210 protein-coding genes, 5 tRNA genes and 4 pseudogenes (1 of these 219 running past the window's edge) are annotated in these 230,686 nt (G+C 52.5%); 96 read left to right on the top strand and 123 right to left on the bottom strand.

Going from position 1 to position 230,686, the window contains the following annotated elements:
- Positions 1–23: 23 nt before the first annotated feature.
- Complete coding sequence (gene glpT, locus WN53_RS09430) at positions 24–1,376, top strand: glycerol-3-phosphate transporter (RefSeq protein ID WP_024484654.1); 1,353 nt, start codon at positions 24–26, stop codon at positions 1,374–1,376.
- A gap of 104 nt (positions 1,377–1,480) precedes the next feature.
- Positions 1,481–2,560 carry a glycerophosphodiester phosphodiesterase gene (gene glpQ / locus WN53_RS09425; protein WP_024484655.1) on the top strand — a complete coding sequence of 360 codons (1,080 nt, stop codon included), beginning with the start codon at positions 1,481–1,483 and terminating at the stop codon, positions 2,558–2,560.
- A 37-nt stretch (positions 2,561–2,597) separates the two neighbouring features.
- Here the strand turns inward: glpQ and WN53_RS09420 are convergent, their stop codons facing one another.
- A complete protein-coding gene (locus WN53_RS09420) occupies positions 2,598–3,086 on the bottom strand; it encodes a DUF2938 domain-containing protein (protein ID WP_024484656.1) in 489 nt (162 codons plus the stop codon).
- Between the two features lie 90 nt (positions 3,087–3,176).
- On the opposite strand from WN53_RS09420, the gene WN53_RS09415 reads away from it, so the two are divergent.
- A complete protein-coding gene (locus WN53_RS09415; RefSeq protein ID WP_024484657.1) occupies positions 3,177–3,848 on the top strand; it encodes an ArsR/SmtB family transcription factor in 672 nt (223 codons plus the stop codon).
- A 201-nt stretch (positions 3,849–4,049) separates the two neighbouring features.
- Here WN53_RS09415 and yigL read toward each other — a convergent pair whose 3' ends face one another.
- Entirely contained in the window at positions 4,050–4,850 is an 801-nt protein-coding gene (gene yigL / locus WN53_RS09410) for a sugar/pyridoxal phosphate phosphatase YigL (protein ID WP_024484658.1), read from the bottom strand.
- Between the two features lie 11 nt (positions 4,851–4,861).
- A complete protein-coding gene (gene pldB, locus WN53_RS09405; RefSeq protein ID WP_024484659.1) occupies positions 4,862–5,899 on the bottom strand; it encodes a lysophospholipase L2 in 1,038 nt (345 codons plus the stop codon).
- A 105-nt stretch (positions 5,900–6,004) separates the two neighbouring features.
- Here pldB and rhtB point away from each other — a divergent pair, with 105 nt between their 5' ends.
- Positions 6,005–6,625 (top strand): homoserine/homoserine lactone efflux protein, encoded by a 621-nt coding sequence (gene rhtB, locus WN53_RS09400; protein ID WP_021181524.1) that lies wholly within the window; start codon positions 6,005–6,007, stop codon positions 6,623–6,625.
- A gap of 127 nt (positions 6,626–6,752) precedes the next feature.
- On the opposite strand, the gene rhtC is transcribed toward rhtB, so the two are convergent.
- Genes rhtC through pldA form a run of 3 tightly spaced genes read right to left on the bottom strand, consistent with a single transcriptional unit; the run spans position 6,753 to position 10,158 of the window.
- Positions 6,753–7,379, bottom strand: coding sequence for a threonine export protein RhtC (gene rhtC, locus WN53_RS09395; RefSeq protein ID WP_021181525.1), 627 nt, complete (start codon positions 7,377–7,379; stop codon positions 6,753–6,755).
- A gap of 12 nt (positions 7,380–7,391) precedes the next feature.
- Positions 7,392–9,224 carry an ATP-dependent DNA helicase RecQ gene (gene recQ / locus WN53_RS09390; RefSeq protein WP_024484660.1) on the bottom strand — a complete coding sequence of 611 codons (1,833 nt, stop codon included), beginning with the start codon at positions 9,222–9,224 and terminating at the stop codon, positions 7,392–7,394.
- 55 nt (positions 9,225–9,279) lie between these two features.
- Positions 9,280–10,158: a phospholipase A gene (gene pldA, locus WN53_RS09385; RefSeq protein WP_024484661.1), complete on the bottom strand. Its 879-nt coding sequence runs from the start codon at positions 10,156–10,158 to the stop codon at positions 9,280–9,282.
- A 202-nt stretch (positions 10,159–10,360) separates the two neighbouring features.
- Here pldA and WN53_RS09380 point away from each other — a divergent pair, with 202 nt between their 5' ends.
- Positions 10,361–10,831, top strand: coding sequence for a thioesterase family protein (locus WN53_RS09380; RefSeq protein WP_021807770.1), 471 nt, complete (start codon positions 10,361–10,363; stop codon positions 10,829–10,831).
- A gap of 101 nt (positions 10,832–10,932) precedes the next feature.
- Positions 10,933–11,820 carry an EamA family transporter RarD gene (gene rarD, locus WN53_RS09375; RefSeq protein ID WP_021807769.1) on the top strand — a complete coding sequence of 296 codons (888 nt, stop codon included), beginning with the start codon at positions 10,933–10,935 and terminating at the stop codon, positions 11,818–11,820.
- Here rarD and WN53_RS09370 read toward each other — a convergent pair.
- The 3 genes from WN53_RS09370 to ysgD all read right to left on the bottom strand — a co-directional run bounded on the left by WN53_RS09370 (position 11,812) and on the right by ysgD (position 14,193).
- Positions 11,812–12,873 carry an AbrB family transcriptional regulator gene (locus WN53_RS09370; protein ID WP_024484662.1) on the bottom strand — a complete coding sequence of 354 codons (1,062 nt, stop codon included), beginning with the start codon at positions 12,871–12,873 and terminating at the stop codon, positions 11,812–11,814. The two genes, rarD and WN53_RS09370, sit on opposite strands and share 9 nt — an antisense overlap.
- A 131-nt stretch (positions 12,874–13,004) precedes the next feature.
- Positions 13,005–13,955 carry a magnesium/cobalt transporter CorA gene (corA, locus tag WN53_RS09365; protein ID WP_024484663.1) on the bottom strand — a complete coding sequence of 317 codons (951 nt, stop codon included), beginning with the start codon at positions 13,953–13,955 and terminating at the stop codon, positions 13,005–13,007.
- Positions 13,956–14,121: 166 nt separating this feature from the next.
- Entirely contained in the window at positions 14,122–14,193 is a 72-nt protein-coding gene (gene ysgD, locus WN53_RS29135; RefSeq protein WP_363136375.1) for a YsgD/CorL family protein, read from the bottom strand.
- Between the two features lie 208 nt (positions 14,194–14,401).
- Between ysgD and WN53_RS09360 the strand changes: the two genes are divergently transcribed.
- Positions 14,402–14,875: a WbuC family cupin fold metalloprotein gene (locus WN53_RS09360; RefSeq protein ID WP_024484664.1), complete on the top strand. Its 474-nt coding sequence runs from the start codon at positions 14,402–14,404 to the stop codon at positions 14,873–14,875.
- 144 nt (positions 14,876–15,019) lie between these two features.
- Here WN53_RS09360 and WN53_RS09355 read toward each other — a convergent pair whose 3' ends face one another.
- The 7 genes from WN53_RS09355 to lptM all read right to left on the bottom strand — a co-directional run bounded on the left by WN53_RS09355 (position 15,020) and on the right by lptM (position 21,911).
- On the bottom strand, positions 15,020–15,979 hold the full coding sequence (locus WN53_RS09355) for an IS110 family RNA-guided transposase (protein WP_046807998.1): 960 nt from the start codon (positions 15,977–15,979) through the stop codon (positions 15,020–15,022).
- Between the two features lie 278 nt (positions 15,980–16,257).
- Entirely contained in the window at positions 16,258–18,420 is a 2,163-nt protein-coding gene (gene uvrD / locus WN53_RS09350) for a DNA helicase II (RefSeq protein WP_024484164.1), read from the bottom strand.
- Positions 18,421–18,497: 77 nt separating this feature from the next.
- Positions 18,498–19,214 carry a 5-amino-6-(5-phospho-D-ribitylamino)uracil phosphatase YigB gene (gene yigB / locus WN53_RS09345; RefSeq protein WP_024484165.1) on the bottom strand — a complete coding sequence of 239 codons (717 nt, stop codon included), beginning with the start codon at positions 19,212–19,214 and terminating at the stop codon, positions 18,498–18,500.
- Positions 19,214–20,125, bottom strand: coding sequence for a tyrosine recombinase XerC (xerC, locus tag WN53_RS09340; RefSeq protein ID WP_021181535.1), 912 nt, complete (start codon positions 20,123–20,125; stop codon positions 19,214–19,216). Before xerC ends, yigB begins: the two co-directional genes overlap by 1 nt.
- Positions 20,122–20,826: a DUF484 domain-containing protein gene (locus tag WN53_RS09335; protein ID WP_024484166.1), complete on the bottom strand. Its 705-nt coding sequence runs from the start codon at positions 20,824–20,826 to the stop codon at positions 20,122–20,124. Before WN53_RS09335 ends, xerC begins: the two co-directional genes overlap by 4 nt.
- Positions 20,823–21,647 (bottom strand): diaminopimelate epimerase, encoded by an 825-nt coding sequence (gene dapF / locus WN53_RS09330; protein WP_021181537.1) that lies wholly within the window; start codon positions 21,645–21,647, stop codon positions 20,823–20,825. Before dapF ends, WN53_RS09335 begins: the two co-directional genes overlap by 4 nt.
- A 69-nt stretch (positions 21,648–21,716) precedes the next feature.
- Positions 21,717–21,911: an LPS translocon maturation chaperone LptM gene (gene lptM / locus WN53_RS09325; protein ID WP_284122743.1), complete on the bottom strand. Its 195-nt coding sequence runs from the start codon at positions 21,909–21,911 to the stop codon at positions 21,717–21,719.
- Positions 21,912–21,989: 78 nt separating this feature from the next.
- Here lptM and cyaY point away from each other — a divergent pair, with 78 nt between their 5' ends.
- Entirely contained in the window at positions 21,990–22,310 is a 321-nt protein-coding gene (gene cyaY / locus WN53_RS09320; RefSeq protein ID WP_024484168.1) for an iron donor protein CyaY, read from the top strand.
- Between the two features lie 38 nt (positions 22,311–22,348).
- On the opposite strand, the gene WN53_RS09315 is transcribed toward cyaY, so the two are convergent.
- Positions 22,349–24,907: a class I adenylate cyclase gene (locus WN53_RS09315; RefSeq protein ID WP_024484169.1), complete on the bottom strand. Its 2,559-nt coding sequence runs from the start codon at positions 24,905–24,907 to the stop codon at positions 22,349–22,351.
- A 314-nt stretch (positions 24,908–25,221) separates the two neighbouring features.
- On the opposite strand from WN53_RS09315, the gene hemC reads away from it, so the two are divergent.
- Genes hemC through hemY form a run of 4 tightly spaced genes read left to right on the top strand, consistent with a single transcriptional unit; the run spans position 25,222 to position 29,244 of the window.
- The gene (gene hemC, locus WN53_RS09310) at positions 25,222–26,163 is read left to right on the top strand and encodes a hydroxymethylbilane synthase (RefSeq protein WP_024484170.1); all 942 of its coding nucleotides are present in this window, start codon (positions 25,222–25,224) and stop codon (positions 26,161–26,163) included.
- A complete protein-coding gene (gene hemD, locus WN53_RS09305; protein WP_024484171.1) occupies positions 26,160–26,900 on the top strand; it encodes a uroporphyrinogen-III synthase in 741 nt (246 codons plus the stop codon). Before hemC ends, hemD begins: the two co-directional genes overlap by 4 nt.
- 22 nt (positions 26,901–26,922) lie before the next feature.
- Positions 26,923–28,047, top strand: a complete 1,125-nt coding sequence (hemX, locus tag WN53_RS09300) for a uroporphyrinogen-III C-methyltransferase (protein WP_024484172.1) — start codon at positions 26,923–26,925, stop codon at positions 28,045–28,047.
- A gap of 3 nt (positions 28,048–28,050) precedes the next feature.
- On the top strand, positions 28,051–29,244 hold the full coding sequence (gene hemY, locus WN53_RS09295; protein WP_024484173.1) for a protoheme IX biogenesis protein HemY: 1,194 nt from the start codon (positions 28,051–28,053) through the stop codon (positions 29,242–29,244).
- A gap of 1,447 nt (positions 29,245–30,691) precedes the next feature.
- Here the strand turns inward: hemY and WN53_RS09285 are convergent.
- The 19 genes from WN53_RS09285 to trxA form a co-directional block, all read right to left on the bottom strand.
- Positions 30,692–30,768, bottom strand: a tRNA-Pro gene (locus WN53_RS09285).
- A 76-nt stretch (positions 30,769–30,844) separates the two neighbouring features.
- Positions 30,845–30,931, bottom strand: a tRNA-Leu gene (locus WN53_RS09280).
- 47 nt (positions 30,932–30,978) lie between these two features.
- Positions 30,979–31,054, bottom strand: a tRNA-His gene (locus WN53_RS09275).
- Between the two features lie 70 nt (positions 31,055–31,124).
- Positions 31,125–31,201 (bottom strand) — tRNA-Arg (locus tag WN53_RS09270).
- A gap of 135 nt (positions 31,202–31,336) precedes the next feature.
- On the bottom strand, positions 31,337–32,740 hold the full coding sequence (gene thrP / locus WN53_RS09265; RefSeq protein WP_024484175.1) for a bifunctional threonine/serine APC transporter ThrP: 1,404 nt from the start codon (positions 32,738–32,740) through the stop codon (positions 31,337–31,339).
- 348 nt (positions 32,741–33,088) lie between these two features.
- Positions 33,089–33,829, bottom strand: coding sequence for a lipopolysaccharide N-acetylmannosaminouronosyltransferase (gene wecG, locus WN53_RS09260; protein ID WP_024484176.1), 741 nt, complete (start codon positions 33,827–33,829; stop codon positions 33,089–33,091).
- Between the two features lie 8 nt (positions 33,830–33,837).
- Entirely contained in the window at positions 33,838–35,205 is a 1,368-nt protein-coding gene (wzyE, locus tag WN53_RS09255; RefSeq protein WP_024484177.1) for an ECA oligosaccharide polymerase, read from the bottom strand.
- Positions 35,202–36,287 (bottom strand): TDP-N-acetylfucosamine:lipid II N-acetylfucosaminyltransferase, encoded by a 1,086-nt coding sequence (locus WN53_RS09250; protein WP_024484178.1) that lies wholly within the window; start codon positions 36,285–36,287, stop codon positions 35,202–35,204. The genes wzyE and WN53_RS09250 overlap by 4 nt, the downstream gene beginning before the upstream one ends.
- The gene (wzxE, locus tag WN53_RS09245; protein WP_024484179.1) at positions 36,284–37,534 is read right to left on the bottom strand and encodes a lipid III flippase WzxE; all 1,251 of its coding nucleotides are present in this window, start codon (positions 37,532–37,534) and stop codon (positions 36,284–36,286) included. The genes WN53_RS09250 and wzxE overlap by 4 nt, the downstream gene beginning before the upstream one ends.
- A gap of 1 nt (position 37,535) precedes the next feature.
- On the bottom strand, positions 37,536–38,666 hold the full coding sequence (rffA, locus tag WN53_RS09240; protein WP_024484180.1) for a dTDP-4-amino-4,6-dideoxygalactose transaminase: 1,131 nt from the start codon (positions 38,664–38,666) through the stop codon (positions 37,536–37,538).
- Complete coding sequence (gene rffC, locus WN53_RS09235) at positions 38,653–39,372, bottom strand: dTDP-4-amino-4,6-dideoxy-D-galactose acyltransferase (RefSeq protein WP_024484181.1); 720 nt, start codon at positions 39,370–39,372, stop codon at positions 38,653–38,655. Before rffC ends, rffA begins: the two co-directional genes overlap by 14 nt.
- Positions 39,350–40,231, bottom strand: coding sequence for a glucose-1-phosphate thymidylyltransferase RfbA (gene rfbA, locus WN53_RS09230; RefSeq protein WP_024484182.1), 882 nt, complete (start codon positions 40,229–40,231; stop codon positions 39,350–39,352). The genes rffC and rfbA overlap by 23 nt, the downstream gene beginning before the upstream one ends.
- 66 nt (positions 40,232–40,297) lie before the next feature.
- Positions 40,298–41,365 (bottom strand): dTDP-glucose 4,6-dehydratase, encoded by a 1,068-nt coding sequence (gene rffG, locus WN53_RS09225; RefSeq protein ID WP_037411850.1) that lies wholly within the window; start codon positions 41,363–41,365, stop codon positions 40,298–40,300.
- The gene (wecC, locus tag WN53_RS09220; protein WP_024484184.1) at positions 41,362–42,624 is read right to left on the bottom strand and encodes a UDP-N-acetyl-D-mannosamine dehydrogenase; all 1,263 of its coding nucleotides are present in this window, start codon (positions 42,622–42,624) and stop codon (positions 41,362–41,364) included. The genes rffG and wecC overlap by 4 nt, the downstream gene beginning before the upstream one ends.
- Entirely contained in the window at positions 42,621–43,751 is a 1,131-nt protein-coding gene (gene wecB, locus WN53_RS09215; RefSeq protein ID WP_024484185.1) for a non-hydrolyzing UDP-N-acetylglucosamine 2-epimerase, read from the bottom strand. Before wecB ends, wecC begins: the two co-directional genes overlap by 4 nt.
- 86 nt (positions 43,752–43,837) lie before the next feature.
- The gene (gene wzzE, locus WN53_RS09210) at positions 43,838–44,890 is read right to left on the bottom strand and encodes an ECA polysaccharide chain length modulation protein (protein ID WP_037411855.1); all 1,053 of its coding nucleotides are present in this window, start codon (positions 44,888–44,890) and stop codon (positions 43,838–43,840) included.
- Positions 44,891–44,910: 20 nt separating this feature from the next.
- On the bottom strand, positions 44,911–46,008 hold the full coding sequence (gene wecA, locus WN53_RS09205) for a UDP-N-acetylglucosamine--undecaprenyl-phosphate N-acetylglucosaminephosphotransferase (RefSeq protein WP_024484187.1): 1,098 nt from the start codon (positions 46,006–46,008) through the stop codon (positions 44,911–44,913).
- A gap of 278 nt (positions 46,009–46,286) precedes the next feature.
- Positions 46,287–47,546 carry a transcription termination factor Rho gene (gene rho, locus WN53_RS09200; protein ID WP_021181558.1) on the bottom strand — a complete coding sequence of 420 codons (1,260 nt, stop codon included), beginning with the start codon at positions 47,544–47,546 and terminating at the stop codon, positions 46,287–46,289.
- 447 nt (positions 47,547–47,993) lie between these two features.
- The gene (gene trxA, locus WN53_RS09195; protein WP_024484188.1) at positions 47,994–48,320 is read right to left on the bottom strand and encodes a thioredoxin TrxA; all 327 of its coding nucleotides are present in this window, start codon (positions 48,318–48,320) and stop codon (positions 47,994–47,996) included.
- Between the two features lie 131 nt (positions 48,321–48,451).
- On the opposite strand from trxA, the gene rhlB reads away from it, so the two are divergent.
- The gene (gene rhlB, locus WN53_RS09190; RefSeq protein ID WP_024484189.1) at positions 48,452–49,741 is read left to right on the top strand and encodes an ATP-dependent RNA helicase RhlB; all 1,290 of its coding nucleotides are present in this window, start codon (positions 48,452–48,454) and stop codon (positions 49,739–49,741) included.
- Between the two features lie 9 nt (positions 49,742–49,750).
- Positions 49,751–51,244 (top strand): exopolyphosphatase, encoded by a 1,494-nt coding sequence (gene ppx, locus WN53_RS09185; protein ID WP_024484190.1) that lies wholly within the window; start codon positions 49,751–49,753, stop codon positions 51,242–51,244.
- A gap of 15 nt (positions 51,245–51,259) precedes the next feature.
- Here the strand turns inward: ppx and rep are convergent, their stop codons facing one another.
- Positions 51,260–53,284 (bottom strand): DNA helicase Rep, encoded by a 2,025-nt coding sequence (gene rep, locus WN53_RS09180; protein ID WP_024484191.1) that lies wholly within the window; start codon positions 53,282–53,284, stop codon positions 51,260–51,262.
- Positions 53,285–53,399: 115 nt separating this feature from the next.
- Here rep and ppiC point away from each other — a divergent pair, with 115 nt between their 5' ends.
- On the top strand, positions 53,400–53,681 hold the full coding sequence (ppiC, locus tag WN53_RS09175; RefSeq protein WP_021181563.1) for a peptidylprolyl isomerase PpiC: 282 nt from the start codon (positions 53,400–53,402) through the stop codon (positions 53,679–53,681).
- A 482-nt stretch (positions 53,682–54,163) separates the two neighbouring features.
- Here ppiC and WN53_RS09170 read toward each other — a convergent pair whose 3' ends face one another.
- From WN53_RS09170 to bcsR, 10 genes are all read right to left on the bottom strand, one after another.
- Positions 54,164–55,660: a M16 family metallopeptidase gene (locus WN53_RS09170; protein WP_024484192.1), complete on the bottom strand. Its 1,497-nt coding sequence runs from the start codon at positions 55,658–55,660 to the stop codon at positions 54,164–54,166.
- A 319-nt stretch (positions 55,661–55,979) separates the two neighbouring features.
- Positions 55,980–57,272: a dicarboxylate/amino acid:cation symporter gene (locus WN53_RS09165; protein ID WP_024484193.1), complete on the bottom strand. Its 1,293-nt coding sequence runs from the start codon at positions 57,270–57,272 to the stop codon at positions 55,980–55,982.
- 295 nt (positions 57,273–57,567) lie between these two features.
- Positions 57,568–58,947, bottom strand: a complete 1,380-nt coding sequence (locus WN53_RS09160; RefSeq protein WP_024484194.1) for a DASS family sodium-coupled anion symporter — start codon at positions 58,945–58,947, stop codon at positions 57,568–57,570.
- Between the two features lie 140 nt (positions 58,948–59,087).
- Positions 59,088–61,100, bottom strand: a complete 2,013-nt coding sequence (hmsP, locus tag WN53_RS09155; RefSeq protein ID WP_024484195.1) for a biofilm formation regulator HmsP — start codon at positions 61,098–61,100, stop codon at positions 59,088–59,090.
- A gap of 318 nt (positions 61,101–61,418) precedes the next feature.
- Positions 61,419–64,892 (bottom strand): cellulose synthase complex outer membrane protein BcsC, encoded by a 3,474-nt coding sequence (bcsC, locus tag WN53_RS09150; RefSeq protein WP_024484196.1) that lies wholly within the window; start codon positions 64,890–64,892, stop codon positions 61,419–61,421.
- Positions 64,874–65,986: a cellulose synthase complex periplasmic endoglucanase BcsZ gene (gene bcsZ, locus WN53_RS09145; protein WP_024484197.1), complete on the bottom strand. Its 1,113-nt coding sequence runs from the start codon at positions 65,984–65,986 to the stop codon at positions 64,874–64,876. Before bcsZ ends, bcsC begins: the two co-directional genes overlap by 19 nt.
- An 8-nt stretch (positions 65,987–65,994) precedes the next feature.
- Entirely contained in the window at positions 65,995–68,304 is a 2,310-nt protein-coding gene (bcsB, locus tag WN53_RS09140; RefSeq protein ID WP_024484198.1) for a cellulose biosynthesis cyclic di-GMP-binding regulatory protein BcsB, read from the bottom strand.
- 61 nt (positions 68,305–68,365) lie between these two features.
- A complete protein-coding gene (gene bcsA, locus WN53_RS09135; protein ID WP_024484199.1) occupies positions 68,366–70,969 on the bottom strand; it encodes a UDP-forming cellulose synthase catalytic subunit in 2,604 nt (867 codons plus the stop codon).
- Positions 70,966–71,703: a cellulose biosynthesis protein BcsQ gene (gene bcsQ / locus WN53_RS09130; protein ID WP_024484200.1), complete on the bottom strand. Its 738-nt coding sequence runs from the start codon at positions 71,701–71,703 to the stop codon at positions 70,966–70,968. Before bcsQ ends, bcsA begins: the two co-directional genes overlap by 4 nt.
- A 3-nt stretch (positions 71,704–71,706) precedes the next feature.
- Positions 71,707–71,901: a cellulose biosynthesis protein BcsR gene (gene bcsR, locus WN53_RS09125; protein ID WP_024484201.1), complete on the bottom strand. Its 195-nt coding sequence runs from the start codon at positions 71,899–71,901 to the stop codon at positions 71,707–71,709.
- A 194-nt stretch (positions 71,902–72,095) separates the two neighbouring features.
- Between bcsR and bcsE the strand changes: the two genes are divergently transcribed.
- The 4 genes from bcsE to WN53_RS09105 all read left to right on the top strand — a co-directional run bounded on the left by bcsE (position 72,096) and on the right by WN53_RS09105 (position 76,349).
- Positions 72,096–73,658: a cellulose biosynthesis protein BcsE gene (gene bcsE / locus WN53_RS09120; RefSeq protein ID WP_024484202.1), complete on the top strand. Its 1,563-nt coding sequence runs from the start codon at positions 72,096–72,098 to the stop codon at positions 73,656–73,658.
- Complete coding sequence (gene bcsF / locus WN53_RS09115) at positions 73,655–73,852, top strand: cellulose biosynthesis protein BcsF (RefSeq protein WP_037411860.1); 198 nt, start codon at positions 73,655–73,657, stop codon at positions 73,850–73,852. Before bcsE ends, bcsF begins: the two co-directional genes overlap by 4 nt.
- Positions 73,853–73,854: 2 nt before the next feature.
- A complete protein-coding gene (gene bcsG, locus WN53_RS09110) occupies positions 73,855–75,510 on the top strand; it encodes a cellulose biosynthesis protein BcsG (protein WP_024484203.1) in 1,656 nt (551 codons plus the stop codon).
- 164 nt (positions 75,511–75,674) lie between these two features.
- The gene (locus WN53_RS09105; protein WP_024484204.1) at positions 75,675–76,349 is read left to right on the top strand and encodes a hypothetical protein; all 675 of its coding nucleotides are present in this window, start codon (positions 75,675–75,677) and stop codon (positions 76,347–76,349) included.
- 37 nt (positions 76,350–76,386) lie between these two features.
- On the opposite strand, the gene WN53_RS09100 is transcribed toward WN53_RS09105, so the two are convergent.
- On the bottom strand, positions 76,387–77,019 hold the full coding sequence (locus WN53_RS09100) for an RES family NAD+ phosphorylase (RefSeq protein WP_080660681.1): 633 nt from the start codon (positions 77,017–77,019) through the stop codon (positions 76,387–76,389).
- 160 nt (positions 77,020–77,179) lie between these two features.
- Complete coding sequence (locus WN53_RS28625) at positions 77,180–77,482, bottom strand: hypothetical protein (protein ID WP_099049905.1); 303 nt, start codon at positions 77,480–77,482, stop codon at positions 77,180–77,182.
- Positions 77,483–77,635: 153 nt separating this feature from the next.
- Here WN53_RS28625 and WN53_RS28925 point away from each other — a divergent pair.
- A pseudogene (locus WN53_RS28925) lies at positions 77,636–77,758 on the top strand (helix-turn-helix domain-containing transcriptional regulator); the annotation flags it as partial.
- Positions 77,759–77,949: 191 nt separating this feature from the next.
- Here the strand turns inward: WN53_RS28925 and dppF are convergent.
- The 15 genes from dppF to WN53_RS09025 form a co-directional block, all read right to left on the bottom strand.
- On the bottom strand, positions 77,950–78,939 hold the full coding sequence (dppF, locus tag WN53_RS09090; protein ID WP_024484206.1) for a dipeptide ABC transporter ATP-binding subunit DppF: 990 nt from the start codon (positions 78,937–78,939) through the stop codon (positions 77,950–77,952).
- Positions 78,936–79,916 (bottom strand): dipeptide ABC transporter ATP-binding protein, encoded by a 981-nt coding sequence (dppD, locus tag WN53_RS09085; protein ID WP_024484207.1) that lies wholly within the window; start codon positions 79,914–79,916, stop codon positions 78,936–78,938. The genes dppF and dppD overlap by 4 nt, the downstream gene beginning before the upstream one ends.
- Positions 79,917–79,930: 14 nt before the next feature.
- A complete protein-coding gene (gene dppC / locus WN53_RS09080; RefSeq protein WP_024484208.1) occupies positions 79,931–80,833 on the bottom strand; it encodes a dipeptide ABC transporter permease DppC in 903 nt (300 codons plus the stop codon).
- 11 nt (positions 80,834–80,844) lie between these two features.
- Positions 80,845–81,864 carry a dipeptide ABC transporter permease DppB gene (dppB, locus tag WN53_RS09075; RefSeq protein ID WP_037411866.1) on the bottom strand — a complete coding sequence of 340 codons (1,020 nt, stop codon included), beginning with the start codon at positions 81,862–81,864 and terminating at the stop codon, positions 80,845–80,847.
- A gap of 162 nt (positions 81,865–82,026) precedes the next feature.
- The gene (gene dppA, locus WN53_RS09070) at positions 82,027–83,634 is read right to left on the bottom strand and encodes a dipeptide ABC transporter periplasmic-binding protein DppA (protein ID WP_024484210.1); all 1,608 of its coding nucleotides are present in this window, start codon (positions 83,632–83,634) and stop codon (positions 82,027–82,029) included.
- Positions 83,635–84,202: 568 nt separating this feature from the next.
- On the bottom strand, positions 84,203–84,805 hold the full coding sequence (locus WN53_RS26810; protein WP_024484211.1) for a response regulator transcription factor: 603 nt from the start codon (positions 84,803–84,805) through the stop codon (positions 84,203–84,205).
- Positions 84,806–85,214: 409 nt separating this feature from the next.
- Positions 85,215–85,673, bottom strand: a complete 459-nt coding sequence (locus WN53_RS29130) for a fimbrial protein (protein ID WP_071784951.1) — start codon at positions 85,671–85,673, stop codon at positions 85,215–85,217.
- A gap of 884 nt (positions 85,674–86,557) precedes the next feature.
- On the bottom strand, positions 86,558–87,061 hold the full coding sequence (locus WN53_RS09060) for a fimbrial protein (RefSeq protein ID WP_024484212.1): 504 nt from the start codon (positions 87,059–87,061) through the stop codon (positions 86,558–86,560).
- A gap of 101 nt (positions 87,062–87,162) precedes the next feature.
- Positions 87,163–87,690, bottom strand: a complete 528-nt coding sequence (locus WN53_RS09055) for a fimbrial protein (RefSeq protein ID WP_024484213.1) — start codon at positions 87,688–87,690, stop codon at positions 87,163–87,165.
- An 11-nt stretch (positions 87,691–87,701) separates the two neighbouring features.
- Positions 87,702–88,265 carry a fimbrial protein gene (locus WN53_RS09050; RefSeq protein ID WP_024484214.1) on the bottom strand — a complete coding sequence of 188 codons (564 nt, stop codon included), beginning with the start codon at positions 88,263–88,265 and terminating at the stop codon, positions 87,702–87,704.
- A gap of 9 nt (positions 88,266–88,274) precedes the next feature.
- On the bottom strand, positions 88,275–88,934 hold the full coding sequence (locus WN53_RS09045; protein WP_390901741.1) for a fimbrial protein: 660 nt from the start codon (positions 88,932–88,934) through the stop codon (positions 88,275–88,277).
- Positions 88,935–88,977: 43 nt separating this feature from the next.
- Positions 88,978–89,760 carry a fimbria/pilus periplasmic chaperone gene (locus tag WN53_RS09040; protein WP_390901744.1) on the bottom strand — a complete coding sequence of 261 codons (783 nt, stop codon included), beginning with the start codon at positions 89,758–89,760 and terminating at the stop codon, positions 88,978–88,980.
- Positions 89,761–89,799: 39 nt separating this feature from the next.
- A complete protein-coding gene (locus WN53_RS09035; protein ID WP_024484217.1) occupies positions 89,800–92,412 on the bottom strand; it encodes an outer membrane usher protein in 2,613 nt (870 codons plus the stop codon).
- 53 nt (positions 92,413–92,465) lie between these two features.
- A complete protein-coding gene (locus WN53_RS09030) occupies positions 92,466–93,008 on the bottom strand; it encodes a fimbrial protein (protein ID WP_024484218.1) in 543 nt (180 codons plus the stop codon).
- An 88-nt stretch (positions 93,009–93,096) separates the two neighbouring features.
- Positions 93,097–93,633, bottom strand: coding sequence for a fimbrial protein (locus tag WN53_RS09025; RefSeq protein ID WP_024484219.1), 537 nt, complete (start codon positions 93,631–93,633; stop codon positions 93,097–93,099).
- Positions 93,634–94,014: 381 nt separating this feature from the next.
- On the opposite strand from WN53_RS09025, the gene WN53_RS26805 reads away from it, so the two are divergent.
- From WN53_RS26805 to WN53_RS28140, 4 genes are all read left to right on the top strand, one after another.
- Positions 94,015–94,752, top strand: coding sequence for a winged helix-turn-helix domain-containing protein (locus WN53_RS26805; protein ID WP_024484220.1), 738 nt, complete (start codon positions 94,015–94,017; stop codon positions 94,750–94,752).
- A gap of 1 nt (position 94,753) precedes the next feature.
- Positions 94,754–95,221: a hypothetical protein gene (locus tag WN53_RS09015; RefSeq protein ID WP_046808050.1), complete on the top strand. Its 468-nt coding sequence runs from the start codon at positions 94,754–94,756 to the stop codon at positions 95,219–95,221.
- A gap of 360 nt (positions 95,222–95,581) precedes the next feature.
- Positions 95,582–95,929 (top strand): HVO_A0114 family putative DNA-binding protein, encoded by a 348-nt coding sequence (locus WN53_RS09010; RefSeq protein ID WP_024484222.1) that lies wholly within the window; start codon positions 95,582–95,584, stop codon positions 95,927–95,929.
- A gap of 100 nt (positions 95,930–96,029) precedes the next feature.
- Positions 96,030–97,390 (top strand): IS3 family transposase gene (locus tag WN53_RS28140; RefSeq protein WP_099049954.1). Its coding sequence is split into 2 segments (ribosomal slippage): positions 96,030–96,525 and positions 96,525–97,390, totalling 1,362 coding nucleotides; the frame shifts between segments, so codons are not numbered across the junction.
- Positions 97,391–97,674: 284 nt separating this feature from the next.
- Here WN53_RS28140 and WN53_RS08995 read toward each other — a convergent pair.
- From WN53_RS08995 to WN53_RS08985, 3 genes are all read right to left on the bottom strand, one after another.
- Positions 97,675–97,751, bottom strand: a tRNA-Pro gene (locus WN53_RS08995).
- A 125-nt stretch (positions 97,752–97,876) separates the two neighbouring features.
- Positions 97,877–99,571 carry a kdo(2)-lipid A phosphoethanolamine 7''-transferase gene (gene eptB, locus WN53_RS08990; protein ID WP_024486967.1) on the bottom strand — a complete coding sequence of 565 codons (1,695 nt, stop codon included), beginning with the start codon at positions 99,569–99,571 and terminating at the stop codon, positions 97,877–97,879.
- A 222-nt stretch (positions 99,572–99,793) separates the two neighbouring features.
- On the bottom strand, positions 99,794–100,219 hold the full coding sequence (locus WN53_RS08985) for an organic hydroperoxide resistance protein (protein ID WP_024486966.1): 426 nt from the start codon (positions 100,217–100,219) through the stop codon (positions 99,794–99,796).
- Between the two features lie 130 nt (positions 100,220–100,349).
- On the opposite strand from WN53_RS08985, the gene WN53_RS08980 reads away from it, so the two are divergent.
- Positions 100,350–100,949 (top strand): HD domain-containing protein, encoded by a 600-nt coding sequence (locus WN53_RS08980; RefSeq protein ID WP_024486965.1) that lies wholly within the window; start codon positions 100,350–100,352, stop codon positions 100,947–100,949.
- A 344-nt stretch (positions 100,950–101,293) separates the two neighbouring features.
- Positions 101,294–102,436: an IS481 family transposase gene (locus tag WN53_RS08975; RefSeq protein ID WP_046807997.1), complete on the top strand. Its 1,143-nt coding sequence runs from the start codon at positions 101,294–101,296 to the stop codon at positions 102,434–102,436.
- A 92-nt stretch (positions 102,437–102,528) separates the two neighbouring features.
- Here the strand turns inward: WN53_RS08975 and WN53_RS08970 are convergent, their stop codons facing one another.
- Complete coding sequence (locus WN53_RS08970; RefSeq protein ID WP_024485040.1) at positions 102,529–103,929, bottom strand: glycoside hydrolase family 1 protein; 1,401 nt, start codon at positions 103,927–103,929, stop codon at positions 102,529–102,531.
- A gap of 23 nt (positions 103,930–103,952) precedes the next feature.
- On the bottom strand, positions 103,953–105,830 hold the full coding sequence (bglF, locus tag WN53_RS08965; protein WP_024485041.1) for a PTS beta-glucoside transporter subunit IIABC: 1,878 nt from the start codon (positions 105,828–105,830) through the stop codon (positions 103,953–103,955).
- Positions 105,831–106,460: 630 nt separating this feature from the next.
- Here bglF and WN53_RS08960 point away from each other — a divergent pair.
- The gene (locus WN53_RS08960; protein WP_024485042.1) at positions 106,461–107,210 is read left to right on the top strand and encodes an NAD-dependent epimerase/dehydratase family protein; all 750 of its coding nucleotides are present in this window, start codon (positions 106,461–106,463) and stop codon (positions 107,208–107,210) included.
- Between the two features lie 65 nt (positions 107,211–107,275).
- Here the strand turns inward: WN53_RS08960 and WN53_RS08955 are convergent, their stop codons facing one another.
- The 3 genes from WN53_RS08955 to WN53_RS26800 form a co-directional block, all read right to left on the bottom strand.
- A complete protein-coding gene (locus WN53_RS08955) occupies positions 107,276–107,512 on the bottom strand; it encodes a DUF4282 domain-containing protein (RefSeq protein WP_024485043.1) in 237 nt (78 codons plus the stop codon).
- 190 nt (positions 107,513–107,702) lie between these two features.
- A complete protein-coding gene (locus WN53_RS08950) occupies positions 107,703–108,146 on the bottom strand; it encodes a lipase chaperone (protein WP_024485044.1) in 444 nt (147 codons plus the stop codon).
- Positions 108,143–109,039 (bottom strand): winged helix-turn-helix domain-containing protein, encoded by an 897-nt coding sequence (locus WN53_RS26800; RefSeq protein ID WP_024485045.1) that lies wholly within the window; start codon positions 109,037–109,039, stop codon positions 108,143–108,145. The genes WN53_RS08950 and WN53_RS26800 overlap by 4 nt, the downstream gene beginning before the upstream one ends.
- A 585-nt stretch (positions 109,040–109,624) precedes the next feature.
- On the opposite strand from WN53_RS26800, the gene WN53_RS08940 reads away from it, so the two are divergent.
- The 11 genes from WN53_RS08940 (at position 109,625) to WN53_RS08890 (ending at position 119,874) form a co-directional block, all read left to right on the top strand.
- A complete protein-coding gene (locus tag WN53_RS08940) occupies positions 109,625–110,155 on the top strand; it encodes a fimbrial protein (protein WP_024485046.1) in 531 nt (176 codons plus the stop codon).
- A gap of 71 nt (positions 110,156–110,226) precedes the next feature.
- Complete coding sequence (locus WN53_RS08935; RefSeq protein WP_024485047.1) at positions 110,227–110,766, top strand: fimbrial protein; 540 nt, start codon at positions 110,227–110,229, stop codon at positions 110,764–110,766.
- Positions 110,767–110,877: 111 nt separating this feature from the next.
- Complete coding sequence (locus WN53_RS08930) at positions 110,878–113,418, top strand: outer membrane usher protein (RefSeq protein ID WP_024485048.1); 2,541 nt, start codon at positions 110,878–110,880, stop codon at positions 113,416–113,418.
- Positions 113,419–113,448: 30 nt separating this feature from the next.
- Complete coding sequence (locus WN53_RS08925; RefSeq protein ID WP_024485049.1) at positions 113,449–114,195, top strand: fimbria/pilus periplasmic chaperone; 747 nt, start codon at positions 113,449–113,451, stop codon at positions 114,193–114,195.
- A gap of 34 nt (positions 114,196–114,229) precedes the next feature.
- Complete coding sequence (locus tag WN53_RS08920; protein WP_024485050.1) at positions 114,230–114,868, top strand: fimbrial protein; 639 nt, start codon at positions 114,230–114,232, stop codon at positions 114,866–114,868.
- Positions 114,869–114,878: 10 nt separating this feature from the next.
- On the top strand, positions 114,879–115,367 hold the full coding sequence (locus WN53_RS08915) for a fimbrial protein (protein ID WP_024485051.1): 489 nt from the start codon (positions 114,879–114,881) through the stop codon (positions 115,365–115,367).
- Between the two features lie 14 nt (positions 115,368–115,381).
- Complete coding sequence (locus WN53_RS08910; protein ID WP_024485052.1) at positions 115,382–115,870, top strand: fimbrial protein; 489 nt, start codon at positions 115,382–115,384, stop codon at positions 115,868–115,870.
- Positions 115,870–116,424 carry a fimbrial protein gene (locus tag WN53_RS08905; RefSeq protein ID WP_024485053.1) on the top strand — a complete coding sequence of 185 codons (555 nt, stop codon included), beginning with the start codon at positions 115,870–115,872 and terminating at the stop codon, positions 116,422–116,424. The genes WN53_RS08910 and WN53_RS08905 overlap by 1 nt, the downstream gene beginning before the upstream one ends.
- 129 nt (positions 116,425–116,553) lie before the next feature.
- Positions 116,554–117,354, top strand: coding sequence for a hypothetical protein (locus WN53_RS08900; RefSeq protein ID WP_024485054.1), 801 nt, complete (start codon positions 116,554–116,556; stop codon positions 117,352–117,354).
- 214 nt (positions 117,355–117,568) lie between these two features.
- Complete coding sequence (locus tag WN53_RS08895; protein WP_158645274.1) at positions 117,569–119,080, top strand: PglL family O-oligosaccharyltransferase; 1,512 nt, start codon at positions 117,569–117,571, stop codon at positions 119,078–119,080.
- Between the two features lie 104 nt (positions 119,081–119,184).
- Positions 119,185–119,874 carry a helix-turn-helix transcriptional regulator gene (locus WN53_RS08890; RefSeq protein ID WP_024485056.1) on the top strand — a complete coding sequence of 230 codons (690 nt, stop codon included), beginning with the start codon at positions 119,185–119,187 and terminating at the stop codon, positions 119,872–119,874.
- A 43-nt stretch (positions 119,875–119,917) separates the two neighbouring features.
- Here WN53_RS08890 and WN53_RS08885 read toward each other — a convergent pair whose 3' ends face one another.
- The 11 genes from WN53_RS08885 to WN53_RS08835 all read right to left on the bottom strand — a co-directional run bounded on the left by WN53_RS08885 (position 119,918) and on the right by WN53_RS08835 (position 129,599).
- Positions 119,918–120,145 (bottom strand): sulfurtransferase TusA family protein, encoded by a 228-nt coding sequence (locus WN53_RS08885; RefSeq protein WP_024485057.1) that lies wholly within the window; start codon positions 120,143–120,145, stop codon positions 119,918–119,920.
- A gap of 5 nt (positions 120,146–120,150) precedes the next feature.
- Entirely contained in the window at positions 120,151–121,185 is a 1,035-nt protein-coding gene (locus tag WN53_RS08880) for a YeeE/YedE family protein (RefSeq protein WP_024485058.1), read from the bottom strand.
- A 178-nt stretch (positions 121,186–121,363) separates the two neighbouring features.
- On the bottom strand, positions 121,364–122,038 hold the full coding sequence (locus WN53_RS08875) for a helix-turn-helix transcriptional regulator (protein WP_024485059.1): 675 nt from the start codon (positions 122,036–122,038) through the stop codon (positions 121,364–121,366).
- A gap of 15 nt (positions 122,039–122,053) precedes the next feature.
- The gene (locus WN53_RS08870) at positions 122,054–122,755 is read right to left on the bottom strand and encodes a LuxR C-terminal-related transcriptional regulator (protein ID WP_024485060.1); all 702 of its coding nucleotides are present in this window, start codon (positions 122,753–122,755) and stop codon (positions 122,054–122,056) included.
- Between the two features lie 131 nt (positions 122,756–122,886).
- A complete protein-coding gene (locus WN53_RS08865) occupies positions 122,887–123,387 on the bottom strand; it encodes a fimbrial protein (RefSeq protein ID WP_046808439.1) in 501 nt (166 codons plus the stop codon).
- Between the two features lie 40 nt (positions 123,388–123,427).
- Complete coding sequence (locus tag WN53_RS08860) at positions 123,428–123,952, bottom strand: fimbrial protein (protein ID WP_037412376.1); 525 nt, start codon at positions 123,950–123,952, stop codon at positions 123,428–123,430.
- An 89-nt stretch (positions 123,953–124,041) separates the two neighbouring features.
- Complete coding sequence (locus WN53_RS08855; protein WP_024485063.1) at positions 124,042–124,980, bottom strand: fimbrial protein; 939 nt, start codon at positions 124,978–124,980, stop codon at positions 124,042–124,044.
- 11 nt (positions 124,981–124,991) lie between these two features.
- The gene (locus WN53_RS08850; protein ID WP_024485064.1) at positions 124,992–127,562 is read right to left on the bottom strand and encodes a fimbria/pilus outer membrane usher protein; all 2,571 of its coding nucleotides are present in this window, start codon (positions 127,560–127,562) and stop codon (positions 124,992–124,994) included.
- 100 nt (positions 127,563–127,662) lie between these two features.
- Entirely contained in the window at positions 127,663–128,340 is a 678-nt protein-coding gene (locus WN53_RS08845; RefSeq protein WP_024485065.1) for a fimbrial biogenesis chaperone, read from the bottom strand.
- Between the two features lie 96 nt (positions 128,341–128,436).
- A complete protein-coding gene (locus tag WN53_RS08840; RefSeq protein ID WP_024485066.1) occupies positions 128,437–128,964 on the bottom strand; it encodes a fimbrial protein in 528 nt (175 codons plus the stop codon).
- 254 nt (positions 128,965–129,218) lie between these two features.
- Entirely contained in the window at positions 129,219–129,599 is a 381-nt protein-coding gene (locus tag WN53_RS08835; RefSeq protein WP_152526597.1) for a winged helix-turn-helix domain-containing protein, read from the bottom strand.
- Between the two features lie 803 nt (positions 129,600–130,402).
- Here WN53_RS08835 and WN53_RS26795 point away from each other — a divergent pair.
- Positions 130,403–131,203, top strand: a complete 801-nt coding sequence (locus tag WN53_RS26795; RefSeq protein WP_024485068.1) for a winged helix-turn-helix domain-containing protein — start codon at positions 130,403–130,405, stop codon at positions 131,201–131,203.
- Positions 131,204–131,318: 115 nt separating this feature from the next.
- Positions 131,319–132,011 (top strand): HAD family hydrolase, encoded by a 693-nt coding sequence (locus WN53_RS08825; protein WP_024485069.1) that lies wholly within the window; start codon positions 131,319–131,321, stop codon positions 132,009–132,011.
- Between the two features lie 414 nt (positions 132,012–132,425).
- Here the strand turns inward: WN53_RS08825 and WN53_RS08820 are convergent, their stop codons facing one another.
- The 7 genes from WN53_RS08820 to WN53_RS08790 all read right to left on the bottom strand — a co-directional run bounded on the left by WN53_RS08820 (position 132,426) and on the right by WN53_RS08790 (position 138,439).
- The gene (locus WN53_RS08820) at positions 132,426–133,670 is read right to left on the bottom strand and encodes a vWA domain-containing protein (RefSeq protein ID WP_024485070.1); all 1,245 of its coding nucleotides are present in this window, start codon (positions 133,668–133,670) and stop codon (positions 132,426–132,428) included.
- Positions 133,671–133,855: 185 nt separating this feature from the next.
- A complete protein-coding gene (locus tag WN53_RS08815; protein WP_021807716.1) occupies positions 133,856–134,431 on the bottom strand; it encodes a TerD family protein in 576 nt (191 codons plus the stop codon).
- 72 nt (positions 134,432–134,503) lie between these two features.
- Positions 134,504–135,082, bottom strand: coding sequence for a tellurium resistance membrane protein TerD (gene terD / locus WN53_RS08810; RefSeq protein WP_021807715.1), 579 nt, complete (start codon positions 135,080–135,082; stop codon positions 134,504–134,506).
- A gap of 57 nt (positions 135,083–135,139) precedes the next feature.
- Positions 135,140–136,183: a TerC/Alx family metal homeostasis membrane protein gene (locus tag WN53_RS08805; protein ID WP_024485071.1), complete on the bottom strand. Its 1,044-nt coding sequence runs from the start codon at positions 136,181–136,183 to the stop codon at positions 135,140–135,142.
- 23 nt (positions 136,184–136,206) lie between these two features.
- Positions 136,207–136,662: a tellurite resistance TerB family protein gene (locus WN53_RS08800; RefSeq protein ID WP_046808047.1), complete on the bottom strand. Its 456-nt coding sequence runs from the start codon at positions 136,660–136,662 to the stop codon at positions 136,207–136,209.
- Between the two features lie 23 nt (positions 136,663–136,685).
- The gene (locus tag WN53_RS08795; RefSeq protein ID WP_024485073.1) at positions 136,686–137,852 is read right to left on the bottom strand and encodes a TerD family protein; all 1,167 of its coding nucleotides are present in this window, start codon (positions 137,850–137,852) and stop codon (positions 136,686–136,688) included.
- Positions 137,852–138,439 carry a TerD family protein gene (locus WN53_RS08790; RefSeq protein WP_024485074.1) on the bottom strand — a complete coding sequence of 196 codons (588 nt, stop codon included), beginning with the start codon at positions 138,437–138,439 and terminating at the stop codon, positions 137,852–137,854. Before WN53_RS08790 ends, WN53_RS08795 begins: the two co-directional genes overlap by 1 nt.
- Positions 138,440–138,764: 325 nt before the next feature.
- Here WN53_RS08790 and WN53_RS08785 point away from each other — a divergent pair, with 325 nt between their 5' ends.
- From WN53_RS08785 to WN53_RS08720, 14 genes are all read left to right on the top strand, one after another.
- Positions 138,765–139,829 carry an ATP-grasp domain-containing protein gene (locus tag WN53_RS08785; RefSeq protein ID WP_024485075.1) on the top strand — a complete coding sequence of 355 codons (1,065 nt, stop codon included), beginning with the start codon at positions 138,765–138,767 and terminating at the stop codon, positions 139,827–139,829.
- Between the two features lie 3 nt (positions 139,830–139,832).
- Entirely contained in the window at positions 139,833–140,963 is a 1,131-nt protein-coding gene (locus WN53_RS08780) for a phosphoribosyltransferase domain-containing protein (RefSeq protein ID WP_024485076.1), read from the top strand.
- A complete protein-coding gene (locus WN53_RS08775; RefSeq protein ID WP_024485077.1) occupies positions 140,956–141,729 on the top strand; it encodes an HAD family hydrolase in 774 nt (257 codons plus the stop codon). Before WN53_RS08780 ends, WN53_RS08775 begins: the two co-directional genes overlap by 8 nt.
- Position 141,730: 1 nt before the next feature.
- Positions 141,731–142,810, top strand: coding sequence for a cysteine protease StiP family protein (locus WN53_RS08770; RefSeq protein WP_024485078.1), 1,080 nt, complete (start codon positions 141,731–141,733; stop codon positions 142,808–142,810).
- Positions 142,810–143,766 carry an HpcH/HpaI aldolase/citrate lyase family protein gene (locus tag WN53_RS08765; RefSeq protein WP_024485079.1) on the top strand — a complete coding sequence of 319 codons (957 nt, stop codon included), beginning with the start codon at positions 142,810–142,812 and terminating at the stop codon, positions 143,764–143,766. The genes WN53_RS08770 and WN53_RS08765 overlap by 1 nt, the downstream gene beginning before the upstream one ends.
- Before the next feature lie 2 nt (positions 143,767–143,768).
- Positions 143,769–144,242, top strand: a complete 474-nt coding sequence (locus WN53_RS08760; protein ID WP_024485080.1) for an SMC-Scp complex subunit ScpB — start codon at positions 143,769–143,771, stop codon at positions 144,240–144,242.
- Positions 144,243–144,492: 250 nt separating this feature from the next.
- Complete coding sequence (locus WN53_RS08755) at positions 144,493–145,452, top strand: IS110 family RNA-guided transposase (RefSeq protein ID WP_046807998.1); 960 nt, start codon at positions 144,493–144,495, stop codon at positions 145,450–145,452.
- Between the two features lie 299 nt (positions 145,453–145,751).
- Positions 145,752–146,390: a vWA domain-containing protein gene (locus WN53_RS08750; protein ID WP_021807361.1), complete on the top strand. Its 639-nt coding sequence runs from the start codon at positions 145,752–145,754 to the stop codon at positions 146,388–146,390.
- A 20-nt stretch (positions 146,391–146,410) separates the two neighbouring features.
- Entirely contained in the window at positions 146,411–147,055 is a 645-nt protein-coding gene (locus WN53_RS08745) for a TerD family protein (RefSeq protein ID WP_024484436.1), read from the top strand.
- Positions 147,052–147,690: a vWA domain-containing protein gene (locus WN53_RS08740; protein ID WP_021807360.1), complete on the top strand. Its 639-nt coding sequence runs from the start codon at positions 147,052–147,054 to the stop codon at positions 147,688–147,690. Before WN53_RS08745 ends, WN53_RS08740 begins: the two co-directional genes overlap by 4 nt.
- 239 nt (positions 147,691–147,929) lie before the next feature.
- A complete protein-coding gene (locus WN53_RS08735; protein WP_024484437.1) occupies positions 147,930–148,970 on the top strand; it encodes a TerY-C metal binding domain-containing protein in 1,041 nt (346 codons plus the stop codon).
- Positions 148,970–150,571: a PP2C family serine/threonine-protein phosphatase gene (locus WN53_RS08730; protein ID WP_024484438.1), complete on the top strand. Its 1,602-nt coding sequence runs from the start codon at positions 148,970–148,972 to the stop codon at positions 150,569–150,571. The genes WN53_RS08735 and WN53_RS08730 overlap by 1 nt, the downstream gene beginning before the upstream one ends.
- Before the next feature lie 30 nt (positions 150,572–150,601).
- Positions 150,602–152,101, top strand: coding sequence for a helix-hairpin-helix domain-containing protein (locus WN53_RS08725; RefSeq protein ID WP_024484439.1), 1,500 nt, complete (start codon positions 150,602–150,604; stop codon positions 152,099–152,101).
- Between the two features lie 280 nt (positions 152,102–152,381).
- Positions 152,382–153,032, top strand: coding sequence for an isochorismatase family protein (locus WN53_RS08720; protein WP_037412023.1), 651 nt, complete (start codon positions 152,382–152,384; stop codon positions 153,030–153,032).
- Between the two features lie 151 nt (positions 153,033–153,183).
- Here the strand turns inward: WN53_RS08720 and WN53_RS08715 are convergent, their stop codons facing one another.
- Positions 153,184–153,762, bottom strand: coding sequence for a LuxR C-terminal-related transcriptional regulator (locus tag WN53_RS08715; RefSeq protein WP_024484441.1), 579 nt, complete (start codon positions 153,760–153,762; stop codon positions 153,184–153,186).
- 56 nt (positions 153,763–153,818) lie between these two features.
- On the bottom strand, positions 153,819–154,100 hold the full coding sequence (locus tag WN53_RS08710; protein ID WP_024484442.1) for a FaeA/PapI family transcriptional regulator: 282 nt from the start codon (positions 154,098–154,100) through the stop codon (positions 153,819–153,821).
- A 771-nt stretch (positions 154,101–154,871) separates the two neighbouring features.
- Between WN53_RS08710 and WN53_RS08705 the strand changes: the two genes are divergently transcribed.
- The 7 genes from WN53_RS08705 to WN53_RS08675 all read left to right on the top strand — a co-directional run bounded on the left by WN53_RS08705 (position 154,872) and on the right by WN53_RS08675 (position 161,939).
- The gene (locus WN53_RS08705; protein ID WP_024484443.1) at positions 154,872–155,420 is read left to right on the top strand and encodes a fimbrial protein; all 549 of its coding nucleotides are present in this window, start codon (positions 154,872–154,874) and stop codon (positions 155,418–155,420) included.
- A gap of 44 nt (positions 155,421–155,464) precedes the next feature.
- Complete coding sequence (locus tag WN53_RS08700) at positions 155,465–156,190, top strand: fimbrial biogenesis chaperone (RefSeq protein WP_051346271.1); 726 nt, start codon at positions 155,465–155,467, stop codon at positions 156,188–156,190.
- Positions 156,165–156,725 (top strand): fimbrial protein, encoded by a 561-nt coding sequence (locus WN53_RS08695; RefSeq protein WP_024484445.1) that lies wholly within the window; start codon positions 156,165–156,167, stop codon positions 156,723–156,725. The genes WN53_RS08700 and WN53_RS08695 overlap by 26 nt, the downstream gene beginning before the upstream one ends.
- 7 nt (positions 156,726–156,732) lie before the next feature.
- Complete coding sequence (locus WN53_RS08690) at positions 156,733–157,452, top strand: fimbrial biogenesis chaperone (protein ID WP_024484446.1); 720 nt, start codon at positions 156,733–156,735, stop codon at positions 157,450–157,452.
- Positions 157,449–158,183, top strand: a complete 735-nt coding sequence (locus WN53_RS08685; RefSeq protein WP_024484447.1) for a fimbrial biogenesis chaperone — start codon at positions 157,449–157,451, stop codon at positions 158,181–158,183. Before WN53_RS08690 ends, WN53_RS08685 begins: the two co-directional genes overlap by 4 nt.
- Positions 158,184–158,244: 61 nt before the next feature.
- On the top strand, positions 158,245–160,836 hold the full coding sequence (locus tag WN53_RS08680) for a fimbria/pilus outer membrane usher protein (protein ID WP_024484448.1): 2,592 nt from the start codon (positions 158,245–158,247) through the stop codon (positions 160,834–160,836).
- Positions 160,837–161,060: 224 nt separating this feature from the next.
- Positions 161,061–161,939: an adhesin gene (locus tag WN53_RS08675; protein WP_235166957.1), complete on the top strand. Its 879-nt coding sequence runs from the start codon at positions 161,061–161,063 to the stop codon at positions 161,937–161,939.
- Between the two features lie 84 nt (positions 161,940–162,023).
- Here WN53_RS08675 and WN53_RS08670 read toward each other — a convergent pair whose 3' ends face one another.
- Positions 162,024–162,233 carry a hypothetical protein gene (locus WN53_RS08670; RefSeq protein WP_024484450.1) on the bottom strand — a complete coding sequence of 70 codons (210 nt, stop codon included), beginning with the start codon at positions 162,231–162,233 and terminating at the stop codon, positions 162,024–162,026.
- A gap of 161 nt (positions 162,234–162,394) precedes the next feature.
- On the opposite strand from WN53_RS08670, the gene WN53_RS08665 reads away from it, so the two are divergent.
- The 3 genes from WN53_RS08665 (at position 162,395) to WN53_RS08655 (ending at position 165,443) form a co-directional block, all read left to right on the top strand.
- The gene (locus WN53_RS08665; protein WP_024484451.1) at positions 162,395–163,102 is read left to right on the top strand and encodes a GntR family transcriptional regulator; all 708 of its coding nucleotides are present in this window, start codon (positions 162,395–162,397) and stop codon (positions 163,100–163,102) included.
- 8 nt (positions 163,103–163,110) lie between these two features.
- Positions 163,111–164,082, top strand: a complete 972-nt coding sequence (locus WN53_RS08660) for a sugar phosphate isomerase/epimerase family protein (RefSeq protein WP_037412024.1) — start codon at positions 163,111–163,113, stop codon at positions 164,080–164,082.
- 101 nt (positions 164,083–164,183) lie between these two features.
- Positions 164,184–165,443, top strand: coding sequence for an MFS transporter (locus WN53_RS08655; protein WP_024484453.1), 1,260 nt, complete (start codon positions 164,184–164,186; stop codon positions 165,441–165,443).
- A gap of 95 nt (positions 165,444–165,538) precedes the next feature.
- Here WN53_RS08655 and rhuM read toward each other — a convergent pair.
- Positions 165,539–166,150: pseudogene (gene rhuM / locus WN53_RS08650) on the bottom strand (RhuM family protein); the annotation flags it as partial.
- Positions 166,151–166,450: 300 nt separating this feature from the next.
- Here rhuM and WN53_RS08645 point away from each other — a divergent pair.
- The 17 genes from WN53_RS08645 (at position 166,451) to WN53_RS08575 (ending at position 186,737) form a co-directional block, all read left to right on the top strand.
- Positions 166,451–166,714, top strand: coding sequence for a PAAR domain-containing protein (locus tag WN53_RS08645; protein WP_024484455.1), 264 nt, complete (start codon positions 166,451–166,453; stop codon positions 166,712–166,714).
- 90 nt (positions 166,715–166,804) lie between these two features.
- Positions 166,805–168,265, top strand: coding sequence for a type VI secretion system contractile sheath large subunit (tssC, locus tag WN53_RS08640; protein ID WP_024484456.1), 1,461 nt, complete (start codon positions 166,805–166,807; stop codon positions 168,263–168,265).
- Positions 168,266–168,289: 24 nt separating this feature from the next.
- Entirely contained in the window at positions 168,290–170,032 is a 1,743-nt protein-coding gene (gene tssF / locus WN53_RS08635; protein ID WP_037412025.1) for a type VI secretion system baseplate subunit TssF, read from the top strand.
- Positions 170,029–171,057 (top strand): type VI secretion system baseplate subunit TssG, encoded by a 1,029-nt coding sequence (gene tssG, locus WN53_RS08630; protein WP_037412026.1) that lies wholly within the window; start codon positions 170,029–170,031, stop codon positions 171,055–171,057. The genes tssF (WN53_RS08635) and tssG overlap by 4 nt, the downstream gene beginning before the upstream one ends.
- Before the next feature lie 18 nt (positions 171,058–171,075).
- Entirely contained in the window at positions 171,076–172,821 is a 1,746-nt protein-coding gene (tssF, locus tag WN53_RS08625) for a type VI secretion system baseplate subunit TssF (protein ID WP_024484458.1), read from the top strand.
- A gap of 20 nt (positions 172,822–172,841) precedes the next feature.
- The gene (tssI, locus tag WN53_RS08620) at positions 172,842–175,136 is read left to right on the top strand and encodes a type VI secretion system tip protein TssI/VgrG (protein ID WP_024484459.1); all 2,295 of its coding nucleotides are present in this window, start codon (positions 172,842–172,844) and stop codon (positions 175,134–175,136) included.
- Between the two features lie 113 nt (positions 175,137–175,249).
- Positions 175,250–176,035, top strand: a complete 786-nt coding sequence (locus WN53_RS08615) for a DUF4123 domain-containing protein (protein ID WP_051346276.1) — start codon at positions 175,250–175,252, stop codon at positions 176,033–176,035.
- 10 nt (positions 176,036–176,045) lie between these two features.
- Positions 176,046–180,920, top strand: coding sequence for an RHS repeat-associated core domain-containing protein (locus WN53_RS08610; RefSeq protein ID WP_024484461.1), 4,875 nt, complete (start codon positions 176,046–176,048; stop codon positions 180,918–180,920).
- A gap of 2 nt (positions 180,921–180,922) precedes the next feature.
- Positions 180,923–181,270, top strand: coding sequence for a hypothetical protein (locus WN53_RS08605; RefSeq protein ID WP_024484462.1), 348 nt, complete (start codon positions 180,923–180,925; stop codon positions 181,268–181,270).
- A gap of 195 nt (positions 181,271–181,465) precedes the next feature.
- The gene (locus tag WN53_RS08600) at positions 181,466–181,846 is read left to right on the top strand and encodes a hypothetical protein (RefSeq protein WP_046808046.1); all 381 of its coding nucleotides are present in this window, start codon (positions 181,466–181,468) and stop codon (positions 181,844–181,846) included.
- A gap of 363 nt (positions 181,847–182,209) precedes the next feature.
- Positions 182,210–182,617 (top strand): hypothetical protein, encoded by a 408-nt coding sequence (locus WN53_RS08595; protein ID WP_037412027.1) that lies wholly within the window; start codon positions 182,210–182,212, stop codon positions 182,615–182,617.
- Between the two features lie 221 nt (positions 182,618–182,838).
- Complete coding sequence (locus WN53_RS08590) at positions 182,839–183,096, top strand: hypothetical protein (protein WP_051346279.1); 258 nt, start codon at positions 182,839–182,841, stop codon at positions 183,094–183,096.
- Positions 183,097–183,316: 220 nt separating this feature from the next.
- Complete coding sequence (locus tag WN53_RS29125) at positions 183,317–183,424, top strand: RHS domain-containing protein (RefSeq protein ID WP_080660689.1); 108 nt, start codon at positions 183,317–183,319, stop codon at positions 183,422–183,424.
- A gap of 18 nt (positions 183,425–183,442) precedes the next feature.
- Positions 183,443–183,802: an RHS repeat-associated core domain-containing protein gene (locus tag WN53_RS28135; protein ID WP_080660690.1), complete on the top strand. Its 360-nt coding sequence runs from the start codon at positions 183,443–183,445 to the stop codon at positions 183,800–183,802.
- 323 nt (positions 183,803–184,125) lie between these two features.
- Positions 184,126–184,593: a hypothetical protein gene (locus WN53_RS08585; RefSeq protein ID WP_024484465.1), complete on the top strand. Its 468-nt coding sequence runs from the start codon at positions 184,126–184,128 to the stop codon at positions 184,591–184,593.
- A gap of 435 nt (positions 184,594–185,028) precedes the next feature.
- Positions 185,029–185,358: a hypothetical protein gene (locus WN53_RS08580; RefSeq protein WP_024484466.1), complete on the top strand. Its 330-nt coding sequence runs from the start codon at positions 185,029–185,031 to the stop codon at positions 185,356–185,358.
- Between the two features lie 752 nt (positions 185,359–186,110).
- Entirely contained in the window at positions 186,111–186,737 is a 627-nt protein-coding gene (locus WN53_RS08575; protein ID WP_024484467.1) for an ECs1377 family protein, read from the top strand.
- Positions 186,738–187,041: 304 nt separating this feature from the next.
- Here WN53_RS08575 and WN53_RS08570 read toward each other — a convergent pair whose 3' ends face one another.
- Positions 187,042–188,409: an anti-phage deoxyguanosine triphosphatase gene (locus tag WN53_RS08570; RefSeq protein ID WP_024484468.1), complete on the bottom strand. Its 1,368-nt coding sequence runs from the start codon at positions 188,407–188,409 to the stop codon at positions 187,042–187,044.
- A gap of 451 nt (positions 188,410–188,860) precedes the next feature.
- Here WN53_RS08570 and WN53_RS08565 point away from each other — a divergent pair, with 451 nt between their 5' ends.
- A complete protein-coding gene (locus tag WN53_RS08565; RefSeq protein ID WP_080660692.1) occupies positions 188,861–189,430 on the top strand; it encodes a DNA adenine methylase in 570 nt (189 codons plus the stop codon).
- Positions 189,427–190,272: an 8-oxoguanine DNA glycosylase gene (locus WN53_RS08560; protein WP_024484470.1), complete on the top strand. Its 846-nt coding sequence runs from the start codon at positions 189,427–189,429 to the stop codon at positions 190,270–190,272. Before WN53_RS08565 ends, WN53_RS08560 begins: the two co-directional genes overlap by 4 nt.
- Here the strand turns inward: WN53_RS08560 and WN53_RS27170 are convergent.
- Genes WN53_RS27170 through WN53_RS08545 form a run of 3 tightly spaced genes read right to left on the bottom strand, consistent with a single transcriptional unit; the run spans position 190,216 to position 192,711 of the window.
- Positions 190,216–190,890, bottom strand: coding sequence for a nitroreductase family protein (locus tag WN53_RS27170; protein WP_235166958.1), 675 nt, complete (start codon positions 190,888–190,890; stop codon positions 190,216–190,218). The genes WN53_RS08560 and WN53_RS27170 overlap by 57 nt on opposite strands.
- On the bottom strand, positions 190,868–191,473 hold the full coding sequence (locus tag WN53_RS08550; protein ID WP_024484472.1) for a 7-cyano-7-deazaguanine synthase: 606 nt from the start codon (positions 191,471–191,473) through the stop codon (positions 190,868–190,870). Before WN53_RS08550 ends, WN53_RS27170 begins: the two co-directional genes overlap by 23 nt.
- Positions 191,470–192,711 (bottom strand): PfkB family carbohydrate kinase, encoded by a 1,242-nt coding sequence (locus tag WN53_RS08545; RefSeq protein ID WP_037412028.1) that lies wholly within the window; start codon positions 192,709–192,711, stop codon positions 191,470–191,472. The genes WN53_RS08550 and WN53_RS08545 overlap by 4 nt, the downstream gene beginning before the upstream one ends.
- Before the next feature lie 1,592 nt (positions 192,712–194,303).
- Here WN53_RS08545 and WN53_RS08535 point away from each other — a divergent pair.
- Positions 194,304–195,527: a PDDEXK-like family protein gene (locus tag WN53_RS08535; protein ID WP_024484475.1), complete on the top strand. Its 1,224-nt coding sequence runs from the start codon at positions 194,304–194,306 to the stop codon at positions 195,525–195,527.
- Between the two features lie 85 nt (positions 195,528–195,612).
- Here the strand turns inward: WN53_RS08535 and WN53_RS26790 are convergent, their stop codons facing one another.
- The 7 genes from WN53_RS26790 to WN53_RS08510 all read right to left on the bottom strand — a co-directional run bounded on the left by WN53_RS26790 (position 195,613) and on the right by WN53_RS08510 (position 202,354).
- On the bottom strand, positions 195,613–195,897 hold the full coding sequence (locus tag WN53_RS26790; protein WP_052754309.1) for a JAB domain-containing protein: 285 nt from the start codon (positions 195,895–195,897) through the stop codon (positions 195,613–195,615).
- A gap of 7 nt (positions 195,898–195,904) precedes the next feature.
- Entirely contained in the window at positions 195,905–196,435 is a 531-nt protein-coding gene (locus WN53_RS26785) for a hypothetical protein (RefSeq protein ID WP_037411404.1), read from the bottom strand.
- Between the two features lie 126 nt (positions 196,436–196,561).
- A complete protein-coding gene (locus tag WN53_RS08525) occupies positions 196,562–197,044 on the bottom strand; it encodes a hypothetical protein (protein ID WP_037411419.1) in 483 nt (160 codons plus the stop codon).
- 4 nt (positions 197,045–197,048) lie between these two features.
- Positions 197,049–197,225 carry a JAB domain-containing protein gene (locus WN53_RS29120; RefSeq protein ID WP_425313910.1) on the bottom strand — a complete coding sequence of 59 codons (177 nt, stop codon included), beginning with the start codon at positions 197,223–197,225 and terminating at the stop codon, positions 197,049–197,051.
- Between the two features lie 114 nt (positions 197,226–197,339).
- A complete protein-coding gene (locus WN53_RS08520; protein ID WP_024483211.1) occupies positions 197,340–197,654 on the bottom strand; it encodes a hypothetical protein in 315 nt (104 codons plus the stop codon).
- On the bottom strand, positions 197,654–201,883 hold the full coding sequence (locus tag WN53_RS08515; protein WP_024483212.1) for an RHS repeat-associated core domain-containing protein: 4,230 nt from the start codon (positions 201,881–201,883) through the stop codon (positions 197,654–197,656). The genes WN53_RS08520 and WN53_RS08515 overlap by 1 nt, the downstream gene beginning before the upstream one ends.
- A gap of 36 nt (positions 201,884–201,919) precedes the next feature.
- On the bottom strand, positions 201,920–202,354 hold the full coding sequence (locus WN53_RS08510; protein ID WP_024483213.1) for a DcrB-related protein: 435 nt from the start codon (positions 202,352–202,354) through the stop codon (positions 201,920–201,922).
- Between the two features lie 207 nt (positions 202,355–202,561).
- Here WN53_RS08510 and WN53_RS27160 point away from each other — a divergent pair, with 207 nt between their 5' ends.
- On the top strand, positions 202,562–203,110 hold the full coding sequence (locus WN53_RS27160) for an SH3 domain-containing protein (RefSeq protein ID WP_071784932.1): 549 nt from the start codon (positions 202,562–202,564) through the stop codon (positions 203,108–203,110).
- Between the two features lie 786 nt (positions 203,111–203,896).
- Positions 203,897–204,223, top strand: a pseudogene (tnpA, locus tag WN53_RS08505) (IS200/IS605 family transposase); the annotation flags it as partial.
- A 131-nt stretch (positions 204,224–204,354) separates the two neighbouring features.
- Here the strand turns inward: tnpA and WN53_RS08500 are convergent.
- The 4 genes and pseudogenes from WN53_RS08500 to WN53_RS08485 all read right to left on the bottom strand — a co-directional run.
- A complete protein-coding gene (locus WN53_RS08500) occupies positions 204,355–205,536 on the bottom strand; it encodes a phosphorylase family protein (protein WP_046808045.1) in 1,182 nt (393 codons plus the stop codon).
- Positions 205,533–205,991: a response regulator gene (locus WN53_RS08495; RefSeq protein ID WP_024483216.1), complete on the bottom strand. Its 459-nt coding sequence runs from the start codon at positions 205,989–205,991 to the stop codon at positions 205,533–205,535. The genes WN53_RS08500 and WN53_RS08495 overlap by 4 nt, the downstream gene beginning before the upstream one ends.
- Positions 205,972–209,325: an ATP-binding protein gene (locus WN53_RS08490; protein ID WP_046808044.1), complete on the bottom strand. Its 3,354-nt coding sequence runs from the start codon at positions 209,323–209,325 to the stop codon at positions 205,972–205,974. Before WN53_RS08490 ends, WN53_RS08495 begins: the two co-directional genes overlap by 20 nt.
- Before the next feature lie 20 nt (positions 209,326–209,345).
- Positions 209,346–209,738: pseudogene (locus tag WN53_RS08485) on the bottom strand (helix-turn-helix domain-containing protein); the annotation flags it as partial.
- A gap of 429 nt (positions 209,739–210,167) precedes the next feature.
- Here WN53_RS08485 and WN53_RS08480 point away from each other — a divergent pair.
- The 4 genes from WN53_RS08480 to WN53_RS08465 all read left to right on the top strand — a co-directional run bounded on the left by WN53_RS08480 (position 210,168) and on the right by WN53_RS08465 (position 215,037).
- The gene (locus WN53_RS08480) at positions 210,168–212,324 is read left to right on the top strand and encodes an AAA family ATPase (RefSeq protein WP_024483220.1); all 2,157 of its coding nucleotides are present in this window, start codon (positions 210,168–210,170) and stop codon (positions 212,322–212,324) included.
- Positions 212,321–213,640 (top strand): McrC family protein, encoded by a 1,320-nt coding sequence (locus WN53_RS08475; RefSeq protein WP_024483221.1) that lies wholly within the window; start codon positions 212,321–212,323, stop codon positions 213,638–213,640. Before WN53_RS08480 ends, WN53_RS08475 begins: the two co-directional genes overlap by 4 nt.
- 386 nt (positions 213,641–214,026) lie before the next feature.
- Positions 214,027–214,539 carry a transposase gene (locus tag WN53_RS08470; protein ID WP_235166930.1) on the top strand — a complete coding sequence of 171 codons (513 nt, stop codon included), beginning with the start codon at positions 214,027–214,029 and terminating at the stop codon, positions 214,537–214,539.
- A gap of 222 nt (positions 214,540–214,761) precedes the next feature.
- On the top strand, positions 214,762–215,037 hold the full coding sequence (locus tag WN53_RS08465) for a hypothetical protein (RefSeq protein ID WP_024483222.1): 276 nt from the start codon (positions 214,762–214,764) through the stop codon (positions 215,035–215,037).
- A gap of 44 nt (positions 215,038–215,081) precedes the next feature.
- Here the strand turns inward: WN53_RS08465 and WN53_RS08460 are convergent, their stop codons facing one another.
- Positions 215,082–215,372: a hypothetical protein gene (locus WN53_RS08460; RefSeq protein ID WP_024483223.1), complete on the bottom strand. Its 291-nt coding sequence runs from the start codon at positions 215,370–215,372 to the stop codon at positions 215,082–215,084.
- Between the two features lie 182 nt (positions 215,373–215,554).
- On the opposite strand from WN53_RS08460, the gene WN53_RS27150 reads away from it, so the two are divergent.
- Positions 215,555–215,995 (top strand): HNH endonuclease signature motif containing protein, encoded by a 441-nt coding sequence (locus WN53_RS27150; RefSeq protein WP_071784933.1) that lies wholly within the window; start codon positions 215,555–215,557, stop codon positions 215,993–215,995.
- Here WN53_RS27150 and WN53_RS27860 read toward each other — a convergent pair.
- From WN53_RS27860 to WN53_RS08405, 11 genes are all read right to left on the bottom strand, one after another.
- Positions 215,944–216,399, bottom strand: coding sequence for a hypothetical protein (locus WN53_RS27860; RefSeq protein ID WP_051346226.1), 456 nt, complete (start codon positions 216,397–216,399; stop codon positions 215,944–215,946). The genes WN53_RS27150 and WN53_RS27860 overlap by 52 nt on opposite strands.
- Before the next feature lie 89 nt (positions 216,400–216,488).
- Positions 216,489–216,863, bottom strand: a complete 375-nt coding sequence (locus tag WN53_RS08450; protein WP_080660650.1) for a type IV toxin-antitoxin system YeeU family antitoxin — start codon at positions 216,861–216,863, stop codon at positions 216,489–216,491.
- Between the two features lie 74 nt (positions 216,864–216,937).
- Positions 216,938–217,273 (bottom strand): TA system toxin CbtA family protein, encoded by a 336-nt coding sequence (locus WN53_RS08445; RefSeq protein ID WP_024483225.1) that lies wholly within the window; start codon positions 217,271–217,273, stop codon positions 216,938–216,940.
- An 11-nt stretch (positions 217,274–217,284) separates the two neighbouring features.
- Positions 217,285–217,773 carry a hypothetical protein gene (locus tag WN53_RS08440; protein ID WP_024483226.1) on the bottom strand — a complete coding sequence of 163 codons (489 nt, stop codon included), beginning with the start codon at positions 217,771–217,773 and terminating at the stop codon, positions 217,285–217,287.
- A 22-nt stretch (positions 217,774–217,795) separates the two neighbouring features.
- Positions 217,796–218,272, bottom strand: a complete 477-nt coding sequence (locus WN53_RS08435; protein WP_046808043.1) for a JAB domain-containing protein — start codon at positions 218,270–218,272, stop codon at positions 217,796–217,798.
- Positions 218,273–218,544: 272 nt separating this feature from the next.
- The gene (locus WN53_RS08430) at positions 218,545–219,000 is read right to left on the bottom strand and encodes a hypothetical protein (protein ID WP_200865456.1); all 456 of its coding nucleotides are present in this window, start codon (positions 218,998–219,000) and stop codon (positions 218,545–218,547) included.
- Between the two features lie 71 nt (positions 219,001–219,071).
- A complete protein-coding gene (locus WN53_RS08425; protein ID WP_024483229.1) occupies positions 219,072–219,398 on the bottom strand; it encodes a hypothetical protein in 327 nt (108 codons plus the stop codon).
- Positions 219,395–219,697 carry a hypothetical protein gene (locus WN53_RS08420; protein ID WP_024483230.1) on the bottom strand — a complete coding sequence of 101 codons (303 nt, stop codon included), beginning with the start codon at positions 219,695–219,697 and terminating at the stop codon, positions 219,395–219,397. Before WN53_RS08420 ends, WN53_RS08425 begins: the two co-directional genes overlap by 4 nt.
- Before the next feature lie 116 nt (positions 219,698–219,813).
- Positions 219,814–220,482: an EcsC family protein gene (locus tag WN53_RS08415; protein ID WP_024483231.1), complete on the bottom strand. Its 669-nt coding sequence runs from the start codon at positions 220,480–220,482 to the stop codon at positions 219,814–219,816.
- A 245-nt stretch (positions 220,483–220,727) separates the two neighbouring features.
- Positions 220,728–221,549 (bottom strand): DUF932 domain-containing protein, encoded by an 822-nt coding sequence (locus WN53_RS08410; RefSeq protein ID WP_024483232.1) that lies wholly within the window; start codon positions 221,547–221,549, stop codon positions 220,728–220,730.
- Between the two features lie 303 nt (positions 221,550–221,852).
- Entirely contained in the window at positions 221,853–223,025 is a 1,173-nt protein-coding gene (locus WN53_RS08405; protein ID WP_024483233.1) for a tyrosine-type recombinase/integrase, read from the bottom strand.
- Between the two features lie 329 nt (positions 223,026–223,354).
- Here WN53_RS08405 and WN53_RS08400 point away from each other — a divergent pair, with 329 nt between their 5' ends.
- From WN53_RS08400 to WN53_RS08380, 5 genes are all read left to right on the top strand, one after another.
- A complete protein-coding gene (locus tag WN53_RS08400) occupies positions 223,355–224,830 on the top strand; it encodes a YfjI family protein (RefSeq protein ID WP_024483234.1) in 1,476 nt (491 codons plus the stop codon).
- Between the two features lie 313 nt (positions 224,831–225,143).
- A complete protein-coding gene (locus tag WN53_RS08395; protein WP_024483235.1) occupies positions 225,144–226,196 on the top strand; it encodes a DUF6387 family protein in 1,053 nt (350 codons plus the stop codon).
- Between the two features lie 124 nt (positions 226,197–226,320).
- Positions 226,321–226,551 carry a helix-turn-helix transcriptional regulator gene (locus WN53_RS08390; RefSeq protein WP_024483236.1) on the top strand — a complete coding sequence of 77 codons (231 nt, stop codon included), beginning with the start codon at positions 226,321–226,323 and terminating at the stop codon, positions 226,549–226,551.
- Positions 226,552–226,996: 445 nt separating this feature from the next.
- Positions 226,997–228,013 carry a YagK/YfjJ domain-containing protein gene (locus tag WN53_RS26780; RefSeq protein ID WP_024483237.1) on the top strand — a complete coding sequence of 339 codons (1,017 nt, stop codon included), beginning with the start codon at positions 226,997–226,999 and terminating at the stop codon, positions 228,011–228,013.
- Positions 228,014–228,072: 59 nt separating this feature from the next.
- Positions 228,073–229,098 (top strand): hypothetical protein, encoded by a 1,026-nt coding sequence (locus tag WN53_RS08380; RefSeq protein WP_024483238.1) that lies wholly within the window; start codon positions 228,073–228,075, stop codon positions 229,096–229,098.
- Positions 229,099–229,280: 182 nt separating this feature from the next.
- On the opposite strand, the gene WN53_RS08375 is transcribed toward WN53_RS08380, so the two are convergent.
- Together WN53_RS08375 and WN53_RS08370 are read right to left on the bottom strand one after the other, a co-directional pair.
- Positions 229,281–230,132 carry a hypothetical protein gene (locus WN53_RS08375; protein ID WP_024483239.1) on the bottom strand — a complete coding sequence of 284 codons (852 nt, stop codon included), beginning with the start codon at positions 230,130–230,132 and terminating at the stop codon, positions 229,281–229,283.
- Positions 230,129–230,686 carry the final stretch of an AAA family ATPase gene (locus WN53_RS08370; protein WP_024483240.1) on the bottom strand. 1,191 nt of this gene lie beyond the right edge of the window, so the window shows 558 of its 1,749 coding nt (coding positions 1,192–1,749); its start codon lies off the right edge, out of view — the gene reads right to left on this strand; it ends in the stop codon at positions 230,129–230,131. Before WN53_RS08370 ends, WN53_RS08375 begins: the two co-directional genes overlap by 4 nt.

Here is a 230,686-nt window from a genome sequence, read left to right as displayed (position 1 = left end):
AGATAAAGCCATCGGAGGCGCTCATGTTGAGTATTTTTAAGCCAGCCGCACACATTTCTCGTGTGCCAGTCGACAAGGTAGACCCGCTCTACCGTAAGCTGCGCTGGCAGATTTTTATGGGGATCTTTTTCGGTTACGCCGCCTACTATCTGGTGCGTAAAAACTTCACCCTGGCGATGCCGTATCTGATCGATCAGGGCTTCAGCCGTGGTGACCTGGGCTTTGCGCTGTCAGGGATTTCCATCGCCTACGGTTTCTCCAAGTTCATCATGGGCTCGGTTTCTGACCGTTCCAACCCGCGTGTATTCCTACCCGCTGGCCTGATCCTGGCCGCTGCCGTCATGCTGTTTATGGGCTTTGTGCCTTGGGCTACCTCCAGCATTGCCGTGATGTTCGTGCTGCTGTTCCTGTGTGGTTGGTTCCAGGGTATGGGTTGGCCGCCTTGTGGCCGTACCATGGTGCACTGGTGGTCACAGAAAGAACGTGGCGGTATCGTTTCGGTATGGAACTGTGCGCACAACGTCGGTGGTGGCCTGCCTCCACTGCTGTTCCTGCTGGGTATGGCCTGGTTTAACGACTGGCATGCGGCGCTGTATATGCCTGCCTTCGGTGCGATCCTGGTGGCCCTGATCGCCTTCGCCTTGATGCGTGACACCCCGCAATCTGTTGGTCTGCCACCGATTGAAGAATACAAAAACGACTATCCGGATGATTACAGCGAAGAAGCAGAAGAAGAACTGACAGCCAAGCAGATCTTCATGCAGTACGTGCTGCCAAACAAACTGCTGTGGTACATCGCGATCGCCAACGTGTTCGTGTATCTGCTGCGCTACGGCATCCTGGACTGGTCACCAACCTACCTGAAAGAAGTGAAACACTTCGCGCTGGATAAGTCCTCCTGGGCCTACTTCCTGTACGAATACGCCGGTATCCCAGGCACCCTGCTGTGCGGCTGGATGTCGGACAAGGTGTTTAAAGGCAACCGTGGTGCCACCGGGGTGTTCTTCATGGTTCTGGTGACCATCGCCACCATCGTTTACTGGCTGAACCCGGTGGGTAACCCTGGCATCGATATGGCCTGTATGATCACCATCGGCTTCCTGATCTATGGCCCAGTCATGCTGATCGGCCTGCACGCGCTGGAACTGGCACCGAAGAAAGCGGCAGGTACCGCTGCAGGCTTTACCGGCCTGTTCGGTTACCTGGGCGGTTCGGTCGCAGCCAGCGCCATCGTCGGCTATACCGTTGACTACTTCGGTTGGGACGGCGGCTTTATGGTGATGATCGGCGGCAGCATCGGTGCGGTGATCCTGCTGGTGCTGACCATGATCAGCGAGAAGAAACACCACGCAGAAATCGCGGCCAAACGCGGTTAAAAGCTAAGCGGGCGCAGCATGCAGCGCCCCTACCTACCCTTTCTCGTCAATCTAAGGCCGCGCTGCGGCCTTTTTCTTACCTCTACAACATGGAGCAACACAGAATGCGGACTCAAACCAAAGCCCTGCTGACAGGGATCATTCTTGCCACTTCAATGCTTAGTGCCGCACAGGCTGCGGATAAAGTGGTTATCGCACACCGCGGTGCCAGCGGCTACCTGCCGGAGCATACGTTACCGGCCAAGGCGATGGCCTACGCGCAAGGGGCCGACTTCCTTGAGCAAGATCTGGTGATGACCAAAGATAACGAGCTGGTGGTGTTGCACGACCACTATCTGGATCGCGTCACCGACGTTGCCGAACGTTTCCCGGACCGGGCGCGTAAAGATGGCCGCTACTACGCCATCGACTTTACGCTGCCTGAGATCAAATCGCTGAAGTTCACCGAAGGCTTTGATATCAAAGACGGTAAGCAGGTGCAAAGCTACCTTGGCCGCTTCCCGATGGGCAAATCCGACTTCCGCGTCCACACCTTCCAGGAAGAGATCGAGTTCGTGCAAGGTCTCAATCATTCAACCGGCAAGAACATCGGCCTCTACCCGGAAATCAAGGCCCCCTGGTTCCATCAGCAGGAAGGAAAAGACATCTCCACCAAGGTGCTGGAAGTCCTCAAGCAATACGGCTACACCAGCAAGAGCGACAACGTCTACCTGCAGTGTTTTGATGCCAACGAGCTGAAACGCATCAAGGATCAGCTGGAACCCAAGATGGGGATGGATCTGAAGCTGGTGCAGTTGATTGCCTACACCGATTGGAACGAAACCTACGAGCAGAAGGCCGACGGCAAGTGGGTCAACTATGACTACGACTGGATGTTCAAACCGGGCGCGATGAAAAAGATCGCACAGTATGCCGACGGCATCGGACCGGACTATCACATGCTGATCGTCGAAGAGAAGTCCAAACCGAACCAGATCGTGTTGACCGATATGGTCAAAGACGCTCATGCCAGCAATATGGCGGTGCACCCTTACACCATCCGTGCCGATAAGCTGCCGAAATACGTCACCGACGTGAACCAGCTGTTCGACGCGATTTACAATCAGGCTGGCGTTGACGGCGTGTTTACCGACTTCCCGGACAAGGGCGTCCAGTTCCTGCAAAAGCAGGGGCAGCATAAGTAACAACTCCCCACTCCCCTCCGGGATTGCCCGGCGGGGATCAGAACCAGACCAGCTGTAACAGTAAAGCACTCACATAAATGCCGATGCCAAACGAGGCATGAGCGATCAAACTACGCTGGCGTGCAATATTAGGCTGCGGCGTTCTCGCGGCCGCGAAACCAAAGCCGAAACTGGGCTGCATCAGGAAAAATGGCGCGACTACGCTGATAACCCCCATCGCCAAAGCGGGCAGGAAGGTTGGTTGTTCTAGCCAAGCTGGCCCCATGATGATGAGAAATAACCAGGTAAAAACGATACCGATTATGTAATGCGCCCCCCACCCCATCAAGGCTTCACCTTTGACCGGTAATGCCTGCACAATGGTGTGGTGAACCCACTTCCCCCTTGGCATATGCCCGATCCAGCGCCCAACTAGCCGATAGTTGAGTGAAGGGATATTGAACAGGCGTTTCTGCCCTATTGCCCAGAGATCCATGACCAGGGTCGCAGCGATCCCAATTACGGTAGCGTGTAATAGCATATCCATCAAGCGGCCCTTTTGTGCTGGCTAGCATCAGTCAGTTTTGATATTCTAATATTCAATTAATAAATTGAATGATGATTTAACGAGGACCGCATGTCAACACTCAGTGATGATAGCCAACGCCTGGTGTTTAACGAGTTTGCCGAAATCACCCGCTCACTGGGCAATGTGCATCGCCTGATGCTGCTTGAACATATCGCCCAAGGGGAAAGGCCGGTGGAAAGGCTGGCCGAACTGGCCGGGCTGACGATTGCCAACGCCTCCCAACATCTGCAACACCTCAAACGCGCCGGTTTTGTGCAATCACGCCGGGAAGGAAAGCACGTATACTACCGTTTGGGGAATGGGCCTGTGCAACCTCTGCTGGCCGCTATCCGCCAGTTTATGGAGTTCCGCCATAATGAGATCGGCAGCTTTGTCGCCGACACCCTCAACCAGCGCGAGCGTCTGGAATCCATTTCCCGCACCGAGTTACTGCGCCGACTGCATGAAGGTGATGTCACGCTGCTGGATGTGCGGCCAGCGGAAGAGTTCGCCTCGGGCCATCTGCCCAACGCCATTAACATCCCGGTGGAAGAGTTGGCAAGCCGACTGCCTGAGTTACTCAAACAGCAAGAGGTAGTGGCCTATTGCCGCGGGCCTTACTGTGCGCTGTCTGTTAATGCCATGAAGACGTTACGCGCCAACGGATTTACCGCTCGCTGTCTGGAAGATGGTTTTCCGGAATGGAAAGCAGCCGGATTGGAAGTGCAAAACGACGGATAGGGTTTTGATTTGCCACACGGGCAATAATGAGCCTCCTCCTTGCCTATTACCCGTGGTGATGAAAGGATACGGCCGTCGGCGATTGATAAGGAGAAGAGATCGTGGAACGTTCAGTGTTACTGCATCATATCAAGACATCTTGTTATGCCCTTTCCGCCATAGAGTGCGCAGCGCAGCCGGTGAAGACTGCGCCCCAATCAGTTAAATCGAGTACATTTTACGCAGGTAATGAGGCACCGCGTCGTCAACGTTGGAGCCAATCACTTCCAGCTCCGGCAGCTTGTCTTTCAGACGCTGCTGGGCATCCTGCATGATGCAGCCTTTCCCCGCCATCGACAGCATTTCCAGATCGTTCATGCCGTCGCCAAAGGCGATGCACTCTTTGAGCGAATAGCCGATGATCTTGGCTACTTCTTCCAAAGCATGGCCTTTCGAGACGCCACCGGCCATCACTTCCAGGCAGGTTGGGAACGAGAAGCTGACGTTGACCCGATCGCCCCAGCGCGCATTGATGGCATCTTCCAACGGCAGCAGTTTTTCATGATCGTCGCAGGTGAAATACACCTTGCACACGCCATCGGTTTCCAGCAAGCCCGGCTCAAACAGCTCATATTTAAAGATCGATTCCTGGAAAAACTCTTCCTGCTCCGGACTTTCACGGTTCATGAACCAGTCGTCGTTACGGTAGACGTTGGTCAGGATATCCTGGTTATCGTGCATCATGTTGTACAGATCGCGGGCGATATCCTCATCCAGGTTGTGGCTGAAGATCAGCTCACCGGCGGTGTTATGTACCCGCGCACCGTTGGAGGTGATCATAAAAGCACTGATGCCGAGATTATCGCGGATCTGGGAAACGTCGATATGGTGGCGGCCGGTAGCGAAAACAAAGTGCACGCCCTGCTGCGTCAGCAGCTGCAGCGTTTCTTTGGCGTACGGTGTCAGGGTGTGCTCAGGGGACAGCAGAGTGCCATCTAAATCGGAAGCAACGACGTGATACATAGCGATATGTTCTAACCTCTAGTGGAATTTTCGGCGGCAGCAGTACCGCCTAAGTGCTGAGCAAAGAAACGCAGGATTGCGTTCAGTGCCTCGGCGCGCATCGCGTCCCGTTCGAACAGGATCTCATGGCGAGCGCCTTTGATAACCCACGGTTTTCCCCCTTCACAAGGGTGCCCCGCGTCTGACAGTGCCTGACAAAAAGCGCGCTGGGAACGGTTGTCTACCACCCGATCCTCACCGGCCTGCAATAATAAAATCGGCGTAGTGATGTTAGCAGCCTGGGCAATGATCTGCTGCCCGGCCTGAATACTTTCTTTGACCCAGTGATAGGTTGGCCCACCTACCCGCAGCTCGGGATGATCGGCGTAATAACGCAGGTTGCGGCGATAACGCTCGCGGCTGTGGGTCAGCGTATTGACCACATAGGGCAATGGCCGCCACTGCCCGGTACCAACCGCATAATAGTCACGCAGCCCTGGGCGCTTTTCCGTCCAATTCAAAATACCGTTGGCCATCCAGCCCGGCATCGGCAGATAAATGCCCAACATCGGCGCGCAGAGTGCTACGGCGGCAAACGACTGTGGCTCACGTGCCAAAAACTGCGCCAGTATCGCGCCCCCCATCGAGTGCGCCAGCGCGACGTGCTGCCGGTAACCCAAGGGTTTGACCTGCTGATGGTAAAACTGGGCGAAATCGTCCACGTAGTCGGCAAAGTTTACCACATGCCCCCGGTGAGTATCTGCCAGCATCCGCCCGGACAGCCCCTGACCACGATGATCGATGATCATCACGTCATAGCCGCTGTGAAACAGATCGTACGCCACTTCCGGGTACTTGATATAGCTTTCGATGCGCCCGGGGCTGATCACTACCACCCGCTGGTGCAGCGGAGAAGTAAAGCGTACAAAGCGGATGGGTACGCCCCCGACGCCGGTGAACTCCCCTTCCTCACGTCGCCGCCAAAAATCCAGCAGTGGCCCGGTCGCGAAGGCAGAGAACTGCTTTTCACGGTTTAACCATTCAGCTGGATCAAAGGTGATTGACGACATGGCCTACCTTTTAACGGGATGTTCAGAGAGGTAAATGTGATCTCTAGCACGGGAAATAATACTAGCGTATTGTGGCATATATTAGTGCATTCAGGGAGCATTACGATGACCTTAGACTGGTGGTTAACCTATCTGCTGACAACCCTTATCCTCAGTCTTTCCCCCGGTTCCGGTGCCATCAACACCATGAGTACCGGCATCAGCCACGGCTATCGCGGAGCGGCAGCGTCGATTGCGGGTCTGCAAGTTGGCCTGAGCATCCATATCGTGCTGGTGGGTATTGGCCTCGGCGCGGTGGTTTCCCAGTCGCTGCTGGCCTTTGAACTACTGAAATGGTTTGGTGCGGCCTATCTGGTGTGGCTGGGTATCCAGCAGTGGCGCGCCGCAGGCGCGTTGGATCTGCACACTCTGGCAGGCACCATGCCACGCCGCCGCCTGTTTCGCCGCGCCGTCCTGGTAAATCTGACCAACCCCAAGAGCATCGTGTTTCTGGCAGCTCTGTTCCCGCAGTTCATCATGCCCAACCAGCCCCAGGCCGAGCAGTATGTCATTCTCGGCGTCACCACGGTGGTGATCGATATCCTGGTGATGATTGGTTACGCCACGCTGGCCACGCGCATTGCCGGTTGGTTAAAGACCCCGCGCCAAATGCAGCTGCTGAACCGGATTTTTGGCTCGCTGTTTATTCTGGTGGCGGGATTACTGGCAACGGCAAGAAAGGCATGAGAATGTGATTCTAGGCGTTATTGTCGCAGGCAGTTTGGACACGGCCAGCGCACAGGACCCGCAGCGTACGTTGAAGTACGTGAGGAGTCCGAGCACTGCCCGGGTTCAAAATGGCAAGTAAAATAGCCTAGCGGGTAAAAATCAGGTGCAGACCAAAACCGGTGAATAACACCCCGGCCAAGCCGTCGATCCATTTCGCCATCCGCTGATAGCCCCGGCGCATGGCGGGTAACGCGAAGATGATCGCCACCAGGGTAAACCAGATAAAGGTTTCACCCGTGATCAAAGCAAACAATCCCCAGCGCGCTCCGGCACCTACATCCTCGCCGACAAACAGCGAGAACACGCTACCAAAGTAGATAACGGCCTTGGGATTGGAAAGGTTGGTGAGCAAGCCACGGATAAAGCTGCGGCCCGGCTTGGGTAACGCCACCTTCACCTCTGCTGCCGGAGCAGTTTGCGCATTCTGGCTACGGGCGGAGCGCAGCAGTTGCCAGCCCATCCAGCACAGATACAGGCCACCGCCCACCATGATAATCTGGTGCAGCCAGGCCATCTTTTGCAGGATCAGGTTCAACCCCAGCAGCGCCACACCGGCCCAGACCATTACGCCAAGGGAGATCCCCACCACGCCCATCATCGCCTCGCGACGGGAGCGGCTGGCTGCGGTTTGCGAGACAAAAAAGAAGTCCGGCCCTGGGCTCATCAGCGCAATCAAATGCACCATCGCCACCGTTAAAAACAACATCAGCATGAGTGATTATCCTTATTCGTCGTCACCGTCGAGGTGAGCGCGGATCATCGCCATAAATGGCGCACCAAAACGTTCCAGCTTACGCTGCCCCACCCCGTTGACGCTCAACAACTCGCTGGCTCTGATCGGCATCTGTTCGGCCATCTCCAGCAGGGTTGCGTCGTTGAACACCACGTACGGTGGGATGTTCTCTTCGTCGGCAATCGATTTACGCAGCTTGCGCAGTTTGGCAAACAGCTTGCGATCGTAATTGCCGCCGTAGGATTTCTGGTTGGCGCTGCTACGTACCTTGAAGCTCTGAATACGCGGCACCGCCAGCTGTAACACTACTTCACCACGCAGCACCGGGCGCGCGGCTTCAGTCAGTTGCAATGCCGAATGCATCGCTATGTTCTGGGTGATAAAGCCCAGATGGATCAGTTGGCGCAGCACGCTGGTCCAGTGTTCGGTGGTCTGATCGCGGCCAATGCCGTACACCGGCAGCTTTTCATGACCAAACTCGCGGATACGCTGGTTATTGGAGCCGCGCAGCACCTCCACCACATAGCCAATGCCGAAACGTTGCCCAACGCGGCCAATCGCCGACAGTGCCTTGCGGGCATCCTCCAGGCCGTCATAACGCTTGGGCGGGTCAAGGCAGATATCGCAGTTGCCACAGGCCTGCTGCTTACCTTCACCGAAGTAGTTCAGCAGCACCAGGCGGCGGCAGGTTTGCGCTTCGGCAAATGCCCCCATGGCGTTGAGCTTATGGCGTTCGATATCCAACTGCTGCCCCGCCGGTTTCTCTTCCAGGCAGCGGCGTAACCAGGCCATATCAGCCGGGTCATAGAGCAAGATCGCTTCCGCTGGCAGGCCATCACGCCCTGCTCGGCCAGTCTCCTGATAATAGGACTCTATGTTGCGCGGAATATCGAAGTGCACCACAAAACGCACGTTGGGTTTGTTGATGCCCATGCCGAAGGCCACGGTAGCTACCACCACTTGCAAATCATCACGCTGGAAAGCCTCCTGCACCTGAGAGCGGCGTTCGTTATCCAGTCCGGCGTGATAAGCCCCAACGCTCAGCCCACGGCTTTGCAGACGTGCGGTGGTGTCTTCGACCTTGGCGCGGCTGTTGCAGTAAATAATGCCGCTTTTGCCGCGCTGATCCTGCACGAAGCGCCAAAGTTGGTCGAGCGGCTTAAACTTCTCCACCAGCGTGTAGCGGATATTGGGGCGGTCGAAGCTGCTGATCTGGATCAGCGGCTCGTCTAGCGCCAACAGGCGAACGATATCCCCCCGCGTGGCTTCATCAGCGGTGGCCGTCAATGCCACTACCGGCATGGTCGGGAAACGTTGCTTCAACTGGCCCAGGGCGCGGTATTCCGGGCGGAAATCGTGGCCCCACTGGGAAATACAGTGTGCCTCATCCACCGCCAGCATCACCGGCGGACAGTGATCCAACAGTTCGAGGAAGCTGTCCATCATCAGCCGTTCGGGGGCGATATACAGCATCTTGATCTGGCCGCTGCGACAGCCCGCCATCACCTCCAACTGCTGCTCGCGCGTTTGCGTCGAGTTATAGCAGGCGGCGGAAACGCCATAGGCCAAGAGCTGATCGACCTGATCTTTCATCAAGGAAATCAGTGGGGATACCACCAGCGTCAGTCCATCCATCACCAGCGCCGGGATTTGATAGCACAGCGATTTACCCCCGCCGGTCGGCATCACCACCAGGCAATCCTGGCCGCCGATAATTGCGTTGATAATCGTTTGTTGACCCGGACGGAACTGCTGGTAGCCGAAGGTATCGCGTAATACCTGCTCTGCCAGCAACTCTCTGTTTATCACTGCTGCGGTTGACACACACTTCCCCATTTATCGCTATCACGGTGCCTGACTGACACCGTTATTACCTAAACTACATAATGTCGTTAAGCATGACACCAACACCCAGCCGTGTCTGCTTGAAGTTGTAATCAATCATCGATTCGCCATAGCCGCTGAACACCTGGGTATAGAAACGCACATGGCTGGTAATTGGGTAGCTCCAGCCCACCTGCGCGCCGCCATAACCGCTATTCCAGTTGTATTGGCCTTCGGCACTGAACACGCTTTCCCCCAAGGCATAGCCCACCGTCAGACGGTAATAACCCATATACTTGGTGATATCCGGGTTATCGTCGTTGCTGTCGCTTTCCGAGAAGCGGAACCAGGGTTTGACCTCGACCTGCCAGTCGCCGTTCTGCGCCATCAGGCGTGCATAACCACGGTTCCAGCTGCGTGAGGTAGGATCTTCACGGCCGTTGGACTCATGATTCAGACCCACTTCGATATCACGCAGCGTCCAGCCGGCAAACTTATACGCCGTCGCCCAGCCGACAAAAATTTGCGGTTCGTAGTTGGTTTCACGGAACGGTGAGGATTCATCATGGTTGGAGAGCTGCCACCAGGACCGTTGGGTATAAGATGCCCCCAAGACCGAGTTCTCACCGGCAATACCACGCCAGATCGGGAAGGCCAGGCTGAGCTGGAACTTTACCTCATCCTTGCGGGCATTTTCCGCCCAGCTATAGGATTTGATCGCTTCTTTGTTCAGATCGCTGGTATCGGTATAGATCAGGTAGTTCGTTTCATAAGGATACAGAGTGAACGGATTATCATAGTGTTGCAGCATGTTGCCGATGATGCTGCCACGAACCGCCGGTTTATTCAGATTCTTTTGCTCGGTGGCCTCATTGGCCTGCACCACTACTGGCGCAAACAGCATCGCCATCACAATCCCAGACAGAACGCGCATAATTTTGTTCACTCTCGAAAGATAAGGAAAAACCCGGAAATAAAAGCAGGCTATTTTACACACATTGCTGGTTTTACCGCACTAGTGAATACATTTATCTGCCAGGCCTGGAAAGCAACAAAAGATAAGCATAAAATCCACAAGTCATTAACCTGGACTGACCAGTACATCGGCTGGCCGAACTCAAATGAAGAAAGGAACTATGTCACACACAACTTTGACCCTCGAGGCCGCCCGCCAGAAGATTGGCGAAATCTTCGTCTATCACATGCCATTTAACCGTGAATTGGGGCTGGAGCTACGCCGCTTTGAGGACGACTACGTTGAATTGAGCTTTACCAATCAACCTAAGCTGGTGGGTAATGCCGCCCAAAAAATCCTGCATGGCGGCGTGATCGCTTCCGTACTGGATGTTGCCGCCGGGCTAGCGTGCGTGGGCAGCGTGCTGATGCGTCAGGACCCGCTGATCGAAGAAGAGCTGGCATCCCGTTTATCGCGCATGGGGACAATCGATCTGCGCGTCGACTATCTGCGCCCAGGCCGCGGCGAGCATTTTGTTGCTTCCGCCAGCGTACTACGCAGCGGTAATAAAGTGGCGGTAGCTCGCGTTGAGCTGCACAACCACGATGGCTTACACATCGCCAGCGCCACCGCCACCTACCTGGTGGGCTAAGGGTGCCAGCCGGTTGTGATCCCTAAACCACACAATTGTGGGACACGGCCGGTTATCTTCAGTAAAATCACCGCATCTCCTTTTCCCACCCGGTAACCGTCATGGACGCACAACAAACGCGGCAGGGCATTTTCTTTGCTCTGGCCGCCTATTTTATTTGGGGTATCGCCCCCGCCTATTTCAAGCTGATCCAACAAGTCCCTGCCGATGAAATCCTCACCCACCGGGTGATCTGGTCGTTCTTCTTTATGCTGGGGCTGGTGTCATTGGGCCGCAACTGGCCGCAGGTGCGGGCCGCCTGTAAAAACCGCAAGCGGCTACTGCTGCTGGCCGTCACCGCGCTGTTGGTGGGAGGGAACTGGCTGCTGTTTATCTGGGCGGTGAATAACCACCATATGCTGGAGGCCAGCCTGGGCTATTTCATCAATCCGCTGGTGAACGTGCTGCTGGGGATGCTGTTCCTGGGCGAGCGTTTCCGCCGTATGCAATGGGTGGCCGTAGCCTTGGCCTTTACCGGGGTGTTGGTGCAGCTGTGGCAGTTTGGTTCGCTGCCGATCATCGGGCTTGGCCTGGCTTTCAGCTTTGCCTTCTACGGCCTGTTGCGCAAGAAGATTGCCATTGATGCACAAACCGGCATGTTGATCGAAACCCTGTGGCTGCTGCCGGTGGCCGCCATCTACCTGTTCCTGATTGCCGATAGCCCAACCAGCCATCTGAGCGCCAACCCCTGGTCGCTAAATTTACTGCTGGTTGCCGCCGGGGTGGTCACCACGGTTCCACTGCTGTTCTTTACCGCAGCGGCCACCCGCCTGCGCCTGTCAACGCTCGGGTTCTTCCAATACCTCGGGCCAACGTTGATGTTCCTGCTGGCAGTCACCTTCTACGGTGAGACCATCGGCCAGGATAAGCTGGTGACCTTTGGCTTTATCTGGGCGGCGTTGGTGTTGTTCCTGTTGGATGCCTTATACCAGCAACGAAAGCTACGTTGATTGCACTGGCTGGGCGTGGTTAGAGATGAATCTGGCCATCGCCGGGCCGGTCAGCAAAATAGTAAACAGCCGCAGCGTCTGCATCGCCATCACAAAGGTCATATCGACCCGGCTGCCTGCGGCGATGATCGCCACGGTATCCAATCCGCCGGGGCTGGTGGCCAGATAGGCCGTCAGCAGATCGACCGGCAGGAACTGGGTCAACATCCACCCCAGCCCGCCGCAAAACAGCATCAGCGCAACAATCGATACCACCATCTGCGGCAAGGTGCGCAACGCCAGCAGGAAGATGGCCCGGGTAAAACGCAGCCCGACGCTCCAGCCAATCAACGTGTAGGCCAACGCCAGCAGCCATTCGGGCACCTGTAACGCCATGGTGCCAGTGGAATGTAATGCTGCCCCCGCGATCATTGGCAACATCAGCGCACCGGAAGGAATGCGCAGACGCGGTCCTAACCAGGAGCCGATAACGGCCACGCCCAAGGTGCCAGCAAAGCGCCAGTCGAGGGCGGGGAACCACTCCAGAGCGGCGCTCCCATGCCCAGCTTCATCTCCCAGACCGATACGCGCCACGACCGCTGCCGCCGTCGCGACAAACAGCACGCGCAGATACTGCATAAACGCTACCAGCCGCACATCTGCACCGAAATCTCCCGCCATCGCTACCATCGCCGATGCGCCGCCAGGGGAAGATCCCCAGGCACCGGTAGGGCCGGGCAGACCACTGAAACGCACCAGGCACCAGCCGGAAACGCCGCTCGCCAACAGCGTCGCGATCAGCACCAACAGCACCAGCGGCCAGTCATCCAACAAGGGGGTAAGAATATTGGGCGAAAGGCTCTGGGCGATCATGCAGCCCAGGATCGCCTGTGCCGCAATAAATAAGGGGCCAGGAATGCGCACCGAAGCGCCAAGCAGCCCCATCGCGACGCCGACAATCATCGGCCCCAGCAGCAAGGCGGCAGGAACATGAAAGGCCTGTAGACTAAACCCCAACACTAGCGAAGCCAGCAGCAGGATCAGCCATTGAATGACGCGCGGGAACTTCTCCATTGAGACGCATGCCTTACGAGCCGATAAGCAGTGGGGATATTCTACCCCGGTTTAACGGGCGGAGAAGGGATCATTGAAGATAAAATGGGGCGGTGGTGTAGACCACCACCCGAAGCGTACGAGAGCCGGATTTAAAGCCAGTTCTTGCGTTTGAAGTAGAGATAAGGGGCCAGCCCCGCCACGATCATCAGTGCAATCGCTCCCGGGTAGCCGAACGACCAACGCAGCTCAGGCATAAACTCAAAGTTCATCCCGTAGCTTGAGGCCACCAGCGTCGGCGGCAGGAACACTACCGAGACCACCGAGAAGATCTTGATGATGCGGTTCTGTTCGATGTTGATAAAGCCCATCGCCGCCTGCATCAGGAAGTTGACCTTCTGGAACAGCGATTCGTTATGCGGCAGCAGGGATTCGATATCGCGCAGCACTTCTCGCGCCTGTTCCAACTGGCTGGTTGGCAAACGCGCCTTGCGCACCAGGAAATTCAGCGCGCGTTGGGTATCCATCAGACACAGGCGCACCTTCCAGCCGATATCTTCCAGCTCGGCCAGCGTGGACAGCGCTTCATCATATTCGTCGCCCTGGTGCCCTTCCATAATCACCCGGCTGAGCTTTTCCAGATCGCTGTAGACGTTTTCAATCTCGTCGGCCAACTGCTCAATTTTGGTTTCAAACAGATCCAGCAGCAGCTCGTAGGCGTTGCCGTCCACCATTCTGATACTGCGCGCACGCATCCGGTAAAGCCGGAAAGCGGGCAGTTCGCGTTCACGCAGGGTATACAGGCGGCCATCGCGGATGGTGAATGCCACGGTAGAGTTGCCCGCGTGATCTTCGGCGTCTTCGTAGTAGAAAAAGGAGTGGATATGCAGGCCGTCATCGTCTTCGAAGAAACGGGCCGAGGCTTCGATATCATCCAGTTCGGGGCGTGTCGCCAGGCTTTGGCCCAACTCATTTTGCACGCGCTCGCGTTCGCCCTCCTCCGGCTCGACCAGGTCAACCCACAGCGACGAGGTCAAATCATCTGAATCATCCAACTCCAGACGGGATAAGCGGCTGTTATCTAATTTAAAAGCGCTTAGCATGTGCCAAAACTCCCTAATGGTAACGGGGTAGACAACGCATTGAAGCACAGAAAGCGAGGGAAGTATGCAATACCGGCTCGTTCCAGACCATGAAGAGATCTGACTCGGAGCGACGCTGGGGAGGGTCGCCGACAACCACGAAGGGTATCAGCGCAATGGGATAGCCTTAGAAGTTGTACCTGGTGTCCAGGTCTGTGAGCCAGTATCTACTGGGTGTGTCCAAGGCGTGTGTCCTCATTGATATTCGTGCGCGCATGTTACGCCGAGAAGAAAAAGCCTGTCAACCGGTTAGGGTGGATAATCGCGCAACAATCCAGCACGCTCGCGGCTGGTTTGTAACACTCCCGCAACCTTGACCACGCCTGATGGAAAACCGCGTCGCGATCTCTGACCGCAGCCACGAATCTTGCTAAGATTAGCGCACAGAAATATTGCGGATTAACGACATGAAACAGATTACCGCCCACGACTTGACGACCATGAGCGAACAGGCAGCGACACTGCCACGCCTGCGTGCCCACCGTACCTTACATGAAGAGTTGAGCGATCCGGTGCAACGCCTGGCAATTGCCATGGAACCTGGCACCTATATTCGCCCACACCGCCACCCGCAGACCTGGGAGTTACTCACTCCGCTGCGTGGCCGTTTCGTGGTGCTGCAGTTCAATGACGAAGGCGTGGTCACCCAACGCACCCTGCTAGGCGAAGAAACCAAGGTGCTGGAGATGCCGGCGTTTACCTGGCATGCCGTGCTGTCTGTCGATCCGGGTGGCGTGGTGTTTGAAGTGAAGCAGGGGCCTTATCAGGCGCTCGGCGAAGAAGACTGTATGCATTGGGCTCCACCAGAAGGTGGCGAGGGGATCGAAGCGGTGATGCGCTGGTATGCCACTGCCAAAGTGGGCGATCGTTTCGCACACTGACCCCCTCACCCTAACCCTCTCCCCAAAAAGGAGAGGGAGCTAGTACGGCGCCGTAATTCCGCTACCGTGTGCAGGTAAGTTTCGGCAATTGATAGCTAACTCGATCGGTCCCCTAGCCCTTTGGGAGAGATACCGTCTTGTCGGCTATCCGGCAAGCGGTATTTCCGCATTAAATGTCTTTCCTGATTTCACCACACCATAGGCCAGTTGCAGCAGTTTTCGCATCGCCGCACACACTCTCTCTTTGCCCGATTTCCCACGCAACTTCAGCCTTTCTGTTAAGTCTTTAACCACAACATTGTATTGGCTTGCCACCACCGCGGGCATGTATAACGCGCTTCGTAGCTCACCGTGTCCCACTTTCGATAACCGGCTTTTCCCTTTAAACATCCCCGACTCACATCGCTGTGGATTCAGTCCTGCGTACGCTACCAGGGCCTTGCTGCTGGTGAACCGACGCAGGTTTCCTGCGAAGGCCAGCAGGCTGGAGCTCAGCATCTCTCCCACTCCAGGGATACTTTTTAGCAACTCGCTGTCCCGTTTCAGGTCAGGGTTATCATCGATGTGCTGACTGATTTTCTTCTTCGTTTCTCGTATCAGTTCATCCAACGTGGCGATGTGCTCATTGAGTGAAGGGACGATGACTGCTTCGGCCACCTCCAGGCGATTTTCTTCCATCTGACGCATCTCTTCCAGGTTCTTAAGATGCCTGACCAACGCGGTCAACTGGCGTTCGCTCAACGGGGCTGGGAACCACGGGTCAGGCTGATGCAGTGCGCAGTAGCGGGCTATCATCGCTGCATCGCTTTTGTCCGTTTTGTTCCGGGCCAGTTCTGTATTGCCGAAGGAATGGATACACGCCGGGTTCATCAGACTGACGTGGTAGTTGTTGTCTGCCAGATAAGTGGCCAGTTCCGTACTGTAGCTCCCGGTGGCTTCCATACAGACATGACAGTCGCCAAAGCGGCTCAACCAGGCTGCGAACTCGCGGCATCCAGAAGGGGTATTGGCAAACTTTTTGGTTTTATACTTCTGATTGTCCAGCAGTACGGCGACATCAAATTTGTGTTTGGCGATATCAACGCCGACAGGGGTTCTACGCATTATGGCACTCCATAACCATGTCTGAAATTTATCGCCGGACCATCCTTATATGTGGGTGCTCATAGGCACAGGATACCGTTCGGTCTAGAAGGCGACAGGGAAATAGACAGCCGGGGCACAATCTCTCCCACGGGCTCATAGGCACTAGGGTTAGGGGGAGCTCACCGGCTATCTCCCGATGATCAGTCGGGGATCTTCTCCGCTAAGGCGGAGAAGATCAAGACATAAGGGTTAGGGTGAGGGAGATAGCGACGCTATTTTCACCTGTAAGAGCCCCGTTATACCGTTTCCAGCTTGGCGTAGGCTGCTACCAGCCACTTGATACCTTCACCCTGAAACGCGATCTGCAACCGGCTGTGCTCCCCACTGCCTTCCAGGTTGACGATGGTGCCCTCGCCAAACTTGGCATGGCGCACGCGCTGCCCAAGCTTGTAACCAGTGTCGCTTTCACTGATCGGCGTCCCCATCCGGCGGTGGCTTACCGAGCGGGAGACGCTGGCCCGCAGGCGCACCTCTTCCACACAGTCTTCCGGGATCTCACCGATAAAGCGTGATGGCCGGTGATACACCTCTTTGCCATACAGGCGGCGGGTTTCCGCATAGGTCAGCGTCAATTTTTGCATTGCACGGGTCAGGCCAACATAGGCCAGACGGCGCTCCTCTTCCAGGCGGCCACCTTCGTCCAGCGACATCTGGCTTGGGAACATACCCTCTTCCATACCGACGATAAACACCTGGCGGAACTCCAACCCTTTGGCCGAGTGCAGGGTCATCAGCTGCACCGCGTCCTGATAGGCATCTGCCTGCCCTTCCCCCGCTTCCAACGCGGCATGGGACAGGAAGGCCTGCAACGGCATCAGATCCTGATCTTCATCCTGGTAGCTGTATTGGCGCGTGGCCGTGACCAGTTCCTCAAGGTTTTCGATACGCGCCTGGCCCTTCTCGCCCTTTTCCTGCTCATACATGATAAACAGCCCGGAATCGCGGATCACCCGGTCGGTTTGCACATGCAACGGCATTTCGGCGGTTTCGTGGGCCAGTGAGTCCACCAGCTCCAGAAAACGCTGCAGGGAGGACGCTGCACGGCCCGCCAGCACCTTATCTTGCAGCAGCGCACGGGTAGCCTGCCACAGCGTCAGTTGACGGTCTCGTGCCGCCTGGCGCACTACGTCGAGGGTGCGATCGCCAATGCCGCGCGTTGGGGTATTCACGACACGCTCAAAGGCCGCATCATCGTTACGGTTGGCGATCAGTCGCAGATAGGCCAGAGCATCCTTGATCTCCTGGCGTTCGAAGAAGCGCATGCCGCCGTAAATGCGGTATGGCATGGCAGTTTGCAACAAGGCCTCTTCCAGCACGCGCGATTGGGCGTTGCTGCGATACAGGATGGCGCAGTCGTTCAGCGCGCCGCCGTTGTCCTGCCAGGCCTTGATGCGGTTAACCACAAAGCGGGCTTCATCCAGCTCGTTGAACGCACAGTAAATCGAGATCGGCTCGCCTTCGGCCCCTTCGGTCCACAGGTTTTTGCCCATGCGCCCGTCGTTATTGGCGATCAGGGTGTTGGCGGCCTTCAGGATGGTGCTGGTCGAGCGATAGTTCTGCTCCAGACGCACCGTTTCTGCACCGGGGAAATCCTTCAGGAAACGCTGGATGTTTTCCACCTGCGCACCACGCCAGCCGTAGATCGACTGGTCATCATCCCCCACGATCATCACGTTGGCCTTGCCCCCGGCCAGCATGTGGATCCAGGCGTACTGGATGCGGTTGGTGTCCTGGAATTCGTCCACCAGGATATTGGTGAAGCGCTCACGATAATGATTGAGGATATGCGGCTTGTTCAGCCACAGCTCATGGGCGCGCAACAGCAATTCGGCAAAATCGACCAGCCCTGCACGATCGCAAGCCTCCTGATAAGCCTGATAGATCCGCAGCCAGGTGGCTTCCACCGGGTTGCCATAGCTTTCGATATGCTGCGGGCGTAGGCCATCATCTTTCTTGCCGTTGATGTACCACATCGCCTGGCGCGGCGGCCATTGCTTCTCGTCAATGTTCAGCGCCCGCACGATGCGTTTCAGCAGGCGCAGTTGATCTTCACTATCCAGGATCTGGAAGTCCTGCGGCAGGTTGGCGTCCATATGATGAGCGCGCAGCAGGCGGTGCGCCAAGCCGTGGAAGGTGCCGATCCACATACCGCCCTGGCTGGTGCCAATCAGGTGTTCGATACGGTGGCGCATCTCTGCCGCCGCCTTGTTGGTGAAAGTCACCGCCATGATGGAGTACGGCGAGCAGTTCTCTACCGCCAGTAGCCAGGCAATGCGATGCACCAGCACCCGGGTCTTGCCGCTGCCTGCACCGGCCAGCACCAACAGGTTGCTGCGTGGCGCAGCCACGGCTTCACGTTGTTTATCATTCATGCTGTCGAGCAGGTCGGAAACGTCCATAGGCACCATTGATTGGTAAAGGGAAAACTCGCTTCCACGCGCTTTCCACTGGGAATTTATACAGAGTTCTGCTGGGATTATAACAATGCTGTCAGCGATGCCAACTGCGAAATCTCAATATGAGGTAGCAGGCGGCTGTCAGCTACCTGCATCAGGCTCCGCTGACGGTCGTTGATCCAGCAGGCCTGCAGGCCCGAACGCAGCGCCCCGGCAACGTCTGTGGTCAGGTCATCCCCGACGTGCAGGATTTGTTCTGGCGCCACGCCCAACCTTTCGACCGCCAGTTGATACATATCCTGATACGGCTTGGCGCGGCCATCTGGCCCGGAGCGCAGCACAAACTGGAAGTATTGCTCCAACCCGCACTGGGCCGGATCGGCATTGCCATTGGTGATCGCCACCAGCGGATAACGTTGCCCCAGCGCCCGCAAGGTAGCGTGAGTGGCTGCCGGCACATCGATCCGGCTACGCCACAGGGCAAAGTTCTGCATGGCGGCATCGGCACCGATGGACGCTTCAGCATCGCGCAGCCCCTGACGGCTCAACGCCAGGTGGACTGCCCGCCAGCGCCATTGGGTAACGTCGTGGTAAATCTCCGGATCCTGTTCACGCAATTCCTGCCGCAAACGGTGGAAGTCCGCCGACTGAAAATGGCTCAATCCCGGATGGTAGTTCTGCAAAAAGGCCACCGACTCATGCTCGGTCTGCTTGATCACCGGACGGTTGTCATACAGCGTATCGTCCAGATCGAAAGTCAGCGCGGCCAGTGGGCGTAACGGACGGTAAAAATGCATCAGGATTTCCCTCGTTTGGCGCGTGGATGCGCGGCATCGTACACGTTCGCCAGATGTTGAAAGTCGAGGTGGGTATAAATTTGCGTGGTGGTCAGGTTGGCGTGCCCCAGCAGCTCCTGCACCGCGCGCAGATCGCCGCTCGATTCCAGCATATGGGTGGCAAAGGAGTGGCGCAGCTTGTGCGGGTGGATATGGCTGTTGACGCCCTGCTTGACGCCCCACTCGGCAAAACGTTTTTGTACGTTGCGCGCCGAGATGCGCTTGCCTTGATTGGAGAGGAACATGGCATCATCCTGCGGCGCAAACAGATCGCGCAGCGCCAGCCAGTGTTCCAGCCAGGTGACCGCCGTACGGCCTATCGGCAATTTACGTTCTTTGCTGCCTTTCCCCAGCACCCAGATCTCACCGCCGCCCAGATCGACATGGCGGCAATCCAGCCCCACCAGTTCAGCCAGACGCAGCCCGGCCCCGTACATTACTTCCAGCATCGCACGATCGCGAACCGCCAGCGGATCGTTGAGATCGATGTTCAGCAGTTGGTTCATTTCATCGACGTCGATATTCTTCGGCAAATGACGGCCACTACGCGGTGTGCGAATGCCTTTGGCGGGGTTAGCGCTTATCACGCCCTGGCCGACCAGCCAGTCCAGAAAACTGCGCAATGCAGAGAGGCGCAGCGCCAGGCTGGAAGACTGTAACCCGGCGCGCTTACTGCGGGCTGCCAGCTGACGCACTCTGGCGGCATCCAGCATCGGCCATTCGCTGACGCCCAGCTCGCTTGCCATGGCGATCAACGCCTGCAGCTGGCGCGAATAGCTGATCTGAGTCAGTGGGCTGAGTTGCCGCTCCACCTTTAAATAACGCAGGAAAGCGTCCACCGGCGGTTGCAGGTTGGCCGCTACGCCGGTCATGCGCGTTCTATCCAGCGTTCCAACAGTTTTGGCAACATACGCGCCAATTGGCCGAGCATCACGGTGCCCATCCCCTGTTGATAATGTTGAGTATCGCGGCTGCTGAAGATCACCATGCCGAGATCGCCCTGCTCCCCCAGCAATGACAGCGCCACGGAGCCAACCTGTTTGGCCTGCGGCAGCAACAGCAGCAGCTCGGGGCCATTAAGGTTGCCGAGGTAGTGATAGCGATCGCCCAGGCGTTGAATTCGCAGCGGCTCAAACGCCGAGCGCGTCAGGCCAAGATGGGTGAAATCCGACGGCGCGCCAATATTCCAGCGATCGGCAAACAGGCGGATATTCGCCCCTGCCAGCCCAAACCCGCGCGCCCAACGCTGCAAGCGGTTGAGCATATCCTGCAGGCTGCTGGCGGTGGCCAGGTCGGCCTGTAGATGCAGCAGGCTGCCAAACAGCGATTCGTTGGCACTGGCCTGCTCCATCAGCAAGGTGATCTCTTCTTCCAACTGGATGATTTGGTTACGCTGACGCGCCAGATGCCACTCCACCAACGATACCGTGCCCCGCACCGGGTGAGGCACTCGCATCTGTTCCACCAGCCGTGCATTGCGCATAAAGAAGTCCGGATTCTGCATCAGAAATTGCATCACCGTGTCATCATCAAGCTCAACGCCCGTGGCTATCCGATCGTCAACCTGCTTCATAAGTGAATAAATCCGTCATAAACATGGGTGGCCGGGCCGGTCATAAATAACGGCTCCCCTGGCCCTTTCCAGCGGATATGCAGGCTACCGCCGGGCAGTTCAACATGCACCTCTTCCGCCAGCAGTTCTTGCTGAATGCCCACCGCCACGGCGGCGCAGGCACCACTGCCACAGGCCTGCGTTTCACCGGCACCGCGCTCATAAACCCGCAGTTTGATGTGCTCACGGCTCACCACCTGCATAAAGCCGATGTTGGCGCGTTCCGGGAAGCGATCGTGCCCTTCCAGTACCGGACCCAGCAGCTCCACCTTGGCGGTTTTCACGTCGTCCACCTGCAACACACAGTGTGGGTTACCCATCGAGACCACACCGCACAGCACCGTATGTTCCGCCGCGCGCATAATGTAGGTTTTTTCCGCTTTGGTGGCGCGAAACGGCACGATCTGCGGATCGAAATTCGGTTCACCCATATTGACGCACACCAGGTCATCATCGGTGACGCTCAGGATCATGCGCCCGGTCTGGGTGCTGACGCGGATATCACGTTTGTTGGTCAAGCCTTTCAAGCGCACAAAGCGGGCAAAACAGCGGGCGCCGTTGCCGCACTGGGCCACTTCACTACCGTCAGCATTGAAAATGCGGTAATGGAAATCGAGTTCGGGATCGTACGGCGGTTCTACCACCAGCATCTGGTCAAAACCCACGCCCAAATGCCGGTCGGCCAGGCGGCGGATCAGCTCAGGTGAAAAATAGACGTTCTGTGTAACGGCATCGACCACCATAAAGTCGTTGCCTAAACCGTGCATTTTGGAGAACTGCATATCATACTCCGCTATCTGGACGACGTACCGTCTGATATTTATGGTGGCATCAACCACCATAAAGGCTCATTACTGATTGCTCATCGACGGTTGCTGCTGAGTGCCAGCGGGTTCTTGTTGGTTCTTGCTAACGGTACCAGCACTGGTTACCGGTTGCTCTGCCGGTTTGTCCTTCGGTGGAAAATACAGCGGGCCCTTCAGGCCACAGCCAGAGAGCCCGACCAGCAAAACGGCCATCAGCGCATAGCGTAGTTGTTTTTTCATTTGCATTAATGCCTGTAATTCATGCGTCCAAGCTCACTATAATCGCAGGTGGATCATGAAAAGCAATAGGAATCGATTATGAACGATAGCGAGTTTCACCAGTTGGCCGACCAACTGATGCTGAATATTGAACAGACCCTGGACGATTTTGACGGTGATGCGGATATCGATTACGAAACCAACGGCGGGGTGATGACGCTAAGCTTCGAAAACGGCAGCAAGATTGTGATCAACCGTCAGGAGCCGTTGCACCAGGTGTGGCTGGCCACCAAGGCCGGTGGCTATCACTTTACCTATCGTGACGAGAGCTGGCAGTGCGATCGCAGCGGCCGGGAATTTTATGAGTTGCTGAGCGAAGCGGCCAGCACACAGTCCGGCGAGACGGTCAGCTTTAGCTGAGTTTTGCAGAGGGGCGCAAGCTACCGCGCCCTCAAGCATTAATGCAGCTGGAACTGTTGCTTCAGAGGCTGTGCGGCATTGCCGTCGGCGACCGTGATACACAGGTTCGACAGCGCATTGCTGCGGAATGGGATCACCTGGGTACGGCCATCGATATGCACAATCTGATAGAACTGCGGCAGGTTGAAGTTGATAAAGCTGGAGCCGTAGGTAAAGCGATCGTGTGAGGAGGAATAGAAGCGGCTGACATCGCGCACCAACTCCTCTTTGCTCCCTTCACAATGGTGATACACCTCAACCCGGTTCGACTCATCCAGAATGTAAATGTTGAAGCCTTTATCATCCGTAGTGTCTTCAAAGAAGAACTGGATAATCCCCTCACTGGCAAAACCATCAACCACCGGTGGCAAATGCACCTGATCGGTTTCCACCTTGATCGACAGGCCATGCAGTTTGTTGTTGGAGATCGCCCCGTAGAACTCCACGGCGTTTTCCAGCTTCTGCACCGACACGCTCAGGCGTTCGAAGAACAGGCCCCAGGTTTGCCCGGCCACACGCACCGCTTTAAACCGGCCCGGCTCCAGGCGAGTGCTGGAAAGACGCAGCTCGATACACTCGGAAACCAGCTGTTGAATGCGGGTACGGATCAGGCCACGCAGGTGCTGGCTGTAACAGAACACCTCCACCGATTCCGGCGGTGCAGCATCCTGATGCATCTTGCCCAGAATGGTCTTCAACGCTTCAAGCACCGACTGCTCACCGCTGAAATGCAAGGTGCGCACTTCGTTCCATGAGTTGCGATACAGCAGATCGATACTGCCAACCAGGCATTGTTGCTGCTGGCCAAAGCTGAATACGTCCAGCTTGCGGAAATCGAAATGCACCACCTGATTACGGAAGGCCGCCGTCGGGTCGTTTTCCAGGTTGACGATAATCGCCAGATGGCGGATTTCGCACGGGCTGTAGAGCGCTTTCGGCGTCGGAGCGGCCAAGCGCAGCGGGAAATGGTGCGAAACGTCGGTAACCAGTTCCTGCAGCTTGGCGGTATCGCAGATATTGCCGCTCTTGATATGCAAGCGGGTGCGTGAAGTGAGCAGGCCATTGAAATAGGCCCAGGCCACCAGCTTGTTGAGATAGCGGTTATATTCCAGCGGTTGATGGCTGACGATCGAGCTCATCTCCGGTGCCTGGTTATACAGGTACCAGCCGGTGCGGTTGGCGCGGCCAATCGGCACGTGAATAAAGGTCAGGTCGTTTTCTGACAGGTCTGGTGAAATTTGCGGGTTCACCAGCGTCACCTTACCCGGCAGTGCCTCAAAGGCCGCGTACAGTTTACGGGTCAACACCCCGATATCCTGCGGGCTGGCACTGACGCTGAGATTGTTGCGGCGAGCAAAACGGATCAGGTTGCGATAACTTTGCATCATCGCATCCAGCAGTTCGTTATGGGCTTCGCGCACCCGTTCGATCTTCCAGTTAGCCCGGTTATCGAGGATCTCCAACCGCTCTTCGTCCCAGCCCCACTCGCTGACCAGTTGGCTGAGGATTTCCCGCCGCCAACCGATAGTGGCGTTGTTGGACTGCGACAGCTTCTCGCAGACCTTCAGATAGAAGCAGCGGCGAACCAGGTCAAGGCGGGTGGTATCGTTGATTTCAGTCAGGTAGTGGGTGACGCGCTCCAGCATCATGCAATAGGCATCAAGGCCGAAGCAGACGATCTCCCCCTGGTGCAGACGATGCTTGATCCCCATCGCCAGCAACTGAGTTTTCGGGTACTCCCATGAATAGGCTTCGAGCAGCAGCGTTTTCAGCACCGCCTTGTAGGGCGAATCGATGCTCTTATACAGCTGCCATAGGCTGGCACCGAAGTACTCTTCGGCAGAGAGCGTGCTCAATCCGCCGAGATCCAGCCACTCATTTGGGGTTAATACCCCCTGGGAATAGAGCGAAAGCACATATTCATCGTAATGCGCTTCCTCTTCGCCCGGCACCATGTTCCACAGGATACGTTTCCCTGCCAGGCGCACGGCCGTGCGGTAGAACTCATCAAGCAACAGAATATGTTGGGTTGAGCCGCAGTCTTCACCGCCCAGGCTGCCGCTTTCATTATGGCGGAAGCGGTTTTCGTCGATCAGGAAGAAGCTGACTTCCACCCCCATCGAGGCCGCCCATTTCTCGAGCAGGCTGCATTTTTGCTGCAGGCGGCTGCGTTCTTCGTTGTCTAACCAGGATTGGTGGCAAACCCAGATATCCAGATCCGAGGTGCAGCTCTGGCCGATCGAGGAGGTGCTGCCCATGGAATAAAGCGCCGTAATCGGCAGTTCGCCCGTGGCCATTTTTTCAAACGGGCTGCCCCATTTATCTTCTAAATCATTGAGATAAGCTTGTTGGGTTTCATCAGGCGTGTAGATACAGATGCCATGGGGAACGTTACCGTTGAGGTAGCCCGGCATCAGTGGATGATGGTGGTGCAATAAGGTAGGCAGCAGACTGTAGACCCGTTGGAACGCGGGCTTCATGGCCGCCAGGGCACGATCGACACGTAGTTGGTTGATCGCATCCAGTCTTTGTTTCAGTGTCTCGATGTAGAGGTACAAGACGTCTCGCCTGATTATCCCGATGCTTGAAAAAAACCCGTATTCCCGCTGCGTCTTTAGTTTAGAAGAATTTTTGACGACTTATTGCTGGAAACGTGATCAATCTAACACCTTGCTGATTGACCGTAAAGGAGGTAAAGCGACACACTTATCCTAGCGCTTCTATAAATGATTTACCCGCAGTGTGAACTGCCGCCAACTTCCCCTCACGCCCCTTTGATTCCGTTGTCCTTTCTCCGCCTGTGGCTTCTTGCACTGACAGTTTTGATCCTCAGTGGTAGGATGGACGGCGAATTATAAAAACGGTAACCAGCATGTTAGACAAAATTATTCGAATTGCCACCCGTCAGAGCCCACTTGCCCTATGGCAAGCACACTATGTTCAGCAGCGTCTGATGGCTAGCCATCCGGGCCTGCAGGTGGAACTGGTGCCTATGGTCACGCGCGGCGACATCATTCTGGATACGCCGCTGGCCAAGGTTGGCGGTAAGGGCCTGTTCGTCAAAGAGCTTGAGCTGGCTCTGCTGGAAGGCCGGGCAGACATTGCCGTGCACTCGATGAAAGACGTCCCCGTCGACTTCCCCGCAGGCTTGGGGCTGGTCACCATCTGTGAACGTGACGACCCGCGTGACGCTTTCGTCTCCAATCACTTTGCCTCGCTCGATCAACTGCCGCAAGGCAGCGTGGTCGGCACCTCCAGCCTGCGCCGTCAATGCCAGCTGCGTCGCCGTCGCCCGGATCTGATCGTGCGCGATCTACGAGGCAACGTCGGCACAAGGTTGGGTAAGCTGGATAACGGCGATTACGACGCCATTATTCTGGCCGTGGCCGGGTTAAAACGTCTGGGCCTGGAACAGCGTATCCGCTGCCCGCTGAGCGCCGAAGAATCCTTGCCCGCCGTCGGCCAGGGCGCGGTCGGTATCGAATGCCGCCTTGACGATGACGTCACCCGCGCTTTGCTGGCCCCTCTCAACCATCGCGAAACCGAAATTCGTGTCCGCGCCGAACGGGCGATGAACACCCGGCTGGAAGGGGGCTGCCAGGTTCCCATCGGCAGCTATGCCGAACTGGTAGGTGATGAACTGTGGTTACGTGCGCTGGTAGGTGCCCCCGACGGCAGCCAGATGGTATGCGGTGAACGCCGTGGCCCATCGGCACAAGCTGAGCAAATGGGTGTAGAACTGGCAGAAGAACTGTTGGCTGCCGGTGCCCGTGAGATCCTGCATGACGTTTATCAGGGAAATCCTCCTGCATGACTATTCTGGTAACCCGCCCTTCTCCCGCCGGGGAGCAACTGGTGAGCCGCCTGCGCGCACTTGGCCGGGTTGCCTTTCACGCGCCGCTGATCGACTTCGCCCCCGGTAACGATCTTGTCCGCTTACCTCAGGGGCTGGCAGAGTTGCAGGCGGGCGATCTGGTGTTTGCCCTGTCGCAGCACGCCGTCAGCTATGCCAGTTCGGTCATCAATCGTGCCGGGCTTCAATGGCCTGGCCAGTTGTCCTATTATGCTATTGGCCGCACTACCGCACTGGCAATGCATCGTATCAGCAGCCTGCCGGTAGACTATCCGCGTGAACGGGAAATCAGCGAAATGCTTTTGCTGCTGCCCGCGTTGCAACAGCTCTCCGGTAAACGGGCGTTGATCATGCGGGGCAACGGCGGCCGCGAGCTGCTAGGCGAGACGCTGGCTGAGCGAGGGGCAGCGGTAAGCTATTATGAATGTTATCAACGCAGCCCGGTGCATTATGATGGCAGTGAGCAAAGCGCCCACTGGCAACGTGCCGGTATCAATACGCTGGTAGTGACCAGCGGCGAAATGTTACAACAGCTCTATACTTTAGTTCCTGATTACTATCGCTCTTCGTGGCTGTTACGTTGCCGCCTGATAGTCGTCAGTGAACGTCTTGCTACCCTTGCCCAGGAGCTGGGTTGGAGCACGATTCGGGTAGCTGAAAACGCAGATAATGACGCGCTGATCCGCGCGCTACAATAACCTGACTATGGGATGTGCCACTATGACGGAACAAAACACTCCATCCGCCGCGGTTGAAGAATCAAACCCAGCGGTTGAGAGCCCCCAGCAGCCAGCCGCTGACCACCGGAAAGGTAAGAACACCGGCCCGGTATTGGGTGCGATTGCCATCGTGCTGGTCATCGCTCTGGGTGCTGGCGGCTATTATCACACGCACCAGCAGGCGCAGACCTTGATCGCCGCCAACCAGGCCTTGCAGCAACAGTTGGCAGAACTTAAGCAGAGCCAGCAGCAGGAAAAGAGCGCGCTGGAAGGCTTGCTGCAACAGCAGGGTAAGACGCTGGAGGCCACCGATCGCGAGCAAACCTCGCTGGTGCGTCAGCTCAATGAACTGCAAGATAAGGTTGCCACCATTTCCGGCAGCGATGCCAAAACCTGGCTGCTGGCACAGGCGGACTTCCTGGTGAAAATGGCAGGCCGCAAACTGTGGAGCGATCAGGATGTCACCACCGCGGCTGCGCTGCTGAAAAGCGCCGACGCCAGCCTGGCAGAAATGAACGATCCGAGCCTGATCGATATTCGCCGCGCCATCACCGAAGATGTCGGCACCCTCTCCGCCGTGGCGCAGATAGATTTTGACGGCATCATCCTGAAGGTCAACCAGCTGTCCAATCAGGTCGACGACCTGCGTCTGGCGGATAACAACCGTGACGAACGACCAATGGATGAAGACGACGGCGAGCTATCCAGTTCGTTGAGCGAATGGCGTCAAAACCTGACCAAGAGCTGGCACAACTTTATGGCGGACTTTATTACCATCCGCCGTCGCGATAGCAGTGCCGAACCGCTGCTGGCGCCGAATCAGGATGTCTACCTGCGTGAGAATATCCGTTCGCGCCTGCTGGTTGCCGCACAGGCGATCCCTCGTCATCAGAATGAAGTGTATAAACAGTCGCTGGAAACGGTTTCGACCTGGGTACGCGCCTACTTCGATACCACCGATCCGGCTACCAAGGCGTTCCTGGAAGAGTTGGACAACCTGAGCCAGCAATCGATCTCCATGGACGTACCGGGCCTGCTGAAAAGCCAGCCGATGCTGGAAAAACTGATGCAGACCCGGGTGCGTAATCTGTTGGCCCAGGCCCCTGCCACTCACCAGGAGGGATAAGCCATGTTACGCGTGTTATTCCTGTTTCTGGTGCTGATTGCCAGCCTGGTGCTGGGGCCGATGCTGGCCGGGCACCAAGGCTATGTGCTGATCCAGACCGACAATTACAACGTCGAAACCAGCGTCACCGGTCTGGTGATTATGGCGGTGTTGCTGTTCCTGGCGCTGTTTGTCATCGAATGGATCCTGCGCCGCGTCTTCCGCACTGGCGCGCGCACCCGTGGCTGGTTCCTTGGCCGCAAACGCAGCCGCGCCCGTAAGCAAACCAAAGCGGCGCTGATCAAACTGGCGGAAGGGGATTACAAGCAGGTAGAGAAACTGCTGACCCGCAATGCCGATCATGCCGAGCAACCGGTGGTGAACTACCTGCTGGCGGCGGAAGCTGCGCAACAACGTGGCGATGGCTTCCGCACCAATCAGTATCTGGAGCGTGCCGCAGAGGCTGCCGATACCGATCAGTTGCCGGTAGACATTACCCGCGTGCGTATTCAGTTGGCTCAGGGTGAAGCCCATGCGGCACGGCACGGCGTCGATAGCTTGCTGAACCAGGCACCGCGTCACCCGGAAGTGCTGCGGCTGGCGGAGCAGGCCTATCTGCGCACCGGAGCTTATGCCTCACTGCTGGAAATTCTGCCTTCGATGAGCAAAATCAACCTGCACAGCGAAGAAGAGCTACAGGCTTTACAGCAGCAGGCCTATATCGGCCTGATGAACCAGGCCATGGCCGATGAAGGCAGTGAAGGGTTGAAGCGCTGGTGGAAAGATCAGAGCCGTAAAATCCGCCACGAAATCCCGCTACAGGTAGCGATGGTGGAACATCTTATTGAGTGTAATGACCATGAACTGGCACAAAGCATTGTGCTCGACGGTCTGAAGCGCCAATACGACGAACGGTTGGTGTTGTTGATCCCACGTATCAAGTCTGGCAACCCGGAACAGTTGGAAAAAGCGTTACGCCAACAGATCAAGCAGCATGGCGCGACGCCGTTGCTTAACAGCACGCTGGGTCAGTTACTGATGAAGCACGGTGAATGGCAGCAAGCCAGTGATGCGTTCCATGCAGCACTGCAACAGCGGCCAGATGCCTACGACTACGCCTGGTTGGCAGATGCGTTGGATAAGCTGCACCGCAGCGACGAAGCCACACAGATGCGCCGTGAAGGGCTGATGTTAACGCTCAAGCAAAACGGCGAGTAACCTCCCCGGTTGGCTTGTCAGGGCTCAGCATGCCGTGCTGGGCCCTTTTTTTGCCTGAAACTTTCCTTGGGGCAAAAAAAAACACTTGCCGCGAGACAAGTGTATAAAAGAAGCAATCAGGTCTAGGACAACTGGGGTGGTGCCTCACTCAACGTTTTGCCCGGAGTGTGATGAAGCCGTTGCAAGCAACCCTTTCATCGTTCAGGTGGGCAATAGGCACCCTAAAATCGGCTCTGCATCATTCCTGGGTTTATGAGGCCTAAGGCGAACATAAGAAGTGGAATGAGCATCTACGATAGAGATATTGCACTTGGCGTGCCAACTTTTGACTACTGAGTGCCAACAAGCAAAAAATAAAATCATCATATTGAATTTAAACGATTTAAAATTATCTTCATTAACCCCTCTGATTTTTCCCGCCTGTTCGCTGCTATTTGCCCCTCTACGGATCCTGTCGCCTTAAAACGACGGGTTAATGAGAAGTCTTTTTTATTGATTAAAATCATTAGGTTAAATGTCTCAAACTGACGACAACAGGCATGCCCATAAAGGACAAAAGGAGACAGGTTGAAATTTCGTAGGGTTTGCCAAGATAAAGCCGCTCGATAAAACGACTCACGGCAAAATAAAACGTCGGTTTAATATTTTTGTGAGATGCATCACAAAATACTTGATCGCTTTGCCGGCCAGGTGTAGCCTGTTTGTGTGACGTGAATCACACTATTAATCACTCTCTGGGGACTGCCACTATGAAACTGATCAACAAAATCATCACCGCTTTCAACAACGTAGACTTCTCATTCGGCACCATCAATCTCTGATTGCCGACGTAACGCCTGCCTGAAATAAAACGACTGTTATCTGGGGCAAGAACGGCATGATGCCGATATGCTCCAGAAGTCGTTGCATTGTTTATCCTCCATTTTGCACCCTACCATTTTTCCAGCGCTTATCTCTGCTTCCTTCTGATCATTCCCTTGTAAGGCCAGCTCTAAAGTTGTCTGCTTCCCCTCACCCCAACCCTCTCCCAAAGGGCGAGGGGGCTGCCCTGAGCCCTTGATTAGCTCGTGCGGCTTCGGAAAGTGATGTAAGAAGGAGAAAGGCAAGGTATTCAACGAACTCGATCGTGCGGCTTCGGAAAGTAATGTAAGAAGGAGAAAGGCAAGGTATTCAACGAACTCGATCGTACCGCTTCGGAAAGTGATAAGAAGAAAGTCCGGGTAATACGCAGAGAAATCAACGAGCTCGATCGGTCCCCTCTCCCTGTGGGAGAGGGTTAGGGTGAGGGGCCAGCACGATATCTCAGGTATCGAACGCCCACCCTTTCCGCCAGTATAAAAAGCAAAAAACCCGCTCATTGCTGAACGGGTTGCTGAACGGGCGCGGCATGCAGCGCCCCTATAATAGACGTAAAAAAGCCCGCTTTAAAAGCGGGCTTTCTTGAAATTGGTCGGCGAGAGAGGATTCGAACCTCCGACCCACTGGTCCCAAACCAGTTGCGCTACCAAGCTGCGCTACTCGCCGATTTCTTGTTGCTGATACTACCGAACTTTCCAGCCTATGTCTATGTAAATATTAAATTTATCAGACATTTTGTGTGTGGTGCGAAGAGAGGGACTTGAACCCTCACGTCCGTAAGAACACTAACACCTGAAGCTAGCGCGTCTACCAATTCCGCCACCTTCGCACTGTCACAAAACAGCTTTCAATTCTTTTACTTTACCCTAGGTAAAGTGGGGTGGCTAATGGGGCTCGAACCCACGACAACTGGAATCACAATCCAGGGCTCTACCAACTGAGCTATAGCCACCATAACTACTTTATCTACTGCTTACTTCACGCGGTAATCATACCACCGCAGCTCCTGCGCACAAAATTAATGGCGCGCCCGACAGGATTCGAACCTGAGACCTCTGCCTCCGGAGGGCAGCGCTCTATCCAGCTGAGCTACGGGCGCGTAGCGCCGTTGCGGGTGGGGATACTACGGTTTTATGCCCATCCTGTCTAGTGCTTTTTCTAAGAAATGTTGAGTTCGCTGACCCTTTGCTCACTCTTGCAGCAGAAAGGGCCCGACAAGGCCCTTTTCTTAAGCTTAGCGCTGACTTTCTGTCCGCTTTTCAGGCTGATGATGGACTTTGTGCATACCGAATACAAAGTAGCACAGGCTCACCGCAGCCAGGAAAATCATCCCCACCACCAACGAAATCCGCGTATCCGGATTGATCCCCATGCCAACCAGCACACAAATCAGGAAAGCGATGGTCAGGTAGTTCATGTAAGGGAACATAAATGACTTGAAGCTGTGAGTCTTCATCGCTTCTTTATGGGCACGGCGGAAGTAGATCTGGCTGATCAGCACCACAAACCACGGCATCATGCCCGGCAGCACGCTGGCGCTATAGACATAGACGAACACCTGCTGAGGATTGGGAATAACGTAGTTCAGCGCCGATCCCACCAACAGGCAGATAATGGTAATGGCAATACAGTTGACCGGTACGCCGCTGGCAGAAAGCCTGGTCAATGCCGCAGGCAGTTGGCGGTTCTTGGCCAAGGCATACAGCATGCGGCCGCCACTATACATGCCGCTGTTGCAGCCGGAGAGCGCGGCGGTCAACACCACAAAGTTGATGATACCTGCGGCGGCGACAATACCAATCTTGGCAAAGGTCAGCACAAACGGACTGCCTGCGGTGCCGATACCGTTCCAAGGGAAGATGGTGACAATCACGAAGATGGCACCGACATAGAAAATCAGGATGCGCCACAGGATGTTGTTGATCGCACGTTTGAGCGTTACCTGCGGGTTTTTGGCTTCCCCGGCGGTAATGCCGACCAGTTCAACCCCTTGGTAAGAAGCCACTACGATACACAAGGCAAACAGGAAGCCTTTCCAGCCACCGGCAAAGAAGCCGCCGTGAGCCGTCAGGTTGGCAAAGCCCGTCGGCTGCCCGCCGTTACCGAAGCCGAAGAAGATCACCCCCAAGCCCACCAGGATCATCACGATAATGGTGGTGACCTTAATCATGGCAAACCAGAACTCCAGCTCACCGTACAGGCGCACCGCCGCCAGGTTGGCTAACGCGACCATGGCGACCGCAATTAACGCAGGCAGCCACTGCGGTATCTCTGGGAACCAGAACTGCACATAGACGCCGATAGCCGTGATTTCCGATATTCCCACGGCGAGCCACATAAACCAGTAGCCCCAGGCGGTGAGATAGCCGAAAAAGGGGTTCATGTATTTGTGCGCATAGACGGCGAAAGAGCCCGCCACCGGCTCCAGGAACAGCATCTCCCCCATCGAACGCATGATGAAGAATACAAACAGGCCAGCGATGATATAGGCCAGCAGCACCGAAGGCCCTGCCCATTTCAACGTACTGGCCGATCCCATAAACAGACCTACGCCGATCGTGCCACCCAGGGCGATCAGCTCTATATGTCGCGCTTCTAACCCGCGATGTAAACCCGGTGGCTTTTCTTTGCTTGCCATAAATCCTCAGTCATATTTTTTATGATGTTGTTTGCCTGCCGATCGGTGCCGGTCATTATTGTTTTAGACAAGTTGAGTGTCATTCATCCCCCACCGGGCAAAACGGAACTTAAGCAGTCATCCGCACCATTTAATTGCGGAGAAGTGCCGCTGCGGCCTGGGGAAATTTTCGGGCGCTATGGTTTCGCATTTTGCCGCCATAAGCAAACCGCAAATTAAAACCTTATGGAATAAGTGACGAGGGAATGATTAACCGAGGTTATAGCTTTGACCACGTTATGGCCGATAGGGAGATTATTTGCGCAAGACAGACGCTGGAGCAACGGAGGGGCTGCTCCAGCCGAAGGATCACATCTTGCCGGTATAGTAATAACCGACGAACTTGAGTAGCCGAAGCTGGCGGCGTATACGGCTCGGCTGGCTGAGCAGGCGGTAGAGCCACTCCAGGCCCAGATTCTGCCACACCTTGGGCGCGCGCTTCACATGGCCGGTAAACACGTCATAGGTGCCGCCAACCCCCATATACAGCGCCTGTGGATGCACCTTGCGGCAATCCCGCATCAGGATTTCCTGCTTGGGCGATCCCATTGCCACGGTCACGATAGCCGCGCCGCTGGCACGAATGCGTTCAAACAAGGCATCCCGCTGTTCCGGCTTGAAGTAGCCATCCTGGCTGCCTACCAGATTCACACTCCACTGACTACGCAGCTTCTGCTCGGTCTCTGCCAGCACCGAAGGCTTACCGCCAACCAGAAACACCGGCGTGCCTTCCTGACCCGCGCGCTGCATCATGGCTTCCCACAGATCGGCCCCGGCCACGCGCGACACTTCCGCGCCAGGATACTTGCGGCGGATGGAGCGCACCATGCTGATGCCATCGGCATATTTATACTCAGCCTCATCCAACAGGGCATGCAGCGCCGGATCGGTTTCCGCATTGAGGATTTTCTCGGCGTTCATCGCCACCAGGGTGCCTTGCTTGACCCTGCCACCGTCGAACAGAAAATCCATACACTGCGCCATGTTGCGAAAGCCCCACAGGCTGAAACCGCGCAGCTCATACTTGGGAACCGAAATGTTTGCTTCCATTGTCACTATTACCTTGGCACAAGGGAGTTGGCTACGGGAGCCAACGCGCGCTTGCGCATAATTCGAGTCTTGATAAGCCCGGCAGCATCAAACAGCCAGTACAGTAATTTTGCCAATACCAGGCAGGCACCAAAAATGATGCAGAAGAACACCACGCGTGAGACAAAAGAATCTACCCCCTCACGCGCCAGCACGATGATATTAAACACCGCACCAAAGCAGAACCCTTGCAAAATCGCCGCCTTAAAGCGGTTCTGTTCGCTTTTGCCCAGCTCATACAGCCAGTCGAACCACTTGATGATCAGGCCCACCACAATGGCGCCCAGCGGGATAAACAGCACCCCGCCCATCACCACCAGCGAACCAATCAGCGTTGGGGAAATCGCCAGCCCGGAATGGTTGTCCAGCACTTCCCAGGTAAAGTAGTTGGCGGTATTCAGCACCAGATCCGGCCGCCCCGGCCACAACCAGGCAGGGATAAAGACATAGAAATCACGCACGATCGGGGCCAGCCCCTGGAAATCGATCTTGTCGTAATTTTGCAGCAGCAGCCCCAGGTTCTCCCACGGCGAGAAGGTATCACGGGTCAGATACAGGAAAGTGTAGAACGCTTCCGGGCCGCTGACATCCAGGCTATAGCGCTTCAGCGCCAGCCAGAACATGCCGACAATGCCGAACACCCCGGCGGCCACCAGCATCCACAGCGAGATCCAACCGCGCACAATGCCGATAAACAGGAATAGAGCGAACGCGATGATGATGTTGGCACGGGTACCGCCCACGATCACGTAGGTCAGAATGCCGAACGCAACAGTGGCCGCCAGGAAGAAGAACCAGGCACGCAAATCCTGCTTCAGGAAATAGACCACCAGCATCGCCGGGATGAAGAAGTAGAAGAAGCGCTTGAGCGCCACCCCTGACACATCGCTGGAGAAGATTTGGCTGTAGGAGTTGAGCTTGAACAGCAGGAAGCCGTTCTGCATAAAGAAGATGCCCACGGTGCCGATCGCCACCAGCGCCAGCAATATCCAGGTGATATGCGTCTCTACCCGGTTCATGGTGAACACTGGCTTATGCGGCTGGCTGCTACGCTTACGCAACCGCGTCTTGTAGCTGACGTAGTAAATCGCGTAGAAGGCGGTGGCAGAAAGAATGGCATACAGCAGGAACTCAACCGGCACCACGGCTACGTCAAACTGGAACACCAGCAGGCAGGTCAGCGGGAAGCCAAAGTAAAACGTCAGCAGATAGAGCAAGGAAAAGAAGACGTTAAAGTTGAAGCGGACACGCCGAAACTCCTGATAGGTCAGGGTCAGCACAAACAGCGCCCCGATCAGATAGACGACAAACAGCCCGCCAAACTGTGCCAGCGTCATGGATTTTCTCCCGCCGCCAACGCCAATGCCTGCTGCCAGCCATCCACATAGTTCGGATTGAAAAAGGCGATGGACTGTTTATCCAGCGTTGCCAGTTGGCGCTGTGATTCGCGCACCACGGCTTCATCCAGCGAGTCGCCATAGAACAGCACCGGCAGATGCTGTTCTGCCAGGTCCTGCCAGAACGGGTTCTTGCGGCTGAGGACAAAAGGTACGCCAAACTGAATCAACAGGCACAGCGTACCGATCCCCTGCTGGCGGTCGAAAATGAAGTAGCCGAGATCGCACTCACGCAGGATATTGAGATAATCGTCAAACGCCACCTGCTGTGTCAGCAGTTGCAGGTTCTGCTCGGAGAACAACTTCAGGCCAGCCGCGCGCACCTGGGCAATATAGGCGTCGTTATTGGCTGGATAGCCCATCGGCAAAATCACCCGCACCTTGTCACCAAATTGCTGATGGATCGCCTGCAACGCCTCAATATGGCGGTTGGTGGTATCGCCAGAGTTGCCTACCAGGATGGTCATCGGCCCAGCCAGGTTCTTTTCGACTTCGATACCCGTCAAGGCAGGATCCATCCGCGTAGGGAAATACAGCAGCGAGGCCGGAACGCGTGCGTGCCGCTGCTGGTAGTGGATCAGGTCGCCTCGGGTGGCAAATACGTGGCCAACCCGCCCTTGGGCAATGCGGCGCAGCACGTAGAACAGGCGATATTTCCAACTGGTGGCGTTTTCATACAGATCGGCCCCCCAGATATGCCAGCTCACCTGGCGCGGCTTGATCTTGCCGCTCAGCAAGGCCAGCCACAGCGCCGCGTTAAACTGGCCATGCAGGAACAGGCGGGTGTCACGGTTGGCCTTGGCACGGGCAATCACTGCCTCTGCGAGGCTCTTTTTGCCGGGGAAAGCCTCGATGGTCAGTTTGGGAAAGTGGCCCAACGCGGCCACGTCTTTGGCTGCCACCATGAAGTGACACACTTGTTCTGCGGGCAGGCGTTCGGCCAGCACGTCATTAAAGAAGCGCAGCACCGTCTGATTATGATGCGGGATATCAGATCCCAGTACGTGGATTAGTATGGTCATACTCGTCTACGATAAAGAATAAATACGCAGCTACAGAGCGCAAAATACACGATGTAGGTTGCCATATAGGCCTGTGCCGCCCCTAATGCGCCATGCAGCGGGATCAGCCAGTGCGAGAACAGCGTCAGCAAGGCAAACTGGCTGACCTCTGTCAGAATATAAAAACGGAGCGACGCCTTGGCGATCACCAGGTAACCGAAGACGTAGGCCCCGACTTTCAGCACGTCCCCCACCAGTTGCCAGGCAAACAGATCGCGCATGGCAACGAACTTCTCAGAGAACAGCAGCCAGATGGCGAAGTCACGCAGCAGCCAGACGGTAAAGCTGGCAGCGGCGACCGCAGGCAGCACAAACTTCAGCGAGCGCACGATCTCCCGCGAAATGGCGCTTTTCTCTTGCAGGCGCGACAGCGTTGGCAGCAGATAAACGGTGAAAGAAGCGGTAATAAACTGCAGGTAGGCATCAGAGATACTGCTCACCCCTTGCCAGATCCCCACTTCGTCCCAGCCGTAATGCTCCGCCAGCAGGTTACGCATCATTACATAGGCGACAGGCAAGGTCACGGAGGTGATCAGCGCCATCAGGGTAAACTTACCGAGATGGCTGGCTAGCGCCTTGTCCCAGGCCAACGCCAAATAGCGCAGCGGCATCGCCTTGCGCCGCCACAGCATGAAACCGGCAGGCAGCACCACCAGGGCAGGAACCAGAGCCAGCCCGGCCAACGCGCCTTCATAGCCGCCCAGCTTAAAGCATAGCGTAAAGGCTACCACGCCGATCAGGCTACCGGCGATCACCGCCAGCGCGTTACCCATCGCATCGCGATAACCTTTGAGGATCGCCAGGAACAGGTTGGCGTAGGCAATCCCCATCTGGATAAACGCCACAGCACGCACCACGTTCACATAGTCGCTATGGCCGAACAACCCACGGCTGATCGGCTCGGCAGCAAACAGGAACACCAGCGCCAGCAGGGTTGAGAAACCCAGCACGATGCTGGACGCGGTACCCACCGCCATCCGCAACCGCTGCGGATCCTGATGGTACTCCGCTACATACTTGGTGATACCGTTAAAAATCCCGGCACCCGACAGCACGCCCAACACGGTGATCAACTGGCGGAAGTTACCCGCCTGCCCGACCCCGCTGGGGCCGAAGGCCACCGCCAGCATTTTTACCACCAGCAACCCCACGCCGATCTTGATCAGCGTGGAGCCCGCGGTCCAAATCGATGCTTTTGCCAGAGACATATCAGGCGAGGAAGCTCAGGATGGTATTGATTACCGTACGTTGATTGACGTCTGACATGTTAAAGAACAGCGGCAGACGCACCAGGCGCTCGCTCTCTTTGGTGGTGAAGCGATCTTCGCCGGAGAAACGGCCAAACTTCTCACCCGCCGGGCAGGCGTGCAGTGGGATGTAGTGGAACACCGACATGATTTCGGCTTCTTTCAGGTAGTCGATAAACGCGGTGCGATCCTGCACGTCTTTCAGCTTGATGTAGAACATATGGGCGTTATGCACGCAGTTGGCCGGAATGACCGGCAAGGCGATACGCCCCGCAGCCGCCAACGGTTTCAATGCATCGTAATAGTTCTGCCACAGCTTCAGGCGGCGCTGGTTGATCGTTTCGGCGGCTTCCAGCTGCGCCCACAGATAAGCGGCTTGCAGATCTGACATCAGATAGCTGGAACCAATATCGCGCCAGGTATATTTGTCCACCTGACCACGGAAGAACTGGCTGCGGTTGGTGCCTTTTTCACGGATCACTTCGGCACGATCGATCAGGGCCGGGTCGTTAATCAGCGTCGCGCCACCTTCACCGCCAGCGGTGTAGTTTTTGGTCTCATGGAAGCTGAAGCAGCCGATATGGCCGATGGTCCCCAAGGCTTTGCCTTTATAGGTCGACATCACGCCCTGCGCAGCATCTTCTACCACCATCAGGTTGTACTTCTTCGCCAACGCCATGATGGTGTCCATTTCGCAGGCTACGCCAGCGTAATGCACCGGCACGATGGCACGGGTTTTATCGGTGATCGCCGCTTCAATCTTGGTTTCATCGATGTTCATGGTGTCTGGACGCAGATCGACAAACACCATCACCGCCCCGCGCAGCACAAAGGCGTTAGCGGTGGATACGAAGGTGTAGCTCGGCATGATCACTTCATCACCCGGCTGGATATCCAGCAGGATGGCGGCCATTTCCAGTGACGCGGTGCAAGACGGCGTCAGCAGCACTTTCGGACAGCCGAAATGCTGTTCCATCCACTGCTGGCAGCGACGGGTAAAACCACCGTCACCACAGAGTTTGCCGCTGCTCATCGCAGCCTGCATATAATCGAGTTCCGTGCCAACAACCGGTGGAGCGTTAAATGGGATCATGTAAACCTCTATAGAACCAATACGCGGTGCTTTCTAGGGTGGCACCGTGCCGTTGATAGAGCCGTAACGCGGCAATATTACTTATCTGAGTCGCGATCCGCAGGCGCTGCAGCCGTTGCTGCTGGCACCAGGCGATCGCGGCGGTCATCAGCCGAGAACCGGTCCCTTTACCTTGTACACCTGGGAATGCCGCCAGCAGGCCGATACGCGCCTCTTGCTGGCCGATATCACGCAGGCTGACAAACCCTTCTGGCTCCCCATCGCTGCCCAGCACAAGCAGGCACTGATGGTCAAACGTCCCCTGCACCGCTTTTTCAATCCAGGTGGCGTAAAAACGCCCGCTGTCCTGCGGCTGATACCAAGGCGCGCGAAAACGGCTGGCGGCAAAAACCTTGGCCGCCACCGAGCGCAACAGTGGAATATCTTCAGGCTGGGCGATGCGCATGGCCGGTAAATTCAATGCACAATCTGTGCCAATTGCCAGGGCAAAGTCCACTTCGCCCTCAACCAGCCGAAATCCCTCGCCAGCCAAACCATCGGCCAAGTCCAGCCGCTGGGCCGGGATCTTGGCCTGAACCAGCGCAAACGCATCCAGTTCAGCTACCGTAAGCGCAGGAGCCGCATCGTCAAAATGCAGTTTGGCGCTAGTGAGTTGGAAATACTCGCTTTCCCAGCCCAAAGGCTCAATATTGGCGTGGACGGACATGCAGTAAATCCAGTAAGTATTTGCCATAGCCGGTTTTGGCTAACGCCTGCGCCGAGCGTCTTACGCCGTCATCATCCAGCCAGCCGTTACGCCAGGCGATCTCTTCCAGACAGGCAATCTTGAACCCCTGGCGCTTCTCTACCGTCTGCACAAAGGTACTGGCTTCGATCAGGCTGTCGTGGGTGCCGGTATCGAGCCAGGCAAAACCACGCCCCAGCAGCTCGACGCTCAGTTCGCCACGCTCCAGATACATCTGGTTGATACTGGTGATTTCCAGCTCGCCGCGTTCGGAAGGCTTCACCTGCTTGGCGAAATCCACCACCTGGTTGTCATAGAAATAGAGACCGGTGACCGCCCAGTTGGACTTCGGCTTAAGCGGCTTTTCTTCAATCGACAGCGCGCGGAAGTTATCGTCGAACTCCACTACGCCAAAACGCTCTGGGTCCATGACCTGGTAACCGAATACCGTGGCACCTTTCAGATCCTGAACCACGCTTTTCAGTTTCGGGCTGAAGCCCTGGCCGAAGTAGATATTATCGCCCAGCACCAGGCAGCACGGCTCGCCGCCGATAAACTCTTCGCCGATCAGGAAGGCCTGTGCCAACCCGTCCGGGCTCGGTTGTTCGGCGTAGCTGAGGTTGATGCCAAACTCTTCACCGCTGCCCAGCAAACGGCGAAACGAGGGCAGATCTTCAGGCGTAGAGATAATCAGAATATCGCGGATCCCGGCCAGCATCAGCACCGAGAGCGGATAGTAAATCATCGGTTTATCGTAAATGGGCAGCAACTGCTTGGAGACGCCGCGAGTGATCGGGTGTAAACGCGTCCCCGACCCGCCGGCTAGAATAATACCTTTCATCATGACTCCTGAACTTCCGCTAGCCGCACGGCGCTTATAGCCTTCCGTGCGTTTACCTAGATAGGATTATTGGTTTAGCCCTAAACGCTCGCCTGCATAGGAACCGTCTTGCACGCGGCGCCACCAGGTTTCATTGTTCAGATACCAGGAAACCGTCTTGCGGATGCCGCTTTCAAAGGTTTCCTGTGGGCGCCAACCCAGTTCACGTTCAATTTTGCCCGCATCGATGGCATAGCGCATATCGTGGCCTGGGCGATCTTTGACGTAGGTGATCAGATCGCGATATTTCGCCACGCCCTGCGGTTTGTTCGGTGCCAGCTCTTCCAGCAGATCGCAGATGGTCTGTACCACTTCGATGTTTTTGCGCTCGTTGTGGCCGCCGATGTTATAGGTCTCCCCTATCACACCTTCTGTCACCACCTGATATAACGCCCGCGCATGGTCTTCTACAAACAGCCAGTCACGCACCTGCGCACCGTCGCCGTAGACCGGCAGCGGTTTGCCGGAGATGGCATTAAGGATCACCAGCGGCACCAGCTTCTCTGGGAAGTGGTAAGGGCCGTAGTTGTTGGAGCAGTTGGTCACGACGGTAGGGAAGCCGTAGGTACGCAGCCAGGCGCGCACCAGGTGGTCGCTCGATGCTTTGGAGGCAGAATACGGGCTGCTTGGCGCGTAAGGCGTGGTTTCGGTAAACAGATCGTCGGTGCCGTGCAGGTCGCCATACACTTCATCAGTAGAAATATGATGGAAGCGGAAAGCCTGCTTTTTCTCTGCCTCAAGAGCCTGCCAATAATGGCGGGCAGCCTCCAGCATGGTGTAAGTGCCCACGATGTTGGTTTCGATAAAGGCAGCCGGGCCGTCAATCGAGCGGTCAACGTGGCTTTCTGCTGCCAGGTGCATCACGAAATCCGGCTGGTACTGCGCAAATACGCGGTCCAAAGCGGCACGGTCGCAGATATCAACCTGCTCGAAAGCATAGCGCTCGTTGTCCGCCACGCCCGCCAGCGACTCCAGGTTACCGGCATAGGTGAGCTTATCAACCACCACCACGCTATCGCGGGTCCCCTCGATGATATGTCTTACCACGGCAGAGCCGATAAATCCGGCCCCGCCGGTGACCAAAATACGTTTCAACGCCAGACTCCTTTGGTGTCCACGATCCAGGACTGCTTAATCTCTTCCGGCCTGATGGCCTTGAATTCTTTATGATCGACCAGCATCACGATCACATCCGCCTGCTGTAGGGCTTCAGGCAGTTTTTTCAGCGTAACGTGGCCCGCCAGTGACTTCGGCAATTGCTCAACGTTAGGCTCGACCGCCAGGGTTTCACCTACATGCCAATCGGCAATCAGGTGGGCTACTTCAACCGCCGGGCTCTCACGCAGGTCGTCGATATTAGGTTTGAACGCCAGACCGAAGCAGGCAATTTTCACTTCAGAAGCGCGCTTGTTAGTAGCCGCCAGGCAATCTGCCACAGCTGCCTTGACTTGATCGACCACCCAGAGCGGTTTGCCGTCGTTGACCAGGCGCGCAGTATGGATCAGACGAGCCTGCTGCGGGTTCTGCGCCACGATGAACCAAGGGTCAACGGCGATACAGTGCCCGCCCACGCCAGGACCAGGTTGCAGAATGTTGACGCGCGGATGGCGGTTAGCCAGACGGATCAGTTCCCACACGTTAATACCCTGCTCGGCACAGATCAGCGAAAGCTCGTTGGCAAACGCGATGTTAACGTCGCGGAAGCTATTTTCCGTCAGTTTGCACATCTCGGCGGTGCGCGAGTTGGTGATCACACACTCACCTTCGAGGAAAATCTTGTACAGCGCGCTGGCGCGCTCGGAGCATTTTGGCGTCATCCCGCCAATCACGCGGTCATTCTGGATCAGCTCAACCATCACCTGCCCGGGCAACACGCGCTCAGGACAGTAGGCAATGTTCACGTCGGCCTGCTCACCGGCATCCTGCGGGAAGCTCAGATCGCTACGCGCCTCTGCCAGCCAGAGTGCCATCTGCTCGGTAGCGCCCACCGGTGAAGTAGACTCCAGGATCACCAGGTCGCCCTTTTTCAGTACCGGTGCCAATGACTTGGCAGCGGCTTCAACATAGGCCAGATCGGGTTCGTGATCCCCTTTGAACGGCGTTGGTACGGCGATCAGGAACGCATCGGCCGCCAGCGGTTTCGTCACCGCCTGCAGATAACCGCCTTCTACCGCTTCTTTTACCACGCGATCCAAATCAGGTTCGACGATGTGGATGGCACCGCGGTTAATGGTATCTACCGCGTGCTGGTTAACATCTACGCCCACCACTTTTTTCTTGCGGGAAGCAAACGCCGCCGCCGTTGGCAAACCGATATAACCCAGGCCAATAACTGAAATAGTGTTAAAACTCATAGTGTCACCTGATGATTCTTTAAAGCTTCGAGGATACGTTGGCAGGCATGCCCGTCACCGTATGGGTTATGCGCCCGGCTCATGGCGTGGTATTCGCCTTCGTCTGTCAATAACCGGGTTACCGCATCAACAATTTTAGCTACGTCCGTTCCCACCAGCTGTACCGTACCGGCATCGACCGCTTCTGGCCGCTCGGTGGTATCACGCATCACCAACACCGGTTTACCCAGCGATGGCGCCTCTTCCTGAATGCCGCCCGAGTCGGTCAGGATCAGATAAGATCGCGTCATCAGATAGACAAACGGCAGGTAATCCTGCGGATCGATCAGAATGATGTTATCGATCCCCTTCAAAATACGGTTGACCGGCTCGCTGACGTTCGGATTGAGGTGCACCGGATAGACCACCTGCACTTCAGGATGCTGAAGGGCAATCTCGGCCAAGGCGCTACAGATGCGCTCGAACCCACCGCCGAAGCTTTCGCGGCGGTGCCCAGTCACCAGGATCAGCTTTTTGTTGGCATCCAGGAAAGGATAACGCTGGTCAAGGCTGCTGCGCAGCTCTGGGTTGTGCATGATGCGGTCGCGCACCCACAGCAATGCATCGATCACGGTGTTGCCGGTGACGAAAATATGGTCGTCCCGCAGCGATTCACGTAACAGGTTCTGCCGTGAATTTTCGGTTGGCGAGAAGTGATACATCGCCAAATGCCCCGTCAACTTGCGGTTGGCCTCTTCAGGCCACGGAGAATAGAGATTACCGGTACGCAGACCCGCTTCCACATGCCCCACCGGGATACGCTGATAAAACGCCGCCAGGCTGGTCGCCATGGTGGTCGTTGTGTCACCGTGAACCAACACCACGTCCGGCTTGAAGTCCTCCAGTACGCCTTTGATCCCTTCCAGAATGCGGCAGGTGATTTCACTCAGCCCCTGGCCCGGTTTCATAATATTCAGGTCGTAATCCGGTACGATTTCAAACAAACGCAGTACCTGATCCAGCATCTCGCGATGCTGTGCCGTAACGCAGACTCTTGACTCAAAGGCATCATCCTGAGCCAGAGCATGTACCAGAGGTGCCATTTTGATGGCTTCCGGTCTGGTGCCAAAAACAGTCAACACTTTCACAGCGAATCTCTTTTGGTCGGTGAAGTGCAGGCGAACCTGCAAAGTTGGGCACTCGGTGCCCAACAGCGAAATTATTATATTATTAATTAACTACGTGGCCGGCGTACCAAGGCAACGCCCGCACCAATCAGGCCACCGATTGCGCCCCACATAATCAGCCAGAATACCCGGCGTGGGCTATCACGTTTCACCGGCTCTTCCGGCGTACGTAAATAGCGGTAGGTCTGGAATTTGGCATCCAACGTCGGGCCGACGTTCAAGGTTGCCAGCATGGCCCGGTTCTGATCGTAACTCACATCGTAAGCCGGGCCGGAAGCCTGTAAACCTTCCAGGCGCGCCTGCAGCATGGGTTTACCCAGCAGGAACAGATCGGAGTCTGGCAGTTGTTCGGCTGGCGTATCGGTCTGCGTACGGCTAATCCCCTGCTGCTCGGCGATTTTCAGCGCCTGCTGCACGGTCTTGAGCTCACGCTGATAAACCGCATCGGCCACTGCTTCCTGGCGTTTGACCTGTGCACTCATCGAGGTGGTACGCGCCGACCAGGCTCCCTGGATCTCTTCATTCAGATGCTGCGCCGCACGGTGGCTGGCAAAGGCAACATACTGACGCAGCAGATGGTTGGAGTCTGGCGCAGTCTCGGCGGTCAGTTTCACGCTGTCATTCAGCACTTTTTTGTCGTCACGCGGCGTGAACTGGATATTGTTAATCAGGTCATCAAGCAACGCCGCATCGGCACGGGCATCCCCTTCCTGGCGCTGCTTGTAGTAATCGCTTTGCAGCCAGAAATCACGGCGCGTGTCATAGGCGGCCAACTGCATGATAAATTCATTATAGGCTTCATCGGCGATGCCTGGCTGATCGCTGGCAACCGCAGGCAGCGTCCGCTGATCCAGGTTACGCAGGAACTGCTGCTGAGAGTAATATCCCCCCAGCGCATTCACCGTTGGCTTATCGGTGATCGCCGTGGCGCTCCACTCCTGTTTCACCAGGTAGGAAACGATCAGCGCAACGGCAGCAAACAACACCGCGAAACCGATAATCCATTTTTTGCCGCGCCACAGGGTGCAGCATAGACCGCGGATATCGAGTTCGTTATCGACCACCGGGGTATTCTTGTCAGACGTTGTTTCAGGATTCATCACTGCCCTAAAGCCTCAGGTTAAGGTACTTGCTTATTGTTCGTTGCATTCCGCAGGCGGCGCTTGAGACGTTTGATATAACGCGCGACCCGCCATGCACGTTTAATGCAATAGCCATACAAGAAGAATGCAAGCAAGAATAATGCCAACATAACCCATTCAGGTATGAAAGTCAGACGTTCGCCTATCACGCCAACCGCCGCCAACAGCGCTGCGGCCAAGGTGATGAGCACAAAAGCCTGACGAGGCGTAAAGCCCGCTCGCATAATCAAATGGTGGATGTGTTGACGGTCTGGCGAGAACGGGCTCATGCCCTTACGCAGACGGCGATACATGATGGCAATCATATCCATCAGCGGGATGGCGATAATCCACAGCGCGGTGACCGGTTTGATCGGATGGTTTGGCCCTTGCGAGCTTTGCACCAGCAGCCAGATGGCGGTAAAACCGATCAGCGTACTGCCGGCGTCGCCCATAAAGACCTTATAGCGACGGCCAAGGATGCCGAGGTTGAGCAGAATGTAGGGAACAATGGCCGCCAGCATCGCGAAGCACCAGAAGGCAAGCTCGCTATGGCCGCCTTGATACAGCAGGATCCCCATCGCGCCGAACGACACGCAGGAGAGACCGCCGAGCAGGCCGTCGATACCGTCGACCATGTTAAAGGCGTTAATCGCCGCCCAAACGGCAAACAGCGTCACCAAATAGCCAAACGGCCCCAACTGCATTTCCCAGCCACCAAACACATAGCCGAGGCTGCGCAGATAAAGGCCGGCAAACACCATCATGGCGATGCCGACCAGTGCCTGAATGGTGGCGCGGATCTTGACGCTGATATCAAAGCGATCGTCCAGCGCCCCGACGAATACCAGGACACCGGCGCAGGTGAGATAGAGTTTGCTGTGCGCAATCGTCTGGTCGGTGATCAGGAAGGCAAAGCAGATGCCAGCGTAAACAGAAATCCCACCCACCAACGGGATCAGCCCCTGATGACGTTTGCGGTAATTAGGCTTATCAACCAAACCAATAGGTTTTGCTGCCTTGCGAGCAACAAATAAAAAAGCCAGAGAAAACAGAAAAACAAAAAGAATTTCAGTACTCATAGTGAGTAAGTTCACGGTTAACAAATCTCTGAAGAAGATGAGGCAGCTTAACATGGGTAAAAAACCGCGCCACATGACCAAGCGACCTTTCAGTCATTTCCTATGACATAGACACTTATCAATGCCCAAAACGTGTCTTGCTTCAACGCATTAACGCAAAAAACAGGCGCAAATAAGATAAGTTCTCAATAAGTCACAAGAATAACTTACTTTCCTTTACTGTTACTTATCGTATCCGCCAAAAGCAAAAAACGCCACGACTAGGCGTGGCGTTCCTCGAATATTTTACTTATTTATGAGCGTTTCATCATGTCGAAGAATTCATCGTTGGTTTTGGTCATCGCCAACTTGTTAATGAGGAACTCCATCGCGTCGATCTCGCCCATTGGGTGAATGATCTTGCGCAGGATCCACATCTTCTGCAGTTCTTCAGAGGTGGTGAGCAACTCTTCTTTACGCGTACCGGAACGGTTGTAATCGATAGCTGGGAACACGCGCTTCTCGGCGATTTTACGCGCCAGATGCAGTTCCATGTTACCCGTACCTTTAAACTCTTCGTAGATCACTTCGTCCATCTTCGAACCGGTATCGACCAGTGCGGTAGCGATGATGGTCAGGCTGCCGCCTTCCTCAACGTTACGAGCCGCACCGAAGAAACGCTTCGGACGATGCAGGGCGTTGGCATCCACACCACCGGTCAGCACTTTGCCTGAGGCAGGTACTACGGTGTTGTAGGCACGCGCCAGACGGGTGATGGAGTCCAGCAGGATGATCACGTCTTTTTTGTGTTCGACCAGGCGCTTGGCCTTCTCGATCACCATTTCGGCAACCTGTACGTGGCGGGATGCGGGTTCGTCAAAGGTAGAGGCGATCACTTCGCCTTTTACCAGACGTTGCATCTCGGTCACTTCTTCCGGACGTTCGTCGATCAGCAACACCATCAGCACGCAGTCTGGATGGTTGTATGCGATGCTCTGCGCAATGTTTTGCAGCAGCATGGTTTTACCGGCTTTCGGCGGTGCCACAATCAGGCCACGCTGGCCACGACCGATTGGCGCTGCCAGATCCAGTACGCGAGCCGTCAGATCTTCGGTAGAGCCGTTGCCGCGCTCCATACGCAAACGTGAGTTGGCGTGCAGCGGCGTCAGGTTTTCGAACAGGATCTTGTTACGGGCGTTTTCCGGTTTGTCGTAGTTGACTTCGTTAACTTTCAACAGGGCAAAATAGCGCTCGCCTTCTTTTGGCGGACGAATCTTACCGGAAATGGTGTCACCTGTGCGGAGGTTGAAGCGGCGGATTTGGCTGGGAGAAACGTAGATATCGTCGGGGCCTGCGAGGTAGGAACTGTCTCCGGAACGGAGGAAACCAAATCCATCCTGCAATATCTCCAGCACGCCATCACCGAAGATATCTTCTCCGCTTTTCGCATGTTGCTTGAGTATAGAGAAGATAATGTCCTGTTTGCGCAGGCGGGCCAGGTTTTCCAGCCCCATATTTTCGCCGAGAGTAATCAGCTCAGAAACCGGCGTATTCTTTAATTCGGTAAGATTCATAGTGGGGGTTCTTAAACTCGGGGTGTGTCTCGAACTAGTATCGTGAATGGTATGGCAGCGTGTTATACCCATTACCTTTCAAGCTACAACGTGAAATTCATAGGGTATGCGTGCCTGTTACTGGACGTTCGATCGCCGGGCTGCTGGGCTGCCGCAGTAAGAAATGGCTTAGCTGGGGCGCACACGCTGACGGTTTAAGATCGAAGGTGCCTTAAAACTGATTTTTTTGTAAAACCGCTTGATCGTCAAAACACGGGCTCGGTTCACAGTAAAATGCTAGTGCCGATGGTTCAACGTAGAGTAATGCTTAGATTCAGACTCTTTAGATTTAATACTTATGGCAAGTTCAGAATGCAGTATGGTTAAACTTAACACGCTTCTTGGCAGGCGTCTAGCGGTGAATGAAAATCCCCCTCCAGACGCCCGTCACGGGGCTTCCCGCCCTAATTACAGATTCGCGTCCAGGAACTCTTTGAGCTGGCCCTTGGACAGCGCGCCGACCTTGGTCGCTGCCACTTCACCGTTCTTGAACAACAACAGCGTCGGGATACCGCGGATGCCGTATTTAGGCGCGGTAGCCGGGTTTTGATCGATGTTCAGTTTGGTAATGGTCAGCTTGCCGGCGAACTCTTCGGCAATCTCGTCGAGGATCGGAGCAATCATCTTGCACGGACCACACCATTCAGCCCAGAAATCGACCAGGATTGGCCCTTCGGCTTTCAGCACATCGGAATCGAAGCTGTCGTCAGTCAGGTGAATAATTTTATCGCTCATGTTCTACTCCACAGGATTGGGTCTACCTTGTTGGTGTAGCATCAAACCAACTCAGGTGATTTTATTTCACCGCTTTTATTTCAACGGATATGCTTTCGTAAAGCAATAGTTAGCTGATATTCTACCACACTATGAGCAAAACACACTTGACCGAACAGAAGTTTTCCGACTTCGCCCTGCACCCGTTAGTCCTTGAAGCCCTTGAGAAAAAAGGGTTTCACAACTGCACGCCCATCCAGGCGTTAGCATTGCCGCTCACCCTCAGTGGGCGCGACGTTGCAGGTCAGGCGCAAACCGGTACCGGAAAGACGCTGGCATTTTTAGCGTCTACTTTTCACTATTTGCTGTCCCACCCGGCGAAAGAAGGTCGCCAGACCAACCAGCCGCGCGCCTTGATCATGGCGCCTACGCGTGAACTGGCGGTGCAGATCCATTCCGATGCAGAAGCTCTGTCGCAGTCTACCGGGTTGAAGCTTGGCCTGGCCTACGGCGGCGATGGCTATGACAAACAGCTGAAAGTGCTGGAAAGCGGCGTAGATATTCTGGTGGGGACCACCGGCCGTTTAATCGACTACGCCAAACAAAATTATATCGATCTGGGTGCTATCCAGGTTGTGGTGCTCGATGAAGCCGACCGCATGTACGATCTGGGCTTTATCAAAGATATCCGCTGGCTGTTCCGCCGTATGCCTGCGGTCGATCAACGCCTGAACATGTTGTTCTCTGCCACCCTGTCCTATCGCGTACGCGAGCTGGCCTTTGAGCAAATGAACAATGCCGAATATGTGGAAGTTGAACCGGAACAGAAAACCGGCCACCGCATTCAGGAAGAGCTGTTCTACCCTTCCAACGAAGAAAAAATGCGCCTGCTGCAGACGCTGATCGAGGAAGAGTGGCCGGACCGCTGCATCATCTTCGCCAACACCAAGCACCGCTGTGAAGACATCTGGGGCCATCTGGCTGCCGACGGTCACCGCGTAGGCCTGCTGACCGGCGACGTGGCGCAGAAAAAACGCCTGCGTATTCTGGACGACTTCACCAAGGGTAACCTGGATATCCTGGTCGCCACCGATGTCGCCGCACGCGGCCTGCATATCCCGTTGGTGACTCACGTCTTCAACTACGATCTGCCGGACGACTGCGAAGACTACGTGCACCGCATTGGCCGTACTGGCCGCGCGGGCGAAAGCGGTCACTCCATCAGCCTGGCCTGTGAAGAGTACGCGCTTAACCTGCCCGCCATCGAGACTTATACCGGCCACAGCATTCCTGTGAGCAAGTACAACAGCGATGCGCTGCTGAGCGATCTGCCAGCACCGAAGCGCCTGGTGCGCCCACGTGGCAACAACGGCCCACGCCGTAACTCTTCCGCGCCACGTCGTGGTGGTGCGCCACGTAACAACCGTAAACGTTCGGGCTAATAGACGACTATGCCAGGTTCCAGCACCCTCTATGCCGCCATCGATCTGGGTTCCAACAGTTTCCATATGTTGGTGGTACGTGAGGTGGCTGGCAGTATCCAGACGCTGGCTCGCATCAAGCGCAAAGTGCGCCTGGCGGCCGGGCTGGATCAGCACAATCACCTGTCACAGGAAGCCATGCAGCGCGGCTGGCAATGTCTGCGGCTGTTCTCGGAACGCCTGCAGGATATCCCGCGCGATCAAATTCGGGTCGTCGCCACCGCAACGCTGCGCCTGGCTAATAACGCAGCCGAGTTCCTGCAAACCGCTGAAACTATCCTTGGCTGCCCCGTTCAGGTCATCAGCGGCGAAGAAGAAGCCCGCCTGATTTACCACGGCGTTGCCCATACCACAGGCGGCCCGGATCGGCGTCTGGTGGTCGATATCGGGGGTGGCAGCACGGAGTTGGTCGTAGGTACAGGGGCGCAGGCCGCGCAGCTGTATAGCCTTTCGATGGGCTGTGTCACCTGGCTCGAACGGTTCTTCAGCGATCGTAATCTGGAGCGGGATAACTTCGAAGCCGCCGAACAGGCCGCGCGTGAAATGGTGCGGCCGATCGCCCCACAACTTCGTCAACATGGCTGGCAGATTTGCGTCGGCGCCTCCGGTACCGTGCAAGCGCTACAGGAAATCATGGTGGCGCAGGGGATGGACGAACGTATTACCCTGCCCAAACTGCGGCAGTTGAAACAACGCGCCATTCAGTGTGGCAAGCTGGAAGAGCTGGAAATCGAAGGGCTGACGCTGGAACGTGCCTTGGTGTTCCCAAGCGGCCTGTCGATACTGCTGGCCATTTTCCAGGAGTTAGGCATTGAAAGCATGACGCTGGCCGGTGGCGCTCTGCGCGAAGGGCTGGTGTATGGCATGCTGCATCTGCCGGTCGAGCAGGATATCCGCAGCCGCACGTTACGTAACCTGCAACGCCGTTACCTGCTGGATATCGAGCAGGCCGAACGCGTCAGCCAGTTGGCCGCGAACTTCTGTTTGCAAACCACCAACGAATGGCAATTGGATACGCGATGTCGTGAGCTACTGCATGCGGCCTGCCTGATCCACGAAATCGGCCTGAGCGTCGATTTCAAACAGGCTCCTCAACACGCCGCCTATCTGGTCAGCCATCTTGATTTACCCGGCTTTACCCCGGCGCAGAAAAAACTGTTAGCCACCCTGCTGCAAAACCAGAGCAATGCCCTCGATCTGCCGCTACTGAGCCAACAAAACGCCGTGCCGCCTCGCGTGGCACAGCGCATGTGTCGTCTGTTGCGTCTGGCCATCATCTTTGCCAGCCGCCGCCGTGACGATACCCTGCCCGCGGTACGCCTGCGTGCCAACGATGAAGAGTTGCATGTGATTTTGCCGCACGGCTGGTTAGAGCGACATCCGCTGCGCGCAGAGGCGCTGGATCAGGAAAGTCACTGGCAGAGCTATGCCCACTGGCCGCTGTTTTTGGAAGAGCAGTCTTAAAAACTGCCCCGAACCTCAGCTACCGCCCTTGGCCTTGGCCAACATCGCCTTCACGCTGGCCAAATGGCTTTGGCCTTTCTCCATCCGCTCCTGCGGGCTAACCACCTTGCGTTCCGTCTCCCAAGCCAGATCGTCCTGCGGCAGTTCCAGCAGGAAACGGCTGGGTTCAGGCCGCACCAACTCACCGTATTGGCGACGTTCGCGACACAGGGTGAAAATCAGCTCCTTCTGGGCGCGGGTGATCCCCACATAGGCCAAACGCCGTTCTTCATCGACATTATCCTCGTCAATACTGCTCTGATGCGGCAATAACCCCTCTTCCATCCCCACCAGGAACACATAGGGGAATTCCAGCCCCTTGGAAGCATGCAGAGTCATCAGCTGTACCTGATCCAGCTCTTCATCGCTTTCGCCGCGCTCCATCATGTCACGCAACGTAAAGCGCGTGACCACCTGGGTCAGCGTCATCGGTTCGTCCAGATCGCTGCCTTCCAGCATCTCGGTCATCCAGCCAAACAGCGTGTTGACGTTTTTCATGCGCATTTCGGCCGCTTTCGGGCTGGGCGAGGTTTCAAACAACCAACTTTCATAGTCGATGCCGCGGATCAGATCGCGCACCGCTGCCACCGGCTCACGCTCCACCATCTGGATGATACCTTCCATCCAATGGGTGAAACGCTGTAAAGACTCCAGCCCCCTGCCTGTCAGATACTGGCCCAGTCCAAGATCGAAGCTGGCGTGGAACAGGCTCTTGTTACGCTGGTTGGCCCACTCTCCCAACTTTTGCAGCGTCGCCGGGCCGATTTCCCGCTTCGGTGTATTAACGATACGCAGGAAGGCGCTGTCGTCTTCCTGGTTGGTCAAAACCCGCAGATAGGCCAGCAAATCCTTGATTTCCGGGCGCGAGAAGAACGACGTGCCGCCAGAAATCTTGTACGGAATGCGGTTCTGCATCAGCATTTTTTCAAACACACGCGACTGGTGGTTTCCGCGATAGAGGATCGCATAGTCGCCGTAATTGGTTTTCTTCACAAAGTGATGGGCGATCAGTTCCCCCACCACCCGCTCGGCCTCGTGATCTTCATTGTTGGCCGTGACCACCTTCAACTCTTCGCCGTAGCCCAGTTCGGAGAACAGGCGTTTTTCAAAGACGTGCGGGTTGTTGGCAATCAGGATATTGGCGGCCTTCAGAATACGTTCGCTGGAACGGTAGTTCTGCTCAAGCTTGATCACCTGCAACGCCGGAAAATCTTCCTTTAGCAGTACCAGGTTCTGCGGACGCGCACCGCGCCAGGAGTAGATCGACTGATCGTCATCCCCCACCACGGTAAAGCGTGCGCGGTTACCCACCAGCAGTTTCACCAGTTCGTACTGGCTGGTGTTGGTGTCCTGATATTCATCCACCAGCAGATAGCGGATACGGTTCTGCCAGCGCTCACGCACCTCCTCATTACGCTGTAGCAACAAGGTGGGCAGCAGGATCAGATCGTCAAAATCCAGTACGTTACAGGCTCTCATATGGTCGTGATACAGCCCGTAGCAGTGGGCGAACAGCTTGTCCTTCTCTGAGCGCGCCAGCCCCATTGCCCGCTGCGGATCCACCAGATCGTTCTTCCAGTTGGAAATGGTCGAGATCAGCTGTGCCACCAGAGTCTTGTCGTTTTCCAGCCACTTCTCGGTCAGTTCTTTCAACAACGCGAGCTGGTCTTGATCGTCAAACAGCGAGAAGTTGGACTTCATCCCCAACGCGGCATATTCGCGTTTGATCACTTCCAGCCCCAGCGTATGGAAGGTGGAGATCATCAGGCCACGCGACTCTTTGCGCCCCATGGTTTGCGCCACACGCTCTTTCATCTCACGCGCCGCCTTGTTGGTAAAGGTTACGGCGGCAATATGCCGGGCCTGATAGCCACATTGGTGGATCAGGTGGGCGATTTTATTGGTGATCACACGCGTTTTGCCGGAACCGGCACCGGCCAGTACCAGGCAAGGCCCGGTAACGAATTCGACGGCTTGTTGTTGGCTGGGGTTTAATCGCATGGCGCTTTATTGCTCAATATTGGAGTGCAGGGGAGAAGGATTGTAGCAGAAAGCGCCAAACAGATTTAACAGGTATAATGGCGGCAAATTCTGCACGACTGATTGGATTATTAAGATGGCAAAGACCGCTAGCGCGCTACACATCCTGGTGGATAACGAAACACTAGCCAACGAGCTGTTGGCCAAACTCAAGCGCGGCGTCAGCTTTGATACGCTGGCGCGCAAATACTCGAGCTGCCCGTCCAAACGCAACGGCGGCTCCCTGGGTGAGTTCAACAAGGGGACGATGGTCGCTGCCTTCGATAAGGCAGTGTTCAGCATCCCGTTGCTCAAGCCCTATGGCCCGGTGAAAACCCAGTTCGGCTATCACATCATCAAGGTACTGTATCGCAACTAGGCCCCTCACCCTAACCCTCTCCCACAGGGAGAGGGGACCGATCGAGTTAGGCTGATAATGTCGTGTTCCTTCTGAGCACCGGCTGACTCACCTTGGTTTCGTTGATTTCTCTGCGTAATACCTGCCTTTCTTTTTACTCCCAACTCTCCGAAGCTGCACGGCCTAACTAGGCTCTCCGGGCAGCTCCCTCTCCCTGTGGGAGAAACGGGCTGTGGCATCAGGTACAACTCGGTTAAAGTCTACCCGCCTTTGGATGGGTAATTAAATTAAAGTGTCTTTAAACATACAAGGGGACCGATCGAGTTAGGCTGATAATGTCGTGTTCCTTCTGAGCACCAGCTGACTCACCTTGGTTTCGTTGATTTCTCTGCGTAATACCTGCCTTTCTTTTTACTCCCAACTCTCCGAAGCTGCACGGCCTAACTAGGCTCTCCGGGCAGCTCCCTCTCCCTGTGGGAGAGGGTTGGGGTGAGGGGCAATGATTACTGTGCGCTGGCTTCCGGTGCTGCGGTAGCCGCATCCGCCGGTTTTGGCTCTTCGCTCACCACGGCCGGTGCTGGCGCCATGATGCCGTTATAGGTTTCCTGGAGCTGCTTCATATTCATCTCCGGCTCCCCCTTCGGCTGTAACAGCACCAAGGTGGCATCCTGCGACAGTTGCAGCTTCAGTTCCTGATTAAGCGATTCCAGCGTCAGCGACGACAAGAAGGCCTGACGCAGCTTCTGGTATTGCTCCGGAGCGATATCCACCACGCCACTTTGCTGTGAACGCAGACGCTGGCTCATCAGCACATCGGTGTCGGTGCGGGCATAGGTGGCAAACAGTTTGCTCAACTGATCGGTTTTCTGTGCCAGCAAGGCATTGAACTCATCCTGAGACAGGCCGTTGTTACGCACATTAGCCAATTCGCGGGCAATAAAGGCCAGGCCGTTGTTCAGATTATCATTCGGTGAATTCAGATGGATCGCACACTGGGCGCGTTGATACTGCACCCGGCAGTCGAAGCCCAGCTTGATGTTTTTCTGCTCGCTCTTTTGCAGCACCTGCTGAATGTGCCAGAACAGGGCTTCACGGGCCATATCACTGCGCCAGTAACGGCTCAGGCTTTGCGAATCGCGAATCGGATGCCATGGCGTATCCCACATGATCGACAGCGTATCCTGCTTCACCTGATCGCTGATCAGACTGACCGGCTGCGGCGGCAGTGGAGTCAGAGTTGGCATGGTTGCCGGCGCTTCGCGCTTGCCTTGGAGAGGCGAGAACGCCTTGTTGATCTGTTCGGTCAGGCTACGGCTATCAACTTTACCCACCACGTACAACGTCATGACGTCCGGGGTATACCATTGCTGGTAAAATTTCTGCAGCTGTTCGATATTGACCGGCCGCTTGACCGGTTGGCCCGGATCGTGTGCCAGTAGCGTTGAGCCTTTCAGGCGATAACGCCACCAGCTGTCTTTGGGATCCGGCGGGAAGATACCGATAGGATCCATATTGGAGTTCATCACCGCTTCTACCGTTGGCTCATCGATAGCCAGCTTACCCGTGGTATCCGCCAGCCAGGCCAGCGCCTCTTTCAACAGATCGGGGCGGTTATTGGGCAGGCTCAGATTGTAGATGGTGAAATCATAAGAGCTGATGGCTGGCGGCAATGGCCGTTCACTGTCCACGCTCTGTTGCCACAGCGACTGTAGCTGCGGCTGGGTAAAACTCTCGCTGCGCGTAATCGCAATACGCGGCAGCAAATGGGCAAAACCGATCTGCTGGGCAGATTCCACCAGCGATCCGGTATTGACCATCAACCTTAACTCAACGCGATCGCTCGGGCGCTGTGGTGTATCAAGGATCTGCCAAGAAAAACCGTTATTCAGCTGCCCCTGCTGCCAGGCAGGATCAGGTTGTAGTGCTTCAGCGTGCACGCTACCGTTGGCCGCAACCAACAGCAGCCCACCCACTAAAAGACGAATTCTGGTGCCCTGCATGTGAACCCCTACTTAATGACTAGCCAATTTTTTATGCAAATACGGATATTCCGTTCATTGGAATATAAGGCATCGTCTCGCCACGATGTTGACGAGTACGGCCTGAACTGTGCGTGGCACAGCAACGATCACACCCTGAGTTTCACCGTAGGGCGGAAAGCGCAAAGTGTACCATTCTGTTAGACCGCGCGCCTTGGCGGATGTCACTCATCACAGTGAAAAATAATAGCTGTAGGGTGTTATGGAGAAAAAATGAACAAGAAGCAAGGGGAAATGACATCGGCTGCCATGGCAGCCGATGTTGAAGGCAGGAAAAAACTTAGGCAGAAGGCAGCTGTTTGTCAGTAGAAACCTTATCAGTTCTGTTGTTCAGCACGTCTTGCAGCTGCTTTTCATCCAGTTGGTTACACCATTTGGCCACCACTACCGTCGCCACGCCGTTACCTACCAGGTTGGTCAAGGCGCGGGCTTCGGACATAAAGCGGTCGATACCGAGGATCAGGGCCAGACCGGCCAGCGGTAAATGCCCTACCGCCGAAATGGTCGCTGCCAGTACGATAAAGCCACTGCCGGTCACCCCTGCCGCCCCTTTAGAGGAGAGCAGCAGCACCACCAACAAGGTCACCTGATGCATGATGTCCATATGGGTGTTGGTTGCCTGGGCGATAAACACCGCCGCCATCGTCAGATAGATCGAGGTACCGTCAAGGTTGAACGAGTAGCCCGTCGGGATCACCAGACCCACTACCGATTTCTTGCACCCCAGATTTTCCATTTTATCGAGCATGCGTGGCAGCACCGATTCGGAAGACGAGGTCCCCAGTACGATCAACAGCTCTTCTTTGATATAGCGAATAAATTTAAAGATGCTGAAGCCGTTGTAGCGAGCAATCGAGCCCAACACCACCACCACAAACAGTAAGCAGGTGATATAGAAGCAGACAATCAGTTGGCCCAGTTGCAGCAGGGTGCCCACACCGTATTTACCGATAGTGAACGCCATGGCACCAAAGGCCCCCAGCGGTGCCAGGCGCATGATCATGTTGATGATGCCGAAGATCACGCGGGAGAAGCTGTCGATGACGTTAAAGATCACCTGGCCTTTCTCACCCAGGCGATGCAGGGCAAAACCGAACAGCACCGCAAACAGCAGCACCTGCAAGATGTTGCCGCTGGCAAAGGCACCCACCACGCTTCCCGGGATAATATCCAACAGGAAAGGCACGAGCCCCTGCTCAGAAGCCTTCTCGGCATAGACCGCCACCGCTTTAGCATCCAGCGTTCCCGGATCGACGTTCATCCCGGCACCGGGTTGCACCACGTTCACGATCACCAGGCCGATCAGCAACGCAATGGTACTGACGATTTCAAAGTACAGCAGGGCAATCGCCCCGGTACGGCCCACGGCCTTCATGCTCTCCATGCCCGCGATGCCGGTCACCACGGTACAGAAGATCACCGGAGCGATAATCATTTTGATTAATTTAACAAATCCATCGCCCAGGGGTTTCATCTGGGCACCGAGTTCAGGGTAGAAATGGCCAAGCAGGATCCCCAGCGTAATCGCTGTTAACACCTGAAAATAGAGGCTCTTAAATATAGTTGTTTTCATAAGCACATCCTTTGGGGGGGGACAACGCGGCAGGCGGGCAATCACTCGTCCGTCCTGTTTATCGCTTGCGCGGAAAATAACACCCCCATAACAACATGGAAATAACTTGTTGGTAGGATCCAGGCCTATTGGTGTGAATTTAAGAGCTGAAACGCGTCAGTCAGTGTACAAGTTCCAGCGTTACGGAAGCTTTTCTTTGCATTAACTCAGAATAGGTAGCGGTAGAAACTAGTTTTTGACAGGGAAATAAAGCGAACTCTCCCGCCAGAAAAGTACCAGGCGGGAGGATAAAAACTTAACGCCAGATAAACCAGGCGAACAGGCTCACCACCAGAACACAAACTATGTTCAGCCAGAAACCAACCTTAACCATTTCACTTTGCCGTATTTCACCGGTGCCATAAACGATGGCATTCGGCGGGGTTGCCACCGGCAGCATAAAGGCGCAGGAAGCCCCGATGCCAATCACAATGGTCAGCAATGCCGAAGGCATCCCCAAAGCCTCGGCAACCGTGGCAAACACCGGCACCAGCAGCGCTGCGCTGGCGGTATTGCTGGTGAATTCTGTCAGGAATATGATGAAAGTCGCCACGGCCAGAATGATGATAAACCAGTGGCTGGCACCAAACAGCGTTGCCATACCGTGCGCCATCACGGCGCTAGCTCCTGAATCTTTCAGGATCACACTCAGCGTTAGCCCGCCGCCGAACAGCATCAGCACTCCCCAATCAGTGTTCTGCTGGATCTGTGCCCAACTGGCCACCCCGCTGATACCGATCAATACCGCAGCACCTACCGCCACCACGGTATCAAACTGCTTCAATCCCCCTAGGGCCGCGCTGATATGGCTGCTGAAAATCCAGCACACTACGGTGAGCAGGAAAATACCGAGTGTCACCTGACGCACTGGCGTCCAAGAGAAGCTTTCCAGTGTGATTTCAAAGCGATGACTCAGTCTTGGCCGCAACATGACGTACAGCGTGGCCACCATCAATGGCATCAATACCAGCATCACTGGCACACCAAACTTCATCCATCCGATGAAATCCAGCCCCAGCTGAGCCGCCGCGATAGCATTGGGCGGGCTGCCAACCATGGTACCCAGCCCGCCAATGCTGGCACTGTAGGCGATACCCAATAGCAGAAAGACGTAAGTGTTATGCTCGCGTTGGCGATCCAGATTACTCAGAATACCCATCGCCAATGGCAGCATCATGGCAGCAGTGGCAGTGTTGCTGATCCACATTGAAAGTAGGGCAGTGGCACCAAACAGCATCAGGGCAGCCACCAGCATCCGGCCTTTAGCAAGCAACAGCAGCCGGTTGGCGATCAGCCGATCAATCTTCTGGATATGCAGTGCAGTGGCCAGCGCAAAACCGCCAAAGAACAGGAAAATGGTGGGATTGGCAAAGGAAGCCAGCGCCTTATCCACATTCATCATGCCCATACCTACCGCCATAACGGGAACCAGCAGTGCGGTAATGGTGACATGCACGGCCTCGGTAAGCCATAGAATGCCAATAAACACCAGCAGAGCCAGGCCCATATTCTCCTTGGCACTAAACGGCAGGGTTTGCAGTAGAACTACAAACAGCAACAGGTCTACCACCAGGATACACAGGCCCCGGCGAGTGGCGGGTGATGAGGTGGAAGATTTAAGCGGTATGTCAGCCATAGAGTCGTTCCCTTTTATTGCTAATATCCTGAATTTACGGATAGAGTAAAGGGAATGGCTTTTGCGGTTGAGATAATGATCTGATTTATGTGAACATTAACACATTAGAAACAAATTTCATTGCCGATTTTCCACTGAGGTCACGCTTTGGCAACGGAGGCAAACTGCGCTTCAAACTCCTTGCGGGGTAAAGGCTTGGCAAACAGGAAGCCCTGGCCAGTGCGAATGCCGTGCTGTAACAGCCAGTCTCGCTGCGCCGTGGTTTCCACCCCTTCCGCCATTACCGGCAGATGAAGCACCTCGGAAATCGAGCTGACGATCCGCACCATCGCATCGTCCTCTGGCAGGCCATCAATAAAGCTTTTGTCGATTTTAATCAGATCGATCGGCAGGGATTTCAGACGATTGAGGTAATTCAGGCTGGCATAGCCCATGCCAAAGTCATCCAAGGCAATCGACACACCTAAATCATGCAATTCCCGTAGCAGTTCCAACGCCCCATCAAGGTCGTGGATACGCACCGTCTCAGTGATTTCCAACAGCAGCTTATGCGGGTCGATCTGGTGCTCGTCCAGCAGCCGTTTCAACTGAGGCACAAAGTCTTTATGCTGCAGCTGGATCGGCGAAATATTTACCGCCAACGGCAACGTGATGCCCTGGGATTGCCACGCGGCCAGAATACGGCATGACTCTTCCAGCACCCAGTTACCCAGTGGCACGATCACGTCCAACTCCTCCGCCAGCGGGATCACATCCGCCGGAAGAATAATCTGCCCGTCGGGCAGTTGCCAACGCAGCAGAGCTTCCGCGCCGGTCACCTGATTGGTTTGCATATCCCACTGCGGTTGCAGGAATAGCGCAAACTGACGTTGCTCAATGGCCAGCAGGATCTCGCTTTCCTGCGTCAGACGCTTTTGAGTTTTTTCGGTCAGGCAAGGCTCGAAGAACAGGATCTGATTTTTACCCTCACGATGCGCGGACATCATGGCCGAGGTGGCACTACGCAGCAGTTGCTCCGCGCTTTCCCCCGAATTGGGATAATGGGCAATGCCGATACTGGCGCTTGGCCGCAGCGGCATCTTCTGTTGCAGATTCAGCGGTGCATTGATGGCCGCCATCACTCTTCTGGCCAACTGCATGGCATGAAGGGGCTGCTCGATATTTTTCGCCAGGATGGCAAACTCGGCATTGCTCAGCTGTGCCAGCACGCAGTCCACACCGATAACCTGACGCAGCTTTTTCGCCAACGTCAGCAACAGCGCTTCACGCATGGATGGGTTCAGCGCACCGGAGGCCTCATGCAGGGTTTCGATCCCCACGACCAACAGATTAAAGCGCGGTGGCCGCATACTGGCAGCAATATGCTGTTCAAGCAGCGCGGCAAACAGCACCGGATTGGGTAATTCGGTCATCGAGTTATGGGTACTCAGGCGGCTCATGGCGGTATGCGCCTTGGCCAGCGTTTGCTGATTGCGATTGTAATTGCGCACCAGCAAGCCTAATTCATCGTCCTGATGTTGGGCTGGCAACATCAGTTGGTGGTAAGGGAGATCTTCCTGAGGGACATTTTCCAGTTCGCGCGCCATGGCTCGCAATGGATAAACCAGCAGCCGGTTCATGCACCAGCTCACGGCGATCGACAGGATCAGCGCCAACAGCAGATAGGTCGACAACATGGTCGATAGCGTGCTGAGGATAAACTGATACATGCGGTACGAATCGGCCTGCAACACCAGGTAGGCCAGCGGCTGAGGATTGGCAGGCACCCGTTCAAGCGAATAGAGCGGCACCGAAATCTGTACCGGCAGCTCAAAGATACGCGCCACTAGCGCAGGGACCGGGCGTTCCGGCGGGAAATTGGCATGCAGCGCCTGAAACTCGTTAGGCAGGACGATATCCGCTCGGGTGAGGATCCCCACCGGCTGCAGAGAGTTGAGCACGCGTTTGGTTTCCGGCACATCCATCCGCAGCACGGCTTCTGCCAGCGGCTGACGCACGGCCTGGGCCACATTCTCCAACTGCTGGGCATAGTCATCTCTGCGCTGCTGCACAAAGTGGAATAGCTGGATCACGATGAAGATACAGATCGTCACCAGTGCCACACCAGACACCGCCGCCATCTGCTTAATCGTTAATGAACGCCTGACCCGCAAAAACCTGCACTCCTAGATTAATCAATGACGCCCCTCACCCTAACCCTCTCCCACAGGGTGAAGGGAGTGAATGTGCTAAAACCTAACTCTTGTGCCTGACCGCAGCTCCGTATCAGTTCCTGCAAGGAGGGGCTGGGTAAGGGGAAATATTGCTTGCTGGGTAAGCGGCTTGAGTATACTCGATTGCCCCACGTGTTTACCTTACCAACCGCTTGGTGGCAGCAGGAAAAGCGCGGGTTTCGGTATTATCCTAGCCGGAATAGCCACAGGGTAGCAAAACTACCCTGTGGGCGACACCACGAATCGACCAATTTCACGTTACTTGAAGTCGGCGTACGGCGTCAGCGGCTGCGGTGGCAGATCGAGATCGCCCTGCCAACCGGCGAGCGAATAACGCAGATAAATCAACGCATGGCTCGGGGTATAGTCTTTAGCCTGTTGAATATCAATGCCGGCCCCCAGCGTCCAATGGGAACTGAGGCGGCGTTCGATCAGGGCTCGCAGCGTATAACCTACGCCGGAGGAGGAGCCACCGCTTTCCACCGCGTCCTTGTCTGGCAGAGAATCTGGGATCAGTCCTTGCAGGGGATAGCGTTTTTCATCGTTGGTTTTCGAGTGCGAAATCGACACCGAGCCCCCCACTTCCCACGACCAGTTTTCCGTGCGCTGGCGATAGTTCACCGGCACCGCCAGCGAAACATATTGCTGCGGGCTGTAATAACCCCCCTGCCCAAGAGAGTAACCGCTCAAGTCCTTCTGATAGTGCCAGAGCATGGTGCTCAGCCCAACGGTGGCGCGGCGGTTATCTTCGTTTATCACCTTATAGTAATAACCGGCCATCAAGCGCTGGCGCTGGTTATCCTCGACATTCTGGCCGGTAAGCTGATGAGCACTGAGATCGGCCCACACGCCGTTGGCTTCACCGCGATCGTAGCTGGCGCTCAGGTTGATACCGGTAGCACGCACGCCGCCCCAGGTAGTGCCGGTGTTCGGATCCCGAGTCCCGCCGAAGGCCAACAGCGAGCTGGTAATCGGCCGCCGCGAGGCGCCCAGCGTCCAACCGATATGGTTCCAGTCACCGCTATAGGCCACGCCGCCGACCCAGTCCACCACTTCAAATCCCATCGGGGTGGTGCCGATATCGGTTTGCCAATGGTCGTTGGCCCAACCGGCCGCCACGCTGGTGCCGGTGGTTTTTTGCCGTTCGTCACCGCGGCAACCCTGCGTGTTACAGGTGCCAAAGGTTTCGAAGTACTTGCCGTTATTATCCGTCGAGAAACTGCCCGCGTTCAGTTGGACGGTGTCGGTACGCAGGAACGCCCGGCCGTCATACAGCGGCATATCCACCTGCAACATGGTGTCATGCGCCTGATAATCCGAGATGCCACCGGTGCCGCTCGAACGCCAGTAGTCGTGATCAAGCGTGACTCTGACGTCCTGTTGGCGATAGAGATCGGCGGCATCGGAGCGAATGCCGCGTTTTAGCCAGTCATCCGTCGCGTTATTGCGGGTCAGACGGGTATAACCGTCATTATCCTCAGGTACCGTTGGCGCAATGCCGCTGGCCACCATCGCCTGGCGATAATCCTGCTGCGCCGGTTGCGGTTGCAACTGCTTTTGTTCCAGCCTGGCAGCATCACGATACACCAAGGCTTTGCCCTGCCCCGGCGGCTCTTGCTGGGCGGCCACTTTTAACTGTTTGAAAATATCGGTCGCTTTCTGCGGTTCGCCCACTGCCGTCCAGGCATTGGCAACACGGCGCTGGCCGTTGATCGACTCATCCGGTTGCGCTGGTGCCGTTTGCAGCCGTTGGCGGGCCTCGCTCAGTTGGCCTTGCGCCACATAGGCTTCAATCTCCCCCAAACGCGCATCCGGATTATTCGGCTCACGCGCACGCACCCGCTGATAATCCGCCAACGCCTCGTCATACTCTCCCCGCTCCAGCGCCCAGTCGGCCAAGGTCAGGTCGATGCGCGTTGCCGGGGGCTGCTGGCGCAGATAGGCGATTGCTGCGGGTTCATCACCGGCAGTTCGGAGCCGTTCGGCATGATCGAGCGTGGCCTGCATCTGCAAACGCTGGGCCATCTCACGCATCCCGTCGTTCCACTGCGCTTTGGGCAATGTATTCAATTGGGCCAACGCCTGGTTATCACGATCGCTGCCAGCCAGATACAGCGCATAGGCGTAAACCTGCTGCGGATCGCCGGACTTCTTCGCGGCCAGTTGACGCATCAGCACGTCGGCCTGCTGCGGTTGCCCGGCCTGACGCAACGTTTGCGCATAGTGATAGGTCAGCCAGACGTCATCAGGATCCTTCTGGTGCGCCTGCCGGTACTTTTCCGCCGCCTCTGGCCACTGCTGGCGCTGAGCCAGTTCGTCGGCCTGCTGTTTGAGCATATCCAGTTGCAGCCCGTCGAGGGTGCTGCGTAGCTTGTTCTGTTGCCCACGAGGCAGACCATTAAGGTAGGCCAGCGCTTTTTGTGGCGACTGCCGCTGGTAGATATTCACCAAGCCCCGCATCGCGCTACCGCTGGCCGGATCCAGGCGCAGAGCCTGCTGATAATAGCGCTCGGCGGCGGCATCATCCTTACGGGCTACGGCAACGTCGCCCAGGCCGATCAACGCATCGCTGTCGCCGTTATCAATCTGCCGTGCCTGCTGGTACTGTTGCTGCGCCAACGGCAGGTTATTGGCCTTTAACGCCTTGTCGCCCGCATCGATCGCCAGCCAGTAACGGGTGGTTTTGATCAGGCTCTGCCATTTGCTGCTGTCGTAGTTATCCTTGTCCGCCTTCTGCGCCTGTTGGAACAGGCTCAACGCCTGCTGCCGGTTGCCGGCGCGGGAATAGGCCAGGCCAAGCGCACCCAACACTTCGGCATCATTAGGCGCACTCGATAGCGCTTTTTTCAGTTCCGGGATTGCCGCACGACCGCCGCCTTTATTCACCTGCGCCAGCCCGGTCATGCGCGCGCGATAGGCCGGATCGGCCAACAGCGTCCGCTGGCGGGCCAGTTCCTGCTGCGCGCCAAGCGCCTGCTCACCGCTTTCAAACACGCCGAGGAAGCGGTTCAACGCCGCCACGCTCTGCGGGCTGACCGGCAACGCTTTGACCTGTTCCAACCACAAATCCGCCGCAGAGCTGCGGCCTGCGGGATCGGCCGCCACTTGCTGTAACAGCTCATAGGCCTGAGCGTCGCGATCCTGGCTGAACAGCATCCGCGCCAGCGCCATGCGCAGCGTGATGTTGCCGGGATATTGCCGATCCAGCGCCTGTAGTTGCTGTGTCGCTGCTGATTCCTGGCCGGGTAGCCTGGCCACCAGACGCCAATACTCCACCGCCAGATCGAGCGTTGGCAGATTGCCGTGGAACAGCTCATCGTACTGAGCTTTTGCCTCAGGCAAGCGCCCTGCGGCCGCCATCAGGCGTGCCTGTTGCAGCTTCTGGCGGGTTTCCGGCTGGGTCAGTAGCATGTTCATTTCTGCCTGGCGGAACACCGGCGATTGCGGTGCCACCCCCTTCAGCTTATCCAGCTGTTGCTGCGCCAAAACCTGATTCCCCTGCCGCAGGGCCAGGCGCATACGCGCCGCTATCACGTCAGGGTTATTCGGGTCCATCAGCTCAAGGCGATACAGCGATTGACGCACCAGCTCATCTTTGTTGCTGGCTTCGCCGATGCGCACCTGCTCCAGTAGCCATTGCTCCGGGGCTACGCTCTCGGCACTCTGCGCCTGTGGCAACAGAGCCAGGCTTAAAGGAAGCAGGCTTAGCCAGCCTAATGTGAAGTTGCGCATTGGCTACCCCAGGCGGGTTGAAGTTCACCCTGACGATTGAAACGATAGCGTTGCTGATCCCATCCCTGGCCGAACAGCAGCAAAGAGGCGCTGAAATAAGCATCATTACCCAGAGGGTTATCCTGAATACGTTGGCGTTGCACCGCCAGGGCATCGGGTTGTGCAGCCAGCAGCGGCAACAGCGCGGCGGAGAAGCCTACCGGGCCCGTACCGTTGGTTTTCCCGCTGGCGGTATCGGCCTTCTCCGGCACCGCGCCAAGCTGAGCGGTGAGGCGCACCATCGGTTGGAACTGCTTCACCAGCGCCGCTTTATGGGGATCGTCGTCCGCCAACATCCCAGCCCAAAGATAGACGCGAATGGCGTCATAGCTGCCGATATTGGGTTTGACGGGATCGGGCTGCCAACCTTTGCCCGATTGCCACTCGGCCCAGTCTGGGGAAAATCCTTGCGGAGCCGTTTCCAGCAATAACCGTTGGCTGGTTTTCTGCATCGCTTGCCACGGCCCGTTCAATTGGGCAAAGCGGGCCAGCAACTGCGGCGGTAAATAGCTGGGGTTTAAGCGCCAGCGATCCTCGGCCACAAAACCCATCTTGCCCGGCAGCAGCACCAGACCCAAACCGGGGATATTCGCCACCTCTTCACGGCCAATCCGTTGTAACAACAGCGTGCCCAATGTTTGATAGCGGCGGCTTTGCCACAGCCGCCCCGCCTCTAGCAGGTTGTAAGCGATCCACAGATCCGCATCGGCAGCCGAGTTGCTGTCCAGCACCTTCCAGGCTTTGTTATCGTCCTGCCCCCACAGCCAGGCCGGCAGATGTGCGCTCAGGTCGCCAGAGGCGAGATTGTTCTCCGTCCACGCCAACAGCTTATCGAAGGCAGGCCGATCGTTGGCCACCAGCGCGAAGAACATCCCATAGCTCTGCCCTTCGGACGTGGTGATGCGCTTCGGGCTGCTGGGATCGATCACCCGCCCTTCCTCGCTGAGATAAAACTGTTGGTACTGCTGCCAGGCAGGCCAATCACAGGTTGCCGCCGTGTTGAACGCACACAGCAGCATCAGGCCAGGCAGCAGGCGGCGCAGGCAGATCCCCATCATGGCAATTAATCCCGATCTTCCGGTGACAGACGACGACGGCTAAAGGCCTTCAGACCACGCCGCAGCAACAGGGCCACCATCACCACCACCAGCGCGGCTATCGCCCCCAGCAGCAGCGGATGCGTCGATAACGCATACCAGATACGTTCCCACCACGGCAGGTGGCCGACGTAGTAAACATCCCCCACACGCAGGCTATCGACGCCGGACTCACGGATCACGGCCACCGAACCAAACATCGCCGCACGCTTGCCGCTGTCTAGCTGCGCATTATTCAACAGTTCATAACCCCGCGGGCTGTCCGCCAGCAGGGCCACAATGCTGCGCTGATCATGGAACGGGGACTGCACACCGACCACCGCCGCCATCGCCCCTTCCGAGCTGATGGTGGTTTTGCTGTCTGGTGTAGCGTCATCCTGCTGCACATCCATACTCGGCAGCGGCAGTTGGCGCATCGGCATTTTCACCCAGCTTAGCGTCGCTTCTACCAGCAGGTTGATTTTCTTGTCATCACGCAGCTCCGGTGGGATGGTGCCGATCAACAGGATATCGGCGTCCTTATCCTTGGCCTGTGACCAGTCATCGGACAGCGAGAAAGCCAGCGCCGGATAGCCGGTTTGCGCCCCCATGTTACCCATGGCGTTGAGCAAGGCGCTCACCTGGGCGGGCTGAGGTTGTTTGTTCACCAGCACCAGCGTTTGCGACAGATCCGCCAGGCGGCTGAAAGGGAAACCGGCGTTGGAGAAGGCACGCAGATCGGGCATGGTGATAAAGTGACGATAGCCGGAGAAATCGATGGTGGAGTTGCCGTCGATCACCGCATGGTTCGGCACCAAAGAATAGGTTTCGCAACGCCCTTCGGCACCGCTGGCCAGCAGCGTGGTGTAATCGAAGTCAAAGCGCAGCTGGTTGGTGGCCCCCAATTTCAGCGCCGGGATGTTGACCGCCCTGTCGGAATCAAGCAGTCCCTGAGCCAGCGGCAGACGCAACAGCTGTGCACCCTTCTCATGCTCCGGCACCAGGGCATAGGACTGCACAAACTGATTGTTCAGGCTGATGCTCAGGCGGGAACCATCCTCAATACGCGGCGAGGTGTAGCGGTATTTCAGCTGCATATCGATGCCGGTGCTGTGGATCAGGAACAGATCCGGCGGCAGATTCATCGACAGTGAGATCGGCCCGGGTTCGACGCCGTTAGTCTGCAACTGCTCAGCATATTGCTGGAGTTCGCTGAACTTCATCGCCCGATCGGTGCGCACCCAGTTTGGCGCATCGTACGGCTGGCGAACGGCCAACTGCTCAACCTTATCCACACTCAGATTCTGGCCACGGAACAGGATATTACCCTGCGCGATGCCCTTCACCGCCGTGATCAGGTCGTTATCATCACGGCCCTGCACCAACAACAGCTTCACATAGGGGTTTTCCGGGTGGCTAATCATCTCCACCGTCGGCCCGTTGACCGCCGGGTAATCCTTCAGGAAATCCGGCCGCTGTTTGTTGGTGGCAAACACGATGGCGTGCTGGCTCGGCAAGCGGTTAAACAACGTCGGGAAGGACTGACCACGCCACTGCGCCTGAGTGCCGAACCAGGAGGCCAAAATCCCCGCCGCCCGTTGTTGTTCCAGATCCGGCTGCCCGGCAAACACCATCGGCAGCGTTAATGGCCGATCGTCGCGGCTGTCAAAGAAGGGTTCCGGGAAGTGGGAAAGCTCATTTTTCACCGGCAGAGTCTGGTAACGCAGGCTCAGCGAACTGGATTTGCTGACGTCCAGCCACAGCGTGCTGTTGGCCGGGTTCTCACAGATGTTCTGGTAATGGCCGACAAACACCAAGCGAATGCGGTTAAAATCGGTGATATAGCGCGGATCGATCGGCAACTGGACACGATTAGGCTTACCCAACTGCTCTTTGGTGATGGTGGTGACGCCCATCAACTCATCGTTGAGGTAGATCTTGACGTGCGACTCCACCGGGATCAGCGACGGCGAAGGGGTAAACTCCAGATCCAACAGCGCCTGCGAAACCACCTCGTCACTGCGCACGCCAAACTCGATCTGGCCTTCTGGGCGGGTGCCACGCAGGATAAAGGTGCCAGGCGGTGGAGCCACCTCGGTAAACGGCAGTTTTACATCACGCACCGGCGCATCGGGTGCTTGCGGCACCGCCACTCCCATGGGTACGGTGACCGGAGCGTCGGCCACGGTGCTCGCAGGCGGAGTCACGCCAGCCGCTGGAGTGGGGGCCGTTTCCGCCTGAGATAAGCTACTGATGCCTAAGGCCAGCGCGGTAAACCAGTTTATTTTTCTCGTCATCGTATCATCATCTTTTGGGCCGGTTCGCAGGGCATGCGAACGGGCGGTTGCGACACGCAGCCTATGCCACCGTCTCTGGGGCCGTTGGAGCGCGGCCTCTTCCTACGCCATGCGGAATAAATGACAGGATCCAGGTAGCCAGCGAGGTCAGGCCGACCAGGATCTTGCGCATCGTTGGCGGCGCATAGTCCGCCATGCGCCGGTAGCCGTGAAAACCTAGCATCAGTACGTCCCGCAGGCTGTCCACCGGCCGGTCTTCCGGGAATCCGTCTTGCCACAGTGCCCAGGTATCCGCCCGAGCAAAGGTGCATTGAATAAAGTCGATATGTTGGCGGGTCGAGAGTTTGACCAAACGGACCCCCACCGAGCGGCCATGGGATCGCGTCACCACGCAAGGGAAGCTGAACTCCTGCTGGCCACGTTTAAGCAGCAGTGCTATCTGATCATGCTCTTGCAACTGATCTGGTACGCGCATTTCGATACCCACGCCACCATCGGAGTAATCACGCAGCGTACAGGGGAACAGATGTCCGTCAGCCCGGGCTACCGCCGCAGGCATGGCGATCTCCACGCGATGCGACTGCCGTACCTGCTTGGCCTCCACCGCCACGGCCACCGCTCCACCGAGGATGGTCATGTTGTAGATCACCCAAATCAGGCTGATCACCACCGTCATCATCTCGTCCGCCGGGCCGTAGAAAAAGCGCCACACGCCAAAACCCAGGCCAGCCAGATTGAGTATCACCAACAGCAGGTAAGGCCGGGTGATCACCCAATCGACATGCTCTTGCGTAACCAGCCCGCCTTTGGCGGTGACGTTGAACTTGCCTTTGTGCGGGTTGAACAAAGCCACGGTGGTAGGCCGGGCGATATACCAGGCCAGCACGGTTTCGTAGATTTCACTCCAGAAGGAGTGGCGGTATTTGCCCTGAATACGTGAGTTGGTCAGGCTGGCGTGGATCATGTGGGGCAGCACATACAGCGCAATCGCCAAGGCTGGCGCAAAGATGATGTAAGCATGCATCAACAAAAACGCCAGCGGTGCGGTCAGGAAGATCAGGCGCGGAATACCGGACAGGAAGTGCAGCATGGCGTTGGCATAGCACAGGCGCTGGGCAAACTTCAGCCCTTTGCCCAGTAACGGGTTATCCAACCTGAAGATCTGCACCATGCCGCGCGCCCAACGAATACGCTGGCCGATATGGGCAGACAGGCTTTCCGTTGCCAGCCCGGCGGCCTGCGGAATACGGATATAGGCCGAGGTGTGGCCAAGGCGGTGCAGACGCAGCGAGGTATGGGCATCTTCGGTTACCGTTTCCACCGCGATACCGCCGATCTCATCTAATGCCGTACGGCGTAAGATGGCGCAGGAGCCGCAGAAGAAAGTGGCATCCCACATATCATTGCCGTCCTGCACCAGCCCATAGAACAGGGTGCCTTCGTTCGGCGTCTGACGAAAACGCCCCAGATTGCGCTCAAACGGATCGGGCGAGAAGAAGTGGTGCGGCGTTTGCAGCATCGCCAGCTTCTTGTCTTTGAAGAACCAGCCCATGGTCAGTTGCAGGAAAGAACGCGTGGGGACGTGATCGCAGTCGAAGATGGCAACAAAATCACCGCTAGCATGCTTGAGCGCATGGTTGATATTGCCCGCTTTGGCGTGTTCATGGGTCGGCCGGGCGATGTACTTCACCCCGACCTCTGCGGCAAAGGCTTTAAACTCTGGCCGGTTACCGTCGTCGAGAATGTAGATATTGATTTTATCTTTTGGCCAGTCGATGCCCAGCGCCGCATAGATGGTGGGTTTCACCACGCCCAGATCTTCGTTGTAGGTAGGCACCATCAGATCGACGGTCGGCCAGGTGCTGCTGTCGACAGGCATCGGCACCGGCTGGCGGTTCAACGGCCACACGGTTTGGAAGTAGCCCAGCACCAGCACTACCCAGGCATAGGTTTCCGCCGCCAGCAACAGCAGGCCGCAGGTCAGGCTGAGCGGATCGTCCCAGTTCAGCGTTGAGGTATAGCGCCACCATAAATAACGGCAGGAAACGGTCAGCGACAGCACAATCAGCATCAGGCTGGGTAACCGGCCAGGAATACGCCGCACCACCATGGCAATACACCACAGCAGCAGCACAAAAATAAACTGGGCGGGCAGTTCAAAGGGCTGAGAAATACACAGCAGAGCCAGCGGCCCGGCCAATAGGCCAGCAATAATAAACAGCACCCGCCGTACCCGGTGATTCATCCGGTTGAGGCGCTGTACCGTCTGTTCCTCCATACCGGCCCCTTGTAAACGCTGCGGTAAACTCTGCAACCAGTTGGCATAGCGCAGTTGCAAACGGTGCCAGCCGGCAAAGTAGGAGCGCCCCATCGGGGCCGGGCCGCTGTGGGTCACCAGCAGCCAAAAACCCTGCAACAAATAACGCAGCGTGTCTGCCGGGCGTGGGCGATGGGGGGAAATATGGGGGAACCAATAGCTTTGGCCTGCCTGCACCTTTTGCCAGCTCGGGGACTCAAACCGCAGCAACAGCCAGCCGATGGCCACCATCAGGGTCGTGAGGCCAGCGGTAAATGCCGGAGTTCCCGCACGGCGATAAGCGCGGTAGCGTTGTTTTACCGCCCGGTGAACGGGAGGCACCAGCAGCAGGCTCAATACCCTGCTCATCCCTCGGCTTCCTGCAGATTGAGCAGACACCAGTTGGCCAGAGTCAGCACTTCGTCGGCCGCCAAACTTTCCGGCCGATACTCTCCCAACGGCTGCTTGGCCGCCATCGCTTCCGCCAGCGCTTCATCACGATGGATCACCAGCGGCAACAGGCCTGCCAGCGTTTCCAGCCACAGCTGATGCAGATCTTGTTGCAACGGGCTGGCCGAGGAGTAGTGATTTATCAGCAGGTGGCAGCCCGCAGGCAACGGTTGCTGATGCAGGCGCGCATGGCAATTGGCATCGGGGTTAAGCAGCAGGAAAACCTGGTCGGCCAGCGCCAACTGTTGTTCAATCTGGGGGCCATCACCTGCCGGGATATCCAGCAGGATCCAGCGATACTGTCCTGAAGCACGCAACTGAGCCAGAAAATCATGCCAACGTTGTGGGGTATCACTCTGTTGCTGCCGTATTTTTACCCGTTCGGCCGCGCTTAACCGGCCAAACGGCAGAAAATCGAGTTTTTTGCCGTAACGCATTGCCCCTTGCGGCCAACCGGTGCCATCCAGCTCTGCACGAGCCCAGCCCCGGTTCAGTTCGAAGGGCATATTAAAGTGTAATCGCAGCAGGTTGTCCGGTGACAGGTCAATTACCAGTACCGACTCGCCCAGTTGCTGTAGCGCCCAGGCTAACGCCGCAGTGATTGACGTGGTGCCAATACCGCCCCGAATCCCTTGCAGTGCAATGACCGGCATGACTTAAACACTCCCCGTCTTGTTGGCCAACTCCGCCAACAGCGGCCAGCGGACCATCATCTGTGTGAGCCGTTCCTGGCGTGAAATATCAATGTAGTTTAACTTGGGCAACGAAAAAGCGCGGCTCAAGGCCTGCAGATCGTCCTGAAGTTCTACTGGTGCTTTCTCCCGAAGCCCTCTTAACGCATCATTATTCATCTTGCCGCCTCATAAAATAGGCTAATGTTAAATGACTATAGCAACGTTCGGAAAAAATTGGGCCAATAAGATGAATCTTAACGGGTATTATCCCTCTAATGGCTAGATTTGCTATGCTAACTCTGACATTACGCTTTTAAAGTGACCAGATCGGGTTTGGTCTACGCCACTTTCAACAAAAGTAGAATAAATCTATGGCGAACTCTTTTTCACTAGGTATCCGACGGATTTGGCAAGAATTGTCGGCTATGCAATCCCCAGGTTTTTATTGGGTGAATATCGATCGCCAGAACGATGCCAACCTGTTTTGCCGGCAGATCATCGCCGCACAGGAAGAAAATAGCCAGTTGGCACTGATTTGTAGCGGCAATCAGGTAGACACCTTATTGGCAACGCCTCTTTCCCCTGCGATTAAAAAGTTTCCTTTATATAGCCTGCCAGAAAAAAAGGCGGCGCTGCTGCATTTGGCCGACGATCTGATGCGTGAGCTAAAACCCAGCAACCGCTTACTGATCCTGTTGGCCCACGCCAGCCTGTGGCAAACCTTTACCAGCGATGAATTACGCAACTGGGCCGCTCAACTCGGCCAATGGTTACACCAGCGGCAGTGCACGCTGGTGATACTCAGCCACGGCAGTGGCGTGAGTAAACTCAAAGGCCAGCTAGCCGCCGAGCACCGCATTCTCAACGGCCTGGCCAGCCTGCAGGGGCTGCAAGGCAGTGCCCAGTATCTGGTGCACTGGTGGAGCACGGCAAACGGCATCAATGCCAATCAGTTGTTCACCCTGACCGAAGGCCCCGAAGGCTGGCAAGGGGCGGACGACAGCAACCAACCCTCCCCTACCCCGGAACGCAACGACGAGAGCCTGTGCCTGGCGGAACAACGCATTCTCGAGGGCGCCCCACCGCTGTCGGCCAGTTGGCAACTGTTTGAGAACAATACCAAGTTGATGCAGCGTGGCATGTTGACCATCGCCGCCACGCTGATCTTCGCCCTATATCAAAGTGACGAAATTGACGAGTTGGCCCATCAGATCCATAGCCTGCGCCGCAGCAGGGGCGACGGGCTGAAGATTGTGGTACGCGAGATGAGCGCCAGCCTGCGCTACAGCGACGAACGCCTGCTACTGGCCTGCGGTGCCAATCTGATCGTGCCCCACGTGGCACCGCTTTCCAATTTTTTGACCATGCTGGAAGGTATCCAGGGCCAGCGGCTGTCGCGCCATGTCCCAGAGGATATCGATAACCTGCTCGCCGGGCTGCGGCCACTGCAACTGAAAGGCTACCTGCCGCTGGAGGAATTCAGCCGGGCAGTAACTTCGCTGATGGAAAATACGCTGTTGCCGGAAGATGGCAAAGGGGTGATGGTCGCCCTGCGTCCAGCACCGGGGTTGAGCGCCCGCCAGTCGATGACGCTGTGCCATTTGCGGCGTTTTGGCGACATCATGACCGTGGCGCAGAATCGGCTGTTCCTGTTCCTTTCCACCTGCCGGATTAACGATCTGGATACCGCACTGAAATTCGTCTTCCGCCTGCCCGTTGGCGAGGCGTTCAGTAATCGGGTGGTGTGGCATCAGGATGTGGATATTATCGATAAAATCAGGTTGTTGCGGCAGCATATCGAGTTTTCGCTCCCCACCAGCAAGCTGCCATCGGCCGCTGTCACAACCCACGCCGTAGAAACGGAGCACCAGACCGAACGCCGGGAACCCATTCCCTTCACTCTGATGAGCCTCGGGCAGGAGGAACAGCCATGAACGCACTCGACGATATCGTGCAACTGGTGATCCTGTGCGCCATAGTGTTTATCCCTACGGGATACCTGCTGCATCGCCGTTTCCCCAACTGGCAGCGATCTTGGCAGAATTTGTTGTTATCACCGCGCTATTTAAAGTCGGCAGGGCTATGGGTGCGCACAGGTTCCACCTCTCAAATCAAGCGTAAAAAATAACCATGAGTGACGATAAAAAAACGCAGCCTGACAATACTTTATGGCGATACTGGCGCGGTCTTGGCGGCTGGAACTTCTATTTCCTGGCCAAGTTCGGCCTGCTGTGGTTCGGCTATCTGAACTTCCATGCGCTGCCCAACCTGGTGTTTATGGCCTTTTTACTGATGCCGATCCCGTCGCCGCGCTGGCACCGTTGGCGTCACCTGATCGCCATTCCTATCGGTATCGGTTTGTTCTACCACGACACCTGGCTGCCGGGGATTAACAGCATCCTTAGCCAGGGCTCGCAGCTCACCGGTTTCAGCGCGGATTACCTGCTGGAGTTGATTAACCGCTTTATCAACTGGCAGATGATTGGCGCCGCCTTCGTGCTGCTGATTGCCTACCTGTTCCTGGCCCAATGGATACGCATCACGGTGTTTACCGTGGCGGCATTGGTGTGGTTGAACGTGGTCAATATTGCTGGCCCAGCGGTCTCCTTGCTGCCTGCCACCAACACCGCAGCGGTGACGGATACCCCGTCAACACCGGCCACGGCGACGACACCAGGCGGCAATCTGCCTGCGGCCAATGGCCCACCGACCAACGCCAACCTCACGGCCTACCTGGAACAGTTCTACCAGCAGGAAAAAGCCCGGGCGACCACCTTCCCGGCAGCCTTACCCGCCGATGCCCAGCCGTTTGACGTGCTGATCATCAACATCTGCTCGTTGGCCTGGGCCGATCTGGACGCCGTCAATCTGCGTAACCATCCGCTGTGGGCCAAGATGGACATTATGTTCACCAACTTTAACTCGGCCACCGCGTACAGCGGCCCGGCGGCTATCCGCCTGTTACGCGCCAGCTGCGGCCAGCCTTCGCATCATGATCTGTATCAGCCCGCCAATCAGCAGTGCTACCTGTTTGATAACCTGGCTAAACTAGGCTTCAAAGAGCAGCTGATGCTGGACCACTCCGGCGTGTTTGGTGACTTCCTGAAAGAGCTGCGTGAACAAGGTGATATGCAGGCTCCGCTGATGTCGCAGGCTGGGATCGGCAATGAGCTGGCTTCATTCGACGGTGAACCGATCTACAACGATCTGCAACTGCTCAACCGTTGGCTCGATCTACAGAAAAAAGAAGGTGATGCTCGCACCGCGACCTTCTTTAACCTGATCCCACTGCATGACGGCAACCGCTTTGTGGGTGGCAAAAAGACCGCCGATTACCAGCCCCGGGCACAGCAACTCTTCGATCAGCTGAACACCTTCCTCGATGAGCTACAGAAATCCGGGCGTAAGGTGATGGTGGTGATCGTGCCGGAGCACGGTGCGGCACTGGCGGGCGACAAAATGCAGATGTCTGGCCTGCGGGATATCCCAAGCCTGAACATTACCCATACGCCGGTGGGTATAAAACTGGTTGGTATGCAGGCCCCGCATCAGGGCAGCCCGGTAGACATTAAAACGCCAAGCAGCTATCTGGCGCTGTCCGAGCTAGTCTCGCGGTTGGTGGACGGCAAGGTGTTTACTGCGCCAAGCGTCGACTGGCAAGTGCTGACTCAGAACCTGCCGCAGACTGCAGTGATCTCTGAGAATGACAATGCCATCGTGATGCAGTATCAGGGCAAGGCGTATATTCGGCTTAATGGTGGGGACTGGGTGCCTTATCCCCAGTAACTGGTGAAGGGAGCCTTTATGTTTTGCGACTAGAGGCTCTTCTTTGTTTGGCTAGATTTGCCGTCAATTATCCTCCGCTTTGTGAATGTTCAAAACTTGCTCGTATTTAAGATTTAATCTATCATCACATTATGTAAATCTTAAAAACCTGGGGCGAGGTCATCATGACGACAATGGCCATGAACAAAAGCACTCGTGCTCACCGGTTCAACCCCGAGCACACCGAAAAAGCACTGATCCAGACACGCCTAGAAAACGTCGGCAAAAAATTTGTCGACGCACTCACTAGCGTAGAGGGAGAGAAGCTGCTGTCACTACTCACTCTGTCCGATGGTGAATTTTGGTCAGAACTGAAAATTCTGGCGCTCACCCAGTCGGTGATAAACAACACCAACGTGGAAAAAAACGAGCAGGAAGAATATGCCGAAGCTAGGCTGGCATTTTTAAATAGCCTGGAAAAATACGGCGGTGTCCATAAATCCACGACCGTCAAAGGACTGCTGGGGTTATCGGTTCCCACTATTCATAAATACGGAAAACACAATAAACTCATTGTATTAGAGTGGGGTGCCGAAAAATTGTATCCAGTATTTCAGTTTTCTATCGATGAAAGATTTAGTGATAATGGGATGTTGAAAGGCTTACAGGAGTTACTGGCACGGATAACGCATAATGTAAGCAGCGTACGTAAATGCAACTTCTTCACCCGAAAAATTGAGATGCCCGGTTGCGCAGAAAAGACTACAGTGCTGGATATATTACGGCGGGGCGCTACAGAGCAAGAAATGGCGCATCTGCGCATTCTGGCGGACAACTTCGGAACCAACAACTCGGTTTAATGCGGTGCCAGTCATACTTGGCACTGCTTCCCCTGATTTATCCTGTGATCCGTAAGTTACATTCGGACTTGAGGATCTGCCTGGCGGTTTTTCCCTGGTGTTCATACTTACTCAGTCTAGTCACTGATGTCGTTAACAATATCCCACCCCCATCGAGTTTATCGGACCAAAGTACCACACAGGGCTGCCCATTATGCCGGGACAAATACTCTAGTCCGTCTGCATGATCAGCCAGCGCTTTCGACAGTTTTTGGGTGAAAATGTAGACAGATCTTGGCCCCATCAAATCCCCGACGGAGATCCTCAAATGCGGAGCCAGCCGAGTTTCGTCAAAGACCTTCAGCGGCTTTTGCACCGAGATTTCCACCATACAGTTCGTTGTATAATCCGAACGGTCAATGAATTCCTCATTCTGATAGAACTCACTACATGCGGTATGAGGCGACTCAGCCAGATACATCGGCCATTTAGACTTATCGGGCAATGAGAAACGGTTTTCGCTATTGGGGTTAAAAAAGACACCTTTTCCGCCATAATACTGATCCTGCAATTTGTAATAACCCGCCCCCGCGGCGATAAGTTTCGTTACCCGCAGCTTGCCCTGGTCTTCCAGGTCCATAATTTTTGTTAGGCGATCATGTAAATTACCCTCATATTCGATAATCATCATTACCTACCTTGGTAAACATTGAGCTAGCATGCTTTTGAAATCTGCATTGGGGGATCGTAAACATGGGAACTCTTGTTGGTTCACGCCACTCACACTCAAAGTTATTTCAATATTAATCATATTGTTAGCAATGCCAAGTTCGAAAAATATAGTATTGGTGTTAGCGCGACGACTTACGCGTTAAAAATGAGTGGACCAATAAGAAAAACGCTGTCGCCAATGCCACTCCCCATGTCGCAATATAATAATAATCGTAGGGGAACCATTCATCATTATTATATAAAGCGTTATGACGGTATGAATAAGGGACATAAATGGCGTCGGTTATCTCTAAGATTGAAATAATGGATACACATAAACAATAAAAGGGCGTATTTTTTAAAGTGATCCCACTACGTAACCTGGCAACAATCAACAAAAAACACACAATACCGACAACGAGTAACACAATAATGTCTTTCATGCCATTCACTCCCTGAATTCTGGCGTAACTGCATTGTGCGAAAGAGACTATTATTACCAAACCAACGATAAGTACGCAATGGAAGCAGCATAGCCAACCTCATGTTCTACATAATTATTGGATGTGTCACATCAGATTGATACCAATGGCGGTCGCTCAGGCCTTGCCCGCCAAAACATTTACCGGGTGTTGTCTGCTGAAGGTAATCCGACTATCAAAACACTGACCGAAATTACCCGTGCTGCCGGTGTGCGCTTAACACCACTTCGCGCCTAGAGGTTAACGGGCGCAGCATGCAGCGCCCCTACGCGGTGAGCCTGGAGCACCACAATAAAAAACGCCGGTATCGCTACCGGCGTCTGATTGAAGATAGAGTGGCAATGTTGCTGGATTAGCCGGGGCCGCACATGTTCGACCGTAGGGGCGCTGCATGCTGCGCCCCTATGCCGATCGCTCGGTGAACGTCCTCAAGACCCCGCAGCTTCATCCTGGTCGACGGCAAAACACGCCACCTGCTGATCACCATACTGCTTGAGCTGCGGTTGCAGCTGGGTGCAGGTGCCAAAGGCACAGCGGCAGCGGGCGTTGAATGCACAGCCCGGTGGTGGGTTCATCGGGCTTGGCAGTTCACCGGTCAGCTTGATGCGCTCCCGGCGCATATCCGGGTTCAGGCGCGGCGTAGCGGACAGCAGTGCCTGAGTGTACGGATGGCGCGGGTTATTGAAGATGGCGTCTTTACTGCCCTTCTCCACACAGCGGCCAAGGTACATCACCATCACTTCATCAGCAATGTGCTCCACCACTGACAGATCGTGGGAGATGAACACGTAAGACAGCCCCAGATCCTGTTGCAGATCCATCATCAGGTTCAGCACCTGCGCACGCACGGACACGTCCAGCGCAGAGACTGGCTCATCGGCAATCACCACGTCCGGGTTGAGCATCAGCCCACGCGCAATGGCGATACGTTGCCGCTGGCCACCGGAGAACATATGCGGATAACGGTCGTAATGTTCGGTTTTCAGGCCGACCTTCGCCATCATCTCCAGCGCTTTCTCACGCCGTTCGGCGCTGCTCAACGAGGTGTTGATCAACAGCGGCTCCTCGAGGATCTGCCCCACCTTCTTACGAGGGTTAAGCGATCCGTAAGGATTCTGGAACACGATCTGGATCTTCTGGCGGCGCAGCTTCTCTGCCGTCACGTCCGGCTTAAGCAGATCTTGCCCCTGATAGTACAGCTCACCGCCGGTAGGGATTTCGATCATGGTCAGCAGGCGGCCCAGCGTGGACTTGCCACAGCCAGACTCCCCAACCACTGCCAGGGTTTTACCACGCTCAAGGGTAAAGGAAACCCCGTCCAGCGCCTTCACCAGTCGTTCCGGGGCAAACAGCCCCTTCTTGACCGGGTAGTGTTTTTTCAGGTCAATGGCCTGCAATAAAGGGTGATTCTGGCTCATACGGTCGGCCTCCCCGCATCATCCAGCGGTGTGTGACATTTAACCTGACGGCCGGGAATGCTGCGCAGTTCCGGCTCTTCTTCGCGACAGTGTTGGGTTGCATACGGGCAACGCGGATTCAGCAAGCAGCCTTGTGGCCGATCGTACTTGCCCGGCACCACGCCAGGCAGCGAGGCCAAACGCGCCTTGTCGGTAGCAAACTCCGGCAATGCGCGCAGCAGTGCCTGGGTGTACGGGTGGCGCGGCGAACGGAAAATTTCTACCGCCTTGCCAGATTCCACTACCTGCCCGGCATACATCACGATGATGTGGTGTGCCGCTTCCGCCACCAGCGCCAGATCGTGGGTGATCAGCAGCAGTGCCATATTTTCGCGCTGTTGCAGCTCGAGCAGTAGCTCAATGATCTGGGCCTGAATGGTCACGTCGAGCGCGGTCGTCGGTTCATCCGCAATCAGCAGCTTGGGCCGGCAGGCGATCGCCATGGCGATCATCACACGCTGGCTCATCCCGCCGGAAAGCTGATGAGGGTAAACGTCCAGCCGTGAGGCCGGATCGGGAATGCCTACCTGATTGAGCAGATCGATAGCGCGTTGGCGACGAGTGCGGCGGTTACCGCCCTGATGCACCTTCAGCGCTTCCATAATCTGGAAACCGACGGTATAGCACGGGTTCAGGCTGGTCATCGGATCCTGGAAGATCATCGCGACTTCGGAGCCCACCAGCTGGCGGCGCTCTTTTTCCGAGATTTTCCGCAGATCCTGGCCGTTGAACTCCAGCTTGTCAGCCATCACCTTGCCGGGATAATCGATCAATCCCATGATCGCCAGCGAGCTGACGGATTTACCAGAGCCGGATTCGCCGACGATGCCAACCACCTGCCCCTGTTCTACGCTGTAGCTGATTCGGTCTACCGCGCGGAACGGCGCACCTTCGTCACCGAAGTGCACCGAAAGCTTGTCTACATTTAATAACGCCATTCTCTCTTCCTCTGTTACTGCTTGAGTTTGGGGTCGAGAGCATCACGCAAGCCGTCCCCCATCAGGTTAAAGGCCAAAACCGTCAGCAGAATGGCCACCCCTGGGAAGGTCACAACCCACCAGGCACTTTGCGCGAACTGCAGTACGTCGGAGAGCATGGTGCCCCACTCCGGCGTTGGCGGTTGCGCACCCATACCCAGGAAGCCGAGAGCGGCCATATCCAGAATGGCGTTCGAGAAACCGAGAGAAGCCTGCACGATCAGTGGTGCCAGGCAGTTTGGCAGGATATTGACGAACATCTGACGCGCCGCCCCAGCCCCCGCCACGCGGGAAGCCGTCACGTAATCGCGGTTCACTTCCACCAGTACCGCAGCGCGGGTCAAGCGGACATAGTGCGGCAAAGCAACGAAGGTCAGCGCCAGCGAGGCGTTAACGATCGAGGGCCCAAACACCGCCACCAGCACCAACGCCAAAAGCAGGCTTGGCAGTGCCAGCATGATATCGACCACGCGCATGATAATGGCATCGACTACGCCGCCGAAATAACCGGCCAACAGGCCGAATACCACGCCCATCACCAGCGAAAGCACCACCACCAGGCAGCCGACCAACAGCGAGAGCCTGGCACCGTACATCAGACGCGACAGCACATCACGGCCGACATCGTCGGTACCCAGAATAAACTTCCAGCTGCCACCCGTCTCCCAGACCGGCGGCCTAAGCAGGGCATCACGGAACTGTTCGGCAGGCGCATGTGGAGCCAGGAACCCGGCCCCCACTGCAACCACCAGCATGATAACGATATAAACCAGGCCAACCACGGCCCCTTTGTTGCGCTTGAAATAGTGCCAAAACTCCTGGAACGGGGTCATTGGCTTCGGCGCACCTTTCACTACAGACTCGGTAATTTGAGACATCAGAGCGCCCCTTATTTCTTGTGGCGAATACGCGGGTTGACCACGCCGTAGAGCACGTCTACCAGCAGGTTAACCAGAATAATCATACAGGCGACCAGCAATACGCCGCCCTGAACAACCGGGTAATCACGGCGTTGCAACGCATCCATCAGCCAGCGGCCAAGCCCCGGCCAGGAGAAGATGGTTTCGGTCAGGATCGCCCCGGCCAGCATGGTGCCAACTTGTAGGCCGATCACCGTCACCACCGGCAGCAAGGCGTTACGCAATGCGTGTACCACGATCACCCGCATACGGCTCACACCCTTGGCGCGCGCGGTACGGATATAGTCTTCACCCAGCACTTCCAGCATGGAGGAGCGGGTCATACGCACGATAACCGCCAGCGGGATGGTGCCCAATACGATGGCGGGCAGGATCATATGCATCACGGCGTCGATGAAATCACCCGGCTCACCCCAGATCAGGGTGTCGATCAGCATAAAGCCGGTCAGCGGCAGGCTGTCATCGAGGAAGACCGTATCGCTTATTCGCCCCGATACGGGCGTGAGGTTGAGCTGTACCGAAACCAGCATGATCAGCATCATGCCCCACCAGAAGATCGGCATGGAATAACCGGTCAGGGAGATACCCACGGCGGTATGGTCAAACACCGAACCTCGCCTGACGGCCGCCAGCACCCCCACCGGGATACCGACAATCACCGCGAAGAGCATCGCGCACAGGCCCAGTTCCAGGGTGGCCTTAAAGCGCGGCACAAACTCTTCCCACACGGAGATACGGCTCTTGAGGGACGTCCCCAAATCGCCATGCAGCACGTTGGTGACGTAATTGAAGTATTGTTGATAGAGCGGTTTATCCAGCCCCATCTCTGCCATGAGTTGGGCATGGCGCTCTGCGGAGATCCCGCGTTCCCCGGCCATAATGGTCACCGGATCGCCGGGGATCATATGGACGAATGCAAAAGTCAGCAACGTTATGCCGATAAACGTTGGGATAACTAACCCCAAACGTCGGAGTATGAACTGCAACATATCCCGAACTCTCTGTATAAAGTGCCCGGCAGCTCATCGTCCGCCAGGCTTATTAAAACTCACACGCTTCACGACATTCTTCTGGGGACGGGAATGCAGGGGCGCAACGTATTGCGCCCCTGCAGATTAAGTATCCCTGTCCTTCAACCCGCCTTGGTAGGCTTAGTCCAGAGAAACGTTCTCAAAGTGATGTTTACCAAGCGGATCGACCACATAGCCCTTCACTTCTTTACGCACTGGCTCATAAACGGTGGAGTGGGCAACAATCAATGCCGGAGCCTGATCGTGCATCACTACCTGAGCCTGCTTGTAGAGTTCTACGCGTTTGTCGTGGTTCGCTTCAGAACGGGCCGGTTGGATCAGATCCTCAAACGGCTTGTAGCACCAACGGGAATAGTTGGAACCATCTTTGGCGGCCGCACAGCTAAACAGCGTGGCGAAGAAGTTGTCTGGATCCCCATTGTCACCGGTCCAACCCATCATCACCGTCTGATGCTCACCGTCTTTGGCACGCTTGAGGTACTCGCCCCACTCGTAGGTAACGATCTTGGCATTGACGCCAATTTTCGCCCAGTCGGACTGGATCATCTCAGCCATACGACGTGCGTTCGGGTTATACGGACGCTGTACCGGCATCGCCCACAGATCGATGGAGAAGCCATCTGGCATGCCCGCTTCTTTCAGCAGCTCTTTGGCCTTGACCGGATCGTAAGCGTAATCTTTGATCTCGTCGTTATAGCCCCACATGGTTGGTGGGATCAGGTTCTTGGCAGGTTGACCCGCCCCCTGATACACCGCATCCACGATGGCCTGCTTGTTCACCGCCATGGTCAGTGCCTGACGCACCTTCACGTTATCCAGCGGCTTCTTCTCGGTGTTGAACGACAGGTAGCCGACGTTCAGGCCAGGCTGTTCCATCAGGTTGATGGTTTTGTCCTGCTTCATACGAGCGATGTCTGCCGGGTTCGGGTACGGCATGACCTGGCACTCGTTTTTCTGCAGTTTGGCGTAACGCACAGAGGCGTCTGGCGTGATGGAGAACACCAGGCGATCGATCTTCGGCTTGGTACCCCAGAAGCCGTCAAAGGCCTTGTAGAGGATTTTGGAGTCTTTCTGGTACTGCAACAGTTGGAACGGCCCGGTACCCACTGGGTTCAGGTCCACTTTCTCTGGCGTACCGGCTTTCATCATCTTGTCGGCATATTCTGCAGACAGGATGGAAGCGAAGTCCATGCCCAGGTCAGCCAGGAATGGCGCTTCTGGACGGGTCAGCGTGAAGCGTACGGTGTTGTCGTCCACTTTCTCGACTTTGCTGATCAGGTCCTGCATGCCCATACCCTGGAAGTATTCATAGCTGCCGCCAGAAACCTTGTGGTAAGGGTGGTTTGCATCGAGCTGACGCATGAAGGAGTACACCACGTCGTCGGCATTGAAATCACGGGTAGGTTTGAAATTTTTGCTGTCCTGCCACTTCACGCCTTTGCGCAGGTGGAAGGTATAGGTTTTACCGTCTTCGCTGACGTCCCACTTCTCTGCCAGGCCGGGTTCCAGTTCGGTGGTACCCAGTTTGAACTCAACCAGACGGTTATAGATTGGCACTGAGCTGGCATCATAGGTGGTGCCGGAGGTGAACAACTGCGGGTTGAACCCTTCAGGAGAACCTTCAGAACAGTAAACCAGCGTCTTTGCCTGCACGCTGGCCGCAACGGTCAGCGCAATCAGGCCGATACCGAATTTCAGAATCCCTGATTTGCCCAAGGAACTTGTCATCGCTAGTGCTCCGTATGTGATGTGGTGTGTGTGTATTACCGCCAGAGCCTAATATTTTTTGTTACGCGGCCTGTGCGGTCAGTGCCCGAAGGCAGGAGGAATAAAAGCGCGAGAATGCCGGATGGAACGCATCACGGCAGGGCGTTTGAGCGAGTGAATTCCACTCATACACCTCTCACTCTTATCCCTGAGGGTACCAAATTGCCAACTGTTTGGGGTGCCGTCAATATAACCAGTAGGGATTTACATAGACTGTGAGAAACAGCAAGCAAACATAAAAAAAACCTTTCAGCAACATTTACAGCATTAAAACTTGTGCTACGGGTTAAATCTTGGCGTCATGAACCAGCGTTAACGACCTAGCCAGCATTAACCTCCAATAAAAAACCAAAAAAGATTATTGCTGAATGATGAATATCTGAGCGGTTATTTTTGTGATCCCGGTAAAAGACAGGAGGAAATGCTGGGGCACTACCCGAAAGAGTGAGCTGGGTGGAGGGGTTGTACGTGGGGGATTGACCAGCAGGTTATCCCCCTCAAACGCCACTGTTACCGGTTTGAGTTATCGTCAAAAGAGAGTCCGCGGGTTAAATTCCAGGCCGCCATTGCGTAGCCAGTGATACAATTCACTGTTACGTCTGAAACCCAGCTTGCGCATCGCCGTGAGTTTATGGGTGCTGACGGTCTTGACGCTAAGTGACAGTTTGTTCGCGATCTTGTTGGGCGTTAATTCCCATGAGATCCCTTGCAGAACCTCGCGCTCGCGCGGAGTCAGCTTCAAACTGCGATATGCTCTTTCCGTTTTGGCTGCCAAAGACGACTGGCTTGCCTGGTCAAACATTTCCTCGACCATATGCAACACGGCATCGGGCCGTGCCTTGCGGCTTAATACCGCAGGCCCATGCTGGTGCCGGATATTTTCAAGAATCGTATCCCATATGACTATCGTCCCTAGCCGCTGGTCCCCCGGGTTTTCCCGTTGAGAATTGAGCCGCGTCGACCAGCCAAAGGGTTTGACACAAACCATCAGGTCGATCGCTATCTCAGACGTCACCGAGACAAAACGCCACGTATAGCCTTTGGCTTGCAAATAGTCCTGCAAAATATGCTGGATACCCTGTGCAAAATAACGGTTGCTATCCTGGATAGCGATAACAATACGTGGCTTCATTTTACTTCCTTATAATTTGAACCAGAAACAGGTGTTATTTCAGGTGTCGGGTTAGGCTGCGCCGGATTAATACTCCCCAACACCTAACAGCAATAAACGTCAAGCAGCGGTAATAATGACGCCTCGGCACGATAAAACCTCAACCAAACCAGCAATAGGAATAAAGCGGCAGAGACAATAACAGCTGTATTAATAGATAATCCAAAACTACGTGAACCGCTGAGCGTAAACATATTAACCACACAAATTCCCGCAGATACTAATAATACTGAGGTTAAAGACATGCAGCGGCACCGCATGGCAGGCCAACGCATCGTGTCGGTCATTTCCTGTAGTTCAGTAGAGAAATGTCAGAAAGCGAAACGTTCATGTACAGGTAATAATGACCTGTCGTGTGACCGATACGCCATTATTGCTGCGTCACAATAAGTGTGGTGGACGCGGTAAAAGCACCGGTCGCGATATTCGAAGGGTCTGAGCCTGCCCCGCGCACAGGTGTGAACGTCAGGTTAGCACTTGAACTCCCATTCACCGCCATATTCATCGTTGTACCGTTTGTGATGGCTCGCCCGTTAAAAGTGGTAGCGATCCCAACATTCTTATTACTCGACTGAATTGCGTTGTTATTCCAGCTTGCAGGTGTCGACTGCATACGTATAGAGAAATTTTGAACGCCATTACCCTGACAGGAGATCGTCAGGTTTTTAGTTTGTACCAAACTCCCCTCGGGGCCGGTCCCAATATCATTTCTATCAACGTTACCAAAATTAACGTTAATGTCCTGCCCTCCGTTGATAGTGCATGTAGATGGTGTTGGTGTTGTGGGTATAGATGAGCTGCATGTGTCTAAGATCCTCCCGGCCCTCATGGCATGAAACACCTTAAGCCCTCCGATTAAGCAGTACTTTACAGGGAAATTACAACCATAGCTCGTTATACGCCACGAAGCCGAGCCTGTAGCTTGACCTTTATGAATAAATCTAGCGGTGGAGGAGTCGTATACCCCCGGACGAGCTGGTGTAGCTACTGGTAGCGGGCCATTATACATCGAATAAGGCGTTGGCGACTGGAACACTCTATCGCCGCACACCGCCGTTATTGCTATCACCCCGATGTCGGACGGTAACGTTGTGCTTCCGGTTAGATCCCAAGATACATTCACGGTTGAACCTAATGCCATACTCCCCGTATCCGACGAGAAGTTGATTTGAAAGCCAATAGCATTATGTATTTGAAGTGATAGTAATGCTGACATACACACGACATAGGGAGCCAGGTGCTGGAAAATACGTGGTATTATATTCTTTAACATTATCATACGTCTCCATGCCCACACTGCTGCAATCTCTCAAAAAATCCGCAGGCCCGAGCAGTTATATTTGTACAAATTTTTTTGTTAAAAAAAGCTGACGGCTTGCCCGTATAAAAGCCTACCTGCCCGCTATTTCTGAAATTCTGATTCGTTTTTTGAGCCCTATCTTGCGTGCTCAGTGCCCTGTCACTGTAGGTACAGTGAGTGCTGCTGTTCAACGTTGAGGCACCGACGGCTCCGATTTTCTGTACAGACGTGATCCAGGTCCGTTGCTACACCAGTATCCCAGCAAGATAAACGGATGCCAGCCAGTTCCCAGTTGAGTATTGTTCTACACGATAGTGAAGCCGGGCCGTATCAGATGGACCATGATCCAAGTTTTATTGTCCGCCAGATGGCCGCCATCATCCTCCGTTTCCCCGCTTTGTTAGACTTTCTTCTTACGGATAATCCATTTCGAACGTCGCCACCGCAGTGAAGTTGCCCCGGCCGATACTGTGATTCTGTATCGCCGTCGGCTCTCCTTGCACATATCCCTGGAATGTCAGACTCGTGGTACCCGCATTCAACGACTGCTTTGGAGTCGCCCGGTTCAATGGTAAAGGCGTACCGTCCGGCAACTCCATCCCAATAGCTATTCCGGATGCAAGGCCAGCACTCATGGCGAGCAGTCCTGGGAGTTCGCGACTCTCTGCTCCTTTAAAAGTCATCACCACCTCCTTTCCCAGTGAGATGTCACACTCAATCAGGTTGATAGCGAACGGCTGGCTGTGGGTACGGGTGTTCAAGTACAGGTACTTGTCAATCACCGTCCCAAAGTCCAGAGTAATGTCCGTCGTGTTCGGATCCAGCTCGCATGGTTCGGCGACCAGAGTGCCATCAAAGTGCAAGTTGTTGTTCTTCGCTTGCAGTTCGCCCATACTGACCATCAGCGACACCGCCATGGCTACGCTACTCAGTACCAGCCGTCGGCGTCGACCCAGAACATGACACCGTTGCCGTTCTCTTTCTCGTTGCACCGGGTGTACTCTCATCGCACGTGTCCTCACTGATATTCCGCCAATAGCGTCGCTGTAACACTGAAGTTCTGCTTCGGCAGTTTTACTCCACCCTGCTTCACTGGCACTGCCTGCAGGGTTGGCGGGTTGCTGTAGTTGATGGTTAGTGCCTTGTTGATGTCGAGCGGTGTGCCGTTTTGCAGGATTTGTATCCCCAATCCGTTCGCGTTGGTCTTCAGGGCCGACGAATCAAAGCTGCTCTGGGTCCCCATTACGTACAGCAGCAACGTCAAGGACGGGTCCGGCTCCTCACAGGTCAGGGTGTAAGGTATCGGCTGTATATAGTGCTGTCCGTCCACCTTGTTAATCCCTACATTGCCAAAGTGCACATAGATGTCCCCATCATTGTCGATATGGCAGGGCTTCCTCTTCAGCGTACCGTGAAATTTCACGGTGACACTGCCTCCAACCTGATCCGCCTGGGCCACTTCTATTGACAACCCTATCACCATCAGGGCACATAGCAGCGCAACTATCCCCGCCTGGGCAGATCGCCTGTATGTATGTCGTTCCATTCAGCTTATCCTCAGTTGTACGCCACTTTCAGGGTGGCCGAGGCGTTAAATTCCTGACCATTGGTAAAACTAGCACCATTCTGTTTCACCAATACCCCTTCCAGGGTCGGAGGACTTGAGGGATTAAGGTCATACCACTGGCCCAATATCATCTGACTGTTATTTCGCAAGATTTTAATCCCTAATCCCTGGGCATCCGTTCTTAGCAAGGTACCGTCAAACCCTGCACCGGAACCCGAAAACTGCAGTTGAATAGTTTTTCCGCTTGCATCGCCGCTGCAAAAAACGCTGTAGTGCATCCTCTTTTTGTACGCATCTCCTGCAATATCACTGATATATACATCACCGTACTCCATAGTAATCGGACTGTTCTGCCCGAAATTGCAACGGGCATTGGCCACGATAGTGCCGGTGATGTTGACTTTCACATTACTGACCTCCCCTGTTGCTGCTCGGGTGAGCGAGGCGTTCAGTAACAGTGAACCCACCAGCATCCGTGCCAAGCAACTTCCCACCGCTCGTCGGATACTGTCCTGAGACGAATTTTTTGCAACTTTCTGTTCTGTGTCAGCCATAGCTCAACCTCAGTCATAACTTAGCTGAAAATCCACCACCGCCCGGTAACTGCCTGCCACCAGAGCGGCTGGCGTACGTTCAGGGGCAACGGTATAGCTCAGACTGTCCTGTCCCGGCGTCAGCAGCAGCGGCTTGCCCCGGCTGCCCAACCGCACATCCTGACCCTGGCCGTTTTCCAGCCGCAACCCAAGGCCAGAAACGCCCTGTACCTGCACCAATTGCGGGTTATCCGCATCACGCGGCGCAGTAAAACTCACCGTCACCGCCGGTTGATTGTCCGCCCAGGTCAGGTCGCCAGTACGCATGTCCCGGCTGCCCGCCGAACTGCGCAGGCAATCCACTAGGCGCAGTTCGAACCGTACCGGTTCACCACGGGTGCCAATCGCCTGCAGACGTCCCGTACCGGTTTCACCCAGCGCGATATCCTGGTAAGCGCTGGTCATTTCCAGCCGGCAGGCGCTTTCAGTCAACGCGCCATGCACATACAATGTGCCGTTAGCGCCTTCGACATCCCAATTGTCCACCGCCGCCTGCGCTGACGGCAGCAGCCATAACATAGCGCCCAATGTTAATGGCACTACAAGGACCTGCCTGCCCAGTGCGGCGTAATATTTCAATCCAACCGGCCTGCCCCCGCATTGCGGCGTGTTGCCCATCTCGTTCATCATTCCCATGCCTTCTCTACCTTGCCCGGCCTCACCGGTTGCTCTGTTATGCTTTCTTTTCCGGCATCACAGTGCAGGTGCTGCCGTTGCAACTGAAACTCAGCTGCGGCCGGCCACCGTAGTCGTTGATATAAGTCAGCACCGGGTTACCGCCCACGCTGGCCGCGCTCACCGTCAGCGGCAGGCTGCCTTTCGGTGGCACCATCATCGGTTCAAAACCTTTTACCCCGGCCCCGTCTTTTTTGCTGCTGACATCCACAATGGTCACGTAATACGGCGTCGGGTTGTTGACCAAGTACTTGTCACCCTGCTTGCTCAACGTCATCTGCTCCTGCGGCGGCGTGGCATTTTTATCCATCGCTATGCCCGCCGGGCGATAGAACAGCTTGATGCGCGTCTGTAACGCGATTTGCAGTGTGTTCGCCTTGGTGCTCTTCGGCGGGATTTCCCGTAGGTTGAAGTAGTACACAGTCTCACGATCCTGCTTGAGCAGTTTCGCCGCCGGCAGCGCCTGGATTTTTACCTGGCTCGGCTTGCCCGGCTCGATGCGCTGCACCGGCGGCAGTACGGTGAGTGGGCTCTGGATTTTGTTGCCCTGCTCATCCTCAATCCAGCCCTGCGCCAGATACGGCAGTTGCTTGTTCTGGTTGCTGACGCTCAAGCTCACCGACTTCTGGCTGCCGTCAAAAATCACCCGCGTGCGGTCCAGAGCAATCGCGGCCTGCACCTGCTGAGCAGCCATTGCGCTCAACAGAGCGACCGTCAGTAACGTTGGCACTCGTGTGCCAGGCGGTAAAGGGTTGTTCGTTTTCAACATAGTGTTCTGCATCATTTCTTTCCCGGCCTTTGGGCCTCTGAATGTGGTTGATTAAAACCGTATGCCTTTCTCGTCATTCTGCGGCGAAGGCTTTGCCGCCAGGTCGTCGGATGACGCCGCCGTCGGTTTATCACCGGCAGACGCTTGCACGCTCACCGGATGGCACGGCAGCAGCAAGGTATTCATTAGCATGTCCGCCGGCAGTGGCGTCGGCATGCGCACTTCGCACTGGGCGCTGCCGTTCCACTGCACCGTCATGGTTGCATCCGCTTTAATGCCGCTCAGATAGACGCTGCCACCATCATTGACAATGCCGGTTTCCTGTTTGCGGGCATTGAGTACCGTGGCGCCAAACGGTGGTTCACTGCCATCGGCCAGCTTAATCACCGCCATCGCCTTCTCACCGGCAATCACATCAAACTGGCGATAGCCAATGGCCCCTTCCGTCAGCGTGGCCTGCACCACCGATTTGGTGGCTTCCGCGCTATCCCCTAGTTGATTCAGGTCGATGCTCGCATTGTTGCGGTAGTAGCTGTTTACATCGCTAATCACCGCCTTGCCCCAGACGTTGGTTCGGCTAGTGCTGCCATAGCCGCGCACCGGCACATCTGGCACCCCTTTGGTGTCAATCAGCATCCGGGTACCGCCCGGCATCCCATTGCGGTGCGCAGCACCGCCCTCAGCGGTCATAGTCATCCCGCCCTGCAGCGACATGCCGAAAGCGCTGTAGTTATTCTGCTGATAACTTGCGTTGGCACTCATGCGGGCAATATCCCCCTCATGGTTGTAATAGCCACTCAGGTTGACCCCGCTGCGCGAGCTCCCGACATTGAGCTGATAGTTATTGTGTTCATCTACCCGGGCGAAGTACCCCACCCGGTGGGTGGTGTCTTTGCGGTTCACCGTAGTGTCATAGCTGACCGTTGACTTATTGCCCCACGGCAGCGACAGCGACAGGTAAGCACCATCATCTTTGGTGCCGTTATATTGGTTGCGGTACGCCGACAGCGACAGGCTCAGGTTACGCAACCGCCCCACGTCGAAATAGCGCGACAGCGTCAGGTTATAACGGTCATTGGCCGGGCGATCCCAGTAGGTCTCATGGCTGTAGTTGACATAACTGCTCAGCCCCCAATCGCGGAAATGTTTATTAAAGGTGATGGTGTACATCTCCTTACCATTACCGGTCCGGGTGCCGTAATAGCGCGCATCCAGGTACTCGCTCATGCTCATAAAGTTCCGCTCAGAGAAGCGGTAGCCGGCAAAGGTCACCTGGCTGTCGTACTCATCGAAGTTCTTCGAATAGCTCAGGCGGTATGAGCCGCCGCTAAACGTGCCACTTCCCTGTGGCAATCGCGCCCGTGACTCGGTAGCGTCAAAGGACAGCGCCCCTAGCACCATCAGATCACGTCCAAGGCCAATCGACAGCGCGTTATAATCCCCGCCTGCCAGTGCGCCGCCATACAGCGACCAGCCGTTGCTCACCCCCCAGGAGAACTCCCCGGTACCAAATAGCGGGCCACGCGAATGGTGTTGCCAGTCCGAGGGTTTACCCACTGCCAATTTAAAGCGCACCGACCCTGGGCGTGTCAGATACGGGATGCTGGCGGTGTTCACCGTGAACGTCTGTACGCTGCCATCTTGTTCTTCTACCCGCACCTCCAGCTCGCCGCTGACCGCATCGTTGATGTCCTGAATACGGAATGGCCCTGAAGCGACCGTCGTCTCATGCAGTACCCGCCCCTGTTGACTGATCACCACCTTGGCGTTGGTCTTCGCTACGCCGACCACTTCCGGGGCGTAGCCGCGCAGATTCGGCGGCAGCATATTGTCATCCGACACCAGGCTCACCCCGCTAAAACGGAAGCTGTCGAACATGCCGGAGTCCAGGTAGTTCTCCCCCATCGTCAGCTTCGAGCGTAATGCCGGAATGGCGCGGTAGGCGTAATAACGGCTCCACTCCAACTGCTTGTCCGTTGGTCGCCCCGACCCGGTCTGATGGTTGATATTGGCCTGCCAGTCTGCCCGCAGACGCCAGGACCCCAGATTGGCTCCAGCGGTGCCGTTGCCACTGAGGTTGTAGCTGCTCGCCCCCTGCTTCAACTGCTTTTGCGTCCGCGTATTGAGGTTATAATCCAGTAACAGCCCGGGGATCCCGTCATCCCAGCGCGACGGAGGATCCCAGTTGTCCGCTGTGTACTCAAGATAGGCCTGGGGAATATTCAGGTACAGCGCCGAGGAGGATAAATCTCCGCGCACTTCCATCCCCTTCAGGCTGTTTTCATCCAAGCACTCGCCCTGATGCCACCAGCGGAGATCCTGCATAATCCCCTCTTTCAACCCCAACTGCGCTACCACAGCTCTGCTCACACAGGCACGACTGTCGTTCGGTGCGTCTTCCGGCACATAAAACGGGATCTGCTGTTCTGGCAGGTCATTCTTGTTGATATGCACCACCATGCCGTAAGTGCCTGGCATGATATAGCCACCACGGGAGAACTGGCTCAAATCGATATTCTGCCGATCGTTCACATCCAGCACGTCGGTGTTAAATTGAATTTCCTCGGCAGCAAACACCACCATTGATGGTGTGCCCAGCGCAAGGGAAATACACAGCCCCAAGACTTGCAGACGGGCCAACTTCCCTGCAGGTGATAACTCCATATCCCTAACCTTTTTATTAATGCTTTCTGATTATGGCGATGTATTTACAGCGCTTAGAAGTAATCCAATTTAAAACGGACAGATGAAAAATAACTCCCTGCTTTCAATGCATGGTTATTCGCCACCAGTTTCATGGTGTAGTTAAGCTGCATAGCGCCAGGCGTTATATTACTTAATGACAAAGGACTTCCAGGGATGGCTACGTGGCCGCCAGACTCATTAATTTGTAGCGCTACGCCTGATACGTCCCCTTGCACACCAAATAATGCCCCTTCGGCATCACCATCAAAAATCACCTGAAAATTCTTCCAGCTAGGGAATTTATTACCATTACGTTCTAAATCACAATTCACCAGTTCAATGGTGAAGGGTTTACTGCGACCATGGCCGTCACGAATAATATCTGCAACAGGCACAATCCCCAGATCAATAGTCTGATCGCGACTCTCTACGGCAATCGCACAGGCAGTATCAATAATGGCTCCTTGCATATTGACCCGTCCCCACCCCTGCGCAATATTTACCGACTGAGAAGTAAAGGGAGTAATGAGAAATATGAAAGAAAACACTACCGTGATATTTTTTATGCCCTGCATGGCCCAATCCTTATTCCACTTATCTCCTAGGAAAAGCATGCGGATTTCTCCGCATGCAAAACGCGTTACTCAAACAAGGGAGTAATACTTACTGGTAGGCCAGCGTGAAATCGGCAACCGTCTGGAATTCACCTTCGGTCACGGCGGCAGAGGCACCATCACCCTGCATATAAGCGGCAAAGCTCAGGGTGTTATTACCATTTTGTAGCAGTTGCGCCTTGGTTGCCTTACCCAGTTCAATCACTTTACCGGTACCATCGGTGATCGCGACGCTGGCGCCTTTTGCCGTACCGGTAATCCCCAGCAGGCCATTGGTAGCCATAGATTCCATACCGGTGAAGGTCACGGTAACTTTATTATTGTTATCCTTACCCACTTCGCAGTTTTCCAAATCGATGGAAAAATTACGTGGGGTAGATTTACCGCCATCTTTCAGCGCTACTTTAGAAATTTGGCCCAGTTCAATCGTCTGATCGATGCTATCAGGCGTGATAGAACAAGGTGCATCAATGATAGAACCGGTAAAGGTCACTTTACCGTGTCCCTGGTCTTTCACCGCGGCGTGTGCCACGGAAGATACGCCCAAAGCGATTACCGCTGCCATCATGATTTTGTTCAGTTTCATGCAAAAATCCTTAAGATAAAAATTCCGTAAGTCTCAATTTCGATGGATGCGTGATCCACGTGCTTTATCGTCAGCCCCCTGAACAGCTTCCTTCGTGTCTTTGGCAAGGCCAGTAAAACACAAGCAGCCTCAAGTCTGCCGATGTGGATAAATCTATCATCAAAACAAAAATTAGGTATTTGTATTAAAAAATTGTAATTATTTAGATTTTTATTCCAGTCAACGGGATTTATTCAAGCTTAATTATCAAAAAAACAAGGGTTAATAAACATTACCAGAATTAAGTATCCCCTCTATAAATATGGAGTATTCTTAATAGTTTGACTGACGTGGGAATTACCTATAAAAAAACCTTTCTCACACACTTAATGAGTATTTCTTATGCTTTACATCATCAATGGGGTGATTCTATATTCACCAAAATTAAAAGAGCTATCACTGGTTCAAGAGGAGCAAAACTCATTGGTTTTGTCTAATCAAGCCTCACGGTTATTAATGGAACTGATAAAAAACGCAGGTAATGACTTAACCCGTGATTACTTGCTGAAACATACTTGGGAGGATTTTGGACTCACACCATCAAACAACAACCTTTATAGCGCGGTGAGTGAGTTAAGGAAAGCCATATCCAGCCTTGGCATCACAGAGAAATTTATCATCACCATCCCAAAGGTAGGGTTCAAATTTAATTGCAGTATTGATTTTTTACCCACAGTAACAAATGCAACAAAAAAGGAAAGCGAGGAAATAAAAAAGACATCATTCAAAGACAATAAATTGGTCAATTTGTTTTTTGCATTCTGCATGACTGCATTTGTAATTCTTTATTATTCAATTGTAGAGTTGAAGGAGATAGAAATTAAAAAATCCACGCCTTCTTTAGTGGAGGTTTTTGAGAAATGCCATATTTACTCATTGGATAATCCATTACTACATATTAGAGATAAGATATTGCATAATATCCTTGAGCGAGCAAACTTCAAGGAAGAGTGTAAAACGAAGGGCTACAATATATATTATAGCGATTTAAAATCAATAGATGATTATGTTTTTATTGGCGCATGTCTTAGATCCCCGAATAACAAAAATACAAAATGCTTCAACATCAGGTATGATTAACATGAAAAAAAACATCCTATTAATAGTCACAATAATATTAACTCTAGCAATTTCTATTTATAGCTATGCGAAAAAAACAAAGTCTAGAGAATTATTATTCACGTGTAATTACAGCATGCAATTACATTTAAGATCAGTAAACACCAATATATCTCAAAAGGTTAACGTTTTCTTTTATGATGATAACTCAGGATTTCAAAGCGCTTTTGGAAAAATGGAGATAGAGGGGAAAAAACACACCATCGATAATGATAACTTTTTCATTTATAATGAAACCGACAAAAATGGAACCTATACGGTCGAGTATAATAAAACAGTAAAAAGATACGATGACAACACGCCGGATAACTCATGGGGTGACCTTCGGAATAGAACGTCTGTCTATTACATGACTTTCTATAAGCTCGATGACGATGTTTTTCTAATCAGAGGGCGCGGATTCCCAATGTTTCTTTGCACCAATAACTAATTTATCCCCGCCGCCCTCCAAAGCCCTAGGTGGCGGGGAACTATTCACTACATTCTCTCGTTGCTAGCCCCGACTTTGCGAGAGAACTCGCACCATCAAACTAGCCCTCTTGCCAGGCTCTGCTGGCCCTAACACTATTGATACCTAGCTAGATATGGACAACATCTTTGTCATATTCCCAAGTGTTGTCATCGTTGACAACACTTGAGTGTGTTGTTATTTTGAACAACAGGAGGGAGATGAAATTGCCTTCTCAACTCATCTTTCAAGACAGGATCGCGCTGACGGAAACCGAGTTTGTACAGATGGTTATTGGCGCAGTTTCTTCGATGAGATTGCGCAGCTAAGAGGAGACTAAAGTTGAATACAGTCACCATCCGAGTCGCTTCTCTTGAGGAAGCGCAACGCTCTATGGAAGCCGCCTTGGAAGGCGATAAACAGTACCAGGGGAGTTACATTACTTTTCTGGATTGGGATTCGTTATGGAAGACACTCTCGCCCAAAAAAATGCATATCTTGCACTGCATGACCGGGGCCGGAGAACTCTCAATCAGAGAGGTCGCTCGTCGCGTTGAGCGGGATGTTAAAGCTGTGCATACGGATCTTCAGGCGTTGTTGGCTTGCGGCATCGTTGATAAGGGTACAGCCGGGGTGATATTCCCCTACGACCAAATCCATTTCGATTTTGTCATTGGCAAGGCAGCCTAAAAAACTACTGACAAATCTCCACCGCCTCCCCATGTAGGGGCGCTGCATGTGAACTGAACCCCAAATGTTGGACAAACATCTGACATTTGGAGGTGCAGTTCTGATGAAGTATTCACTTCAGTTCAAACTTGACGCGGTCCGGCACTATCTTGCCGGACTCGGCAGTCAAAAACAGACCGCCAAGACGTTCTCTATTGCCCATGTTCAACTTCGCAGATGGATTGCCGCTTATCAGCATCATGGGGAACAAGGGCTGCGGGTAGGACGCAAGCCACATTACACGCCTGACTTCAGGCTCTCTGTCGTTGAATTCGCGCTTTCAAATCCACTCTCTTCAGCGACGGTCGCCGCCAAATTCGATATTCCCTGTTACCTTACTGTGGAGCGTTGGATTAAACTCTATCGGGAGAATGGGGCTGAAGCCCTCAACCTGAATAAGCGAAGTCGCCAAATGCGTCAGCACCCCAAAACCCCCCATGCCGATAAATCGCCTGATGAGTTGACACCCGAAGAGATGCGGGAGGAAATCGAGTTTTTACGTGCACAGAATGCTTACATAAAAAAGTTGAGAGCCTTGATGCAACAGAAAGAAGCCCAGACTCGTCGAAAAGGGCAAAAATAATCAGTGCATTGAGGTCAGAACACCGTTTGGATGCTTTGCTGTGGGCCGGAAAACTGCCGCGCAGTACGTATTACTATTGTTGTAAAAGCCATCAAGCACCGGATAAGTATGGTGAAACCAAGCAGCAAATAATGGCTGTTTTTAACGAGCATAAAGGCCGTTACGGCTATCGCCGGGTGACCAGTGTTCTTCGAAAGATGGGGGCTGTCCTAAATCATAAAACCGTGCAAAAACTGATGGTTGAGCTGCAATTGAAATCGCCCGTTCGCCGTAAAAAGTACCGTTCGTACAAGGGACATGTCGGTAAAGTGGCCCCGAATACCTTGCAGCGCGATTTTACCGCTCTGGAGCCTAACCAAAAGTGGGTGACCGATATCACGGAGTTCCGGGTGGCGGATAAAAAGCTGTATTTATCGTCGGTACTCGACTTGTTTAACGGTGAAATCATCGCCTATGAGATGTCCCGTAAACCGGTGTTCAGCCTGGTAAAAACGATGCTGGATAAGGCGCTGAGTACGCTAAAAACGGAAGAAAAGCCGTTGCTGCACAGTGACCAAGGTTGGCACTATCAGATGGCGGCTTATCAGCATCAGTTGCAGGAAAATGGGATAGAACAGAGCATGTCTCGCAAGGGTAACTGCCTGGATAATGCGGTAATGGAAAACTTCTTTGGCCATCTGAAAGCTGAACTGTATTATTTACAACGCTTTGAGAGTGTGGAACAGCTGTCTGAAGAGATAGACATGTACATAGATTACTACAATAACCGACGTATCAAGCAGAAGCTCAAAGGCCTGAGCCCTGTGGAGTACAGAACGCAGGCCTTGATGGTTGCTTAATTTTAAACCGTCCAACTTCTTGGGGTCAGTTCACATGCTGCGCCCGCTCTCATCCTCATAAACACCAGACGTAAAAAAGCCCGCTTAAAAAAGCGGGTTTTCTTGAATGTGGTCGGCGAGAGAGGATTCACTCGTATCGTCCATGATACTCGCCCCTACGGGGTATCGCTGACGCGATATGCAAATCTGTTCCCGACAGATTTGTCGACCTCCTTCGGAGGTTCTCATCCTCATAAACTTCAGACGTAAAAAAACCTGCTTAAAAAAGCAGGTTTCTTTGAAATTGGTCGGCGAGAGAGGATTCGAACCTCCGACCCACTGGTCCCAAACCAGTTGCGCTACCAAGCTGCGCTACTCGCCGATGCGGGGCGCATCTTACTGCTGGGCCGTATACGCGTCAATCTCTTTTTCACCCCCGCAGACCAAGTGGCGCTAAAAGCGCCAAACAGGCCAGTATCTGAGCGGATACGGCCTTTCTGGCTCGGTTTACAGCGCCTTGGCGTCCGCTTTACTCTGCGGAAGGTGACACCAGTTATTGCTCTCAACAATACCGCCATCCGGCGAGGTATAACCCAGGCAGCCGAGGATAGAGTCAAACAGCTCTACGTGACGGTGCGGCTGGCCAACCCGCTGTTGGGTCTGTAACTGCTCAAACGCACTCTTATGCTGCGGGTCTTCGAGGTATTTATCGGAAGCCCAGACGATCATCGGCACACGGAACTGCTCCGGCGGGGCCATTTCACGCGGCGTACCATGCAGATGCGAGTTTTCACCAATGGATTCGCCATGGTCGGCCGCGTAAAACACGATAGCCTTCTTATCGCGCACCTGGTCGATCACGCTGTCGATAAAGGTATCGGTGTACAGCACCGAGTTGTCATAGGCGTTAATCAAGCGCTCTTTGGAGCAGAACTCATCCACGCCCATGCATTCCGGCTGATAACGAGCAAAGCTGCGCGGGTAGCGCTGTGAATAGAGGTAATGCGACCCTTTGGTATGCAGGATCACCAGATGCTTGCCGTCGGGATGGCGAGCCAGCGACTCTTTCATCTCATCCACTAACAGCATATCGTCCACCGATTTACCGTCGTTACGCTTCTCTGAGGCGATCATTTCACGGAATGAGTAGTTATCCACATCGGTATTATTGTAGAACCACACCTCGCTCTGCATCGCGAACAGCTCGGAACTGAAGCCCAGCTCTTTCAGAACGGCAAAGATATTCTGCTCTTTCAGGGTTCGCTGCGGGTTATCCGAGGTGCCATGCTCACGCACAAACATACAGCGTAACGAAAGCTTGGTGGAGGTATCACAAGATTCACCCCGGAACGCCACCAGGTTTTTCTCCTGCGACAGCTTAGGCGTGGTATCACGCTCATAGCCCAGAATGCCCATATGATCCCAGCGGGTGGTTTCACCGATGATAAACACCACGTAGGTGTCATCGATGCCCTCTGGGGCAACATAGGTAAAGTTCTTGCTGGGATCGAACATGTTGGCTGCGTCCGAGCTTTCATCATAACGGGTGTAGGCAAACAGCCCCAGCGCCGAAAGCCAGTTGGAAGGCAGATAAGAGTGCGCAACCACCCCACCATAGCTCGGCAGATCGATATTGGTGATCTTTTCCTGGGCGCTTTGCTCTTTATCCAGGGTACGCAACGGCAGCCACACCAGCGCAACCACCGCCAACATGATCAGCAGTGGCTTAATCCGCTGCCCTGGCGTTTTCATTTGTTCGATCAGGGTGTCGCGCAGGTTATTGCTCCAGATGCACAGCAGCGGTAAAGCGCTGACTACAATCATCCACAGCACAAAATTCAGCCCGACCACCTCTTTGGAGAGATCGATATCGGTGGTCATCACCGAAACGATAATCCCATAGCCAATCACCACGTTGAAGAACGTCATGTAGTAACTGGCAGCGACGGAGATCAATACCAGCAAAGAGGCGACGATGCGGTAAAACAGCCGTCCTCCCAGGGATACCAACCGCATGATAAAGAAGGTGAACAGGACAATGGCGATGACTTCCGTCAGCGCAGAAACCACCTTGATCCCCTGAATGCCGTGCGCAAAGGAATCAAAACGACGATAGAAAACGGAAAGGTTTAAAAAGATGCCGATATAGATCGCTAACAATAACGATAAATTCTGCTGTGATAGCGATTTAACTTTGTTCATGTAACGCAGTGGCTCCGGGCTTCAAGTTCTGAAACCATCAGACAGTCGATATGCCCTCAGGTTCAGCCGATGGGCAATAAGCATCATTCTGCAGAACAGAATCAAGAAAAATCGCACCAAACGAGCATTTTTTGCCAATTTTGTGAGAAAAATAGCGGGGAGACAAGACTTGTGAATGGGGGAGCATTGTCCCCCTCTTTCACCGGTTTTTAGCAGGAAACATTATTTAATATTAAGGGTTACATCGATATTGCCGCGCGTGGCATTGGAATAGGGGCAGACCACATGGGCTTTCTTCACCAAGTCTTCCGCGACGCTACGCTCAACGCCCGGCAGGCTGATATCCAGCTGAACCTCAATGCCAAAACCGTTGGGGATCTCACCGATACCGACGGTGCCCTCGATGGAGGCTTCAGCAGGGATTTTCACTTTTTCTTTCGAAGCGACAAACTTCAGTGCCCCAAGGAAACAGGCCGAATAGCCCGCGGCAAACAGTTGCTCAGGGTTGGTAACCTCCCCACCGGCTCCGCCCATCTCTTTCGGCACGCCTAATTTCACGTCCAACACGCCGTCGGATGAGGTTGCACGGCCGTCTCGGCCACCGGTTGCCTTGGCATGGGCGCGATAAACCACTTTCTCAATAGACATAGATCGTTCCTTTTCGGGTTGGTGACCCGATCCAGTGTAGACCATTCTGCGCGGAGCCCAGGCTCGCACAACTGACGTTAAGCACGGTATGCTAAGTTCTATCTATCGGATGCCGCAGGGAAATCAAAGCATGACTGACACATTGGCCGAACGCGCCCGCCGCTATGCCACCAAAGCGCATGGAGCGATCGATCAGCGCCGCAAATATACGAACGACCCGTATATTGTGCATCCACAGGCAGTAATGGAGATTGTCAGCAGCGTGCCGCACAGCGAAGAGATGCTGGCTGCGGCCTGGCTGCATGACACCGTGGAAGATACCCCCTCTACGCTGGCCGATATCGAAAGCCATTTTGGCCCACAGGTTGCCAGCCTGGTCGCTATGCTGACCAACGTCAGCATCGGCAGCGCGGAAAATCGCTATCAACGCAAGAACCGCGATCGTCGCCACAGCGCCAATGCCTCCCCACAGGCCAAAACCATCAAGCTGGCCGATTTGATCGACAACACCCGTTCCCTGCTGCAATACGATAGCCACTTCGCCAAAACCTACCTGGTGGAAAAACAGCGCCTGCTGGAAGTGCTGACCGAAGGCGATCCACAGCTGTGGAAGCAGGCTAGCTATATCATCGAACAAGGTTTACAGGCGCTGCAGCTGCCACCGCATAACGTCCCTGCCCGTTGGTTTGACCATGCCCGGCAGCGATATCAGGCAAACGAGGTGGCGTAAGCTTGAGATAGGAGGGAGACATAAGCACTGTGATGGCCCCTCACCCTAGCCCTCTCCCACAGGGAGAGGGGACCGATCGAGCTAGCTATCAGTTACAGAAATTACCTGGCCATTGCACCCAATCAGCTCCCTTTTAGGCAGGACAAAGCGACCACAGCACCCGACCGCAACACCGGGGCAGCTCCCTTTTAGGCAGGACAAAGCGATCGCAGTACCCGACCGCAACACCGTGGCAGCTCCCTCTCCCTGTGGGAGTGTACAGACCGGGGACATCATGAACACTTGTTCGGGGACATGGTAGACACTTACAACATAGGTATGAGTACTTCTGAGTGGAGCTGCTTATGCCGTGGAATGAGAGATCTGCCATGTCATTACGTACCGAGTTTGTGCTTTTCGCCTCGCAAGAAGGCGCTAATATCCGTGCGCTATGCCGTCAGTTCGGCATAGCGCCTGCTACCGCATACAAGTGGTTACATCGCTGGCAGTCTGATGGGCGGGCCGGTCTGAACGAACGTTCTCGAGTGCCACACCATTCCCCTTCCAGAACACCCGATATCGTTGTCCAACACCTCCGCGCTGCGCATCTGGCCCATCCGATGTGGGGGGCGCGCAAGCTCAAGCGGTGGCTTGAGATGCAGGGGCATACGTTACCTGCCGCCAGCACCGTGCATAACCTGATGCGCCGCCATGACCTGCTACCGGGTGGCCCATCACCAGCGCCCACTGTTGGACGCTTTGAACATGATGCACCGAACCAGCTCTGGCAGATGGACTTTAAAGGCCACTTCCCCTTCGCCGAAGGGCGTTGCCATCCGCTGACCCTGCTGGATGACCATTCACGCTTCTCGCTCTGTCTGGCGCACTGCCCAGACGAACGACGCGTCACCGTGCAGTCTCAGTTGGTAGCGGTGTTCGAACGTTATGGCTTGCCGGAGAGAATGACCATGGATAACGGTGCGCCCTGGGGCGACACGACGGGCAGTTGGACCGCACTGGAACTGTGGCTGATGCGTCAGGGTATCCGGGTGGGTCACTCGCGGCCTTATCATCCTCAGACTCAGGGTAAGCTGGAGCGCTTCCACCGCAGCCTGAAGGCAGAGCTCCTGCAGGGGCGGTGGTTTACCCATGCCACGCAGTTGCAGGAGGTGTTCGACGCCTGGCGAGAAATCTACAACCTAGAACGTCCACATGAAGCCCTGTCAATGGCGGTACCGGCGTCCCGTTATCAGCCTTCATCGCGACAGTACAATGGTAATCCAGCGGCAGCCGAGTATGACGAGGGGGTCTTGGTCAGGAAAGTGGATGTCAGTGGAAAACTGAGTCTGAAAGGGATGAGCCTGAAAGTGGGCAAGGCCTTTATCGGTGAATATGTCGGACTGAAGGAAAGTGAGAGGGAGGGGTACTACGAGGTATGGTGGTACAGCACGAAAGTGGGGACGATCGACCTGAGAAATAGGTCGATCATCATGGGTAAAGGATGTTAAAAAGTGTTCACCATGTCCTTGAACACCTGTTCACCATGTCCCCGGTCTGTACAGGGAGAGGGTTGGGGTGAGGGGCCTATTTCCCTGAGTAATTACTTGATCTTCAAGCTGCTGCCGTTGCTATGGATCACATCGCGGTACCAGTAGAAACTCTTCTTGCGGCGGCGCTCCAGACTGCCGTTACCTGCGTCATCGCGATCGACATAAATAAAGCCGTAGCGCTTCGCCATCTCCGCTTTGGAAGCGCTGACCAGATCGATCGGCCCCCAACTGGTATAACCCATAACCTCAACCCCATCGTCGATCGCTTCCGCAACCTGCACCAGATGGTCGTTGATATAGTCAATGCGGTAATCGTCGTTGATGCTGCCGTCGGCCTCGATGCGGTCTTTCGCCCCCAGGCCGTTCTCGACGATAAACAGCGGTTTCTGATAGCGGTCATACAGCACGTTGAGCAGATAGCGCAGCCCCACCGGGTCTATCTGCCAGCCCCATTCCGAGCTTGCCAGATGCGGGTTAGGCACCATGTTGAGGATATTGGCCCGGGCGGTCTGGTTCTTTTCTTCGTCGGTGGTCACGCAGCCACTCATATAGTAACTGAACGAGATGAAATCGACGGTTTCGCGCAGCGCCTGCTTATCTTCCTCGGTGATCGTTACCTGAATGTCGTTCTCACGGAAGAAGCGCTTCATATAGGCCGGGTACGCACCGCGCACCTGTACATCACCGAAGAACATCCAGTCGCGGTTCTGGCGCTGGGTTTCCAACAGGTCTTCCGGCTTGCAGCTCAGCGGATAAAGAATACCGCCCAGCAACATATTGCCGATCTTACCGTCCGGCACGATCTCATGGCAGGCTTTTACCGCCTTGGCGCTGGCTACCAGCTGATGGTGGATCGCCTGGTAAATCTCGCTTTTGCTGCTGTCTTCCGGCAGACCCACGCCGGTGAACGGCGCATGCAGCGACATGTTGATCTCATTGAAGGTCAGCCAGTGTTTGACCTTGTGCTTGTAACGCTCGAACACCGTGCGGGCGTAACGCTCGAAGAACTCAATAAGTTGGCGATTGCCCCAACCGCCATACTTTTGCGTCAATGCATAGGGCATTTCGTAATGCGACAAGGTGATCAACGGCTGAATGCCGTATTTGGCCATCTCATCGAACAACCGATCGTAAAATGCCAGCCCGGCTTCATTCGGCACTTCTTCGTCCCCTTGCGGGAAGATACGCGTCCAGGCGATCGAGGTACGCAGGCACTTGAAGCCCATCTCGGCAAACAACGCGATATCTTCAGGGTAACGGTGGTAGAAATCGATCGCCACATCCTTGATACCGCTGTCCCCGGCAACGCGCGGCGTCAGCCCGCCAAAGATCCCTTGGGGTTGCAGATCTGACGTCGAAAGGCCTTTGCCATCTTCCAGATACGCGCCTTCTACCTGATTTGCCGCGACCGCGCCGCCCCATAGAAAATGCTGTGGAAATTTGCAACTCATCGCTTTCTCCTCAATAAACCTGATTAACGTAATAGTGTCAGCAACGGTGCCTGTTCCTGCACCGGGCTTTGGCCGCTGGTAAGCACATCGACATAGTCGTCGCTATTGCTGATGATGATCGGTGTGGTGGTATCAAAGCCCGCGGCACGGATCGCCTCTTGGTCAAACTCGATCAGCAGATCGCCCTGTTTAACGCGATCGCCCTCTTTGATGTGGGCGGTAAAATGCAGGCCGTTAAGCTTGACGGTATCGATACCCACGTGGATGAGCACCTCGGCGCCCTCATCCGATTCAATGCCGATGGCGTGCTTGGTTTTGAACAGCGATACCACACAGCCATTGACTGGGGCCACCACACGGCCCTGGTGCGGCATAATGGCCACGCCTTTACCCAGCAGGCCGCTGGCAAAGGTGGCATCCTGAACCTGTTCCAACGGGATGATGTCGCCAGCAATCGGGCTGGTCACCTGCTGCTTACGGTTGAGCGATGCCTGTGGAGCTGGGGCTGGTGCCGCTTCAGCCGGTTGTTCCGCTGGCGGTACGATGCCGAACAGATAGCTGGCAATGGCCGCAAACACAAACGACACCAAGGTACCGGCAATCGCCCCCAGGACCGTCGCATCAAAGCCGCCCGCCGGAATGATCTGGGCAAAGGTGAAAATACTGACCAAACCAAACGAGTAGGTTGCCGTGTGGAAGTAACCGATCACCGCACCACCCAACGCCCCGCCGATACAGCCGAAAATAAATGGCCGTTTGTTTGGCAGCGTGACCCCGTACACCGCAGGCTCGGTAATACCGAAGATACCGGCGGTAACGGCAGAACCCGCCATCACCCGCAGCTTGGCATCGCGGGTACGCAGCATCACACCCAACGTGGCCCCCACTTGCCCCATCACCGCAGGCAGCAGCAGTGGAGACAGGGTGTCGCGCCCAAATACGCTCATATTGTTGAGCATCAGCGGTATCAGCCCCCAATGCAGGCCGAAGATGACACAGACCTGCCAGGCCGCGCCCATAAAGGCACCGGCCACGATCGGGTTAAAGGCATAGATGGCCTGATAGCCGTTGGCCAGCATCAGACTCAGCCAGGTAGCCGCCGGGCCAATCAGCAGGAAGGTGAGCGGCACGGTGATCACCAGGCACAGCAACGGCGTCACGAAATTACGCAATGCACTGTGCAACACGCGGTTAAATAGCGGCTCCAGGCGGCAGGACACCCAGGCGGCAAAAATGATCGGAATAACCGACGAGCTGTAGTTGATAAAGGTGATAGGGATACCGAGGAAATACTCCGGCTGGGCACCCGGAAGCTGAGCCGCCTCAAAAGCCCCCATCATCAACGGATGCGTCAACGCCCCACCAATAGCCATGGTGACAAAAACGTTGCCGCCAAATTTCTTACCAGCGGTGTAACCCAGCATGATCGGTAAGAAATAGAACAGCGCGTCACTCGACGCAAACAGCAGCTTGTAGGTGCCACTACTCTCCAACAGCCAACCACAGGCCAAGCTCAACGCCAGAAAGCCTTTGAGGATCCCCGAAGCCGCCATCACCCCGAGCAACGGAGTAAAAATGCCGGAAACCACGTCGATAAAGCGGCTGAGCAGATTTTCCTTTTTTTCTTCTTGTGCGTTGGCAGGCGTTTCCTCACCCGCGCCAAGCTGCGCATTCAAGGCGTTATAAACCTCCCCGACGTGGTTACCTACCACCACCTGAAACTGGCCACCGCTTTCCACGACCATGATGACGCCCGGGTTTTTCTTCAGCGCCTCCGCATCCGCCTTACCGTGTTCTTGCAGTTTAAAACGCAGACGGGTGGCGCAATGCACCAGGCTTTTCACATTGTCGCGGCCACCGACGCCGGCCAAGATCTCACTGGCTAATTCCTGATATTTCATGGTTGCATCCTTAACGCTTAACCTTGCTGCTCCCCAGCCACGGCGATGGCCAATCGTCGTGGAGGAATTCAGCGCAAAAAAAAACCTAAACCTCGTGGCCTCTGATCCCAACGTGGGGAAACAGAAACTCGAGGTTTAGGTTTTGCCTGCCAAAGCAGTGACAACCCTAAATCGGTTGAGCTATGACGGTAACATTCTGTTTTTCAGTGCGGCAAGGCTTTCCGCCACAAAGTTGCCGAAGTGTGATCCAGTAGACAAAATTCCCTGCCGCGCTCCAACGTTTTTGTGTTGGTAACAAGCCCCAAAAAACATTATAAATATTTACCTATTTCTGTAATGTAATTTACAGTAAAGGTATGTTCTGATACGCAAACAAACATAACCAATCAAGACTAAAATCATTAAATAACATTGAATTACGATTTTATTTCGACCTGTTTATTTCACTGAATTTATGATTGCACTCCTTTTTGAGTAGTGAAAAACCCTCCTTAAAACCCCGCAAAATGCCAAGCATAATCTTAGCTTAGCCAAAAAATACATCAGGAAAATTAACTAAAAGATGGACAAAAATAGTTCAGAGTATTATTACTAGTCTCCAGAAAATTTGTTTTAGGGAAAGCAGTAGCCATGGCATTACGTACAGAACTTGGGCGGGTGTTAATTACCGGTGCCGGTGGCCGAGTGGCGACCGCGTTCAGGCAGTTTTCTGGCCACCGTTACGATTTTCGTCTGGCGGAAAAAGAAGCTGGCCTGATCTCTCATTTGCGGCCCAATGACGAGGTACTGACATTCGATATCACCGATATCGAGGCTTGCCGGGCAGCCTGCGCCAACATCGATACCGTGCTGCATTTGGCCGCCGATCCTTCTGCTGATGCCGATTTTTGTTCTTCACTGATGAACAACAACATCCTTGGTACATTCAACATCTTCCGCGCGGCGAAAGACGCAGGCTGCCAACGCGTGGTGTTTGCCAGCAGTGCACAAGCGGTAGAAGGTTATCCGTTGGATTACCAGGTGCGCTCGGACGATGCGCCGAAGCCAAAGAATATGTACGGGGCCAGCAAGGCATTTGGCGAAGGGATCGCCGCCTATTTTGCCCATCAGGAGGGGCTTTCTGCACTGTCGGTACGGATTGCCAACTTCACGACGTTGGAAGCGGGCCAGCAGATCAGCGCGCGGGATATGAGCGCCTTCCTGAGCCACCGGGATGCCGCCGATCTGCTCGATCGCTGCATCCGCGTTACCCACGTGCAGCATGCGGTGGTGCATGGCATCTCTAACAACCGCTATAAGCGACTGTCGTTAGAGGAGACCACGCGACTGCTGGATTACTACCCCGAGGACGATGCGTTTACCCTGCTCGGGTTTAGCTGAGCGGGCGCAGCACGCTGCGCCCCTACGCTACCAGCCCCGTGAGGGAAGGTCTGCCGTTCACCACATTACGGCTTTTCAGCAATCTTGCGCAGATACTCGTTATTTTTGAAGGCGATGATCACCATTTCAAAACCGACACGGGTAAAGACACCGCCAATGATGATACCCAGCAAACCACGGAAAAACTCGCCATAGAACATCGACCCGATCCCACCGACCAGGATGCCCAGCAGGCAAAGCCAATAAACGCCGGTAATGATTTTCGGCGTTAGCATCGCATCAAAAAAGAAAATATTTTTCATGGTGTATCCCTTCATTTGTTAAGGTTGACCGTTCCTGAGCGGCAAAGCGCCCTCAAGCTGGAATTAAGTATACTGGCCAAAGATGACAAAAGGTAAGAAGATATGATGGATTGTTGTTCTTACGTTTAAGGGAGCTATCGATGGGATCAGGCTTTAGCGGTTCAGTATTACGCTGCATTATTTAACGTAGCTAAGCTTTAGTACAAACTAGAAGGATAGGATTTATCGGCCCAGAGATAACAAAGTCATCTTTATTTAATTGACTAAATTTAAACTTGGCAGTTTCCCATTGCAGAAAGAATGGCAAAAAATCTGGTGCCTTACCCCCGAACTTTTTTATTGAATAGAAGTTATTCTGCTTTTCATATGAAAAGTCAAAAGCCGTATTTATTTTTTCATAGACACCATTACTGATATAGGTTCCTTCAACAACAACATACCCGGTATTATTACCATCAAACAAAAAGAATATATCGTAAAGTGCTTTTGTCGATTGATTGCTTTCCGTAATGTCGGTATTTAATTTTGCGACGCATGAAAATTGCTTATCTGTATGACTCATAAAAAAATAAATCATTGCCAAAACGGGTACAAAGACCAGTAAAAAAATCGTTAAGAGAATTTTCTTTTTCATATCTTATGTTCCGAATAATAAAAGTTCTCGCAATAATAGTGTGGTGCATCCGGGCAATAAGACAGTGTATCTTGCCTTACCCGTCCTCCGGCTATATCTCTCTTCCTCGTTTTAGAATAATAGATCTTCGCATATTGGGAGCAATTTATATTATTTTCAGTAATTATTCGCTCAGCGGCTGCGATCAAATCCTCTCTGCGAGTCGCCAATGTGTTCTCATTAATCACAAAAGCCTGACACAACCCAAAATCCTTTATCTTGGTAACCGCGAAATCATTCGATGTTAAATGAAAACCAATGCAAAAAACGCGAAACAGTATCAAAGAAATAATGATAGCGATGAAGATGACAATCAGCATCTTGATAAGCGTTATTTTTAGCAAAACAGGGTGAAAAATGCTGTAGCGAACGGAGGCAGAATGCTCTGCAACCACTGTTGATTCTTTCGCCTTTTCTGGGTCACTGACTTCATCATTCGGTAAATGAACGTCCTCATGATTAGTCGTCACATCTTCGTTACTTCCTGTTTCATACTGTTTAACAGCATCATCAGATTGCAGAGTTTCACAGGCGATTTTTTCGATAGAGTCAGCGGTAAAGCTGAAGCCGTATTTGGGTATGGTAATGATCAGGTTATCTCCACCGAGCAGGGATAGTTTCCTGCGTAGTATAGAGACATAGTTGTTGAGATTATTATTGGAGCCATTCAACGCACGCGCTTCCCACACCTCTGTGAGCATGAAGTCGCGCGAAAGTGCTTTATCATTATTGGCAAGAAAGAGCGCCAGGATCTCACTGGAGAATCGAGGGATAATAATCTGATTAACCTCATCACTCCATACCCTATTTTCAGTATAGTTAAAATAAATTCTATTATTAATGACATAGATCATGATATTCAATCCCTTTCGTACCACAAAATGTTGAGAATGCAAACAACCACAATAGGAACAATCCTATAAAATTAAACACTTAGCATTTATTTTAATAAAAAATCACAACAAAATCATGTGCTTCATAATGGAAATTTTAATTTCAATACTATTGTCAATTAAACATCAGGTCAATACGTTTTTCTGTAAAGAAACCAAAATCGTAGCTTAGACAGTCACCTTCAATTGTTAACAACCAGCATCTTTAAAATAACCATTTAAGGCTCTACCACTAAATCAGAGTATATATTGTTATATTAATGTTTATTTTTTGAGACAATTAATGCTATTGGTGTGGATAAAAAATCTATAAAAACAATACCCGGCAGACTAAAAATCTATAGATTAGAATTTATAACTATATTATACCACTTTGGCGATTTTTACCTAAAATAGCCCTTAGAAATGCTTGAGCAATATTCAAAGCACAGCCAGAGGCTCTGATTAAAGTGTTTCTGTTATGCATTCGGGAGAATGGAATACAAAAAACTTCGCTTCTTTATAGTGGGAATGCGAAAAGGAAAATTGGAAACTAAGGATATCTATATGAAACTGAATCAACTGGTTATGGCATTAGGTTTAGGCGTAGTAATGGTTGCTGGCGGTGCAAATGCAGCCGATCAAGGTCACGGTTCTGTCACCTTCAAAGGTTCAATCATTGATGCACCATGCTCAATCGACCCTGAAACCATCGACCAAACGGTTAACTTAGGCCAGGTATCGAACGTAGCATTGCAGGCTGATAATAACACCGGCACTTCTATTCCTAAGAACTTCCAGATCCGCCTGGAAGGTTGCAACCTGTCAACGGCCAAAACCGTGTTGACCACGTTTAGCGGCGCAGAAGGTGCCAACGGTCTGTTGGGGATTACCGGTACGGCGAAAGGTGCCAGCATTGCGATTACCGACGGTACCGGCAAACTGATTGAACTGGGTCAAGCTTCTAAACCTCAGGGTATCCAAGATGGTTCTAACACCTTGGTATTCTCTGCCTATCTGCAGGGTGACGGCGCTTCCGCAACCATCGTCCCTGGCGACTTCAGCAGCGTAGCCGATTTCACCCTCGCCTACCAGTAACATACGGCTTGCGATCAATGCATGCGGGCAACCGCATGCATTATTTTCCACGGTGATACTGGAGTCTAACCATGAATGTTAATGCCTATAAGACTCTGGCCTGCTGCTTATTGTTCTCAGCCGCCTGTCCGTTAGCCTATTCAGCTCCAGTAGAGGCATGGGGACGGGTAAATATGCACGGAGCCATTATAGAAACGGCTTGCGCTATTGATACATTGAGTCGCGATCAAACCATTGAGATGGGAACATTACCGCTCAACCAAATAGCTCGTGATGGTCGCGGTTTACCTCAACTGTTTGCTGTTCAATTAGTCCGTTGCTCGCTAATACGCCATAACGCGTCATTGAGTAACTGGCGACATTTCAAAATTACTTTTGACGGCAGGAATGATGCAGGTTTATTTGCCGTTGATGGACAAGCTAAAGGAGTGGCACTTGAAATTATCGACGATAAAGGCAATGTTGCCTTACCCGGCAGCCCACTCCCGGCCAGCAGGATCCTGGCTGGAGATATGCGGCTGAACTATTCATTACGGTTGGTCAGCAATCAACAGGTTTTACACCCAGGAAATTATACGTCTGCATTACGTTTTAAAATGGATTATTACTGAAGCCAGTATGTGATAAGCCGGTAATCAATCGCTCTCCATTTATTTTTGGCTAAGAACAAAATTTAAAACCACAAAGCCAAGTATGGGTGGTAATTAAAAGGTCCAAGGATGATGACTTTGTCTTATTTGAGATTATTACCTTCACGCCCGAGTGTGCTAGGCGTCTTGATTACCTTCATTTTAAGTGGTGGTATTATCCGTGCGCATGCAGATGATATCCAGTTCAATACCGACATATTAGATGTGAAAGAGCGCGAAAATATTGATTTGGGGCGATTTTCCCGCAGTGGTTTTATTATGCCGGGGAATTACACCATGTTAGTCAAGATCAATATGCAGGAACTACCGGAGCAGACGGTCAGGTTTACGCCTCCGGATAACGACCCAAACGGCAGTGAGGTTTGTATTAGCCCCGAGTTGGTTGAACAGTTCGGATTAAAACCGACAGCCCAGGCCGACCTCACCTGGTGGGATCAGGGACAATGCCTGGTACTCAGCAGCCTGCCGGGAATGACGGCTCAGGGCGATCTTGGCACATCGACGATGTCTATCAACCTGCCGCAGGTGTATCTGGAATATACCTCGGCGGACTGGGATCCGCCATCACGCTGGGAAGAAGGTATCCCAGGGTTACTGGTGGATTACAACGTCAATGCACAAACGCAACGCCAGTTGAAGGATCACAACCAAGGCTACAGCGTGAATGGTAATGGTACCCTCGGCGCTAATCTGGGTGCTTGGCGCTTACGGGCCGACTGGCAAACCCAGTATGCCCATCAAGGTAAAAGCCCAACGCGGACTAACTGGGACTGGAGCCGTTATTACGCCTATCGGGCGATTCCGCGCTTGAGAGCCAAGCTGACAATGGGGGAGGATTACCTGACCTCCGACATTTTTGACAGCTTCCGCTTCGCCGGGCTCAGCCTGGTGAGTGATGACAATATGTTACCCCCCAACCTGCGGGGTTACGCTCCTGAGATCAACGGGGTAGCACGCACCAATGCCAAAGTTGTCATTAGCCAACAAGGGCGCGTGTTGCAGGAAACCTATGTGGCTACCGGACCCTTCCGTATCCAGGATATCAACGATGCGGTATCCGGGCGTTTGGATATCCGTATTGAGGAACAGGACGGCAGCGTTCGGGAATTCCAAATGGAGACAGCCAGTATTCCGTATCTGACCCGGCCAGGATCAGTGCGTTATAAAGTCGCCGCGGGGCGGCCATCTGACTTCCAACATCATATTAACGGCCCATTATTTACCACCGGAGAATTCTCCTGGGGGGTCAGTAATGGCTGGTCAATGTATGGTGGCGGCGTGGTAGGGGGAGATTATAACGCCCTCGCAGTCGGGATCGGTCGTGACTTAATGCTGCTGGGTGCACTGTCGTTTGATATGACGCAATCACGAGCCAGTTTACCGCACGAAAAAGCGACACTGAGCGGCAGTTCCTACCGTCTGAGCTATTCCAAGCGCTTTGATGATTATGACAGCCAGGTGACCTTTGCCGGCTATCGCTTCTCTGAGCGCAATTATATGACCATGAGTGAATATCTGGATGCGCGAACTTACGGCGTCCGTTCACACAGTAGTAAAGAGATGTACACCATAACCTTTAACCAGCAGTTACGCGATCTGGGGCTGAGCGCTTACCTGAACTACAACCACCAGACCTATTGGGATCGGCCAGCTAGCGATAACTACAGCCTGACGTTATCCCGCTATTTTGATCTGGGCCAGTTTAAGAATATGAGCCTGTCGCTGACCGGTTACCGCAACAAGAATAACAATAGCAATGATGACGGTATGTATATCTCCCTGACCATGCCATTTGGCCATAGCGGATCGCTAAGTTATTACAGCTCACTGAGCAGTAATGATAATACCCATCAGTTGAGTTATTACGACAATATTAATGACCATGACTTCTATCAGATCAACTCGGGGACTTCCCGCAACGGGGTGATGGCCAGTGGCTACTACAGCCATCAAGGGGATGCGGCGCAAATAGGGGCTAATGCCGGTTACCAGGAGGGGCGTTATACCTCGCTGGGGCTATCACTACAAGGTGGGGCAACCGCCACGGCGAAAGGCGCGGCATTACACCGCTCGGGCACTCTGGGCGGTACGCGTATTTTAGTGGATACCGACGGCGTGGCGGGTATCCCGATCCGGGGTTATGGCTCCACAGCTCGCACTAACCGCTTTGGTAATGCCGTGGTGTCAGACGTCAATAGCTATTACCGCAATAAGGTCAGCATTGATTTGGATAGGTTGCCGGATAACGCCGAAGCCACTCGCTCTGTTGTGCAGGCTACGTTAACCGAAGGGGCAATTGGCTATCGGCGCTTTGATGTAGTGGCGGGGGAAAAAGCGATGGCGGTGATCCGCCTGGCGGACGGCTCTCACCCACCGTTTGGAGCTTCCATTCTCAACCGCAAGCAACAGGAAGTGGGCATTGTTAACGACGGCGGGAGTGTTTATCTGAGCGGCATTAATGCCGGTGAAAAAATGAGGGTGCACTGGGCGGGCGCGACCAAATGCGTCATTGACCTGCCGCCTGCGCTGCCTAAACGTGCCGTGAGTAATTTGCCGGATCTGTTGCTGCTGTGTCGTCAACCGACCAATGCAGGCAACGAACCGGAGCGATAACTTTTGCCATTAAATTTTAACGAGATAGATATGACCAAACTAACCCTAAAAACAGTACCGATCGTCAGCGCTCTATTGTGCATTTTGGCTGTGCCTGCGGCGCAGGCCGCGATCGCCCTTGATCGTACCCGGGTCATTTATGACGGTAGCCAGAAGTCAGTAAGCCTGAACATCAGCAATGAAAATAAGCAGCTACCGTATTTGGCGCAGGGTTGGATTGAAGATGCCAAGGGCAACAAAATCACTAGTCCGTTAACCGTATTGCCACCCGTACAACGTATTGAGCCAGGCGCTAAAAGCCAGGTGAAAGTACAAGGACTGCCAGCAGCCAACGCGCTCCCTCAGGATCGTGAATCGCTGTTTTATTTTAACCTGCGTGAAATCCCACCGCGTAGCGATAAACCGAACACGCTGCAAATCGCGCTGCAAACGCGTATCAAACTGTTTTATCGGCCAAAGACCTTAATGCAGACCACCACCGAGATGGCCTCCCCGTATCAGGAGAAAATCACCCTGAGCAAACAGGGGGCTCAGTATCAGGTGAAAAACCCAACGCCGTATTTTGTGACCATTGTCGACGCTAGCAATAGCGTGAAAGGTCAATCGGCAGCAGGGTTTGAACCGCTGATGGTCGAACCCAAAGGGTCAGCGCTACTCAAAGCCAGCGGCTTGGGAAATAGCCCGGTACTCACTTACATCAATGACTATGGTGGCCGTCCGCAGCTCAAATTCAGCTGCAGCAACGGCAGTTGCCAAGCCACGCCAGTGAAAGAGTGATAGCCGAGCGGGATCCTGTGCAAAGGAGCGACACATGCAAATAAAACAATGGATTACTGGCTATTCCTGGTCTTTATACCGTCCCCGGCAATCTCTGCTAATCCGATTTGCTGCACTTATCATGTTGCCATTGGTATTCGGCAATACGCTACAAGCGGCGGACCACTGGGAGGTTGAGGGGGCCAATGGTGTGCTGCGTGTTCAGGGTTCCCTGACCGAAAGCGCCTGCCGTCTGGAGATGGTTTCCGCTTGGCAGGAGATTGCGTTAGGAGAGATAGGGACCGGGCGGCTACGCCATCTGGGCGCACGCGGCACACCGATTGCTGTACATCTGAAACTGCAAGACTGTCTGCCTGGCCCGGCCGATAACCGTGACCATCGAACCGGTAACCGGCTGTGGAGCCCCAATCAACCCGCAGTCTCGGTAAGCTTTGTTGCGCCAGCAGATGCGGATAATCCGCAGTTGGTAAAGGTGCAAGGTGCTGAAGGATTAGCGCTGCGCCTGACGGACTCGCTGGGGCGGGATGTGCGTTTGGGTAGCCGTGGCGCTCCACTATGGTTAACACCGGGGCAAAACATACTGACCTACACCGTGACCCCTGAGCGAACATCCGCCCCCTTAGTGGCCGGGGCTTTCTGGGCTCAGGTGAACTTTAGGCTTCATTATGACTAGGGGGGATAAAGTGCAGCGCTATTTACTGACGGTACTTCTGGGGGCAACGCTGCTGCTGACAGGCCCCCTGGCTATTGCCTTTACTACCGTGACGGTAAAAGCAACGGTGCTCAACCCGCCAAGCTGTGTCATTAACGGCAATCAGCCCATTGAGGTCAATTTTGGCGATGAGGTCATGACCAATAAAGTCGACGGTAAGAACTACATGCAGCCAGTGAAATACTCACTGCAATGCACTGGGGGCAATACTAACGCGTTGCGGCTACAGATACAGGGCGAACCGACAGGATTTAATCCTGCGGCACTGGCTACCGCGCAGCAGAGCGATTTGGGCATTGAACTTTGGGCGAATAACGCTCGTTTTCCGGTGAATAGCTGGCTTAACTTCACCTATCCATCCGCCCCGGTAGTGCAGGCTGTTCCCGTGAAAAAGACAGGAACCACATTAGCGGCGGGCAAGTTTTCCGCAGTAGCCACCCTGAAGATTGATGTGCAGTGAAGAGGAGAACGCGGATGAATGTATATGGAACTGTGATGCTATTTTTGGCTGGCGTCGGGGCCAGTACGTTAGCGCAAGCTGCTGATAATATGAATTTTCATGGCACCCTGATCGCTCCACCGCCCTGCACCATTAACAACGGTATCAAAATTGATGTGGATTTTGGTGAACGCATTGGCGTCAACAAAGTGGACGGCATCAACTACCGGCAAACGGTAGATTATCCTATTCACTGTGAAGACGGTGCAGGGAAATGGGATATGACCTTGCTGTTAACAGGTACACCTACCGGGTTTGATGATGCCGCGGTACAGACTCAAGAGAAGGTTGATTTAGGCATCCGTCTGTACCAAAACGGCCAGCCGTTTATTTTAAACAAGGCGCTGCCGGTTGACCCGAATAACCTGCCAGTGTTGGAGGCGGTTCCGGTGAAAGCTCCCGGTAGCACGTTGACGGAGGGCGCATTTGAGGCCACAGCAACACTACGGGCGGAGTATCAATGATGACCAAACCAAAAACCCGTCGTTGTCATCTCCCCTTACGCTATGTGGGCCTGTTGATGTCGTGCCTATTGTTGAGCCATCAGGCACACAGTGAGGTCAACATGCGTTTTCACGGTGCACTAGTAGCCGAACCCTGCGTGATCCCACCGGGAGAGGAAAACGTGGCGTTGGATTTTGGTACGGTGATCGATAAATACCTGTATCTGAACCAACGTACCACCGGCAAGGCGTTTGTTATTAATCTGACTCAGTGCGATCTCAGCCTGGGTAATGTGGTGACTTTCGCCTTTAGTGGGATAGAAAACCCGCATCTAACCGGGATGTTGGCATTGGCAGCCGGTAGCCAGGCTTCCGGCGTTGCCATCGGTATGGAAACACCAGAGGGTAAGTTTTTACCGCTCAATAAAAGTGGAAAAGCCTACCCGCTAGTGCCGGGAAGCAATGCCATTACCGTCCATGCTTATTTGCAGGGTGAGCCAGAAGCTATCGCTAACGAGAGCATTGAGCGCGGGCCGTTTAGTGCAGTAGCTACATTCAATCTGGAATATCAGTGAAATAAATCCCCGTGAATAACTTCACTGTTTGTCACTATCAATATGCATAGGGTAGCGGCCGGATGATTAAAAATCACCGCTGCTAATGACGATATCATTGACGTATTACGCTGTATTGGGAAAGTAAAAATGTCAAAAAAAATAATGTGGTTGTTTTTTTTAGGGGGCATTAACGTCCATCCACTCTATGCTAGCCAGTATCCTATGGTTACCGATATTAGTGTGGAGGTTGTTAATGATAACCAAGCAAAATATAACTTCAGCCAAATGCTTGTCGAGATAGGTCCCAGCGCCGACACTTTACCCAATCGAAAATATATTTGCTTTGGGCATCGCCATGCCGACCTGGATGGCAATGATTATGCAGGTTGTGCCGGGGTAAGTGCCCCGATAAGGAAGAACGAAACAATAGGGCAAGCAGCACGCCGTTTACACGCAGGAGTCGCAGGTAGTAAAACCAGTGAGTTCCACCAAGGGCGACTCAATGTAACGGAATGTATTGGTTATTTCGCAGCAGACAGTAATCAGCCAAAACCCTACTGGAGCTCATGGGCATCAGCAGTCTATCCGGCAGGAAGTTGTGTTTATGTACCCCCGGCTAACAATTGGTGCAAACTGATCTCCCCTACGCTGGTCCTTGACCACGGTACCATTAGCCTTAAGGAGGCCGAGGGCCATTCGGCCGAAGACTCGCTTAACGTTCAATGCTCCAGTGGTACCACAATGCGCCTTAAATTAATTGGCGATCTGGACTACATTCCCTTAACACCAGAGGGGAAATCCTATTTAACTATTGATGGAAAAGCACCAGGTTCACTGTTTGCTTTGCCTGGGGGTAGCTCAACGTTAGCCGTTAAAGATAAGCTCTCTAATTTGACGTTGGGTGGCGTCTATTATGGCTCAAGCATACTGGTTATTGAACCTTTTTAAGGCATTGATAATAAACCCCTGACTTAAATAGGCTGTATAAATATGAATAACACCCGTACTCACGGTAATAGTTGATTTTTAAATGATGCTTTTCAAATTTCGCCATCTAGCTCTGGCAACGCTTTTGCTTGCCTCGGTGTGCTATTGGCCAAACCGGGGGGGCAGCGGATTTTTTCTGCCTGTTAATATGGTCATTGCCGCATGGATGAGCCTGATGGTGATAGCCAGTTTGGTTCAATGCCGTTCGGCGTTAATGTACTCATCTTGCTCGCGATGGCTGCTGGCAGGCGGCGTGATATTAACGGGATTGCCCTGGTTGAACAGCGGTACGGGCGAGTTCAACGTCATTGCCTCTCGGATGATGGGATTAGGCCTGGGGCTGGCATTCTATTTTGCCCTATTACAATACCGCTTTACCCGGGCAATGCGCACATGGGTTATGCAGGGCTGTTTATTACTCACGGTGGCTCAGGCCGGATTGGGTATTGCTCAGTATTACCTGTTCATCGCGGATAACTTTATGGGCTACAACACGCTGCTGAACCGCCCTTATGGCATTTTTCAGCAGTGGAACGTCATGGCCAGCTTTATGGCGACCGGACTCGCGCTGGCACTCTATCTATGGATGCCAAAAATTGGCATGCGACGATCGCATTGGGTGCAATGGGCCGCGGCAATGATGCTGGTGATGGCACCGCTGCTATTGGTGCTGATCGGATCGCGCATTGGGCTACTAGCCGCACTGTTGGTCACGCCGTTACAACTGTGGGTCCTATGGCGGCTAGATCGCCATCGGTGCGTTTTGGCAATCGGTCTGATCGGTTTGGGGGTGATATTTGCCTTGCTCAGCCAGTGGCATGATGGCGCAGCACGCGATGTGACGCAGGGCTCTACCCTCAGTTACCGTTTACAGGTTTGGCAAATCTGCCTGGCGATGATCGCGGATAAGCCTTGGCTTGGCTGGGGTTATGGCTTGTTTTCAGCGGAGTTTATCCACTACGCCCACCGTATACTGCCAGCTACGCAGGAAAGCTTTCAGATGGCACACCCACATAACGAATTACTCTTCTGGGGAGTTGAAGGTGGGCTGGTTGGGCTGGCGGCGGTGGGGTTAATCGTGGTTGGCGTGATTCGGTTATACGTCAGGCGGACCCGGTTCAGACATGGCTGGCTGGGGCGGTTAAGTCGGTCCCCTTGGCTATTAATGGTCCCGATTGTGCTGCATACGCAAGTCGAGTTGCCACTTTATCAGTCGGCCCTGCACGGCATCATGCTGTTATTGATCCTGAGGGTATGCGACGTACGGCGTTCAGCGCTTACCCCAAGACACGCCGTTCAAGGTTTGCGCTGGGGGCTGGTGAGCGTGGCGCTGTTTTGCCTGATCTATCTGCTCAATGGGCTGTATGTCAGCCAGGTGATTACCGCCGTAGAGCGTGAGGGGCTAAAAAATATCGCCCGCTACCAACGTCTTATTCACCCTCACCCATGGCAACAACGGCAAAGATATGATGAAAAACTGGCTGGTTTGATGAATTACGCTCAGAGCCAGCAAGTGCAGGTACTGCACGATTATCTTGTTTGGGGCGAAAGCTATCTCTGCCATACGCCAGATGTGAACGTTTATATCAATCTAAGCGTCGTTAACCAGCTTTTGGGTAATACCATCCGAGCAGAACAACTGCATGCTGAGGCCCGCCGCCTCTATCCGCAAGAGAAACGATTATAAACAACGAGTTAATTTGGTAAGAATTCTGCCATGCCTATCTTCGTAGCCAATAATATTATCGTTTATTTTGCATTCCATTTTTAACACCAAAAGAGGAATCAATAATGGGCCGCAAAAACATTATTATTCAACACCCTTGTTATTTTACGCGCTTAGGGATGGAAAAAATACTGGCAAAACACCTACCCAATAATCTTTCGCGTGTTTTTAATCACCTTAGCCATCTTGACGATTATTATCGACATTTGCGTAAACGACATCGGGTAGATATTGCAGTCATCAATCTACTGAGTGGTAATCATCTGCAGAGAGAGTTGCTAAACTGGGTTGTAAGGCAGCTACGCCTCAATAATCCTGATTGCCAGATAATTTTCATTATGGACACCAAGAATTCGATACTGCTAGTCAATCATATGCACGAATTGCAGCATATTCAGGTAGTGCTGGAGCCCAAGGAGTCGCTGAGTACCATAACAGACCGCCTATCGTTGATATTTAGCGACCAACCTCAGGATAGGCCTACGCCAGGTCTAAAGATGCCTCGACTTTCACAGCGCGAGTTAAGTGTGCTGCGTTTCTTGTTGAAAGGAAAATCGATAACCCGCATCGCATTACGGCTAGGGCTGAACTACAAAACGGTCAGCCATCATAAGCGCTCCGCATTGGTGAAGCTTGGGGTCAACTCATTACAGCCTCTGCTACTTAACGAGCATGATTGCAACCTGGTCGGCCAGTGGTTGAACATGAATACCCGGCATACCCTGAGCGTATCTTATAAATCTAGCGGGGTGTGAAGTAACCCGGGAATCAACCCCGGGCGCTTATTACATCGGAGGCTTACCCCTTCTGAATGCTGATCTGCCAGCGGGCATCACCGGTCTGCTGGAAATCCGTCACGCTGTGCCCTGCTTCAACCGCCCAGCGCGGCAGGTTTTCCGTGGCCTGGGCGCAGTCATATTCAATCACCAGCAGGTCGCCAGAACCCAATTGCTCAATGTGCTTTTTGGCTTCCATCAGCGGGAACGGGCAAAGTTTACCGGTGGTATCCAGAGTGATCGTTTTCATAGTCCTCAAGCCTCTTTTGTTTTAATCGATTGATTCGGAAGAATAATGGTGAAATAGCTGACCAGCCAGCTGCCCAACAGGATGCACGGAATAAACAGCCAGCCTTGCCAGGAGAACCAGGCGGTGTTGACGATGGTATTGCCCAGCATACAGCCGCCAGCCAGCCCGCTGCCGATCCCCATCAGCCCTCCCCCAAACAGACTTTTGACCATGGTCGGGAGGCCGGGCGAACGCAGCCGCAACTCCTGGCTACCCCAGGCAGCCACCAGCGCACCGGCAAAAATCCCGATCAGCAAGTAGCCCGCCCAGCCGAAGAAGCCGGTTTTACCCTCGGTGATTAACGAGAACAGCTGCGCACTGGGGCCGCTGATGCCTAAACCGCCAACCCGACCCGATTCCAAGCTGGAAGGCCATGCCAGCAGCGCGATCACGCCGATCAACACCGCGCTGACGAAGGGGTGCCAGCGTGCTTCGAACAGCCAGTGGGCAATGCCCTGTTTGCGCGGTTTGGGTTGCGGAACGGGAAAGGATTTACGTTTCAGGTAGCGCCAGACCAGCACGACCGTCAGCACGGTTAACAGCGCTACAGCAGGCCAGGGAGACATGCCGAATGTCTGCATCAGCGAAGCATCCGGTAAGGCAGGGGCGCTGATGGGAGCAAACAGCTGTTTGCCGCCCGGCTGGCGAATATACCAACTGGCAACAACAAAACCGACAACAGCAATCATACTTCCAGCCAGCCCCTCGGCGGCTCGGTAGTAAGCACCGGTGGAGCAGGAACCTGCCAGCCCCATGCCGATACCGAAGGTAACGCCACCGACCAGCGTCGCCAGCCAGCGGAAATCCCCACCGGGGAGCTTGGCCCAGCCGAGGGCAACGAAGGCGAACAAACCGATGCTTTGCAGGGTGATGATAATGAGGATAGCGAGGGTCATGCGCCCATCGCGGAACAGATAGAGGTCTCTCAGACCGCCGGCCATACAAAAGCGCCCGCGTTGCATGATAAATCCAAGAAGGAACCCCAGAAACAGACCTGTCATTTGGGAAGACTCCTTTTTATGGCTATGCCATATCCAGATTGTAAACAACTTGCCCTGAGTAGGGCGCAGGCATTTTACTCGCTAGAAACGGAGAAGTCATACAAACAGGAGGGATATTGCGGGCGTGATCGGTTTTTTAAGCGGTATACCCACTCGGCACCCAGCACGTTACTGAAATTCAATCCGTGAAGGCATTATCCGCCAGCGCAACATCACGACGTAAACGCAAAAAAAGATCGGCGTCATTATCTACCCCTAGCTTACGCATGCTGTTGCATTTATGCGCGCTGATGGTTTTGATACTGCGGTGATACAACGCCGCAATATCGGCCATGCTTAACCCGGCGAACAGGTGGGACAACACCTTGCGCTCGGTATTGGTCAAGGCTTTAGCCCCCGACGGCTCGGGCAGGTTTATCCGCTCAAAATAGTGCCTGATACTGGGGCTGCACACTCTGCCACCGGCCAACGCCATCACTATATCCTGGCGTATTTGTGTCGAAGTCTCATACTGCGCTACCAGGCTGAACTGTTTTTGCGACTGTAAGGGAGCCAAAATGGCAAGGTCACGGCATGCGCTGTAGACCACGATTTTTAGCCTTGGCGACTGCTCCACCAATATCTGAAGATGCCGGATCGTTTGGGCCATTTCGTCTGGCGAGCCGCTGAGTTCCGCCACCAACATCTTGATAGCAGCCCTGCCCGCTTTCTCATACAGGGAGAAAAAGGACGAGGCGATCAGATCGCTACGATAACCGAGCTGCAAATCCTGAATAAACTGTGCGATCCCCAAACGGATCAGTGGGCTGCTGGCGACAATAGCCAGGTTTATCGTTGCTGTTTGATCTTTCAAGTTAAGTGCCTCTCATTATGCCGACAATCCTTTCTGGGACAACCCGATCCCCCAGCTATACAGCTCGCTGTCGTTATCAAATCCTAATTTGCTCATGGCATTACGTTTATGGGAGCTGACGGTGCGGATGTCACGATCTAGCACCAACGCCGTCGTCGTGACACTTTTGCCGGTAAACAAACACCTCAATACCTCTATTTCGCGATAGGTCAGCATAGGCGGCGGTGAGCGACTGAAACCACGATCGACCAGTACCGCGGCCTGAGGGCTGTAGCTGTATTTATCATCCATGACCTTGCGTACACACTGGATCAAGGTCGATAACGGATCCTGCTTGAGATAAATGCCATGAACCCCCATCGCTACCAGCTGTTTTAACAGCCGATCATCCGTTAATGCGGTGCAGACGATCAGGGAGGCCGATGGCCAGTTGGCCAAATACTGATTAATGATTTTCAAACCATCCAGTATTGACTCACCTTCACCGCTTAACTCCATGATCACCAGATCGGCCTCATGCCGCTTAATTATGTGCGGAATATCAACCACCATAGAAACTTCCAGCCAATGCTTAATCTGAAAATAGGGCTGAGCAAGCAAATGACGGATCCCTGCCAGCACCATCGGGCAGGTTTCCATGATTAATACCGTTTCAATATGCCACACCTTGGGTACGGCATTTGAAATCGGCTCTATTCCCTCTGTTGAGAGCGTCATAATATGTCTTCCATTGGTAATGACTTAAGATGGGCTACGCTAATATAAAAAGTTCATATTTATTCTTTAAAGAGAATAGCCGTTGTTTATTTTGCTAAATAACCTGCTACTTTCTTCTTACAGGGGAAATATTACTGATAGGTAAAGTTCATCTGTACTATGCTGTTGATCGTGCCTGGCCCTGCATTCCCCATAGGGCTATTCATCCGCCCAACCAGTGCATAGGTCGCGTTACGCTGCGCGTCGACGTTCACCGTCATGCCGCCACCGTTGGGCAACAGATTGCTGCGGTTGGCATCCTCCGCAATCTGCACGGCCACATTCTTCGCGGTGCCCGCATTGGCAAACAACGTTACATCTCCGCTGACCGGGTTTCCCGATAAGGTTACCGTCACCTTGCTGGTTGATTGCGGGCAACTATTCAGCTTGACCTTAAAAGGCTGCCAGTCGCTGCTGCTACCCGCCGTTTTGAGATCGATGTTGCGCAATTGGCGAAAATCTACCTCTTGGCTCACCGAGCCAGTATCGACGATGCAGGGGCTGGCTACCACGATACCATTGATATTGAGATTGGCAGCCTGAACGGCAGTAGTCATCATCCCTGCCAGCACTGCCAACACTATACGTTTCATCAGTTTGTTCACGCAGACCTCTGTTTTAAAAACGATGGCTTTAGTTATAGGTAAAGTCAGCCTGTATCCCAGCGTAAATGAGACCCGGGGTCACGTTACCGGTTGCGGTAACGGCACGGACACTCAACGCATAGGTCACAGTTCTGTCTGCCTGAACCACCTGAGTCAGAGAACTGCCATTACCCAGAATGGTGCCAGTCTCTTGCTGAGAAAGTTCGATCGCCAGAGGTGTCGCTATCCCGGAATTCAGGTACATGTTGGCTTGGGGAGCCGCAGCGGCGGTACCGGTAAACGTCACTTTGACATTTTTGGTTCCCGCAGGACAGCCAGTCAACGACAGGTTGAACGTCTTTGGCGTGGTTCCTGCCCCTGCGGTTTGCAGTGTCGCAGCCTGGATCGCCTCCCCCAAATTGACTGAAAGATCGCCGTTATTATTATTGATGATACAGGGTGAAGCGACAACTCTACCGACGATCACAATGTCGACCGGGCCAGCTGTGGCAACGTTGTAACCGGCAGCTATAATCACCAAAGCCATTACGGCACGTTTAATATGCTTATTCATGATATTTCCTTTTATTACTTTCGGCATAAATACCACGCTATCTCTTTCCAGAGGGCGCAATTACTTTTGATAAAAAATAGGTACATTGCTTACTGATAAGTTAAGTTCAGCGTTGCAGTAGCATTAGCTGACCCCGAGGTCACCGAGTTCTTAGTCTGATAATACTGTGCAGTAAATGGGAGCATTTCCTGCCCACCTACGGAGGTTTTCAAGACAATATTATTATTCAATGCCATTGGTGCATTGTTATAAAGAATTTGAATGCCGACACCCGTTGCCACCCCCTCAGAGCCCGCATTGGTAAGTTGTAATACCCCATCGGCACTATTGTCGGTGTTTTGGACGCCAGTCAGCATGGCATTAACCCGGGCGCCTGCGTTACAATCCAAACCGACATTAAATGCTTTTGGTTTGGCCGTGCTACCCATTGAGGTTAAGCTGCCGGCCAAGACATCTTCTAAAGGTACGTTAACTTTAGGTGTGCTAATTGAGCACGCCGCACTGACAATAGTAACTGCCGAAATAGAGCTTTGTACTGTTATGACTTTATCATCACCATAAATATTTCCAACGACCCCTGGCGCCAAGACCCCTGGTGTTATATCTCCCGTTTTAACCAGGTGGAGCGTATTATCACCTATACCAAAAATACCAGCATAATCAACACTCCTAAAAGACGCTGGCGAGCTGAAAAAAAAAGCACCATCGTTATTATAATTTACCAATGATATTCCTACGCCAGGAACATTGGTACGATACACGCCAGGCGTACTGGTGGCATTAGCACCATTGTAAACCATTGCGAAATTCATATGGCCAAGGCCATTGGTACATAAAGCATGGTGGGGAACTTTAATTATGCTAGTAGCAATTTTACTACCTATTGGTGCATCTCTTTGCACAATAACATCACTAAAACTAAAGGATAAATTAACCTGGGAAGACTCATAGCTAGTACAGGCAGCCCAAACAGATAACGGGATCGCCTGTAAAAATAACAGCATAATCATTCCAGCAAACACTTTCATTATTGGCTTTCCTAGAGGCACTGCCCATTCAAAGTCTGAATGCCAGTGTTAATTGTTGTCTGTTTCGTCAGGGAGTAACTCACCTGACACTGTTGGTCAACACCCGTGCCCCATTTCACCTGGAGCGTTCCGCTTTCCGCCATCCCGGTCAGATAAACCTGACCGCCGTCGCCGACGATAAAGCCTTGTGCTGTCTGCTGAGCCGGATCGCTCACCGTGGCACCGAATGGTACTGGAGCACCGCCCTGGCGTAACAGGGTCATCAATACACGTTGACCCACATTGGTCTGGTAACTTGCCTTGACCACCGCACCACGTGTCGGGATAACGGTCTGGTGGGTCAATGCCAGATCGACATTGTCCGGCAAGGTCTCGGTATTCAGCTGTATCTGGCTTTTGCGGTATGGTGCGGCATACGGCACGATGGCATATCCCCGCCAGTCGGTCTTCACCCCCGTCTGGCCGCTAACACCTACCCCATTGGCCCCTGGCGCTTGCACCAATGCAATGGTCTCTCCCATTGACTGGCCGAAAGTCACTCCATCACCATGAGCGATAATCCCGCCTTGCAGCCCATAGTTCAGGCGCTGGCTGTTGCTATCGTAGGCATAACCACTAGAGACTTCCGCATAGGTACCGCGATAATTGGCGTTCAGGTTGCCGCTGTTGCCCACACCCTGGCTACCATAGCCTTGCTGCGCACTCCAGTTCAGGTTGTTGCCCGCCAACGCTGAGCCATTGACCCCTACGGTATTGGTCGTACCGCCTTTCTGGCTGGTATTCAGGTTGTAGCTGGCATAGGTGTTACCCAACCAACGGCTCAACGGCACGCTGACGTTGAAGGCCAACACCTGATCCCGGTCGTATACCCGCCCGCTGGCACCACCGTTGACCGTCGAGTTTTCGTTGTAGCTGTAATTCAGCCCGTAGCTGATACCATTCCAGCTATTGTTGTAACCCGCCCCAATCGAACGCAGGGTACGGTCGCTATTCCAGTAATCCTCACTGACCCAACTCAGCGACAGCGAACCTGCGCCTTCCCATAAGTTCTGGCTCATAGTCACTTCAGAGCGGTTACGCCTGCGTTCTACCAGCGTCTGACTGTTCTGGTCACGGTAAGTGTCCAGCACTTCCTGCAGGCTGTAGTAACCATCGGTCGAGTAGCGATAACCGGCGATGGCAAAGTTGGTCCCGGTCTGCACAATGTTCTTGCTGTAGCGCAGACGCCACGATTGGCCATCCTGTTCTGTCCGATCCTGCATGGTGGACCACGCCTGGGTCACATCCGCGGAAAACGCGCCAAAATCACCGAGGTTCTTACCTACCCCCAACGCCAGAGACCGGTATGGGTTGGCAAACTGGCTACCACCGTAGGCCGTAAAGCCGTGAGGCAAGCCATAAATCGCGCTGCCCTGGCCGAACGTGGTAGCGTCGACACTGCTGTCATAAGAACGGTATTGCCCACCGGTGACGGCGTATTTCAAACGACCTTCGCGTTGTAATACCGGCAATGAAGCAAACGGCACCACCAGTTGCTGTTCACTACCGTCAGCTTCTTTAATGGTGACCAGTAAATCGCCGCTGCCCCCAGTCGGGTACATATCGTTGATTTCAAATGCCCCTGGAGCCACAAAGCTCTGGTAAATCACGTAGCCGTTCTGACGGATCGTCACCTGCGCATTGGTTCGTGCAATGCCGCGTACTACCGGTGCATAGCCTTTCAGACTGTCCGGGATCATGTCGTCGTCAGAAGCCAGTTGGGCTCCACGAAACGGCACGCTGTCGAACACATCCGAGGGTGAGCTGCTGTCACCCAGTACCAGTTGGCTTTTAAGTGAAGTAATATCACGGGCCAAATAGGTATAAATCGTATTCCACTTATCCTGCCCATGGCTGTCACGGTTCCAGGTGGTGTAGTTGCGCAACCGCCAAGGGCCAACGTTAATGCCTGGACGCAGGTTGGCGAATTGGTTGTTGCTATTGCTGCTATCCCCATTGCGCGCATAAGTATTGGCGCCGCTCAGGCTGTAGTTCAGCAACAAGGCCGGGATACCGTTATCCCACTGGCTTTCCGGTACGTAACCGCGCGCCTGTTGCACCATCGCCGCCTGCGGAATGCTCAGCAGCAATTGCTGTGCGCTGAAGCGGAATTCGGTGCTGGCCTGAGGAATAGCGCTCAGGTCGGCACATTTAGCCTCGTCATCTCCCAGCCCAGGGAATAAATCGGTTTTGACGCCCATCGCGTTGAGCTGTGCGACGCTCAGGCAGGGTTGCAGGCTATCGGCCCCGTCTTCCCCTTTCTGCATGCGAAACTCGATATCATGAGTTTCGAACTGTTGGTTATTAACGTAGATGTCGACTCGATAAGTCCCCGGGGCCTGAGTTGCGCCATCTTCAAACACCGTCAGGTCAGTCTTGCCCTGCTGCGGGTTATCCAGTTCCAGCAATGCGGGATTAAAATAATCACGAGCCTGTGCGCTGAAAGATACCCCGCCCAGCAGCGTGAGCTGTGCTGCAATAAAATACGCCAACCGACTGACGCGTGGCGAAGGCCTTTGCCTGGCCTGGACTCTCTGTTTCATCCGTATTGCTCCATGTAACTGCAGGGCGACCCAACAACCCTGGATCCCTATTCACACTGATAATGCTGTTTTTATGTTTTGGTCTTATCGCCAGTAATCTCTACAGTGTTCCGGTGTGCGCTTGCCCTATCCCGCCGTAATCACTAATGAGCTTCCAGCTCACACTGCCGCCATTCACACCAGATGGCAGCGTAAAGCTCGCCGTACCACCAGGGGCTACATAGGTCGCATCTTTCACTTCTTGACCTGCCACCTTCACTTCCTGGAAGTTCATGTAAAACGGTGTCGGGTTGGTGACTTGCAGGCTATTGCCGCTGCGCTGCCAAGTGAGCTTATCGGTCACCTCTTCCGGTACCCCTTTCAATCCCTGCGGGCGATAAATCAGCTTGATGCGCGTCTTCACCGCGATTTGCAGGGTGTTTTGATTGGCATCCTTCTGCGCCGACGGGATGGATTTGATGTTCATCCAGTACAACGATTCTTTATCCTCAGGCAGGTTGCCGCCCGCACGGACCACGCGCAGTACGTTCTCCTGACCACCGTCCAGACGGAACAGCGGTGGTGTCACCATAAAGGGGGCTTTCTCAGCGCCACCACCGGTGGTCTCTACCCAGGTCTGGATGAGATAAGGCACTTTGTCCGGGTTGTTGACGCTCAGTGAAGACTCCTTCTTCGCACCGTCGTAAATCAGGCGCGTGCCGCCAACAACAACCCCTGCCTGGGCGGCAGTGGCGCTGACCAGCGTAGCGACCAATAGTGTTGTGGGAATAAATTTCATAACTTGACTCCATCGTGGGATAAATAGGCCAACAAAGGTTCTGCTGGCCGGTCACACATCCTGCCGACCCCAGGCTGAGGGGCCGGCAGACGTTGATTAGTTGTAGTTAATGCTGAAGTTGGCGGTAGCGTTGGCCGGGCCCGGGGTTACAGCAGCAGCGGTAGAGATATAACGCGCTACGAAATCCAGGTTGTTGGTCACGCTGCCTGCCTGCAGGGAATAGGATTTAGATTCGGTGAACAGTGGCAGTACGGTATTGCTGTCGTCAGACAGTTGGATACCCACGCCGGTCGCCACGCCAGCACCCTGAGTCAACGCCAGAATGCTGTTGTCACCGTTGACTGAAGTACCATCAAACTTCACGGTAGCAGTGCTGACAGTATCCGGGCAGTCGCTCAGTTGCAGAGTAAACTTGGTCGCGGCACTCTTGTCGCCAGCTTGAGTAAAGGAGCTTTTAGCCACTTTACCCAACTGTACGTCCAGCGGGCTGGCCACGGTGTTAGCTACTTTGCAAGCTGCATCGGTGATTTCACCGGTGAATTTAACCTGGCCATCAGCAGCAAAAGCAGAAACAGAGGTCAGAGCAACAGCGGCCAGAGTTGCAGCGATAATATTCTTTTTCATGTGAGACATTTCCTTGTGGATGCGGTTAATCCGCATCGTTCTTTAATTTGATGCCGAAGCATCGTTCCATGTATTACTATTGGCGCGACCGAAGTATTCGCTCATCCAATAGCTTGCCATCAACATGCTGGTGAATTACATTCACCAACAGGATGTTCTTTTAATTAACCAACTTAAAATTTTCACACAGTAATACCCACTCACTTCCTTAAGAGCCAAGCTGATAAAGAGATGAGGTATTTGTTACTGTTTATCTAGCCAACAAACATGGGGGCTACATTATGACCATCCAGAAAGTATCCAACACCATGAGCGTTAGAGATAAAACTTTCCGAAATACCTATCGAGGCCAATTTATTTCTCAACACCTTGATTAAATACCATAATTTCTGGTTCGATGGGAATGTGTCGCTCTTTTCCCAAACGTTATCCAAGATGTCATTCTTTAACACGACGGCACCTGGCTCACTGCCCAACAACAGCAGTAACAGCCTTAATTGCACATCATTCAGCGTGACGACTTTAAAGAACATCGCGTCTTCGGAGGTCTCAGCCCGGTAACAAACCAGCCTTTTATTGGCAATATCGAGCTGAATATCATCATCGAGTAAAAAACCAAAAAGTCTATTGTCCATATGCGTCTCGGATTTTTCGTTTCGCCTTAAGCAAAAAAACACCAAGCCTCCTTTATTTGCGCATTATAGAATGATCCCTACAGCGGTTGGCAATACATGCGAAATTGATGCAACTCGATGAACACCCTCAGCAAGTCAGATTTTTATCCTTAGATTTAACAAAAACCCAGTGAATAACACCAGCACACAGAGGCCTGGCAGATATAGGAAGAATCTCATCAAGGCATTTACACTGAAAGCCAAATCATAGTTAATAATATTGAAAACCAACAATAAGTAGACAATATAACTACATGTTTAAATTTGTTGTTTCCCATCAGTAACATAAATTACATCCATCACCATAAATTTATCCTTTATAACCTAGCGGAGACCCACTTCAACATTCATCACCCAGTCCTGCTGTAGTCATGCTGCCCGTCTCGCTGTTGATGAAAATAATAGGGTGAAGGCAGGAATATTCCGAGTGAATTTGCTTTATTCATTGATTTTATGATAGATACAGCGTTATCCCTGCTGTTATCGGGGGTGATTAAGCTATCTGGGTGAGTTGTGAGCCCGCTAGACACTACGGTAAACAGCGAGTTGATAAATTCACGTAATGTATTGATTTTAATGATTAATAATCAATTCACAGCCCGGAATTAAGATTTTTTTAGCTAGCAACGCCAGTTAAGGAATCCTTCTATCTCCTTGATTAAAAAAGAAAATTCATAAATCATGGCGATGAGTGAAATTTTGATGTTAACGACGTTTAGGGAACCGCGAGATGGAGCTTGATGAGCGCAGAAAGGTAACTGAGAGTGAAAGAAAAATTTATCATCAATGACTTGGTGGTGTTCCATCCCGAGCAGCATCGGCTAATCCCGATGGGGAACAGAGGAAAAGAAACGGCGTTAAACGTTCCCGCCAGCCGTTGCCTGTTGTTGATGCTGCAACAACCCGGCATCAAAATTAATAAAACTGAATTTTTCAGTGAGGTATGGGAAAACAATGGCCAATACGTTACCGCCAATACCTTCCATCAGAACATCAGCCTGCTGAGAAAAGGCCTACGCAATGCGGGCATAAGAACGCCAGTGATCCAAACCATTCCTAAATATGGCGTAAGATTTACCGGGATCGTGCAGGCGATTGAGGAAGAAGAGCAGGATATTGTCCTTAAAGAGACCAGCACCAATGAGATCTCAACGGAGATAGTGACCAAGTGCGAACCTCCCCCGAGGGCAACACCGAGTAGTCTCTTTCTCAATAAACTGAAAAAAATCAAATTCCTCATGTTCGTTATCACCTGCGTGTTATTGCTATTTACTATCCGCTCGCAAAATAGCCAATACGTTTCGACACGTAATAAAATTGCTGACATAAACCAGTGCTCGGTTTATGTCAGCAAGAATGACTCCACGGAAAACTACAGCCAATATATTAATTATTTGACCGCGCAAGATGTGGCCTGCAGCCCGGGTGAATTCATCTATGTGGTAAACCAACTGCTATCCGATGAAGCGCTGTTTAATTTGTGTGAAAGCGATAGGTCAGGCGATCTCAACTGTTCCGTACGGTTTAAACTTTCCACCGTCAGGGCAAGGCTTAATCACCAATAATGGATAGGGGATTGGCATGCCAGGTTGGCAAAAATTCAACCTGCGTGGGAGTTCTGCTATCATCCACCAGATTGGGAAAACGCCCGGTATTGCACAGTAGAGGTATGATTTAAAGATGGATACAGAGGCAAGTCGTACAACGCAAGTTTTGTCGGTTTTTGATTTTGACGGAACGCTGACTCACCACGACAGTTTTATCCCATTTCTGCGTTTCGCTTTTGGGCGGCGTGTCTTTGCACGGCGCTTGTTGCAGCTGGCACAGCCTGCGTTTAAGCATATGCGCAAAAAACTCACCCGCGACGAGCTAAAAGAAACCCTGATTAAGGTTTTCCTGACCGGGGTAGATGAGCACTGGTTCCGTCAGCAGGCGGAAGCTTTTTGTTCGGCCTATTGGACCAAGCTGATGCGCCCTTCCGGGCTGATTGCGGTTGCCATGGAGGTCAGCTCCGGCGCTGAAGTGACGATTTGTTCCGCTTCACCGGCCCTGGTGCTACAGCCGTTTGCCGATCGTTTGGGCATCAAGCTGATTGGTACTCAGTTGGAAGTGGTCGACGGGAAGCTCACCGGGCGCATCACCGGCCATAACTGCCGCTGTGGGCAGAAGGTTGAACGCCTGGAAAGTATTTATGGCCCGATGGGGAACTATCATCTCAGAGCCTGGGGCGATACCCGCGGGGACTACGAACTGTTGGCGGCGGCCCAGGATGCTCACTGGCGGCATTTCCATCCGGCCTGGTCAAAGCGCCGCTCTGCGGTCAAAAGGCTGCGCGTGGCGGAGCCAAACGTTATCAGCAAGACCGATCAGTAAGCGTAAGAATTCCCAGCTCCAGCGATCCCTATTTGCCCCTCACCCCAACCCTCTCCCACGGGGAGAGGGAGCTGTCCTGCATCGTTGGTAGGCTTGTGCTACTTCGTAAAATTGGGTGTAGGAAAGGAAAGACAAGGAATGACACAGAGAAATCAGCGAACTCGATCGGTCCCCTTGGGAGAGGGAGCTGGTTATGAGCAACAGTCAGGTACCGTTATCGACCTACTCTCTACGCAAAAAAATAGCTGGTACGGTGACGTGATCGATAAAAGAGAGCTGATTCAGTGCGGTGGTCAGGTAGGTTTCTGCAACCGAAATCGAACTCGATCGGTTCCCTCTCCCTGTGGGAGAGGGTTAGGGTGAGGGGTCATCACCGTACGCTAGTCTTTTGCTTAACTAACTAGAATTACCAAGTTAAACAATAATCCGGTCCGCCTTGGCCGCGTCATACCAGTCTTTAAACTCTTCCAGCAGCAGATCGTACAAACGGTCTTCTTTCATCGTGGCAAAATCATCAATCGCAAAGAAGTTGGTGTTATCCACCCGGCGATCGGTGAAGGTATCCAGCTTTTCCAGCACGCCGTAGTTCGAGCCACCCAGGCCGACAAACTTCCAGAAAATCGGATAGTTGGCCGAGCGCTTGATCGCCTCTTTGATCTGGCGCGTTTTGCTGATGCCACCGTCGGTAATAAACACCACGTATACCGGCATATCGCTATGCTTAAACGTATCGATCAGCTCCTCCATCACCGGCGGCTCATTATTGGTGCCGCCCAGCTTTGGCAGGATCTCCCACATTGAGCGCTTGCCGCTGCCCTGGATCGCCTTGATATAGCCATCAAGATTATCCAGCGTCACATCGGGATATTTGGCGTGTTTTTCGGCAAAGCCCCAGACGTCCATCGAGCCGTCATCATCAAACTGCACGGCCAGCACGGCGATGCGATCCAGTACCGCCTGCACATTGCCCTTTTTGAACTGCCCGGTCATCGATCCTGAAGCATCCAGCACGAACGCAACCTTGGCCTTTACCGACTGCAGATTGAATTTAGCCAGGCTGACGGTGACGTTCTTCGCCAGGCTCACCAAATGCGGTGCTTTGTCCTGCAGTTTTTTCTCCAGGCTGACGGTCGGCGGCAGAGTAGCAGGCGCGGCTGGCTGAGCCACATCAACACCATAGTTTAACGCCAGCGGCTCCAGGCCACCGTTAAACCCTTGCCCCAACGCGCGCAGCTTCCAATTACCGGCATGGCGATAAATTTCGGCGACAATCAGCGCCTTCTCCTGACGACCTGGGGTTTCTACGCTGTATTGGGCAACGTTCTGCGCATCCATTTTCAAGTGTTGCAGCCCAGAGATCGCGTCCAAACCATCAATCACCAAAGTGATGGCAATCTTGCTGACATCGGAGTCAATTTTACTGAGATCTAACGAGAGAGAGCTGCTTTGGTGGGTGGTTTGTAAAACGACGCTGCGGTTGGGTGTAGCGGTTTGATTGAAGAAGATAAAATCGGCATCGCCACGGACTTTGCCCTCGGCATTCAGCAGGAATACCGCGGTGTCAGGCTCACTCTTAAAACCAGGGTTGGCGGGGTACTGCAGGGTCAGGTTGAGCTGGGTGCCATTGACCACCAGATTCTGGCCGGACTGTAAAATCATCAGGATAACCTCCTGTTAAAATAGCTTTTCCATAACGGGGAGCCCCTCACCCCAACCCTCTCCCAAAGGGAGAGGGAGCTGAAAGCCCCTGCTCTGCTGGAAGAATAAAGATCATCTCAGCAAAACTTGAGCGCCCCCTCATCCAAAGTGACGCACGCGCCAGGAGAGGGAGCTAATTCAGTGTCTTAGATATTCACGCCATGCTGTGAAGCCAGAGCGGACAGGCCACCGGCAAAGCCTTGACCTACTGCCTTGAACTTCCACTCAGCGCCGTTGCGATACAGCTCGCCGAATACCATCGCGGTTTCGGTAGAAGCATCCTCAGACAGGTCAAAGCGGGCGATTTCGGTGCCGTTATCGTTGTTGAAGATACGCATGTAGCTGTTGCTGACCATGCCGAAATTCTGTTTACGCGCTTCGGCATCATAGATGGTGACGGCGAAAACCAGTTTCTTGACTTCAGCAGGCACTTTGCTCAGCTCAATTTTGACCTGCTCATCGTCGCCATCGCCTTCACCGGTGCGGTTGTCGCCCTGGTGCTCAACGGAACCACAGGCACTCTTCTTGTTGTTGAAGAAGATAAAGCTGCTGTCGCCCAGCACTTTACCGTCATCACCAACCATAAATACGGAGGCGTCCAGGTCAAACCCTTGGCCATCGGTGACACGGGCATCCCAACCTAAGCCAGCCATGGCAATGTTCATGGTTGGTGCTTCTTTGGTCAGGGATACGTTACCGCCTTTTACGAGAGAAACTGCCATTTTAAAGCTCCTGCTTTGTAGGGGATGATACGGGCAGTGGTGTACTGCCCGTCATATTAACTAGCTTGTCGATCAGGATGCGTTGATGCCGTACTGAGCACACACGGAAGCCAAGCCACCGGCATAACCCTGACCTACCGCGCGGAATTTCCACTCGGCGTTGTTACGATACAGCTCACCAAACAGCATAGCGGTTTCGGTGGACGCATCTTCTGTCAGGTCGTAACGGGCCACTTCAGTCTGGTTGTCATCGTTCACCAAACGGATAAAGGCACCGGATACCTGGCCAAAGCTCTGACGACGAGCCTGCGCATCGTGGATAGTGACCACAAACACGATTTTGTCGACATCAGCTGGGATCATATCCAGTTTGATTTTCAGAGATTCGTCATCGCCGTCGCCTTCACCCGTACGGTTGTCACCGGTATGAGTAACGGAACCGTCAGAGGAAGTCAGGTTGTTATAAAAAATGAAGTCAGCATCACCGCGCACTTTCCCGTTTGCGGCCAGCAGGAATGCAGAGGCATCCAGGTCAAAGTCTTGACCATCGGTGGAGCGTGCGTCCCAACCCAGACCAATCAACACATTCTTCATGGTTGGGGCTGCTTTACTCAGGGAAACATTACCGCCTTTAGATAAAGAAACACTCATTGTTCTAACCTCTCAAAAAATTAAACTCATGCGAATTGATTTCAGCTGGATAGGAGATCAGCTCTCCTTTTTCTCCTCGGCGTCGGGTTTGCCTGGGAACATAACGCTCGCGATAATACCCACCGCAAGAACGCCCAGCACGACAAACAGGCTCGCCGTTGCTGAAATGCTGTACCCATGATGCCAGATGTGGTCGGTGGCATTAAGACCCAGTTTCACCGCAATGAAGAACAGCAACACAATAACGGCTTTTTCCAGATGCGTCAGGTACTGCTTCAGGGCTTCCAGCACAAAATACAACGTACGCAGGCCGAGGATGGCAAACATCATGGCGCTGTAAACAATCAGCGGCTCACGGCTCACGGCGATGATGGCCGGTACGGAGTCAAACGCAAACATCACGTCGGACAGCTCAACCACGGCCACACACAGCATCAGCGGTGTCGCATAGCGCCAGGCTTTGGCACCACGGCCAATGGTCACATCCTTGTTTTCCGGCTTAGCCAACTCTTCATCAACTTCTTTCTGGCTTAACAGGAAAGCGTGGCCCCGCAGTTTTGGCCAAATCGGGAAGAACCGTTTAACCATGCGGTACGCCAGGTGTTGCGAGTAGTCTTCGATCTCATCACCGTCATCGCCGCTGCGCAACATCATCACCGCCGTCCAGGCCACGATCAGTGCAAAGACAATTTCAACGTATGGCCCGAGGCTGAGCAAACCGGTACCGATGGCAACGAAGATGCCGCGGAACACGATAGCCCCGATAATGCCCCAGTAGAGCACGCGGTGACGATAGCGATCCGGCACGGCGAACCAAGAGAAGATTGCCATCATGACAAACAGGTTATCAACCGACAGCACTTTCTCTAAGGCATAACCGGTGACAAACAGGCTGGCCACTTCGGCGCCGTGGTGGATATACAGGAAACCGGCAAAGGCCATCGCAATGGCAACCCAGAACACAGACCATAGGGCTGCGCTCTTCAGCGAAATAGGCTTGTCATCGCGGTGCATAAACAAGTCGATAAAAATGGCCCCGACAGCCAATACAATGAAAACAATGACGGTTTCGGTCGGGAAGCCGATGTGCGTGGATACCATATTAACCTTCTGAAGATATTACATTAAAGACCGAATTCGGCCGCATCAAAGCCCAGAGCAGCCACGATTTCACGTACCGCTTTTTGCTCATCCTGGTCGAAGTCACCGTCGCTTTTGGCTACGGCGATACCCACACGGATGGCCAGTTGGGCCGCTTCCGGCTGATCTTTCAGCGCCAGGATATACTTCATGGTTTCGCCTTTGCCGATTTCGACATCGAACTCAAAGCTGGCGATCAGTTTGTTAAAGAATTCGATGACTTCAGAAGTCTCGAACACTTTCAGCTCATCAGATGCCTGGAGGAACCCAATCATCTTCTGTTTTTCTTCAGCGCTGACACCGCCGCTGGCCACGGAGATACGGGCGCACACAGCCACGGTACCCTGCATGAACTTTTTGTTCTTGAAACGGCTAACCTGCTTGGTCAGTTCGTCGCGGCTGGCACTGAATGCCCCTTTAACCTTGTTGAAAAAACTCATGGTGGAATCCTCTGTGAAATTGATTACTTTGACCCTGCTCTCCAGCTGAAACCCCAGCCGAAAGCCTGATCCATGTCACTGTGACCGTTAAAGAAGCGGTTAACACGCTCAACCTTGATGCTACCGTTCTCGTTAACCAGGCGCGCAATGGCACACATGTTGCGGTTGTTCTGGCCTTCCGACATGCGGGTTTCAATCGGTGGCTGGTCTGGCACGTGCAACGTCACCACGCCGTCCGTTTTATCCCAGCTCGCGACCCCTTCGTAGATAAAGGCATAAACCAGCACTTCGCGGATATGTTTCCATTCGCGCCCGTTGATATGCAGCCATTCGCCATCCGAGATATCACCGGTGCGGTCATCGCCTTGCAGTTGGACAAACGGCTCGCGGTTGTAGTCACCAAAACGCTTACCGAGCGCCTGGATCACCGTTTTTTCCCCGTTGGCCATTTCAACAAACGCCCCGAGATCGAGATCGACGCCCTTGTTCGAACTGAACATCGCCCGTAAACCCGTCGGGCCGCTGCCGCGATGCCAGTTCAGGTTGATACGGATTTCCCCAAAGTTATCCCGCTTGGTCAGGCTGATAGCCGGTTTTTCTTTGGTTAACGACACTTTGCTCAGGCTGATTTTGGCTGGCTCCGGCGTTGGGGCCGGTGCAGACGTTGGCGCAGGAGCCGCTGCCGGGGCAGGAGCATCAGACACATCCACACCAAAATGCTCAGCCAGCGGTTTCAGCCCGCCGTTGAAGCCCTGAGCGATAAAGCGGAACTTCCATTCGCTGTTGCGACGATAGAGCTCACCCAGGATCAAGGCGGCTTCCTGGCGGCCATTCAGCTCAACGGTACCCACCAGCAGCACTTCGTTATCCGCTTCAATCTGGACCAGCAAACGTTGCAGGCCAGCGACGGTTTGAGCCCCTTCACAGGTCACCGTAAAGGCGACTTTCTGCACGTCTGGGTGCAAGCGGCTGACGTCTACCGCGAAGTTGGAGTTATGACCTTCTTGGGTCAGGGCAACCGTGGCGTCATCGCTCTTGGGCTGACCATAAAAGATCATGTCCGCGTCGCCCTTCACTTTGCCATCGGCATACAGACGGAAAGCGGAGGCATCGACCGATGCGCCGGACAGCACGCGCACCGTTAATAATTTAGATGGAACTGGGGCATTGGCCCCCGGAGTCATATTCATTAGCGCACCACGGTAGCGACGATGTCTGCATGCATGTCATCAATGGTTCTGCCGCTGCAGGCTTTGCCATGCGCGGTAAAATCCCATTGGCCATTGTTACGACGAAGTGAAGCAATCACGATGCCGGTATGCGCGCCCTGCTCTTTCAGCTCATAACGCGCCAGTTCCTTTTTGGCCTGATCGACCACGCGGCAAAACGCGTTTTCCACATCGTTGAACGACTGCCCACGGAAGCTGTTGACGGTAAAGGCCAGGTATTCCACCTGAGCAGGCAGTTTTGCCAGCTCGACCAGGATGACTTCGTCATCGCCATCGCCTTCACCGGTCAGGTTGTCGCCGCTGTGCACCACTGCGCCGCAGCGAGACTTAAGCTGGCGGAACCAGATGGTGTCGAGGGTATTGCCATCTTTGTCCAACAATACGCAGCCAGCATCGAGATCGATGGCATCACTGCCGCCGCCGAACATTTTGCTCAGCAGACCGCCTTTCTTCTTGATCGGATCCCACCCCAGGCCGAAGTGCAGCTGGTTGATGGCAGATGACTGCTTGCTGAGCGAAACGGTCTGGTTCTTGGTTAATGACACCATGGTTTAAGTTCCTTCAAGTTGGTATTGAAAACAGTGATTTTTTTACACCAAATTCCATGAGTAGAAAATCATATCATGATGGTGTTCACGCACAACCCCATTTTTGCTGATCATCGAGCTTACTTTAGTTAAGCCTATATTTTTAATGAATTTATTTTTTATCACACAGGGTAACTTTTTGGCTACAAAATTCATTTTACGCCACTTTTCAACGTATCTTTTCACTTCTAGACTGACATCATGTTATGATTGACATCGCCATCGGGTGGCCTCAACCCACAGCGATCCTTTTAACCATCAAGCCTTGAACGGTAAAAATCAAAAAATGACACTCAAAATGTGGCTTATGGAAGGTTTATCTTCCCAGCGGGATATTATTCAGGGCATCGTTTCATTGGTGAAAGCCAAGCAAACTGCCGTGACGGTGGTTGCCTCACACCGTAATGAACGTAACGAGATCCTCTCCCAGGCAGACGTCGCCTTGTTCGAACCGAAAGAGGACGAACAGCGGCTACCCTTTATTCTGTCTACGGTGGAAAAGTGCGGCATCAATGCCATCCATACGGGCCGTAACACGCAGTGGTTCGAAGCTCATCGCCAACAGATCGAGGCTGCCGGTGTCACACTGACCACCGGTGCCACCAGCCAGGCCATGTTTGAGCTGGCCGACGACAAAGTGGCATTTGCCCAGGCCATGGAGCGGCATGGGTTGCCGGTCGTCCCCTCTCTGCGCATTGAGTCGGTGGCCGAGCTGCGCGATCTGATTAGCCGTTCCCCTTTCTCTGGCGCGCAGCTGTGCGTCAAACCGGTGAAGGGTATTTATGGCATGGGATTTTGGCGTTTTGATGAAAGCGTGGGCCCGATGGCCGCCTTTACCCATCCGGAAAACCGCAAAGTGAATCCACAGCGCTACCTCAGTGCTTTGGCGGACGCTGGCGAGTTTGAACCACTGGTGCTGATGCCTTACCTGCCTGGCCCTGAATACTCCGTCGACATGTTGGTTGATCGGGGCACCGTGCTGGCTGCCGTCGCACGTAAAAAAGAAGGGGCGCTGCAATATCTGGAAAACCACGGCGAGGCGTTTGAACTGGCTATTGCCTGTGCCACCGCGATGCAGGCCGATGGCCTGGTCAACGTGCAAACCCGCAACGACACCAGCGGGCGTCCGGTGCTGCTGGAAATCAACCTGCGCCCGTCTGGCGGTATCGGCTATACCCGTTTCAGCGGCGTCAATCTGCCGGGCCTGTTTGCCCTGTATAAGCTTGGCGTAATGAGCCAGCAGGAAGTGATTGATGAGGCTAAATCTGCATTCTCCCCAGCGATCGTCCGTTCTATTACCGATGTCGTCAGATATCACCCCGAGCTCGACAACCTGCTGGTGAAGGACTAACCCATGCTAAATACCTATTCCCGCACGCTGTCCTGCGGCACGCTGAAAGTAACCCCAACGGGCGGCACGATCGCGCTGGATGATCTGTTTGACGTAGCCGAAAGGCGCAACCCGAAACGCGCGTTTCTGTTCGTCAGCAAGGTGCTGGGCCGCCATATTCCGGTGAAGCCGAGCGTCATGCGCGCCGTCTATCAGCAATTGGCCGCGCTGTTCCCGGCCTGTGATCAAGGCCCGGTGCTGTTTATCGGCATGGCGGAAACCGCCGTCGGCTTCGGTGCTGGCGTGTTTGACGAAGTCCGGGGCAGCGTTAGCGACCCGGTATACCTCACCTCCACCCGTCACCCGGTAGAAGGGGGCGAGCTGCTGTGCGAATTCAAAGAAAACCACAGCCACGCCACGGACCATCTGCTTTATCTGCCCCAGGATGCCGAGCTGCGCCGACGCGTACTGGAAGCTAAAACCGTCGTGCTGATCGACGATGAGGCCACCACCGGCAACACCTTCATCAACCTGCTCCAGGCTTTACAGCAGGATGCCGGGTTACACAACATTGCCCGCGCCATCACCGTTACGCTGACCGACTGGAGCGGCGACGCCCTCGCCCAACGCAGCCCAATCCCTATCCAGTATGTGTCACTGGTTCAGGGTGACTGGCACTGGGAAAAAAATCCCGATGCTCCGGTGCCGGTGATGCCAGCCGTCAACGTTACCGCTACCGGCAGCGTGCCGATCACCGGTAAACAAAGCTGGGGCCGTTTGGGCATCTCATCGCCAAGTGCGGATCTGGGGCGCGATATTCAGACGCATCCAGGGGAGAAATTGCTGGTGCTGGGCAGCAGCGAGTTTGTCTGGGAGCCCTTCCTGCTGGCTGAACGCCTGGAAAAACAGGGGGCCGAGGTTAAATTCAGCTCCACCACCCGTTCGCCGATTGCCACCGGATTCGCTATCCAGTCCGCCATCGCCTTTGGCGATAACTATGGGCTGGGCATCCCCAACTTTGTCTACAACGTGGCCCACCAGCAGTTTGACCGGATCCTGTTGTGCATCGAAACCCCCGCGGCAAGCGTTGATCCCGCGTTAATTGAGGCGTTAAAACAGGTCGCCCCTAGCGTTGAGGTCGTAAGCTATGAATAAGCCGGTCATTTTCTCCGATCTGGACGACACCCTGTTCCAGACACGCCGCAAGATGGTCGATGAACTCGACCTGGCCCCGTATCGCACCGGCGCCTTGGATCGTAGCCTTGAGCCACGCAGCTTTATGACCGAAGAGCAGTCGATGCTGGTGGACTGGATGCTGGAGCATGCGGAGCTAATCCCGGTAACCGCACGTGGCACCGAAGAGATTGCCCGGGTGAGTATCCCGTTCAAGTCATGGGCGGTTACCACGCACGGTGCGGTGATCCTCAACCCACAAGGACAAGCGGACGCGGCATGGCAAGCGTTGATGCTGGAAAAACTGCAACCTTATGCTGCTAACCTGCTGGCGATGCAACGCAAGATCACCGAGCTGATGGCCGAACGCAACATCAATGGCTGGGCGCGTATCAACTATGAATACGGCGACACGCCGGTCTATCTGGTGATGAAACACCGCGATAGCACCCGCCTGGACGAGCTTTACGCCATCGCCGATGAGATTGAGCAGCTATTCCCCACTGAAGGCTATTACGTCCACCGTAACAGCAACAACGTTGCCTGGTTGCCGACCGTGGTAGAGAAGGGGCTGGCCGTGACCTTCCTGCTGGAAAAACTGCGCCTTGAGCGCGGCGTGTTCCCGGTTATCGGGTTGGGCGACAGCCTCAGCGATCATCGTTTTATGAAGCTTTGCACCTGGTTTGGCCTGCCGCGCCAGAGCCAGTTCGCCGAAGCGATCTCCCGCCATATTTTCGGAGAGCAGTAATATGTCTGATTTTGTGCCCTTTTCCGGCTCATACCTGCCCGAGGACGTTCACTTTCTGCTGCAACCGGTAGAAATGGAAATGACGCCGGTCGATCAGAAAGAACAGCTGATCCAGTCCGGTGCCCGTCACTACTCGGAGATGTTGAGCCAGGAACCGGAGCCGACCCCTTCACACCTCGACCTGTTTGCCCGCGCACTCGATCAGGGAGCAGGACGCCTGGCAAAAGAAGTCTCGATGCTGGCCCTTGCGCTGATTGAACGGTTCGGCGATACGCCGATAGTTCTGGCCAGCCTGGTGCGTGCCGGTGTTCCTCTAGGGGTGATGCTCCAGCAAACGCTGCGAGCCATGGGTAAAGAGTCGTATCACTACGGCATCAGTATCATCCGCGACCGGGGCATCGACTCGGTGGCACTCGACTGGATCGAGGCGCGCCACGGTACCGAAGGGATAGTCTTTGTCGATGGCTGGACGGGCAAGGGAGCCATTACCGGCGAACTGATCCGCTCCCTCAACAACCGGCCTGGCTATCCTGCCCAGCCCCGCCTGGTAGTGCTTGCCGATCCCTGTGGGTGTTCGTGGCTGGCAGCCAGCGACGACGACTGGCTGATCCCGTTTGGCATTATGGGCGCGCCGGTTTCCGGCATGATCTCACGCTCCATCTGGTCAAATGAAGGCCTGCACGGCTGTGTACAATGCGATCATCTCGCCCAGTTTGAATGCAGCCGTCTGCTGGTGGATACCGTGGCACAGTATCGCGCTACGCTAGACACAGCGGCGCTTGAGCCCTGCACACAGGATGCAGAGAGAAAGGCTTACCTGAAACAACAAAGTGAGCAGGTGGTTAACCACCTCGCCGAAAAATATCAGGTTGCCAGCATTAACCGAATTAAACCAGGGATCGCAGAGGCTACGCGCGCTGTGCTACGCAGAGTACCGGATCACGTCTTGGTCCGTGCGGTAGACGATCCCGACGTCGCGCTGCTGGTCTATCTGGCACGTGAAAAGGGGCTGACCATTACCGAAGTCGGTGATGAGATCGGGCAGTACCGTGCGGTAACCATTATCAAGAAGGTGCTCTAATGAACCAACGACTTTCCCCTTGGCGGCTGGGTGCTTCACTCTATATGCCCGCCACCAGAACCGATATCGCCGATACGATCCTCAATAACAAGATCGCCGGTTTACGCTCGCTGATCGTCTGCCTGGAAGACGCGGTCAGCGACGAAGATATTCCCCAGGCGCTGGACAACCTGCGCGAACTCACCCAGACGTTGGCCCAGGCCAAGGCCGCGGAGGGCAATGACCACTGGCCGCTGGTGTTCGTACGGCCTCGCCATAAAGAAATGGGTAAACAACTGCTGGCGAGCATGGATTTCAGCGCGGTGGACGGCTTTGTGCTGCCCAAATTCACACTGGCTTCGCTGCCTTACTGGTGGAACATGATGCAGGACTCGCACCTGTGTATGATGCCCACGCTCGAGACAGAAGAAGTGTTTGATGTGGTGCAAATGCGTGAGTTAGCCAACACCCTGCATCACCATCCGTGCTATCGGCGCATCATCGCCCTGCGTATCGGTGGCAACGATCTGATGAACGTGGTGGCACTCAGAAGGCCGCGCAACCTGACGCTGTATGACGGCCCGATGGGCTATGTGATCAAAATGCTGGTCGCCGTGTTTTCCCCGCGTGATTTCGCCCTGACGGCACCGGTTTGCGAGCATATTGACGATCATCAGATTATGGATAAGGAATTGGCGCTCGATATCGCCCATGGCCTGGTCGGCAAGACGGCGATCCATCCGAATCAGATCGGCAAGATCGAAAAGGCGTTGATGGTGCAGGCCAACGATCATACCGATGCGCTGAGGATCCTTAACTCCTCACAGGCGGTGTTTAAATCGCAGGGAACCATGTGCGAGCCCGCAACCCATCGCCGCTGGGCGTCAGAAATCCTGGCGCGCGCTCAGGTATATGGAATTGCCAACGAGTCATCTCAGGAAAGCCACCGGTTTAGCATCAACGCAGGCAGTCATTAATCATGCAACTCAATACGCGACAGGCACGGATCTATAAGCTGGCCATTTTACTCAGTGCGGGTAAACCCGTATCCGCAGACAAGATCATCACTGAGTTAGACTGCTCGGGGCCAACCCTGACACGCGTGCTTAAGGAATTGAGGGAATCCTACGAGGCGGAGATCAAATACCGCAAGGCCACTCACTCCTATCAGTTGACTGCATCTGGGCATTTAGACAAGAAGACGTTTCGCCGTATGCAAGATGCGCTGGCGGCTAACTCGGAGCTGAAGACCAGCGAAACCGTCAGCCGGGTCTATCTGGATAAAGAGAAGAAGAAAGCCGTGTCGCTGTCATTGAAAATGTCGGTGCTACGCAAAATCGATCGCTTATCCAGAGTGACGGAAACGACCCGCAGCGAAGCGGTGGATATGGTTGTTGAGCGCTGTATCGATGACCTGGTGCGCAGCATTCAGGCCAGCAAGCAGAAGCCGTAATACCGTCCCCTCACCCTAACCCTTATGTCTTGATCTTCTCCGCCTTAGCGGAGAAGATCCCCGACTGATCATCGGGAGATAGCCGGTGAGCTCCCCCTAACCCTAGTGCCTATGAGCCCGTGGGAGAGATTGTGCCCCGGCTGTCTATTTCCCTGTCGCCTTCTAGACCGAACGGTATCCTGTGCCTATGAGCACCCACATATAAGGATGGTCCGGCGATAAATTTCAGACATGGTTATGGAGTGCCATAATGCGTAGAACCCCTGTCGGCGTTGATATCGCCAAACACAAATTTGATGTCGCCGTACTGCTGGACAATCAGAAGTATAAAACCAAAAAGTTTGCCAATACCCCTTCTGGATGCCGCGAGTTCGCAGCCTGGTTGAGCCGCTTTGGCGACTGTCATGTCTGTATGGAAGCCACCGGGAGCTACAGTACGGAACTGGCCACTTATCTGGCAGACAACAACTACCACGTCAGTCTGATGAACCCGGCGTGTATCCATTCCTTCGGCAATACAGAACTGGCCCGGAACAAAACGGACAAAAGCGATGCAGCGATGATAGCCCGCTACTGCGCACTGCATCAGCCTGACCCGTGGTTCCCAGCCCCGTTGAGCGAACGCCAGTTGACCGCGTTGGTCAGGCATCTTAAGAACCTGGAAGAGATGCGTCAGATGGAAGAAAATCGCCTGGAGGTGGCCGAAGCAGTCATCGTCCCTTCACTCAATGAGCACATCGCCACGTTGGATGAACTGATACGAGAAACGAAGAAGAAAATCAGTCAGCACATCGATGATAACCCTGACCTGAAACGGGACAGCGAGTTGCTAAAAAGTATCCCTGGAGTGGGAGAGATGCTGAGCTCCAGCCTGCTGGCCTTCGCAGGAAACCTGCGTCGGTTCACCAGCAGCAAGGCCCTGGTAGCGTACGCAGGACTGAATCCACAGCGATGTGAGTCGGGGATGTTTAAAGGGAAAAGCCGGTTATCGAAAGTGGGACACGGTGAGCTACGAAGCGCGTTATACATGCCCGCGGTGGTGGCAAGCCAATACAATGTTGTGGTTAAAGACTTAACAGAAAGGCTGAAGTTGCGTGGGAAATCGGGCAAAGAGAGAGTGTGTGCGGCGATGCGAAAACTGCTGCAACTGGCCTATGGTGTGGTGAAATCAGGAAAGACATTTAATGCGGAAATACCGCTTGCCGGATAGCCGACAAGACGGTATCTCTCCCACAGGGAGAGGGGACCGATCGAGTAGATCTGAAAGCTCGGTAACGCACCTTGGATAAGGGGACCGATCGAATTTCCTCTTTACTTCCAAGTTAAAGATCAACTCCCGCCCCCGACCACAACTCCGCGCGGGCTCCCTCTCCCTATGGGAGAGGGTCGGGGTGAGGGGATAAAGCGATCGCAAAATCAACAAATCCACTCCTGCAAACGTGGGTATTTCTGTTGAGATAACGACCAGAACACTTATTATGTAAACTCGGCACTCAATAAGGGAATACGATGAGAAGACTTCCGGTCTATCTGTTACTTGATACTTCGGGCTCCATGACGGGCGAACCCATTGAAGCGGTCAAAAATGGGGTGCAAACGCTGCTCTCCACCCTGCGACAAGATCCCTACGCCCTTGAAACCGCCTATGTTTCCGTGATCACCTTCGATTCTTCCGCACGCCAGGCAGTGCCCCTCACCGATCTGCTGAGCTTCAAGCTGCCAGAACTGGTGGCCAGCGGCACCACTGCGCTGGGTGAGGCCCTCTCACTGGTCGCCACCAGCATCAGCAACGAAGTGCAGAAAACCACCGCCGAGACCAAAGGTGATTGGCGCCCGCTGGTGTTCATCATGACCGATGGCTCGCCAACGGATGACTGGCGCAAAGGCGTCAGCGACTTTAAAGCCGCCAGAACCGGCGTGGTCGTTGCCTGTGCCGCTGGCCACAGTGCCGAAACCAAAGTACTACAAGAAATCACCGAGATCGTGCTCCAGCTGGATACGGCGGACTCCACCTCGATCAAAGCCTTCTTTAAATGGGTGTCGGCCAGCATTTCCGTCGGCAGCCAGAAAGTCGAGTCAGGTAAAAAGGAAGTTATTGGCCTGGACGATTTACCGCCACCACCACCCGAAGTTAACGTTGTTCTATAAAACATTTTCAAGGAGATTTTATGTCAGTCAGTTTGCGTAAAGGACAAAGCGTCAGCCTGCGTAAAAACGAACACGACCTTTCCTCAGTCACCATTGGGCTCGGCTGGGATATCAATGAAGAGAAGAAAGGTTTGCTGGGTGGTCTGTTTGGCAAGAAAGAGCCGGAGTATGATCTCGACGTCATCGCCTTCCTGTGTAATGCCCAAGGCAAAGTCGCCGATCTGGGTGATGTGGAGAACGGCCGACCTTCACTGGTTAACGGGGACATCATTTTCTTCAACAGCCTGCGCCATAAGTCTGGCCACATCTGGCTGACCGGCGATAACCGTACCGGTGCGGGCGATGGTGATGACGAGCAGATTATCGCCCAGTTGAACTCCCTCGATCCCAAGTACGAAAAAATCGTTTTCATCGTGCAGATTTATAACGGCCAGGAGCTGAAGCAGCACTTCGGCAAGGTGCAAAACGCCTTTATCCGTGCGGTGGATGCCAAAAACGTGGAAATGGCGCGTTTCGATCTTTCGGGCGGGGCCGCCTTTGATGGCCAGCGTTCCATGCTGTTTGCCGAGCTGGTGCGTGAAAGCACGGGCTGGAAGTTGAACGCCATTGGCGAACCTTCCGAGTCCGACTCCTTCGTGTCCCACTTGAAGAACTACCTGCAATGAGAAGATTACCCGTTTACCTGTTGATTGATACCTCCGGGTCGATGCGCGGGGAATCTATCCATGCCGTTAACGTGGGCATTCAGTCAATGATGAGCGCGCTGCGCCAGGATCCGTATGCGCTGGAAAGCGTGCATATCTCCATCATCACCTTTGATAACGAAGCCCGGGAGTTTATCCCGCTAACCTCATTGGAAGAGTTCCAGTTCAGCGACATTGTCGTCCCCAGCGCGGGTGGCACCTTCACCGGGGCCGCGCTTGAGTGCCTGATCAAATGTGTCGATCGGGATATCCACCGCTCCGATGGCGACCAGAAAGGCGACTGGCGGCCACTGGTCTTCCTGATGACCGATGGCACCCCGTCAGACAGCTATGCCTATGGCGAGGCGATCAAAGAAGTCAAAAAACGTTCCTTCGGCTCCATTATCGCCTGTGCGGTCGGGCCGAAGGCCAAACATGAACACCTCAAGCAACTGACCTCTCAGGTTGTGGCTCTCGAAACTCTGGATTCAACGGCATTTTCCGGCTTCTTCAAATGGGTGTCGGCCAGCGTCGCGTCAGGCAGTTCCAGTGCGGGTGTTAACGCCGGGCAGGATAACCTCCCACCACCACCACCGGAAATACAGCTGGTTCTGTAGCCAACAGGCAAAGCTTGAGACTGCGGTCACTGGACTCACAACGTAGGGGCGCTGCATGCTGCGCCCGTTTGGATAATCAATGAGTTAGCAAAGGTCACACAGCGCAACTCCTACAAATTCAGCAACGTTGCCAGTTTGTCATCAATCTGAGACAAAGCCTCTACCCGGAGCTTTGCCTGTTTTTTCATTGCCCCATGACGCGCATTGCAAGACGCATCCGCCTGACGAGGTTTTTAACCATGAGAAGACTGCCCATCTTCCTGGTCTTGGACTGCTCAGAGTCCATGATCGGGGAAAGCCTGAAGAAAATGAATGATGGCCTGCAAAGGATCGTCAGCGACCTGAAAAAGGATCCCCACGCGCTTGAGACCGCCTGGATATCGGTGATTGCCTTCGCCGGGGTGGCAAAAACCATCGTACCGCTGGTGGAGGTGGTGTCGTTTTATCCCCCTCGCCTGCCGATCGGCGGCGGTACCAACCTGGGCGCGGCATTGCGGGAACTCACCCGTCAGTTGGATCAACAGGTCAGAAAAACCACCCAGGAACGCAAAGGCGACTGGAAACCGGTGGTGTACTTACTCACCGATGGTCGCCCAACGGACGATACCGCCCCCGAAATCAGGCGCTGGAAAGAAAACTACGCCAATAAGGTCAACCTGATCGCCATCGGCCTTGGCCCTTCGGCGGATATGAACATCCTGCGGCAACTGACCGACAACGTCCTACTGTTCACCGACAGTCAGGAAGGGGATTTCGCCCAGTTCATTAAGTGGATCACCGCGTCTGTCTCTGCGCACAGCCGCAGCGTGGGGGAAGATGCACCTCCGCTGCTCACCCACACCGACCACATTGTGCGGCTGGCCAAAGACGATATTGCCAGAGCCTACGACGAAAACTGCGTCACCCTGACGGGCCGTTGCAGCAAATCACGCCGCCCTTATCTGATGAAATACGAACGCCCGGCCATCAACCTCTCCTCGCTGGATTTCAAGCTCAATATCAACGGCTTCAACCTCAACGGCTGCTTCCCGATCGATGAGGATTATTTTGCCTGGAGCGACGAATCGGCATCCGCCATTCAGGTCAATACCAGCGAACTGCACGGCGTGCCGGGTTGCCCGTACTGCGGCAATGCCAGCGCCTTTGCAATGTGTACCTGCGGCAAGCTGTTGTGCGTCAACGGGCCCGATGACGTTATCTGCCCGTGGTGCGATAAGGGGCTGACGTTCAGGGAAAACGGCGGCGACTCTGATTTTGACGTGACGCGAGGGAAAGGCTGATGCAAGACGTGGAGAAACTGCGCCAGAACGTACTCATGCTGATCCTGGCAGAAACGGGCGCAACGACGGATGACGCCCAGCTTGCCAGCCTGCAAGCCGATGATGAGATCGGCACCTTGCTGACCAACCTCATCACCAAAGTGACGGCCAAGACCCCCGCAACGGTTGAGACAACAGAAGCTCCGCCGTTGGTTGCCAATGACGATACCTTGGCCGACGAACCTAAAGTGGTCCTCACCAAGAGCGATGACATCCCCGTTGCCGCCCCAGAAACCGCAGATCTGCCAACACCAGTCGACTGGCAGAAAGCACCGTTTGAGCCGCTGGAAGTGCAAGGAGATGCCACATTGCCTGAAGAAACCGCCAAAGAAAACCTGAAGCCAGGCCAGATCCCGTCCGGCACCGCTACCCCGATTAGCACGCCGCAGAACATTCAGCCGCAGGCAAAAATCAACGTGGCCAATGCCCGTACCGGCGTCCCCTTCCACTCTGAAATCGATATCGTGCTGGATGATGGTACGACTGCCGAAGTGCTGGCCGTCGCGTTCTCCAAAGATATCGGCATCACCTTTGATCCGGCGACCTCTTCACTGGCAGGAACTGCCACCGAAAGCGGCGATTTTGACATCACGGTCACCTGGTCTTGCCCCACTGCACCGCAATGCTCCACCCAAGTCCCCTTTATCGTTAACCCCGACCCGCGCAGCCTGTGGAAAATCCTCGAGCCGCCTGCCGATTCACGCTATTTCAAACCGCATGTCGCCCATCAGCAGATCCTGGAGCCTGGCGTGAACATCGTGGCAGCCAGCCGCAGGGGGCGTTCCCATGAGCATGCGGGCACCTTCCGGGATGATGACTTTTACATCGCCAGCAATAGCAACACCGGTTGGAATATACTGCTGGTAGCCGACGGAGCCGGTAGCGCTAAAAACTCGCGCGAGGGCTCGCGTATCGCGACTCAAACCGTGGGCGACTACCTGACTACCCTGTTGAATAGCGACAAAGGGCTGGAACTCAAAGCCTGCGTTGAAAACTGGGGAACTGACGATCAACGGATAGTCTGGGAAGCGTTTAATCGCCTGTTCCGCCAGGCCGCGATCATGGCCGTCAACAATATCAGCAATGAATCCATCCGGGCCGAAGAGAGCGCCAAATCCTATTCCACCACGCTGCTGGTCACCGTTTCCTTCCGTACCGGGGCCGAGCTGTTCGCCGCCTCATTCTGGTTGGGCGACGGTGCCATTGCGGCCTACGGGCCAGTGGGCAAAGTGCGCGTACTGGGCACGCCAGACAGCGGTGAGTATGCGGGCCAAACGCGTTTCCTGGATGCCGATGCGGTGAACGATACGAACTTCAGTAAGCGCATCAGCATCGGTAAATGGACCGAGGTCTCTCATCTGGTGCTGATGACCGACGGCGTCTCCGATCCCCGGTTTGAAACAGATAACGGCCTGCAAAATAGCCAGAAGTGGGATGACCTGATCGCGGAGCTGACGCCCTGCCTGAGCGATCCCTCGCAACCCGCAGAGCGGCTGGCCGAATGGCTGAACTTCTTCTCCCCGGGCAATCACGACGATCGGACCCTTATCGTGGCGTGGTGAATGGATTGGACTACATAGCGGGTGAGTAAAATGGCAAATATCGTTACCTGTACCACCAGGGATGGCGAAACCATCCAGTATGTCGATGAGATCATCGGCTCCGGCTCCATGAAGGACGTCTACTTTTCGCCGGATAAGTCATACGTAGTGGCGTTCTATAAAAAGCCGCAGAACGAGCAGGCGAAAGAACGCATCGAGATGATCACTGGCCGCTACCGGCAGAACATCTTTGAGCAAGCCGGTGGCGATTACTGGCAAGGGCTGTTTTGTTGGCCCACCAGCATAGTGGAACACGACGGCAAGATCGGCATCGTGGTGCCCACCTACCAGAGCCACTTCTTCTTTAAGTACGGCTCCAAGAATAACGACTTCCTGGGGATTAAAGGCCGCGAGAAGGAAGGTAAATGGTTTGCCAGCGCCAATAACCAGAACAAGTTCCTGGATCCGCGCGAACGCGGCAACACCCTGAATTACCTGAAGGTCTGCTTGCTGCTGACCCGGGCAGTCCGGCGTATGCACGCCGCGGGCCTGTGCCACAGCGATCTGAGCTATAAAAACGTGCTGATCGACCCCGAGCAGGGCCACGCCTGTATCATCGACGTCGACGGGCTGGTGGTACCAGGTAAATACCCCCCAGACGTGGTCGGCACGCCGGACTTTATTGCCCCGGAAGTGGTGAAAACCAGCCATCTGCCGAAAGAAGATCCGCAGCGCATACTACCAAGCATTGCCACCGACAGGCACGCATTATCCGTGCTGATCTACATGTACCTGTTCTTCCGCCACCCGCTGCGCGGCGGCAAGATCCATGACATGGACGACGAGATGCGCGATGAATCGTTGGCCATGGGTGAACGGGCGCTGTTTATTGAACACCCGACCGATCACAGCAACGCGGTCAAACTCAACCAGGTCAGCCCTTCTTCGCTACCTTGGGCCGATCCGCAGAAAGTGCCCTACACCATTATGGGCCCCTACCTGACGCCGCTGTTTGAAAGGGCGTTTATTGAAGGCCTGCACGAGCCCACAAGACGGCCAACTGCCGACGAGTGGGAAACGGCGCTGGTGAAAACGGTCGATCTGATCCAGCCGTGTCAAAACACTGCCTGCGAGCAGAAATGGTATGTGTTCTCCGGTAAAAATCGCCCGGCCTGCCCGTATTGCGGTACACCGTTCAAGGGTAAGCTGCCGATCCTGAACCTTTACTCCTCGCGTAAAGCCGGGAGCTTCCGCCCCGACGATCATCGCCTGATGGTATGGAGCGGCCAGTCGATTTATGCCTGGCACGTTAACCGCCTGATCGCCCCCAACGAACGTACGCCAGACGCGCAGAAAAAACGCGTGGGCTATTTCGTGTTCCATAACGATCAGTGGTGGCTGGTGAATGAAGGCATCAGCGGGCTGCTCTCCTTGCCGGATAAGACCCCGGTGGCGATCGGTGACAAGCTGGCACTGAACGATGGGGTTCAGTTTGTGCTTTCCACCGAAGAAGGCGGCAGGCTGGTGGTGGTGCAGTTGGTGGAGAACTAGCTGCACAGGCCCCTCACCCTAACCCTCTCCCACAGGGAGAGGGAACCGATCGAGTTCGCTGATCAGTCTGCGTAATACCTTATCTTTTTGTTCCTCCTCACTACATTCCGAAGCCGCGAGAACTCATCAAAAACTCCGGGTAGCTCCCTCACATCGTCTCGCCATTGGGACAGTCAAACCCATCTTCCAATCTAGTGGTAAAGATAGCCCCCTGCTAAATTCAAATCTCTTCACCGACAGTAATAATTTCACTTATTCCACAACCTACTGGAGAACGATCATGGCTGAACTCAAGGCGCGTGAGGACGACACTTTGTTGACTCCTGATAACCATGCCCTGTTACTGATTGACCATCAATATCTGCAGCTTCTTGCTGTTCGCTCCCATCCTGCCGACACGGTGGTCAACAATGCTGTCTTGTTGGCAAAATCCGCAAAAATCTTCAAAGTGCCAACCTTACTGACAACTGCCTTTGCAGAACGCCAGGCATTATTTCAGGAGGTTCAGGCTGTCTATCCCGAACAAAAGCCCATCGATCGTACGGGATTAAACGCCTGGGATGATGAACGGGTGCGTCACTGGGTACAAAATACGGGTAAAACCAAACTGGTCATTGCCGGCCTATGGACAGAGGTCTGTCTGAATCTCGCCGTGCAGAGCACTTTGGCTGCCGGATACGACGTCTACATTGTTACCGATGCTTCCGGCGGCGGTAGTGAAGAAGGCCATGAGCGTGGCGTGCAGCGTATGATCCAATCCGGTGCCAAACCGATCACCGCAGCAGTGTACCTAAGCGAGCTTCAACGAGATTGGTCAAGAGAAGAAACAGCGGCTGATGTGGCTAACCTGTTTGCGGAACTTGGCGGCGGTTTTGGCCAAGGATTACGTTGGGAATGGCAATTGCTCGGCCTGAAAGAGGGTACACGTTAGCTGCCTCTGCCAGGGCTTGTTTATGAGTACCAATCAAGCTTTGGTGAGTGCGGGGTGTGGTGCCCCCGCACTAAGTTATAGGGGAAAGGAAGGCCCACACCTGTACCCCTTAAAAAAACAACCATTAGTGCTTTCTCACCCTTAGGTAGCATCATCCCTCTCCCACTGTGCTCCTCGATATGTCCGGGCTGCCTTGCCACAGCCAATGGTACAGATCGTGACTGCGCTGGAATCCCAATTTTCGCATGGATGCCTGCTTATGGGCGCTGACGGTCTTGGTGCTAATCTGCAACTTTCTGGCGATCTGTGTAGGCGATAAGCCTGCTGCTATCGCCTGCAAGACTTCTCGCTCTCGCCGAGTGATCTTTTCGTAGTCAGGTACGCAGGGGGCATTATTATTGAGCTGCACGTCGAACAGCCTATCCAGCAGTTGCATCACCGCCTCGGGTTTATCATTCAGGCCGATTTCTCCCTGTTGATAGGTGACCCCTTCTGTATTTTTTTTCCGTATTAGGAAGATTTGGTAGCGTTGATACCCATCTCCCCTCCAGCTGGCATTGCTCCTGACAATCAGATCCGCAACTTTCAGATGAATAATATCATTGCAATTTGCATGAACAAATAGAGGGGATACTCCCCGGAGATAAAAATACCGTTCAAAAAGGTGGCGAATACCTTGTAAGAAATAGAGATTTTTGCCCCACAGGGCAATAACGATGCGTGAGTTCATATTGACACCTTAACTGCCTGATTCTTTTTAAATGACACCGTTGATGATGTGATACATCATTGGGATATATCCCCACCCCGGGTAGGTGTTGCAATACACCAGCGTAAGCTCTTTTGGTCTGGCACCGATGAGACATGCGCCTTCTTTTTCTTTACCAGTTTCATCAGGTAGTAGCGGGACACATAAATGTTGGTATCACAGTAATCGGCAATATCCCGGGTCTTGGGCCATTTATCTCTAGGTGGCAATGTATCGGGAGGGCAGCAATCAACACGGCTCAACACCTGCAACGCCGTCATAACCTTGTCGAAGGCTGCATTATGTTTCTTATATTTCATTAGGTTAAACCTTTTCTCTTACGAGCTTTCGTGATGAATAAGCCCGTGTTACAGGCCAAAGCCCACTGATCAAAGCGGCAAACGGCATGCAGGTCCTGTTTGCTTGGCTTTCTGAGTGTATTTAATACCACATCGGATGAAATCATTCATAAACGGCACAATAACGAGTTTTAAATCTGACTAAATTAAATTTGCGATATAATACACCGGAAACATAATGATACATACGATAATAACTCGCAATTTAGCCATAAAAACCACCTGCCAAGGCAATTATTGCAAAATCTCTTTATTCATCAAAAAAAACTTTTAAAAAATAAGGTTGACCGTAATAATTCCGGCTTCAATGAGCGGCCGGGAATCATCCTAAAAATATAGCATTACTACTGAGGGATTAATCTGAATGAAAAATCAATATGAAAGATTTTGTTTTCGATTTAGATAATTATAGAGTGCGGAAAACCCTCCATTTCCAGCTCAGCCAAACTGTGTATCCCGTGATGGAAAGACAGCAGCACAACAAGTCTTTCATTCTTGATGGATAGCCAACCTCTCTCAATCCATTAGGGCATAGTCTTGGCTTAAAAAACGCATGGAAATAGCATCAGGATGCTTTGCTCACTTCTTAAAAAACTGACGGTATCAGTAGTGATGATCTTATTGAAGGTGCTTTGTCTGCTCGGACTGTTCAGATAAATGATGGCTCGTGGCTAATAATCCGCTACGAAATGATTTTATTCACTTTTTTAATACGTAAATAAGGAATTCATTATGCGTAAGTCTATTTTTACTCTGGCCCCGGTTGTTGCAGCTTTGTTGGCTGGATCTGGCGTGGCTCAGGCCGCATCTAACGCCCAGATGACCATTACCGCCAACGTTGTCGCAGCGACCTGTGACGTTTCTCTCTCCAACGCTAGCCTGGACCTGGGTAACTACTCCAAAACCGCAATCACCGCAGTCGCCACCCCGGTGACCCAGAGTATAAAAACCTTCACCGTAGGCCTGAGCAACTGTGAAACCCCGGCGGCAGCAGGCGATCAGGCAAGCCTGATCGTCACCGGCCAGACACTAGGGGGCAACCCGAACATCTTTAACAGCACCGGCACCAATACCGGCATCATGTTAAGTGAAGTGACTTCACCAACCACCTACATTACCGCCGGCCAAAAATTATCGGTAGCCAAAGCAGGTGAGACCCCGGAAGCGGGCGATTTCAACACGAAATCCTTGAGCCTGCAGGCTGGTTTGGCCTCTTCGTCTCTCACGCCAGATATCGGTATGGTTAGCGCCCCAATCCTGTTCAGCTTTGCCTACAACTGATGTGTTCCAGCGGGCCGATGGCCCGCCTTTTCAGGATCCGCAATATGACGCGCTTTATCTCCCTGTTTTCGCTGCTAGTGGCCCTGCTGGGTGCACCGTTGGCAGGCTGGTCCGCCGGGTTTGGCATTAATGCCACCCGTCTGATTTATCCTGAAGGGGCCAGCAGTATCAACGTCGCGGTACGCAACACCCTTAACCACGAACCGTATCTGGTACAAACGGCTATCAGCGGTAAACAGGATGCACAGACCACGGCCCCGTTCACCGTGACGCCGCCGCTGTTCCGTCTGGAACCTCAAAGCACCAATCAGTTACGTATCGCCTTTACCGGCCAGCCGCTACCTGACGATCGAGAGTCGGTGTTTTATTTGCATGCCACAGCGATCCCGGCCAGTACGCAAAGGGATCCGGCTCAACAACGTAATGACGTGCAGGCCCAGCTGCGTTTCGGCGTGGGCAACATTATCAAGCTGTTCTACCGGCCTGCGAGCCTGAGCGGCTCCTCTGCCGCCGCCCAAAAAGAGTTGCAGTTCTCCCGCGTGGCTGGCGGGCTGAAGGTGACCAATCCCTCTCCCTATTTTGTCAGCCTGGCCGACTTGAAGGTGGGGGGGCAACAACTGGCCTTGGACACGCCGGCTGCACTAATGCTCCCCCCTTTCGGCAACCATATCTGGCCGGTTAAAACTCCGTTAGCAACCGGCAAACGGGTGCAGTGGCAGACCATTAATGATACCGGGGGCACCGATGCGTTCAGCGCAACGTTACCTTAAGGCCGCGCTGGCTGTAATGCTGGCCGGTGGTGGAGCGGTATCCGCCCCGGTGCAGGCCGTGACGCTGGATTTCTCCGCCGTGCTGACCAATGGCACCTGCACGCTCAGCCTGGATAAAAGCACACTGCCTTTGGGTGTCATCGCTAAATCCCAGCTGCGCCCAAACCAGCTGGTTGCTCCACAGCCCTTTACCCTGTCCGTGCAGGATTGCACCGGCTCTGCAGGCGGCAGCCTCAAGCCTGTAGTGACTATCGCCGGCACCGGCACCACCCAAGACAGCAAATGGCTGTTTCGCAATGCCGGATCGGCGGCGAATACCGGGATCTTGGTCATCCAGAGTGCCACCGTGCCGGACTACAGCCAGCCCGAAGTCAAAAACAACAGCGTGATTTCACTGGCGAACCCCGGACAGATACCCGTCAACCAGACGTTCACCTTTTATGCCGGTGCCAGTTGTGGCGGCAGCACCGGGTGTGCCACGGTCGCGACCGGTGACGTGACGGCCACGCTGATGTTTACGTTTCTCTATCAGTGAGGGCCCGATGACACAGCGATTTCATCAGGTGCTAGCAAGCCTGCTGCTCACTTTCAGCCTGTCTACACAGGCCGGGAGCGGCGGCATCAGCCTGGGGCAGACACGCGTTATTTTTTCTTCAGCGGATAAAGCGCAAACCCTCACCGTCAGCAATAGCGGGCAACAGGCTTATCTGGTCCAGGCCCGAGTGCAAAACGGCCTGGACGATACAACCCCCGCGCCGTTTATCGTTACGCCACCGCTGTTCTCGCTGCAAGGCGATAGCCGCCAACTGCTACGGCTATTGCCGCAGGGTGCCACGCTGCCCACCGACCAGGAATCCCTGTTTTATCTCTCTATCTCGGCCATGCCTGCACAGGCTGAGCCCGTAACGGCGGCCGATCGGCTGTCGGTAGGGGTACGTTTCGTGATCAAGCTGTTTTATCGCCCGCAAGGGTTGGCGTTACCCGCGGACAACACCCCTTGCCGACTGACGTTCAAGCGTGAAGCGCACGGCGTGCGGGCCATCAATCCCACCGGCTATTTTCAGACCCTGGGGATGCTGGCCGTTGACGGGCATACCGTGGCGTTAGACCAACAACCGGCGATGGTGCCTCCGCACAGCAGTATCACCCTGGCCGTTGACGGGCCGCTGAATAAGGTGGCCTGGCAGACGCTCACCGACTATGGCGGACTCTCCCAGTCCTGCCAGCAGACAGGCTCAGCCTCCACGGAGACCACACCATGAAATACCCGATTTATCTTCTGATGGGCCTATGCCTGTTGGTCAACAAAATGGGCCTGGCACAGGCTCAGGACAACGCCTCGCCGGGGATTTCTTTTTACGTACTGCGGGTGATTTACCCGGCGGGCGAAAAGCAGGGCGTAACGTTGACCGCCTACAACAAAAGCCCGGCGCCGTACCTGATGCAGTCATGGATCCGGCCGGTCGATCCGGCCACCGGAGACGTCGATCTGAACTGGCATGGCACCCCGGTGATGCCGTTTATTGTCACGCCGCCGCTGGCTCGCCTGGAAGCGAACGGTGAACTGGCGCTGCGTATCCGGCGCAACGATATGCCGCTGCCTAACGACCGCGAATCGGTGTTTTTTATCTCCATGAAGGCGCTGCCCACCCAACAGCCCGACGCTGAGCAGATGGTGATGACGGTCGTGAGCAATATCAAACTGTTTTACCGCCCGGCGGGATTGGTGAAACGCGCCGTGGCAGACATGGCCCCGAAGCTGACCTTCAGCCGGGCAGGCGACCAATTGACAGCAACCAACCCGACCCCCTACTGGCTCACCTTCTCCCGCCTGGCGGTGGGGAATGTGGCGTTGGACAAACCGGCTCTGCGCCTGATGGTGCCGCCTTTCGGCAAGCAGTCTTACACCCTGCCCGCCACCGCGAGCGGGAAAGTCAGCTGGCAGCTGATTGATGAAGATGGCTGGGATACCCCGGTTGCCCAACAGGATTGACGATTTCTCCCTTCCTGGCGCGTTACGGGGAGCCACGTTCTTTCAGACGGATAGGATAACCATGAAAATTCACCCTCTTGCCCTTGCTCTTTCCCCACTCCTGGTGGGCAGCGCATTGATTGCAGGCACGTCTCCAGCCTGGGGCCGCGACTACTTTGACCCAGCGCTGTTGTCGCTGGGTGGTGGCCTGGAAGCCGTCACCGACCTGAGTGCGTTTGAAAGCGCCGGACAGACCCCTCCGGGAACTTATCTGGTAACGGTGCTGGTCAACCGTAGCGAACGTGGCCAATACCGCGTCGTGTTCACCCCGGGTGACAAGGGCCAGGTCAGCCCGGAATTGACTCCGGCCTTTCTGGCGGAGATGGGGATCAATACCTCCGCATTGCCCGCTTTTGGCGGGTTGCCGGTCGACAAGCCAGTCAGTGACCTGACCACCCTGATCCCTGATGCCCGGGTGCACTTTGATTTTCAGCAACAGCGCCTGGAACTCAGCATTCCCCAGGTAGCGATGAAGCCGGACGCCAGCAGCGTGGTTAACCCTGCGCTATGGGACCAGGGCATGAGCGCGTTTTTACTCAACTATACCCTCAACGGCGGGCGCAGCCGCCAAGACGGACAATCGGGCCAATCCACCAGCGAACAGTCCAACTTGTTCCTTGGGCTGCACAGCGGATTGAACTGGCAGGCCTGGCGCCTGCGCAGTGACATGACCTACACCTACAATAACAGCCGCACTGGCTATGGCGACACGCAACGCAACCAGCAAACCCGTTTCTCAAATACCTATCTGCAACGCGATATCCAGGCCTGGCGTTCGGATGTGCTGGCTGGGGAGAACAACACCGGCAATGACGTTTTCGACAGTATTCCGTTTCGCGGAGTGAAATTGAGCTCCAGCGAAGACATGCTGCCGCTCAGCCTGCGGGGATTTGCCCCGGTGATCAGCGGCATTGCGCAGAGCAACGCACGGGTTACCGTCAGCCAGAACGGTAACGTGGTGTACCAGGCGTATGTCGCCCCGGGGCCGTTTCGGATTAATGACCTGTACCAGACCGGGCAAGGGGGAGACCTGACGGTCACGGTGACCGAAGCGGATGGCAGCGTACGTACCTGGACCCAGGCCTTCTCTGCTCTGCCGGTGATGCAACGTCCGGGTGGGTTGAAGTATGAACTGACCGCCGGGCGCTACAACGGCGGCATCACCACCGGCTCCAGAGAGGCCCATTTTGCGTTGGGTACCCTGATTTACGGGCTGCCCCATGACATCACGTTGTACGGCGGCGGGCTGATAGCGGAGAAATACGCCTCGGCGGTGGCGGGCAGCGGGATTTCGCTGGGGGATTTCGGCGCCATGTCGGCAGACGTGACCCTCTCATCGGCCCGCATGTATGACGAAAGACAGAGCGGCCAGTCATACCGGGTACGTTATGCCAAAAGCCTGCTCAGCACGGGCACCTCAGTGGATCTGACGGCTTATCGTTACTCCACCCGGTACTATTACAACTTTGCCGACTTCAACAACAGCGGTTATCAGCTCAGTGAAGGCCAGGTGCCCTGGGCACTGGCCCGACAGCGTTCGGATTTCCAGGTGCGGGTAACCCAGCAACTGGGGGATTTTGGATCGCTGTACCTGTCGGGGGCGCGCAGTGATTACTGGGGCGATGAGCAGGTGAACAACACCCTGTCGGCGGGTTACACCGGCAGTTGGCACGGCGTGAGCTATGGCCTGGCCTACAGCGTTGACCGGATAAAATCCGACGGGGATTGGCCACAGAACCGCCAGTTGGCGTTCAATATGCAGGTACCGTTCAGCCTGTTCAGCGCGCAGCCTGCCCTCAATCGCAGCTACGCCAGCTACCAGATGACGCATGACAGTGAAGGCCGTGTGCGGCAACAGGTGGGGGTGAGCGGCTCGGCGGCGGAAGACCGCCTTTCCTACAGCCTGATGCAGGGGTGGAGTAACAACAACCAGAGTGGCAACGGGGGTAGCACCAGCAACCTGAATCTGGGTTGGCAGGGGAGCCAGGGCATGGTCAGCGCCGGGTACAGCCACAGCAGCCGCTATAACTCGCTGAATGTGAGTGGTAACGGGGGGCTGGTAGTCCACCCCAACGGGGTGACGCTGAGCCAGCAACTGGGCACCTCGGTGGCAGTGGTTCGCGCACCGGGCGCTGCCGGGGTGAGCGTAATGAACGGCGGCGTCCGTACCGACAGCCGCGGGTATGCGGTGGTGCCGTACCTGTCGCCTTACCAGAACAACACGGTGAGCCTGAACCCGTCGACGCTGCCGGAAGATGTCGACCTGCCGCAGAGCAGCACCAATGTCTACCCCACCAAAGGGGCGGTGGTAGCGGCCACGTTTACGCCTCGCACCGGCTATCAGGCGCTGATAACCCTGACCCAGGCTGGCATACCGGCACCCTTCGGCACGCTGGTGACACTGGACGGAGAAGGAGCGGAGATCAACAGCGGCATCGTGGGTGATGCCGGCCAGGTGTACCTGAGCGGGTTGCCGGAACAGGGAAAATTGCGCGCGGTGTGGGGCCGTGGGGCTGCACAGCAGTGCCTGGCCCACTTCAACCTGAGCAAGGCAGCAGTATCAGCAAACAATCCGGTGCGCATGCTGAATGTGCAATGTGAGGAAGGACAGTGATAAAACAACGTTTAATAAAGACCGCATCATGCGGTATCGCCAGCATAGCCTTAATCATGCCCCTTGCGGCCCCCGTTCTGGCGGAAACCATCACCATCGGCAAGGGTACGGGGATCCTATGGGAGGGCATGCCGTTTAACGCGACATTGAGTGGCCCTCTCGATCATCCACAACTGAATCCCATATACGGACTCTTGTCAGTCTCTAGGTCATCGACCCGGTGTATGGCCTCAAATGAATTGAAAAACATTGGTGGCTATTTGGCCTTCCCACTGACCGGGGTACCTGGAGTCGGATTGATGCCTCGGGCCTCGGGTAGCGCCACTTATACCCTAAGTAACAATTCTCAGGGGAAGTTGACTGGCACCATTGGCCAGCCGGAAACCAGAGGCTCCTCAACGTCACAAGGGAATATTACCTCGCCACCAAACTATACATGGTGCCTGCCCCCTGCCATGTCGATAAATACGGCATTTTACTCGAGTTCGGGCTCTCGTACGGCAACGCTCTCAGGTTCCTGGGTACTGGTGGCGGACGGTACCCAACGAGCTGGTGAGGGCTCGATTCCACCGATGTATTTTGGCAGCTTTTCTACCACTCCCTCGGGGGATAGAACCGTCTCTATACTGCCCACCAATATTTCCCTGCGCATCTCTACGCTGGAATGTAGCGTGAATACCCCGACAGCCATTAACTTTGGATCGGTCATTCGCAATACCCAGGCCAATGCAGAACTGGCGGTGAAGCCAGTACAACTGGTTGCCACCTGCGGGCAGCCTACTGACCAGATAAATGCCAATATCAATCTGCAGTTCCGCGCCATCAGCGGCCTGTACAACAGTGCACCCTCACGGCTGGCATTAAACCAGGGGGGAGGCTATATCACCGGGGAAATTGATAACGGGGTGACAGGCAGTGGCGACTGCAAGGCCACAACCGGCCTACGCTTTGATAACGCCCTCATAAAACTGGGCAGTATCACCAGTGCGGAAAGCAGCAAAACCTTGACCAATCAGCTCACCTGGCGACTGTGCTCGGGAGGCAGTAACGTGCCAATCGGTGCGGTCACGGCCTCTACGGAAATGCTGGTGACGTTTAACTGAGCCGCATTTGGCGCTGCAGACGGTTGGGTAGTTTTCCAGCCGTCCAGCGTATTGAGGCTGACGTCTACCTACCCTGCACCTTGCTCAATCCTCTGTGCAGATCATCAGCGTTTGATTGGGCAAAGAAAGGAGATAGTCCCAGGTATTCACTCTGCTGATTTTCAATTTGATGTTATCGTATTTTAACACCTTGAAAATATTGATAAGTTCAGGATTCCGTTCTCCCATATGGATAGCGTAATAACCTGCCTCTTTTTTCCGGCTAGTTGAATGTTGGTCCAGCCCGCCTTCCATGCCGAAGCCTCATGACACCAATAACGTTTATAACGACAAATCCCCTGGATTCTGCGAGAGAGTTCACAATTCAATCGCTAGCCCACAGCGCGCCCATTGTCATCATTGCGGACTGAGAGTAACGTTGCCTGCAATCTGGTTTAAACCAAATGGGTTAATTCATGGAAAACACCTCAACCGTAGAACTGGCGAAGCACCGGCTCAATGAGTGGCTGAGCCAAGGGGTTGTCGCCCCAGGGAGCAAGCTGCCTTCTGAGCGCGAACTGGAAGAGCTGCTGGGGATTAAGCGCATGACGTTGCGCCAGGCGCTACTGTTTCTGGAAGGCGAATCGAAGATCTTTCGTAAGGATCGTCGCGGCTGGTTTGTTGCGTTGCCGCGCTTTAATTACAGCCCTAATAGCTCCACCAGCTTCAAACAGGCCGCAATGGAACAAGGGCGTTTGCCTTCCTGGGGCTATCTGGCAAAAGAGTGCGTTCGCACTGCGCCAGCGGAGATTTTGTCCCTGCTTGAAGTTGAAGAAGGCGCTGAGCTTTACAAGATCTGCGGCTGGGGAGCATTGGATAGCCACAAGGTGTTCTACCACGAAACCTATATCAATACGCAGGTTGCACCTGGTTTTATCGATGAACTGGGTGAGCGCTCGTTTGCGGAAGTCTGGGCGACAACCTTTGCCAAAAAAACGCACACCCGGCATCTGGAATTTAAACCTACCCGCCTTTCGGGCGGAGCCAGCCAAGGGATGGGCGGTACTGTGGGTACCCCTTCCATACGGGTTAAAAAATATCGCGCCGATGAACAAAACCGCATCGTGCAGATCGATATCGAGCATTGGCGTTTTGAGTCCGTGGAATTTTTTATCGACCTATAGGGAACATCATGGATCGTTTACAAGCGAACAAGATTTTGCAGCGTGTAGCGGATATTCCACTGTATCTGCATGCCTACGCATTCCATCTGAATATGAGAATGGAAAAGATATTACCTGAGGATCTGTTGGATATTGCCAGCCAGCAACGGTTGAAGGGCGTGAAGATCCACGTGCTTGACGGTGAGAGCCAATCTTTAGGCTGCGCGAGCGATGAGCAGTTGAGCCGTTTTGGTGACAAGGCACGCCAGCTAGGGCTGGATGTGCATATCGAAACCAGCGCCTCCGATGCCAAAACCCTCGATCAGGCGGTGGCTATTGCCCTCAAATCCGGCGCTTCATCCGTCCGATTCTATCCACGTTATGAAGGGCATCTGGATGACGTGATGGTGAAAATTGCACAAGATATTCAGTATATTAAACAAAACTACCAGCATAGCGGCCTCAGCTTTACGCTCGAACAGCATGAAGATTTGAAAAGCCACGAGTTGATGAGCCTGCTGGCCAAAGCGGACTTCCCCCAGCTTTCGTTACTGTTTGATTTCGCCAATATGATCAACGCCAACGAAGAGCCTCTCCCTGCCTTAGCCGCGATGGCCAGCCAAATCACGCAGGTGCATATTAAAGATGCGGTGATCACCCACGAAGTTAACGGGTTAGGCCATAAAGCCTGTATCTCAGGGCAAGGGGATTTGCCATTCAAGGAGTTGCTGTTGCAGCTTATTTGCCTGGGTGAAAACCAACCGCAGGTTATGGCTTATGGCCTGGAGGAAGAAGTGGACTACTATGCGCCACCGTTCCGCTTTGACGGTGAAGATCACAATCCGTGGATACCTTGGCGAGAAATGAGCGAAACCCCGCTTCCCGAGCAAGATATAGACCTAAGACTGGATAAAGAGCTAAGCGACGCATTACAGCAAATAAATTACGTCCGTGAAATCCTCAGTGAATTAAAACAGGATGCATTAGCCGTATTGAAATAATTTTAATTTTACCAACCCAGGGCGAAGCATCTCATTTGAGATGGGATGACGCTATCTACAACTGTCAATAACACCACGATATCCAGTGGTGAGGTGGAACTATGCTAACAAAAAAGAAGTGGACTATATTTAGTCTGTTAGTTCTATGCGGTGGGACCATTTATAAACTGCCTTCATTAAAAGATGCCTTTTATGTTCCGATGCAAGAGTACTTCCATCTTACCAATGGTGAAATTGGTAATGCGATGTCGGTTAACTCCATCGTCACTACCATAGGTTTCTTTTTATCTATCTATATTTCCGATCGTTTACCCCGCCGGTTTACCATGTCTTTCTCATTGATTGCGACAGGGTTATTGGGCGTTTATTTATCTACCATGCCGGGCTACTGGGGCATACTGTTTGTCTGGGCGCTGTTTGGTGTCACCTGCGATATGCTCAACTGGCCGGTGTTGTTGAAGTCGGTCAGTTTGCTGGGTGACAATACTCAGCAAGGGAGGCTGTTTGGCTTCTTCGAAACCGGGCGCGGCATTGTCGATACGGTGATTGCCTTCAGTGCGCTGGCCGTTTTCGCCTGGTTCGGTGGCGGCTACTTAGGATTTAAGGCGGGTATTCTGTTTTACTCCTCCATTGCCATTCTGGTAGGCGTTATCCTTTTCTTTGCAATGAAAGGCAACGCGGAGGAACCCGTGACAAAAGATGAGCAGGACAAAACGGAAAAAGCCGGCTTCGGCAGTATATTAAAGAATAAAACGGTGTGGCTCATCGCCTTTAGCGTGTTCTGTGTTTACGCCGTGTATTGTGGCCTCACCTTCTTTATTCCGTTCTTAAGTAATATCTATGCATTGCCTATCGCGCTGGTTGGCGCTTATGGGATCATTAATCAATACTGCCTGAAAATGGTGGGTGGGCCGATCGGCGGTTTAATTGCCGACAAGGTTTTGCAATCGCCGAGTAAATATCTGTTTTATACCTTTATTATCAGCGCGATTTTCCTGCTGGTGCTGATTGTCCTGCCCCATGAGCAGATGCCAGTTTATTTAGGCATGATGTGTACCTTGGTGTTCGGTGCAGTGATATTTACTCAGCGGGCGGTGTTCTTTGCCCCCATTGGTGAAGCAGGGATCAGTGAGAAAAACACCGGTGCAGCGATGGCGCTGGGTAGCTTCATTGGTTACGCGCCAGCCATGTTTTGCTACAGCCTGTATGGCCACGTGTTGGACGCCAACCCGGGGATCGTGGGCTACCAGATTGTCTTTGGTTTAATGGCGGTGTTTGCCTGTGCCGGGATTTGCGTTTCGGCCCTGCTGATCAAGAATATTCGTCAAAAACGCCAGCCTGAAGCGTTGCCATCTGCGTAACTTATCAATTTTAAATCAATTGGTTGCGCAATAAGTACTTCCCCTCACCCCAACCCTCTCCCAAAAGGAGAGGGAGCCGTCCTGCATTGTGTTGAGGTACAGACAAAATGTAGCTTGTTCTGGATAGTTTGAAAAAACTGCGAGGTCTCTTTGAGTGAGGGCTGGTAGTCGGCGGCTAGCGCAAAGATCTCCCGCACCCGCAAATAAACCCGGCGCTCGCTGGCGCGGATATCGCGGATGCGTTCCAGCATCTCGTCGAAATAGTCAGGTACAGCCGATGTGCCAACGGGCGGATTTTTCAGCCGCTCGTCATCCATCACGAAGCCTTTGATCAGGTATTCCTGGAGGGTTTGGGTGGCCCACTGGCGGAATTGGGTGCCTCTGGCTGATCGGACGCGGTAGCCAACAGCGAGTATGGCCTCAAGGTTGTAGTGTTCGATCTCCCTGGAGACCTGGAGAGTTCCCTCCTGACGAACTATCCGGAATTTCCGGATGGTTGCATTTTGCTCAAACTCGCCTTCTTTGTAGATATTGATGAGGTGTTCATTGATGGTTCGAACGTCTTTGTCATACAGCTCGGCCATCGACGCTTGGGATAGCCAGAGCGTTTCCGCTTCAAACCGACATTCAACCCGGGTACTCCCATCTGCGCTTTTAAACAGCAGAAATTCCCCGGCAGGAGCCTGAGGTAAATATTCATTTGTCATGCAGCCTCCGTTTTTATCTGACTGACATTACGGCCATTCGCTTAGTATGCCAGAGATAGCTGTTAGAGCTCATTACACGAATGGCGTTTATTTTGCATGCAGCCACGCAGAAACAACTGCTGACCTCGTCCTGGCTAAGGTCATGCAATGGTCGCTTTATCAATGCCTCCAGATTGATGCTAAAAGATCTCCCTTTATCCCTATGCGGCTCACAGATTCATTACTCGCCGTTATATTTCGACTTCTTTCAAATGTATACATCCTGTAATCTATTAAGAAAATACTAACTATGGTGGGCGTATGGCAGGGAAAGCCGTGATTTTACAAGGCGACAAAACCTCTCATGGTGGAGTCGTGTTACAGGGATCGTCAGTGATGCAGTTCTGCGGAACAAACGTAGCGCTGGTGGGACACTTGGTTTCCTGCCCGCTATGCAAAGGGGTTTTTCCCATTGTCACTGGCGCAGAAACCGCACTGGTCGGTGGGGTGCCTGTGGCGCTGGAAGGCATGAAAACCGCCTGCGGGGCCGCCCTTATTGCTTCACAACATGAATGTAATGCCTGACGGCAACGTCGTTCAGCGCTAATCACTCCGCCAGAAGCGGCAGAGTCGCAAAATAATGGACAAGACTCTTTACCAGGGAGCAAGGATGCCGTGGCTACGTTAGATACGCTACAGACCGATTCAGACATTTCCCCACCGCGCACCTCACTCGCCGCTGGGCTACTTGCAACGCTGCATGGCAGTGAATATGCGGTGAGCCACGCGGATATCGCATTGTTGCTGCGCGCCCTGCCGGAACAAGGCCGTGGCGTCACCCTCAACATTCTGCTGATTGATCGCCTGCTGCGGGAACTGGATCGGCGCCTGAGTGCCCAGATGGATGCCATCCTGCATGCTCCGGCGTTTCAGCGCCTGGAATCGACCTGGCGCGGGCTGGCCCTGCTGGTCGATAACATTCCGTTTCACGAGAACATTCAGCTGACGCTGCTCCATGCCACTCAGGAAGAGCTGCTGGCGGATTTCGAATTCTCCCCAGACATTACTTCCTCGGGCTATTACCAGCATGTCTATTCGGCAGGCTACGGCCAGTTTGGTGGGGTGCCGGTAGCAGCGGTGATTGGCTGCTATGATTTCACCCCCGGTGCCGCCGATATCAAACTGCTGCACTACCTCAGCGTGGTCAGCGCCATGGCGCACGCGCCGTTTCTTTCGGCGGCAGACGCCACCTTCTTCGGCGTTGATTCATTGGCCGACCTGCCCGCCATTCTTGATTTGGATGCGGTCATGGCTGCACCGACACATCTGCGCTGGCAGGCACTCAGAGCTACTCCGGATGCCCGCTATTTGGGGCTGACCGTGTGCCGTTTCTTGCAGCGTGAGCCTTATACCCCGGCGTCACAGCAGGTCCGGCAATTTGTCTATCAGGAACAGATTGCAACACATCAGCACCTGCTGTGGGGCAACAGCGCCTTTTTACTGGCGCTCTGCCTGGCGGGCAGCTTTGCCCGTTATCGCTGGTGCCCGAATATTATCGGGGCGGAGAGCGGCGGAGCGTTCCGTAACCTGCCCGCTCGCTACTATGCGGCGCTGGGGCGTTGGCAAGAGAAGATCCCAACCGAGACGCTGCTATCGGACCAGTGGCAGTACCGCTTGTCGATGGCCGGGTTTATTCCGCTTGGGGTGCGCAAGCAAGGGCAGGACGTGGTGTTTTATTCGGCCAACTCAATCCAGTCGCCGCAATATACCGACCTTACGCCTGAAGGGATGAACGCCCGAGTCAATGACCAACTGGGGGCGCAACTGCCTTACCTGTTTATCATCACCCGGCTGGCGCACACCATCAAAGTGCTGCAGCGTGAACGGCTGGGTAGCTGGCGCAATCGGGGAGACCTGCAGCATCAGCTCAACAACTGGTTAAAACGCTTTGTCTCCGATCAGGAGAACCCACCAGCCAGCGTACGCAGCCGCCGCCCGTTACGCGCTGCACGCATTGAGGTGCAGGAAGTCGCGAATGATCCCGGCTGGTATCTGACACAGCTGCATGTGCAGCCGCATTTCAAACACATGGGCTCCAACTTCGTCCTCGCCTTGACCGGGCGCCTGGATAAATAATCTCCAAGACAGGATGTCTTCAGCATGAACCGGGATAAACATCGGCCATTCCCTCCAGCCCGTCGGCGCAAAGCGCTACACCAGGCTGCCGAGGTGCTGCAACAAACACATGCCCCGCTGGTTTCCTTCCTGACCGCACCCAACCACGACCCCGATGTGGAGCGGCAATTGGAGGGCATGGCCTGGATGACCGGGCAGTTAGAGGGGCAGTTGGCAGACCAGCTACCGAACCTCACCCACCATATGCTGGCCCTGCTGTGGCCCTATTTTCTGCGGCCCACCCCGAGCATGACCGTGCTGGAATGGCAGCAGGATTACCTGTCGGATCCCGCGCAGGCTTGCCCCCAGATCGCCAAGGGGGCCACGGTGGTCAGTATCCCGCTGCCGGTGACAACCGGTAAGGAAACGCTGCGGTGCCATTTTCGCACCTGCCGTGATACCCGGCTGTGGCCGTTACAGGTGCAGGCGGTAAGCCGCGAGCAACGGCACGGCCATGATAGCCTGTGCCTGCAACTGGTCACCACGGCGGATCCGCCGCTGGATCTCACTAGCCTGAACGGCCTGCGGCTGTATCTGGGGGAAGACCTGCACACCGGGCAACAGCTGCATTTGTGGCTGAGTGAATACCTGAGCCACGCCACGCTGGAAGTGGGGGGAAAGACATGGCCGCTGCCTGAGCTGGCGCTCACCCCGGTCGGTTTCAACGACGAAGAGGCGCTGTTGCCGTGGCCACAGAATGCCGACCCCGGCTATCGCCTGCTGCAGGAGCACGCCTGTTTCCCCAACGCCTTTTTATTTATGGACGTGACGGGCTTCCCTAGCCTACCTCCGCTATCGGCCTCTCACGGCTTTACCCTGCGGTTCACCTTCTCCCGGCCTTTACCGTCCGCCCTGGTTATCAACCGCCAGACGGTGCGCCTGCATTGCACGCCCGCCATCAACCTGTTTAGCCACTACGCTGACGGGGTCAGCCTCGATGGCACGCAGTCAGAGCTGCCGTTATTCCCCAGCGTGCGCCATCCCGAGGATTACGACGTGTTCTCGGTAGATGAAGTGACCGGCGTATCAGCCCTGAGTGATACCCCCCGCCACTATGCGCCGTTTGAGCGTTTCAGCCAGCAACAAGACGCGGGGTATTACCACGTGCGGGTCACATCGTCGCCCGTGGGGGGCTTGAACCATCACCTGGCGTTGATCCGCCACGGTGAAAACCTGGACAACCTACCGCTGGAATCGGTGTCCGTACGGCTGACGTGCAGCCACCGCCGCTTGCCGTTGCACCTGAAAGTAGGAGAACTCCGTCAACCGGCCACCGGCTGCCCACCGGGGGTTCGTGTGCACAATATCACCCGCCCGTCGGTCCCCCTTAGTCCGAGGTTGGATGCCACCTTGCAGGCGGCCCTGCTGCGCAATCTCTCATTGAACAGCCGCTCGTTGCTGACGCTGACGGCGCTGCGGCAGGTGTTGAGCGCCTGCGATCTGCCCGCCTGGCACAGTGAACTGGCGGCAGGCGTCTCCCGGCGGCGCATGGCGGGGTTACTCAGCCTGACCGTACGCCCGGCTGAACGCCATATCGACGGAGTGCCGATCGATGGCCTGGCCTCGGTGCTTACGGTGCGGCTCCAAGGGGCGTTTGACTCGGAAGGCGAGCTCTATCTGTATGGCCGGGTACTGGCACGGTTCCTGGCCCAGCGTGCCAGCGTCAACCATTTCCATACCCTTACCGTGGTTAACCAAGATAATCAGGAGTCTTACCGCTTTCTATGATCCCTAGTGCAGAGCAGGAGCAGCAGCTCCAGGTTATCGCCGATAACGTTAGCCAGTATGACTTCTACCGCCTGGTGGAAGGGCTGAACCGTCTGGCGGGCATCGATCCGGCCCGCACGCTCGGCCTGCCGCCGAACCGGGAAGCGTTGCGCTTTACCGCCGCTGCCGGATTGGGCTTTGCCGCCAGTGATGTGGTGGCGTTACAACATGAACCAGGTGGGCCGCTGCGCCTGGAGGTGAGCTTTCTGGGCCTGCAAGGCAGCCAGTCGCCCTTGCCCTATTACTATCTGGATGACATTGCCGGGAGCACGGCGCAGGGAGAAACGCGGCTCAACGATTTTCTGGCGGTGTTCAACCATCGGCCCCTATCGTTGGCGCACCAGATTTGGCGCAAATACCGCTATGAGATCACCTTTAAACCGGGGGGCCGCGATGCCACCTCGGGGCGTATTTTTGCCCTGATAGGCCTGGGCCATCCGCAGACGCGAGAGCAGTTGGGTATCAACGCCGAAGCCATGCTGGCCTACGCCGGTCTGCTGGCCTCACCGGGCCGTTCGCCGGAGGTGATCGCTCGCCTGGTCGGCCACTTCTTTTCACTCCCGGACGTGACGGTGCAGTCTTGCATGCCCCACGTCATGACGTTGAGTGACGAGCAGCAAAATCGCCTGGGGCAGGTCACCGCCGTACGCGGGCAACGCCATCAACCCCGTTCGCTACTGGGGGGCAACTTTGTGATCGGTAGCCGGATGCGCGATCGCAGCGTCAAATTTCAGCTGTCGATCAATGAGCTCACGCAAGAACAGTACCTGTCGTTTTTGCCTGACGGTAAGCAGCACCGCCTGCTGGTCAATTTTGTCGAGTACATCCTGCGCGAACCGCTGGTCTGGGATCTGCGCCTGACGCTGGCACGGCATCAGGCCGGGGGGCTGAAGCTCGGCGACGCACAACGGACCCAGTTGGGGTGGACCACCTTTGTGGGGCAACCCGAAGAGAAACCCTACACCCTGTTGCCTGTGCGCAGGTAGCCAACGTCAAGGATTGATATGAACTTTACCGATCATCTCAGAGAGGAACATGCCTACCTGCGTGCGCTGGCGGACAAGGTGGGGCAGGAAACGCCTTCACTGGCCGCGCAACTGGGCCGCCATGCGGGCGATCCGGATGTGGAATGCCTGATCCAGGGGGCGGCAATGCTGAATGCCGGGCTGCGTCAACGCCTGGAGGACGGCTTCCCCGAAGTCACGCAGGGGCATCTTGCGCGTACCTGGCCCTTCCCCCTGCGGCCTATTCCGGCCTGTGGCGTGGTGAACGTCAGCGCCAAAGCCAGCACGCTGGATGCGCCGTTAACCTTGCCCGCCGGAGAATCGCTCTCCCTGTTGTCCGACGGACGTACGCAGGTGTTCCAGACCTGCCATGCCTTGACGCTGCAACCGCTGGCCCTGATTGACCGGCAGTTGCTGGTCACCAACTCCCACAGCGAGATCCGCCTGACGTTTCAGTACCAGGGGCCGGGTGACACTTGGCCAACCCAGCCGCTGTCGCTGTTTCTGGGCGACGATCCACAAGTGGCTGCGACGCTGACCCTGTGGTGTGAACAACATCAGGACCGGCCCGTGCTACAGGTGGAAGGACGACAATGGGTGCTGGAGACGGTGTTTTCCTCCCCACGACCCACTGCGGATAACCGCATTCTGCCCCACGAGGGGGAAACCACCTGGGCGCTGCAGAGCCTGGCCGAATACCTGTACCTGCCCCATGTGAATGATTTCCTGACGCTGGATTTTGGCCCGATGCACTCAGGGCTGACGTTGGGGAACAGCCGCACCTTTACCGTCATTCTTACGTTCAACGGGGAGATCCCGCTCACCCAGGCCCAACTGGCGTCGGCTTTTATGCTGCACTGCGTCCCGGTGATCAGCCTGGCGGCACAGAAAAGCGCCCCCATACGGCTGCTACCCGGGCAGAGCGTTTACCCGCTGCCGTATGCCGACGATCGCTGGGTGTATGCCATCACCGGCGTCAGCATGCTGGAAGAGCCGGATACCCTGCGGCGGGGCCGACGGGTGCAATTCCAGCCCGACAGCGAACTGACGCCGGAATCGCGTTATGCACCCGACGCCGGGTTGGCGCTGTTTTACACCGTCCGGGTCAGCGGTGATGTCCTGGGGCGGATGCAGCATGAACTGGTGCTGTGCAACAGTGCCGGGGAGCCGCTGACCGAGCCCCCTTGCCGGGCCGTGGTCTGCGATTTGCTCACCACCTCGGCGCACTCGCCCACGTTACCGCTTGGCTCCCCTTTCCTGCTTGGCATGGCGGTGACCGACACCTTGGACGTCACTACCGTCACCCGCTTTTCGACCCCGTACCCGGCGGTGGTGGACAGCCATCACCATTGGCGGCTGATGGCCTGCCTGTCGTTCAGCCCCGCGCTCCTCAACCACCGGGAAACGGTGCAGCGGGCGATCGACGATTTTTGCCTGCACGCCCGACATAACCTACCCCAGGTCCGGCACATTCGCCGGGCGGTGGAGGGCATCACCGCCGTCAAGACCGAACCGGTGAATACCCTGATGGGGGAACGGCTGCGGCGCGGTTTGCAGATGACCCTGACGCTCGATGACCAGGCGTTCGACAGCCCCGGCGAAGCCTACACCTTTGCGGCGGCGCTGAGCGTCTTCTTTACCCATTGCCTGACCACCAACAGCTTCCTGCTGCTGGATGTGATAACCGAACCTTCACAGCGGCGCTGGGCATTGCCCCTGACGCGCGGCCAACGAGCCATGATGTGAGACACCACAAGGAGTGAACGATGGACAGCGGATTATTTTTCAGCAGCCAACTCGGTGAACTGCCTCCGGGCACCTTTGACGTGGCCGGTTTTACCCTGGAAGAAGGGTTGTCAACCCTGTTTACCCTGACGGTGAACCTGGTCAGCACCCGGTCAGACATCGAACTGGAAGCACAGTTGCTGCAGCCGGGGGCGTTGACCGTCACCGTCAGTGGCAAGGAACAGCGCACGATCCCAGGGCTGATCGCCAGCCTGACTCAGGGAGAAAGCGGTTTTCGCCGCACCTACTATCAGGCGGTGATCCGCCCGGATGTCTGGGTACTGAGCCTGAAACAGGACAGCCGGATCTTCCATTTCCTGTCGGTGCCGGACATCGTCAATCAGGTATTGGACGAACACCGCATCCCTTACCAGAGCCATATCCAGCAGACCTATCCACCGCGTGAGTACGTGACCCAGAAGCGCGAAAGCGACCTGGACTTCATCCTGCGGCTGATGGCCGAGGTGGGGATCAGCTTCTGGTTTGAAGATAACGAACTTGTGTATGGCGATTCGCATCTGAGCATGACGGAAGGTATCCCGCTGACCTTCAACCCGCATATCCAATCGCCAACTCAGGGCGACATCGCCCATCGGCTGACCCTGGGAGCGTTCATGCAGTCACGGGAAAGCGTGCTGAAAGATCGCGAACACCGGCGGCCAGACCATCCTCTGCAGTTTAAGCAGAGCGACCCTGCATTGGGCGGTGAAGCCACCCAGTACTCGGTATTTGAGAGCTATGGCCGTTATCAGGATGACCAGACCGGGCCGCAGCTCAGCGCCGTGCGACTGGAGGCCATGCAAGCGGGCACCCAACAGGGCGCAGCAGAAACCAACAGCATCCGGCTGATGCCGGGCACAATTTTTACCTTGCAGGGCCACCCGGTGCAGGCGCGTAACGATCGCTGGCAGGTGATCACCGTCAGCCACCGTGGGGAGCAGCCTGCCGCGCTGGAAGAAGAAAGTAACGGCAGCGGCACCACCTTCACCAACTCGCTGACCTTTGCGCCGGGGAATATCGACTGGCGGCCAAGCTACCGTTACAAACCGTTGGCCGACGGGGACGAGGTGGCCACGATCGTCGGGCCAAAGGGCGAAGAGCTGTACGTCAACGAACTGGGCTGGGTGCGGGTGCATTTCCACTGGAACCGTTACGATCCGGCGGATGAAAAAGCCTCCTGCTGGGTGCCGGTCTCCAACCAGTGGGCGGGGGACGGTTTTGGCTCGGTGACGCTGCCAAGGATTGGCCAGGAAGTGCTGATCAGCTACCTGAACGGCGATATCGATCGGCCGGTGGTGAGCGGGCGTTACTACAACGGCCTGAACAAACCGCCCTACCCGCTGCCCGCCAACAAGACCAAATCGGTCTGGCGCACCAAATCGCACAAGGCCGAGGGCTTTAACGAACTGTCGTTTGAGGATGAGGCGGGCAGCGAGGAGATTTACCTGCATGCGCAGAAAGACCTCAAGGCCCTGGTCAACAACGATGCGCACTGGGACATTCGCGCCAACCAGAGCAGCAAGATTGGCGGCAACAGCCTGAGCGAAATCGAGGGTAACCGGGAAAGCCGCATCAAGGGCGAACTCACGCTCCACACCAGCGGCAAAAAGTCTGAACTGGCCGACGGCGAATCCCATTTGCAGGTTGGCAGCGCCTATGTGGTGAAGGCTGGGCAGGAAGTGTCGGTAGAAGCCGGGGCCAAAATCACCCTCTCGGCGGGCAGTGAGCTAACGCTCAAGGCCGGGGGCAGCTTTATCAAACTGGCACCGGGGGCCATTTTCACGTCGTCGTCATTGCAGGTGGGTAGTGGCTCTGCGGGCAGCGGACAAGGCGTCAACCTGAAAATGCCGGGTGTGGTGCCGTTGTTGGCCGCACCCACGCTGATCCAGCAGGGTGTGCTTAGTAGTGATGCCCCTTATTGCGAAGAGTGTGAGAAATGTAAAGCCGGAGGTTGCCCGATAGATGAGGCCCCTGCCAAGCCGAGTGCCCAAGGTGCAAGCAGCGGCTTTGTACAGCAATCCGGTGGAGCGATGCCGGCAACGGCCAGTGTCTCTCAAGGGATGCCCGGCAGTGGCTGGGCCTCGGCAGGCGGTGTTTCTCAAGCGTTGCCTAACGTTGGCTCGCTGCCTATCAGCGGGCTGACCTCAATGGTTAACGCAGGCAACCTGTCCGGTGCCACGGGTAAAGACTATTTGAATATGCTCGGCGATCGGCTCAAAAGTTCGCAATCTGCTGATGTAGAAGAGCTATTCAAAAAGATGGGCAAAAAGTCATGAGCAAAAGATCCGTTTTTTTGTTCTCGGGAGGAATGGATATCGTCCTCTTCGGCACGCTAGCTGACCTGGCGCAGCCAGTTTAAGGCCGTTCTTTAATCAAGGAGAAGATGACCATGTCAAATCGTGTACAGGACTGGGTAAGAAACACGGCGGGTACACCGCTGTATGCCATCCTGGCCAATACCCATGGTGCGCAAGGCATCAAAGCCTATTACCGTGAGGACGGTAGCCGCACGCCGCACGGGCTTTACGCCAATACGCCCTATGCCAACTGGTTTGAAGTGATGCCGGTGCTGGTGCAACTTAACGAAGGCAGCCCATTCTTACGCTGGGTGGCAGAAACCCCTTTACGCAACTGGGGCTGGCTGGCACGTTCGCCGTTGCCGCAGGCTGCCCTGGCGACCCACCTTGCCGGTTTGACGCAGGTGATCATGCCCAGCGGCAAAGCGGTGTTTTTCCGCTATTGGGATGGGCGTTATCTGCCAGCTTACCTGCGCTACTTTGGCGATGAGTGGCGCACTATCCTGCCGGTGTTCTCCGATTACTGGGTGAACGGCGAGGGTTTTACCTGCCCAGTGGATCCTTCTGCGCAGGCCCAGATTAGCCCCTGGTGGCTGGTGCCCCAAGGGATGGTAGATGCATTGCTGGATGAAGATCCAGAACCGCTGATCGCCAACCAGCTGACCTGGCTGCGCGAGAATGAGTTTGAACTCTATCAAGCCGTGCCAGAACCGGTACTGCGCCAGATAGCGCTGCGGCTTTACCCGCAGGTCTGGCAACAGACGCCAGATCCGAAGAAGCGAACCGCACGGCTATCCCAGGCCCTGGTAGATGCGCTGAGCTGCCGTACCAATCCGTTTGAGGTGATCACCTTCAACGTTTCCTCTTTTCGACCGTGAGTAATGGACTATGACGACCGAATATATTGCGAGTATTGACAATGCCTTGCTGGGCTTCAAAAACAAGACCCTGATCACCCAAGAGTATCGGCAGATCGTCAAGGAGTGGGCCACGGCCAGCAGCATTTCAGGGCGATTAGGTGGGCCGACGCTGGAGATGGAAAAAACCCTGCGGCTCAACGACAGCAAGACCGTGGTCTCGGAAAACGATCGCAGCTTTGAGAGTAGCGTAGTGACCTGCCCGAAGAGTGGCGAGATCAAGGTTGCCCTCGCCTACGAGTCTACGCTCGAACTCCCCATCCCCGATGTGACCATTGAGATCTATGAAGATGTCAGTTTTGGTTTTGACTCGAAGGTGGCTACCCAGCAGACCGATGAGCAAGGCATAGCCCGTTTCCCTGGTCTGACTGCGGGCAAGAAATATTACGTTAAAGCCACCGATCCCCAGCTTGAGCAGCACAATGTCCAGATGCTGCAAGCCTATGACGGCCTGATGCTAGAGATGTACGACACCTTGTCAACGCAATGGCAGACCTACAGGCCTCAGTGGCAGCTGAGCCCAATCAATGCAGGCCTGTTGACCGCGCTGGGCGCTGGGCTGTACGACGGCATGTTCGGGCTGTGGGACGACGTAAAACTGGCCTACGACGTGATCACCGACCCCGCAAAGTACGGGCAGAAAATCTATGCGGAAGCGGGTAAGTATAAGGATCTCATCACCCAGTTAGATGAACAGAAACTGAAGTCCCTGCTGGAAGGCAGCAAGCAGATGGCCCGCGAGCTGTTGGCGCTGTTCAATGATGAAGCTGCGTTGTACCTGTTTATGCGTTCGGTGGAACTGCAAGTGCGTATGTACCCCTGGGGTGCACTACTGGAACCGATGGTAAAAATAGGGGGTTCCATTATCAGCGATGCGTTGGTCGGCATTGTCTTCGGGGCGCTGCTGACCCTGGTGACCGCCGGGTTGGGCGTGGCGTTTCTGATCTATAAGGTAGGCAGCTTGCTCAAGAAACTGGGCAGCGCATTGCAGTCTGTCTGGCAGGGACTGAAGACGATTCTGTTTGCCACCCTGGAACTGGTCAAACGGTTCTTTGAGAAGACTCGCCAAATGAACCTCAAGCGCCAGGCCAATGCCAAGTTGAAACAGGATCGGAAAAACCAGCTGGGTTCGTCAAACCAAACTGGTCTGGTGGATAACTCAGGCACGGTGAAAAACAGCCCTGCGACAAATGCGGCTGACCAGCCCACGGTGAACTCGCAGTGCACCCCCGGCACCGGCTGCCCGGTCTCGCTGATCAACGGCGAAGAGTTGCTTACTCTGGACGATGGGCAACTGATTGGCCTGACGCCCTTTATCTTCCAGCGTCAGTACCGCACCACCGCGGTCGAACGCACATCGGTGTTTGGTTTTGGCTGGAGCCACAGCCTGCAACATCAGGTGGAGTTTATCGGTGATGAACTGCACTGGACCGATCACCAGACCCTCACCACCATTCTGCCGTTACCTACCGAAGTTTCCCCAAGTGGGCTTAACTATGTAGCCGGGGCCGCCGCCTATCTGGACGAGGAGCCCAATAGCTACTGCCTGATGGCCGGTAGCATGGAAGGCTGGGTGTTGCATGTGCATCGGGTTACGGGGCAAACGACCGGGCGCATCACCGGCCTTTCACACCGCCAGTTGCGGTTGACCCTGCATTATCACGATGGCTTACCTGTTCGGCTGGAACATCCGGCTGGTGCAGCCTTGCAGTTCAGCTATCAGGAGCTACCTCAAGGCTGGCGCCTGACGCAGCTGAGCCTGACCCCTGAATCGGGTCGGGAAGAGGCTCTCCATCCGCTGATGACCTATGAGTACGATGAGCGGGGGCAACTGAGTGCCGCTATCAATGCGGCCGGGGAAGCCGAGCGCTATCAGTACCGTGATGACTATGTGTTCAGCCTGCGGCAGTTGGCTGGCGGAGCTGAGTTTTACTGGGAGTGGCAAGGGGAAGGCAAACAGGCCCGTGCGGTGCACCACTGGAGCAACCTGCCGAACTTTGACCAACGTTTTCTGTGGGATGAGCAACCCGGGGCCGTCACCCTGGTCCATCAGGACGGCTCACGGGAGACCTGGCAACATGACACCCGCTTTCGTCGCCTGATAAAGAAGGTCGACCCGGACGGCGCGACCCACCTCAATGAATACGGTGAACGCGGTGAGCTGCTGAGTGAAACCGATCCATTGGGCAACCGCACCGAATATGGTTATAACGGTGAACTGCAGTGCACCTGGGTGCGCACTCCTGACGGACAAGAGACCCAATACCGTTATTCGCGGGGCCGGGTCGTAGAGAAAACCACCTGGAGCCTCGATCAGGAGGACAAGATCCGTGAACGGTATCGCTACGACACGCAGGGCAACCTGACGGAAGAAACCGATGCGTTGGGCAATACCTGCCACTACCTGTGGTCTGCGCAAGGGGCACTCAACGAGGTGCAATACCCGGATGGCAGCCGCGAGCGCTTTGTCCGCGATGCCTTTGGCCAGGTGCTGGAACACCATCAGCGCAACGGGCTGACCCACTATTATCGTTACAACCTGCTGGGGCAGGTGATCCGGCACAGCGATAGCCCACTGGACGAGGCAGGGGTCAACGGTACCCGTTATACCTGGAATGCCGCCAACCGGCTGGAGGCTATTCACGCGCCTGACGGCACAGTACGCCACTACCGGTACAACGCCTACGGCAAGGTGACCAGCGAACGTGATGAAAAAGGGCTGACCACCCAATACGAATACCATCCAAACTCCCATTTGGTGAGCCGAGTCATTTACCCCGACCTCAGCCAGGTGGAATACCGCTATGACAACCCGAAGAACTTCGTCAGCGACATCATCAACCAGAACGGCGAACATCATCGGCTGGCCTATTACCCTAACGGGTTGGTGAGTGAAGAACACACCGTTGACGGACGCCACTTCCTCTATGACTACGACCTGAACGGGCACCTGACCCAGCGCACCGAGTACGGCACTAGCCAGAGTGAACAGACCGCGCTGGTGACCCGCTACGAGCGGGATGCTGCCGGGAGGCTAGTTCGCAAAGTGTTGCCGGACGGCAAGGAAGTCTGTTACGCCTACGATAGTTTTAACCGCCTGCGCCTGGTGGATGACGGGCATTGGCCATTGGCGTACGGCTATGATGAGGTTGGTCGCCTGACGGAGGAGTATCAGGGCTTTGCCAGCCTGTTTTACGGCTATGACAACGCGGGCAACCTGACGCGCCAACGCCTGCCCGATGGCAACCTGCTGGCTTACCACTACCAACAGGGGCAAGTCTCACGCATTGACCTGAATGGCCGCATACTGAGTGAACACCAGTATCGCGGCGAGCGGGAAACCCGGCGCATCACCGGTGAGGTGGTAAGCGAGTTTGATTATGACGCGCAGCAACGCCTGCGCCATCAACGTGCTACTGCCCTGGTACAGGCAGAACTGGAGGGTGACGCCCCAGACGTAACACCGGTGATGCAGCGCCGTTACGAGTACGACCCGGCAGGCAACCTGACGCAGATCCTCGACCCGCACAAAGGCAACCGGGAATACCGCTACGATAAGCAACATCGCCTGACCGAAGCGCTGCACCACCCGATAGCCTACCCCGAAGCCTTGCCGCAGGCGCTGCGCTGGAGGGGTATCAGTGAACAGTTTACGCACGATGCAGCGGGTAACGTATTGGGGAACGATGCTGCCTCCCGTGGAACACAAGTGCGTGGCAACCTGCTGAAGCAGAAAGGCGATGTGCGGTTCGAGTATGACGAGTTTGGCAACCTGACACGTGAAGTGCGCAGCACCAAGCCACTGTGGGTGCGGGAGTTCCGTTATGACTGCCAGCATCGGCTGGTGGAATTTATTGAACAACGCCAGGGGCAGAAAACCCATTTTGCCTATACCTATGATGCCTTTGGTCGACGCATCCAAAAGCAGGACCTGCTAGCCCAACGGCCTAATGCCCTAACCCGGTTCTTCTGGCAGGGTGAGCGGATGGTGGCAGAATGCGCCGACGATGATAATATCTTCACAGCGGATGACCCAAAACCGGCGCACCTGGCGACCTATAAAAGCTACCTGTACAGCCCCGGCAGCTTTGTGCCGTTGGCGCAGTTACTGGGCAAAGGACGCAAGTCGGAGATTTACTACTACCTGAATGACCATCTGGGCACCCCGCAGGAACTGGTCAACGGCAAAGGACAGATTGCCTGGAGCGCGGCGTACCGCGCCTACGGCAATCTGGCGGTAGCGTTCGTTGAATCTGTGCCGCAACCACTGCGTTTTCAAGGGCAGTACTTCGATGCTGAAAGCGGATTACACTATAACCGGTATCGTTATTACTCGCCGGAGACCGCAAGGTTTATCACCCCTGACCCTATTGGGCTGGCCGGTGGCCTAAACCAGACGCAGTATGTACCTAACCCTACTGGGTGGGTGGATCCGCTGGGGTTAGCGAATGCGTTGGGAGATTGTCCGCCATCAATTAAATTCATAAATCCTAAAACTATCCAGTACTCTCAAGATAGTATTAATCCACATTTTAGTGACGGTAATAAAATTAATGATTTAATATTTAGATTGAAAAATGATCCTTCATATATCAATCAAGTTGAGCCAATAAGAAGAGTGAGGATGGTGGATCTCCCTGTTGAAGTCCAAGAAAAACTATTGTCACAAGGAGCGCACAAACATTCAGTATTTTCTTTAGACAATAGAAGGTTATATGCAGCTAAGGAGGCTGGAATATCCCAAATTCCAACACGATGGGCAACACCGGATGATTTGAAAGGGATTAATTTAGTTGACAGGTTCTCCACTAAAACAGGTGGGAAAAATATAAGGGTGAGGAATTAAAAATGGAAAACAGAGCAATTAAAACTCAGTACGGGACAATACATGGAAGAGATGCGCTAATATTAAAGAATGTCAAGTTAGATATGTACCCCATGAGCATTGAGGTGAATGCTTTACTTGATCTGTCTTTTTGTCAGCCGCCCACAGAAAGTAATATTGAAGCTCTAGTTTGTTTTAAATTCAAAAACATAAAGAGCTTAAAAATAACAATGATTGATGAATCAGACTATCAGTTGATAAAGAAGTCTTGTTTTGATTTGATTGTTTCAGGAGGAAATAACAATTACATTTTAAGTACTTATGATCATGTCTTTGATGTGATAGGTCAGTGCGAAGTTGTATATGCTTAAGTGATTAGAAAGGCCGGAGGTTATGATTGTTTCGGCCTTATATCTTTTTTGTTATATAAGTATATTCCTTTGCCACACCGAATCACCTTGTCGGACATCATGCTTGCAGTCCCACCAGATTGATATTCTGGCTCTGCCATAACGTCATTGCTATATAACTTAACACATCTCAAAAAAATTATAAAGTTGCAAAAAATGACCTCAATAGAACGGATATGCAGAGATCTTGGCTTACCTTGCGGGGATGAGTTTACTCAAGATTGGACATATGAATTACCTGAGGAATTTCGTACTGAGGAATATCTGAACAAATATATCTTAACTTACTCAAATGATAATTATTCAGAATCAGAGAGAGATTTGCTGATGCAATTGATACTCGATGTTACTAATGATTGTTTAAGTATGGGAATGGATACTAATAATGAAGTTATCGTTAAAGCATTAGATTTGCTTTCAAATAATCACCAGAAGCATTTTCAGTTAATTGAATACTGGGCGTTAGATGGAGAACCACTGGAGGATTGTTTTGCTTTGACTTATAAAGCAAGGGAAATAAAAAACAATATTAGATAAATGCTATCCCACTGCTCTCATGATAACTTGATGTAATTCATTAGTTATGTTGTAGATGATAATGCTGGAACTTCTGATAGTTCCGGCTTTTTACATCACTTATCTTTCCAGTCACCGGATACAGTCCGGTTTATCAAGCAGTAATACATAAAAAGTGCCGCGAAAGCTGGGCAAGCTAAAGTCCCCTAGAGCTCCGAAACGATATTTAAGCCAACGAGATCAGCTTAACTCTATTTATCACGCCAAATTGATATTGAAATAAAGAGGTGACAACAGTCTTTCAAAAAGGCCTCAACATATGGGGAAAGATATTGATGATAATGACAGTCCATTAACCAGCCATCCTAAACGGGGACAATAAAAGTGAAGTTAAATAAAAAGAAAAGGCTGAAAGCGATGGGGTTTTTAGGGGGGGTGTTAAGCCCCTTCAACTCAAATGTCACTACTGTAGAGGAGGTCGAGGATATATTTAAATACAATTTATCCGATAAGCTGAGTGTTTTTAAATTATTTGATAAATATATAAAGGGTGATCTCACATCATCCCCACTCGGATGTTTTTTAACTATTGCCGTGCTTGAGAGGTATCTTTTAAATGCTGACGAGTCTTTTGCGGATGCTTTGCATGAGTTAGTATTTGGTGACATCTTAGAAGATCCCCACCATTTTATGAAATTACTTCTTGAGTATGCAATTGAAATCTCAATCAATCAAAAAATAGATGATAATAAAAAAGGAATTTATAATTATAAAGTGAATGAAATGCTGTAAAGGTAGCTCAGAAAGGTCGATATGAAAATATCGACCTGAACAATCTGAATGACTACCTAGGCCCCCCGCAAGAACTGGTCAACGGCAAAGGACAGATTGCCTGGGCCCCGGAATACCGATCCTGCGGCAAGGTCGATAAGAGGATTTCAATAATGTCAGCTGAGTTTAGAATACACTTCTAAGACACATATTGGTTCATTAGCAATATTGATGAAATAAGAATGATGATTACTTCGCTAAGGACATTTGTTGATGATAAGTCAAACTGCGAGTATTGGTTGCTAGGATTGGAAAGTAAAGCGCAGGCGGAGCATTGGAATTACGATGTTAGGCTTTTTATTGAACCGGAATCAATATCCTTAGAAATTAGCTCCCATCCAAAAAGCATTGAGGATGACCTGATGGGGTTATTTTCTGCTATAAGGGGGACGGTGAATATCCTTATACTAGACGAGGATGGTGAGCTATCAAATTGGTAACTAAATGTCATTAAATGATGGCCCTACATGTAAGTAGATGTCGTTTGAGCTGATAGTTAACGCGGGGCAACTATCAGTGGCACTTCGGTAGGGATTTTCTTCGGGGTGTGGTTAGCCTGAGTGAACTCAGACAGAAAGAAAAAATGGCTAATTTAACTGTTTTATTGGAATCACATACCTATGGGTCTTCAGCCCCGGCAGCTTCGTGCCGTTGGCGTAGTTGCTGGGCAAAGGACGCAAGTCGGAGATTTACTACTACCAGAATGACCACCTTGGCACACCGCACAGCCTGACGGACAGCCAGGGCAACACCGTATGGCGGAGATAGTACAGCGCCTATGGGCAACTGACGGATGAATGGACACCGCCAGATGCACGGGACGAACACCCACAACCGAAGGTGAACAACCCACTGCGTTTTCAGGGGCAGTACGAAGATGCGGAAAGCGGGCTGTATTACAACCTGAACCGGTATTATGACCCGGGTGTTGGGCGGTATTTGACGGCGGATCCGGTAAAACTCGATGGCGGGTTGAACTCTTATCAATATGTTGATGGGAACCCGGTTGGCTGGGTAGATCCGTTGGGGCTTAAAGGGATGCCTGGGGCTGATAATCAGCCTACAGGAAATAGAAGCCCAGAACCTGAAATACTTAGGCCACAAGAAAATATTTATATACAGAGACCAAAATGGAAACCCTATTGAATTAGCTAAGCAACGTGTTAACGGTCAGGATATACCTCTCCCTCATCCCGATTCTGAAGGAAGAGCGCACACGGTTCTAGGAGGTAAGGTAAGCTCGGAGGGTGGTGGAGTGTATGGACAGTCAGCTGAATTCCCAGAAAATACATGGCCTTTAGCTAATGGGCAACCCGTACCTAGAAGCGAAGTTCACTGGGGGGATCATGATAAACCTCATCATCATCCAAACCCTCACCAGCACCCTTTTATATTTGACGGGAAAATTTGGTTAAGAACGAAAGGCAACCAAATGCTTCCATTTAACACAGCAGCGCAAGGGAAATAGTATGGATATCTATATAGATTTATTTTTACCGAAGGGTAATGATGTTTGTAATTTGAAAGAAGACCTAATATCATGGGGAGAGGAGAGTTTCTCCCAATTCCCCAAAAAATATTCTTGGATGGATACACTGAAATTAGCCTCCCCCGACCACTTTCCATCATACGAAATTTTATTACCTCAAAATGTAGAGCTAGATAATTACTCAATATATTCAATTGACGATAATTCGATATATGAGTGGGAGCAGGATGTTAATAAACATCAAGTATCTAATAACTGTTTAAAAAAATTCATTACCGATGAGTTACCTAATGTAGACTCATGGATAGTTGCTATTTCATTTGATGAAGACATTATTGACAACATAAAGAAAGTGATTTTCATCAATAATGTTAACAAACTAATAGAAGAGATAGAGAAAGCAATGAACTGGAATGATACCAATGGTTTCATTGCTTATAAAATATAACTTAATTTTATAGTTTATCCTTTAATAAACAATTAGGATCTACCAAGGGATGAACTGCTGTATTAAGAGTATATGATAGAACGAAGGTGAGGGGTTATTCAGCTTCCAGAAGGTAAACTGGCTTGCAGGAGATAGCCCCTCCTCTTAGAGGATAATCTCATAACGAAGGAAATGTCTCTGGTATTAGTCCATATACTTCTTGGCCGCTAGACCCTGCTATAGTTCGTTCCTATACTCAGACTGATGGTATAATTTTGAGGGTTAAAGCTAAAGCGCAAAAGGGCAATGAAAATGGCGCCAGGATTTTTCTGATGACAAGTATTTTGAACAAGAAGTTCTTATGCAAGAGATTCGTGATAGCGGCATTGAGGTATTTAAACCATGATGACCATTAATTAGTTGATAAGCAGACTCAGATGTTTTGATAATAAACCATTGTCTAAAGAGACAGTTGATTTACTTTCGACCTCGATAAAACTGATCGAGGTCGAATATGATAAAAGTATAGCTACCAATGAATTTAAAATACACAAGAAACCTCTTGATAAGGCTGGCGTTAAATACTCTGGAATTAATGAGTTGATAGATATGCTGATGAAAACCCCAGATGAGAGAATATTAATTCTAAATTGCCACAATGAAAATCATGTATTAAAAGTTTTTATGGACCTAAATCATAATGTTATTGGCGTGGTTGGATTTGAAAAACGTAAAAGAACTCCAGAAGAGATTGAAAGGGAAATGCATAATTTAAAAAGAACGTAGATTTTTGGCTATACCTAAAATACCATCATCATCAATGGATGATTTGTTGGCGACTGGAAATATTCGTGGTGAAAAAATGAGTGCGAGGAGGTTGTTAACTATGTTACATGGGCTAACCGAAGACGACCGTGGTGTCATTGGGTTTGTTTGTTATTAGAAAGGTTCCGCTTCTCAAAAAAGCTTTGTACGGCATAACATTAAGATCTGGGAGAGGAATGTACCCCTAAAGCTGCATTGCAAGAATTTGAAAAATACCCTGAGATTGAGCAGCGTTTCAGGGATACTTTCCCGTAAATGATTTTTAAATTACCTCTCCCCTGTTCTTATTAATTCTAATATGGGGGGCTTGGGGCTGAGTTTTACGGGGAATGACAGAAGGAAGGCAAACAGGCCCGCACGGTGCGCCACTGGAGGAACCAACCTGCCGAACCTTGACCAGCATTTTCTGTGGGATGAGCGACCCGGGCTGTCACCGTGGTCTATCAAGACGGTTCACGGGAGACCTGGCAACATGACACCCACTTCCGCTGCCGGGTGAAAAAGGTCAACCTGGACGGGGCGCTCCACCGCACCGATTTGCGGCTGGGCCTGATACTAAATCCGAACATGCCGATTTTGCTTCCTGCTAGTTTCGGCTGGAACCCGGAAATGTGTCAGGCGCTGTGCGCCACCTCAATACCAACAACAAATTGGCTTCCGATTATCGTAGACCGTTGATAAAGTGACCGACGGGTAGGCGAAGGGAAACCAGCATGGTCGAACGTATTGATTACCAGATTGAAAAATATAGCTTCGCGGAAGTTAATGAAACGCCGCGTATTGCGCAGCAATGGGCTGAAGTCCTCAAAGAATGCCGTCAGGTACGGGCTGGAAGTATCGAGCGTCTGCGCATCGCATTGCTGAATGTGGATTATGTCACCAGCTTTGAACTGCCTTTTCGTTTGCTGTTGGTGCGTGCCCCACAACTGATTGCCGAGCTGCGTGATGAACTGCAACTCAGTCAGAAAAGCGCCGTGTTCAACGGCAAGCGTTTTGGCTGTGTTTACAGCGTGAAGTCTGATTTGAGTAAGGTACCGGATGAATTTCAATACCGTCTGTCAACCCGCATTCGCCGGGAAGTATCGTCAGGCGAAACCGCAGAGCCTTACCGGGAAATTGCCAGGGAAATAAAAATGCCGCTCGAGCGGCTTAAAAAGGCGCTTGAGAACGGACTCGCGGTAACGGCACTGGATGGTCTATTTTGGTTCGGTATGCAGCGAATCGCAGCCGACGTGGCGGTACTCAGAAAAAAGGGGATGCGTATTGCGACCTCAGAGGTTCAGGCATGGGACAGTCTCACCGCGACCCTCCGCCCCATACCGGTATACCGCGGCGTCTGATGCGCTCATTGCCATTGTTGTTATCTTTTCCTAAGGTGCTTTTTCGGATCACAGGAGTCGCATTTGATAGCTAGTGCTATTGAATTTACTTAGTTTTATCGTGTTGGATTTTGGTTGGTGCCCCCTATTGTGCCCCCAAATGATTTTGCTTGTGGGGAGTGGGGGCATGAAGGTCACTTGTTGGTGTCAGTTTTCCACTGTAGCAAACTGGCGATATCTGAACTTGATTTGCATCCGGACTAACTGTGCTTTCCTGAGATAAAATATTCTCTCTGCTAAAGCAACCGGATCTAAGAGATCAAAATCAGAGCCTGTCAAAAATGGACCCTTTACCCGGAACGAAGATCTTTTCATACAGACGAGTGGCATAATCGTCAGTCATACCTGCAACATAGTCGCTGATGACTCGCATTTTTTGATCCTCGCCTTTTTCAGCTTCTTTTATATAAGTGTTACGGGTCTCTAACGGAAGAAAACGCTCGGGATCGCTTGCCAGCACATTAAATAGCTCCACAATCAGCTTTTGCCCTTTGAATTCCAGTAGTTGAACATTTTCATGCCGAATGACTTTATCCTCGACCAGTTCAAAGATCGCCTTGCGCAAGATATCTACCTCTTCAGGCAGTACCGCTTTGTAGCGAAGCATGCCACATTTGAAATCATGGTGCTGCACCTGGATTGTGACACTGGTGATCATCAGGTGGACCAGTGTCCCGATACACTCCTTGCGAAGATAACTCTTACCGAACAGTCTGTCAGCCACAGCATCAGCAGTCAGATCAAATGAGCTACGATGACAGGCCTCGAATAGACATTCCTTGTCCCTGAAATGGTCCATCCACATGTTTCTGTCAATCATTCTCAGTGAAATCGCATCTTCAAGATCATGTAGTGAATACGAAATTTCATCTGCTAGGTCCATGATCGTAGTATCCAGCGCCTTGTACTTCGTTTTGCTGTGTTTGTCCGGGCTCACATTTTCATTACCGGATTTAAACAACGCTGTATCTTCGTCATCAAAGGGCAAGAGTGCAAATTCGACGATGTCAATTTCGGAGTCGAGATAGCATTTGGGCGGCTTAAACCGGGATGATTTGAACAGCCATTCATGGCTTCCCGCCTGTGGCTGGCCATAAGCACTCTCGTTAACCACCTCAGAGTAGCTTCCCGGGTATTTCAACACGCCCAATATCAGTCTGCGGGTGGGATCCAGCCCGTTTGATTCAGTATATTTATCAAGCCGGGTGAGAATTCGTAGCGTCTGCCCGTTACCTTCGAATCCGCCATGCGCCCTCATACAGTAGTTCAGCGCAACTTCACCTCCGTGTCCGAAGGGCGGATGGCCGATATCGTGTGCAAGGCAGATAGCCTGCATCAGGCTCTGTTCGGGCAGAAATTCGGCCTCATCTGATTTACCACTTTCATAGCGTTTATTTAACTGCGACAAGATCCCGGTACCAATCTGGGCGACCTCCATCGAATGAGTCAGCCGCGTCCGGTAGAAGTCACTCTCACCAAGCCCCAATACCTGCGTCTTCGACTGCAAACGCCTGAAGGCAGAGGAATGGATCAGCCGAGAAAGGTCGCGTTCGTATTCAGATCTTATTTCATCTGGGCGCCTGTTATTGTTGCCCTGGCGTTCAGACCAGATCCTTTTGGTGCAGTGCTTCATAGTGTCTCCTTGTGGGCAAGTATGGCTTTTTCATATCGCTTGCGGACGGACGCTTGAACACCATGATCTCACCAAGCATCTCTCCGAAAAACTGCTCAATACATTTATGCATTCTCGCATGCATCATGAAGGTGTGTATCCATTATCTATCGCATCCATTCCCATAACGAGGCAAGCCTTTTTATTCTAGAAAGTCATCATGTTGCCATGTAGGTAAAGCGTATATGCTGTAATTGTGCTATTAAACGCAAACTACCAGCCGATTTTTTACGTGATTTGAAATAAGTTCTAGTGTATTCGGGCATCGATTTAAATTGACATCATCGTCATTTCTGACGATGATGTGTATATGAGATATCCCGGAGGTAAAGGCAAGTGCTATCAGCGACTCATCAATCTGATGCCAAAGCACGATACATATATTGAAACCCATCTTGGCGGGGGGGCAGTAATGCGCAACAAGCTGCCCGCAGACCGTAATATTGGCATAGATCTAGACCAGCAGGTTATTGACCTCTGGCATGGCATTGATGACGTTTCCTGCGAACTTGTCCGGGGTGACGCAATCGCTTATCTCAGCACATACTCTTACCAAGGCAATGAGCTGGTTTACGCCGATCCACCCTACGTTCAAAGCACACGCAAACGCAGCAAGATTTATCGTCATGAATATACAGATGACGATCATCGCCAGTTACTGCAAGTACTTCTCACGCTGCCCTGCATGGTCATGGTATCTGGTTACAGAAATCCAATCTATGACGAAATGCTCAGCGGCTGGCGCTGCGAGCGGTTCAACGCGAAGACACATACCGATGTTCGCGAAGAGTGTGTCTGGATGAATTTTTATGTACCTGACAGGTTGCATGACACCCGCTACATGGGCAGCAATTACCGAGAAAGGCAGACCCGTATCCGTCGCCGCACCCGGCTTTATGAACGCATCGAACGGATGGAACCCACAGAGCGCAACGAACTGATCCATTGGCTGAATGCCAGATATGGCCTGGAGGCAGTATGACACAAAGTGGAGCGGTCTTCATTGGACCAGCAGTTATTAATCTGGACTTTCCAGCTCCAGAGCAGAATATTCTGCCGGGCGTTCCGTGGGGCAAAATTGAGGCGTTCCCATCCCCGGCCTACTGGGCCTATCAGGTGCTGGCCCGGCGTCTAGAGGTTAATGCTGTCAATTACAAACTCGGACGAACGCTCAAAGAAGAAGTGGGTGCATGTCTGCTAGGTGGGCATGGCATACCGGCAGCGGTAGGTCTAGCGGCGTTCAATAAGCTAAAAGATTGTGGCGCGTTTAATGCTGAGCCGCCGCCAGAAGACCTTATTTATGAATGGCTTTCACAACCAATTGAAACCGGCAGTAAATCAGTGCATTACCGCTTTGCCAGACAGAAGTCCCGCTATCTCGCAGCAGCGCTGAACAAACTCAATGCGGAGGTACCTCCAACGGATTCAGGGCGCGTGCTTCGAGATTGGTTGCTCTCAATACCCGGCATCGGACATAAAACGGCTTCATGGGTGGCGCGCAACTGGCTCAGCGCAGATGATGTAGCCATTCTGGACATCCATATACTGCGAGCAGGACTACTGGCCGGATTCTTCCCAGGCGACCTGACTGTTGAACGTGATTACCTGAAGCTGGAGCAGCTATTCCTTGAGTTCAGTAAAGCAATGGGCGTCAAAGCGTCAGAGCTGGATGCGTTGATCTGGTATGAAATGCAGGCCTCTTCCAGCACAGTGTTCAGTCTGATAGAAAACCTGCGCAATCAGCCTCTTGCTAAACTGCGCCCACGTTCAGCGCGAACCAAAAACCGCCAGTCCGGTACCCGCCAGACGACCTTCCAGTTTTAATCTGGCGCACCAGTCATGTCCTGTAATGCCCATAGGGCAGAAATTACAGGCCAGAGCTTCGGCAACAAGTGCCATCTGGCCAACCAAGGCACCAGCATCACGCCAGATCAAGCTATCAGCATTTACATATTTCGCCGACGTTTTTCCAGGCTCGGCGATAAACCTGACAGCAATACCGTTCTGGATATCAATAACCGGTGACAACTCGTCACGAATCTCAGACCGGGTCTGTTCCGAAATAAGCAACGGTGTCAACGCGTGCATGTCAGGTAGGTAAAGTTGCCAGCCATCTTGGTCAGACAGGGAAAGAACTATATGAATCGGATGTATAGCTCCCGCAGAAGGCACAGGACGTTGCGTAAGCGGAAACCCATATTCTGAATGCCCCACCGCCATGACCCTACCTGTCAGCCAGAGCCATTGAGAAAGTTGGGTCAAGCTGACATGGCCGAAACTGCGTTGTGTTCTGCGACCTTCGATCACGCCACTCAATGCGGGTAGCACTGCATTCTCATGGGGGGGCGTCAAGAAAAACGGCTCTCCGGCAGGCCAATTGAAGGGCTGATAACTATGCGCCTTCTCCCGGGGAACGGGACTACCGGGATCGGTCCAAATCATATCCGACATCATCCAGAACCTGAAAATATTTATTGCACCCCCGACAACTGCCGCACGGGATGTTTGCCTTATGACAGCTGTGCGCCCAGGCGAGGCCTCCCGGCGTGACATCTGAAATCCTGATCAGCTCAGATGTTGATAGCTCAATTGCAGGGGCTTCTATGACCATGCCGCCTTCCTGGAATACCATAAGATCGCTAATTCTGCTGACAAAACCCGAGGTACCGTCCAGATGAGTTCCATCCGATTTTACAGTGCCTATCCACAGATGGGTGACGCCAAGAGCTATAGCTTTCATGGCTGCCAGCGAGATAAGCATCTGGTTACGGTACGGCCACCAGTCGCTGGATGGCGCATTCGGATCCGCTTCGGTACCGGCCATATCTCCTGACCCCAGTGAACGGCAGTCAATACGGATGATGTGATGCTCAATCCCTAGCGTCTGGCAGGTGATAGAAGCGGCTTTGATTTCAGCCTCAGCAGCATGCTGGCCATAGTCAAGTGTCAGAGCGATATCCGGGCGTTTCCACCATGCAATGGCAATGGAGTCCATCCCACCTGAAAGCAAGAGTGCGGTTTTCATTCTTTAGCTGCCACCCAAAGTGTTTTATAGATTGCCGTGACATAATCAGCGCTGAGAATACAGCCCGACCCCTCCATCATTTTCAGGTCTTCTTCCGATTCGTTCTCAGCATAAAACACCACTGGAATGTCCCTTGCCCGGGCATAACCAACCTCGTAGATTGTGCCAGAGTCCAGCCCATCACCTATTGCAAAAACAATGTCAGCCTGCCTTATCGCGTCGAGATCCTTTTCAACTACTTCTTCCGCAGTTCCATGTCCAATCTTATGATAGGGGGAAAAAACGTCCAGTCCCAGATCGCTCAAATTGCGTTGTGCCTGCTCAACAAGCCACAGTTGTGCAAGTGTAAAAAAGGGGCCAGCCAAATAGACCTTTCTGTTGCCACCTTCGATAAATTTTTGTGAGAGTCTGATGGGATTGGGATTGAAAGCAGCCAGTCCCCCAGATGACGGGAAAAGACCACTTTCGCAGTAGCAGGCGGTGGCAAGTGAGGCCTGGTTTGCAGCGTCATGGGCCGTTTTTTTATTCAGCATCCACTCATAGGCAAAATAAGCAACGAACGCATCACCCGAGCCAATCTTGTGCACAAAGTTAGTCTCATATGCAGGAACATAGGAGATGTTACCCTTATCACAAATGAGTGCTCCGGCTGGCCCCTGTTTAATGATGATAACTTCAGCATAACCGTTATTATAAAGAAACTCCGCCTGTTGTCGGTCGGATAATCCGTTTTGGCAACTGAGCATTCTTGCTTCATAACGATTCAGTATCAGTGCCAGATGCTTTGCTTTGGATCCATTAGCTGTGAATGGCTCTGGGTTGGTCACATTCTGGGGGTCATATACTGCGTAGTCAGCATCGACGATGGAGGAGCCTTCAAGCATTCCATAACGTAGAACGCAGGGAGCTGTTACTGTCATTGTCGGGTAAGGAGTGTCCGGGTAGTTGAATATGCGTGGTTCAGCCAAGCCATGTTCGTAGTGAAACATGACGGACTCTCGTATCGGATGTGCATTTAACTTAAATTTTTCAAAATGAGCGCGATCCCGTAGTACCGAACTAACAACATCATCAGCGTAGGTGTGAAGATCGACGTTTACACTGAGCATTGCCAGTGCTGACGCGGCTCTTCCGGCAGAACCGTAAACCTGGTGATTTCCTGGATGAAGGCAGACTTCATGATAAGCCCCCCCAACAATCGTAATGGAGTTCTCAGTTAGCATTTTATCGTTACTCATATCGCGTACACACTGACCCTAACCTGGCCACCATTGATGGCTGTGACTCTAGCAACGTAGGTTGTTCCGCTGTTCATGCAGTAGCGCAGACGCTGAATATAGGGTGACGCAAGACCACCAACTTGCATACCGTTATATATAGCAACCGTAAGCTGAGAACCCTGAGAGTTAATTTGAGCAATTCCCAGGATGTCACCGACTGTCAACTGGGCCACAACCTGTGGGACAGGCGAACTTAGTTGAGTATCAATCCTAAGTTTTTCACAGCTAACTTCAAAATCAGCCTGACCAAACTGGCCGCCATAACTACCCCCACCTGAGCCTGACATAGATACCTCACGTTGCAGTTATTAATATATTGTTTGTATATCAATTAACTTTGCTGATGTATAGAAATAAATGCCAGGATCGCATCAATATTATTTATTTTTTGATTTAAAATAATTAATTGAAATTATTATCAAAAGGATGAAAGCATCGTAGGTTTAATTAAATCAAAATTTATATCATTTCTGTGACCTACTCCTTATTTATTAGCATACAGCGCTATTCGTTACATCTGTTTCTGCCACTGAGCACACTGTCAGTGCCAGATCAGCTCAAGAACCGTCCCCATCGCAAAGCAGTCGTTCGCACAGTGCTCTGCCAACCTGTTAAAAACCAGCAAGATCTTTGAAATCATCACATGTTAAAGCATGAAGCACTAACCGTTTCAACCTCGACTGAATACAAGCATTATCGTCATGCCATCCTCCTTTGTTTATGCTTTCATCGTAGAAAATATGCGCTACTCAGCCTATCTTGCGATTACCATCCTTGGTTAATGTTTCATGACAATATCATTCACCCCACCAATGAATTACAGTTTGCTGAATACGATATGCGCCGACCCTTTCATGAAGTACCGGATACTCAGGTAGTCATCTTGGTTATCCTTAGCCACCAGCCTATTTGCACAGATATGCTCATATAACCGGCTGGTGATATCCCCTCGGTTGTTCGACTTGAGCTGGGTTTGTGTTAGTTATAGTTTTCTTAATATTATTGTAGGTTTTCATCGGGAAAGAGCTCAAAAAATAATGGGATACGGGGAATATCAGGAAGAGGTTACAAATTGAATGTCTGAAAGCTAGGCAGCTAATCACCAAGAGCATCAATGTGGATCATTTATATACAATGCCATTTTAGTTGAGCCACGATGAGGAGCCTGGCTGCTCTGCACTTAAGCCTCAGCACCGGGTGGAACAAGGTCCTCAGGTTGGTGAGGTAGCCTGAGACAGTGAAATGTATCCATTTCCCAGGTCGTCATTCCATGCGGTCATGTGACAAAGCATAGAGCAATGTATTGCCGTCTTCGGTGATATGAGCGCTACTGCACAATAGGTAACGGAATATTGGTGGTAATATTTCAGCAGAGCGCATCGTTAACTCCTTTAGTTAAACAGCGGGTAATATGGCGAAAATACGAATTTGGCCAAAAGATGCGGGGGTTTTCTCAAGAATACTGACAACGACCAAAAGTCGATTAAGCAACAATGCTCACATGAAAATGAGCCTCAAAAGCCTAGGAGGAAAAGGAATTGGACCACGTAATGGATAAACAGGTGGGTGAGTTGACAAGGTTTCTCAGTCATATCTCAGTATGGGATACGCTTAATCGCCAAGCAAAAGAGCACTATCAGAGCAGACTTGCACCAAATTTTCGTCTGTTTGACTTATTTCGATGTAACGAAATGACTCTCTCCCGCTGTTTGGCCTTTTTGCTTGATCCAAAAGAAGCTCATGGCCAAGGTGAATTATTTCTCTCAAAATTTCTTCAAATCTTGCCTGAAAACCTGAGATTTCCTAGCTCAGGGGAAGCAACGATTTTTACCGAATACACAATGCCTGATTCGCGGCGATTGGATCTGTTGTTGACCCGTTCAAACAGTGCTATTGGCATCGAAAACAAACCCTGGGCTGAAGATCAACTATTACAACTTTACGACTATGCCAAGTGGATGAATGAGCGATATATCCAAAACCATTGGTTACTCATCTATCTATGCAATAACGAAATAGGTGAAAAAACCCTACCAAATGGCAGTAATCCCAATCTAAAAGATGGTGTATTTCCTTTCACTTTCTACCGTTTTGTCGAATGGTTGGAGGAGTGTGCCCTGCATGTCACAGCCCTGCAAGTACGCATATTTATCAATGAGCTTGCCCAATTCATTCGTGAGAATATAAATGGAGAAAGTAATATGGATGAGCAGAATGAATTAACTCAGTTAATACTCAGCAGCCCTGAAAATATCCGCGCCACCTTCTTGGCTGCACGCAGTTTAAGAAATATCAAGTCTCAGATGTGGCAAGATTTTTCAGATAATTTACTAAATCAACTCATACCACTTGAAGTTAGCATTGAGTACGATACTAGTTTACTTTATGGTAAAAAAGAATCAGGATTTTATGTTATCTTCCACCCAAGTGACCAGTTTTTCCTGAAATGGCAATTTGAGTATTCAAACCATAAAGGTTTGTGTTTTGGTATTGCCAGAAATGATGAAGCAGAACAGGGTAAGGATCCTGTACGGTACTTACAAATTCGCAATGCAATGAATCAGTGCTTTTCTTATGTCAGTGAAGAGGGGACAGATTCGTGGCCATGGTGGTGTTGGGCTGAGTCAAGCATGGATGTCCCGGGTAATTGGGAAATGAACCCAGAAGCATGGCTTCTCTTGCTGAATAGTGATGAGAATAGCTTGGCGAAAAGAGTTATACAAATAGTCCAACATATGAAAGACAGATTCGATCTTAAACTACTCAGAGGCTAGCATCCTGCTAAAGTTCAGGATTATCAATTGGGTAACTCATGACTAACATCGAGAGGCTTTTGCCTCTCGATGTAGTTAATCCATCTCAAAGCCAGCCGCGTTCGGCATATGACATCGATTCGCTACGGCCCAGCACGATAAGATCGCTGGTTCTCACTTCGACCAGCGACAAAGCATCCTGCAGATACTGAGTGATGCGGTTCACCATACTGGGTAAGGGGTGGTTTTTCTCCAAAGCAACAGACGCGCCATTATGACTCAACGCAGTTTTCATGATTTCACGTGTATATACCGGAGCCTGATTTATCGTAACGATGGATACCGTCTCACAAGCGATCAGCCTGTACTGGTTATCTAGGAACAGCACCATGAACGCTTCATGGCCCAACCTTCAAAGACTCGATTTTATTAATTAGTAATTCAATATCATCATAGCTGAATTTAGAAGAGAATATCCTTCTAGGATAATTTTTAAATTCTGCATGAGCCACGCTCTCAACTGAAGATGATATTTCCCACAAGATATTACCTTCACCCGTTTCCCCCTTGAAAGAAAAAACAGTAAAATCATCAAGTAGAGTACCAAACTTTACAGAGTAACTTCTCGCCAACTCACTTAAATCGTTCTTTTCATCGTCATAAAAATCATCATCGGATATACACAGCGCTTCATTTAACTTACAAAATGCTTCCTCTTGAGAAGCACCCCAAAATATAGGCTGCAATTTTTCCTTTCTCATTATATCCACAAGACCACCAACTAGGTAACCATCAAAATATATCAACTCTGACAATGCACCTAAACTATTTCCCTCAAACCATAATCTGGCATACCCCATAAATAATCTTGAATCAGAAATATCATATTCAATTCCAACTGTCAATTTTGTTCCTATCATATTAGGCATGCTCAACATTCCTTCATATTTCTTGCGTACTTAGGTACGTTTTTATGATCTATGGCACGAGGGTTTACGCTCATATCTATACTATCGTTCCGATCAACTTTAATGAATTTATTTTTGATATTTCTTTTAAATGGTAACGCATTTTTTATTAAGCTTACGTTCGAATAATGTAGCCAGCTCATCAAATATTTTCATCCAGTGTTGGATATATTCTGAATTGTAAATTTCCACAGTGAAGTCAGATACATTCTTATTTATCATTCCAACTCCTTTTCCTTTCCTAAAAGATAACACCATTACATCTTCTTTCACTTCATAATCTATGTAAAAATCAGAACCTTGCTCACAAAACCATATTGTCTCTTTCTTTATAGAAGATAATTTTGCAGCATTTATAGAGTCGACGATGTCATCCAAACACACTGAGAAATCAGAAAACAAGTCTAAAGTTATTTTATCGTCATCATTGAATACAATGTCAATGTAACCATTGACATACTGTGATAGCTCTATAAGTGAAAAGTGAAACGGCGACAATTCCATTTCCTCCTCATCCAAAAACTCATCTAACTCAACATTTTTTTCATTTACCGTTAACTTTATCTGCATTTTTTTAATCAACAAATACATAAGGATAGACTGTAACCGGCCCTTTGGATTCACCATGGCCCAAAACGATATGGCCAAGAGTTCTCACTTCTAGCAGTAACAACGCATCCTGCAGATGCTTAGTGATATGGTGGCCAACCACGCTGGGCTTTGCCACGTCTGAGGGATAGTTATGTGACACAGCGACAGCGACTACATTATAAATAAGCGCCGTTTTCACGATTTACCGCGTATCGGCTTTTTAAAGAGGTGAAGATAAAACCTATATTTTTATTTACCTCAACTCACTTAAAAATCAAGACAATGCACTTACAAACTCCTTCATAGTGGTCTTCCATTCTTTTGTGTTTATTTTTTTAAAATACAGCTCAAGACCCAAGCTTTCTTCTTCAACATAAAGAATATCAGATAAATTTGTTGTTCGCCTTCCTAAATAATCAAACAAGCAGAATCTTAACAATCTCTTTTTCTCTTTATTTTCATTTAGCAAGGTCCATTCAACCGCTTCATCTTCCACATAAAAAAAATCACCTTTACTATTTTCTGTAGAAACTTTCCAGCCAGCATCTTCAAGAGCATCTTTTAACTCAATCATTCTAGCTCTAGTCATTATAAACTCTCCCAAAAACCCTTTGGAGGCGATATGCCACTAGACTCCAATCCATTCATAACACGAGATTTAGTCATTGGCTTTGCCCCATCCTTCCAAGTATCAATAGAAACAATTTGCCCTTTTTTATCTGTAATAGTTAGGCTATAAGAATCATCCCCTACTTTACGGACATAGTATTTTGAATCTGGGGATCTTCCACCTCCCTTCAGTTCTATACCATCCGCTATATTTTTCTGCCCTCTTTTTAAATATTGTTCAGGCGTCAAATTTGAGTGTCTCCGAGCATGATCCTTAAGCCCAGAATCCCCATCTTTAAATACCCGTCTTTGTTTCCATTTTGGCCCACAACTCAACCCGAGGGGATCAATCCACCCTAGCGGATTTGGTGCGTACTGATAAAGGTTCAACCCTCCCGCTAAACCGAGAGGATCTGGCGTCGTGAATCTGCCTACTTCCGGCGCATAATACCGGTGAGTATTATAGTGTAGTCCGGTCTCTTCATCCAGATATTGCCCGGCATAACGCAGTGGTTGGCGGAATCGGCCCAACGGCTGGCTGAAATTGCGCCACATCGCATCGGTCTGCCGTGCCACCTGACCAAAAACCCCATACTGCCCCGACCAAACCATATCACCCTGCGCGTTGGTCACTTCCTGTGGTGAACCATTCAAGTCGGTGTGATACCAGTAAAGCTTGTCCCCACTGTAATGCCGTTCAATGCAGGCTAGCGGCGTGTAGGCTTCGTTCGGGTCATAGCAGTAGGTTTGCTGGTGATCGTCAGTACGGCTTTGCAGCAACCGCAATCCTTGCCACAAGAAATGGGTCTCACGCCGTTCCTGACGGAGGGTCACCACCTTACTGGACCGGCGACCCAGCGCATCATAGTGGTACTGCGCTTCAAACAGTCCCTTCGGCCCGTCACCTTTCGCCCCCACCAGACGGTTATCTGCATCATAGCGATAGTGCTGGCTGCCGGGACCTTTCTGCCTGACCGACATATTGCCGAAGGCATCATACTGATACTGCCATTCTTCCCAGCGGGTCAACCGGTTATCACTATAAGGCTGGCTGCCACGGACATACGGTGAACTTTCCGGAGTCAATAATGGCAGTAGCAAGGCGTTATCAGCCTGGTCATAATGCACAGAGGTCTGATCGCTTTGTGCCGAATAGACGCTACGTAACCGACCCTCAACATCATAACCATAGCTCAGCATGCCCCGATTACTGTCTTCCACAGCAGCCAGTTCATGCAGATCGTCATAATGATAAGCTCGCCACAGAATCCCTTGCTCTGGGGACGTAAGTGCGTCGGTGAGGCGATTGCTGATACTGCTCTGCCACTGGCGACGACCCAGGCGGTCATATTGCCGGTGCTGCGTCAAAGCCCCCTGAGTACGGCTTGTCTCACGGTGCAGTGCATCACGTTCAAACTCGCTGATGATCTGGTCATTGAAACGGATGGCAGTGACGTGCCCAGAACCGTAATGCAGCCACTGGAACTGGTCATCGTTCGGCAGGCCGAGTGTAGTCAGGTTACCCAGCGCATCATACTGATAGCTCAGTGCTTCTACGCCGTTATGCTCTCGAGTCACCCGACCTAACGCATCCCGTTCAAAACTCACGGTATTGGGCTGGATACCCAGCTTCTCACCGTGCTCGGTCGGAATTCGGCTGGCACTGAGCAGGCTGCCCAATACATCCCACTGGTATATGACCTGCTCGGTCTGCGTTTGGCGCGCAATAACCTGGCCTGCCGCATCGTAGGCTAGTTGGCTGACTTTCTCTGGGTGGTGCCCTTCGTCGTCTGCAGTACCACGCTGTACGACTTCGGCAACCTGCCCATCGGCATTAAAACGGTAACCGTAGCGGGTATCGTCCGGGCGGTGCTCTTCTTGCAGGCGACCTTCCGCATCACGGGTAAAGCGATAGATACCGCCGTTGGCGTTATCCAGGCTGAGCAAGTGGCCTTCCACGTCATAATCGTAACGCAGGGTGCGGTTCAGGCGGTCGGTAGCGCTCAGGGTTTGCCCGCGTGCGTTGTAATGCCAGTGGCGCGGCAGGTTTTGCCCCTGCTGATGGCTGAGCAGCAGCCCCGCATCAGACCAGTCAAACTGCTCCGTTGAACCATCCGGCAGGGTCAGTGTGACCAGTTGGCCTGCGTCGTTATACTGGTAGTGAGTTTCCTGCTGCAATGCATCGCGGCGGGAGACCATCTGCCCCAGCGTATCATAGCGCCAGGCAGTGGGCTGGCCGGAACAGTCAGTGTAGCCTGTCAGTTGCCCCTGGCTATTCCAGCTTAACTGGCTTTCGCCACCCCGCGCATCGGTGACGCGGTCTGGCAGCAGCGTATGGATGTGTGGATAGTGATAGTGCGTCGATTGCAACAACCGGTCGGTTTCCTGCACCACCCGGCCCTGTTCATCCCAGACGGTACGTTCTGCAATGCCATCTGGCCAGAATACAAAGGTCTGTCGATCGCTGTTGCGTTGGTACTGCCAACGCGTAGTGGCTCCGTTGGCATCGGTGACGGACACCAGCCTGCCCAGTTCATCCCACTGGCATTGGCGCAGATGGCCCAGCGGCGAGCGGTAACCGGCGGGGAGACCGGTTTCATCCCACAGCATCTGATGCTGGTTGCCGGTACGGTCGGTGTAACGGCTGACGCGACGGTGTTCGTCCAGTTCCCACACCGCCTGACTGCCATCCTGGTAGGTCGCGGTGCGTAGATTGCGTTCTTCTTCATAGGCCAGCCGATAGCCATCACCCTCGCTGGTGTGGTGTTCGGTGACACACCAGATATCTTCCATTTCCTGCCACTGGTAATCGCAGCGAAACCCGGTGGCATTCTCATGCCATAGCAGCAAACCATTCTGCTCATCCCAGCCAAAGCGACGCATCACTGCGTCACCCCGGTGTTGCACCGCGACCAGTTGACCCGCTTCGTTATATTGATAACGGACACGCTGCACCTCACCCGCCAGAGTTTGCTGCCACACGGCAGTCAGACGGTTGAGTTCGGAGTGATATTCACAACGCAGGGCCTGGCCACCGGTACGGGTGATGATGTCCATCTGCCGTTGTTCGTTGTAGTGGAATGACTGCTGGTTGCCGACGTTGTCGCTGATGGCACTCAGGGGAGCTCGGCCCTCGGCGTCGAAGGCCGGATAGTGATAACGCAGTTCACCGGCATCGCTGATACACCACGTGCCATCTTCCTTATGCGTAAGCCAGCACTGCTGATCGGGGCAGAAGGTACGATGGCCAACGGGTACCTCAGGGAACGGGATAAAATCCCCATAGGTGTTACGCCACAAGATGCCCTCTTCCACCTGCCGCAGTTCGCTTTCCCAGAACAGGCTCCAGCCCAGCCCCAGTACGCTCTCCGCTGCATGGCTGCTGAGATAACTACGTTGCCAGAACAACGGCAATTCACCATCGAGGGTGAAGTCCAGGTCATCGTCGTCATTGAGGAATTTTTGCCCGCTAGTCACATCTACCGGGTTGGCCAGAATACCGATCACTGGAACGACTATCGCCAGCGGCCCCAGCCAACAGAGCACTTTGGCTACCTTGCTGGCCCCCGGAATTTTGCTCATCAGACGCTCTACAGCACCAGGCCCACGCCCCGCAGCCCCTTTCGCACTGACCAGACCGGCTATAAGCATCGTCAGGTCTGAAACGGTGTAGGCCCATTCAGGGATTTCCGGGCTGATGTTTTCCGTGGTGGTTGTGCCACCGCCGATAAACACGTTGGAGGAACCGGCCAGGATGGTCGCATCGCAGGTAGTTTTATCGCCCTTGCGGGCGGCTGGCTGGCCGTTGATGAACACCGAGGAAGAGCCCTGCGCCACCTGCTGCACCTTGTCCTTGTCACAAGCGACGGTGCTCAGGGTAGCTACGGCAGCAGCCTTGCCATTGATAAAAACATTGCCCGAGCCGGTGATAATCGTCCCGCTGGGGCTCATCGAGCTGGCTCCGGCCTCGATACATGCATCCCGCGCCTTTTCCCCCAGGGCATTGGCAGCCATGCCAACCGCGATCCCGGCACCAATCAGCAAAAAGCCCACGCCAAGACAGGCAGACGCACACCCTGCACCAATCAACATGCCGCCCAGGATACCCCCAGCCACGTTGATCAGGCCACCTAGGATCGTGCCGCCAATCAACCCGGCGAGAGCCCCCGAATGGCCGATGGCATCACCGACGCGTGCAGCTTCCAGCATGGTATTCGCTCCTGTCCTTGGTCGAAATGTGGGGTGTTACGGGTGTTGGTAACTGCTAAGACAGGCTGAGAAGAAAGCTTCATCCTGCTCGGTCAAGGCCTGAGAGCTCGCCAGCGTGAAAATCAACACGTTAGAAGCCGTAACAGGGAATACCGCCTGACGTTGGTGCAGGGTCTGGCCCTTTTGCGGATGATAGCGGGAAAGCAGCGTAATGCCGTGGAACAGGTCATCACCCAATACGGCGGGCTGTTCGTCGAGAGCCTGGTACTTGCGCAAGCCTTTTTGCAACACCTCTCGCTGGCGGGCCAGGTAGGCGGTAAAGTCTTCGTCGGGGCGCAATTGGTCACGGGAGATGTTAAGCGATGGCCCGGATGGCGCGATCAGAATATTGACGGTCTGCTCACGGTATCCAGCAGGCAAGGTAATGCTACCTTCAGTGAAAACACAGCGGGGTTCTGAAACCTGGGTCATCCTTGTACTCCATGGCTAAATCCTGATTTAATGACCCATACATTTATCACAATGCGAGTGGTAAGTGATAGTCAAACGAGGAAAAAACGTAAGAAAACCTTTAGGTTTCACTTGATGTCCGATGTACAAAATGTATGACAAACGACACATTTTTAGCACACCTGTTTGCGGTATATTGTTTTTTCACATACGAGGGATAGGTGTGGAATGAAAAATAAAACTGTTGGATTCATGGTTATTCTTTTTTTCTTTTGGCTTTTTGCGAAAAATGATAAAACACAAACAAGCAATGCCACCCCACTCTCAAAACCTAATCCGCCGTCAACTCTTACCACCCAAAATTCATTATCAAATATACTTACTGATGATAAATCGAAAACATATTACATTAATACCGACACCTTGAAAGTGCGTAATGCTCCTAACGGGAATACGATTCAATCTCTAAAGCGAGGAGCCCAAGTAAAAGTGTATGAACAGGTTTCTTCATGGAGCAGGATAAGCAAAGATCAAAAGGAAGAGCGTTGGGTATCTACTAGTTATTTATGTGAAACCTCAGAATGTTACATAAAAAGAGCTCCATACCAACCTACGCCTATTCCAAAGCAACAACGAATTGAACAGCCAAAAACCCCTCGGAGTCAGCAGATCCATTATAGTCCCTCTTGTTCTTGTTCATCAGGCAACGTATGTATAGGACCCAGAGGAGGACGTTACTGTATTACATCTGGTGGGAATAAACGCTATGGTGTTTGAAGTGTAACTTGATATGCTAATCCTCTAGCAACAAATTTTACAGAGGCTATTTATGGATACTAAAAACCAAATTGATATGGAAAAAGTCAGGAAGGAAGCAACTAAAAAAGTGGGATTCCTTATGAAGGGGCTCAATAAAAAACCTCCCTGGTATAACCGAAGGTTCTGCTGCTGGGGCAGGAGCTGCCAACAGCAACCTACTGGCGGCTATGAGCGAAGAGCGGAAGTTCACAATTCTTATCCCCGTTGATGAAGAAATTACTACCATTGCCATGTATTAATCAGCGAGGAGCAGGTCACTTTTCTGCAAAATCCTCTTCGCGTTTATGCTTAAGTTTATCGAGTCGCCCTGCAAGCAGGTGTGTTATCACGCCGCCCGTGAAGCTCGCCCCTGGGCATTCACCGCGACAGCACCTTCACCAAGGCTAAAAATCCCTCCACACTGTCAACCATTATCATTATCTCATTAATGTTGTTTGACTCAGGGAGCAGGACACAAAAGATCATAGGGGTTTTAATCATCTAGCTTACATTTTGACAATTACTAGCCATAAAAAATGCTAATTACTGAAAGTCATAAACTAACAATGAGATACTCACTTACATGGAAAATGAAGAGGCCCTGAATGCCTCTTCACTACTTGTGAAGAGAAAACCTCCAGCTAGGCTGGAGGTTCCGTAAAGCTTTCAGCTTTGAGCCAGTTATAAAAACCCCTTTTGATTTGTTAAAACAGTTTGCGGTCTGGCAACTGCAAACGTTCAACAAGAAATCAAAAGGGGGTCCCTATGAGGGACGAAAAGAGCTTAGCGCACACGAGATGGAACTGTAAATATCACATAGTATTTGCGCCGAAGTACCGAAGACAGGTGTTCTACGGGGAAAAGCGCAAAGCGATTGGCAGTATCTCAAGAAAGCTGTGCGAATGGAAGAACGTGAATATTCTGGAGGCGGAATGCTGTGTGGATCATATCCATATGCTTCTGGAAATCCCACTCAAGATGAGTGTGTCGGGTTTTATGGGATATCTGAAGGGGAAGAGCAGCCTGATGCTTTATGAGCAGTTTGGCGATTTGAAGTTCAAATACCGTAACAGGGAGTTTTGGTGTCGAGGGTAGCCCGTTTACGGGCCGTAAGTAATCCATAGATGCAAATGTCAGATCGCGATGCGCCTGGCAAGAGAGCCTTATAGGCGCATATGAAAAACCTCCGGCTATGCCGGAGGATATTTATTTTATTCGATAAATCAAATACTCAAATAATTTTTTATAAAATCAATTGCTACAGATGCACTGGTGTATGAAGAATACTTTTGAACATCATCAGATTTTTTAGTATTACCAAAATCACAAACTGATTTTATCACTACGCATGGAATATCATAAGCATGTGATGCCGCCATCACACCATACGATTCCATTTCGATAGCAGTAAGCTTTCTATGATCTTCATTTATTTCATCAACAGCAAGTTGAGTAGATATTACCGACGAGCCGCAGGCCATTGGCGCAATTTTCAGAGAAGGAATTTTTGTGATATCATTACCTGACCAGTTTAAAGGTAAAGATTTCATAAACTGAACATCTTTTGATATCAATTTAAACCCTTCCTTCAATTTTCTGTTAAGTGGTAACTGGTGAGGATCAGGAAGAAATATTTTCTCACCTGATTTTTCAGACAGCTTTCCAGCCCCCCAATCCCAAACTGGATCACCTACAATAATATCGCCCAAATCTGTCCTCCCATCAACTCCAGCACAAATACCAGTCATGAGGATATATTTAGGGCTAAACTTGTTTATTATACGTGTAGTTAATGAGGCCGACCATGAGAGGCCCATTCGTTCAGCAGAAGCACAAACTATGCTTATTTTTTTATTAGATTTATTTTTAATCGAAAACCTATAATAGGAGTGACCTTCAAGAACAAATTTTATTGGTTCTTGTACCAACTTAAGTAGTTCGTCAAGCTCTGGATCTTCCAAGGCTGTGATAATGGCGACATCTGGGTGATAATAATTATTATTATCATTAGCTGACTCGATTTTATTAATCAGTATGGTTTGCCAAGCGCTTGTATCGCGGTTTAGGTCAAATAAATACCACCCATGTTTAGCAAATGCAGATTGATGCTCAGAAGCATCGGAAGAATTAGAAGTCAATCCAAATATATACCTAGGGACAATAATATCACTGAAATTTTCAATTTGGTGTAATAATTCAACTCCTCCAGATGTATTGATATCTCCACCATCAACATCTGGAATTTGAATATCAATAATAATTAAATCATAGGTATTTTTATTCAATTCTTCAATAGCGCTCTGAACAGAAATAACCTTTTTTAATGAAAAGTTATCATAATCTCTAGTTATCTTATGAATAAGATTCAACTTTTCATAATTATCTTCCACTAATAAAGCTCTCATTTCAAAACCTCTTCAATTTTAATTTTAAGATTAGTCTTCCATTCATTCGAGGTAGAGCGGAAGTAGATCGCTCCAAAATATATATCTGAATGTTTTTCTAGAAGCCTTTTATCGAGTGATTCTAATGAAAAAGAATCATCCCCTTCATCAAACTTATCAAATTGCGTTACCACAATAACGGGCACATCAATATCAAGTATCGTCATTTGAGCTAAAAAATCTTCACCAGCATAGCTTTCTGGTATACCTCCGGCAGGATCTTTATCAGAAACATCATAACTGGGCATGCTCATATCTAACAAAATGAGATTATATCCAGTATTATCTAATAGCTCAAAGGTACCACTCGATAGTGACTCTTTCCATACCACATTTGCTATGTGTAATCCCTCAGAAAGGAAATTGCAAATTGCATTAGCCTTGTAGGAATCATCTTCAATTAAAAGAATTTTCATTATAGGTTATCCCTTTTGCATTTTTAAAAGATACAGATGCTGAAAATTTATCTTGAGATAAGTAATTTAAATTAACAAATTCTCTAGTTTCCAATTCATATCTAATCGCGCTTTTAATTTTAGCTATTCCAGTATTCCCTTCCTTTTGGATAAGTTCTTTTAATTGTTCAGCGGTAAGGTTTTTACTGTACCGTTTTAAATCTTCATTATGAGATAAAAAACCCTCTTCTACTTGGCAAGTGTTTATAACTTCCAAGACTAAAGAGCCATTTTCTTTGTTTACATAACAATCAATTTTTATATCAACTTCACTAAGATGAAGTTTTGAATATTTTATAGCATTATTAACAAGATTAAAAAATACATCAACAACTGATGAGAGTACATGATAGCTTATTTTAATATTTGCTTGATCATCTAAAGATAAATTTTCAATTTGCACCATATTTTCAATTATACCCACAACCACTTCAAGATCATAACTTTCTTCATGAAAATCCTGCTTCAAAGCAAACCAACCAATTATGACATCCAATTGGTTAAAAGTATGTTGTTTTGAATTGGTTATTAATCTTGAAAACTCATAAGGTATTTTCACTCCCATCTCTGTTTCAAGTAAAAAAACATCATTCTCGAAATTATCAAACAAAAGCTCCAATCTTTTTTTTGTATTACTTTCTAACAAGTTAGATATCTCCTCGCATGATTTGAGAAGTTTATCCTCAACATAATCGTCTAGGACTGAACAGCACTCTAAAAATGATTGAGCATCTTCAATTTTGCGCGTTACCTCCTTTAAATCATCCAACGTTATGCTAAAATCAAATCTTTTCCCTTGTTTTTCATTGTGATCATTGGTGATTTGAATCCATACATTTACTATTTCATTAAAAATCAAATTAAGCTCTTTCTTGAAGTGAAGTCTTTTAGATATTATTTTATTTATTACTTCATCCTCTAGACCTTTAACTAAATTGTAGAATACATGGTCATTATCACTATCGTCTGTGGGAAGAAATCCATTGCTAACTAAATTACTTGTAACCGTTGAATATAACGTGCCGTGTCTGATCCTTGTGCTTAGGTAAGTATTCAAGCCTTTGACACCAAAACAGTATTCCTCAATGTAATTTTTTAACATTTGGAAAACAGCTTTACTTCTATAGTCTTTGCCTAATGAAGCATATTGTAATATATGAGAAGGTACGATTTTCAAACCAAGAGAAGATACAGTTGTATTCTTTTTATCAGACAAATCGACTTTAGTTAAAGCATCTTCAATTTGATTATCTAAAAAAGAGGTCATTTCAGTATGTTGATTAAGGAAATCGTTATACCACGAACTAAGGCTATCCCATGAGTTATTTAAAATATAATCCTTGTCAGCATAAATTTTTGAGCTATTAACTTGTTTTTCAGCAACCTCTAAAACTTTGCGTTTAGAAAGTGCCTTTGATTCGTTTATAAGTTTATCTAAATTCCCCAACTTGTTACTAACAAGTACGTTACATATTTTAATTCTTTCATCATATGCATCTGTTTGGCTACGGTATAATAATGATTTTGTGAGCATTTCCTTCGAACATACATCCGATAAAAAATACACACTTTTCCAGTCACTCTCCTCAAAAATAATTTCTGATGGATGATTAAGATTGAGGGCCCTTATTGTTTTGCCAATCGAAACCCCTGTTGCGCTTTGATTCATCTTTTTATCTACAAAACTATCCTTACATAGGTAAAGACAAATAGGTATGTTAATACTCGTGGAGTTCTTAGCTGATTTTTCAAGTTTTTTGTAGAATTCTTTTGTTATGAAGTAATTTATGGCAGATGGATACTTCTCAAAATTAATTAAAAATTGATCGCAAGCCAAATTTAATTGATTATCCTTAGCTTTAACTTTTATATACAATTGAGAAAGTTCTTTATCCTGAATCGTTTTAACCTCATCAAGCAAAGAAGACGCACCTGAGAAATCACCATTATTTATCAAGTCTATAACTCTATATTTTATATGCCTTTCAGAAATTGGGCAGAACTGATTACCAGCAATCATGTTGAAAAGGCTATTAGTGGAACCATAGTCTTCAATTAAATTTTCGTCAACAGAAATATTATTGAGATATTTTATCTTTAGAGGAGTCGGTTCCTTAGAGAAAATAACTTCAGCTTGGTTTACATAGCCCTCTTTTTCGCTGTAAAAACCTTTAGTTTCTACTTTCAATTTATGCTTTACAATCAATAGTGGAAGAATCCCTCTGAATGCCAAATTAATATTACTAAGAACTGATACTGATTGACTGAAGTTAACATCTTTCTCATAAACGTTAGCCATCAGATTTGCTAGCTTATCAAATAAATCCTTCTCTTCTAACCTATTATCTGAGTAAGATAAAGACTTTGATAGAATATTAAACTTTGATATATCGAATTCTTTATCCTTTTTCATCTCATTTATTACAAAATCATATTTACCATCAGTGTATTTATCATATAAATTCATATTACTTGAATCACATTTTACATTTGAAGCATTAATTAGAAGATAATGCTCTATTTTTTTTGTAAATTCGAGTGAGCTATTGGCATAAGGTTCAAAAGCCAAGTCATATTTTAAAATTGAAAGATAGCAAAATAATTCGAATGCTTTATAAAGATCAATTAGTGTTGATGAAATCTCGTATCGTATAACATCAAAAAGGTCAAATGTTGTAGAGCTACTATCAAAACCATAGACTCGATAGTTAAACAAACTAAAAATACTATCCTTTTTATATTCTGCATCAATATCTTTATACTCTATCACATAGCCACAGTCGATATCGACAATATTGTTAACATGCATTTTAAGAAACACATTATCAATTGTATTATATTTATCTAATGGAATGACACATTCTTCATTATTCAACGTTTGGATATTATACTTCTGACTTGTACTCCAATAGCTCTCCCCAAACTCTAACTCTATTTCATTTATCACATTTAAAGCATCAACTTTATTTTTAAAGAGGAGGTGGTTAAGAAACCTTTCTTCAAATTTAAGAAATGTTTTTATTTCACTTAGGTTAGATAATAGGAGACCTTCTGCATAACCGATAAGCTTATCACTTTCAACTTCTTTTAAATATGCTGGTAAATAAGTTTTGCAATCGCTTAAGGAGCGGTTTATAAGAGCGAGTTTTCCTATAAAAGGAAATTTTCCTTGAGTTGTCGAAGCAAAGGTTTTGATATTTGAAGCAGACAAATCATTAAATGCTTTCTCTATAATTTTATCTTTATCGTTTGAACTTCTCAGAATTCGGTCAACAACGCTAAGTTTTTTTTTCACAAAATATCCTTAAATGTTTTAGCGGAGGTGGGTATCGTAAGTTGCCCAATAGCAGGAATTTTAACTTTTATAAGTTCTGGGCATGAGCCCGCTGGGGACAGAGACCAACGGGTAATGCCTGGCTGTTCATCTATCCAATGCAACTGCTGATGAGCAAAGAGCACAAATGAGTTCTGATGTAGCGCAAGCTCTGAGAATTGCTTTGATAGCTTAATATTCATGGCGTTAGCCAAACGACTAAGGATAGTTGCGCTGGGACTGGAGGTGCCTCGTTCAACCTTGCTAATCATGGCCTGACTGACACCTAATCTTTGAGCAAGTTCTGTTTCACCCAAGTTGCGAGCCTTTCTGTGTTTAAGCAATAAACGTGCGATTTCACTATTTACCACTTGATTTTTATAGGTTTTATCCATTCTCTCCCTCACTTTCGCCAGCCTGATTATGCCATTACATAAATTAGGCTGAAATAAATGATTTTGTAAGTCTAAAAAATTCAGTCTTTCTATGAGTAGATCATCGCCTCTACGTACTTACGGCATCATTAGAGCAAGATTTTGCAACCATAACGTCCGCTTCTGGCACAAGGCTGCTGTTGCAGCCGTGACAATCTTAGACTTCAATCGACCCAGAGATTTCTAATGCATCATCGACTTCAATGCCCAGATGACCCACATGTATCGGCCATCAGAACGCCTAATACTCCGCCCGGCTGCCAAGTTTGATGTTTACACGTAAACACTGCATAACAATATCACTCGCATTACACAATATCCTTGCTGGTCCTCCCATCATCCACGATGATAGCTATCAGTGAGTTAACGTTAAATGAGAGGACATCGGGAATGCTCGAAGTTGAATTTCGGGAATGGCTGGAGATCAGAGGAGCCAAAACACAAGCGAGCCTCAACTCTCGTATTTATGCGGTCAAAACTATCGAAAAAAATCTCGCCGCGCTGGGTTCCCCTCATGCAAATTTGGATGCAGCCTACAAGGCGGATGGATTTACGCAATTGCGTCAACGGATCAAACAGATTCGCCGCGATGCTAAAGACAACGGCGACGACTATCGACTGCTGATGCCCGACTCAGAACAGCCGTTTAACCGATTGTCCAACTGGAACAGCTGGCTCGGACAATATGGACGCTTCCTTGGCGGCGATGACTCTCAGGCCGACGATATCCGGGATTATGTCCTGGAAAATTACATCACCCCGGCCCGCGAACGCGGTGATGCGAGTGTGACCGTGGTAGTTGGCCCTCTGAATAATGAAATGGGTCTCAACATGGCATGGCCGAACATCTGTCAGGCCCTTGATGGACAAAAATTTCAGGAGCTGGCTGACGTTCCCCCTCCAGTGACGGAAGGGCCTAAAAAGAGCACAACCCGGAAATACACATTCATACTTACGGAAGGAGGCAATCTGGTGGTCCAAACTAAACCAACGCCGACTAACCTTATTTTTTACGGCCCTCCCGGTACCGGTAAAACCTATCACACGGCAAGGGAAGCCGTAGCGCTCTGCGATGGAGAAGCCGCTTATCCGGAGTCAAAGGATGCGCGCGCAGCCCTGATGGCGCGTTATAACGAACTGATGGCAGAAAAGAGGATCTCTTTCGTCACCTTCCACCAGAGCTATGACTACGAAACCTTCGTTGAGGGCCTTCGTCCGGAAATCGGTGAAGATGAGTCTTCGTCGGCAGGATTCAGACTCGCGCCCACACCGGGGCTCTTCAGGGAAATTTGCGCCCTTGCCGATCAGGCCAGAACTCAGACCCGTGTGCAGACGGACGCCTCGGCACTCCAGCTATCTCAAAGACGCTTCTGGAAAATGGGGCAAGGGGCTATTGGCACAGAAGACGATGTCTATGAAGAGGCGCGGGCCAACGGCTATATCGCTCTGGGTTGGGGTGGGAACATCGACTGGAGCGCAGATAAATTTTCATCGTTAAGCGCGATTCATGATGAATGGATCAAGCAAAATCCGGGGAACCAGACGCCAAGTAACTGGACGCAAACCTATCCCTTCCGTTGCGAAATGAAACCTGCCGATATCGTGATTGTCCCTTACGGAAACACCGCGTTTCGTGCTATCGCTGAAATCACAGGCGATTACTATTTCGTATCTGAAGCCGAAGGCTACTATGCCCACCGCCGCCCTGTACGCTGGCTACTGACTCTCGATGAACCACTCCCGCTCGATACTATTGTTGATGGTAACTTCACGATGCGGACGCTCTATTCGCTCCCCACCAGTCGTGTGAATCTCCCGGCATTGGGCAGGCTGCTCTCGAATACAGAAAATCAGGCTAACGATCCCGATGTTGAAGGGCAGCCAGAGCAGTTCGTCCTCATTATTGATGAGATCAACCGGGCGAATATCTCGAAAGTGTTCGGCGAGCTGATTACGTTAATCGAACCGGACAAACGCCTCGGCATGCCTGATGCGCTCACCGTGACGCTGCCGTATTCGAAAAAGAAAGACTTTGGCATTCCCGCCAACCTTCATATCATCGGCACAATGAATACTGCCGATCGCTCTATCGCCTTGCTCGATACGGCATTACGGCGACGATTCAACTTCCGGGAAATGGCTCCCGATGCAAGTCTGCTAAGTGAAGTAGACGGTATCGATCTCACCGCTGTCCTGACCACCATCAACCAGCGAATCGAATATCTTATCGGCCGGGAATATCGCATTGGACACGCCTTCTTTATCAATTGTGAAACCAGGGAACAGGTTGAAGATGCTGTGCGCAATAAGGTCATTCCACTGTTACAGGAGTATTTCTTCGAGGACTGGAGCCGAATCGCGACAGTGCTGGGCGATGGGTTCATGCAGGAATATCAGATCTTACCGCCGCCAGGAATTGAGGGGGAGCCGTTATCAAGCTGGTCGGTATGTGCACCGTTCAAAGATGACGCCTTTGGCCAACTGGTAGATAAAACCAGAGCGCTTAACGCTACCGCTCTCAAGAGGGCCGGTGAAGCGGAAAAATGACGCACCTCACGGTTCACGAATGGGGTGGTGTCTGCGTGGGCACGGAAAGCAGTACAAACGCCCCTCATGCTTTTACCCGCACTCAGGCTAACGCGTTACTTGCGGCGGCGCGTACGCATCCGCTGGCAAATCGTCACGGTACCAATATCTTAATCGATCACCATAACAAAATAATTGCCGGGCAAATGGTTGGGGTCATTGCCGCTCCGGGGTGTAGCCTTGAGATCCTGCCCAAGATCGACGACGAAAACGCCACAACCCGCCACCGCCTGATACGCATGCTCGATGTCGCCTTCGAGCTTAAACTCGGCAATGGACAAGCCGCAACAATGGCGCGACAAGCTGAAAGCTTGCTTGACATACTTATCCGCCTGTTCGCCGAGCGACTCTTAGCCGAAGTACTGCGGGGGTTGCCGCGCGCCTATCTGGCGCAGGAAAACGATTTACCCGCATTGCGCGGAAGGCTCAATATCAAGCGGCAATTCACTACGCTTGCCGTACGCCCTGACCGCCTCGCCTGTCGTTACGACGTGCTGTCAGCCGATACCGCCCTGCTCCGTATTATGAAGGCGTGCGTAGTCCTGCTTCGCCACTATGCCCGAGCGGCGGATACGCTCCGTCGGCTGAACGAGCTGCGCAGCCTGCTGGTAGAGGTTAGCGACGTCCCCTTAAGTCACCTTCCGTGGTCACAGGTGCGGATCGACAGAACCAATAACCGCTGGGAAACACTCTACAATCTGGCGCGCCTCCTCCTGAAACGCAATTGGCAGGCAACACACCACGAGAGCCTGGCACAGCATGGGATCACACTGCTTTTCCCAATGAACGACCTGTTCGAGGCCTATATTGCGGCACTAGCGAAGCGTGCTGTACGCGGTACGAAATGGACGGTCCGTGCCCAGGCTGGCGGATTGTATTGTCTGAGTGAGGACGGAAAAGAGGGCAAACCGCGCTTCCAGACCCGGCCGGATCTGCTTATCGAGCGGGACCGCCAGACTGTGATGATCATAGACACTAAATGGAAGCGTATTGGGCTTCATCCCGAAGATACCAGGAGTGGCGTATCGCAGGCCGATGTCTACCAGATGATGGCCTATGCTCGACTTTATCACTGCCCGCAAGTCATGCTCCTCTATCCGCATCATGCAGGTCTGGGAGCCAAGATACTGAACGCAGGCTATAGGATTTTAGCGGGCGAAGAACGATTACAGGTGGCGAGTGTCGATCTGGTTCCCGATGAGGCCGCCATTGTTGAGCAGTTAATTCACCTTATCGCCATCAACACGCATAGGGGAGATGGGATTGGCGCACCTTGAGACCTGGCACTCTTAATAAATCTAACCCATGAGCCAAGCTTACGTTTACATTACCACTTAAATGCGCCCCAATAGTTCGGATTTTCGCCCCAAACAAAAAGAGGACAAGCCGAGGAGATAAGATATCTGCTTTGAGCGAGAAGCGGAAGTTCGCATTTGTCATAACCGCCGGGATGTAGGACTAACATTGGCGTGTGATAATCAACCGGGAGCTGGTCAGTACTCTTCGTGAACGCCGTTAAAGGTATCTCAGCACTACAACTATCCAGAGATTTAGGTGTACAGTACCGAACCGCTTTTGTACTCGCTCACAAGCTTAGAGAAGCTCTCAGTTCTAAAAAAATACTTCACTACTGCAAGGTGAAGTACATATTGATGGTGCATACATGCATACTCCTTTACGTCCTAAAAACAATAAAGAAGATCGTATTGATAGACGCTTACTAATAAACCAACCAAAAGATAAATGCTGTATCCTCGTAATTAGACAAAAGACACAACAAACTCGTACTTTTGTTATTAAATCAGCAGCTGAAGTACTCAAATTAGTAAAAGAAAACGTAGATCCTTCAGCTACCATCTATGCTGATGAAAATAGTGCCTATAACATCTTACACGGACACTATAATGTAAAACGTGTAAACCATTCCAAAGAATACCGTTCAGATGATAGTACTACTAACAACTACGCCGAAAGTTACTTCTCAAGATTTAGAAGAATTCAAATCGGACAAGTACATAAAATTTTCAACAAATACTTTAACGAATACGCTAACGAAATTGCTTACCGTGAAGATATGAGAACTACTCCTAACGGTATTGTTGTTAAAGATATTCTTTCTAAATACCTTAATACTAAAACTGACAAACATTGGTGCGGGTACCTAATTTACTTCTAAAGAGTATTGGTTTATAGTGTTAGTAATATTGAAAAACAAAATAATAAAAAACCTTAAGTATTTTTTAAATTAAATTACCAATTAAAACAATGTGTTATAATATTATAATTGACACATTACAATGCGAGTTGCTAGAGTGAGGATGGATACATGGAAGTATCCAGAGCCTCTTCCTCTTTTTACTGAGTAACGCTCTTTTCGTTTCGTTTATAGGAGAAAAAAATGAAACATATTATACAGGCCGATTTTGAAGTTGGCAAAATTGCAAATAAAATTGCAAAATGTAAGGAAAAAAATCTTCATATACTTGTCGAAGCATTCCAATCAGTTCGTTTTATCTGGCTTGCCGTTAACCGTATTATGAAGGATAGTAATAATGATAAACAAAGAAAACTTCTTTCTAAGTTAATTGAAGATCTGAAACATCTTTATTTAATCATAAGAAAAAGAATTTCTTATATATATTGTTTAAGTAACCATTATTACTACGTGTTGTAAATTTTTTAAATAGTCAATACCCTACCCCCGTAGGGTATTGCTATTTATGCTCCAGCAATATTGTACTTCCCATCTGCCTTCTCCCCCTTCACTAAAGAAGCTAACGCAACTTTCAGTACCTTGTTTAATACCTTTACTTCATTATCAGATATGGATTTTATTGTTACTATCTCTTGTAATAATTCAGTGTAATCCATAGTCTTAATTCGTACAGCATCTAATACCAGTTTACTTAACTCCCCATGTGAAAATAATTTATTGTTTTTATATACCCGTTTACCTCCTAACTTCCGTAAGTCAATATCATTGACGATAATCTTTAACGTTACATCCAACGCTGATACCTGCCCTTCAAATAACTTGATCTCTTTCTACTTTAATTCAATAATACCTACCAACTCACTACGCTTACCCAATATCCCAGAGACTACATGACTCATACTGGTTTCCTTCTATTCGATAATATCTCAGTATTATACAGGAATAGGGTAGGGAATTATTGTGCTACTGATGCATAATGCCGGATTTGCACAGATATGTTCATTTATTCGCAGTACAAACAGGTGAAAAACGTGCTGATGGGCGATCGAGCCTGAAAGCATTGCGAAAAGCAGAAGATACCCACATCAGGCGACACCGAAAAATCAAGGTGGAAGCCAACCCGTTTGCTCCGCAATGGGAGGTGTATTTTGAAAAGCGTGCAAGTTTCAGAATGCAGCAATCGTTAAAAGGCAGGAAGAAACTGACCAATTTATGGCTGGCCCAAGGGCGATGTTGTCCATTATGCCATCAATTGATTACTCTTGAAACAAAGTGGCATATTCATCACATCATCCGGCGTGTTGACGGGGGAACGGATGAAAATGCCAATCTTGTTATGGTGCATCCGATATACCACAGTCAAATTCATGCCACTGGTTTTAAAGTAGTGAAACCGGTTCGCAATAGCGGGCTTTGAAAGGCTGAGCGGAGTGCGGTGAAAGTCGCACGCTCCGTTCTTAGGGGAGGATGGGCCAGTAATGGCCTGCCCTTACCCGACAGCATTCCCGAACGGTTCATCAGGTCTTGCCATAGTCTGCGATCGATCTGCCGAGTGATGGCAGCCAGACCTTTATCTTGCTCCAGAGTAAGGTGGTATCCGTAACGGTGGCCAAGTTGCATTGCCCAATCCTCCAATTTAGCGCCACCGATGCTGAATATCAGATTGCCGATCTCCTGCAGTTGAACCATCAGCACTTCAATCTTTTTCAATGCAACCTTACGACCTGTTACCAGACGTTCGATGTCAGTCGAACAGATGAGCTCGGTGTGGCCGGTAAGAACATCAGGGGCTTCACTAGCCGTATTTAACGAATGAGACATAATCGGGATCCTCAAAAACAAAAATGCCCGCACCTTCGCGGGCTAGGGAAAGTAGATATAGGATGTTCCATCCCTGTCAGGGCTGGTTATCACTCTGCAACGGGTGGCCGCGCTGCTTGATAGACTGCGATATACACATAACCAAAACTGCCCAGCGTATCGGCTTCATAGATAAAACCAGCATGCTGAACAGCGACACAATGTTGTCGCCGTGGGTCGAGTTCACCTAACCGTAATAATCTCTCCAGCCGTTCAACTAACACCGGAAACGCCAGTTCAAGAGCCTGTGGGACTTCAGGGTCAAAGATGCCGATACAGCCAGCGCGGTCTCCTAGAAAATGTAAACGAGCACCTTGTTGTATTAGGCGGGCTCCTAAGCGCGGCGTGATGTCATACTGCAGGCCCCAGTATGGTATCGGGTCAGGAATACTGCTCGAGGTCTTGGGATCGGAGATTTTCACCATTATATTTTCCTTAAAATGCTCACCCCGGTTGCAAGGCAGGCGTGTCAGTGAATTTACGTAATGCACGTAGATGGCTAAACGAGGCGGGAATTAACAGGAGTTCGTAACCCCAGTGCGCTTCGAGCTCGCAACATGTCGCTTCCACTCAGAGTAGGATCCTGAGCCAACATGCTGAAGCCGGGGCGGTCAACGCGTACCAAGTCGAATTTTTGGACCAGCTCGTTGACGGTTTCACGTACGGTCATCCCGTATTCAATCTGTCGGGCGATAGCCAATTGATCGTGATATGGCGTATCGTTGAGCGTGAGTCCGTAACAGTGGTCCAGTAACCAGGCGAGCAGTTGCTGGTATTCAATCAAGGCAGGGCTGACGTTCAATGCGGTATGAGTTACTTCGTTGGTGGTCTTCATTTCGATGAACCTCAAAGCGGGGAGACAGGCAACAGGCAGTGGTGAGTCAGCCAGTGGGCGACTGAGCGCCACTGTTTTAGTGGTACATCGGATTCCATCGTCCAGGTTTTCGGACAGTAAGTATTCGCCAGTAACAGCGTTATCATCACCAAATACTGGTAAGGATAACCCCGTGTATCACAGCGAATTGGCGCATGGAGTGTTTGACCCCGGTATAGCAAAAACGGATCTCCCGCCTGGTGGGTAACGCGTTCACCATTGAAACCGAGCATTCTTAACCCAATCACACTGTCGTCATGACGCAACGGGCGGCAACCAGTGTATTCACAGATAGCCGGGGCAGTGGTCAGGCCCAGTGTTTCGGGATGCTCACACAGCTTCAGGTAAGCTTTGGTTATGGCTTGGCACAATGCCTGCCATTCTTGCAATGAAACAGTACGGTGCTGGATAAAATGGAATACGCCAGCGGCAGGTGTAGAAGATATTTCAGTTGCTTGCATAGCTAACTCCTTGGGTTAAAGATCACAACCAGCCCCGCTCGGCAAATGACACCGACTCGCCATGGCCTAGAACGATATGATCGAGAGTTCTCACTTCTACCAGCGACAGTGCGTCCTGCAGATGCTTAGTGATATGACGGTCAGCCACGCTGGGCTCTGCCACGCCAGAGGGATGGTTATGTGCCACGACGACAGCCGCTGCATTATGGCTAAGCGCCGTTTTCACGATTTCCCGTGGGTACACCGGAGTCTGGTTTATCGTGCCGATAGATACCGTCTCACAGGCGATCAGCCGGTGCTGGTTGTCCAGGAACAGCACCATGAACGCCTCATGCTCCAATCTTTCCAGTTGCAGTCGTAAATAGTTTTTGGTGCTTTCAGCAGAGGTAAAACTGAATGGCCTGGTTTTCAACTTCTTTTCTAGAAGCCGTATTGCCATGGCAATAATACGTTGCTCTGTCGTATCTCTTTTCACTGAGTTGTTCCTTATAAGCAGCATAAAGCTCAACTCCCCGATGAAAGGGAGTTGAGTTGAAGTTGATTTATTTTTTACACAAATGTCGTAATACTATGGATAACAAACCGAAAGGGGGAAACCATAAAAGGAAGGGGGTTTATGAAGTGTATTAATACGTTAGTATTAATACATCCTCTTGTGTTAAAGAGTAAGTAATTAACAACACAGGAAGGTTCAAGCCTTCCTGATGGTAAGTGGTATTAATAACACCAGTAACATCAGGCCCGATGGCAATAGCCTACGGGCCGAGAGAGTCAGAAATCCAGCCCTGTCTTGCAATCAAACTCGGAGGATCCCCAGGCTGGTAATGCAGTGGCTACCCCTTTCGTGGGCAGGTCAACCGTTTGGCCATCCGTAGTATTGGCCTGCAGTCGGGTTGCCTTTCTCAAGGTATCCCAAGCGTAGGTAAAGTTATTACTGCCTACTCGTGAATCTGTATCATACGGCGTTTGAACCTCGGTGCCATTGATAATCAAATCAAAGCCCTGCTGGCTGTATGTACCGTATTTTTTCCCTTTGAGGCTCAGGGTCATGCTGACCGATTGGTCTTCACTGCAGGCGATATACAGCGAATCGCCGCTTTGCGTGACGACCGTATATTCTGATACCCCTTGCCCCCAACCACTAGACCATTGCCCAGACTCACCAAAGGCATAGACACGCGTAGCTATCCAGAAAAGCAATAATAGAACGATGATTTTCTTCATCATATAACTCCTGTAAAAGGTACACTAATTAACAGTACTCACCTGAAAAAACCTAAGAAAAAGAGTGGAGAGACTCACTGACTGAATATATACAGAGTCTCTTTGGAGTAAAAGCGATCCATCGGCAGTGTATTGTTATCCACTTCAAATAATTGAGCTGTCGGATACAATAGTTTGTAGCTAATATCGTCAATGACTTTATTGACATTTGGCGTATTACTCACTTCAGTAATCACTTTATTTTTGGTGTTATATACGATGTACTCCACCGTTCCAGTTACAGTACGGGTGTTCGCCATACGTCTGGCGGAGGTATTTACATTATCTATGAATAGGCGGCTCGAATCGTAATTTGACATACCTTTCGCCCTATCTTCGATTACACCCATAATACGTTTCATTCTGGCTTTTCTTTGTCCGAATACACCACGGTGAGTTGCGCCTTACAGGTTAGTGAATTGACTGATGGGTTACTGTCCGTGGCATGAATGTTATCCAGTCTCAAAGCTAGCGAGTCCGGCGTCAGTCCCACGCTACCGAATTTCTTGTAGGTACTGAGGTTCATCTTGTTCAACGCATTGCTGATCACTATCTCATTGATAGCGCGAATTGACTCAGGGTTATCACAGGAAAAAGCATCACCGCAACCGGATAGCGCTGCAGAAGCCATGATTACTACCGCTATTTTTCTTACATTCATTTCTTTTCTCCATAATCAAGATGAACAGCCTCCTTCCCGCCGAGACGGGAATGAGTTGTTAGTGCATGTGGTAAATAAAATGTGGTGACTAAAATCACCGGATTATCGAATGGTGGTTACGGTGCTATCACCTCATCAGCCATTGAATTTATGTCACGCCCGATAAAGGTCTCTCGGGCAATATTGCCGATGATGTTGGTGGAAATACTATCGAAAGTTCCGCCGACAATACCCCCTGCCAACGGCACCAATTTCACCAGATTGATACCGCCTTTCTGTCCAAACTTGGTCAGCAGTCGGAAGCCAACGGCCCGGTTGATGGTCTTGATGACTTCACCCGATACGCTCTTGATTGCGCTTCGGGTAAGCTGCATACCGATTTTGACACCAGCTTCCTTGAGGATGTCTTTCGCTGCATTACCACACAGGCAGAGATACACAAAAGCGCGCACATTGTCGTCTTTCAGGTCATAGCCACCGATATGGGCAATTGCCGCAATCATCCTGATCTGGATGTACATCACACTGGTGATATTGGCCGGAATTGCTACCGGCAGCGTGATAGCTCCGCCAAGCCCGGTAACAAAACCACTGGTACCTGCTTTGGTGTTTTGCCAGCGGATAAGTGCGTTAACACAATCCACCTGGTTTCCACCCTTCTTCATATAGGACTCGGCAATGTCTTGCGCCGAGTCCAGCCCCGTGACACCGTTTACTGCCTTGTCGTAAGCCCAATCCAATACCTTCTGAACTTTGCCTGCCGTGAGTGCCTTATCCTGTTCCATCTACGCCTTTCCCCCTTATTGAAAGCCCGTTATTCCTACGATAGCGGGCTGTATTTCCCTGTATGTCGGCGTGCCAAAACGTAACTGATTGATGGGTTGCAAGATGAAGAAAAACCGAACGGCACCCAGGCCGATCTTATCGACGGATGAACGGCAAAGATAATCGGTTGTGTAGATCAATAACGAGAAACCGATCGTTGAAAACGATCAACTTTTTACAAATGACGGGGTATTACGCGAATGCGTTACTTGTTGAATTTAAGCATATTTTCAGCCAACACCCACAAGGCACGGTTAAGCTTGATATCACCTTCAATGCCTTTCACTGAGCGGGTTCTAGCCTGTCTGCCACGGGCGTTGCGACCATTTAGCCCACCTTTGAGCATGTTTTCCTGCACACGCTGGTAGGTACTCCACAGGTCGCTTTGGCGGTCTTCCCAACGGCGTGGTATCAAGATTTGCTCTTCGGTAACTGGCTGGTGGTCTTCACCGTAGCGGTAACTCAAGGCTGCGTTGACAAAGGCCCGTTGTGCCGGTAGCGTCAGAGAAGTGGTCAACATGGCTTCGCGTGAGGCTTCCACCTTGTCGAAAATCCCCAGCACTTCATAAGCGCCTTCGATAACCTGACCAACGACATCACCTTTATGCGGCACACGCACTTCGCCAAAGCTGTTGCCGCATACCAAGCCGTTGGCACACACAAAGCGAAACAGGCCCGGGATCATCTGGTAACTGCTGGAACCATCGTGACTGTTGAGCAGGATAATCTCTGGCACTTCCTTACCAACTATCTGATTCTCACGGCGTAGACGCAGCATGTGTTTGGTATGCTCACGCTTATCCAGGTCACGCACCCGGGTCTGGCAGGCGAAGAAGGGTTGGAAGCCTTCTTTACGCAGGTTATCCAATAAAGCAATGGTGGGAATGTAGGTGTAGCGATCGCTACGGGAAGCGTGTTTCTCTTCCGAGAATATGCTTGGTACATGGCGGGCCAATTCATCATTGGTTAATGGGCGGTCACGGCGAATGGTATTCACCGCACCAAAGCGGGAGGCTAGACGAGTCATAATTACTACTCCTGAATAAGGCATAAAAGCAGACAGGCCTACCGGAAAATCGGCGGCCTGAAGTATGGTGGTATGGAAAGTATTTCTCTGGTGTTAACGCAAAAAGGCGTCAACAGATGGGTACCATCAGCGCCAGCCATCGGGACAACGGCGGAAGAGATGCGGTCTCATCATGCAAGTGGAAAACATACGCCACAGCTAATCCTGTAGCGTAATTCCCTTCAGTGATATAGGTATGAAAATATGTTGATTCAGAGTGGGGTATTTATACCGTGGGGTAAAAAAGCAGGAAATACACTCTCCTCAAAAGCAGAAAGTATCCTTGCCAAGCACTAACGCACTGCCACGTTCAGCAGCTTCGATAACATCAGCATAAGCCTGTAGTAATTGACCTCGATCTGAGAGTACCTGCGTATCAATCTGAGTTAGGGCGGCACCTTGCTCTGTCAGTATTTTTCTCATCATGAGGGAAAAGCTGCGCACAGAGATTTTGTTGCCATATCCAATGTCTACCAGCACCTTTTCAAGGCTGGCCTCACTGGCCGGATGCTGCGGTGCTGTACGGGAGGGAAATAGAAACATACCGAATCCAGTGAGTTTTTTAAGTTCTTCAATGAGATCTCGTGCTTGTGTGGAGAGGGGAATATATTGTACCTCCCCGGTATTTGACCTTTCTGCAGGCATTATCCAGAGGCCTTCATCGAAATCAAACTCGGTCCAGGCTGCGGCACGTAGTTCACCCACCGTCACACCGGTCATTATCAATAGCCTGATCGCCAGCAACTTCTCTTCCGAACCTTGATAACCCAACAATGCAGTAAAAAAGCCGACAAGATCAAATTGCGCCAGAGTAGGCATATTGACCTTATTGTTTTCCGGTTTCGCCAGAGGAGAAACAGGCATCAATTCCATATGAGCATCACCCTTGATGATGACGGCACGAATGACGTCGGCACAGAAGTTTCGAATGATCTGCGTTTCGGGGGTAGAGCCAGAAATCTGTTCTTTTCTCAACAAGACAGTAATCAGCTCGACTGGCGTGATTTCCAGCACTGGACGCGCACCGATATAAGGAAAAACATCACGTTCCAGTCTCGCCATCAACGTTGAAAATTGCTCCTTATTCCCAGGTACATCCTGTACGCGCTGTTGATAAAGGACTGATGCTGCTTGCTGAAACGTTATCTTCTTTCGTACCATTTTCGCCAGTTTGGCAATTTTTCTGGATTGATTCGGGTCGATACCATTCACCACTTGTGAGTGGGCTTCAGCATGCCTCTCTCGGGCCTGTGCCAATGAAACTGCAGGATAAGTCCCCAAGGTGAGTAATTTATCCTCACCTCCCAACGTATATTTATAGCGCCAATAGCGTGCGCCACTCTTCATTACATGGATGAAGAGACCACCCCCATCAAATTTCTTGTATGAGCGTATTTCGGTCTGAAGTTGATTGATTGCCTGTTCAGTGAGCCGCATCGATAGCCTTTAAAAGATAACGTGAGTACCCCAATATTACCCTTTTATCTGCCCGCCTTATAGAAATCAGTACCCCAAAATCACCCTTTAGTCTACCCACATCATGGTAATCAGTACCCCAAAATCACCCTTTTCAACCCTTATTCAATCCCCTGGAAATCCCGGTTTTTTCTCCAGGTGTCACCATTCATCCATTCAGGTATCTCACAGTAATCACGGGTATTTCTCTGAAATTCAATAAGAAAGATAGATTGAGGTACTTCTTGGGGCATCTTCTAATAGTGCTGAAAACATCCTGCCGCACGCGGCAAAACCAAGGAGAACGCACCATGCCATATCAGTCAATATTGCCACCAAGCACATACTTCGCTCCTCCCACGCCAGATCCCATTCCGTATGAACAACTGCCAGCCATCATCCGCGATGCCATCTGGGCTGTCAGCAATAAAACCAAGGCACCACTCCCACTGGTCACCGCGGCTGCGCTGGCACCGGTTGGCTTTGTTTGCCAGAGTGCTATCAATGTCAGCCCAGAAGCCGGTCGGGTGTCTCCTGTAACTTGCAATTTCTTGACTGTGGCAGAATCGGGTGAGCGCAAAACAACCGTCGACAACTATTTCATGGCATCAATATACGACTATGAACGCCAGGCTGCCGAAAAGCATCGCGTGGCAGAACAGCAATATGTTCGGGAAAGTGAAAGCTGGAAAGTGGAATCTAAGGCACTGAAGAGTCTGTTGTCGAAGTTGACGAAAAAATCTCAATCGACAGAGGAAGTTAAAGTTCGCTTGATGGCTCATCTGCAAAACGAGCCATCCCCCCCCATGAAACTGCAGATGCTGGCCAGTGACATCACGCCCGCAGCCCTGCAGTATCAACTCCATCGTGGTGGAGGTTCATTACTCCTTCACTCGGCAGAAGGTGATATCATTCTGAGTGGTCAGGCTATCCAAAATCTAGGTATGCAGAATGATGCGTGGGATGGAAAGCCCATATCAGTAATACGCCGCCATTCAGAAAGCTACACCATTTACGATGCACGCCTTTCCGTCTCTATCATGGTGCAACCTGCCCCATGGCAAAAATATCTGAAGAACCATCTGGAACAGGCACGTGGAAGTGGATTCTTGGCCCGTTTTTTCCTCGCCCAACCCTCTTCAACCATCGGTTTCCGTGTTGGGCATACCATGGAAAATCATCACCCCTGGATTGAGCCTTATACCCTACGTTTACAACAGTTATTGATGCGCTATGTTGATAAGTTGCACAACTGTGATAACAGCAGGAAGACATTGACCTTCAGCCCTGAAGCTCAGCGCTACTGGGGCAATTTGTGTGAGCTTATCGAACGCCGAATGGCACCCGGTGGCATATACTTCCCGATCCGTGACTTTGCCAGCAAGGAAGGCAACAAGATAGCGCGTCTCGCCGCGTTGTTTCATGACTTCAGCGGTGAGGACGGTGATGTTATCTCAGTACAAACGGTAGAAAGCGCCAACCTTGTATGCAACTGGTATCTGAATGAGGCGCTACGTCTCTTTACACCTCCACCGGTAATACCGCAATTCATACTGGACGCAGATCAACTCTGGTTACGATTGCAAGAGCAATTTCAGGATAATAATGGTCAGCGATTGTCGAAAACCTGGTTGCGCCAGCGCTGCCCAAACAAGCTTCGTCAGCCAGGGCTATTTGATATGGCACTTAACCACTTGTGTGTTACCAACCGGGTAACTGTGTTTCGCGAGGGTAATACCACTTATGTAGCGCCCTGGGTGCCAATATACTCACCACAACAGGGTTAACCTGCCTTCAGCTTTCGCGCTGTGCTCATGACCGGGCACCGCGTTAATGAGATGGTCCCCCCCACCCTGTGAGCGATATGCTTGCAGGGTGTTTTTTATGCCGTCCGACTCTCCGCGGGATGCGTCCCCCCCAGAGATTGACAGCCTTGGCTGAGACACTTTTCCCAACAAAATGGCTTTTTTCAAACATCCCCTCCGACTGCTACGGCTATTTCTGCTATCTGTAGCAAAAATAGCTGCCAAATGTCAGATAACCTGATGTTAAATAACATGGATGAATAACACACTGTTTGATTACGACTAAGGGGGGAGTATGAGCATAAAAGATCAGGCATCAAAGGCTAGGCAACAAGCGGAACTGAAAGTAGATCCTGTTCCTTCCAAGTACCTTTATCTTCAATGTTTACAGAATGCTGGTTCATTTGAAAAAGAAGCAGTCCCTAAAGATGTCGAATGGTTCAACATTCGACACTATGATCTTGTTCAGCATATGCCACTGGGAGAGTTATTAACCGAATTAACGGATCGTAAGGGGCTGATAGACACCCATACATTACGCCATGCACCTGCCGACCACGTGTTTAGTCATATGTACAGGGACATCGTCACTGGGCATGTGCTGGTGAGTCACTACCTGAACAAGGAGCCAGCGAAATTTGCTGCGCCTTCTTTAAATATTTGGGATGCCGATAACAAGAAAAAACGGAGAATGGAGCAAGAAGCCTGGGAGTCAGGTCGCCAGCCGAATATGGATAAAGAAGGCAGCTCGGTAGTAAGACCACTCATAGTCAGTGACGTCACAGAGTTCAACCATCGACTAACTGAAGCAAGAGACGGCTATTCACATCACAAGTTGTTTATGCAACCAAAACGCATAGATATTTGTGATGCCTTGGCAGATCACTTGTGGCCACATGCTCCTACCCTTTACTTTGCGGTCACCCCACGAAACGTAACCGATGATGTACTCATTCAGTCTTTCAAGAAGGCATTGCGCGACGCACGCAAACGTTACGATATCAGTGATGGTAACCTTGGCAAAATCAAACCGATGACCGTCCTGAGGATTATAAAACTGTTTGAGTTAAACATATTGCCACTGGTTGACCTTCTACTTTGGCAATTGAAGGAAGGTTGCCATCTGCCGCTTGTATGGCTCTACAACACACTAAAGCGCCCTGACAGTAAAACCCCCTTCGATTCTTCAAACTTCAAGAGAATTTACCTGGGTTATTTTGAGCAAATCTTCTTCTACGACGGATTGGACAGTTTGCGACTGGCTATTGCAGAGAATCCGATTTTGGGTAGAACAGCGGTAGCACAAATAAAAGCCAAACCCGAGAAATACAAGAATAAACAATCGTAACGCAATGAAAAATAACATAGTAATTTTATATTAATCACTTTGTACCGCCTTAATGAAGCATTTTGCCCTTACTCTTATTTCACACACAAGGGGTAAATTACCCCACAACAAAGAGGGCAATACCATGAAGAACCAACTCATCCAAAATGACCAGGCCAGTCGCCTGGTCGACATGAAGTTCATGTGTGCACAATCTGGCCTGTCAAAGGCTTATTTCTACAAACTTGTCGCGGCTGGGCTGTTGCCAAAGCCGATCAAGTTTGGTCGCGCCAGCCGCTGGCCGTACAGCGATTATCAGGGGCTTGTGGCCAAGCTGGAAGCCAACCGCACCTCCGTTGCTGACCAGACAGATTAATGGCTGATGCCTGAACTGTCGGTGAGTTCTTTCACCTGATGTGCACTAACTTGCCACAACGGTATTAACCCGGGGATACCGTCCATGGCAGGGAAATCGCTCAATCGTTCCAACACGCTGTCATGCCATAGACCCCATATGGAAAATGGTGAGTTCAGGAGCTTATATTATTGATATTAATAGTTAATCAATCATAACCAGATGTACTTAGTTGAAAGATAACACTGACTGGTCAATCCATTATGAGTGAGTTGCTGTCACTCTGACATTACGCGTTAGAGAGCCTGTTCAGGCTGGCAAGTGTGAATCATTAAAGAGTTACCCATTTAACTGCAGTCTCTCCCCTGTTGTGGCAACACCACAACGGTAGGCGTTCTGCACCCGTAAATCACGGTTCCCTTTATTGACCATCACTAATAAAGGGCACTCTAAGGAATGAAACATAATGAATGACGATGATTTGGCACTGCTGGAATCAACCAGCATGCACCACCCTTACAGTGATACCAAGTTACTGGTAACACCAGATTGGGATCTGCTGAAAATACAACTGCGTGTATTGTTTTTGCTGCATAAGCTGATGGTTTCTGAACAAGCCATCTTCAATCTCCGGGGAAAACTGACGCTGGCAGGGCGTTACCTGCAAGAATTGTTGCAAATAATGCCCAGCCTAATCGCTGCTGTCGGTGAATACCAGCGGTTGCATCCAACCATCGAAGCTTTCCGCCAAGGAATGGAACACTGCGGTTTTGTATTGCCTCTCACTCTGCTTGCAGGCACTCGGCAAGACATTGCGCTGTTAGAACATTTCCTGAACGAGTTTCGTACCACCGCCAATTCAGTCAAGCATCAACGCCAGTTGCGTAACTTCCAGCGTGCAGCCAATAAGAACCTGCGTGGCGCACTGGCCTATGTCGATGGCTTATTCGAACGCCGTAGCCGTTTATCCGTGGTGCGGCTGGATCTCTCTTATGAGAAAACCGTAGCGAAATCCATCACAGCAACCCTCACGCGGTTGCATCGCAAACGCCTGTTTAAACGCGTGCAATCTCACCCGCTATTCAAACACTGTGACGGTTACCTGTGGAAACTGGAACGTGGCCTGCGCAAAGGCTTTCATTACCACGCCTGCTTTTTATTTGATGGCAGCCGAATCCGCAGTGACATCTTGCTGGCGCGCCGCATTGGTGAGTACTGGAAGCAGAATATCACGGGTGGCACGGGGCTCTATTTCAACTGCAATGCCATCCAGCATACCTATACGCATTCTGGCATTGGTGATGTTCATTACCTCGATCAGACCAAACGAGCCGCATTGCGGAAGGCGATTACCTATATAACCAAAGTCGACACTGCCGTCCGCCTGGTTCTACCGGGGAATGCACGCACATTCGGGCGCGGAGAACGCTTTGTACAGCTTGGGGCCAAGCGTGGCAGACGCCGCCAGCCTCCACACCAATGACCACGACCGCTGTACGACCAGCGTAATAACTCACATTTATCATTTTTAAGGTATTTGATATGAATAATCACAACACACTGATTTCCAATAAATTAGATAGCCATGTAGCCCACTTGATACTGTCGACGAGCAAGAATGCAGAAAACGCACCGACTAACACTCGATGGCTGACAGAAGATTATGATCGCCTGACTGGACCTATTTTTCTTTTGAATCTGATAGCTCGTGCCGATGCAAAAGCGTTACTGAAGATCTACAGACGTTTACAGCTTTTGATGAATACCTGGAAAGGGCTGCGTATTTTCCCCCCAACGCTATCGCGTCTTGCTGAACTGGCAGCACAGGCAGAACAAAGTATCCCTGTTGATAGTGATGTTGATTCTGAGTTGCTCCAAAGCATGGCAACAATATCCGATTCACTGCGGTCTGATGAACATAAACGGCGGGTGGCCGAGTGGTTATGGGCAAAAGACAGAAATCTGCGCATTGGGCTTGCGGCACAATCGGTGATCAACACCAGCTACCCCTCTTTTGTCGCTGTTGGCGTTGAGCTGGCCTACGCTGATGCAGATACTCCACTGGAACGAGTGGTGCAGGATCGCCAACAACTCTTGAGCGAATTGCGCAACATACTGGAATTTGAGCATTGCGCAGGGGCATACTGGTATCTGGATTATGGCCAACAAAAAGGCTATTACCTGCATAGCACGTTTTTCTTCCCCACTGAGGAACCGAGGATCGGGCCTATACTGGCGAAACGCATCGGCGAACACTGGCAAACCACGGTGACAAAAGGTGATGGCTGTTACCATGCCAATACCCATGTGCAAACCGAGTATCAGTATCCTGGCTGCCTTTTCGTACAACAAGGCGATAGCGATATGCTTAAGCAGTTAGAATGGTGGTTGATATGCATGACCTGTGTGGATGAATTCTTCCCATTGGCGTTGCCTGAAGGGCAACACGCATTCGACACACAAGCCTATGTCTATTATTTACGCTCACAGAGTGACTGGACGGAAACATCCCTCTACGAAGCCGAAATGATGAACGAGTGGGTCGAGAAATTACGCAAAAAAGCGTAGCGCGTTAGCGGGTGAACTGTACCACTACGGTAAGAATGCTTGTGGAAATGTGGTGCAGTTCACAATTAATGTGAAAAATCTGTTAAATAAGGTCTACGAGCATTTTCAGCTGCATACAGTACAAAAAATTTTGTTAGCAGTGCCTTTACCAAACTCAGGGAGACTAGAGTTTGGCCTTCGCCTCACCCTACCAATCTGGAAAGCTGTGGATCGTTGCGCAGGCGAACACACCATTTCGCCACTGCTGAAAGCTCAGTCTCAGGCTTGGTGAGACAGAGTATGTCACGTGCCGCAGTCTTCACTTGCTCACGGGCAGCCGCAGAGGTTCGTGCCTTCGTGAGTGCTTGAAGGTATTTATTAATCAGCTTTGTGGTGTTTTGCCACACCTTCCGTCGCTCCTCAGCTAAAGCTTGGTGTTCAGAGAGTTTTAAGCGATCTACAGTACGCCACACTCGTACATAATCCCAGCGTGGAATACCAGGAGCAGGAACGGCCTTCCCCTCCTCATCGAAAGCAAGCAGAGTCACGTCGTGGGCATTAGTCGGGTCAAGAAAGTGTGGAATTTCATCTCCTTCACAACGAGACACATAGGTTGAACACGGTGAGCCATGGCGAAGAGGGAACCATGCGCCTTTCTTTCGATTAGGTACTGTGCCAGCAATTCGAAAGTTCATGTAGTCGAAGGCCAACCACCAATACCCATCTCGTTCTGGTCCCTTGGCGTTGCGAGCAGCTTTCTTCGGACGAAAATGTTCCACATCTAAATGTGATGCAATATCACGTGCTTCGGTAAACCAACATTTTCCGCCTGACAGAGCAAGAAGCCACGGCTTCAGCTTTCCCCAGTGCCCGCTGTGCTTATCGATCAATTCATTACGTTCTTTGAGCTTGCCTGCAGTATTGAGTTTGGCAAGTTCGCTTATCAGACGTTCGGATTCTATCAGCCAAGCTTCCCAATCAGCTTTTTTCCAACGAATATCAGGAGGTAAATCAGCATCAGTTGGCAGCTTGTTTTCTAAGTCGATGAAGATCACTGGTTATCCTCCTCACGTAAGATTTCATCGATAATAGCGTCGGCTATTATATCCTGCTCTATCTGTTCCTCAGGCGTAAGAATTGGTTTGTGGAACCTAGTGTGTTTGGCCATTCGTCGTACAAACTTGGCATAGAACGGATCTTTGAAATCCGCATTTGAAAAACCTAAGTCTGCCAACTCCGCACTCAAACGGCGTAATTCATCATCTTGCTCAGGGATTCTTTCATCGAGTGCAAACAGTTCATTGCGCCGAAACAAGCGGCGCTCGGTTTCGATATCCAGTGTGGACGACAAACCAAATAATTCGCTCTTGAGTAACCCCGTTACGCCCATCCCTTGCGGATGCTCGTCAGGTGTATCGACCAGCGTGCGATTACCATCGCGACGTAGTATGTGTACCTGTTCACGCTTCAGACTGCCCACCATCATGGGGTCATGGGTAGTGATGATTATCTGCGACTCGCTTTGTACCAGCGCTGCATCATCGGAACTCAGCACACCTTCAATATCGTCGAAGTAGCGCAGCTTCCAGATCGGGTTCAGGTGGGTGTC

The organism is Serratia fonticola, assembly GCF_001006005.1.
Lineage (GTDB): Bacteria > Pseudomonadota > Gammaproteobacteria > Enterobacterales > Enterobacteriaceae > Chania > Chania fonticola.
Note: the sequence above shows the minus strand (reverse complement) of the source record. Positions and strands in the feature narration are given on the sequence as shown.

Coding starts and splice junctions, on each gene's coding strand:
- glpT (WP_024484654.1), top strand. CDS start 24: ATGTTGAGTATTTTTAAGCCAGCCGCACACATTTCTCGTGTGCCAGTC.
- glpQ (WP_024484655.1), top strand. CDS start 1,481: ATGCGGACTCAAACCAAAGCCCTGCTGACAGGGATCATTCTTGCCACT.
- WN53_RS09420 (WP_024484656.1), bottom strand. CDS start 3,086: ATGGATATGCTATTACACGCTACCGTAATTGGGATCGCTGCGACCCTG.
- WN53_RS09415 (WP_024484657.1), top strand. CDS start 3,177: ATGTCAACACTCAGTGATGATAGCCAACGCCTGGTGTTTAACGAGTTT.
- yigL (WP_024484658.1), bottom strand. CDS start 4,850: ATGTATCACGTCGTTGCTTCCGATTTAGATGGCACTCTGCTGTCCCCT.
- pldB (WP_024484659.1), bottom strand. CDS start 5,899: ATGTCGTCAATCACCTTTGATCCAGCTGAATGGTTAAACCGTGAAAAG.
- rhtB (WP_021181524.1), top strand. CDS start 6,005: ATGACCTTAGACTGGTGGTTAACCTATCTGCTGACAACCCTTATCCTC.
- rhtC (WP_021181525.1), bottom strand. CDS start 7,379: ATGCTGATGTTGTTTTTAACGGTGGCGATGGTGCATTTGATTGCGCTG.
- pldA (WP_024484661.1), bottom strand. CDS start 10,158: ATGCGCGTTCTGTCTGGGATTGTGATGGCGATGCTGTTTGCGCCAGTA.
- WN53_RS09380 (WP_021807770.1), top strand. CDS start 10,361: ATGTCACACACAACTTTGACCCTCGAGGCCGCCCGCCAGAAGATTGGC.
- rarD (WP_021807769.1), top strand. CDS start 10,933: ATGGACGCACAACAAACGCGGCAGGGCATTTTCTTTGCTCTGGCCGCC.
- WN53_RS09370 (WP_024484662.1), bottom strand. CDS start 12,873: ATGGAGAAGTTCCCGCGCGTCATTCAATGGCTGATCCTGCTGCTGGCT.
- corA (WP_024484663.1), bottom strand. CDS start 13,955: ATGCTAAGCGCTTTTAAATTAGATAACAGCCGCTTATCCCGTCTGGAG.
- WN53_RS09360 (WP_024484664.1), top strand. CDS start 14,402: ATGAAACAGATTACCGCCCACGACTTGACGACCATGAGCGAACAGGCA.
- WN53_RS09355 (WP_046807998.1), bottom strand. CDS start 15,979: ATGCGTAGAACCCCTGTCGGCGTTGATATCGCCAAACACAAATTTGAT.
- uvrD (WP_024484164.1), bottom strand. CDS start 18,420: ATGGACGTTTCCGACCTGCTCGACAGCATGAATGATAAACAACGTGAA.
- yigB (WP_024484165.1), bottom strand. CDS start 19,214: ATGCATTTTTACCGTCCGTTACGCCCACTGGCCGCGCTGACTTTCGAT.
- xerC (WP_021181535.1), bottom strand. CDS start 20,125: ATGACCGGCGTAGCGGCCAACCTGCAACCGCCGGTGGACGCTTTCCTG.
- WN53_RS09335 (WP_024484166.1), bottom strand. CDS start 20,826: ATGAAGCAGGTTGACGATCGGATAGCCACGGGCGTTGAGCTTGATGAT.
- dapF (WP_021181537.1), bottom strand. CDS start 21,647: ATGCAGTTCTCCAAAATGCACGGTTTAGGCAACGACTTTATGGTGGTC.
- lptM (WP_284122743.1), bottom strand. CDS start 21,911: ATGAAAAAACAACTACGCTATGCGCTGATGGCCGTTTTGCTGGTCGGG.
- cyaY (WP_024484168.1), top strand. CDS start 21,990: ATGAACGATAGCGAGTTTCACCAGTTGGCCGACCAACTGATGCTGAAT.
- hemC (WP_024484170.1), top strand. CDS start 25,222: ATGTTAGACAAAATTATTCGAATTGCCACCCGTCAGAGCCCACTTGCC.
- hemD (WP_024484171.1), top strand. CDS start 26,160: ATGACTATTCTGGTAACCCGCCCTTCTCCCGCCGGGGAGCAACTGGTG.
- hemX (WP_024484172.1), top strand. CDS start 26,923: ATGACGGAACAAAACACTCCATCCGCCGCGGTTGAAGAATCAAACCCA.
- hemY (WP_024484173.1), top strand. CDS start 28,051: ATGTTACGCGTGTTATTCCTGTTTCTGGTGCTGATTGCCAGCCTGGTG.
- thrP (WP_024484175.1), bottom strand. CDS start 32,740: ATGGCAAGCAAAGAAAAGCCACCGGGTTTACATCGCGGGTTAGAAGCG.
- wecG (WP_024484176.1), bottom strand. CDS start 33,829: ATGGAAGCAAACATTTCGGTTCCCAAGTATGAGCTGCGCGGTTTCAGC.
- wzyE (WP_024484177.1), bottom strand. CDS start 35,205: ATGACGCTGGCACAGTTTGGCGGGCTGTTTGTCGTCTATCTGATCGGG.
- WN53_RS09250 (WP_024484178.1), bottom strand. CDS start 36,287: ATGACCATACTAATCCACGTACTGGGATCTGATATCCCGCATCATAAT.
- wzxE (WP_024484179.1), bottom strand. CDS start 37,534: ATGTCTCTGGCAAAAGCATCGATTTGGACCGCGGGCTCCACGCTGATC.
- rffA (WP_024484180.1), bottom strand. CDS start 38,666: ATGATCCCATTTAACGCTCCACCGGTTGTTGGCACGGAACTCGATTAT.
- rffC (WP_024484181.1), bottom strand. CDS start 39,372: ATGTCCGTCCACGCCAATATTGAGCCTTTGGGCTGGGAAAGCGAGTAT.
- rfbA (WP_024484182.1), bottom strand. CDS start 40,231: ATGAAAGGTATTATTCTAGCCGGCGGGTCGGGGACGCGTTTACACCCG.
- wecC (WP_024484184.1), bottom strand. CDS start 42,624: ATGAGTTTTAACACTATTTCAGTTATTGGCCTGGGTTATATCGGTTTG.
- wzzE (WP_037411855.1), bottom strand. CDS start 44,890: ATGAATCCTGAAACAACGTCTGACAAGAATACCCCGGTGGTCGATAAC.
- rho (WP_021181558.1), bottom strand. CDS start 47,546: ATGAATCTTACCGAATTAAAGAATACGCCGGTTTCTGAGCTGATTACT.
- trxA (WP_024484188.1), bottom strand. CDS start 48,320: ATGAGCGATAAAATTATTCACCTGACTGACGACAGCTTCGATTCCGAT.
- rhlB (WP_024484189.1), top strand. CDS start 48,452: ATGAGCAAAACACACTTGACCGAACAGAAGTTTTCCGACTTCGCCCTG.
- ppx (WP_024484190.1), top strand. CDS start 49,751: ATGCCAGGTTCCAGCACCCTCTATGCCGCCATCGATCTGGGTTCCAAC.
- rep (WP_024484191.1), bottom strand. CDS start 53,284: ATGCGATTAAACCCCAGCCAACAACAAGCCGTCGAATTCGTTACCGGG.
- ppiC (WP_021181563.1), top strand. CDS start 53,400: ATGGCAAAGACCGCTAGCGCGCTACACATCCTGGTGGATAACGAAACA.
- WN53_RS09170 (WP_024484192.1), bottom strand. CDS start 55,660: ATGCAGGGCACCAGAATTCGTCTTTTAGTGGGTGGGCTGCTGTTGGTT.
- WN53_RS09165 (WP_024484193.1), bottom strand. CDS start 57,272: ATGAAAACAACTATATTTAAGAGCCTCTATTTTCAGGTGTTAACAGCG.
- WN53_RS09160 (WP_024484194.1), bottom strand. CDS start 58,947: ATGGCTGACATACCGCTTAAATCTTCCACCTCATCACCCGCCACTCGC.
- bcsC (WP_024484196.1), bottom strand. CDS start 64,892: ATGCGCAACTTCACATTAGGCTGGCTAAGCCTGCTTCCTTTAAGCCTG.
- bcsZ (WP_024484197.1), bottom strand. CDS start 65,986: ATGGGGATCTGCCTGCGCCGCCTGCTGCCTGGCCTGATGCTGCTGTGT.
- bcsB (WP_024484198.1), bottom strand. CDS start 68,304: ATGACGAGAAAAATAAACTGGTTTACCGCGCTGGCCTTAGGCATCAGT.
- bcsA (WP_024484199.1), bottom strand. CDS start 70,969: ATGAGCAGGGTATTGAGCCTGCTGCTGGTGCCTCCCGTTCACCGGGCG.
- bcsQ (WP_024484200.1), bottom strand. CDS start 71,703: ATGCCGGTCATTGCACTGCAAGGGATTCGGGGCGGTATTGGCACCACG.
- bcsR (WP_024484201.1), bottom strand. CDS start 71,901: ATGAATAATGATGCGTTAAGAGGGCTTCGGGAGAAAGCACCAGTAGAA.
- bcsE (WP_024484202.1), top strand. CDS start 72,096: ATGGCGAACTCTTTTTCACTAGGTATCCGACGGATTTGGCAAGAATTG.
- bcsF (WP_037411860.1), top strand. CDS start 73,655: ATGAACGCACTCGACGATATCGTGCAACTGGTGATCCTGTGCGCCATA.
- bcsG (WP_024484203.1), top strand. CDS start 73,855: ATGAGTGACGATAAAAAAACGCAGCCTGACAATACTTTATGGCGATAC.
- WN53_RS09105 (WP_024484204.1), top strand. CDS start 75,675: ATGACGACAATGGCCATGAACAAAAGCACTCGTGCTCACCGGTTCAAC.
- WN53_RS09100 (WP_080660681.1), bottom strand. CDS start 77,019: ATGATGATTATCGAATATGAGGGTAATTTACATGATCGCCTAACAAAA.
- WN53_RS28625 (WP_099049905.1), bottom strand. CDS start 77,482: ATGAAAGACATTATTGTGTTACTCGTTGTCGGTATTGTGTGTTTTTTG.
- dppF (WP_024484206.1), bottom strand. CDS start 78,939: ATGAGCCAGAATCACCCTTTATTGCAGGCCATTGACCTGAAAAAACAC.
- dppD (WP_024484207.1), bottom strand. CDS start 79,916: ATGGCGTTATTAAATGTAGACAAGCTTTCGGTGCACTTCGGTGACGAA.
- dppC (WP_024484208.1), bottom strand. CDS start 80,833: ATGTCTCAAATTACCGAGTCTGTAGTGAAAGGTGCGCCGAAGCCAATG.
- dppB (WP_037411866.1), bottom strand. CDS start 81,864: ATGTTGCAGTTCATACTCCGACGTTTGGGGTTAGTTATCCCAACGTTT.
- dppA (WP_024484210.1), bottom strand. CDS start 83,634: ATGACAAGTTCCTTGGGCAAATCAGGGATTCTGAAATTCGGTATCGGC.
- WN53_RS26810 (WP_024484211.1), bottom strand. CDS start 84,805: ATGAAGCCACGTATTGTTATCGCTATCCAGGATAGCAACCGTTATTTT.
- WN53_RS29130 (WP_071784951.1), bottom strand. CDS start 85,673: ATGAGGGCCGGGAGGATCTTAGACACATGCAGCTCATCTATACCCACA.
- WN53_RS09060 (WP_024484212.1), bottom strand. CDS start 87,061: ATGGCGGTGTCGCTGATGGTCAGTATGGGCGAACTGCAAGCGAAGAAC.
- WN53_RS09055 (WP_024484213.1), bottom strand. CDS start 87,690: ATGGAACGACATACATACAGGCGATCTGCCCAGGCGGGGATAGTTGCG.
- WN53_RS09050 (WP_024484214.1), bottom strand. CDS start 88,265: ATGGCTGACACAGAACAGAAAGTTGCAAAAAATTCGTCTCAGGACAGT.
- WN53_RS09045 (WP_390901741.1), bottom strand. CDS start 88,934: ATGATGAACGAGATGGGCAACACGCCGCAATGCGGGGGCAGGCCGGTT.
- WN53_RS09040 (WP_390901744.1), bottom strand. CDS start 89,760: ATGCAGAACACTATGTTGAAAACGAACAACCCTTTACCGCCTGGCACA.
- WN53_RS09035 (WP_024484217.1), bottom strand. CDS start 92,412: ATGGAGTTATCACCTGCAGGGAAGTTGGCCCGTCTGCAAGTCTTGGGG.
- WN53_RS09030 (WP_024484218.1), bottom strand. CDS start 93,008: ATGCAGGGCATAAAAAATATCACGGTAGTGTTTTCTTTCATATTTCTC.
- WN53_RS09025 (WP_024484219.1), bottom strand. CDS start 93,633: ATGAAACTGAACAAAATCATGATGGCAGCGGTAATCGCTTTGGGCGTA.
- WN53_RS26805 (WP_024484220.1), top strand. CDS start 94,015: ATGCTTTACATCATCAATGGGGTGATTCTATATTCACCAAAATTAAAA.
- WN53_RS09015 (WP_046808050.1), top strand. CDS start 94,754: ATGAAAAAAAACATCCTATTAATAGTCACAATAATATTAACTCTAGCA.
- eptB (WP_024486967.1), bottom strand. CDS start 99,571: ATGAACAAAGTTAAATCGCTATCACAGCAGAATTTATCGTTATTGTTA.
- WN53_RS08985 (WP_024486966.1), bottom strand. CDS start 100,219: ATGTCTATTGAGAAAGTGGTTTATCGCGCCCATGCCAAGGCAACCGGT.
- WN53_RS08980 (WP_024486965.1), top strand. CDS start 100,350: ATGACTGACACATTGGCCGAACGCGCCCGCCGCTATGCCACCAAAGCG.
- WN53_RS08975 (WP_046807997.1), top strand. CDS start 101,294: ATGCCGTGGAATGAGAGATCTGCCATGTCATTACGTACCGAGTTTGTG.
- WN53_RS08970 (WP_024485040.1), bottom strand. CDS start 103,929: ATGAGTTGCAAATTTCCACAGCATTTTCTATGGGGCGGCGCGGTCGCG.
- bglF (WP_024485041.1), bottom strand. CDS start 105,830: ATGAAATATCAGGAATTAGCCAGTGAGATCTTGGCCGGCGTCGGTGGC.
- WN53_RS08960 (WP_024485042.1), top strand. CDS start 106,461: ATGGCATTACGTACAGAACTTGGGCGGGTGTTAATTACCGGTGCCGGT.
- WN53_RS08955 (WP_024485043.1), bottom strand. CDS start 107,512: ATGAAAAATATTTTCTTTTTTGATGCGATGCTAACGCCGAAAATCATT.
- WN53_RS08950 (WP_024485044.1), bottom strand. CDS start 108,146: ATGAAAAAGAAAATTCTCTTAACGATTTTTTTACTGGTCTTTGTACCC.
- WN53_RS26800 (WP_024485045.1), bottom strand. CDS start 109,039: ATGATCTATGTCATTAATAATAGAATTTATTTTAACTATACTGAAAAT.
- WN53_RS08940 (WP_024485046.1), top strand. CDS start 109,625: ATGAAACTGAATCAACTGGTTATGGCATTAGGTTTAGGCGTAGTAATG.
- WN53_RS08935 (WP_024485047.1), top strand. CDS start 110,227: ATGAATGTTAATGCCTATAAGACTCTGGCCTGCTGCTTATTGTTCTCA.
- WN53_RS08930 (WP_024485048.1), top strand. CDS start 110,878: ATGACTTTGTCTTATTTGAGATTATTACCTTCACGCCCGAGTGTGCTA.
- WN53_RS08925 (WP_024485049.1), top strand. CDS start 113,449: ATGACCAAACTAACCCTAAAAACAGTACCGATCGTCAGCGCTCTATTG.
- WN53_RS08920 (WP_024485050.1), top strand. CDS start 114,230: ATGCAAATAAAACAATGGATTACTGGCTATTCCTGGTCTTTATACCGT.
- WN53_RS08910 (WP_024485052.1), top strand. CDS start 115,382: ATGAATGTATATGGAACTGTGATGCTATTTTTGGCTGGCGTCGGGGCC.
- WN53_RS08905 (WP_024485053.1), top strand. CDS start 115,870: ATGACCAAACCAAAAACCCGTCGTTGTCATCTCCCCTTACGCTATGTG.
- WN53_RS08900 (WP_024485054.1), top strand. CDS start 116,554: ATGTCAAAAAAAATAATGTGGTTGTTTTTTTTAGGGGGCATTAACGTC.
- WN53_RS08895 (WP_158645274.1), top strand. CDS start 117,569: ATGGTGATAGCCAGTTTGGTTCAATGCCGTTCGGCGTTAATGTACTCA.
- WN53_RS08890 (WP_024485056.1), top strand. CDS start 119,185: ATGGGCCGCAAAAACATTATTATTCAACACCCTTGTTATTTTACGCGC.
- WN53_RS08885 (WP_024485057.1), bottom strand. CDS start 120,145: ATGAAAACGATCACTCTGGATACCACCGGTAAACTTTGCCCGTTCCCG.
- WN53_RS08880 (WP_024485058.1), bottom strand. CDS start 121,185: ATGACAGGTCTGTTTCTGGGGTTCCTTCTTGGATTTATCATGCAACGC.
- WN53_RS08870 (WP_024485060.1), bottom strand. CDS start 122,755: ATGACGCTCTCAACAGAGGGAATAGAGCCGATTTCAAATGCCGTACCC.
- WN53_RS08865 (WP_046808439.1), bottom strand. CDS start 123,387: ATGAAACGTATAGTGTTGGCAGTGCTGGCAGGGATGATGACTACTGCC.
- WN53_RS08860 (WP_037412376.1), bottom strand. CDS start 123,952: ATGAATAAGCATATTAAACGTGCCGTAATGGCTTTGGTGATTATAGCT.
- WN53_RS08855 (WP_024485063.1), bottom strand. CDS start 124,980: ATGAAAGTGTTTGCTGGAATGATTATGCTGTTATTTTTACAGGCGATC.
- WN53_RS08850 (WP_024485064.1), bottom strand. CDS start 127,562: ATGAAACAGAGAGTCCAGGCCAGGCAAAGGCCTTCGCCACGCGTCAGT.
- WN53_RS08845 (WP_024485065.1), bottom strand. CDS start 128,340: ATGAAATTTATTCCCACAACACTATTGGTCGCTACGCTGGTCAGCGCC.
- WN53_RS08840 (WP_024485066.1), bottom strand. CDS start 128,964: ATGAAAAAGAATATTATCGCTGCAACTCTGGCCGCTGTTGCTCTGACC.
- WN53_RS08835 (WP_152526597.1), bottom strand. CDS start 129,599: ATGGACAATAGACTTTTTGGTTTTTTACTCGATGATGATATTCAGCTC.
- WN53_RS08825 (WP_024485069.1), top strand. CDS start 131,319: ATGGATACAGAGGCAAGTCGTACAACGCAAGTTTTGTCGGTTTTTGAT.
- WN53_RS08820 (WP_024485070.1), bottom strand. CDS start 133,670: ATGATTTTACAGTCCGGCCAGAATCTGGTGGTCAATGGCACCCAGCTC.
- WN53_RS08815 (WP_021807716.1), bottom strand. CDS start 134,431: ATGGCAGTTTCTCTCGTAAAAGGCGGTAACGTATCCCTGACCAAAGAA.
- terD (WP_021807715.1), bottom strand. CDS start 135,082: ATGAGTGTTTCTTTATCTAAAGGCGGTAATGTTTCCCTGAGTAAAGCA.
- WN53_RS08805 (WP_024485071.1), bottom strand. CDS start 136,183: ATGGTATCCACGCACATCGGCTTCCCGACCGAAACCGTCATTGTTTTC.
- WN53_RS08800 (WP_046808047.1), bottom strand. CDS start 136,662: ATGAGTTTTTTCAACAAGGTTAAAGGGGCATTCAGTGCCAGCCGCGAC.
- WN53_RS08795 (WP_024485073.1), bottom strand. CDS start 137,852: ATGAATATGACTCCGGGGGCCAATGCCCCAGTTCCATCTAAATTATTA.
- WN53_RS08790 (WP_024485074.1), bottom strand. CDS start 138,439: ATGGTGTCATTAACCAAGAACCAGACCGTTTCGCTCAGCAAGCAGTCA.
- WN53_RS08785 (WP_024485075.1), top strand. CDS start 138,765: ATGACACTCAAAATGTGGCTTATGGAAGGTTTATCTTCCCAGCGGGAT.
- WN53_RS08780 (WP_024485076.1), top strand. CDS start 139,833: ATGCTAAATACCTATTCCCGCACGCTGTCCTGCGGCACGCTGAAAGTA.
- WN53_RS08775 (WP_024485077.1), top strand. CDS start 140,956: ATGAATAAGCCGGTCATTTTCTCCGATCTGGACGACACCCTGTTCCAG.
- WN53_RS08770 (WP_024485078.1), top strand. CDS start 141,731: ATGTCTGATTTTGTGCCCTTTTCCGGCTCATACCTGCCCGAGGACGTT.
- WN53_RS08765 (WP_024485079.1), top strand. CDS start 142,810: ATGAACCAACGACTTTCCCCTTGGCGGCTGGGTGCTTCACTCTATATG.
- WN53_RS08760 (WP_024485080.1), top strand. CDS start 143,769: ATGCAACTCAATACGCGACAGGCACGGATCTATAAGCTGGCCATTTTA.
- WN53_RS08755 (WP_046807998.1), top strand. CDS start 144,493: ATGCGTAGAACCCCTGTCGGCGTTGATATCGCCAAACACAAATTTGAT.
- WN53_RS08750 (WP_021807361.1), top strand. CDS start 145,752: ATGAGAAGACTTCCGGTCTATCTGTTACTTGATACTTCGGGCTCCATG.
- WN53_RS08745 (WP_024484436.1), top strand. CDS start 146,411: ATGTCAGTCAGTTTGCGTAAAGGACAAAGCGTCAGCCTGCGTAAAAAC.
- WN53_RS08740 (WP_021807360.1), top strand. CDS start 147,052: ATGAGAAGATTACCCGTTTACCTGTTGATTGATACCTCCGGGTCGATG.
- WN53_RS08735 (WP_024484437.1), top strand. CDS start 147,930: ATGAGAAGACTGCCCATCTTCCTGGTCTTGGACTGCTCAGAGTCCATG.
- WN53_RS08730 (WP_024484438.1), top strand. CDS start 148,970: ATGCAAGACGTGGAGAAACTGCGCCAGAACGTACTCATGCTGATCCTG.
- WN53_RS08725 (WP_024484439.1), top strand. CDS start 150,602: ATGGCAAATATCGTTACCTGTACCACCAGGGATGGCGAAACCATCCAG.
- WN53_RS08720 (WP_037412023.1), top strand. CDS start 152,382: ATGGCTGAACTCAAGGCGCGTGAGGACGACACTTTGTTGACTCCTGAT.
- WN53_RS08715 (WP_024484441.1), bottom strand. CDS start 153,762: ATGAACTCACGCATCGTTATTGCCCTGTGGGGCAAAAATCTCTATTTC.
- WN53_RS08710 (WP_024484442.1), bottom strand. CDS start 154,100: ATGAAATATAAGAAACATAATGCAGCCTTCGACAAGGTTATGACGGCG.
- WN53_RS08705 (WP_024484443.1), top strand. CDS start 154,872: ATGCGTAAGTCTATTTTTACTCTGGCCCCGGTTGTTGCAGCTTTGTTG.
- WN53_RS08700 (WP_051346271.1), top strand. CDS start 155,465: ATGACGCGCTTTATCTCCCTGTTTTCGCTGCTAGTGGCCCTGCTGGGT.
- WN53_RS08695 (WP_024484445.1), top strand. CDS start 156,165: ATGCGTTCAGCGCAACGTTACCTTAAGGCCGCGCTGGCTGTAATGCTG.
- WN53_RS08690 (WP_024484446.1), top strand. CDS start 156,733: ATGACACAGCGATTTCATCAGGTGCTAGCAAGCCTGCTGCTCACTTTC.
- WN53_RS08685 (WP_024484447.1), top strand. CDS start 157,449: ATGAAATACCCGATTTATCTTCTGATGGGCCTATGCCTGTTGGTCAAC.
- WN53_RS08680 (WP_024484448.1), top strand. CDS start 158,245: ATGAAAATTCACCCTCTTGCCCTTGCTCTTTCCCCACTCCTGGTGGGC.
- WN53_RS08675 (WP_235166957.1), top strand. CDS start 161,061: ATGGCCTCAAATGAATTGAAAAACATTGGTGGCTATTTGGCCTTCCCA.
- WN53_RS08670 (WP_024484450.1), bottom strand. CDS start 162,233: ATGGAAGGCGGGCTGGACCAACATTCAACTAGCCGGAAAAAAGAGGCA.
- WN53_RS08665 (WP_024484451.1), top strand. CDS start 162,395: ATGGAAAACACCTCAACCGTAGAACTGGCGAAGCACCGGCTCAATGAG.
- WN53_RS08660 (WP_037412024.1), top strand. CDS start 163,111: ATGGATCGTTTACAAGCGAACAAGATTTTGCAGCGTGTAGCGGATATT.
- WN53_RS08655 (WP_024484453.1), top strand. CDS start 164,184: ATGCTAACAAAAAAGAAGTGGACTATATTTAGTCTGTTAGTTCTATGC.
- WN53_RS08645 (WP_024484455.1), top strand. CDS start 166,451: ATGGCAGGGAAAGCCGTGATTTTACAAGGCGACAAAACCTCTCATGGT.
- tssF (WP_037412025.1), top strand. CDS start 168,290: ATGAACCGGGATAAACATCGGCCATTCCCTCCAGCCCGTCGGCGCAAA.
- tssG (WP_037412026.1), top strand. CDS start 170,029: ATGATCCCTAGTGCAGAGCAGGAGCAGCAGCTCCAGGTTATCGCCGAT.
- tssF (WP_024484458.1), top strand. CDS start 171,076: ATGAACTTTACCGATCATCTCAGAGAGGAACATGCCTACCTGCGTGCG.
- tssI (WP_024484459.1), top strand. CDS start 172,842: ATGGACAGCGGATTATTTTTCAGCAGCCAACTCGGTGAACTGCCTCCG.
- WN53_RS08615 (WP_051346276.1), top strand. CDS start 175,250: ATGTCAAATCGTGTACAGGACTGGGTAAGAAACACGGCGGGTACACCG.
- WN53_RS08610 (WP_024484461.1), top strand. CDS start 176,046: ATGACGACCGAATATATTGCGAGTATTGACAATGCCTTGCTGGGCTTC.
- WN53_RS08605 (WP_024484462.1), top strand. CDS start 180,923: ATGGAAAACAGAGCAATTAAAACTCAGTACGGGACAATACATGGAAGA.
- WN53_RS08600 (WP_046808046.1), top strand. CDS start 181,466: ATGACCTCAATAGAACGGATATGCAGAGATCTTGGCTTACCTTGCGGG.
- WN53_RS08590 (WP_051346279.1), top strand. CDS start 182,839: ATGATGATTACTTCGCTAAGGACATTTGTTGATGATAAGTCAAACTGC.
- WN53_RS08585 (WP_024484465.1), top strand. CDS start 184,126: ATGGATATCTATATAGATTTATTTTTACCGAAGGGTAATGATGTTTGT.
- WN53_RS08575 (WP_024484467.1), top strand. CDS start 186,111: ATGGTCGAACGTATTGATTACCAGATTGAAAAATATAGCTTCGCGGAA.
- WN53_RS08570 (WP_024484468.1), bottom strand. CDS start 188,409: ATGAAGCACTGCACCAAAAGGATCTGGTCTGAACGCCAGGGCAACAAT.
- WN53_RS08565 (WP_080660692.1), top strand. CDS start 188,861: ATGCGCAACAAGCTGCCCGCAGACCGTAATATTGGCATAGATCTAGAC.
- WN53_RS08560 (WP_024484470.1), top strand. CDS start 189,427: ATGACACAAAGTGGAGCGGTCTTCATTGGACCAGCAGTTATTAATCTG.
- WN53_RS27170 (WP_235166958.1), bottom strand. CDS start 190,890: ATGATTTGGACCGATCCCGGTAGTCCCGTTCCCCGGGAGAAGGCGCAT.
- WN53_RS08550 (WP_024484472.1), bottom strand. CDS start 191,473: ATGAAAACCGCACTCTTGCTTTCAGGTGGGATGGACTCCATTGCCATT.
- WN53_RS08545 (WP_037412028.1), bottom strand. CDS start 192,711: ATGAGTAACGATAAAATGCTAACTGAGAACTCCATTACGATTGTTGGG.
- WN53_RS08535 (WP_024484475.1), top strand. CDS start 194,304: ATGGATAAACAGGTGGGTGAGTTGACAAGGTTTCTCAGTCATATCTCA.
- WN53_RS26790 (WP_052754309.1), bottom strand. CDS start 195,897: ATGGTGCTGTTCCTAGATAACCAGTACAGGCTGATCGCTTGTGAGACG.
- WN53_RS26785 (WP_037411404.1), bottom strand. CDS start 196,435: ATGCCTAATATGATAGGAACAAAATTGACAGTTGGAATTGAATATGAT.
- WN53_RS08525 (WP_037411419.1), bottom strand. CDS start 197,044: ATGCAGATAAAGTTAACGGTAAATGAAAAAAATGTTGAGTTAGATGAG.
- WN53_RS08520 (WP_024483211.1), bottom strand. CDS start 197,654: ATGACTAGAGCTAGAATGATTGAGTTAAAAGATGCTCTTGAAGATGCT.
- WN53_RS08515 (WP_024483212.1), bottom strand. CDS start 201,883: ATGCTGGAAGCTGCACGCGTCGGTGATGCCATCGGCCATTCGGGGGCT.
- WN53_RS08510 (WP_024483213.1), bottom strand. CDS start 202,354: ATGACCCAGGTTTCAGAACCCCGCTGTGTTTTCACTGAAGGTAGCATT.
- WN53_RS27160 (WP_071784932.1), top strand. CDS start 202,562: ATGAAAAATAAAACTGTTGGATTCATGGTTATTCTTTTTTTCTTTTGG.
- WN53_RS08500 (WP_046808045.1), bottom strand. CDS start 205,536: ATGAGAGCTTTATTAGTGGAAGATAATTATGAAAAGTTGAATCTTATT.
- WN53_RS08495 (WP_024483216.1), bottom strand. CDS start 205,991: ATGAAAATTCTTTTAATTGAAGATGATTCCTACAAGGCTAATGCAATT.
- WN53_RS08480 (WP_024483220.1), top strand. CDS start 210,168: ATGCTCGAAGTTGAATTTCGGGAATGGCTGGAGATCAGAGGAGCCAAA.
- WN53_RS08475 (WP_024483221.1), top strand. CDS start 212,321: ATGACGCACCTCACGGTTCACGAATGGGGTGGTGTCTGCGTGGGCACG.
- WN53_RS08470 (WP_235166930.1), top strand. CDS start 214,027: ATGCATACTCCTTTACGTCCTAAAAACAATAAAGAAGATCGTATTGAT.
- WN53_RS08465 (WP_024483222.1), top strand. CDS start 214,762: ATGAAACATATTATACAGGCCGATTTTGAAGTTGGCAAAATTGCAAAT.
- WN53_RS27150 (WP_071784933.1), top strand. CDS start 215,555: ATGCCGGATTTGCACAGATATGTTCATTTATTCGCAGTACAAACAGGT.
- WN53_RS27860 (WP_051346226.1), bottom strand. CDS start 216,399: ATGTCTCATTCGTTAAATACGGCTAGTGAAGCCCCTGATGTTCTTACC.
- WN53_RS08450 (WP_080660650.1), bottom strand. CDS start 216,863: ATGGTGAAAATCTCCGATCCCAAGACCTCGAGCAGTATTCCTGACCCG.
- WN53_RS08445 (WP_024483225.1), bottom strand. CDS start 217,273: ATGAAGACCACCAACGAAGTAACTCATACCGCATTGAACGTCAGCCCT.
- WN53_RS08440 (WP_024483226.1), bottom strand. CDS start 217,773: ATGCAAGCAACTGAAATATCTTCTACACCTGCCGCTGGCGTATTCCAT.
- WN53_RS08435 (WP_046808043.1), bottom strand. CDS start 218,272: ATGCTGCTTATAAGGAACAACTCAGTGAAAAGAGATACGACAGAGCAA.
- WN53_RS08430 (WP_200865456.1), bottom strand. CDS start 219,000: ATGATGAAGAAAATCATCGTTCTATTATTGCTTTTCTGGATAGCTACG.
- WN53_RS08425 (WP_024483229.1), bottom strand. CDS start 219,398: ATGAAACGTATTATGGGTGTAATCGAAGATAGGGCGAAAGGTATGTCA.
- WN53_RS08420 (WP_024483230.1), bottom strand. CDS start 219,697: ATGAATGTAAGAAAAATAGCGGTAGTAATCATGGCTTCTGCAGCGCTA.
- WN53_RS08415 (WP_024483231.1), bottom strand. CDS start 220,482: ATGGAACAGGATAAGGCACTCACGGCAGGCAAAGTTCAGAAGGTATTG.
- WN53_RS08410 (WP_024483232.1), bottom strand. CDS start 221,549: ATGACTCGTCTAGCCTCCCGCTTTGGTGCGGTGAATACCATTCGCCGT.
- WN53_RS08405 (WP_024483233.1), bottom strand. CDS start 223,025: ATGCGGCTCACTGAACAGGCAATCAATCAACTTCAGACCGAAATACGC.
- WN53_RS08400 (WP_024483234.1), top strand. CDS start 223,355: ATGCCATATCAGTCAATATTGCCACCAAGCACATACTTCGCTCCTCCC.
- WN53_RS08395 (WP_024483235.1), top strand. CDS start 225,144: ATGAGCATAAAAGATCAGGCATCAAAGGCTAGGCAACAAGCGGAACTG.
- WN53_RS08390 (WP_024483236.1), top strand. CDS start 226,321: ATGAAGAACCAACTCATCCAAAATGACCAGGCCAGTCGCCTGGTCGAC.
- WN53_RS26780 (WP_024483237.1), top strand. CDS start 226,997: ATGAATGACGATGATTTGGCACTGCTGGAATCAACCAGCATGCACCAC.
- WN53_RS08380 (WP_024483238.1), top strand. CDS start 228,073: ATGAATAATCACAACACACTGATTTCCAATAAATTAGATAGCCATGTA.